Annotated in this window: 215 protein-coding genes, 11 tRNA genes, 1 other RNA gene, 1 pseudogene and 1 other annotated feature (2 of these 229 cut by a window edge); of the genes and pseudogenes, 120 read left to right on the forward strand and 108 right to left on the reverse strand. The window is 52.3% G+C overall.

What is annotated here, in order from left to right; translation table 11 throughout:
- From cyoB to AC07WB_RS04715, 4 genes are all read right to left on the reverse strand, one after another.
- Window positions 1–1359 carry the 5' portion of a cytochrome o ubiquinol oxidase subunit I gene (gene cyoB / locus AC07WB_RS04700; RefSeq protein ID WP_097094718.1) on the reverse strand. The gene continues 624 nt to the left of window position 1, outside the view, so 1359 of the gene's 1983 nt are visible here — the first part of the coding sequence; the start codon lies at window positions 1357–1359; the stop codon falls past the left edge of the window.
- Between the two features lie 4 nt (window positions 1360–1363).
- A complete protein-coding gene (gene cyoA, locus AC07WB_RS04705; protein ID WP_097094717.1) occupies window positions 1364–2290 on the reverse strand; it encodes a cytochrome o ubiquinol oxidase subunit II in 927 nt (308 codons plus the stop codon).
- 449 nt (window positions 2291–2739) lie between these two features.
- Window positions 2740–4215: a muropeptide MFS transporter AmpG gene (gene ampG / locus AC07WB_RS04710; RefSeq protein ID WP_400454837.1), complete on the reverse strand. Its 1476-nt coding sequence runs from the start codon at window positions 4213–4215 to the stop codon at window positions 2740–2742.
- Between the two features lie 54 nt (window positions 4216–4269).
- Complete coding sequence (locus tag AC07WB_RS04715) at window positions 4270–4848, reverse strand: lipoprotein (RefSeq protein ID WP_097094715.1); 579 nt, start codon at window positions 4846–4848, stop codon at window positions 4270–4272.
- Window positions 4849–5111: 263 nt separating this feature from the next.
- Between AC07WB_RS04715 and bolA the strand changes: the two genes are divergently transcribed.
- From bolA to AC07WB_RS04760, 9 genes are all read left to right on the forward strand, one after another.
- The gene (bolA, locus tag AC07WB_RS04720; protein WP_176519194.1) at window positions 5112–5429 is read left to right on the forward strand and encodes a transcriptional regulator BolA; all 318 of its coding nucleotides are present in this window, start codon (window positions 5112–5114) and stop codon (window positions 5427–5429) included.
- Window positions 5430–5730: 301 nt separating this feature from the next.
- The gene (gene tig, locus AC07WB_RS04725; protein WP_097094714.1) at window positions 5731–7035 is read left to right on the forward strand and encodes a trigger factor; all 1305 of its coding nucleotides are present in this window, start codon (window positions 5731–5733) and stop codon (window positions 7033–7035) included.
- A gap of 335 nt (window positions 7036–7370) precedes the next feature.
- Window positions 7371–7994 (forward strand): ATP-dependent Clp endopeptidase proteolytic subunit ClpP, encoded by a 624-nt coding sequence (gene clpP, locus AC07WB_RS04730; protein ID WP_007886971.1) that lies wholly within the window; start codon window positions 7371–7373, stop codon window positions 7992–7994.
- A gap of 129 nt (window positions 7995–8123) precedes the next feature.
- Window positions 8124–9395: an ATP-dependent protease ATP-binding subunit ClpX gene (gene clpX / locus AC07WB_RS04735; RefSeq protein ID WP_008103932.1), complete on the forward strand. Its 1272-nt coding sequence runs from the start codon at window positions 8124–8126 to the stop codon at window positions 9393–9395.
- Between the two features lie 187 nt (window positions 9396–9582).
- Window positions 9583–11937 carry an endopeptidase La gene (lon, locus tag AC07WB_RS04740; protein WP_097094712.1) on the forward strand — a complete coding sequence of 785 codons (2355 nt, stop codon included), beginning with the start codon at window positions 9583–9585 and terminating at the stop codon, window positions 11935–11937.
- Between the two features lie 213 nt (window positions 11938–12150).
- Window positions 12151–12423 carry a nucleoid-associated protein HU-beta gene (hupB, locus tag AC07WB_RS04745; RefSeq protein WP_036648244.1) on the forward strand — a complete coding sequence of 91 codons (273 nt, stop codon included), beginning with the start codon at window positions 12151–12153 and terminating at the stop codon, window positions 12421–12423.
- 237 nt (window positions 12424–12660) lie between these two features.
- Window positions 12661–14529, forward strand: coding sequence for a peptidylprolyl isomerase (gene ppiD / locus AC07WB_RS04750; RefSeq protein WP_400454844.1), 1869 nt, complete (start codon window positions 12661–12663; stop codon window positions 14527–14529).
- Between the two features lie 139 nt (window positions 14530–14668).
- Window positions 14669–14992, forward strand: coding sequence for a ComEA family DNA-binding protein (locus AC07WB_RS04755; RefSeq protein WP_494940112.1), 324 nt, complete (start codon window positions 14669–14671; stop codon window positions 14990–14992).
- Window positions 14993–15093: 101 nt separating this feature from the next.
- Complete coding sequence (locus AC07WB_RS04760) at window positions 15094–15501, forward strand: acyl-CoA thioesterase (RefSeq protein WP_097094709.1); 408 nt, start codon at window positions 15094–15096, stop codon at window positions 15499–15501.
- A 32-nt stretch (window positions 15502–15533) separates the two neighbouring features.
- Here AC07WB_RS04760 and queC read toward each other — a convergent pair whose 3' ends face one another.
- Together queC and AC07WB_RS04770 are read right to left on the reverse strand one after the other, a co-directional pair.
- Entirely contained in the window at window positions 15534–16229 is a 696-nt protein-coding gene (queC, locus tag AC07WB_RS04765) for a 7-cyano-7-deazaguanine synthase QueC (RefSeq protein ID WP_097094708.1), read from the reverse strand.
- 26 nt (window positions 16230–16255) lie between these two features.
- A complete protein-coding gene (locus AC07WB_RS04770) occupies window positions 16256–17971 on the reverse strand; it encodes an SgrR family transcriptional regulator (protein ID WP_494940113.1) in 1716 nt (571 codons plus the stop codon).
- A gap of 93 nt (window positions 17972–18064) precedes the next feature.
- Between AC07WB_RS04770 and cof the strand changes: the two genes are divergently transcribed.
- The gene (gene cof, locus AC07WB_RS04775) at window positions 18065–18886 is read left to right on the forward strand and encodes an HMP-PP phosphatase (RefSeq protein ID WP_345827154.1); all 822 of its coding nucleotides are present in this window, start codon (window positions 18065–18067) and stop codon (window positions 18884–18886) included.
- 34 nt (window positions 18887–18920) lie between these two features.
- Here the strand turns inward: cof and AC07WB_RS04780 are convergent, their stop codons facing one another.
- Window positions 18921–19955: a PLP-dependent cysteine synthase family protein gene (locus tag AC07WB_RS04780; RefSeq protein WP_494940114.1), complete on the reverse strand. Its 1035-nt coding sequence runs from the start codon at window positions 19953–19955 to the stop codon at window positions 18921–18923.
- 115 nt (window positions 19956–20070) lie between these two features.
- Here AC07WB_RS04780 and AC07WB_RS04785 point away from each other — a divergent pair, with 115 nt between their 5' ends.
- From AC07WB_RS04785 to amtB, 5 genes are all read left to right on the forward strand, one after another.
- Complete coding sequence (locus tag AC07WB_RS04785; RefSeq protein WP_494940115.1) at window positions 20071–20532, forward strand: Lrp/AsnC family transcriptional regulator; 462 nt, start codon at window positions 20071–20073, stop codon at window positions 20530–20532.
- A gap of 23 nt (window positions 20533–20555) precedes the next feature.
- Window positions 20556–22325, forward strand: coding sequence for a SmdA family multidrug ABC transporter permease/ATP-binding protein (locus AC07WB_RS04790; RefSeq protein ID WP_494940116.1), 1770 nt, complete (start codon window positions 20556–20558; stop codon window positions 22323–22325).
- Window positions 22318–24093 (forward strand): SmdB family multidrug efflux ABC transporter permease/ATP-binding protein, encoded by a 1776-nt coding sequence (locus tag AC07WB_RS04795; protein WP_494940117.1) that lies wholly within the window; start codon window positions 22318–22320, stop codon window positions 24091–24093. The genes AC07WB_RS04790 and AC07WB_RS04795 overlap by 8 nt, the downstream gene beginning before the upstream one ends.
- Before the next feature lie 259 nt (window positions 24094–24352).
- The gene (gene glnK, locus AC07WB_RS04800; protein WP_007886947.1) at window positions 24353–24691 is read left to right on the forward strand and encodes a P-II family nitrogen regulator; all 339 of its coding nucleotides are present in this window, start codon (window positions 24353–24355) and stop codon (window positions 24689–24691) included.
- A gap of 33 nt (window positions 24692–24724) precedes the next feature.
- The gene (amtB, locus tag AC07WB_RS04805; protein WP_097094701.1) at window positions 24725–26014 is read left to right on the forward strand and encodes an ammonium transporter AmtB; all 1290 of its coding nucleotides are present in this window, start codon (window positions 24725–24727) and stop codon (window positions 26012–26014) included.
- Window positions 26015–26084: 70 nt separating this feature from the next.
- On the opposite strand, the gene tesB is transcribed toward amtB, so the two are convergent.
- Entirely contained in the window at window positions 26085–26948 is an 864-nt protein-coding gene (gene tesB / locus AC07WB_RS04810) for an acyl-CoA thioesterase II (protein WP_097094700.1), read from the reverse strand.
- Between the two features lie 203 nt (window positions 26949–27151).
- Between tesB and AC07WB_RS04815 the strand changes: the two genes are divergently transcribed.
- Window positions 27152–27709, forward strand: coding sequence for a YbaY family lipoprotein (locus AC07WB_RS04815; RefSeq protein ID WP_097094699.1), 558 nt, complete (start codon window positions 27152–27154; stop codon window positions 27707–27709).
- A 145-nt stretch (window positions 27710–27854) separates the two neighbouring features.
- Here AC07WB_RS04815 and AC07WB_RS04820 read toward each other — a convergent pair whose 3' ends face one another.
- Window positions 27855–28166: an MGMT family protein gene (locus tag AC07WB_RS04820; RefSeq protein ID WP_097094698.1), complete on the reverse strand. Its 312-nt coding sequence runs from the start codon at window positions 28164–28166 to the stop codon at window positions 27855–27857.
- 179 nt (window positions 28167–28345) lie between these two features.
- Here AC07WB_RS04820 and ffs point away from each other — a divergent pair.
- Window positions 28346–28442, forward strand: an RNA gene (ffs, locus tag AC07WB_RS04825) — signal recognition particle sRNA small type.
- A gap of 130 nt (window positions 28443–28572) precedes the next feature.
- Here ffs and hha read toward each other — a convergent pair.
- The 3 genes from hha to AC07WB_RS04840 all read right to left on the reverse strand — a co-directional run bounded on the left by hha (window position 28573) and on the right by AC07WB_RS04840 (window position 29693).
- Complete coding sequence (hha, locus tag AC07WB_RS04830; protein WP_007886938.1) at window positions 28573–28791, reverse strand: hemolysin expression-modulating protein Hha; 219 nt, start codon at window positions 28789–28791, stop codon at window positions 28573–28575.
- A 24-nt stretch (window positions 28792–28815) separates the two neighbouring features.
- Complete coding sequence (tomB, locus tag AC07WB_RS04835) at window positions 28816–29193, reverse strand: Hha toxicity modulator TomB (protein WP_097094692.1); 378 nt, start codon at window positions 29191–29193, stop codon at window positions 28816–28818.
- A gap of 146 nt (window positions 29194–29339) precedes the next feature.
- The gene (locus tag AC07WB_RS04840) at window positions 29340–29693 is read right to left on the reverse strand and encodes a hypothetical protein (protein WP_097094691.1); all 354 of its coding nucleotides are present in this window, start codon (window positions 29691–29693) and stop codon (window positions 29340–29342) included.
- 339 nt (window positions 29694–30032) lie between these two features.
- Between AC07WB_RS04840 and AC07WB_RS04845 the strand changes: the two genes are divergently transcribed.
- The 3 genes from AC07WB_RS04845 to AC07WB_RS04855 are packed head-to-tail and all read left to right on the forward strand — an operon-like array spanning window position 30033 to window position 32425.
- Window positions 30033–30689 (forward strand): metal ABC transporter ATP-binding protein, encoded by a 657-nt coding sequence (locus tag AC07WB_RS04845; protein WP_494940118.1) that lies wholly within the window; start codon window positions 30033–30035, stop codon window positions 30687–30689.
- Window positions 30686–31525: a metal ABC transporter permease gene (locus tag AC07WB_RS04850; protein ID WP_097094689.1), complete on the forward strand. Its 840-nt coding sequence runs from the start codon at window positions 30686–30688 to the stop codon at window positions 31523–31525. The genes AC07WB_RS04845 and AC07WB_RS04850 overlap by 4 nt, the downstream gene beginning before the upstream one ends.
- 21 nt (window positions 31526–31546) lie before the next feature.
- Window positions 31547–32425: a metal ABC transporter substrate-binding protein gene (locus AC07WB_RS04855; RefSeq protein WP_097094688.1), complete on the forward strand. Its 879-nt coding sequence runs from the start codon at window positions 31547–31549 to the stop codon at window positions 32423–32425.
- 43 nt (window positions 32426–32468) lie between these two features.
- Here the strand turns inward: AC07WB_RS04855 and ykgO are convergent, their stop codons facing one another.
- The 4 genes from ykgO to AC07WB_RS04875 all read right to left on the reverse strand — a co-directional run bounded on the left by ykgO (window position 32469) and on the right by AC07WB_RS04875 (window position 37387).
- Window positions 32469–32609, reverse strand: a complete 141-nt coding sequence (ykgO, locus tag AC07WB_RS04860) for a type B 50S ribosomal protein L36 (protein WP_008103894.1) — start codon at window positions 32607–32609, stop codon at window positions 32469–32471.
- Between the two features lie 15 nt (window positions 32610–32624).
- Complete coding sequence (locus AC07WB_RS04865) at window positions 32625–32882, reverse strand: type B 50S ribosomal protein L31 (RefSeq protein WP_097094687.1); 258 nt, start codon at window positions 32880–32882, stop codon at window positions 32625–32627.
- 147 nt (window positions 32883–33029) lie between these two features.
- Window positions 33030–36179 carry an efflux RND transporter permease subunit gene (locus tag AC07WB_RS04870; protein ID WP_345827143.1) on the reverse strand — a complete coding sequence of 1050 codons (3150 nt, stop codon included), beginning with the start codon at window positions 36177–36179 and terminating at the stop codon, window positions 33030–33032.
- A 17-nt stretch (window positions 36180–36196) separates the two neighbouring features.
- The gene (locus AC07WB_RS04875; RefSeq protein WP_345827142.1) at window positions 36197–37387 is read right to left on the reverse strand and encodes an efflux RND transporter periplasmic adaptor subunit; all 1191 of its coding nucleotides are present in this window, start codon (window positions 37385–37387) and stop codon (window positions 36197–36199) included.
- A 142-nt stretch (window positions 37388–37529) separates the two neighbouring features.
- On the opposite strand from AC07WB_RS04875, the gene acrR reads away from it, so the two are divergent.
- Window positions 37530–38168: a multidrug efflux transporter transcriptional repressor AcrR gene (gene acrR / locus AC07WB_RS04880; protein WP_097094684.1), complete on the forward strand. Its 639-nt coding sequence runs from the start codon at window positions 37530–37532 to the stop codon at window positions 38166–38168.
- On the opposite strand, the gene rsmS is transcribed toward acrR, so the two are convergent.
- From rsmS to priC, 3 genes are read right to left on the reverse strand one after another with little or no spacing between them, the layout of a single operon-like run.
- Window positions 38155–38313, reverse strand: coding sequence for a pleiotropic regulatory protein RsmS (rsmS, locus tag AC07WB_RS04885; protein ID WP_097094683.1), 159 nt, complete (start codon window positions 38311–38313; stop codon window positions 38155–38157). The two genes, acrR and rsmS, sit on opposite strands and share 14 nt — an antisense overlap.
- A gap of 8 nt (window positions 38314–38321) precedes the next feature.
- Window positions 38322–38567 carry a GlsB/YeaQ/YmgE family stress response membrane protein gene (locus AC07WB_RS04890; RefSeq protein ID WP_494940119.1) on the reverse strand — a complete coding sequence of 82 codons (246 nt, stop codon included), beginning with the start codon at window positions 38565–38567 and terminating at the stop codon, window positions 38322–38324.
- Window positions 38568–38619: 52 nt separating this feature from the next.
- Window positions 38620–39132, reverse strand: a complete 513-nt coding sequence (gene priC, locus AC07WB_RS04895; RefSeq protein ID WP_345827140.1) for a primosomal replication protein PriC — start codon at window positions 39130–39132, stop codon at window positions 38620–38622.
- A 57-nt stretch (window positions 39133–39189) separates the two neighbouring features.
- Between priC and AC07WB_RS04900 the strand changes: the two genes are divergently transcribed.
- The 6 genes from AC07WB_RS04900 to htpG all read left to right on the forward strand — a co-directional run bounded on the left by AC07WB_RS04900 (window position 39190) and on the right by htpG (window position 45364).
- Entirely contained in the window at window positions 39190–39573 is a 384-nt protein-coding gene (locus tag AC07WB_RS04900; RefSeq protein WP_494940120.1) for a DUF454 family protein, read from the forward strand.
- A 149-nt stretch (window positions 39574–39722) separates the two neighbouring features.
- Window positions 39723–40274 (forward strand): adenine phosphoribosyltransferase, encoded by a 552-nt coding sequence (apt, locus tag AC07WB_RS04905; RefSeq protein WP_097094679.1) that lies wholly within the window; start codon window positions 39723–39725, stop codon window positions 40272–40274.
- 151 nt (window positions 40275–40425) lie between these two features.
- Complete coding sequence (dnaX, locus tag AC07WB_RS04910; protein WP_494940121.1) at window positions 40426–42405, forward strand: DNA polymerase III subunit gamma/tau; 1980 nt, start codon at window positions 40426–40428, stop codon at window positions 42403–42405.
- Window positions 41747–41808, forward strand: a sequence feature (DnaX frameshifting element). It overlaps the preceding gene by 62 nt.
- A gap of 50 nt (window positions 42406–42455) precedes the next feature.
- On the forward strand, window positions 42456–42785 hold the full coding sequence (locus AC07WB_RS04915) for a YbaB/EbfC family nucleoid-associated protein (protein ID WP_097097583.1): 330 nt from the start codon (window positions 42456–42458) through the stop codon (window positions 42783–42785).
- Entirely contained in the window at window positions 42785–43390 is a 606-nt protein-coding gene (gene recR / locus AC07WB_RS04920) for a recombination mediator RecR (protein ID WP_008103873.1), read from the forward strand. The genes AC07WB_RS04915 and recR overlap by 1 nt, the downstream gene beginning before the upstream one ends.
- Before the next feature lie 105 nt (window positions 43391–43495).
- A complete protein-coding gene (gene htpG / locus AC07WB_RS04925; protein WP_345827137.1) occupies window positions 43496–45364 on the forward strand; it encodes a molecular chaperone HtpG in 1869 nt (622 codons plus the stop codon).
- 55 nt (window positions 45365–45419) lie between these two features.
- Here the strand turns inward: htpG and AC07WB_RS04930 are convergent, their stop codons facing one another.
- Complete coding sequence (locus AC07WB_RS04930) at window positions 45420–46289, reverse strand: LysR substrate-binding domain-containing protein (protein WP_097094675.1); 870 nt, start codon at window positions 46287–46289, stop codon at window positions 45420–45422.
- A 187-nt stretch (window positions 46290–46476) separates the two neighbouring features.
- On the opposite strand from AC07WB_RS04930, the gene AC07WB_RS04935 reads away from it, so the two are divergent.
- The 4 genes from AC07WB_RS04935 to AC07WB_RS04950 all read left to right on the forward strand — a co-directional run bounded on the left by AC07WB_RS04935 (window position 46477) and on the right by AC07WB_RS04950 (window position 50543).
- Window positions 46477–47307 carry a DUF6024 family protein gene (locus AC07WB_RS04935; RefSeq protein ID WP_345827136.1) on the forward strand — a complete coding sequence of 277 codons (831 nt, stop codon included), beginning with the start codon at window positions 46477–46479 and terminating at the stop codon, window positions 47305–47307.
- A gap of 151 nt (window positions 47308–47458) precedes the next feature.
- Window positions 47459–48103: an adenylate kinase gene (gene adk / locus AC07WB_RS04940; protein WP_097094673.1), complete on the forward strand. Its 645-nt coding sequence runs from the start codon at window positions 47459–47461 to the stop codon at window positions 48101–48103.
- A gap of 120 nt (window positions 48104–48223) precedes the next feature.
- On the forward strand, window positions 48224–49183 hold the full coding sequence (gene hemH, locus AC07WB_RS04945) for a ferrochelatase (protein ID WP_400454892.1): 960 nt from the start codon (window positions 48224–48226) through the stop codon (window positions 49181–49183).
- 58 nt (window positions 49184–49241) lie between these two features.
- Window positions 49242–50543, forward strand: a complete 1302-nt coding sequence (locus AC07WB_RS04950; protein WP_097094671.1) for an inosine/guanosine kinase — start codon at window positions 49242–49244, stop codon at window positions 50541–50543.
- Window positions 50544–50684: 141 nt separating this feature from the next.
- Here the strand turns inward: AC07WB_RS04950 and ybaL are convergent, their stop codons facing one another.
- Both ybaL and AC07WB_RS04960 read right to left on the reverse strand, forming a co-directional pair.
- Window positions 50685–52373, reverse strand: coding sequence for a YbaL family putative K(+) efflux transporter (ybaL, locus tag AC07WB_RS04955; protein ID WP_494940122.1), 1689 nt, complete (start codon window positions 52371–52373; stop codon window positions 50685–50687).
- 221 nt (window positions 52374–52594) lie between these two features.
- Window positions 52595–53791: an MFS transporter gene (locus AC07WB_RS04960; protein WP_400454895.1), complete on the reverse strand. Its 1197-nt coding sequence runs from the start codon at window positions 53789–53791 to the stop codon at window positions 52595–52597.
- A gap of 163 nt (window positions 53792–53954) precedes the next feature.
- Between AC07WB_RS04960 and ushA the strand changes: the two genes are divergently transcribed.
- Entirely contained in the window at window positions 53955–55706 is a 1752-nt protein-coding gene (ushA, locus tag AC07WB_RS04965) for a bifunctional UDP-sugar hydrolase/5'-nucleotidase UshA (RefSeq protein ID WP_494940123.1), read from the forward strand.
- A 178-nt stretch (window positions 55707–55884) separates the two neighbouring features.
- Here ushA and AC07WB_RS04970 read toward each other — a convergent pair whose 3' ends face one another.
- Complete coding sequence (locus tag AC07WB_RS04970; RefSeq protein ID WP_097094667.1) at window positions 55885–56316, reverse strand: multidrug/biocide efflux PACE transporter; 432 nt, start codon at window positions 56314–56316, stop codon at window positions 55885–55887.
- A gap of 90 nt (window positions 56317–56406) precedes the next feature.
- Here AC07WB_RS04970 and AC07WB_RS04975 point away from each other — a divergent pair, with 90 nt between their 5' ends.
- Complete coding sequence (locus AC07WB_RS04975) at window positions 56407–57276, forward strand: LysR family transcriptional regulator (protein ID WP_097094666.1); 870 nt, start codon at window positions 56407–56409, stop codon at window positions 57274–57276.
- On the opposite strand, the gene ybaK is transcribed toward AC07WB_RS04975, so the two are convergent.
- The 3 genes from ybaK to copA all read right to left on the reverse strand — a co-directional run bounded on the left by ybaK (window position 57273) and on the right by copA (window position 61395).
- A complete protein-coding gene (gene ybaK / locus AC07WB_RS04980; protein WP_097094665.1) occupies window positions 57273–57752 on the reverse strand; it encodes a Cys-tRNA(Pro)/Cys-tRNA(Cys) deacylase YbaK in 480 nt (159 codons plus the stop codon). The two genes, AC07WB_RS04975 and ybaK, sit on opposite strands and share 4 nt — an antisense overlap.
- 263 nt (window positions 57753–58015) lie before the next feature.
- On the reverse strand, window positions 58016–58816 hold the full coding sequence (locus AC07WB_RS04985; RefSeq protein WP_345827132.1) for a TraB/GumN family protein: 801 nt from the start codon (window positions 58814–58816) through the stop codon (window positions 58016–58018).
- Between the two features lie 68 nt (window positions 58817–58884).
- Entirely contained in the window at window positions 58885–61395 is a 2511-nt protein-coding gene (gene copA / locus AC07WB_RS04990) for a copper-exporting P-type ATPase CopA (protein WP_494940124.1), read from the reverse strand.
- Window positions 61396–61488: 93 nt separating this feature from the next.
- Between copA and cueR the strand changes: the two genes are divergently transcribed.
- The gene (cueR, locus tag AC07WB_RS04995) at window positions 61489–61905 is read left to right on the forward strand and encodes a Cu(I)-responsive transcriptional regulator (protein ID WP_097094662.1); all 417 of its coding nucleotides are present in this window, start codon (window positions 61489–61491) and stop codon (window positions 61903–61905) included.
- Here the strand turns inward: cueR and AC07WB_RS05000 are convergent.
- From AC07WB_RS05000 to tesA, 5 genes are all read right to left on the reverse strand, one after another.
- The gene (locus AC07WB_RS05000; protein ID WP_370659783.1) at window positions 61881–62342 is read right to left on the reverse strand and encodes an NfeD family protein; all 462 of its coding nucleotides are present in this window, start codon (window positions 62340–62342) and stop codon (window positions 61881–61883) included. The two genes, cueR and AC07WB_RS05000, sit on opposite strands and share 25 nt — an antisense overlap.
- Complete coding sequence (locus tag AC07WB_RS05005) at window positions 62339–63253, reverse strand: SPFH domain-containing protein (RefSeq protein ID WP_097094661.1); 915 nt, start codon at window positions 63251–63253, stop codon at window positions 62339–62341. Before AC07WB_RS05005 ends, AC07WB_RS05000 begins: the two co-directional genes overlap by 4 nt.
- Window positions 63254–63317: 64 nt before the next feature.
- Window positions 63318–64172: a co-chaperone YbbN gene (locus AC07WB_RS05010; protein ID WP_097094660.1), complete on the reverse strand. Its 855-nt coding sequence runs from the start codon at window positions 64170–64172 to the stop codon at window positions 63318–63320.
- Window positions 64173–64251: 79 nt separating this feature from the next.
- Window positions 64252–65025, reverse strand: a complete 774-nt coding sequence (locus AC07WB_RS05015; protein WP_097097581.1) for an SDR family oxidoreductase — start codon at window positions 65023–65025, stop codon at window positions 64252–64254.
- A gap of 30 nt (window positions 65026–65055) precedes the next feature.
- Window positions 65056–65682: a multifunctional acyl-CoA thioesterase I/protease I/lysophospholipase L1 gene (gene tesA / locus AC07WB_RS05020; protein WP_494940125.1), complete on the reverse strand. Its 627-nt coding sequence runs from the start codon at window positions 65680–65682 to the stop codon at window positions 65056–65058.
- Between tesA and ybbA the strand changes: the two genes are divergently transcribed.
- The gene (ybbA, locus tag AC07WB_RS05025; protein ID WP_097094658.1) at window positions 65650–66336 is read left to right on the forward strand and encodes a putative ABC transporter ATP-binding protein YbbA; all 687 of its coding nucleotides are present in this window, start codon (window positions 65650–65652) and stop codon (window positions 66334–66336) included. The genes tesA and ybbA overlap by 33 nt on opposite strands.
- Complete coding sequence (ybbP, locus tag AC07WB_RS05030; protein ID WP_494940126.1) at window positions 66333–68750, forward strand: putative ABC transporter permease subunit YbbP; 2418 nt, start codon at window positions 66333–66335, stop codon at window positions 68748–68750. Before ybbA ends, ybbP begins: the two co-directional genes overlap by 4 nt.
- Before the next feature lie 230 nt (window positions 68751–68980).
- Here ybbP and purK read toward each other — a convergent pair whose 3' ends face one another.
- The 4 genes from purK to ppiB form a co-directional block, all read right to left on the reverse strand.
- The gene (gene purK, locus AC07WB_RS05035) at window positions 68981–70045 is read right to left on the reverse strand and encodes a 5-(carboxyamino)imidazole ribonucleotide synthase (RefSeq protein ID WP_494940127.1); all 1065 of its coding nucleotides are present in this window, start codon (window positions 70043–70045) and stop codon (window positions 68981–68983) included.
- Window positions 70042–70551, reverse strand: a complete 510-nt coding sequence (gene purE / locus AC07WB_RS05040) for a 5-(carboxyamino)imidazole ribonucleotide mutase (RefSeq protein ID WP_494940128.1) — start codon at window positions 70549–70551, stop codon at window positions 70042–70044. Before purE ends, purK begins: the two co-directional genes overlap by 4 nt.
- A gap of 131 nt (window positions 70552–70682) precedes the next feature.
- Window positions 70683–71399, reverse strand: coding sequence for a UDP-2,3-diacylglucosamine diphosphatase (locus AC07WB_RS05045; RefSeq protein ID WP_494940129.1), 717 nt, complete (start codon window positions 71397–71399; stop codon window positions 70683–70685).
- Window positions 71399–71893 carry a peptidylprolyl isomerase B gene (gene ppiB / locus AC07WB_RS05050; RefSeq protein ID WP_097094653.1) on the reverse strand — a complete coding sequence of 165 codons (495 nt, stop codon included), beginning with the start codon at window positions 71891–71893 and terminating at the stop codon, window positions 71399–71401. Before ppiB ends, AC07WB_RS05045 begins: the two co-directional genes overlap by 1 nt.
- 334 nt (window positions 71894–72227) lie before the next feature.
- Here ppiB and cysS point away from each other — a divergent pair, with 334 nt between their 5' ends.
- Complete coding sequence (gene cysS, locus AC07WB_RS05055; protein WP_097094652.1) at window positions 72228–73613, forward strand: cysteine--tRNA ligase; 1386 nt, start codon at window positions 72228–72230, stop codon at window positions 73611–73613.
- Window positions 73614–73645: 32 nt separating this feature from the next.
- A complete protein-coding gene (locus AC07WB_RS05060; protein WP_494940130.1) occupies window positions 73646–74755 on the forward strand; it encodes an AAA family ATPase in 1110 nt (369 codons plus the stop codon).
- A 74-nt stretch (window positions 74756–74829) separates the two neighbouring features.
- Here the strand turns inward: AC07WB_RS05060 and ybcJ are convergent, their stop codons facing one another.
- Window positions 74830–75042: a ribosome-associated protein YbcJ gene (gene ybcJ / locus AC07WB_RS05065; protein WP_007890771.1), complete on the reverse strand. Its 213-nt coding sequence runs from the start codon at window positions 75040–75042 to the stop codon at window positions 74830–74832.
- Window positions 75042–75908 (reverse strand): bifunctional methylenetetrahydrofolate dehydrogenase/methenyltetrahydrofolate cyclohydrolase FolD, encoded by an 867-nt coding sequence (gene folD, locus AC07WB_RS05070; protein WP_494940131.1) that lies wholly within the window; start codon window positions 75906–75908, stop codon window positions 75042–75044. The genes ybcJ and folD overlap by 1 nt, the downstream gene beginning before the upstream one ends.
- Before the next feature lie 175 nt (window positions 75909–76083).
- On the opposite strand from folD, the gene AC07WB_RS05075 reads away from it, so the two are divergent.
- Window positions 76084–76587, forward strand: a complete 504-nt coding sequence (locus AC07WB_RS05075) for a DUF1198 family protein (protein WP_345827123.1) — start codon at window positions 76084–76086, stop codon at window positions 76585–76587.
- Window positions 76588–76682: 95 nt separating this feature from the next.
- Window positions 76683–76759, forward strand: a tRNA-Arg gene (locus AC07WB_RS05080).
- 123 nt (window positions 76760–76882) lie between these two features.
- Here AC07WB_RS05080 and AC07WB_RS05085 read toward each other — a convergent pair.
- The 11 genes from AC07WB_RS05085 to tssF all read right to left on the reverse strand — a co-directional run bounded on the left by AC07WB_RS05085 (window position 76883) and on the right by tssF (window position 88438).
- A complete protein-coding gene (locus AC07WB_RS05085; protein ID WP_494940132.1) occupies window positions 76883–77329 on the reverse strand; it encodes a contractile injection system protein, VgrG/Pvc8 family in 447 nt (148 codons plus the stop codon).
- A 656-nt stretch (window positions 77330–77985) separates the two neighbouring features.
- Window positions 77986–78675, reverse strand: coding sequence for a glycosyltransferase family 25 protein (locus tag AC07WB_RS05090; protein ID WP_494940133.1), 690 nt, complete (start codon window positions 78673–78675; stop codon window positions 77986–77988).
- Between the two features lie 13 nt (window positions 78676–78688).
- The gene (locus tag AC07WB_RS05095; RefSeq protein WP_345827121.1) at window positions 78689–79288 is read right to left on the reverse strand and encodes a hypothetical protein; all 600 of its coding nucleotides are present in this window, start codon (window positions 79286–79288) and stop codon (window positions 78689–78691) included.
- Window positions 79289–79346: 58 nt separating this feature from the next.
- Window positions 79347–79817: a DcrB-related protein gene (locus AC07WB_RS05100; protein ID WP_097094647.1), complete on the reverse strand. Its 471-nt coding sequence runs from the start codon at window positions 79815–79817 to the stop codon at window positions 79347–79349.
- Window positions 79810–81444 carry an OmpA family protein gene (locus AC07WB_RS05105; RefSeq protein WP_494940134.1) on the reverse strand — a complete coding sequence of 545 codons (1635 nt, stop codon included), beginning with the start codon at window positions 81442–81444 and terminating at the stop codon, window positions 79810–79812. The genes AC07WB_RS05100 and AC07WB_RS05105 overlap by 8 nt, the downstream gene beginning before the upstream one ends.
- A 1-nt stretch (window position 81445) precedes the next feature.
- Entirely contained in the window at window positions 81446–82045 is a 600-nt protein-coding gene (locus AC07WB_RS05110) for a DotU family type IV/VI secretion system protein (RefSeq protein WP_345827119.1), read from the reverse strand.
- Window positions 82042–83382 (reverse strand): GlcNAc-transferase family protein, encoded by a 1341-nt coding sequence (locus AC07WB_RS05115; RefSeq protein WP_345827118.1) that lies wholly within the window; start codon window positions 83380–83382, stop codon window positions 82042–82044. Before AC07WB_RS05115 ends, AC07WB_RS05110 begins: the two co-directional genes overlap by 4 nt.
- 28 nt (window positions 83383–83410) lie before the next feature.
- Window positions 83411–84397, reverse strand: a complete 987-nt coding sequence (locus tag AC07WB_RS05120) for a fimbrial protein (RefSeq protein ID WP_494940135.1) — start codon at window positions 84395–84397, stop codon at window positions 83411–83413.
- 2 nt (window positions 84398–84399) lie between these two features.
- Entirely contained in the window at window positions 84400–85482 is a 1083-nt protein-coding gene (locus AC07WB_RS05125) for a type VI secretion system protein TssA (RefSeq protein WP_176519124.1), read from the reverse strand.
- Between the two features lie 50 nt (window positions 85483–85532).
- Entirely contained in the window at window positions 85533–86558 is a 1026-nt protein-coding gene (gene tssG, locus AC07WB_RS05130; protein ID WP_097094641.1) for a type VI secretion system baseplate subunit TssG, read from the reverse strand.
- Window positions 86558–88438, reverse strand: coding sequence for a type VI secretion system baseplate subunit TssF (gene tssF, locus AC07WB_RS05135; protein WP_494940136.1), 1881 nt, complete (start codon window positions 88436–88438; stop codon window positions 86558–86560). The genes tssG and tssF overlap by 1 nt, the downstream gene beginning before the upstream one ends.
- Window positions 88439–89009: 571 nt before the next feature.
- Between tssF and tssH the strand changes: the two genes are divergently transcribed.
- The 21 genes from tssH to AC07WB_RS05240 all read left to right on the forward strand — a co-directional run bounded on the left by tssH (window position 89010) and on the right by AC07WB_RS05240 (window position 118455).
- A complete protein-coding gene (gene tssH, locus AC07WB_RS05140; protein WP_494940137.1) occupies window positions 89010–91676 on the forward strand; it encodes a type VI secretion system ATPase TssH in 2667 nt (888 codons plus the stop codon).
- Window positions 91677–91770: 94 nt separating this feature from the next.
- Complete coding sequence (locus AC07WB_RS05145; protein ID WP_097094638.1) at window positions 91771–92331, forward strand: fimbrial protein; 561 nt, start codon at window positions 91771–91773, stop codon at window positions 92329–92331.
- Window positions 92332–92420: 89 nt separating this feature from the next.
- Window positions 92421–93173, forward strand: a complete 753-nt coding sequence (locus tag AC07WB_RS05150; RefSeq protein WP_494940138.1) for a fimbrial biogenesis chaperone — start codon at window positions 92421–92423, stop codon at window positions 93171–93173.
- Between the two features lie 84 nt (window positions 93174–93257).
- Window positions 93258–95876 (forward strand): fimbria/pilus outer membrane usher protein, encoded by a 2619-nt coding sequence (locus AC07WB_RS05155; RefSeq protein ID WP_494940139.1) that lies wholly within the window; start codon window positions 93258–93260, stop codon window positions 95874–95876.
- On the forward strand, window positions 95861–96457 hold the full coding sequence (locus tag AC07WB_RS05160; RefSeq protein WP_494940140.1) for a fimbrial protein: 597 nt from the start codon (window positions 95861–95863) through the stop codon (window positions 96455–96457). The genes AC07WB_RS05155 and AC07WB_RS05160 overlap by 16 nt, the downstream gene beginning before the upstream one ends.
- A 79-nt stretch (window positions 96458–96536) precedes the next feature.
- Window positions 96537–97064, forward strand: a complete 528-nt coding sequence (gene tssB, locus AC07WB_RS05165; protein ID WP_097094636.1) for a type VI secretion system contractile sheath small subunit — start codon at window positions 96537–96539, stop codon at window positions 97062–97064.
- Between the two features lie 18 nt (window positions 97065–97082).
- Window positions 97083–98588, forward strand: coding sequence for a type VI secretion system contractile sheath large subunit (gene tssC, locus AC07WB_RS05170; protein WP_097094635.1), 1506 nt, complete (start codon window positions 97083–97085; stop codon window positions 98586–98588).
- A gap of 187 nt (window positions 98589–98775) precedes the next feature.
- Window positions 98776–99261, forward strand: coding sequence for an Hcp family type VI secretion system effector (locus AC07WB_RS05175; RefSeq protein ID WP_097094634.1), 486 nt, complete (start codon window positions 98776–98778; stop codon window positions 99259–99261).
- Between the two features lie 99 nt (window positions 99262–99360).
- The gene (gene tssJ, locus AC07WB_RS05180; RefSeq protein ID WP_097094633.1) at window positions 99361–99921 is read left to right on the forward strand and encodes a type VI secretion system lipoprotein TssJ; all 561 of its coding nucleotides are present in this window, start codon (window positions 99361–99363) and stop codon (window positions 99919–99921) included.
- A 2-nt stretch (window positions 99922–99923) separates the two neighbouring features.
- The gene (gene tssK, locus AC07WB_RS05185) at window positions 99924–101270 is read left to right on the forward strand and encodes a type VI secretion system baseplate subunit TssK (protein WP_097094632.1); all 1347 of its coding nucleotides are present in this window, start codon (window positions 99924–99926) and stop codon (window positions 101268–101270) included.
- Window positions 101270–102631 carry a type VI secretion system protein TssL, long form gene (gene tssL / locus AC07WB_RS05190; protein ID WP_494940141.1) on the forward strand — a complete coding sequence of 454 codons (1362 nt, stop codon included), beginning with the start codon at window positions 101270–101272 and terminating at the stop codon, window positions 102629–102631. The genes tssK and tssL overlap by 1 nt, the downstream gene beginning before the upstream one ends.
- 10 nt (window positions 102632–102641) lie before the next feature.
- Window positions 102642–106409, forward strand: a complete 3768-nt coding sequence (gene tssM, locus AC07WB_RS05195; RefSeq protein ID WP_097094630.1) for a type VI secretion system membrane subunit TssM — start codon at window positions 102642–102644, stop codon at window positions 106407–106409.
- 13 nt (window positions 106410–106422) lie between these two features.
- On the forward strand, window positions 106423–107112 hold the full coding sequence (locus AC07WB_RS05200; protein WP_494940142.1) for a hypothetical protein: 690 nt from the start codon (window positions 106423–106425) through the stop codon (window positions 107110–107112).
- Between the two features lie 76 nt (window positions 107113–107188).
- Window positions 107189–110254, forward strand: a complete 3066-nt coding sequence (locus AC07WB_RS05205) for a type VI secretion system Vgr family protein (RefSeq protein WP_494941053.1) — start codon at window positions 107189–107191, stop codon at window positions 110252–110254.
- 78 nt (window positions 110255–110332) lie between these two features.
- On the forward strand, window positions 110333–110596 hold the full coding sequence (locus tag AC07WB_RS05210; RefSeq protein ID WP_097094628.1) for a PAAR domain-containing protein: 264 nt from the start codon (window positions 110333–110335) through the stop codon (window positions 110594–110596).
- Window position 110597: 1 nt separating this feature from the next.
- Complete coding sequence (locus tag AC07WB_RS05215) at window positions 110598–111404, forward strand: TagK domain-containing protein (protein ID WP_345827108.1); 807 nt, start codon at window positions 110598–110600, stop codon at window positions 111402–111404.
- A gap of 18 nt (window positions 111405–111422) precedes the next feature.
- Window positions 111423–112220, forward strand: coding sequence for a type VI secretion system accessory protein TagJ (locus tag AC07WB_RS05220; protein ID WP_494940143.1), 798 nt, complete (start codon window positions 111423–111425; stop codon window positions 112218–112220).
- Between the two features lie 15 nt (window positions 112221–112235).
- The gene (locus AC07WB_RS05225; protein WP_097094625.1) at window positions 112236–112727 is read left to right on the forward strand and encodes a type VI secretion system baseplate subunit TssE; all 492 of its coding nucleotides are present in this window, start codon (window positions 112236–112238) and stop codon (window positions 112725–112727) included.
- Window positions 112728–112744: 17 nt separating this feature from the next.
- Complete coding sequence (locus AC07WB_RS05230) at window positions 112745–113362, forward strand: hypothetical protein (RefSeq protein WP_494940144.1); 618 nt, start codon at window positions 112745–112747, stop codon at window positions 113360–113362.
- 825 nt (window positions 113363–114187) lie between these two features.
- Window positions 114188–114814 (forward strand): response regulator transcription factor, encoded by a 627-nt coding sequence (locus AC07WB_RS05235; RefSeq protein WP_097094623.1) that lies wholly within the window; start codon window positions 114188–114190, stop codon window positions 114812–114814.
- A gap of 11 nt (window positions 114815–114825) precedes the next feature.
- Window positions 114826–118455, forward strand: coding sequence for an ATP-binding protein (locus AC07WB_RS05240; RefSeq protein ID WP_494940145.1), 3630 nt, complete (start codon window positions 114826–114828; stop codon window positions 118453–118455).
- A 72-nt stretch (window positions 118456–118527) separates the two neighbouring features.
- On the opposite strand, the gene AC07WB_RS05245 is transcribed toward AC07WB_RS05240, so the two are convergent.
- Both AC07WB_RS05245 and AC07WB_RS05250 read right to left on the reverse strand, forming a co-directional pair.
- Complete coding sequence (locus tag AC07WB_RS05245) at window positions 118528–119148, reverse strand: response regulator transcription factor (RefSeq protein WP_494940146.1); 621 nt, start codon at window positions 119146–119148, stop codon at window positions 118528–118530.
- A gap of 41 nt (window positions 119149–119189) precedes the next feature.
- The gene (locus AC07WB_RS05250; protein ID WP_494940147.1) at window positions 119190–122075 is read right to left on the reverse strand and encodes a response regulator; all 2886 of its coding nucleotides are present in this window, start codon (window positions 122073–122075) and stop codon (window positions 119190–119192) included.
- 142 nt (window positions 122076–122217) lie between these two features.
- Here AC07WB_RS05250 and AC07WB_RS05255 point away from each other — a divergent pair, with 142 nt between their 5' ends.
- Entirely contained in the window at window positions 122218–122988 is a 771-nt protein-coding gene (locus tag AC07WB_RS05255; protein ID WP_320204457.1) for a response regulator, read from the forward strand.
- Window positions 122989–123328: 340 nt separating this feature from the next.
- Window positions 123329–124366: a TerC/Alx family metal homeostasis membrane protein gene (locus AC07WB_RS05260; RefSeq protein ID WP_494940148.1), complete on the forward strand. Its 1038-nt coding sequence runs from the start codon at window positions 123329–123331 to the stop codon at window positions 124364–124366.
- A 25-nt stretch (window positions 124367–124391) separates the two neighbouring features.
- Here the strand turns inward: AC07WB_RS05260 and AC07WB_RS05265 are convergent, their stop codons facing one another.
- The 8 genes from AC07WB_RS05265 to yhfZ all read right to left on the reverse strand — a co-directional run bounded on the left by AC07WB_RS05265 (window position 124392) and on the right by yhfZ (window position 131881).
- On the reverse strand, window positions 124392–125072 hold the full coding sequence (locus AC07WB_RS05265; RefSeq protein WP_494940149.1) for an HAD family hydrolase: 681 nt from the start codon (window positions 125070–125072) through the stop codon (window positions 124392–124394).
- Between the two features lie 111 nt (window positions 125073–125183).
- Entirely contained in the window at window positions 125184–126287 is a 1104-nt protein-coding gene (locus AC07WB_RS05270; protein ID WP_097094617.1) for an AI-2E family transporter, read from the reverse strand.
- A gap of 129 nt (window positions 126288–126416) precedes the next feature.
- Window positions 126417–127700 carry a YhfT family protein gene (locus AC07WB_RS05275; RefSeq protein WP_494940150.1) on the reverse strand — a complete coding sequence of 428 codons (1284 nt, stop codon included), beginning with the start codon at window positions 127698–127700 and terminating at the stop codon, window positions 126417–126419.
- 71 nt (window positions 127701–127771) lie between these two features.
- Complete coding sequence (locus AC07WB_RS05280; protein WP_345827102.1) at window positions 127772–128134, reverse strand: DUF2620 domain-containing protein; 363 nt, start codon at window positions 128132–128134, stop codon at window positions 127772–127774.
- Window positions 128135–128152: 18 nt separating this feature from the next.
- On the reverse strand, window positions 128153–129400 hold the full coding sequence (locus tag AC07WB_RS05285; protein ID WP_494940151.1) for a phosphopentomutase: 1248 nt from the start codon (window positions 129398–129400) through the stop codon (window positions 128153–128155).
- Window positions 129393–130559, reverse strand: a complete 1167-nt coding sequence (locus AC07WB_RS05290) for a YhfX family PLP-dependent enzyme (RefSeq protein ID WP_494940152.1) — start codon at window positions 130557–130559, stop codon at window positions 129393–129395. The genes AC07WB_RS05285 and AC07WB_RS05290 overlap by 8 nt, the downstream gene beginning before the upstream one ends.
- 63 nt (window positions 130560–130622) lie before the next feature.
- Window positions 130623–130976 carry a PRD domain-containing protein gene (locus AC07WB_RS05295; RefSeq protein WP_494940153.1) on the reverse strand — a complete coding sequence of 118 codons (354 nt, stop codon included), beginning with the start codon at window positions 130974–130976 and terminating at the stop codon, window positions 130623–130625.
- 11 nt (window positions 130977–130987) lie between these two features.
- Window positions 130988–131881, reverse strand: a complete 894-nt coding sequence (yhfZ, locus tag AC07WB_RS05300; RefSeq protein WP_097094612.1) for a GntR family transcriptional regulator YhfZ — start codon at window positions 131879–131881, stop codon at window positions 130988–130990.
- Between the two features lie 213 nt (window positions 131882–132094).
- Between yhfZ and AC07WB_RS05305 the strand changes: the two genes are divergently transcribed.
- Entirely contained in the window at window positions 132095–132334 is a 240-nt protein-coding gene (locus AC07WB_RS05305) for a DUF1272 domain-containing protein (RefSeq protein WP_097097575.1), read from the forward strand.
- On the opposite strand, the gene AC07WB_RS05310 is transcribed toward AC07WB_RS05305, so the two are convergent.
- Window positions 132286–132798 (reverse strand): 2-thiouracil desulfurase family protein, encoded by a 513-nt coding sequence (locus AC07WB_RS05310; RefSeq protein WP_345827098.1) that lies wholly within the window; start codon window positions 132796–132798, stop codon window positions 132286–132288. The genes AC07WB_RS05305 and AC07WB_RS05310 overlap by 49 nt on opposite strands.
- 747 nt (window positions 132799–133545) lie before the next feature.
- Here AC07WB_RS05310 and AC07WB_RS05315 point away from each other — a divergent pair.
- Both AC07WB_RS05315 and AC07WB_RS05320 read left to right on the forward strand, forming a co-directional pair.
- On the forward strand, window positions 133546–134019 hold the full coding sequence (locus tag AC07WB_RS05315) for an RcnB family protein (protein ID WP_097097574.1): 474 nt from the start codon (window positions 133546–133548) through the stop codon (window positions 134017–134019).
- Window positions 134020–134128: 109 nt separating this feature from the next.
- Window positions 134129–134956 carry a Cof-type HAD-IIB family hydrolase gene (locus AC07WB_RS05320; protein WP_494940154.1) on the forward strand — a complete coding sequence of 276 codons (828 nt, stop codon included), beginning with the start codon at window positions 134129–134131 and terminating at the stop codon, window positions 134954–134956.
- A 35-nt stretch (window positions 134957–134991) separates the two neighbouring features.
- Here AC07WB_RS05320 and AC07WB_RS05325 read toward each other — a convergent pair.
- Window positions 134992–136301, reverse strand: a pseudogene (locus tag AC07WB_RS05325) (iron-containing alcohol dehydrogenase).
- A 124-nt stretch (window positions 136302–136425) separates the two neighbouring features.
- On the opposite strand from AC07WB_RS05325, the gene gntT reads away from it, so the two are divergent.
- On the forward strand, window positions 136426–137742 hold the full coding sequence (gntT, locus tag AC07WB_RS05330) for a gluconate transporter (protein WP_097094609.1): 1317 nt from the start codon (window positions 136426–136428) through the stop codon (window positions 137740–137742).
- A 39-nt stretch (window positions 137743–137781) separates the two neighbouring features.
- Here the strand turns inward: gntT and AC07WB_RS05335 are convergent, their stop codons facing one another.
- Together AC07WB_RS05335 and AC07WB_RS05340 are read right to left on the reverse strand one after the other, a co-directional pair.
- Window positions 137782–138864 (reverse strand): malate/lactate/ureidoglycolate dehydrogenase, encoded by a 1083-nt coding sequence (locus AC07WB_RS05335; RefSeq protein WP_494940155.1) that lies wholly within the window; start codon window positions 138862–138864, stop codon window positions 137782–137784.
- Window positions 138865–138969: 105 nt separating this feature from the next.
- Window positions 138970–139215, reverse strand: coding sequence for a hypothetical protein (locus tag AC07WB_RS05340; protein ID WP_007890717.1), 246 nt, complete (start codon window positions 139213–139215; stop codon window positions 138970–138972).
- A 259-nt stretch (window positions 139216–139474) separates the two neighbouring features.
- Between AC07WB_RS05340 and AC07WB_RS05345 the strand changes: the two genes are divergently transcribed.
- Window positions 139475–139558: a small membrane protein YohP gene (locus AC07WB_RS05345; RefSeq protein WP_085982494.1), complete on the forward strand. Its 84-nt coding sequence runs from the start codon at window positions 139475–139477 to the stop codon at window positions 139556–139558.
- A 32-nt stretch (window positions 139559–139590) separates the two neighbouring features.
- On the opposite strand, the gene AC07WB_RS05350 is transcribed toward AC07WB_RS05345, so the two are convergent.
- Window positions 139591–139776, reverse strand: a complete 186-nt coding sequence (locus AC07WB_RS05350) for a hypothetical protein (RefSeq protein WP_097094607.1) — start codon at window positions 139774–139776, stop codon at window positions 139591–139593.
- 399 nt (window positions 139777–140175) lie between these two features.
- Here AC07WB_RS05350 and pagP point away from each other — a divergent pair, with 399 nt between their 5' ends.
- The 3 genes from pagP to AC07WB_RS05365 all read left to right on the forward strand — a co-directional run bounded on the left by pagP (window position 140176) and on the right by AC07WB_RS05365 (window position 141879).
- The gene (gene pagP / locus AC07WB_RS05355) at window positions 140176–140748 is read left to right on the forward strand and encodes a lipid IV(A) palmitoyltransferase PagP (RefSeq protein ID WP_097094606.1); all 573 of its coding nucleotides are present in this window, start codon (window positions 140176–140178) and stop codon (window positions 140746–140748) included.
- Between the two features lie 150 nt (window positions 140749–140898).
- Window positions 140899–141108, forward strand: a complete 210-nt coding sequence (cspE, locus tag AC07WB_RS05360; RefSeq protein WP_007890714.1) for a transcription antiterminator/RNA stability regulator CspE — start codon at window positions 140899–140901, stop codon at window positions 141106–141108.
- A 345-nt stretch (window positions 141109–141453) separates the two neighbouring features.
- Window positions 141454–141879, forward strand: a complete 426-nt coding sequence (locus AC07WB_RS05365) for a GNAT family N-acetyltransferase (RefSeq protein WP_494940156.1) — start codon at window positions 141454–141456, stop codon at window positions 141877–141879.
- On the opposite strand, the gene AC07WB_RS05370 is transcribed toward AC07WB_RS05365, so the two are convergent.
- A complete protein-coding gene (locus tag AC07WB_RS05370) occupies window positions 141863–143218 on the reverse strand; it encodes an aminotransferase-like domain-containing protein (RefSeq protein ID WP_097094604.1) in 1356 nt (451 codons plus the stop codon). The two genes, AC07WB_RS05365 and AC07WB_RS05370, sit on opposite strands and share 17 nt — an antisense overlap.
- Window positions 143219–143355: 137 nt before the next feature.
- On the opposite strand from AC07WB_RS05370, the gene AC07WB_RS05375 reads away from it, so the two are divergent.
- The 6 genes from AC07WB_RS05375 to tatE all read left to right on the forward strand — a co-directional run bounded on the left by AC07WB_RS05375 (window position 143356) and on the right by tatE (window position 148042).
- Complete coding sequence (locus AC07WB_RS05375) at window positions 143356–144315, forward strand: substrate-binding domain-containing protein (protein WP_176519121.1); 960 nt, start codon at window positions 143356–143358, stop codon at window positions 144313–144315.
- A gap of 2 nt (window positions 144316–144317) precedes the next feature.
- Window positions 144318–145112 (forward strand): deaminated glutathione amidase, encoded by a 795-nt coding sequence (locus AC07WB_RS05380; RefSeq protein ID WP_097094602.1) that lies wholly within the window; start codon window positions 144318–144320, stop codon window positions 145110–145112.
- 18 nt (window positions 145113–145130) lie between these two features.
- On the forward strand, window positions 145131–146018 hold the full coding sequence (locus AC07WB_RS05385) for an ABC transporter substrate-binding protein (protein WP_097097573.1): 888 nt from the start codon (window positions 145131–145133) through the stop codon (window positions 146016–146018).
- Window positions 146015–146974: an amino acid ABC transporter permease gene (locus tag AC07WB_RS05390; protein WP_494940157.1), complete on the forward strand. Its 960-nt coding sequence runs from the start codon at window positions 146015–146017 to the stop codon at window positions 146972–146974. The genes AC07WB_RS05385 and AC07WB_RS05390 overlap by 4 nt, the downstream gene beginning before the upstream one ends.
- Window positions 146971–147741 carry an amino acid ABC transporter ATP-binding protein gene (locus AC07WB_RS05395; protein ID WP_097094600.1) on the forward strand — a complete coding sequence of 257 codons (771 nt, stop codon included), beginning with the start codon at window positions 146971–146973 and terminating at the stop codon, window positions 147739–147741. The genes AC07WB_RS05390 and AC07WB_RS05395 overlap by 4 nt, the downstream gene beginning before the upstream one ends.
- A 97-nt stretch (window positions 147742–147838) precedes the next feature.
- The gene (gene tatE, locus AC07WB_RS05400; RefSeq protein WP_345827092.1) at window positions 147839–148042 is read left to right on the forward strand and encodes a twin-arginine translocase subunit TatE; all 204 of its coding nucleotides are present in this window, start codon (window positions 147839–147841) and stop codon (window positions 148040–148042) included.
- 112 nt (window positions 148043–148154) lie between these two features.
- Here the strand turns inward: tatE and lipA are convergent, their stop codons facing one another.
- The 13 genes from lipA to leuS all read right to left on the reverse strand — a co-directional run bounded on the left by lipA (window position 148155) and on the right by leuS (window position 161603).
- The gene (lipA, locus tag AC07WB_RS05405; RefSeq protein WP_097094598.1) at window positions 148155–149120 is read right to left on the reverse strand and encodes a lipoyl synthase; all 966 of its coding nucleotides are present in this window, start codon (window positions 149118–149120) and stop codon (window positions 148155–148157) included.
- A gap of 170 nt (window positions 149121–149290) precedes the next feature.
- A complete protein-coding gene (gene lipB / locus AC07WB_RS05410) occupies window positions 149291–149947 on the reverse strand; it encodes a lipoyl(octanoyl) transferase LipB (RefSeq protein ID WP_345827091.1) in 657 nt (218 codons plus the stop codon).
- 69 nt (window positions 149948–150016) lie between these two features.
- Window positions 150017–150280: a DUF493 family protein YbeD gene (gene ybeD / locus AC07WB_RS05415; RefSeq protein ID WP_097094596.1), complete on the reverse strand. Its 264-nt coding sequence runs from the start codon at window positions 150278–150280 to the stop codon at window positions 150017–150019.
- Window positions 150281–150377: 97 nt separating this feature from the next.
- Window positions 150378–151589, reverse strand: coding sequence for a D-alanyl-D-alanine carboxypeptidase DacA (dacA, locus tag AC07WB_RS05420; protein ID WP_007890701.1), 1212 nt, complete (start codon window positions 151587–151589; stop codon window positions 150378–150380).
- Window positions 151590–151706: 117 nt separating this feature from the next.
- Window positions 151707–152789, reverse strand: a complete 1083-nt coding sequence (rlpA, locus tag AC07WB_RS05425; protein WP_494940158.1) for an endolytic peptidoglycan transglycosylase RlpA — start codon at window positions 152787–152789, stop codon at window positions 151707–151709.
- A gap of 10 nt (window positions 152790–152799) precedes the next feature.
- Window positions 152800–153912, reverse strand: a complete 1113-nt coding sequence (gene mrdB, locus AC07WB_RS05430) for a peptidoglycan glycosyltransferase MrdB (RefSeq protein ID WP_097097572.1) — start codon at window positions 153910–153912, stop codon at window positions 152800–152802.
- Between the two features lie 8 nt (window positions 153913–153920).
- Window positions 153921–155825 carry a peptidoglycan DD-transpeptidase MrdA gene (gene mrdA, locus AC07WB_RS05435; RefSeq protein WP_345827089.1) on the reverse strand — a complete coding sequence of 635 codons (1905 nt, stop codon included), beginning with the start codon at window positions 155823–155825 and terminating at the stop codon, window positions 153921–153923.
- A gap of 33 nt (window positions 155826–155858) precedes the next feature.
- On the reverse strand, window positions 155859–156329 hold the full coding sequence (gene rlmH, locus AC07WB_RS05440) for a 23S rRNA (pseudouridine(1915)-N(3))-methyltransferase RlmH (RefSeq protein WP_097094593.1): 471 nt from the start codon (window positions 156327–156329) through the stop codon (window positions 155859–155861).
- 3 nt (window positions 156330–156332) lie between these two features.
- Complete coding sequence (rsfS, locus tag AC07WB_RS05445; protein ID WP_097094592.1) at window positions 156333–156650, reverse strand: ribosome silencing factor; 318 nt, start codon at window positions 156648–156650, stop codon at window positions 156333–156335.
- A gap of 91 nt (window positions 156651–156741) precedes the next feature.
- Window positions 156742–157386 carry a nicotinate-nucleotide adenylyltransferase gene (gene nadD / locus AC07WB_RS05450; RefSeq protein WP_494940159.1) on the reverse strand — a complete coding sequence of 215 codons (645 nt, stop codon included), beginning with the start codon at window positions 157384–157386 and terminating at the stop codon, window positions 156742–156744.
- The gene (gene holA, locus AC07WB_RS05455) at window positions 157379–158410 is read right to left on the reverse strand and encodes a DNA polymerase III subunit delta (RefSeq protein WP_494940160.1); all 1032 of its coding nucleotides are present in this window, start codon (window positions 158408–158410) and stop codon (window positions 157379–157381) included. Before holA ends, nadD begins: the two co-directional genes overlap by 8 nt.
- Window positions 158407–159006 carry an LPS assembly lipoprotein LptE gene (lptE, locus tag AC07WB_RS05460; RefSeq protein ID WP_097094589.1) on the reverse strand — a complete coding sequence of 200 codons (600 nt, stop codon included), beginning with the start codon at window positions 159004–159006 and terminating at the stop codon, window positions 158407–158409. Before lptE ends, holA begins: the two co-directional genes overlap by 4 nt.
- 14 nt (window positions 159007–159020) lie before the next feature.
- Window positions 159021–161603 carry a leucine--tRNA ligase gene (gene leuS / locus AC07WB_RS05465; RefSeq protein WP_494940161.1) on the reverse strand — a complete coding sequence of 861 codons (2583 nt, stop codon included), beginning with the start codon at window positions 161601–161603 and terminating at the stop codon, window positions 159021–159023.
- A 222-nt stretch (window positions 161604–161825) separates the two neighbouring features.
- Here leuS and AC07WB_RS05470 point away from each other — a divergent pair, with 222 nt between their 5' ends.
- On the forward strand, window positions 161826–162308 hold the full coding sequence (locus AC07WB_RS05470) for a zinc ribbon-containing protein (RefSeq protein WP_097094588.1): 483 nt from the start codon (window positions 161826–161828) through the stop codon (window positions 162306–162308).
- Between the two features lie 85 nt (window positions 162309–162393).
- On the opposite strand, the gene AC07WB_RS05475 is transcribed toward AC07WB_RS05470, so the two are convergent.
- The 9 genes from AC07WB_RS05475 to miaB form a co-directional block, all read right to left on the reverse strand.
- Complete coding sequence (locus tag AC07WB_RS05475) at window positions 162394–163119, reverse strand: amino acid ABC transporter ATP-binding protein (RefSeq protein ID WP_345827086.1); 726 nt, start codon at window positions 163117–163119, stop codon at window positions 162394–162396.
- Window positions 163120–163797 (reverse strand): glutamate/aspartate ABC transporter permease GltK, encoded by a 678-nt coding sequence (gltK, locus tag AC07WB_RS05480; protein ID WP_097094586.1) that lies wholly within the window; start codon window positions 163795–163797, stop codon window positions 163120–163122.
- Window positions 163797–164537 carry an amino acid ABC transporter permease gene (locus tag AC07WB_RS05485; protein ID WP_097094585.1) on the reverse strand — a complete coding sequence of 247 codons (741 nt, stop codon included), beginning with the start codon at window positions 164535–164537 and terminating at the stop codon, window positions 163797–163799. The genes gltK and AC07WB_RS05485 overlap by 1 nt, the downstream gene beginning before the upstream one ends.
- Before the next feature lie 161 nt (window positions 164538–164698).
- Window positions 164699–165592, reverse strand: a complete 894-nt coding sequence (locus AC07WB_RS05490; RefSeq protein WP_097094584.1) for a glutamate/aspartate ABC transporter substrate-binding protein — start codon at window positions 165590–165592, stop codon at window positions 164699–164701.
- A 437-nt stretch (window positions 165593–166029) separates the two neighbouring features.
- Entirely contained in the window at window positions 166030–167556 is a 1527-nt protein-coding gene (lnt, locus tag AC07WB_RS05495; RefSeq protein WP_097094583.1) for an apolipoprotein N-acyltransferase, read from the reverse strand.
- 4 nt (window positions 167557–167560) lie between these two features.
- Window positions 167561–168442 (reverse strand): CNNM family magnesium/cobalt transport protein CorC, encoded by an 882-nt coding sequence (gene corC, locus AC07WB_RS05500; protein WP_008103653.1) that lies wholly within the window; start codon window positions 168440–168442, stop codon window positions 167561–167563.
- 82 nt (window positions 168443–168524) lie between these two features.
- Window positions 168525–168998, reverse strand: a complete 474-nt coding sequence (ybeY, locus tag AC07WB_RS05505; protein WP_494940162.1) for an rRNA maturation RNase YbeY — start codon at window positions 168996–168998, stop codon at window positions 168525–168527.
- The gene (locus tag AC07WB_RS05510; RefSeq protein WP_345827084.1) at window positions 168995–170068 is read right to left on the reverse strand and encodes a PhoH family protein; all 1074 of its coding nucleotides are present in this window, start codon (window positions 170066–170068) and stop codon (window positions 168995–168997) included. The genes ybeY and AC07WB_RS05510 overlap by 4 nt, the downstream gene beginning before the upstream one ends.
- 207 nt (window positions 170069–170275) lie before the next feature.
- Window positions 170276–171700 (reverse strand): tRNA (N6-isopentenyl adenosine(37)-C2)-methylthiotransferase MiaB, encoded by a 1425-nt coding sequence (miaB, locus tag AC07WB_RS05515; protein WP_097094580.1) that lies wholly within the window; start codon window positions 171698–171700, stop codon window positions 170276–170278.
- Between the two features lie 180 nt (window positions 171701–171880).
- Between miaB and ubiF the strand changes: the two genes are divergently transcribed.
- Window positions 171881–173053 (forward strand): 3-demethoxyubiquinol 3-hydroxylase, encoded by a 1173-nt coding sequence (ubiF, locus tag AC07WB_RS05520; protein WP_097094579.1) that lies wholly within the window; start codon window positions 171881–171883, stop codon window positions 173051–173053.
- Between the two features lie 88 nt (window positions 173054–173141).
- Here ubiF and AC07WB_RS05525 read toward each other — a convergent pair.
- The 12 genes from AC07WB_RS05525 to nagB all read right to left on the reverse strand — a co-directional run bounded on the left by AC07WB_RS05525 (window position 173142) and on the right by nagB (window position 180032).
- A tRNA-Gln gene (locus tag AC07WB_RS05525) sits at window positions 173142–173216 on the reverse strand.
- 28 nt (window positions 173217–173244) lie between these two features.
- Window positions 173245–173319: transfer RNA gene (locus tag AC07WB_RS05530), tRNA-Gln, on the reverse strand.
- A 6-nt stretch (window positions 173320–173325) separates the two neighbouring features.
- Window positions 173326–173402: transfer RNA gene (locus AC07WB_RS05535), tRNA-Met, on the reverse strand.
- Between the two features lie 26 nt (window positions 173403–173428).
- Window positions 173429–173503: transfer RNA gene (locus AC07WB_RS05540), tRNA-Gln, on the reverse strand.
- Between the two features lie 34 nt (window positions 173504–173537).
- Window positions 173538–173612 (reverse strand) — tRNA-Gln (locus tag AC07WB_RS05545).
- 21 nt (window positions 173613–173633) lie between these two features.
- Window positions 173634–173718 (reverse strand) — tRNA-Leu (locus AC07WB_RS05550).
- A 6-nt stretch (window positions 173719–173724) separates the two neighbouring features.
- Window positions 173725–173801, reverse strand: a tRNA-Met gene (locus AC07WB_RS05555).
- A 215-nt stretch (window positions 173802–174016) separates the two neighbouring features.
- Window positions 174017–175684, reverse strand: a complete 1668-nt coding sequence (gene asnB / locus AC07WB_RS05560; RefSeq protein WP_097094578.1) for an asparagine synthase B — start codon at window positions 175682–175684, stop codon at window positions 174017–174019.
- Window positions 175685–175999: 315 nt separating this feature from the next.
- Entirely contained in the window at window positions 176000–176752 is a 753-nt protein-coding gene (locus tag AC07WB_RS05565) for an HAD-IIA family hydrolase (protein ID WP_097094577.1), read from the reverse strand.
- A gap of 41 nt (window positions 176753–176793) precedes the next feature.
- Window positions 176794–178014, reverse strand: a complete 1221-nt coding sequence (gene nagC / locus AC07WB_RS05570; RefSeq protein WP_097094576.1) for a DNA-binding transcriptional regulator NagC — start codon at window positions 178012–178014, stop codon at window positions 176794–176796.
- 7 nt (window positions 178015–178021) lie between these two features.
- Window positions 178022–179170 (reverse strand): N-acetylglucosamine-6-phosphate deacetylase, encoded by a 1149-nt coding sequence (gene nagA, locus AC07WB_RS05575; protein WP_097094575.1) that lies wholly within the window; start codon window positions 179168–179170, stop codon window positions 178022–178024.
- Window positions 179171–179231: 61 nt separating this feature from the next.
- A complete protein-coding gene (gene nagB, locus AC07WB_RS05580; RefSeq protein ID WP_097094574.1) occupies window positions 179232–180032 on the reverse strand; it encodes a glucosamine-6-phosphate deaminase in 801 nt (266 codons plus the stop codon).
- A gap of 343 nt (window positions 180033–180375) precedes the next feature.
- Here nagB and nagE point away from each other — a divergent pair, with 343 nt between their 5' ends.
- The 3 genes from nagE to AC07WB_RS05595 all read left to right on the forward strand — a co-directional run bounded on the left by nagE (window position 180376) and on the right by AC07WB_RS05595 (window position 184853).
- Entirely contained in the window at window positions 180376–182403 is a 2028-nt protein-coding gene (gene nagE / locus AC07WB_RS05585; RefSeq protein ID WP_494941054.1) for an N-acetylglucosamine-specific PTS transporter subunit IIBC, read from the forward strand.
- Window positions 182404–182554: 151 nt separating this feature from the next.
- The gene (gene glnS / locus AC07WB_RS05590; protein WP_494940163.1) at window positions 182555–184222 is read left to right on the forward strand and encodes a glutamine--tRNA ligase; all 1668 of its coding nucleotides are present in this window, start codon (window positions 182555–182557) and stop codon (window positions 184220–184222) included.
- Window positions 184223–184457: 235 nt separating this feature from the next.
- Window positions 184458–184853, forward strand: a complete 396-nt coding sequence (locus tag AC07WB_RS05595; protein ID WP_494940164.1) for a hypothetical protein — start codon at window positions 184458–184460, stop codon at window positions 184851–184853.
- A gap of 60 nt (window positions 184854–184913) precedes the next feature.
- Here AC07WB_RS05595 and fur read toward each other — a convergent pair whose 3' ends face one another.
- The 4 genes from fur to ybfF all read right to left on the reverse strand — a co-directional run bounded on the left by fur (window position 184914) and on the right by ybfF (window position 187590).
- Entirely contained in the window at window positions 184914–185363 is a 450-nt protein-coding gene (gene fur, locus AC07WB_RS05600; protein WP_058962149.1) for a ferric iron uptake transcriptional regulator, read from the reverse strand.
- A 354-nt stretch (window positions 185364–185717) separates the two neighbouring features.
- Entirely contained in the window at window positions 185718–186248 is a 531-nt protein-coding gene (gene fldA / locus AC07WB_RS05605) for a flavodoxin FldA (protein WP_097094570.1), read from the reverse strand.
- A gap of 136 nt (window positions 186249–186384) precedes the next feature.
- On the reverse strand, window positions 186385–186660 hold the full coding sequence (gene ybfE / locus AC07WB_RS05610) for a LexA regulated protein (RefSeq protein WP_007890670.1): 276 nt from the start codon (window positions 186658–186660) through the stop codon (window positions 186385–186387).
- A 165-nt stretch (window positions 186661–186825) separates the two neighbouring features.
- Window positions 186826–187590, reverse strand: a complete 765-nt coding sequence (gene ybfF / locus AC07WB_RS05615) for an esterase (protein ID WP_345827081.1) — start codon at window positions 187588–187590, stop codon at window positions 186826–186828.
- A gap of 248 nt (window positions 187591–187838) precedes the next feature.
- On the opposite strand from ybfF, the gene seqA reads away from it, so the two are divergent.
- Both seqA and pgm read left to right on the forward strand, forming a co-directional pair.
- Window positions 187839–188378, forward strand: a complete 540-nt coding sequence (gene seqA, locus AC07WB_RS05620; RefSeq protein WP_097094568.1) for a replication initiation negative regulator SeqA — start codon at window positions 187839–187841, stop codon at window positions 188376–188378.
- A gap of 24 nt (window positions 188379–188402) precedes the next feature.
- Window positions 188403–190043 (forward strand): phosphoglucomutase (alpha-D-glucose-1,6-bisphosphate-dependent), encoded by a 1641-nt coding sequence (gene pgm, locus AC07WB_RS05625; RefSeq protein WP_345827080.1) that lies wholly within the window; start codon window positions 188403–188405, stop codon window positions 190041–190043.
- 38 nt (window positions 190044–190081) lie between these two features.
- Here pgm and kdpE read toward each other — a convergent pair whose 3' ends face one another.
- Window positions 190082–190756 (reverse strand): two-component system response regulator KdpE, encoded by a 675-nt coding sequence (gene kdpE, locus AC07WB_RS05630; RefSeq protein ID WP_097094566.1) that lies wholly within the window; start codon window positions 190754–190756, stop codon window positions 190082–190084.
- 246 nt (window positions 190757–191002) lie between these two features.
- On the opposite strand from kdpE, the gene AC07WB_RS05635 reads away from it, so the two are divergent.
- The 11 genes from AC07WB_RS05635 (at window position 191003) to nei (ending at window position 200298) form a co-directional block, all read left to right on the forward strand.
- Window positions 191003–191203, forward strand: a complete 201-nt coding sequence (locus tag AC07WB_RS05635) for a YbfA family protein (protein ID WP_097094565.1) — start codon at window positions 191003–191005, stop codon at window positions 191201–191203.
- Between the two features lie 152 nt (window positions 191204–191355).
- Entirely contained in the window at window positions 191356–192312 is a 957-nt protein-coding gene (locus AC07WB_RS05640) for a YbgA family protein (RefSeq protein WP_494940165.1), read from the forward strand.
- A gap of 12 nt (window positions 192313–192324) precedes the next feature.
- Window positions 192325–193752: a deoxyribodipyrimidine photo-lyase gene (gene phrB, locus AC07WB_RS05645; protein WP_494940166.1), complete on the forward strand. Its 1428-nt coding sequence runs from the start codon at window positions 192325–192327 to the stop codon at window positions 193750–193752.
- A gap of 18 nt (window positions 193753–193770) precedes the next feature.
- Window positions 193771–194514: a type 2 GTP cyclohydrolase I gene (locus AC07WB_RS05650; protein WP_097094562.1), complete on the forward strand. Its 744-nt coding sequence runs from the start codon at window positions 193771–193773 to the stop codon at window positions 194512–194514.
- A 216-nt stretch (window positions 194515–194730) separates the two neighbouring features.
- Window positions 194731–195387, forward strand: a complete 657-nt coding sequence (gene pxpB, locus AC07WB_RS05655) for a 5-oxoprolinase subunit PxpB (RefSeq protein WP_345827077.1) — start codon at window positions 194731–194733, stop codon at window positions 195385–195387.
- The gene (pxpC, locus tag AC07WB_RS05660) at window positions 195381–196313 is read left to right on the forward strand and encodes a 5-oxoprolinase subunit PxpC (RefSeq protein WP_494940167.1); all 933 of its coding nucleotides are present in this window, start codon (window positions 195381–195383) and stop codon (window positions 196311–196313) included. Before pxpB ends, pxpC begins: the two co-directional genes overlap by 7 nt.
- Window positions 196303–197040 (forward strand): 5-oxoprolinase subunit PxpA, encoded by a 738-nt coding sequence (gene pxpA, locus AC07WB_RS05665; protein WP_345827075.1) that lies wholly within the window; start codon window positions 196303–196305, stop codon window positions 197038–197040. The genes pxpC and pxpA overlap by 11 nt, the downstream gene beginning before the upstream one ends.
- Before the next feature lie 58 nt (window positions 197041–197098).
- Window positions 197099–197827, forward strand: coding sequence for a DUF969 domain-containing protein (locus tag AC07WB_RS05670; RefSeq protein ID WP_097094558.1), 729 nt, complete (start codon window positions 197099–197101; stop codon window positions 197825–197827).
- Complete coding sequence (locus AC07WB_RS05675; RefSeq protein ID WP_345827073.1) at window positions 197827–198843, forward strand: DUF979 domain-containing protein; 1017 nt, start codon at window positions 197827–197829, stop codon at window positions 198841–198843. Before AC07WB_RS05670 ends, AC07WB_RS05675 begins: the two co-directional genes overlap by 1 nt.
- 7 nt (window positions 198844–198850) lie before the next feature.
- Window positions 198851–199498, forward strand: a complete 648-nt coding sequence (gene pcp, locus AC07WB_RS05680; protein WP_097094556.1) for a pyroglutamyl-peptidase I — start codon at window positions 198851–198853, stop codon at window positions 199496–199498.
- An 11-nt stretch (window positions 199499–199509) separates the two neighbouring features.
- Window positions 199510–200298, forward strand: a complete 789-nt coding sequence (gene nei / locus AC07WB_RS05685; protein ID WP_494940168.1) for an endonuclease VIII — start codon at window positions 199510–199512, stop codon at window positions 200296–200298.
- Between the two features lie 51 nt (window positions 200299–200349).
- Here the strand turns inward: nei and AC07WB_RS05690 are convergent, their stop codons facing one another.
- The gene (locus AC07WB_RS05690) at window positions 200350–201633 is read right to left on the reverse strand and encodes a citrate synthase (protein WP_097094554.1); all 1284 of its coding nucleotides are present in this window, start codon (window positions 201631–201633) and stop codon (window positions 200350–200352) included.
- Between the two features lie 596 nt (window positions 201634–202229).
- On the opposite strand from AC07WB_RS05690, the gene sdhC reads away from it, so the two are divergent.
- The 22 genes from sdhC (at window position 202230) to AC07WB_RS05800 (ending at window position 221941) form a co-directional block, all read left to right on the forward strand.
- Window positions 202230–202661 (forward strand): succinate dehydrogenase cytochrome b556 subunit, encoded by a 432-nt coding sequence (sdhC, locus tag AC07WB_RS05695; RefSeq protein WP_176519120.1) that lies wholly within the window; start codon window positions 202230–202232, stop codon window positions 202659–202661.
- Complete coding sequence (gene sdhD, locus AC07WB_RS05700) at window positions 202655–203002, forward strand: succinate dehydrogenase membrane anchor subunit (protein WP_049850912.1); 348 nt, start codon at window positions 202655–202657, stop codon at window positions 203000–203002. The genes sdhC and sdhD overlap by 7 nt, the downstream gene beginning before the upstream one ends.
- Window positions 203003–204769: a succinate dehydrogenase flavoprotein subunit gene (sdhA, locus tag AC07WB_RS05705; protein WP_097094553.1), complete on the forward strand. Its 1767-nt coding sequence runs from the start codon at window positions 203003–203005 to the stop codon at window positions 204767–204769. It begins immediately after the preceding gene.
- 14 nt (window positions 204770–204783) lie between these two features.
- Window positions 204784–205500: a succinate dehydrogenase iron-sulfur subunit gene (locus AC07WB_RS05710; RefSeq protein ID WP_097094552.1), complete on the forward strand. Its 717-nt coding sequence runs from the start codon at window positions 204784–204786 to the stop codon at window positions 205498–205500.
- 205 nt (window positions 205501–205705) lie between these two features.
- Entirely contained in the window at window positions 205706–208513 is a 2808-nt protein-coding gene (gene sucA / locus AC07WB_RS05715) for a 2-oxoglutarate dehydrogenase E1 component (RefSeq protein WP_400455058.1), read from the forward strand.
- 15 nt (window positions 208514–208528) lie between these two features.
- On the forward strand, window positions 208529–209752 hold the full coding sequence (gene odhB, locus AC07WB_RS05720) for a 2-oxoglutarate dehydrogenase complex dihydrolipoyllysine-residue succinyltransferase (RefSeq protein ID WP_097094550.1): 1224 nt from the start codon (window positions 208529–208531) through the stop codon (window positions 209750–209752).
- Window positions 209753–209813: 61 nt separating this feature from the next.
- A complete protein-coding gene (sucC, locus tag AC07WB_RS05725) occupies window positions 209814–210980 on the forward strand; it encodes an ADP-forming succinate--CoA ligase subunit beta (protein WP_007890646.1) in 1167 nt (388 codons plus the stop codon).
- Window positions 210980–211855 (forward strand): succinate--CoA ligase subunit alpha, encoded by an 876-nt coding sequence (sucD, locus tag AC07WB_RS05730; protein ID WP_007890645.1) that lies wholly within the window; start codon window positions 210980–210982, stop codon window positions 211853–211855. Before sucC ends, sucD begins: the two co-directional genes overlap by 1 nt.
- A 660-nt stretch (window positions 211856–212515) precedes the next feature.
- Complete coding sequence (gene cydA / locus AC07WB_RS05735; protein WP_494940169.1) at window positions 212516–214087, forward strand: cytochrome ubiquinol oxidase subunit I; 1572 nt, start codon at window positions 212516–212518, stop codon at window positions 214085–214087.
- An 11-nt stretch (window positions 214088–214098) separates the two neighbouring features.
- Window positions 214099–215238: a cytochrome d ubiquinol oxidase subunit II gene (gene cydB, locus AC07WB_RS05740; RefSeq protein WP_494940170.1), complete on the forward strand. Its 1140-nt coding sequence runs from the start codon at window positions 214099–214101 to the stop codon at window positions 215236–215238.
- Window positions 215239–215253: 15 nt separating this feature from the next.
- Window positions 215254–215367, forward strand: coding sequence for a cytochrome bd-I oxidase subunit CydX (gene cydX, locus AC07WB_RS05745; RefSeq protein ID WP_097094547.1), 114 nt, complete (start codon window positions 215254–215256; stop codon window positions 215365–215367).
- Window positions 215367–215660, forward strand: coding sequence for a cyd operon protein YbgE (gene ybgE, locus AC07WB_RS05750; RefSeq protein WP_097094546.1), 294 nt, complete (start codon window positions 215367–215369; stop codon window positions 215658–215660). The genes cydX and ybgE overlap by 1 nt, the downstream gene beginning before the upstream one ends.
- A gap of 180 nt (window positions 215661–215840) precedes the next feature.
- Entirely contained in the window at window positions 215841–216263 is a 423-nt protein-coding gene (gene ybgC / locus AC07WB_RS05755; RefSeq protein WP_370659782.1) for a tol-pal system-associated acyl-CoA thioesterase, read from the forward strand.
- Window positions 216260–216946, forward strand: coding sequence for a Tol-Pal system protein TolQ (gene tolQ / locus AC07WB_RS05760; RefSeq protein ID WP_034829162.1), 687 nt, complete (start codon window positions 216260–216262; stop codon window positions 216944–216946). Before ybgC ends, tolQ begins: the two co-directional genes overlap by 4 nt.
- Window positions 216947–216959: 13 nt before the next feature.
- Window positions 216960–217391 (forward strand): colicin uptake protein TolR, encoded by a 432-nt coding sequence (gene tolR / locus AC07WB_RS05765; protein ID WP_097094544.1) that lies wholly within the window; start codon window positions 216960–216962, stop codon window positions 217389–217391.
- A gap of 25 nt (window positions 217392–217416) precedes the next feature.
- Entirely contained in the window at window positions 217417–218670 is a 1254-nt protein-coding gene (tolA, locus tag AC07WB_RS05770) for a cell envelope integrity protein TolA (RefSeq protein WP_097094543.1), read from the forward strand.
- A gap of 116 nt (window positions 218671–218786) precedes the next feature.
- A complete protein-coding gene (gene tolB, locus AC07WB_RS05775; RefSeq protein ID WP_097094542.1) occupies window positions 218787–220082 on the forward strand; it encodes a Tol-Pal system beta propeller repeat protein TolB in 1296 nt (431 codons plus the stop codon).
- 64 nt (window positions 220083–220146) lie between these two features.
- Window positions 220147–220668, forward strand: a complete 522-nt coding sequence (pal, locus tag AC07WB_RS05780) for a peptidoglycan-associated lipoprotein Pal (protein WP_097094541.1) — start codon at window positions 220147–220149, stop codon at window positions 220666–220668.
- 9 nt (window positions 220669–220677) lie between these two features.
- Window positions 220678–221469: a cell division protein CpoB gene (gene cpoB, locus AC07WB_RS05785; RefSeq protein ID WP_097094540.1), complete on the forward strand. Its 792-nt coding sequence runs from the start codon at window positions 220678–220680 to the stop codon at window positions 221467–221469.
- A gap of 166 nt (window positions 221470–221635) precedes the next feature.
- Window positions 221636–221711: transfer RNA gene (locus tag AC07WB_RS05790), tRNA-Lys, on the forward strand.
- A 53-nt stretch (window positions 221712–221764) separates the two neighbouring features.
- Window positions 221765–221840: transfer RNA gene (locus tag AC07WB_RS05795), tRNA-Lys, on the forward strand.
- Window positions 221841–221865: 25 nt separating this feature from the next.
- Window positions 221866–221941: transfer RNA gene (locus tag AC07WB_RS05800), tRNA-Lys, on the forward strand.
- A gap of 83 nt (window positions 221942–222024) precedes the next feature.
- Here the strand turns inward: AC07WB_RS05800 and AC07WB_RS05805 are convergent.
- Window positions 222025–223488, reverse strand: a complete 1464-nt coding sequence (locus AC07WB_RS05805; RefSeq protein ID WP_097094539.1) for an AlkA N-terminal domain-containing protein — start codon at window positions 223486–223488, stop codon at window positions 222025–222027.
- 158 nt (window positions 223489–223646) lie between these two features.
- On the opposite strand from AC07WB_RS05805, the gene AC07WB_RS05810 reads away from it, so the two are divergent.
- From AC07WB_RS05810 to pnuC, 3 genes are all read left to right on the forward strand, one after another.
- Complete coding sequence (locus AC07WB_RS05810; RefSeq protein ID WP_097094538.1) at window positions 223647–224153, forward strand: methylated-DNA--[protein]-cysteine S-methyltransferase; 507 nt, start codon at window positions 223647–223649, stop codon at window positions 224151–224153.
- A 135-nt stretch (window positions 224154–224288) separates the two neighbouring features.
- Window positions 224289–225350 carry a quinolinate synthase NadA gene (gene nadA, locus AC07WB_RS05815; RefSeq protein WP_097094537.1) on the forward strand — a complete coding sequence of 354 codons (1062 nt, stop codon included), beginning with the start codon at window positions 224289–224291 and terminating at the stop codon, window positions 225348–225350.
- A gap of 36 nt (window positions 225351–225386) precedes the next feature.
- A complete protein-coding gene (gene pnuC / locus AC07WB_RS05820) occupies window positions 225387–226106 on the forward strand; it encodes a nicotinamide riboside transporter PnuC (RefSeq protein ID WP_097094536.1) in 720 nt (239 codons plus the stop codon).
- Here pnuC and zitB read toward each other — a convergent pair.
- The 3 genes in view from zitB to AC07WB_RS05835 are tightly spaced (each overlapping or abutting the next) and all read right to left on the reverse strand, a layout consistent with a single transcriptional unit that may run on beyond the window.
- Window positions 226103–227068, reverse strand: coding sequence for a CDF family zinc transporter ZitB (gene zitB / locus AC07WB_RS05825; protein ID WP_097094535.1), 966 nt, complete (start codon window positions 227066–227068; stop codon window positions 226103–226105). The two genes, pnuC and zitB, sit on opposite strands and share 4 nt — an antisense overlap.
- Complete coding sequence (locus tag AC07WB_RS05830) at window positions 227037–230123, reverse strand: hybrid sensor histidine kinase/response regulator (protein WP_494940171.1); 3087 nt, start codon at window positions 230121–230123, stop codon at window positions 227037–227039. The genes zitB and AC07WB_RS05830 overlap by 32 nt, the downstream gene beginning before the upstream one ends.
- A protein-coding gene (locus AC07WB_RS05835; protein WP_097094533.1) for a response regulator transcription factor crosses the window boundary here: on the reverse strand, window positions 230105–230686 show its 3' portion. It continues 3 nt past the right edge of the window; only the last 582 of its 585 coding nucleotides appear in the window; the start codon falls outside the window, past its right edge; the stop codon is at window positions 230105–230107. Before AC07WB_RS05835 ends, AC07WB_RS05830 begins: the two co-directional genes overlap by 19 nt.

Below are 230686 nucleotides of genomic sequence, written 5' to 3' on the forward strand. Positions count from 1 at the left end.
ACCCCATTTTTCATTCAGCGTGAAGCCAAATGCTTTCGGGAACCAGTAGGTCACGCCAGCCATACAACCGAACACCACACCACCGATAATCACGTTATGGAAGTGGGCAATCAGGAACAGGCTGTTGTGCAGAATGAAGTCTGCACCTGGAACCGCCAGCAGAACACCTGTCATACCACCAATAGAGAAGGTAACCAGGAAGCCGATGGTCCACAGCATCGCTGAGTGAAACTCAACGCGACCCTGATACATGGTGAACAGCCAGTTGAAGATTTTCACGCCGGTCGGGATGGCGATGATCATCGTCATGATACCGAAGAAGGCGTTTACGTTCGCGCCGGCACCCATGGTAAAGAAGTGGTGCAGCCAAACAATGAACGACAGTACGGTAATCGCGATGGTCGCCCACACCAGTGAGGTGTAACCGAACAGACGCTTTTTAGAGAAGGTTGCAGTGACTTCAGCGAAGACACCAAACACCGGCAGAACCAGGATGTACACTTCTGGGTGACCCCAGACCCAAATCAGGTTGACATACATCATCATGTTACCGCCCATTTCATTGGTGAAGAAATGGAAGCCGAGGTAACGGTCAAGTGTCAACAGAGCCAGCGTAACGGTCAGTACCGGGAACGCAGCGATGATCAGGACGTTAGTACACAGTGATGCCCAGGTGAATACCGGCATTTTGAACAGGTCCATGCCCGGCGCACGCATCTTCAGAATGGTAACGAAGAAGTTGATACCGGTCAGTGTGGTACCGATACCGGACAGCTGCAGACTCCAGATCCAGTAATCGACCCCGACGCCAGGACTGTACTCCGCACCCGAAAGCGGCGGATAAGCCAACCAGCCGGTCTGTGCAAACTCGCCCACACCCAGAGAGATGTTCACCAGGATCACACCGATCGCGGTAAACCAGAAGCTCAGGTTGTTCAGGAACGGGAAGGCAACGTCACGTGCACCGATTTGCAGCGGTACCGCGATGTTCATCAGACCTACCACGAAAGGCATCGCCACGAAGAAGATCATGATCACGCCATGCGCGGTGAAGATCTGGTCGTAGTGGTGCGGCGGTAGAATGCCAGCTTCCCCAGCGGAAGCCATCACTTGTTGGGTACGCATCATTACCGCATCGGCAAAGCCGCGCAGCAACATGACGAAGGCCATGATGATGTACATGATACCCAGTTTTTTGTGGTCGATGGAGGTGAACCATTCAGACCACAGGTACTGCCACTTACCAAAATAGGTAATCGCCGCAACCAGCGCCAGACCACCCAGAATGATAGCGGCAACCGTAACCACGATAATGGGTTCGTGGTATGGCACTGCATCCAGTGTTAATTTTCCGAACATCGTATTATTCCTCGGCTCCCGCGGAAGCGGCGTGACTCATGTCCATACCTTTATGCTCTGGCATGTCCATCTTCCCGTGGCTCATCATGAACTTATCAATCACTTGCTTGAACAGTTCTGGATTAGCAGTTGAGAAATATTCCACCGGGTGATTTTCGCTTGGCGTAGCCACTTTCTCGAAATCATCCATGGTGGTCAGCGTGTTAGGTGCCGCTTTAACTTTGGCTACCCACTGCTGGAATTCCGCATCGTCTTTGGTTGCAATGGCTTTGAACTTCATACCAGAGAAACCACGACCACTGAAGTTTGCAGAGATACCATCAAATGTTCCTGGCTCGTTGGCGATCAGATGCAGTTTGGTCTGCATACCGGCCATCGCGTAGATCTGGCTGCCGAGAGTAGGAATAAAGAAGGAGTTCATCACGGAGTTGGAGGTGATCTTGAAGTTCACCGGAGTATTTGCCGGGAAGGCAATTTGGTTAACGGTTGCAATACCCTGTTCTGGGTAAATAAACAGCCATTTCCAATCCAGCGCCACTACATCGATCTCAACCGGTTTAACGTCAGAAGCCAGCGGTTTGCTTGGTTCCAGCGCGTGGGTTGATTTCCAGGTCAAAACGCCGAGGAAGATAATGATCAGGATCGGAATGGTCCAAACCACGGCTTCCACTTTGTTTGAGTGTGACCAGTTAGGGCTATAGGTTGCATTAGTATTGGTTGCCCGATATTTCCAGGCAAAAAATACTGCCATGAAGACTGCCGGGATAACCACGATCATCATCAAGCCAAAAGCTGTCAGAATCAGCGAACGTTGCTCCAGTGCAATCTGTCCCTTGGGATTTAACAACGCACTATCGCAGCCACTGAGTAATACAGCGCCTGCAATTAATGACAAAATCCCCAAACTTTTATTGTATTTACTGAGTCTCATTTAACGACCTCAATGACAAAGGGCTCTATTGTCGTTTAAGTGTGCGCGCATTTTACGGGAAGGTTTATGCAGTGTAAACCAGCTTAAGGATGTGTCAGAAGGCTGTTGACACCTTTTGCTAAGGGTGTCACAGATGTTACGCAGGGTGACAAATTATTAACTGCGACAAGCAGTTGGCGTCAATATAACAAAAAACAATGATAGAAACCGCAGAAAAATCAGGGAAAGTATAAACCGTACTCTTAATGCTCATTTATTTAACATTTCTGCATCATTTTGGCGATGACTTTTAAACAAACTAATTGCTCACCGGATTTAAATATTAGCCTTTGATGTTAATTTAATGTTTCTAATTCGCGATAAAAAAAATGCTATTGGTAAAAAAGAGTAGGCGATATTTTTAGCCAATTATTCCGGTGCAAACAATTAACCTTTTCCTAATCCCGATTTTATCGGGGCATTTTTCTTAACGCTAAAGCATCTAAAATTACGCCTAAAGCAACGGCGAGCAGCGCAGCAGCCATTCCAATCTCAAACATCGGCGTGAGTAGCGCATCAAGCGGCAGCATGCCTGTGGCATTCAGGGCGAGCGAGAGCAGCCACACGGCCAGTAAACCGCAGCCAACGCTGAATAAACGAACCGTCCAGCGATAGCCCTGCGGCCATAAACTGCGCATCACAAACTCGCCACTTTGCTGGATATGGTGCAAGGTGCCGCGACACAGCCAAAGCAGCAGCAAGCCTGGAACGCCAGCAAAAACGGTAAAAGCGTAAAAGGTTGGCCAGCCCCACAATTCCACCAGCCAGCCGGCGGCGGGTCCGACGTAAACTCGCCCAACGGCCGAAAGGGCAGAAAGCAGCGCGAACTGCGTCGCCGAGAAAGATTTATTACATAGCGTCATTAATAGAGCGACAAAAGCCGCCGTACCCATGCCACCACACAAGTTCTCGATAAACACGGCACTCGCCATGCTCCACAGGTGCGGTGACGTCACGGCCAATAGCCAGTAAGCGAAATTGGAAACGGCTTGCAGCACGCCAAAGATCATCAGCGCCCGGAACAAACTCAAGCGCTGCATTAACACTCCGCCATACAGCGCGCCGATAATCGTCGCGAGTAGGCCGAGCGTTTTGTTAACCAGGCCAACGTCACCTGCAGTGAAGCCAACGCCGCGAATCAGGAAGGTAGTGGTAAGTGATGCAGCAAAGGCGTCACCCAGCTTATACAGGATGATGAGGGTGATCAGCAGCCAGGCATTATTGCGCTGGAAGAAATCTTTCAGCGGGAAGGTCACGGCCTGACGTAATGTATGCGGTTCCCGCGCTGGCGTTGCTGGCTCTTTCGCTAGCAGTGTTGCGATGAGTCCCGGCACCATTAACAGCGCCATCAGCCAATAAGTGGCCTGCCAGCCGAGATAACGATCTGCTAGCCACAGCGCCAGTCCGCCCGAAATCAACATCGCCAAACGGTAACCCAGTACGGTTATGGCTGCGCCACTGCCGCGCTCTTCCGGCGGCAGCACGTCGGTTTTCCAGGCGTCAAACACGATATCCTGCGAAGCAGAGCAGAAGGCAACCAATACCGCTAATGCAGCCAGTAGCACTAAATCACGTGACGGCTGCATAAAACCCATGGCGATAATGCCGCCAATCAGTGCCAGCTGCGTGACCAGCAGCCAGCCGCGACGCCGGCCGAGAAACGGCGGCGTATAGCGATCCATCATCGGCGACCACAAAAACTTAAATACATAAGCCTGACCGACAAGGGAGAAGAACCCGATGGTTTTCAGGTCAACATTCTCTACCGTCATCCACGCTTGCAATGTCCCGGCGGTTAACGCCAGCGGTAAGCCGGAGGCAAAACCCAGCAGCAGCAATACCGCCGCATTGCGTTGGGTGAAAATACGTAGATAGTGAGAAGTCATAACCAACCTGAAATGAAGCCCGGCTGAATGTCGCCGGGCAAATTACTGCGGAAATTAGCGGGCGTTCTGCTTAATGAAGTTATGCACGCTGGTGTCCTGCGCCATATCAGCGATCACATCACTCAGCGTTGAGTTAACGGCGTTGGTGATTTTCTCGTTAGTGGCCGTGAATGCCCCTTCTACGCTATAAGTCTGGCGATAGTTTTTCACCTGCTTGTTACCGTTCTTCGCGGTAGCAATAATTGAAATATCAGCCTTGGTGGTGATGCTATAACGCACGTTACCTTGGGTCACGTCTGCATATAAGCCGTTTACCACGATTTGCAGATCAACTGCACCGCTTGGGCCGATCATGTAACCGCGCGACGTCATCTGCTTCTCCAGCACTTCCTGCAGCAGGAAACGCAGATCGCGCGATGGGGTCAGCGTGATCAGCTGACCATCACGGTTAACTTTCGCCAGCGCCTGATCGGAACGTTGATCGGCACCGTTAACGCTGATGGTAATACCCATCAGGCTGGGATCTTGCTGAGGAAGTTGGATCTTCGGTTGAATATCCAGTGTTGTGGTGTTGCTGGCACAGCCGGCCAAAATAAATGCAGCCAGCAGAGGGAATAACAGTTTTTTCAACATACTCATTCTCGTTAGCATATGGGTTGGTTTGCAAAACTGCGGCCATCATAGCATTGCGCAGCGGTGAAAAAAGCCCCATGCGAATGGAAATTGATTGTAAAGGATTTTTTCAGGTTAACGGGAACGTCGTCCGGTTGACCTGGCAGATAAGCGGGTTACTATGCGCAGCGCGGGGGATTTATTTCCGGCTAACCTGCGGAAGCAGCAAAAAACCTACTAATATTTATACAGATGGGCACAGCGCTCGCCGGAAAGGAGTGTTAATCATGATTCGCGAACAAATAGAAGAAAAGCTGCGTAACGCTTTCGAGCCTGCACATCTTGAAGTGCATGATGAGAGCTATCGTCATAACGTGCCCGCCGGTTCTGAAAGTCACTTTAAAGTGGTGATTGTCAGCGATCGATTTACCGGTCAGCGCTTTTTGCAGCGTCATCGCGCCATTTATGGTGAACTGGCCGCTGAGCTAGCAGGCAGCGTGCACGCGCTGGCACTGCACACCTATACGCAAAAAGAGTGGGATGGATTACAGGATACCGTATTGGCTTCACCAAACTGTCGCGGTGCCGGGACGCTCGCCTGAAACCTTATCACCACGTCATCTAAAAACGGCCAGCAGGCCGTTTTCTTTTCCTTTATTCCCCTTAAACGCGATCCACGGCGCAAAAAAGCAGCAAAACCGCTAAAAAGTGGTGAGTTTGCAGCCTCGACTCATTCCAGCGATGCCGCTATAATGCGGCGTCTATTTTTCCGGAATGTCTTCGGGACGCTTCTGGTGACAGGGATTAGGTTCTGCCTGCAGAGGCCGTCCCGGTTGTTGGATACGGCGCATTTATGTGTGGTGTCTGAAGTTGACCGAGCACGTGATTTTTTGAGGTAACAAGATGACAGTTTCAGTAGAAACCACTCAGGGTCTGGGCCGTCGCATTTCGATTACTGTTGCAGCTGACAGCATCGAAAGCGCAGTGAAGAAAGAACTGGTGGAAGTGGCTAAGAAAGTCCGTATCGACGGTTTCCGTAAAGGCAAGGTGCCGGCACACATCATTTCTCAGCGCTACGGTGCTTCTGTTCGCCAGGACGTGCTGGGCGAGCTGATGACGCGCAACTTCGTTGACGCCATCATCAAAGAGAAAATCAATCCGGCTGGCGCACCAAACTATGTGCCGGGCGAATATAAAGAAGGCGAAGACTTCACCTACGCGGTTGAGTTCGAAGTGTATCCAGAAGTTGAGCTGAAAGGCCTGGACGCTATCGAAGTTGAGAAGCCAGTGGTAGAAGTGACCGACGCTGACGTTGATACCATGCTGGAAACCCTGCAGAAGCAGCAGGCGACCTGGAAAGAGAGCGATGCAGCAGCAACGGCTGAAGATCGCGCTACCATCGACTTCAGCGGTTCAGTTGACGGTGAAGAATTCGAAGGCGGTAAAGCCTCTGACTTCGTGCTGGCAATGGGCCAAGGCCGTATGATCCCAGGCTTCGAAGAGGGCGTTGTTGGCCATAAAGCCGGCGAAACCTTCACTATCGACGTGAAATTCCCAGACGATTACCACGCTGAAAACCTGAAAGGGAAAGACGCGAAGTTCGAAATCGTGCTGAAGAAAGTTGAAACCCGTGAGCTGCCAGAGCTGACAGAAGAGTTCATCAAGCGCTTTGGCGTGGAAGATGGTTCAATTGCCGGTCTGCGTGCTGAAGTGCGTAAGAACATGGATCGCGAGCTGAAAGGCGCTATCCGTAATCGCGTGAAGTCTCAGGCGATCGACGGTCTGGTTAACGCTAACGAAATCGATGTACCGGTAGCGTTGATCGACAGCGAAATCGACGTTCTGCGTCGTCAGGCGGCACAGCGTTTTGGTGGCAACGAGAAGCAAGCGCTGGAACTGCCACGTGAACTGTTCGAAGAGCAGGCTAAACGTCGCGTTGTTGTTGGACTGCTGTTGGGCGAAGTGATTCGCATCAACGAGCTGCAGGCTGACGAAGACCGCGTTAAAGCGCTGATTGAAGAGATGGCTTCTGCGTACGAAGATCCGCAGGAAGTGATTGAGTTCTACAGCAAGAATAGCGAGCTGATGAACAACATGCGCAACGTGGCTCTGGAAGAGCAAGCGGTTGAAGCGGTACTGGCGAAAGCGAAAGTCACCGATAAAGCCACTAACTTCCAGGAACTGATGAACCAAACCTCAGCGGCTTGATTCGTTCGTTAACCGTAAGTGCTAAGCCCGTGACTGAAAAGTCGCGGGCTTTTTCGTTTCTGGCGTTAAGAGCGCAGATTTGTCGTCTATTTGCTTAATTAATCGGCAAATTATCCGCTAAGCTCTTTTTCCGTGTTAGCGAATGAGCAAAAGGTTGTTATGCTTGAAACAACTGGGCAGCATCCCCAGATACAGGGAGAATGCATGAAAACAGTGAGACTGGCTGATTAACCGTCCTGTTATGTCGGAGTGAGAGGACCGCGCATAGTTTTCCCGGTGCGCCTCACGTAAAATCGGTACAGAATGTTGCCAATGAAATTTATCAGGAGACGGTAATGTCATACAGTGGCGATCGTGAATTTACTGCACCGCACATGGCGCTGGTGCCTATGGTGGTTGAACAAACCTCGCGCGGCGAGCGTTCCTACGACATCTACTCTCGCCTGCTCAAAGAGCGTGTGATCTTCCTGACCGGTCAGGTTGAGGATCATATGGCTAACCTGATCGTGGCGCAGATGCTGTTTCTGGAAGCTGAGAATCCTGAAAAAGACATTTATCTCTACATTAACTCGCCAGGCGGCGTGATTACTGCGGGAATGTCTATTTATGACACAATGAAATTTATCAAGCCTGATGTAAGTACCATTTGTATGGGCCAGGCTTGTTCAATGGGCGCGTTCCTGCTGACTGCAGGCACCAAAGGCAAACGCTTCTGCCTGCCTAATTCACGTGTGATGATTCATCAGCCACTGGGCGGATATCAGGGTCAGGCGACAGATATCGAAATCCATGCGCGTGAAATTCTGAAAGTTAAACAGCGCATGAATGAGTTGATGGCTGAGCACACCGGCAAATCGCTGGAAGAGATTGAACGCGATACCGAGCGCGATCGTTTCCTCTCAGCGGGCGAAGCGGTAGAGTATGGCTTAGTCGATTCAATCCTGACGCATCGCCAATAAGACACATCTGTCTGTCCCTTACGCTATAGTTAACGGGGAACAGGCAGATGGGTTGAATGAATATCGGCCGTTGATGTGCGGCCAGAGCCGTACAACAAATTTGGTCTGAGAAACAAAAGAGGTTAGCTGATGACAGATAAGCGCAAAGACGGTTCAGGTAAGTTGCTGTACTGCTCTTTCTGCGGCAAAAGCCAGCATGAAGTCCGTAAGCTAATTGCCGGGCCGTCAGTGTACATTTGCGATGAGTGCGTTGATCTCTGCAACGACATCATTCGTGAAGAGATCAAAGAAGTTGCGCCGCATCGCGAGCGCAGCTCACTGCCGACGCCGCATGAAATCCGCCATCACCTTGATGATTATGTTATTGGTCAGGAAAGGGCGAAGAAAGTGCTCGCGGTAGCGGTATACAACCACTACAAACGCTTGCGCAATGGCGATACCAGCAATGGCATCGAACTGGGCAAAAGTAACATTTTGCTGATCGGTCCAACCGGTAGCGGTAAAACCCTGCTAGCAGAAACGCTGGCGCGCTTACTGGATGTGCCATTTACCATGGCCGATGCCACTACGCTGACCGAAGCGGGCTATGTGGGTGAAGATGTTGAAAACATCATCCAGAAGCTGCTGCAAAAATGTGACTACGACGTGCAGAAAGCACAGCGCGGCATTGTCTACATCGATGAGATCGACAAGATTTCTCGTAAGTCAGACAACCCGTCGATCACCCGTGACGTTTCGGGCGAAGGTGTACAGCAAGCGCTGTTGAAACTGATTGAAGGCACCGTGGCTGCCGTACCGCCGCAGGGCGGACGTAAACACCCGCAGCAGGAATTCTTGCAGGTTGATACCTCTAAGATTCTGTTCATCTGTGGTGGCGCATTTGCCGGTCTCGACAAAGTGATTTCTCAACGCGTTGAGACAGGATCGGGTATCGGCTTCGGTGCAACGGTGAAAGGTAAATCGCAGAAAGCGAGCGAAGGTGAACTGCTGTCGCAGGTTGAACCTGAAGATCTGATTAAATTTGGCCTGATTCCTGAGTTCATTGGTCGTCTGCCGGTTGTGGCAACGCTGAGCGAACTGAGCGAAGAGGCGCTGATTCAGATTCTGCGTGAGCCTAAGAACGCGTTAACGAAACAGTATCAGGCGCTGTTCAATCTTGAAGGCGTTGAACTTGAGTTCCGTGACGAGGCATTAACGGCTATCGCCAAAAAAGCGATGTCGCGTAAAACAGGTGCTCGTGGTCTGCGCTCCATCGTGGAAGGCGCACTACTCGAAACCATGTATGACTTGCCTTCAATGGATGATGTCGAAAAAGTAGTGATTGATGAGTCAGTTATTGAGGGTCAATCTGAGCCAATGTTGATTTATGGAAAGCATGAAGCCCAGGCTTCTGGTGAATAAATAAACAATCGCACTACGTTGATGTCTTAAAAAAGGGGAAAATCTTTCCCCTTTTGTTTTTCTCTCGCCAGTGACATTGAATGTCGTACAAGCATCCCCATATACTCAATATCCTGTGGGTTTAACTGCAAAACCTCAATTACGCGGTACCCATCACCTGGCGGACATTAAACTAAGAGAGAGCTCTATGAATCCTGAGCGTTCTGAACGCATTGAAATCCCCGTGTTGCCTTTGCGCGACGTGGTGGTTTATCCGCACATGGTAATTCCGTTGTTTGTTGGCCGGGAAAAATCGATTCGGTGCCTAGAAGCCGCGATGGATCATGATAAAAAAATCATGCTGGTTGCACAGAAAGAGGCTTCAACGGATGAACCTGGCATTAACGATCTCTTCTCAGTAGGGACCGTCGCTTCTGTATTGCAGATGCTGAAACTTCCAGACGGCACAGTAAAAGTGTTGGTTGAAGGTTTGCAGCGCGCGCACATCACCACGCTGGCGGATAATGGCGACCATTTCGTTGCTCAAGCCGAATACCTGATCTCACCTGAAATTGAAGAGCGTGAGCAGGAAGTGCTGGTGCGCACGGCCATCAACCAGTTTGAAGGCTATATCAAGCTCAACAAAAAGATCCCGCCTGAGGTATTAACTTCCCTCAACAGCATCGACGATGCGGCCCGTCTGGCCGACACCGTAGCCGCGCATATGCCGCTAAAACTGGCTGACAAACAGTCGGTGCTGGAGATGTCCGACGTCAATGAACGTCTGGAATATCTGATGGCGATGATGGAATCAGAAATCGATCTGCTGCAGGTTGAGAAGCGCATTCGCAACCGCGTTAAGAAGCAGATGGAGAAAAGCCAGCGCGAGTATTACCTGAATGAGCAAATGAAAGCCATTCAGAAAGAGCTGGGCGAAATGGATGACGCGCCTGACGAATACGAGGCGCTGAAACGTAAAATTGAAGCGGCAAAAATGCCGACTGAAGCGCGTGAAAAAGCGGAAGCTGAACTGCAGAAGCTGAAAATGATGTCGCCGATGTCTGCAGAAGCTACGGTAGTTCGTGGTTATATCGACTGGATGGTACAGGTTCCATGGGTCGCGCGCAGCAAGGTGAAAAAAGACCTGCGTAAAGCGCAAGAGACACTGGATATCGACCATTATGGTTTAGAGCGCGTCAAAGACCGCATCCTTGAGTACCTTGCGGTGCAAAGTCGCGTTAGCAAAATCAAAGGGCCGATTCTGTGCCTCGTTGGACCGCCAGGCGTAGGTAAAACCTCGCTGGGCCAGTCAATTGCTAAGGCTACCGGACGCAAATATGTGCGTATGGCGCTGGGCGGTGTACGTGATGAAGCGGAAATCCGCGGACATCGTCGCACCTACATCGGTTCTATGCCGGGCAAACTGATCCAGAAAATGGCGAAAGTCGGCGTGAAAAACCCGCTGTTCCTACTGGATGAGATCGACAAGATGTCGTCTGATATGCGTGGCGATCCAGCTTCAGCGCTGCTTGAGGTGCTGGATCCCGAGCAGAACATTGCGTTCAACGATCACTATCTGGAAGTCGATTACGATCTCTCTGACGTGATGTTTGTGGCGACCTCCAACTCCATGAACATTCCGGCACCGCTGCTTGACCGTATGGAAGTGATTCGTCTTTCCGGTTATACCGAAGATGAAAAGCTAAACATCGCTAAGCAACATTTGCTGCCGAAGCAGATTGAGCGTAATGCGCTGAAAGACAAAGAGATCACTGTCGATGACAGCGCCATTGTCGGTATTATTCGCTATTACACCCGTGAAGCGGGCGTGCGTAGTCTGGAGCGCGAACTCTCCAAGCTGTGCCGTAAAGCGGTAAAAACGCTGCTGATGGACAAATCGAAAAAACATATCGTGATCAACGGTGACAACCTCAAGGATTTCCTTGGCGTACAGCGCTTTGATTATGGTCGTGCTGAAAGCGAAAGCCGCGTGGGGCAGGTCACCGGTTTGGCATGGACAGAAGTGGGCGGCGATCTGCTGACCATCGAAACCGCATGCGTGCCAGGCAAAGGAAAACTTACCTATACCGGTTCGCTGGGCGAAGTGATGCAGGAATCGATTCAGGCCGCGCTGACAGTTGTGCGTGCGCGTGCGGAGAAACTCGGCATCAATGCTGATTTCTACGAAAAACGCGACATCCACGTGCATGTGCCTGAAGGTGCAACACCAAAGGATGGTCCGAGTGCAGGTATCGCCATGTGCACCGCGCTGGTCTCTTGCTTAACCGGTAATCCGGTGCGTTCTGATGTGGCGATGACAGGCGAAATTACATTGCGTGGTTTGGTCCTGCCGATCGGCGGCCTGAAAGAAAAACTGCTCGCAGCACACCGCGGTGGCATTAAAACGGTACTGATCCCGGACGAAAACAAGCGCGATTTGGAAGATATTCCACAGAACGTGATTGCCGATCTGGAGATTCACCCGGTGAAGCGTATTGAAGAAGTGCTGAACCTGGCACTCGAAAATGCGCCTTACGGCATGCAGGTTGCAACCGCAAAATAGTGATTAGCGGCATAAACCGCTAAAAAGCGAAGCTGGCAGGCAAAATGGTGCTTGCCAGCTTTTTTTTGTGCCGCTAACTTAGTGGGCTGCTGGATCAACGATTAAGATGAATACCGTTGTTTCGGCTCCACAGGCTTGATATAACTTGCTGCGCGTTCGCACCGGGCGGGAAGCACGGGTGCGATGTGAATAATAAAAGAGGGGATGAATAGAGTGAATAAGTCACAGTTGATCGACAAAATTGCTGCAGATGCTGACATTTCTAAAGCAGCAGCGGGACGTGTTTTAGATGCATTCATGGACTCCGTTACCGAAGCTCTGAAAGGCGGTGATGAAGTGGCACTGGTCGGTTTCGGTACTTTCTCTGTGCGTGAGCGTGCAGCTCGTACAGGCCGTAACCCACAAACCGGTAAAGAGCTGACCATTCCGGCTGGTAAAGTTCCGGGCTTCCGTGCGGGTAAAGCACTGAAAGATTCCGTCAATTAATGACCGCTGATACCTCCATTGAAGCATTTTCTTCTATGGATTGAGGACGCAAAAGCCGTTCTCATGTAACATACGGGCACATCATTTTTGATGTGCCTTTTTTATTCTTGATGCGCGGCGATAGCCTATGGTTGTTGTCTCCGCATGGTTGCCAACTGCCAGCCTGAACAGCAGTTGCACGATGATGACATCGTGTCAAAGCTTTACATTCACACTACAGCGGAGTGTTGTCATACCATGATGGACAATTTACGCGCGGCGTCGAATCATGTCGTGCTCAAGATTATTTTGGGATTGATCATCCTGTCTTTCGTACTCACCGGGGTGGGCAACTACCTGATTGGTGGCGGCAATGATTATGCTGCTAAAGTTAACGGTCACGAGATCAGTCGCGCAGAACTGGAGCAGGGCTATAACAATGAGCGCAATCGTCAGCAGCAGATGCTAGGCGATCAGTTCTCGCAGTTAGCCAGCAATGAAGGTTATATGCAGCAAATGCGTCAACAGGCGCTGTCGCAATTGATTGATCAGGCGTTGCTCGATCAGTACATCAAAGATCTGCACATTGGCATTAGCGATGAGCAGGTTAAGCAGGCGATTTTCAATCAAAAAGCTTTCCAGACCAACGGTAAGTTCGATAACGCTAAATATAGCGGTCTGATAACCAGCATGGGCTTTACGGCAGATCAATACGCCGAAGCACTGCGTAAGCAGCTGGCAACCCAGCAGCTGATCAACGCGATTGCTAATACCGATTTCATGCTGAAAGGCGAAACCGGCAAGCTGGTCGATCTGGTTTCACAGCAGCGTGAAATCCGTCAGGCGGTGATTGATGTCAACGCACTTGCGGCTAAGCAGACTGCCAGTGATGAAGAGGTCAGCCAATATTATCAGCAGCATCAAAACAGCTTTATGGCACCGGAGCAGTTCCGCGTAAGCTATATCAAAATGGATGCCGCGAGCCTGCAGGAAAACGCCAGCGAAGCAGATATTCAGAGCTGGTACGATCAACATAAAGCCGATTACTCACAGCCACAGCGTAACCGCTACAGCGTGATTCAGACCAAAACGGAAGCCGATGCAAACGCGGTTGTTGAGGCGCTGAAGAAGGGTGAAGATTTCGCCGCACTGGCGAAAAGCAAATCCATCGACCCCATTTCAGCCCGCAAAGGCGGCGACATGGGTTGGCTGGAACCTAACACTACGCCAGATGAGCTGAAAAACGCCAACCTGACGCAGAAAGGCCAGCTTTCCGGCGCTATCAAATCTTCTGTTGGTTTCCTGGTGGTGCGTCTGGATGACATCCAGCCGGAGCAGGTCAAGCCGCTGGCTGAAGTACATGACGCCATTGCCGACAAAGTGAAACAAGAAAAAGCGGTTGATGCTTTCTACAAGATGCAGCAGAAGGTGAGCGAAGCGGCCAGCAACGATAACGAATCGCTGGCAGGTGCTGCGCAGGCTTCAGGTCTTAAAGTGGCGGAAACCGGCTGGATTACGCGTGATAATCTGCCAGCCGATCTGGATTTCGACCAGGTTAAGCAGGCCATCTTTAACGGTGGTTTAGTGGGACAGAACGGTGCGCCAGGAAACAATTCCGACATCATCTCTGTAGATGGCGATCGCGCCTTCGTCTTGCGTATCAGCGAGCATAAGCCGGAAGCGGTGAAGCCGTTGGATCAGGTTAAAGCGCAGATTGTGGATACCCTGAAGCACGATAAAGCAACGCAACAGGCGAAAGCACAAGCAGACAAACTGCTGGCCGATCTGAAAGCCGGCAAAGCGGATGCACTGCAAGCTGCGGGCCTGACGCTGAGCGCCAGCAAATCGTTTGATCGTAACGCGCAAGATCCAGTGGCACAGTCGGCCTTTAATCTGCCACAACCGACGGATAATAAGCCGTCCTGGGGCGTGAGCGAAGATATGCAGGGCAACGTGGTGCTGGTGGCGCTGGATAAAGTCAGTGCGGGCAATATGCCGCAAGCGCAGATCGATGAGATGGTGAAAGGTGTGACGCAAAATAATGCGCAAATCGCCTTCGAAGCGCTGCTGGAAAACCTGCGTAAAGAGGCGAAGATTAAGTACGGCGCCGCTGCACAAAACCAATAAGCCTCACAAAAAAAGTTAAATCACTGCAATATTGAAAGGCCGCTTATGCGGCCTTTTCCATTTCTGAAATTGCCCTTTTGAGCCCTGATTTCAGCTGTGACACCCTGCTGTGGCTGTCAAACACAAGGAGAAACACAGCATGGTGAAATCAACGTTTCAAGCCCTATGCATTACGCTGGCGCTGGGTGGCGCAGTTTATACCACCGGACTGGCGGCTGCCGAAAGTCCCAGCGAAACGCAGTCGACCCAGGTCTCAACGCCACAGGAAGGGCAGGTCAGCATCAATTCTGCCACCGCCGAACAACTCGCTGCAGGTATGAATGGTATTGGACTGAAAAAAGCTCAGGCGATTGTCAGTTATCGCGAGCAGTACGGTCCGTTTACTGCCATTGAGCAACTTAAGGAGGTTCCCGGTATTGGCAGCGTATTGATTGAGCGGAATAGCGATCGGCTTAAACTGTGAAGCGACTCGCGACTTTGAAGGAATGAAATAGCCTGAATTCAGGCTGTGCTATGCTCAACAGGTCTTACCAGTTGTCATTCTCAGCCTGAACAGGAGCAACAATGCAAACCACAATTAAAGTGCGCGGTTATCATCTGGATGTTTATCAGCACGTGAATAACGCGCGCTATCTGGAGTTTCTTGAAGAGGCGCGCTGGCAGTGGCTGGAGGATGTCGATGCGTTTCATTGGCTGATGGAGCAGCAGCTGGCGTTTGTGGTGGTCAATATTAATATCAATTACCGTCGTCCAGCGGTGCTGGGCGACGTACTCAATATTGAAAGTGAAGTGTCACAGCTGAGCGGTAAAAGCGGTGTTATTACACAGCGGGTGCTGCTGGCCAGTGATAACTCAGTTGTGGCCGATGCCGCACTGACTTTTGTTTGTATTGATTTGCGCACGCAAAAAGCGGTACCGATGGAAGGAGAATTACGTGAGCGTTTGGCTTCTCTGATGGCGGAAAGTGACTGACGCCAGTGGCGCCAGTGTAAGTCGCGGCCTAATCAGTTGAGGCCGCTTTTTTGTTTCATTGCTGCCATTACGGCTGACGCATTAGCCTGATAATCTGCCAGGCCTCGAGCCCGTAAGTGGCAAGCCGCGCATTCACCACAGCCATCGCCTTTCACGCCGTTATAACAAGTGAGGGTTTCTGCACGCACCAGCGGCAACTGTTGCCAGTAATCAGCCAGCGCCCAGGTTTCGGCTTTGTTCAGCCACATCAGTGGCGTTTCAAAGCGAATATTGCGCGCCATACCAAGGCTCACAGCGTTGTTGAGCGCTTTTACAAACTCATCCCGGCAATCCGGATAGCCAGAGAAATCCGTTTCACACACGCCGGTGATCACGGCTTCTGCTTCAACCTGATAGGCGTAAATTGCGGCCAGCGTCAGGAACAGAATATTGCGGCCCGGCACAAAGGTGCTCGGTAAACCGCTGGCATTAGGATCGTAAGTGGGCACGGGAATGTTGTCGCGCGTTAGGCTGCTGACGGCGAGTTCATTAAGCAGCGTAACATCCAGTACTTTGTGCGCGCGTGCGCCCAGCTGGTGTGACAGCGCTGCCGCAACCTCAATTTCTTCACGATGACGCTGACCGTAATCAAAAGTGACGCAATGCACTTCATCGTAGTGTTGCAGCGCCTGAATTAAACACGTGGTGGAGTCTTGTCCGCCACTAAAAACCACAACAGCTCGTTTCATTTGTTCTTCCCCAAAATTCTGTGTGCCTATGGTACTGGCTCAGGCAAGGCCTGAACAGTGTTGGCAGCCGTTGGCGGTGGGATCCATGCTCGGGTGAAATCAAACCAGCCCAAACTGTTAAGCTGGATACCTTCCACGCCCGGTGGCGCAAATACCTGATAGCGATAGTTAAACAGGGGGAGCAGATAGCCATCGCTCATCAGCTGCTGGAACAGCTGTTGGGTTAAAGCACTGCGCTGCATCGCACTATCCTGCTGAGCAATGGCGCTCAGGGCGGGTTGCAATACTTTTGCGCGCAGCGGCAGCCATAGCGGATCATTCTCCAGCCAGTTTACCAGGGTAAACAGCGGAGCATCGCCAATCAGTCGATCGCCCATCACCACATCGGCCTGACTAAGATCGCTATCATCGCGCCAGCTTTTTACATCATGAAAGACACAGGTAAGGGCGCAGCCGTATTGCGCTAATAGCGGAACCAACGCCTGTGCCATCACATGCAGTTCAACCGGTAAATGGTAATGCAACGTTAGCGTTTGCGGCAGTGCTATCGCATCACTTGCTGCTAATGGCACCGGCCAGCCAGGCAACAACTCATGACTGGGGGTAATCAACCCTTCAGCCAGCGGTAGCTGCTGAATCACGCCGCTGCGCTGAATTAGGGCAATCAATAATTGGGCCTGTTTGGTGCTGAAATGTGACGAGATACGCGGTGCCAGATAGCAAAATCCCAGGCTGATACTGCGGTCAACCGATCGCAGCTTATCCAGTTCATCCGGATCGCCAATGGCAATTTGTACCGGGTGGCTACAGCTGGTGCCGAGGTCACGATCAAACAGTTGTGGTGTGATCCAATATTCCATGCGCTGTATCAGCGGGCGCTGAAAGTGCCAGCGAGTATGGCTCTCCAGCCGCACCATTTCAGGAGTGAAATGAGTCAGTTTCCAGGGACCGCTGCCAATATCAGCAAAGTCAGGATGAGGTAACAAGCAAAACTGATGCGCAAGCCGCTGCGGTAGCCAGTAATCACTTTCATTTAACTGGATGCGAATGGCCAGAGGATGCGGGGCTTCAATCTTTTCAATGGCCGATAGCAGACGCAAGCCGCGCGGAGTTTGCCTGATCTGCATCAGTTGTTCGACCAACTGCGCGGCCTGCATGGGCTCATCGTTATGCCAGCTAAGCTGTGGACGCAGCCAGAAGTACCAGTCCCTGCCGCTGGCATCGTGCTGCCAATGATGGGCGATATCACCTTCAACATCATTACCGCGAAACCGCGTTAATCCCGAGAAAATTTGTCGCGCCAAATGCTGTTCAGCGCGTCCGGTTAGTTGCAGAGGGCGCAATGGCTCCATTGGACGGTAGTAGGGGATACGCAGCACCGGAGACTGATTCTGCCATTGCCCACCCATCAGTGGCCGCAGCATTTTCACCAGCCGTTCAGGATCGAGATCCAACACCTGCAATGCCTGCACCGCTTCGCCGGCGTCAAGCTGTTGAGTTAACAGTTGTTGACGCAGCTGCTCTGGCGATACTAAAAAAGTCAGTTCGCCCTGTTTGCCGCGCCCTGATTCGCCACGCCAGCGCAGCCACCCAATCTCTTGCCATTGTCGTAGTAGCGTGCGCACATGGCGCTCGCTGCAAAAACAGTGCTGCGCCATCGCGGCGACGCTAAGGCGTTGCGTCTCACCGTGACTAAGTTGCCAAAGACGTTGAAATTGATTAACCCGATGAAGTTCGCGCATCGCTAAACCCGGAACAGTTTTAATGAAGTATTCACTATTAGTTCCGTAATTACCAGGTGATAGTAAGCTCCTCACTCAGACAGGAGAATTCGCATGGCACGCCTCGCGGCATTTGATATGGACGGTACACTGCTTCTGCCCACGCATCGTTTAGGTAATGAAACGCTGGCAAGTTTGCATGCGTTGCACGAGCGCGGTGTAACCCTGGCTTTTGCCACCGGCCGACATCTCATGGATATGCAGCGTGTGCGCGATCAAATTACCTTGCCGGCATGGCTGATTACCGGCAATGGCACGCGTATTCACGATTTGGAAGGCAACCAGCTTTACGGCTGTGATTTAACCTCATCGGTGGCAGAAGAGGTGATTCATACCCATTGGCAAACCCCTGCTTCGATTCATATTTTCAACGACGAAGGCTGGTTTACCGATAAGCCGCTGCTCGGCGCGCTTGAGGCGCATGCTATGAGCGGTTTCCATTATCAGCTGCGTGATTTGCGCCAGATGTCAGCGCATGAGGTCACCAAGATCTGTTTTATTGCACCTCACGAGATGTTGCAGGCATTGCGCAGTGAATTGCAGGCAGCGCTGGGCGATCGGGCGAATATTTGCTTTTCCGCGTGGGATTGTCTGGAAGTGTTACCGGTCGATTGCCATAAAGGCGCAGCGCTGGGGCGTTTGTGCCAGCATCTTTCGCTGTCGTTGGCGGACTGCATGGCGTTTGGCGACGCGATGAACGACCGTGAAATGCTGGAACGCGTCGGCCGCGGGTTCATTATGGGCAACGCGATGAATCAACTTAAAACGTCGTTGCCCCACCTGCCGATTATTGGCCATTGCGAGGCACAGGCGGTGTCTCACTACTTAAATCACTGGATGACCACACCACACCTCGATTATTCCCCCGAATGCTGAGGCTTACAGTGAACCGGACAGGACGTCCGGTTTTTTATTGCAGTTCACGGATCCAGGGCTCGATGTCACCGATATTCAGCTTCACCCAGTCTGCATTGTAATAGGTGTCGGGATAGCGTTCCCCGCTGTCGCACAGCAATGTCACCAGCGAGCCTTGCTCACCTGTTTCACGCATACGTTTTGCCACCTGCAGCATCCCCCAGAAATTAGTACCCGTTGAGGCGCCAGGACGACGTCCAAGGATCTGCTCTAGCTGCAGCATCGCGGCAACGGTTGCGCCGTCGGGCACTTTCATCATTTCGTCAATCACGTCGGGTAAAAAGGACGGTTCAACGCGCGGCCGACCAATGCCTTCAATTAAGCTCCCGCGATTGCTACGCAGCGCAGGATTGCGGCTGTGCCAGTAATCAAAAAACACAGAATGCTGTGGATCCACGACCAGCAAGCGCGTGTTGTGGCCCTGATAGCGGATGTAGCGGCCTAAGGTGGCTGATGTGCCGCCGGTGCCTGCGCTCATGATCACCGTATGCGGTACCGGGAACGGTTCGTGGGACATCTGACGAAAAATGCTTTCAGCGATGTTGTTATTACCGCGCCAGTCCGTAGCGCGCTCGGCATAGGTGAACTGATCCATAAAATGGCCATTGAGTTCACGCGCTAACCGTTCCGATTCGCTGTAAAGCTGGCAGGGATCGGCAACGAAATGGCACTCGCCACCATAGAAACGAATCATCTCGATCTTGCGTTTGGCGGTACTGGCGGGCATCACTGCGATAAACGGCAGGCCAAGCAAACGTGCGAAGTAGGCTTCTGATACCGCAGTACTGCCAGATGACGCTTCGATGATCGGCGTATTTTCACGGATACGACCATTAACCAAACCATAGAGAAATAGCGAGCGCGCCAGTCGATGTTTCAGGCTGCCGGTGGGATGCGTGCTTTCATCCTTGAGATATAAGTGAATGCCGGGAAAATCATCCAGCGCGAAGCGGATCAGATGCGTATCCGCCGAGCGCTGAAAATCGGCGTTAATTTCATTGATGGCGTGGCGAACCCAGGGCGTTTGCATGTTGCTTTTCCGTGATCATTATTGCGCACAGTGTAAGGCACTGGCAGGAAAAAGAGGTTGCCTTAATCCGGTTATAATGGTGCGATTAGAGAAAATTTTTCTCCGGGAGTGGCCGATGTTAGATAAAACTGACCGCACTCTGCTGTCAATGCTGCAACAGGATTGCACATTGTCGCTGCAGACATTAGCCGATGCGGTAAATCTCACCACAACACCCTGCTGGAAACGCCTGAAAAAACTGGAAGATGATGGCATTATTCGTGCGCGCGTGGCGTTGATCGATGGCGAAAAGATTGGTCTATCTCTTACTGCCTTTATGTTTGTTAAAACCCAGCAGCACAGCAGCGAATGGTTCAGGCAATTCGTCAGCGTGGTGCAGCAAATGCCGGAAGTGATGGCGTTTTACCGCATGGCAGGCGAGTACGATTATCTGTTGCGCATTCAGGTCGCGGATATGAAGAGTTACGACGGTTTTTACAAACGTCTGGTGAATGGCGTGCCGGACCTGATGGATGTGACCTCCAGTTTTGCCATGGAAGAAATCAAATACACCACCGCCTTGCCGGTAGCGCCCTAACGGGCACATAAAGAGACAGTCTTGTGCGATTATTCAGTCAGTTAAGTTGGTATTTCTTGCGCGAGTGGCGGCGGTATTTAGGTGCCGTCAGCTTGCTGATTGTGATTGCGCTTCTGCAATTGCTGCCACCGCATGTGGTGGGCGTGATTGTCGATGGCGTGACACAGCATACTCTGGACGCAGGGCAGATCTTCATGTGGATCGGCATCATGCTGGTGACGGCTGTTGTGGTCTATTTGCTGCGTTACGTCTGGCGCGTGCTGCTATTCGGGGCCTCCTATCAGCTGGCGGTGGAACTGCGTGAGGATTTCTATCGTCAACTCAGTCGTCAGCATCCGGCGTTTTATCTGCGCCACCGCACTGGCGATCTTATCGCGCGTGCCACCAATGATGTTGATCGCGTTGTTTTTGCTGCGGGTGAAGGCGTGCTGACGCTGGTGGATTCTTTGGTGATGGGGCTGGTGGTGCTGGCGGTGATGAGCACGCAAATCAGCTGGCAGCTTACGCTGCTAGCACTGGTACCGATGCCAATTATGGCGTTCGTCATTCAGAAAGATGGCGCCCGTTTGCATCAGCGCTTCAAAGTCGCCCAGGCGGCGTTTTCCAGCCTCAACGATCAAACTCAGGAAAGCCTGACCAGTATTCGCATGATCAAAGCCTTTGGCCTGGAAGATCATCAGTCGCAACAGTTTTCAGACATTGCCGCGGATACCGGCAAGAAAAACCTGCATGTGGCGCGCGTCGATGCGCGTTTCGATCCCACCATCTATATTGCGGTCGGGATATCCAATCTGCTGGCGATCGCCGGCGGCGGCTGGATGGTGTGGAACGGCAGTTTAACGCTCGGTCAGCTCACCAGCTTCGTGATGTATCTCGGTCTGATGATTTGGCCAATGCTGGCGCTGGCCTGGATGATCAATATTGTTGAGCGCGGTAGCGCGGCATGGAGTCGCATTCGCTCGCTGCTGGCAGAAGTGCCTGCGGTTGAGGATGGACAGAAAGTGTTGCCCGCCGACCCCGGCGATCTGCACGTCGCGATCCGCGAATTTCGCTATCCAGCCAGTTCCGGCGCCGTTCTCAGCCATATTAACTTCCAGCTAAAACCGGGCCAGATGCTCGGTTTATGTGGCCCAACCGGGTGCGGCAAGAGTACGTTGCTGAGCCTGATTCAGCGTCATTTCGATATCGACCAGGGAGATATTCGCTATCACAATACCCCGCTGCAGCAGCTACGGCTTGATAGCTGGCGCAGTCGTTTGGCGGTGGTGAGTCAAACGCCATTTCTGTTCTCCGACACTATCGCCAATAATCTGGCGCTGGGTCGCCCAAATGCCACGCAGCAAGAGCTGGAACAAGTGGCGAAAATGGCCTGCGTGCATGACGATATTCTACGCCTGCCCCAAGGTTATGACACCGAAGTGGGCGAGCGCGGCGTGATGCTGTCTGGTGGACAGAAGCAGCGCATCTCAATTGCGCGTGCGCTGTTGCTGAATGCCGAAATCCTGATTCTTGATGATGCGCTGTCGGCGGTTGATGGTCGCACGGAACATGACATCCTGCATAACCTGCGTCAGTGGGGAAAAGGCCGCACGTTAATTATCAGTGCGCACCGTTTGTCGGCGCTGACCGAGGCCAGTGAAATTCTGGTGCTGCAGCATGGCGCGGTGGCGCAGCGTGGCGATCATGACACCTTAACAGCCAAAGAGGGCTGGTATCGCGATATGTACCGCTATCAGCAGCTAGAAGCCGCATTAGATGAGGATGAAGTGGCAGAAGGAGCACGCCGTGGCTAAATCACAACGTTTATGGCCAACGCTGAAACGATTACTGGCGTATGGCAAACCGTGGCGTAAATCGCTGTGGCTGGCAGTAGGAATGCTGTGGATTGCAGCTGCTGCGGAAGTTACCGGGCCCGTGCTGGTCAGCTACTTTATCGATAATCTGGTGGCGAAACATCAGATGCCGTGGGGGATTGCGGCTGGGCTGCTGGTGAGCTTCGTTCTACTGCAATTGCTGGCGGCCGGTTTGCACTATTTTCAGGCGCTGCTGTTTAACCGTGCGGCCATTGGCGTAGTGCAGCAGCTGCGCGTTGATGTGATGAACGCGGCGCTGCGTCAACCGCTCAGCGCTTTTGATACGCAGCCGGTCGGACAAATAATCTCGCGCGTCACTAATGACACCGAAGTGATCAAAGATCTTTACGTCACCGTGGTCGCCACCGTATTGCGTGCTGCTGCGCTGATTGGTGCGATGCTGGTGGCGATGTTCTCGCTTGATTGGCGTATGGCGCTGGTGGCGCTGGTGATTTTCCCGCTGGTGCTGACGGTGATGATGATTTATCAACGCTTCAGTACGCCAATTGCCCGCCGCGTGCGCAGCTATCTGGCCGACATTAATAACGGTTTCAATGAAGTGATCAACGGCATGAGCGTGATCCAACAGTTTCGCCAGCAGGCACGTTTTGGTGAGCGCATGGGCGAAGCGAGTCGTTCGCACTATCTGGCGCGGATGGAAACGCTGCGGCTGGACGGTTTTCTGTTGCGTCCGTTGCTGAGCTTGTTCTCCGCCATGATTCTGTGCGGTTTGTTGATGCTGTTTAGCTTCGCCACGCCGGGCGTGTTTGAGGTTGGCGTGCTTTATGCGTTCATCACGTATCTTGGCCGACTCAATGAACCCTTGATTGAATTAACTACGCAGCAGTCGATGCTGCAACAGGCGGTGGTATCAGGCGAACGCATTTTTGAACTGATGGATGCCGTGCAGCAAGGCTACGGCGCAGATGATCGGCCGCTGGCGTCAGGAGAGATTTCCCTGCGCGATGTGAGCTTTGCTTATCGTGATAACCGCGACGTACTGAGCAATATTAATCTTGACGTGCCAGCGCGCAATTTTGTGGCGCTGGTTGGGCATACCGGCAGCGGGAAAAGTACCTTAGCCAACCTGTTAATGGGCTATTATCCGGTAACACGCGGCACTATCGAACTGGATGGTCGTCCGTTGCCGCTGCTATCACACGCAGCCCTGCGCCAAAGCATCGCCATGGTGCAGCAGGATCCGGTGGTGCTGGCAGATTCGTTGCTGGCCAACGTCCGCTTAGGGCGCGACATCCCAGAAGAGCAAGTGTGGCAAGCGCTGGAAACCGTGCAGCTGGCATCGCTGGCGCGCAGCATGTCTGATGGGATTTACACGCGCCTTGGCGAGCAGGGCAATAACCTCTCGGTTGGACAGAAACAGCTGCTGGCACTGGCGCGCGTGCTGGTGTCATTGCCGCAGATTCTGATCCTTGATGAAGCCACTGCCAATATCGATTCCGGGACTGAGCAAGCAATTCAACACGCATTACGCGCTCTGCGGCAGCACAGTACGTTGGTGGTGATTGCACACCGGCTTTCCACCATCACGGAAGCCGACCAGATTTTAGTGCTGCACCGTGGACAGGTGGTTGAGCGCGGTACGCATACTGAATTGCTGGCTCAGCAGGGACGTTATTGGCAAATGTATCAGCTGCAGCAGGCTGGCGATGAACTCGCAGCGGGCATTCCCGTACATGCTGAAGGGTGATCTGCACCTTTTTTGCACAGTTTTATCGGAATGTTCTGTATTGATGCACTGCTTTGAGGCTGTGGGCACCAGAACAGTGCAACTTTGCAACACCTTACTCTTTCCCTCTGCCAAAATTGCGTCGCGCTTCACATAACGAAGCGTGATGCAGCGCGCCTATTCTACTGACATTCCACTTTTTTTATTTATGGCACAGCCTTTGCTTATATCCCTACGTGTCCGCGAAGACTCACTCAATTTCTTATCCGGAGGGGAACGTATGAAGCTGGTTACCGTGGTAATCAAACCATTTAAGCTGGAGGACGTGCGTGAAGCCTTATCCTCTATTGGCATTCAGGGACTGACAGTGACCGAAGTTAAAGGTTTTGGTCGCCAGAAAGGTCACGCAGAGCTTTATCGCGGTGCCGAGTACAGCGTTAACTTCCTGCCAAAAGTAAAAATTGATATCGCTATTGCGGACGATCAACTCGACGAAGTGGTCGATGTTATCAGCAAAGCCGCTTATACCGGCAAAATTGGCGACGGCAAGATTTTCGTCGCGGAACTGCAGCGCGTCATTCGTATTCGCACCGGCGAGACCGACGAAGCAGCACTGTAACTGGGGCTCTGAATTGTGATGGGATGGAAAGAAATGAATAAAGTAATGACGAAGTTGGGCCTCACCAGCCTCGCGCTGTTACCCTCGCTGGCCATGGCGGCCGCGCCTGCCGTAGCCGATAAAGCCGATAATGCCTTTATGATGATCTGTACCGCGCTGGTACTGTTCATGTCCATTCCGGGTATCGCTTTGTTCTACGGCGGTTTGATCCGCGGTAAGAACGTGCTCTCCATGCTGACCCAGGTTGCCGTGACTTTCTCGCTGGTATGCGTGCTGTGGGTGATTTATGGCTACTCACTGGCCTTCAGTGAAGGCAACGCCTTCTTCGGGAACTTCCAGTGGGCGATGCTGAAGAATATTGAGCTGAAAGCCGTGATGGGCAGTTTCTACCAATATATTCACGTGGCTTTCCAGGCATCATTTGCCTGTATCACCGTCGGTCTGATTGTGGGCGCTCTGGCAGAACGTATTCGCTTCTCTGCGGTGCTGATTTTCGTCGTCGTGTGGTTGACGCTGGCTTACCTGCCAATCGCACACATGGTGTGGGCGGGCGGCTTGCTGGCACAAGATGGCGCGCTCGATTTTGCAGGTGGTACCGTTGTCCATATCAATGCCGCAGTTGCTGGTTTGGTGGGGGCTTACCTGGTTGGCAAGCGTGCAGGGTTCGGTAAAGAAGCGTTCAAACCGCATAACCTGCCGATGGTGTTCCTCGGTACTGCGATCCTGTACGTCGGTTGGTTTGGTTTTAATGCCGGTTCAGCTTCCTCTGCGAACGAAATCGCTGCGCTGGCCTTCCTGAATACCGTCGTGGCAACTGCGGGCGCTGTTTTGTCGTGGGTGTTTGGCGAATGGGCGGTGCGTGGTAAACCTTCTCTGTTGGGGGCGTGCTCAGGTTTCATCGCGGGTCTGGTGGCGATTACTCCTGCCTGTGGTTACGTTGGTGTCGGCGGCGCGCTGATCATCGGCCTGGCGGGTGGCTTAGCCGGTCTGTGGGGCGTGACGACGCTGAAAAGATGGCTGCGCGTTGATGACCCGTGTGATGTGTTCGGTGTGCACGGCGTATGCGGTATCCTCGGCTGTATCCTGACGGGTGTATTTGCCTCCTCTTCATTGGGCGGCGTGGGCTACGCAGAAGGCGTGACCATGGGACATCAGGTTTGGGTGCAGTTGTTCAGCGTTGGTGTAACCATCGTCTGGACCGCAGTTGTTGCCTTTATCGGCTTCAAACTGGCGGATATGATTGTTGGCCTGCGTGTTCCGGAAGATCAGGAACGTGAAGGTTTGGATGTGAACAGCCACGGCGAGAACGCTTACAACCAGTAAGTATCGGGCTGAAGAAGAGCAGTGCGCTAAAACTATAAAAAGTACAAGGGGCGATGATTTCGCCCCTTTTTTATGCGTCGCGTTGGCGCATCACGCCTTCCTGTACCGTGGTTGCCACAAGGGTGCCATCCTGCTTGTAAAATTCACCGCGCACAAAGCCCCGTGCGCTGGACGCAGAGGTACTTACCACGCTGTACAGCAGCCATTCTGATAAGTCGAACGGGCGATGGAACCACATAGAGTGATCGATGGTGGCGACTTGCATATCGGCCTCAAGGAAGCCTTTGCCGTGCGGCTGCAGAGCAACGGGTAAGAAGTTGAGATCGGAAGCATAACCCAGCAAGTATTGGTGAATACGGCGATCTTCTGGCAGCTCGCCGTTGGCGCGGATCCACACCTGGCGAACCGGTTCGTCAACGTGCCCTTTTAGCGGGTTGTGAATCTGCACGGGGCGGATATCGAGTGGACGTTCGGCGAGGAATTTTTCTTTCAGCTTGAGCGGCAAGTGCGCGGCCAGCTTTTTCGCTAAGTCTTGTTCCGAGGGGAGATTTTCCGGGCCCGGCACCTGCGGCATGCTGTTTTGATGTTCGAAACCACTTTCGGGCGCCTGGAATGAGGCCGTCATGTAAAAGATCGGCTGACCATTCTGTACCGCACTTACGCGGCGAGCGCTGAAGCTTTTACCGTCACGCAGCGTTTCAACATCATAAATGATAGCTTTATGGCTATCGCCAGGCCGCAAGAAGTAACTGTGAAAAGAGTGGATGATGCGTTCTTCAGGCACCGTTTGTTTTGCGGCGTACAGCGCCTGACCCACCACCTGGCCACCAAACACCTGGCGTAGCCCAAGATCTTCGCTCTGACCCCGAAACAGGCCTTCTTCCAGTTTTTCCAGATTCAATAAATTAAGCAGGTTGTGCAGTGCCTGGCTCATTGCGGATTCCTCAGTGTGTCTTTCGCGTCAGTGTGAAAGATCCGACCAGTTTCCGTCAATGATTTTGCCGCGATTTCAGCAAGCTGCTGGCGGCTTTGGGCGCAATGCCGATTTTTGTGCCAGAATTAAGGACATTCGGCGGCTGAAAAGCTACCCAACATATTCACCGCCGATAATCATATGTTCACAAGGAGACGACATCGATGAAACTCTGGCAAGTTATTAGCGGTATGACTTTGGCGGCAGCGATTACAGGTTGTGCTGATCACAGCAAGCCGGTGGCAACACCTACGCTGGGTTCAGCAGTAGCAGGGCAGCAGGCTGCGATCACGCAGCCTAACGTCAGTGGTTCGGTGTATATCCGCCAACGTATTGCGCTGCCGCCGGATGCGGTGCTAACCGTAACGCTCTCGGATGCTTCGCTGGCTGATGCACCGTCTAAGGTACTTTCGCAGCGCGTGGTGCGCACGGAAGGTAAACAGGCGCCGTTCCAGTTTATCTTGCCATTTAATCCGGCAGACATTCAGCCAAACGCGCGCATCCTGTTAAGCGCGGCGATTGCGATTGATGGCAAGCTGGCGTTTATTACCGATACGGTGAAACCGGTGATTAATGAGGGTGGAACCAAAGCGGAGCTGCTGTTGGTGCCGGTAACTAACGTCGCAATGCCAACCCAGCCGGGCGCAGCGACCACAGTGCCTTCTACTTCACCGACGCAGGTTACGCCATCGGCTTCGGTGCCAGCACCGACGAACTTGTAATCTTACAAATGGCATAGGCCGAGCGCTCAGGCCCGCTGCCGTGGAGTAAAGCGTCACACGCCATGGATGGCGTGTGCCGAGCGATCAGGGACGAGACAGCGGCTTTACGAAACGGTAGCGGGTCTGAGCGCGACATAGAGCACCACTAAATTTGCCACCGATATTTTTCTAATTCGATTTCCCCAGCATCACTCACTTCAATCCCTTCCGCTTCCAGCGCATCACGCTGACGAAACAGGTCATCGCCCTGCAGTGAAATGCGCCCATGGCGATTGATGACGCGAAACCAGGGTAATTTACTGCCTTCTGGCAAACGGCGTAATACGCCGCCCACCTGACGCGCTGCACGTGGCGATCCTGCCAGCTGCGCCACATCACCATAAGTGGTGACTTTTCCCGCCGGAATGGCCGCAATGATCTGCCAGACGCGCTCTGAAAAGTTGTTTTGGTCGCTCATGTGCGCACCTATTTTTATTGAGGAAAGGGCTAAACTTTAGCATGCAGAAGGGTAGACAACAGCGCTTAGCTGTGTGCTTGTGCAAGAAAACAACGGTTGTCCGGCCTGCGCTTGCAATTGCCAGGGTGTTACTTGATAATGCCTGCGCTCTCGAAATGAGGGTTCGTCAATGGGGGCCCTGTTGGTTCTCCCGCAACGCTAACTTGTGAACTCGGTCAGATCCGGAAGGAAGCAGCCGCAGCAGGCGACGCGTGTGCCGGGATGTAGCTGGCAGGGCCCCCACCCATTTGTACCCACCTAAAAACTTCACTGAATGCGACGCACAGAGAAATCTGGCACTCCTTTGCCGGGGAATCACTCCTTGATGAATACAATGTCGTTGCAGAACGGCAGATAGAGGAGAAACTTAGCGGACGAACTTCCAGACAGAAACCGGTACTTTGTCATACAGCTTATTCATCGTCAGTTCAGCCAGACGATGATCGGCTGCCGAATAGAATACTGCGAGTTCATTGTCAGGTAATTCGTACTTGTTCTTTTCGATTACCCGTTCAAGGGTGTCGATTGAGCGACAGCGGCGCAGTCGCATCAAATAGTCTGTTTTTGTTAAGGCTTGGTTGCTCATAAATAAACCGGTCTCAGTCTGGTGCTAAAAGGAATGGCTAGGTTGTTGGAGATAAGCACACTCTTCGGCAAACAGATTAAATAAACGTTTTGCAGAACGCTGCCACCGTTGTAAATCCTGAGTATTGATTCCGTAACTGCTGAACAGCATAAAGGTATCGTCAAGATATTCATCGATTTGCGTTATCAGGGCTTCATCTTCAACGTGCTTAATTTTGTAATTCATCGTGAAAGAAGCGATGTGCTCAATCAAATCGTTGAGCTGTAAATTGCTTTCCGAAGTAGGATCATTAACCCAACCATGATGGCTATCAGTCAATGTTGCCATACTTTCGTCGAACATGTTCTCACACAGGTATTTAAGCTGGGCAATATCATGCCGTTTCGGTGAGTATTCGTCCATCTTTTTCCCCTCCATAGCTAGCACAGTTACCGCAGTGCGGCGAGATTAGGAAAAGCTACCAGGAAGCGATTACGAATAAAAATGTCTTAGCGACTCCTTAAATGTAATCCACAATCATTAGCTTTGCTCACCTCAATTACCAAATATTACAATTCATCGGCAGGAGAGGGGCGCGCATTATCAATCACCGCAAACACCAGTGCGCCGGGCGATACCTGGAACAGCACTTCTTCACGACGCTTAAAAGTTTCATTTAAATCCAGGCAAGGATTAAATAAATTCCAGCTAAAATCGTAAAGCATTTTAAATCGATAATCGTCTGAAGGTTGAATAGAAATAACATGGAAGCTATTGGGAACTAATTGCGCGTTTTGAGAATACCACTGTAAATCACCGGCTAATGCCTCGGCTATTTTGAGAATATTCCCCTGGATAATTCTTTGCAACTTTTCGCAATCGTCCTCATCCATAGCAATATCACAATGAATAATAGACGCCATTTTGTATCCAGTAAAAGAGTTACGTTTCTATCATTGGGCTTCTTACGCAACATTGCAAGTCGCTAATAAACAGAAACAGCAATCGTTGTGATGGGTTTCATAACTTAATCAGGCGAAAGCATTGAATTTCTGCTGATGTCTTCGGAAAAGAACAACTTTTGAAACACTTTTGCTCAGGCATAACACAGGGAGATCGGGTAACGTAATTGTTATGTTATAACATTTTTGGTTGTAGAGTATGAATCACAGTGGATTACTTCTATCCCTTGGCGGGCGTGTGCTGATCGCGCTGTTGCTGATTTCTCTGCTGGCGCTTTCAATTTGGTGGGGCCTGCAGTAATGATACATTTCAAGGACTTACAAGCAGGGTATCACGGGCGCGCGGTAACGCCGGTCGTCAATGGTGCATTGATGAAAGGCAGCATGACGGCATTGGTCGGCGCTAACGGCACGGGTAAATCAACCTTATTGAAAACCATTGCGGGTTTACTGCCTCCCATTTCGGGCTGTTGTGAATTGCAGATGCCGCGCAAAGCGCTCGGATGGTTACCGCAACGCAGTGAACTCGAAACACGTTTTCCTCTTACGGCTTATGAACTGGTTGCCATGGGATGCTGGCCGCGTTGTGGATGGTTCGGTGGCATCAATCGCACGTTACGTCGGGAAATCGATGCCGCACTTGATGCTGTACACATGCGTGAATTCGCGGATGCTCAGCCCTCAACCCTCTCCGGCGGACAATTGCAGCGCGTGCTCTTCGCGCGTTTGATGCTGCAGCGCAGCCAGCTGTGGCTATTAGATGAACCCTTCAATGGCATTGATACGCAAACCGTCACCTTACTGATGTCGATCCTCGAACAGCAGCAACAGACTGGCACCACATTATTAGTCGTATTGCACGATCGTCCACTGGTTGCGCGTTATTTCCGCGATGTGTTGTCGCTCGACGTAGCTGGCGCCGCGGACACGCCACCCTTGCGCAGGGTAGCGTCGTGACATTAATCCAGCCCTTTATCGAATTTGGTTTTATGCGCCGCGCGCTGGTCGCCTGCGTTGCATTGGCGATCAGCGCTACGCCGCTGGGTGTCTTTCTTTCACTGCGCCGCATGAGTTTGGTCGGCGATGCGCTGTCGCATGCCGTGCTGCCCGGTGCGGCGATTGGTTATCTGGTGTCAGGTTTATCGCTGGTGGCGATGGGCATCGGCGGCCTGATTGCCGGTTTGGCGGTGGCATTACTCTCTGGCGCTGTCAGCCGCTATACACATCTGAAAGAGGATGCCAGTTTCTCCGGCTTTTACCTCGGTTCTCTCGCGCTTGGCGTCACGCTGGTGTCGCTGCGTGGTTCAAGCGTTGATCTGCTGCACGTGTTGTTTGGGTCACTTTTGGCGGTGGATAACGCAGCCATTGTGCTGGTTGGCGGGATTGCGGCATTCACTCTGCTGCTATTGGCAGTGATTTTCCGTCCGCTGGTCATTGATGCCTTTGACCCCGATTTTCTGCGAGCTCAGGGTAAATGGAGCGCACCGCTGGTACACGGCTTATTCCTGATGCTGGTGGTACTCAATTTAGTGGCTGGATTTCAGGTGCTCGGTACGCTGATGTCGGTGGGATTGATGATGCTGCCCGCTACCAGCGCGCGTTTCTGGAGTCGCCATCTGGCCTGCATGCTGGGTATCGCCATGCTGTTGGCCGTCGTCTCTGCGCTGATTGGCCTGATGCTATCGTGGCATTTCTCGCTACCCGCCGGCCCGGCGGTGGTGCTAAGCGCTGCGGTGCTATTTCTGATTTCTGTTTTGACAGGACCATGTGGCGGCCTGCTGCGCCGTCGATAATCACACTATAAGGGGATAGGAATGAAGAAGTTACCGCTGAGTCTGGCGATTGGTGTAATGCTGGTAAGCCCACTGACGCTGGCTAAAAGCGTCGATGTTGTCGCCAGTTTTACCGTGCTGGCAGATATCGTTAAGCAGGTTGGCGGCGAGCACGTCAATGTGAAGTCGCTGGTGGGGCCTAACGGCGATCCACACACCTTTGAACCTACGCCGCAGGATAGTCAGGCGCTGTCAAAGGCTGATGTGGTGTTTGTCAGCGGTTTAGGGATGGAAGGGTGGATGGATCGCCTAATTAGCGCGTCAGGCTACAAAGGCACGATTGTGGTGGCATCAAATGGAGTGAACACACGCAAGATGGAAGAGGACGGTAAAAGCGTCACCGATCCGCACGCCTGGAACAGTATGCAAAACGGTGTGATTTACGCCACGAATGTGATGAATGCACTCATCAAAGCGGATCCTGAAGATGCGGCGGATATCCGTAAAAGCGGTGAAAGCTACATTCAGCAGTTGCAGAAATTAGATAGCTGGGCGAAAACTGCCTTTAATAAAGTGCCGAAAAGTAAGCGTAAGGTGCTAACCAGCCATGATGCCTTCGGCTATTTCGGCCAGCGTTATGGCGTAAGCTTCCTCGCGCCGGTTGGATTCTCTACCGAAGCAGAAGCCAGTGCCAGCGATGTGGCCTCAATCATCAAACAGCTGAAGGCTGAGCACATCAACACCTACTTTATGGAGAACCAGACCGATCCACGTTTGGTGAAACAGATTGCCAGCGAAACCGGTGCGCAGCCGGGCGGGGAACTCTATCCGGAAGCGTTGTCTGAGGCTAATGGCCCTGCTGCAACCTACGTTGCGGCATTCAAACACAACGTTGACGCTATGCTGCATAGCATGCAATAAAAAAAGGCCGGGGAGCATCCCGGCCAATTATCACGACACTTTCCTACCTTTTTTTCTTTCTTCCCTGAACCGCCTTAAAGCGCGGATTCGTTTTACAAATGACATAAATGCGACCTTTGCGCCGCACGACTTTGCAATCTTTATGGCGAGTCTTAGCAGACCGCAATGAACTCAATACCTGCATGCCTCATCTCCCGTGTTACTTGTTGCGCGTAAGAAAGCTGCCAAAACGTTGGTTGAAACGTGCGGTACTGCCTTCTTTGGCGAAATCTTTCTGCTTGCCGGTGTAGAACACATGAGATTTAGAGGAGACATCCAGCGTCACGTAGGGCAGCACTTCACCTTCATACTCAATAGTCCGTTCAGTTTTGATAGTAGAACCGACCTTAAAGTACTCGTTAGCTGAGGTGTCGTGGAACACAACAGGACGGTAATGGGGATGAATATTCGGTTTCATAATGACCTCGTTATGTAATGTTATAATATAACAATAGTATGAACCTGAAGGATGTCGATTGCAACCGTGTTAAATACAGGGATTCTAAGGGGGAGGAGATAACAATAAAAAAGGCCGCATCAGCGGCCTTTTAGAGAAGGGTAAAACTTAGTGCTTATGTTCCACCGGATGACCCTGCTCCAGCTCAGATTTATTCTTGCTGAAGCGGCGGCGCACCACCACGAAGAACACCGGAACGAAGAAGATAGCCAGCGCTGTCGCGGTTACCATCCCGCCCATAACGCCAGTACCTACCGCATTCTGCGCACCAGAACCTGCGCCAGTACTGATCGCCAGCGGCATTACGCCGAGGATGAAGGCGAGTGAGGTCATCAAAATCGGACGCAGACGCATACGTGATGCTTCCAGCGTTGATTCAACCAACCCCTTGCCCTCCTTCTCCATCAAATCCTTAGCGAATTCAACGATCAGGATGGCGTTCTTCGCCGACAATCCTATGGTGGTCAACAAGCCCACCACAAAGTAGACGTCGTTGCTCAAGCCGCGCAGTGTGGTAAACAGAAGTGCACCAACGACACCCAGCGGTACCACCAACATTACTGAGAACGGAATCGACCAGCTCTCATACAGGGCCGCCAGACACAGGAACACCACGATCAGCGAGATGGCATACAGCGCCGGCGCCTGGTTGCCGGACAAGCGTTCCTGGTAGGACATACCCGTCCAGTCGTATCCGATCCCCGCAGGCAGTTTTCCTGCCAGCTGTTCCATCAGGTTCATGGCATCACCGGAGCTCTTGCCTGGCGCAGCCTGGCCAAGAATCTCCATCGACGGCAAGCCGTTGTAACGCTCCAGGCGTGGCGAACCATATTGCCATTTCGCCGATGCGAAGGCCGAGAATGGAACCATGGTGCCAGTGCCGTTGCGCACATACCATTTGCTGATATCGTCCGGCAACATACGCGAATCGGCCTGGCCCATGACGTAAACTTTCTTCACGCGACCGCGGTCGATGAAGTCGTTGACGTAGGAACCACCCCAGGCCGCGCCCAGCGAGGTATTGATGTCAGACAGCGACACACCCAACGCCTGCGCTTTTTCCTGATCGATGATCAGTTTGTACTGCGGCGTATCTTCCATACCGTTTGGACGTACGCCCACCAGCGTATCCGGATGCTGGGCAATCATGCCAAACAGCTGGTTACGCGCGGCGGTCAGCTTCTCGTGACCCAGGTTACCCTGATCGGTCAACATGAAGTCGAAGCCAGTGGCGTTACCCAATTCGATAATCGCCGGCAGGTTGAACGGGAACACCATTGCATCTTTGATCTGTCCGAGCGCCTGCATAGCACGTCCGGCAATCGCAGGCACTTTCAGGTTGGCATCGCCACGCTCATCCCACGGCTTAAGGCTAACAAACGCGATACCGGTGTTCTGACCACGACCGGCGAAGCCGAAGCCGTTAACAGTAAACACCGAATTAACGCTGTCTTTCTCTTTGGTCAGGAAGTAGTCACTTACCTGATCCAGTACTTTCTGCGTACGTTCCTGAGTTGCACCGGCGGGTAGCTGTGCCTGTGCCAGTAACAGACCCTGATCCTCTTCCGGCAGGAACGAGGTAGGCAGTTTCAGGAACAGGTAGGCCATACCGACGACAATAACCAGATAAATCAGCAGGTAGCGACCGGTACTACGCACGATATGGCCAACACTATCCACGTAGTGGTTGGTGCTCTTATCGAACAGCCGGTTGAACCAACCGAAGAAACCGGTGGTTTTACCGTGGTTACCTTTTGCCACCGGCTTCAGCAGGGTGGCACACAGCGCTGGCGTTAGGATCAACGCCACCAGTACCGACAGCGCCATCGCAGAAACGATGGTGATCGAGAACTGGCGATAGATTACGCCGGTTGAACCGCCGAAGAAGGCCATCGGAATAAATACCGCAGACAGCACCAGTGCGATACCCACCAATGCGCCCTGAATCTGCTCCATCGAACGTTTCGTGGCTTCTTTAGGCGGTAAACCCTCTTCGGCCATAACACGTTCGACGTTCTCTACCACCACGATGGCGTCATCCACCAGCAGGCCGATGGCGAGCACCATCCCGAACATCGTCAGGGTGTTTATCGAATAGCCAAAGGCGCTGATAACCGCAAAGGTACCGAGCAAGACCACCGGAACGGCAATAGTTGGAATCAGCGTTGCACGGAAGTTCTGCAGGAACAGATACATCACCAGGAACACCAGCACGATCGCTTCGAACAGCGTTTTCACCACTTCGAAAATCGAAATTTTAACGAACGGCGTAGTGTCGTACGGATAAACGGTTTTCATGCCTGACGGGAAGAACGGCTGCAGTTTAGCCAGTTCCGCTTTTACGGCATCCGCAGTATCCAGTGCATTCGCGCCGGTTGCCAGTTTGATACCGATACCGGAAGCCGGTTTGCCGTTATAACGTGCGATGATCTCGTAGTTTTCACCACCCAGTTCAATCTTCGCCACGTCACGCAGACGCACCTGCGAACCATCCTGATTCACTTTCAGCATGATATTGCCGAACTCGTCTGTCGATGTCAGACGGGTTTGCGCAATAATCGAGGCGTTAAGCTGTTGGCCTGGTACCGGCGGTGTTCCGCCCAACTGGCCCGCTGCAACCTGGGTGTTCTGAATTTTCAGTGCATTAATGACATCTACTGGCGTCAGCTGATAGTTGTTCAGCTTGTGCGGATCCAGCCAGATACGCATCGCATACTGGGCACCAAACACCTGAGTATCACCTACGCCGGGCGTACGGCTAATCGGGTCTTTGATGTTAGAGGCAACATAGTCAGAGATGTCATTCTGCGTCATGTTGTCGTCATCGCTCACAAAGCCGGCCACCATCAGGAAGCTGCTGGAGGATTTTTTAACCTGAATACCCTGTTGCTGTACTTCCTGCGGCAGTAATGGCATTGCCAGCTGCAGTTTGTTTTGTACCTGAACCTGCGCGATATCGGCATCAGTACCGGATTGGAAAGTCAGCGTCAGCGTCAACGTACCCGACGAGTCACTGCTTGAGGCCATATACATCAGGCCATCAATCCCGTTCATGTTTTGCTCGATAACCTGGGTTACCGAATCCTGCAGCGTCTTCGCATCAGCACCTGGGTAGGTCGCCTGGATTTCAACTGCCGGTGGCGCAACATTGGGATATTGCTCAATCGGTAGGCTGATAATCGACAGCAAGCCGGCCAGCATAATGATGATGGCGAGCACCCACGCAAAAATGGGGCGATCAATAAAGAACTTAGCCATGTATCAGTGGCTCCTGTTTATGACGATGATTTAGCAGACGGTGATTCTGGTGCAGCTTTGGCATCGTCGGAGACTTCTTGTGGCGTCACCTGCGCACCCGGTTTGGCACGCTGGATACCGGTGGTAATCACCCGATCGCCTTCTTTCAGACCGTCCGTGACCAGCCACTTGTTACCAAATGCCTGATTAGCGGTGATGTTACGAGATTCCACTTTATTATCCGCGCCAACCACCAACGCTGTTGCCTGACCGGTTGGAGAGCGCGTTACGCCCTGTTGCGGTACCAGCAGTGCCGTTGGGTTGGTGCCTTCATCCAGACGAGCGCGAACAAACATGCCTGGCAGCAGGCGGTTGTCCGGATTCGGGAAGATGGCGCGCAGGGTAATCGAACCGGTGGTTTCATCGACGCTCACATCAGAGAATTCCAATGTGCCTGTCTGAGCGTATGCGCTACCGTTTTGCATCAGCAGGGTGACGTTGGCCTTACCGTCGTTCTGTTTCAGCTGACCGGATTCCAGCTCTGCGCGCAAACGCAGGAAATCATCACTGGATTGGGTCACATCGACATACATAGGATCGAGCTGTTGCACGGTCGCCAGCGCCGTGGTTTGCCCATTGGAAACCAACGCACCTTCGGTCACTGATGATTTACCAATACGACCGCTGATAGGCGAGGTCACTTTGGTATACGCCAGATTGATGCGTGCAGTTTCAACGTTGGCACGTGCAGCCTGTGCCGCGGCAGCAGTTTGTGCTGCTGTACCTGCTGCGTTGTCATAATCCTGCTGACTGATGTACTTAGTACCCAGCAGCGGCTTGTAACGCGTAATGGTTAACTGCGCAACGCGGGCATTGGCTTCTGCCTGCGCTAAATCCGCTTTGGCACTGTCGTATGCTGCCTGATAGGTGGCGGGATCAATCTGATACAGCGATTGACCGGCTTTGACGTCACTTCCTTCCACAAAATTGCGTTTAAGGATAATACCTGACACCTGAGGGCGAACTTCAGCAACGCGAAAAGCCGAGGTACGGCCCGGCAGCTCGGTAGTAATTTTCAATGGTTCGTTTTTTAACGTGACAACACCCACTTCTGGGGGCTGCTGCTGGGCGGCTTGCTGGGATTTATTATCATCACATCCTGTTAACAAAAAGCTGCCTGAAAGCATCAGGACGGCCGCCAGAGGCGCTAATCCTCTGTTTTTATTCATAAATAAACCTCTAGTGTCCGATATCAAATGATCAATGGATCACAAACCGATAAACCCATTGCTGCGTTAAAACACGGGTCGTGCTATGGTACATACATTCACAAATGTATGTAAACTTACAAGTTTGTAAAAAAAGCCCTTTATGGCACGAAAAACCAAAGCGCAAGCTCTTGAAACACGGCATCAAATTCTTGACGCCGCATTGACACACTTTTCAAAACACGGTGTGGCCGCCACGTCTCTGGCGGATATCGCAGCAGCGGCCGGCGTCACGCGCGGTGCTATCTACTGGCATTTCAAAAACAAAGCCGATCTTTTACATGAGATCTGGCTACGTTGTGACGCTGGGCTGGACGATGTGGAACTTGAGTATCAGACAAAATACCCCGGCGATCCACTTTCTGTTGTTCGCTCGATGTTGATCTATATCCTTGACGCCACAGCAAAGGATCCGCAAAGACGCGCATTAATGGAGATTATCTTTCATAAATGTGAGTTTGTTGGCGAAATGTCCACGTTACAGGATATGCAGCAGAGCTTACTGCAAGAGTGTTACGATCGAATTGAAAACGTACTTCGCCTTTGTATTGAAGCTGGCAAATTACCTGCCGGCCTTAATACACGTCAAGCTGCGCTACTGATGCGTGGCTATATTAATGGCATGATGGAAAGCTGGTTATTCAATCCACAAAGCTTTGATTTAGCTGCAGATGCGCCACAGCTGGTGGATGCGTTCCTGGATATGCTGCGCCTGAGCCCAACGCTGATTAGTCAGCCTTAACCTCCGCCGCTTTTTTTTGCTCATAATCACGTTGAACTATCGCTAATGCCGCCAGCACGGTGGTGGTGGGGACGTGATTCTCTTCAAGCAATTGAATCAGATCGACGGCAAGCTTAATTTCGTCTGGTGCGCTGTCCAGTGACATTGTTTCTCCTAAATACGTAATTTTGCCGCGACCAGCAGCATAAAGAGGGCGCCAGCGAGTGCCGAGACGAAACCAGCGGGGGCTAAGCTTGCCAGATCGCCGGTGGTAAAGTAGGTGGCAATGTAGCCGCCAATCAGCGCACCAATCACCGCCAGCACCAGCGTGGGCACAAATCCCCCCGGACGACCGGGAAAAATCACCCGCTTTAGCCAACCTGCGGCTAATCCAATCACAATCCAAAAAACCAGCGTCATGATTTTTCTCCTCTTTCTGACTAAAAGGAGTATAGAGGAAAACGCGTCGCGTTTAGCGTGGCGTAGATGGCAGCGCCAGTTTATAGATAGCAGCGCGGCAGCGCGCCAGCCGCTCTTGCAGCTGATCGACTTCACGCATCAGTTGCTGCTGAACGCTCAGGGTTTCAGCACGTGCCAGATGCTGTTCGCGTTGCTGAATCATTGCCAGCAATCGCTGCTCGTAGCCTTGGTACTCTTCACGCTTTTTTTGACGTGAATCGATACGTGGACGCTCGCGCTGCACGCGCAGCTGTTGGCTCTGACACTCCCGCTGCAACGCGGCGATTTGATCCAGCACTTTATCCGCCAGCCATTGGCGCCGTGCCACATCAGTATTAGCAGCGGTTAACTGCGCGACATTGCCTTCCAGTTCGAGGAGATAATCCGCCAGGCGTGTGCCGGAGGTGCGAAACAGTTGTGAATCAAAGCGTGGCTGACGACAGGCACCATCCGGCTGCTGCGCAATCTGCTGGCGTAATAAATCCAGTGTCGCGCCAAGGCGCTGTTGTGCGGATGGTTGGGGCATCACTCGGTTTCCGACTGTGTTAACGTAACGCTGTTTTGACTCTTTCAGGCATCCGGCATGCAGCGTATTTTACTACTGAGCCTTGGCTGGCTGGCGATTGTGCTAGGTACGCTCGGCATTGTATTACCTTTATTACCTACAACGCCATTTGTGTTGCTGGCGGCCTGGTGTTTTGCGCGCTCGTCGCCGCGCTTTCATGACTGGCTGCTATGGCGATCGCCGTTTGGCCGCTTTATTCGCCACTGGCAGCAGCATCGAGCTATGCCGCCCGGCGCTAAAGGACGCGCCATATTGCTGATTGTGATTACCTTTTCGATGTCCATTTATCTGGTGAACCTGCTGTGGGTGCGCATCCTGTTAGGCGTGATGCTGTGCCTGCTGCTGCTGTTTATGTGGCGAATCCCGGTGGTGGACGAGAATGACAACCCGCCGCAACCTTAGCGTTAGGGTTGCATTTAGCGAGGTATTTGCATAGATTTGGGCATCTTCGTGCGTGGCTTCCCTTATAAACCTCTTCGCTTAACCCGGTTTCCGGTTTTTGGCGCTTGAGAAGTCGCGCGTATTAGATATTTTCTCCAGGCGTAACATTTATGACCGCAACTGCGCAGCAGCTTGAACTCATCAAAAACAGCATCAAAAGCATTCCTGACTATCCGAAGCCGGGCATTCTGTTCCGTGACGTCACCAGTCTGATGGAAGATCCGCAGGCTTACGCCGCGTCGATCGCCATTCTGGTTGAGCGTTATCGTGACAAGGGCATCACCAAGGTGGTGGGAACGGAAGCGCGCGGCTTCCTGTTTGGTGCGCCAGTGGCGCTGGGGTTGGGCGTGGGTTTTGTGCCGGTGCGTAAACCTGGCAAACTGCCGCGTGCCACCTTCAGTGAAAGTTATGAGCTGGAATACGGTACCGACGCGCTGGAGCTGCACAAAGATGCGATCAAGCCAGGTGACGTGGTGCTGGTCGTCGACGATCTGCTGGCAACCGGCGGCACCATTGAAGCCACGGTGAAACTGATCCGCCGCGCCGGTGGTGAAGTGCAAGATGCCGCCTTCGTGATTAATCTGTTCGATCTGACCGGCGAAGCCCGTCTGACCGCCATGGGCGTCAAATGCTATAGCCTGGTGAATTTCCCCGGCCACTAAGGCCTGTGCGCTCCGCTATGTGGCGGGGCGCAACCTCCGTAAAGTTATCGGTTGCTGATCCGGTTGTGGCTGTTAAACTACTGCCAAAATAAACAGGGTTTGCGAAGCTGCATCTTCTCCCTTCTCCTTAAAATCCAGTGATTGAATCCACATGAGCTATCAGGTACTTGCGCGAAAATGGCGTCCCCAGGCTTTCGCTGACGTAGTCGGTCAGGAACATGTGCTGACTGCGCTGGCCAACGGATTGTCACTGGGACGAATCCATCATGCTTATCTCTTTTCCGGCACCCGCGGCGTAGGGAAAACCTCGATCGCCCGTCTGCTGGCCAAGGGCCTAAACTGTGAAACTGGCATCACCGCAACACCCTGCGGACAATGCGATAACTGCCGTGAGATTGAGCAGGGCCGTTTTGTCGATCTGATTGAGATTGATGCTGCATCGCGCACCAAAGTTGAAGATACGCGCGATCTGCTCGATAACGTGCAGTACGCGCCGGCGCGTGGTCGCTTCAAGGTTTACCTGATCGATGAAGTGCACATGCTGTCGCGCCACAGCTTCAACGCGCTGCTAAAAACGCTGGAAGAGCCGCCATCACACGTTAAATTCCTGCTGGCGACCACCGATCCGCAAAAGCTGCCGGTGACGATTCTGTCACGCTGCCTGCAATTCCATCTTAAAGCGCTCGATGTCGAGCAAATTCAGCAGCAGCTGGCGCATGTGTTAGAGCAGGAGCACATCGCTGCCGAACCGCGCGCGCTGCATCTGCTGGCCCGCGCCGCTGATGGCAGCATGCGTGATGCGCTCAGCCTGACCGATCAGGCTATCGCCATGGGGCAGGGCAGCGTCACGCGTGATACCGTGGCGCAGATGCTTGGCACGCTGGACGATGAGCAGCCGCTGGCGCTGATTGAAGCGCTGGTGGAGGGGCAAGGCGAACAGGTGATGGCGCTGCTGAATCAGGCGGCGTCGCGCGGTGTGGAGTGGGAGGCGCTGCTGGTGGAAATGCTGCGTTTGCTACACCGCATTGCGATGGTGCAGCTGTTGCCGAGTTCGCTTAGCGAGGATGATCTCAGCCAGGCCGATCGCCTGCGTGAGTTAGCGCGCGTGCTGCCACCGGCTGATGTACAACTCTATTACCAAACGCTATTGATGGGGCGGAAAGATCTGCCGCTGGCACCGGATCGTCGCCTGGGCGTGGAAATGACGCTGCTGCGCGCATTGGCATTCCATCCGCAGGCGACGATTGCTGAGCCCGTCGCCCGTCCGGTATTAACGCCACAAAGCGCGCCGCAGGTTGCACCTGCACCTGCGGCAGCCAAAGCGCCATCTGCGCAGGCTGCACAGCCACAAATGGCACCACCCGTTAACGAGGCGCCGCCAGTTTCGGATGATTATCCTGACATGCAAACAGCGCCCGATCCGTTACCCGATTCCACCAGCCAGCTGTTACAGGCGCGAACTCAGTTGCTGCGTCAGGGAGCCGGCAAAGCAAAAAAGAGTGAGCCGGCAGCGCGTTCCGCGCGGCCGGCGAATCCGGCGCTGGAGCGTCTCGCGAACGTCACCGAACGTGTACAGCAGCGCGCCTCTGAATCCACGGTAAAAGCGCCGGCTAAACCGGAAGCCTACCGCTGGAAAACGCAGCTGCCATCCGAGGTAAAACCAGAGCCGGTAGCGACGCCAAAAGCCTTGCGTTCGGCTCTGGAGCATGAGAAAACGCCTGAGCTGGCGCTTCGTCTGGCGGAAGAGGCCCAGCAACGCGATGCGTGGGCAGCGGAAATTGCCACGCTGACGTTACCGAAACTGGTGCAGCAAGTGGCGCTCAACGCATGGAAAGAAGTGAGTGAAAAGGGCATTACGCTGCATCTGCGCAGCAGCCAGCGCCATCTGAATTCCGCTTCCGCTCAGCAAACTTTAGCGGAAGCATTAAGTCAGTCTGCCGGCCAGCCGGTTGAATTGACCATTATTGAAGACGATAATCCCACGGTATTGACGCCACTGGAGTGGCGCCAGGCCATTTACGAAGAGAAACTGTCGCAGGCGCGACAGTCGATCGAAAGTGATACCCATATTCAGACATTGCGTCGATTCTTCGATGCCGATTTGGATGAAGAGAGTATTCGACCGGTGTGAACATGCTGCCGCGCGTTGATTGCGCGCAGCCCCAGCAGAGAGAGAAAACTATGTTTGGTAAAGGCGGATTGGGCAACCTGATGAAACAGGCCCAGCAGATGCAAGACAAAATGGCCAAAGTGCAGGAAGAGATCGCCGCGATCGAAGTGACCGGTGAATCAGGCGCGGGCTTGGTTAAAGTTACCATCAACGGTGCGCACAACTGCCGTCGTGTTGAAGTCGATCCTAGCTTGCTGGAAGATGACAAAGACATGCTGGAAGATCTGATCGCCGCGGCCTTTAACGATGCTGCACGCCGTATCGACGAAACGCAGAAAGAGAAAATGGCCTCTGTATCAAGTGGCATGCAGCTGCCGCCTGGCTTCAAGATGCCGTTCTAATGCAAACCAGTCCACTGCTTGAATCTTTGATGGAGTCGTTGCGTTGCCTGCCGGGCGTTGGCCCGAAGTCGGCGCAGCGCATGGCTTTTCAGCTGTTGCAGCGCGATCGTAGCGGTGGCATGCGTCTGGCGCAGGCGTTGACCCGCGCCATGTCGGAAATCGGCCACTGCGCCGATTGCCGAACCTTCACCGAGCAGGAGATCTGCACCATCTGCGCCAATCCGCGCCGTCAGCAAAACGGCCAGATTTGCGTAGTGGAAAGCCCGGCTGATATCCACGCCATTGAGCAAACCGGCCAGTTCGGCGGACGCTACTTTGTGCTGATGGGCCATTTGTCACCGCTGGATGGCATTGGTCCGCAGGATATTGGTCTGGATCGGCTGGAGCAGCGTCTGGAGCGCGAAACCCTAACCGAAGTGATCCTCGCCACCAACCCCACGGTGGAAGGAGAAGCAACGGCCAACTACATCGCCGAGCTGTGCGGGCAATATGGCGTTGATGCCAGCCGCATTGCGCACGGTGTACCGGTTGGCGGTGAGCTGGAAATGGTGGACGGCACCACGCTGTCGCACTCGCTCGCTGGACGTCATAAGATTAATTTCTAATCACTTGCCGATGTCTTCACGGATATCGGCTTGAAATCCTGCCCTTCATCCCCATTTCTCTCTCAACGTATCATCAACCCCGATTCAGTTGAGGTAGCAATGACCATGAAAGGACAAGAGACGCGTGGCTTCCAGTCAGAGGTAAAACAACTTCTGCACCTGATGATCCATTCCCTCTATTCAAATAAAGAGATTTTCCTGCGCGAGCTGATTTCCAACGCTTCAGATGCCGCCGATAAATTGCGCTTCCGTGCGCTGTCGACGCCAGATCTGTATGAAGGCGATGGTGAGCTGCGCGTGCGCATCTCGGTCAATCCGGAAAACCGCACCCTGACGCTTAGCGATAACGGTATCGGTATGCGCCGTGATGAGGTGATTGAGAACCTCGGTACCATCGCGAAATCGGGTACCAAATCCTTCCTCGAATCTCTGGGTTCCGACCAGGCGAAAGACAGCCAGCTGATCGGCCAGTTCGGCGTAGGCTTCTATTCAGCCTTCATCGTGGCGGATAAAGTTACCGTGCGCACCCGCGCAGCCGGTGCAAAAGCCGATGAAGCGGTGTTCTGGGAATCAGCCGGCGAAGGTGAATACACGCTGGCGGAGATTGAGAAAGCCGATCGCGGCACCGACATCACGCTGCACTTCCGTGAAGGCGAGGACGATTTCCTTGATGCATGGCGTGTGCGTAATGTGATCAGCAAATACTCCGATCACATCGCGTTGCCGGTTGAAATTGAAAGCAAAGACGAAGAAACCGGCGAAAGCAAATGGGAGAAGATCAACAAAGCCCAGGCGCTATGGACGCGTAACAAGTCCGAGATCAGCGACGACGAATACAACGAGTTCTATAAGCATATCGCCCATGATTTTAGCGATCCGGCAATCTGGAGCCACAACCGTGTAGAAGGTAAACAGGAATATACCAGCCTGCTTTACATCCCGGCGCGTGCGCCGTTCGACATGTGGAACCGCGACAGCAAGCACGGCCTGAAACTTTATGTGCAGCGCGTCTTCATCATGGACGATGCTGAGCAGTTCATGCCGAACTACCTGCGCTTTGTCCGTGGCCTGATAGATTCTAACGATCTGCCACTGAACGTGTCGCGTGAAATCCTGCAGGACAGCCGTGTCACTCAGAGCCTGCGTAGCGCGCTGACCAAGCGTAGCCTGCAGATGCTGGAAAAACTGGCGAAAGACGACGCAGAAAAATATCAGCAGTTCTGGAAAGAGTTTGGTCTGGTGTTGAAAGAGGGCCCGGCTGAAGACAACGCGAATCAGGAAACCATCGCCAAACTGCTGCGCTTTGCCACCAGCCAGAGTGAAGGCGCCGAGCAGACCATTTCGCTGGAAGATTATCTGAGCCGCATGGTAGAAGGTCAGGACAAGATTTACTACATCACCGCTGACAGCTATGCCGCTGCGAAGAGCAGCCCGCATCTGGAACTGTTCCGTAAGAAAGGCATTGAGGTGCTGCTGCTCTCCGATCGTATCGACGAATGGATGATGAGCTACCTCACCGAGTTCGACGGCAAAACCTTCCAGTCAGTGAGCAAAGCGGATGATTCCCTGAGCAAATTGGCTGACGAAGAGACTGAAGAGCAGAAAGAAGCGGAGAAAGCGCTGGAGCCGTTCGTTGAACGCGTGAAAACCCTGCTGGGCGAGCGCGTGAAAGAGGTGCGTCTGACACATCGTCTCACCGACACGCCAGCGATTGTTACCACCGATGCCAACGAAATGACCACGCAGATGGCGAAGCTGTTTGCTGCGGCCGGTCAGGACGTGCCGGACGTGAAGTACATCTTCGAGATTAACCCGGATCATACGCTGGTGAAACGTGTGGCTGATACGCAGGACGAAACGCGCTTTGCGGAGTGGGTTGAGCTGCTGCTGGATCAGGCGCTGCTGGCAGAACGCGGCACGCTGGACGATCCGAACCAGTTTATCCGTCGTATGAACCAGCTGCTGACGGCGTAATCGCACCAAACTCGCAGGGTCGCCATTCACATGGCGACCTTTTTTATATCTGCTTTTATATCTGCGCCTGATCGCGCAGCCAATCGCGAAACAGCGTTATCTCCGCATCGTGCTGGCGCGATATCTTGGTCATCATCAGCGTCGCGCGATCAACGCGTACAAAGCCCAACGGTGCGATCAACGTTCCGTCACTCAACTCCTGACGCACCAACAGACGCGGTGCCATAATCACGCCTAAGCCATTTCTGGCTGCCTGAATGCCTAACGTTAAATTATCGAAGTGCTTGCCGATCCAGAAATTACCGCGCGCGCCGCTGGTTTTTGCCCATTCGGCCCACGCATGCAGCCGCGTATCGGCGTGCAGCAGCGGCAGCGCGGCAAGATCCTGCTCATTTCGAAAACGCACGGCAAACTGCGGAGCACATAGTGGGCCGATGTAATCATCGCTAATCAAAGTGGCATCAATATCCTCATCCGGCGATTGCTCTGCGCTGAGAATGAGCACGTCGGTATGCTCGCTGCGCAGTTGGTCAATGTCCACCAGCGGCTGAAACTGCACTTCAATATCGGGATAGCGTTGATAAAAGCTGGCGATGCGTGGAATCAGCCATTGCGCCAGGAAGCTGGGCGCACAGGAGACGCTGAGATGATGGCGCATGCCGGTACGAATACTTTCGCAGCTGGTGGAGAGTTCACTAAAGGCTTTTTGACAGCTCACCAGCAAACGTTCACCGTGTGAGGTTAATTTGACGCGTCCGTTGGTGCGCACAAACAGCGGCTTGCCCATCCAGCTCTCCAGCTGCCGCACCTGATGGCTAATGGCGCTGTGGGTGACATGCAGACGTTCGGCTGCCACGCTAAAACTGCAATACAGTGCCGCCTGGTGGAAATAGTGCAGTGCACGTAACGATGGAAGCGCGGTCATACTCGTCCCCTGTGTAAAAACCTAACAGGGATTGTCAGTTTATATCATTTTAATGTCCAGCCGCATTGGCCTAACCTTTCCCCCAGATTCTGGCGGTTGACGGCTAAGCCTCTCTGTGGTTTTGCCAGAAATCGCCGTCACGTTGCACCTCCCGCACACAGCACAATAACAAGAGAAATATCACGCGATGGCTCCACAACTTGCTACTGCCAGGGCGGCGGCGGCGCGCGATAAGCTTCGCGGCTTGCTTTCCCGTCACTACCGGCTTGAAAATTACGACCTCTTCTTTGCACCCTCGTTGCATATTGCCCGGGTGCTGCTTTCCCAATTATTTCTGCGTCAGGAACAGGCGCGTAACCAAACCCGCTACGCGTCGCACTATCCGGTTAGCGAACTCAGCGTGCTGCCGACCTTGCCGATGATGGCGGGCAACATTGCGCTGGTGGAACATATCGATATGCAGCACGGGCGCGTGCGGGCGCTGAGCGAATGCCAGAGTCAGGGGGTTACGGATGCCTCAGAATCCTTTGCCACCCAGCTGCATAAACGTCTTATCAGCGATGCGCGGCTCTTTGTTACGCGTTTGGATCGACACGCCGCCTTGTGTAGCGATCTGGTGCTGATCGCTTTACGTACTGCTGATTTCAGCACCCTGGTACGCAGTGAGCTGCGGTTGTTTGAGCAGGGGCTTGCTTTCGGCGCCGCAGCCGAACAAGCGCTGGCGATAATGGAGAACGACGACTGGCGGCCGTTCAACATCGCAACGGTAGAAAGTATCGCGCTTGAAGCCCCGCTACTGCTGCGATCAATTCAGCAACCGGGATTGCCGTTCGCCCTTTTTCCCTTACCTATCGGGCTGAATGTCAGCACGTTTCCCCAGGATATTCAGGTGCTATCTTCTCCGCAGCGCTTACGTCTGCGTGCTAACGTTCGTGGCAGCGTGAACAAACATCTCAACGTCACTAACACCTTAAAAACACGACTGAAGGAAGCGCTGATACGTAGCCGAAATTCCTAAAAACAGGCACTCTGCTAGTATTCCCTGACAAAGCAGGTCAAAGTAGACCTTTCGTCAGAAGCGTGCCCGTTTCCTTGTGGTGCGCGGGGCATAATGGTATGTTCTTCGCCTTCTCAGATTGAACAATGCGATTCGCAAGGGGAATTACGCAATGCGTATTATTCTGCTCGGAGCACCGGGCGCAGGTAAGGGCACTCAGGCTCAATTTATCATGGAGAAATACGGTATTCCGCAAATCTCCACGGGTGACATGCTGCGTGCGGCAGTGAAAGCGGGCTCCGAATTGGGCCAGCAGGCAAAAGCGATCATGGATGCCGGTAAACTGGTGACTGACGAGTTGGTGATTGCGCTGGTTAAAGAGCGTATCGCGCAGGAAGACTGCAAAAACGGTTTCCTGCTCGATGGCTTCCCACGCACCATCCCGCAGGCTGACGCCATGAAAGAAGCGGGCATCAAAGTCGACTACGTGCTGGAGTTTGCCGTACCCGACGAGCTGATTGTGGATCGTATTGTGGGTCGTCGCGTGCATACGCCATCGGGCCGCGTTTATCACGTCACCTACAATCCACCGAAAGTGGAAGGTAAAGATGACCTGACCGGCGAAGAGCTGACCACGCGTAAAGATGACCAGGAAGAGACCGTGCGTAAGCGTCTGGTGGAATACCATCAGCTGACCGCACCGCTGATTGCCTACTACGGCAAAGAAGCGCAAGACGGCAATACCGAATATCACAAAATCGACGGCACGCGTCCCGTCGCTGAAGTGAGCACGCAATTGGCCACGATCCTCGGCTAAGGCGTCCAGAGGGCCGGTTGTCCGGCCCTTTTGCAGCAATTGCTTTCTCCTCCCTCGATTTCCGCTACAATTTCCCCTGATTTTGATTTGACCCATTCGTTTCGACATCAAGGAAATACAATGAGGCAAGAAAAGCCCGGGGTTTTACTGGTTAATTTAGGTACACCAGACGCACCCACCACACCTGCGGTTAAGCGCTATCTAAAACAATTTCTCGGCGATCCACGCGTTGTTGATACGCCGCGTTGGTTATGGTGGCCGATTCTTAATTTCATCATCCTGCCGTTCCGCTCGCCGCGCGTCTCGAAACTCTATGCATCCGTGTGGATGGACGAAGGTTCACCCTTGATGGTATTCAGCAAGCGCCAGCGTGAAGCCCTGGCACAGCGCCTGGATATGCCGGTTGAGCTCGGCATGAGCTACGGCCAGCCAAGCCTGGATAGCGCGCTGCAGCGCCTGCTGGCGCAGGGCGTCACTAAACTGATCGTGCTGCCGCTCTATCCGCAGTTCTCCTGCTCAACGGTAGCCGCCGTTTGGGATGGGTTAGCCACCAGCTTTAAACCGCTGCGCTCGCTGCCGGAAGTGGCTTTTATTCGCGATTATGCCGAACACCCGGCCTATATCGCTGCCCTGAAAGCCTCGGTAGAACGCTCGTTCGCGCAGCATGGTGAACCGGATCTGCTGGTGCTGTCGTATCACGGCATTCCGCAGCGTTTCGCCAATGAAGGAGATGATTATCCGCAGCGCTGCAAAGACACCACCGCTGCGTTAGCGGCCGCGTTAGGTATTGCGCCGCATAAAATCATGATGACCTTCCAGTCTCGCTTTGGCCGTGAGCCGTGGTTGACGCCGTACACCGATGAAACCATGAAGAGTTTGCCGGCGAAAGGCATCAAGCATGTGCAGGTGATGAGCCCAGGCTTTGCTGCAGATTGCCTGGAAACGCTAGAGGAGATCAGCGGAGAAAACTGCGAGATCTTCCTGCATGCCGGTGGTGAAAAGTTCGAGTACATTCCTGCGCTCAACGATGATGCCGAGCACATTGAAATGATGCTGCAGCTGGTCAACGCACGCCGTTAATGGTGCGGCAGAGAGTGTGATATCATTCTCTGCCTGATTTTCCCTGACGGCACTCTCGATGAAATTTCCCGGCAAACGCAAATCCAAACACTATTTCCCCGTTAACGCACGCGATCCGCTGCTGCAAGCTACGCAGCAAGAGCAGGAAGAGGGCAGCTGGGTGGTGGGTATCGACCAGACGCTGGTGGATATTGAAGCTAAAGTCGATGATGACTTTTTGCAGCGTTACGGCCTTAGCGCCGGCCATTCGCTGGTTATCGACGATACGACTGCCGAAGCACTCTATAACGAACTGATGCGTGAAGAGCTCATCAGCCATCAATTCGCGGGTGGCACCATCGGCAATACGCTGCACAACTACTCGGTACTCGCCGACGATCGTTCGGTGCTGCTGGGCGTGATGTGTAACAACATCCAGATTGGCGGCTATGCCTATCGCTACCTGTGCAACACGTCCAGCCGCATGGATCTTAATTTCCTGCAGGGCGTGGACGGCGCCATTGGCCGCTGCTTCACGCTGATTGGCGAGCAGGGCGAACGCACCTTTGCCATCAGTCCGGGTTTAATGAACCAGCTGCACGCCAGCAACATTCCGGAAGAGGTGATTGCCGGCGCGTCGGCACTGGTGCTGACGTCGTATCTGGTGCGCTGCCAGCCGGGCGAACCGATGCCGGAAGCGACGCTGCGTGCTATTGAATACGCAAAGAAACACAATGTGCCGGTGGTGCTAACGCTCGGCACTAAATATGTGATTCAGGATAACCCGCAGTTCTGGCGCGACTTCCTGCGCGATCACGTCTCGATTGTCGCGATGAATGAAGAAGAGGCTTTCGCGTTGACCGGTGAGCAAGACCCTTTGCTGGCATCGAACATGGCGCTGGATTGGGTGGATCTGGTGTTGTGCACCGCTGGGCCAACCGGTTTGTACATGGCCGGCTTCACGGAAGAGGAATTCAAGCGCAAAACCAACCATCCGCTGCTGCCGGGCGCGTTGGCTGAGTTCAACCAATATGAATTTAGTCGGGCGATGCGTCACAAGGATTGCGACCAGCCGCTGCGTATTTTCTCGCATATCGCGCCTTACATGGGCGGACCAGAAAAGATTATGAACACCAATGGCGCGGGCGATGGCGCGCTGGCGGCACTGCTGCATGATATCACCGCCAACAACTTCCACCGCCAAAAGGTGCCTAACTCCAGCAAACACGGACGAGCCTATCTTACGTATTCCTCGCTGGCACAGGTGTGTAAATACGCCAACCGGGTGAGTTATCAGGTGTTGAACCAGCATTCACCACGCCTGACGCGCGGCCTGCCGGAGCGGGAAGACAGTTTAGAAGAGTCGTACTGGGATCGTTGATGATGGCATCGGTGCGCATGAATGCGCACCCTTCAAAAAACCGGCTATATCCACCTAGGGTCACCATTCATGGTGACCGATTCACGCTTAACTGACGAGCATTACGCCATTTATGGCGATCTTAACAATGACCGCACTCATTTAAATCGGGCACTCGCGCACAATCGGGTTCTGCGCAATCTCTTCTTCCAGCACGTGCAGCATGCTATTGGCGATTTCACGTTCACCCATCACCACGCGATTGGCGCCGCGCTCCATAATATAGGTCACTTCATCGTCGTAATGCGCACGCGCAATAATCTCAATGTCGGGACGCTTCTCACGCGCCGCCGTAACGACTTCGCCCGCTTCATACCCATTTGGAATCGTCAGCAGCAGCCAGCGTGCGCAGTCGAGCCGCGCCAGCTCCATGGTATCAACGCGAGCTGCATTGCCCAGCACCGCTTTAATACCTTGCTCACGTAGCGCTTCAACGCGTGGGCGGGAATTCTCCACCACCACCAGCGGCACATCCGCATCCATCAGTTTTTGCCCCAGCAGGCTGCCGACGCGACCATAGCCGACCAGCACCGCGTGGTTGCAGATATCCACCGGAATCTGCTTCTCCTCTTCGATAGCTTCTTCCAGCGTCTGCTCTTCCATGGTCTCGGTTTTATCGAGGTAGCGCTCCAGCAAGGTAAACAGAATGGGGTTGAGCATGATGGAGAGAATTGCCGCCGCCAGCACCAGATTGCGGCCTTCATCGCTCAACATACCCAGCGAAATACCGAGGCCGGCCAGAATAAAGGCAAATTCACCAATCTGCGCCAGACTCACCGAAATGGTCATGGCGGTGCGGCGTGAATGACCCAATAGCGTAACCAGCAGCCACGCGGCGATCGATTTACCGAGGACGATAATCGCCAGCGCGCCGAGCACCGCCAGCGGCTGTTCAATCAGAATCATCGGGTCAAACAGCATGCCAACGGAAACAAAGAACAGCACGGCGAAGGCATCGCGCAGCGGCAGGGTATCATGTGCCGCGCGGTGGCTCAGTTCCGATTCGTTCAGCACCATGCCGGCAAAGAAGGCGCCGAGTGCAAAGGAAACATCAAAGAATTCGACCGCACCAAAGGCGATACCGAGTGCCAGCGCCAAAACCGCAAGGGTAAACAGCTCACGCGAACCGGTAGCGGCACTTTTTGCCAGAATCCACGGCACCACGCGACGTCCTACCACCATCATCAGCACCATAAACGCGACCACTTTGCCGATGGTGAGCAGCAGATCCCACAGCAGCAGCGTTGGGCTGGCGTTGCCCTGTTCGAGCATGCCGGCGATGGCAGGCAGTAACACCAGCGTCAGCACCATCACCAAATCTTCAACGATTAGCCAGCCAATGGCGATTTGTCCGCGCTGGCTATCAATGAGCTGACGTTCTTCCAGCGCACGCAGCAGTACCACGGTACTGGCGGTTGAGAGACACAGCCCAAACACCAGGCCGGTCATCCACGACCAGCCCATCGTCCAGGAAAGCCCCATTCCCAGCAGCGTCGCCACGGCGATTTGCGCGATGGCGCCGGGAATGGCGATAGACTTTACCGACATCAAATCCTTGAGCGAGAAGTGCAAACCGACGCCGAACATCAGCAGAATCACACCGAGTTCAGCCAGTTCAGGGGCAAGATTGGTATCCGCGACAAAGCCTGGCGTGAAAGGGCCGGCCAGCACGCCCGCCAATAAATAGCCGACCAGCGGTGAGATGCGCAGGCGATTTGCCAGCATACCAAGGAGAAATGCGAGGACCAATCCCCCGACAATGGTAGTGATCAACGGTGTGGTATGATGCATGCCTGTCTCCTTGTGTGCAAATGTATCCGCTTGTAACAACCTAGTGTAATGCACAATCGCTAACCGCGTTTAAACATTTGAGCGGTAAAAAGTCGCTAAATTGAAAAAATGAGATAAAAACGGTGCTGAAGCTGCATTTTCATCACTTATCTCAGGTTATCGGCAGGAAACATGCAGAGCGAGAGGGGGCAAGGAAAAACAGTTGCCCCCGCGAAAGAAGGTCAGGCGTGGCGATTATCGGGGAGGAAAGCGGTTAAAAGGCCGATAAGGGGAAGCCAGGCGCAGATTTGATAAACCCACTCGATACTGGTGTGGTCGGCCACTACGCCGAGCACGGCGGCTCCCAGCCCACCCATACCAAAGGCGAAGCCGAAAAACAGCCCAGAAACCATACCGATACGTCCCGGCATCAGCTCTTGGGCGTAGACTAAAATGGCGGAAAATGCCGAGGCAAGAATCAGCCCGATGATCACGCTCAGTACGCTGGTCCACATTAAGTTGGCATGCGGCAAGAGGAGTGTGAACGGGGCAACGCCAAGAATAGACACCCAAATCACGTATTTTCGCCCAATCTTATCGCCAATAGGCCCACCGATAATGGTGCCTGCAGCCACCGCGCCGAGGAAGGCAAACAGGTGGAATTGCGAAGCCTGCACGGAAAGCCCGAATTTCTGTATTAAATAGAAGGTGTAATAGCTGCTGATGCTGGTGAGATAGAAGTACTTGGAAAAGATCAGCAGCAGCAAAATACTTATGGCCAGTGCGACTTTTTTACGCGGCAGCGGATTCACCGGCGCCACGGTGGTGCTGGATTTGCTCGCACGCTGCTGGTGGCTATACCAACGGCTCACCTGCAGCAGCACGATAATACCCAGCAGCGCTACCAGCACAAACCAGCCAAGATGGCCTTTGCCGTAAGGCGCCACGATCATCGCCGCCAGCAGTGGCCCCAGTGCGCTGCCAAAGTTGCCGCCTACCTGAAACAACGACTGTGCCAAACCGTGACGACCGCCGGAAGCCATACGCGCCACACGTGAAGATTCCGGATGGAATACTGACGAACCGCTTCCCACCAGCGCGGCAGCCAGCAGCACTTGCGGATAGGTCGTGGAAAAGGTCAGGAGAATCAACCCGCATAGCGTAAAGCCCATGCCCACCGGTAGCGACCAGGGTTTGGGGTACTTATCGGTGTAGTGACCAATCAGCGGTTGCAGCAGCGAGGCGGTGACCTGAAAAGTCAGCGTAATCAGGCCGATCTGTACAAAATTGAGGTTAAAATCTTTCTGCAACATCGGGTAGATGGCTAGCAACAAAGATTGCAGCATATCGTTAAGCAGATGCGCGAGGCTGATGGCGCCTAAGATGCCAAAAGCGGTGCGGCCCGGTGCGCGTACCGGTGATGCGAGTTCACTTGCCATAATAATCCTGAAAAGGGCGGTTATCGTTATCAGATTGTTACTTACTGATTGACTCTATAAGCCTTTCGTCTTGAGTTAAAGTGCCATCTGTGCGACACAGGTGGGCGATAAAGCACATTTAGTCCACAGCTCAGTGGAAAAACGCAGAATAAGGAGATCGGCTTTGTTTTTATTACCGCGAAGAGGGCGCTGGGTGGCGCTGCTGATGTTACTGCTGCCGATGCTGGCGCAAGCATGGCAAACGGATCGCAGCTATCGTTTCAGTATTCTGCATACCAACGATCATCACGGACGTTACTGGACTAATGCACAAGGTGAATACGGCCTGGCCGCTCAAAAAACATTGATGGATCAACAGCGCTATGATGTTCAGGCCAAAGGTGGCGGTGCGCTGATCCTGTCGGCAGGCGATGTGAACACCGGCGTGCCAGAGTCAGATATGCTGGATGCTGAACCGGATATACGCGGCATGAATCTCGTGGGCTATGACGCCATGGCGCTGGGTAATCATGAATTTGATAAACCGCTTAGCGTGCTACAAAAGCAGCAAAAGTGGGCCAAATTCCCCTTCCTTTCGGCCAATATCTACCAAAAAGGCACCGATAAGCGCTTATTTAAGCCGTGGGCGACATTTAATCGTATGGGCTTGAAGATTGCCGTAATTGGCCTGACGACGACCGACACGCTGCGCATCGCCAATCCTGAGAACATCGCGACGATAGATATTCGCGATCCGGTGCAAGAGACCGAGAAAGCAGTGGCTGAGCTGCGTGTCACTGAAAAACCTGACGTTATCATCGCGCTGACGCACATGGGCCATTATGACGATGGCCAGCATGGCAGTAATGCGCCGGGCGATGTGGAGTTAGCGCGCAGCCTGCCGCCGGGTACCATCAACGTGATTATTGGTGGTCACTCGCAGGATGCCGTGTGCATGGCTAAAGAGAATGTCAGCGTGAAAAACTATCAGCCGGGCCAACCTTGCCAGCCGGATCGCCAGAACGGCGTGTGGATTATGCAGGCCAAAGAGTGGGGCAAGTTTGTTGGTCGCGGCGACTTCACCTTCCGTAACGGCGAGCTGACGCTGGATAGCTACCAGCTGATCCCGGTTAATCTAAAGCACAAAGTGAAGAACCTCGACGGTAGCGAATCCTGGCTCACCTGGCAGGAAGAGATCCCGAAAAACAGCGCGATGATGAAGTTGTTAACCCCTTACCAACTGCGCGCAGGCAAGAAGCTGGATGTCAACGTCGGCAGCAGTGACGGTGTGTTTGTCGGTGAGCGCGACAAGGTGCGTTTTGAGCAAACCAATCTTGGCCAGCTGATTTTACGTGCGCAAATGGCGGCGACCAAAGCAGACTTTGCGGTTATGAGCGGCGGTGGCATTCGCGCTTCGCTGGACAAGGGTAATCTTAGCTGGCGCGATCTGCTGCAGGTGCAGCCGTTCGGCAATCAGGTGGTGTCGGTTACGCTCACTGGCAATGAGTTGCTGAACTATCTGGCAACGGTGGCCAATATCAAAGTGGATTCAGGCGGCTTCGCGCAGTTCACCAACATCAGTCTGGTGGCGGATGGCAAAGGCGTTAGCGAGGTGAAGATCGACGGCGCAGCGCTGCAAAAGGATAAAACCTACCGTATGGCGACGAATAGCTTTAATGCTAGCGGTGGCGACGGTTATCCGGTGATCGAAAACCATGCCGGATTCAGCAATAGCGGGCTGCGCGATGCGGATGTGCTGCGTGAATTTGTCAGCCAGCATTCACCCTTAAAGGTCGATGATTTTGTACCAACCGGTATTGTGCATCTGACGGAAGCACAGATTGAGCAGCGTAATAAAGCCCAGGAGAAGGAGCGGAAGCCAAGCTATCCGCAGATGATTCTGGCGTGGATTTGGCCGCGCGCGGCACAACACTGAACGCCGATTTCCTGGTGCGCATGAATGCGCACCCTACAAAAAACCGGCGATATCCACGTAGGGCCACCCTTCATGGTGGCCGATTCACGCTTAACTGATGAGGATTACGCCATGAATGCGCACCCTACAAAAACCCGGCGATATCCACGTAGGGTCGCCATTCATGGTGACCGGTTTATCAAGCCTGGCAATTTTTCTGCGTCACCCAACGTTGACGCAACTTATCCCACACCCAGTTGTAGACCATGGTGTAAGGCAGGAAGAACAGAAAGAACGCCACTTCCAGCACGAAAGCGTCCAGCAGCGAAATATTCAGCATCCAGGCCGCAATCGGCAAGCCGATCAGGATAAAGCCCCCTTCAAAACCCAGCGCATGCATTGCACGCAGACCGAAGCCGCGTTTAACCTGTGGCGGCCAGATGCGATCAAAGCCGGTGTTATAGATCATGTTCCACAGCATGGCGACGGTCGACAGCATTATCGCTAACGCGCCCATCTGAAACAGCGGTTTCTCCATGATCCAGGCAGCCAGCGGCGCAACAGTGATAAGTGCCAACCCTTCAAAGCCTGCGGCATGACAAAAACGTTCTTTCAGCGAACGGGTACGCATATAAACCTCCTGATTAGTGATGTCGCACATTTTGGCACTCTGTAATGCTAAGATAAAATGATCACCTATCGATAAAAGCGATGGATCACTATGAAGTACTCCCCGGAATCTCTAGAAGCCTTTGTGCAAACCGTGGCCAGCGGATCGTTTTCCGCTGCTGCGCGTGCGCTGGCAAAAAGCCAGTCAACCATCAGCAGCGCGGTCGCTAACTTGGAGGATGATTTGGGTTTTACGCTGTTCGATCGCAGTGGGCGTCAGCCGGTGCTGACCGAGCATGGCCAGCGCGCCTTCGCGCAGGTGCAGCAAATTCTCGCCGCTAGCCAGCGGCTGGATGAGCTGGCGGTGCGTTTGTCGCAAGGCGTGGAACCGCGGCTCAGCCTGGCGATTTCAGATTTCTGGCAGGCCGATCATCACCAAAATCTGCTTAATCGCTTTGACCAACGATATCCGGATATTGAGTTCGAATGCATGATTGCCGAGGATGCTGATGCGCTGGATCTTTTACAGGCCGGGCGGGTGCATCTTGGTGTGGTGCGAGCTCAGCCGCAACTGCCGCCAGATTTGGCGGTTGCGCGCTTGCAGGTGGGGGCACAGATGGCGATCTATCTGCATCAGGATCATGCTTTATCGCAGCTGCAGCAGGTGAGTGAAGGGCAGCTGGGTGAGCTGCGGCATTTACGGCTTAATACCTGGGTGCAAACGCGTGAGCCGCTGCCCGCGGGGCGCGTATGGTCAGCGCCATCCTATTTGCTGCTGCTGGAGATGGCAGAGCAGGGTTTCGGCTGGAGCGTGTTGCCGCGCTGGCTGGTGGAGCAATTTGGGCATCAGGTACTAAAAGAGCTGCCGGTGCCGGGCTGGCCGCAGCGTATTGCGGTCGATGTGGTGTGGTCGCGACGTAACCCGCCGGGACCGGCTGGTCGCTGGATGATCGACCAGCTCTGCGCCCAGCAGCCCGATTAGCTTCGACGCGCCACATCGGCCAGCGGTGCATCCAGCAGGCGCGACAAATCCTGCGCGGCCAGCTCAATATCCAGCCCGCGCTTGCCTCCGGAGATAAAGATGGTGGCGAATTCCGCAGCCTGCTGATCGATTACCGTTGGCAGACGTTTTTTTTGTCCGAGTGGACTAATTCCCCCTACCAGATAACCGGTCACGCGCTGCGCCAGCTGCGGATCGGCCATATCGGCCTTTTTAGCGCCCAGCGCCTTCGCCACTTTTTTTAGATCCAGCTGCGATGAGACGGGCGTGACCGCCACTGCCAGTGCTTTGGCATCACCGTTTAGCGCGACCAGTAAGGTTTTGAACACCTGACGCGCATCCAGATTCAGTTTACGTACCACCTCGTCACCAAAATTGGTTTCATGGCTATCGTGATCGTAAGGGTGCAGGGTAAAGGTGACGTTTTGTTTTTCCAGCAGTTTTACCGCAGGCGTCATATTTAATCCTTGTTAGGAAGATTCTTATTTCATTTTGAATGGAAAAAGAGTGGCGAAATTCTGAACTTTGCGCGAGAATTGGCCCGCGCCAGCAAGAGATTGCTGGTGATAACCAAAATCATAAACAAATTCCTCTTTGACGGGCCAATATTATTATTGGCCTTCTTTTTTTGTGATTTTTATTGTTATTTGCACCCTTCTACCGCTCGCCATGAATGGCGACCCTACGATGGGCAATGCCAATCCTGGCGTACCGGAATGGCCTAACGCTTCAGCAATCCCGGCAAATTATCGTCGCCATACAGATGCAGTGCCCCTACTGCCACCACATATCGCCCTTTCGGTAACGCCAGCAGCAGCTCACGCCAGTGCTGATTACGATTTCGCATCAGCGTGTCATTCAACTCACTGCTAAAGGTGGTAGGCAGCGCCACCGGCTGCTGCTTTGGCGGGGCATCCAGCCACCAGCTGATCATGGTTTGCAGCAGACGCGCGTTGGTATGCCAATGCTCAAGGGTATCCAGCAGCAGCGGCAATCCATCCTGCGGCAGTGATTTCAGCAGGGCGATCTGAGTTTCCGGACCTTCCAGTTCAATGATGCGTTTATTGGCGGCTTTCGCTGCCTGTAACAGCTGGTAATCAATGCCAAACTGTGGACGCAACCCCAGCCGCTGCGCCTGCTGCGCCTGTAACATAAGCGCGATTTGCCAAAATGGCAGCGTGTCGAACAGGCTAATTGATAGCGATAGCTCATCACACAACGCCTGCAGCCGCAGCAAAACCTCTGCGTCGAGCCGCGTTGCCAGCGGCGGATATTCATCATCGTTGCTGAAGGGCGATCCGCCTTGAGTGATATCCGCTTCAACAATCAGCGCGTCGGCTTTATTCAGCTGGCGCAGTAAACCGGCGGGCAAAGGTTGCATGTCACGCGTGCCCATATGAATGCTGCCAGCCAGATGCAGGCGGCGGTTATCCAGATGGATATCCATAGCCGGCCAGCTGTAACTGGCCGGGAAAAGGATCGCGATCCGTTGTTGGATGCTGTGCCACAGACCGTGTCTCATTCCCTGTCCTTTTGAAGTCAAAAATCCATGCTAGCGATTTCACTCACTGAAAAACAGGGCCGGAGTGGCTATTGCCGTTGCGCGGGCTTGAATCGCAACAATCGGTTAGCGTTACTCACCACGGTAATGGACGACAGCGCCATTGCAGCGCCTGCTACGATCGGGCTGAGTAACATACCGGTAAAGGGATAGAGCACACCGGCAGCAATCGGAATACCCAGGCTGTTGTAAATAAAAGCACCCAATAGGTTCTGGCGCATATTGCGCAAGGTAGCGCCCGCTATCGCCAGTGCATCGGCAACACAGTGCAAATCGTTGCGCATTAGCGTCATTGTGGCGGTTTCCACCGCTACGTCGCTACCGCCGCCCATTGCAATGCCGACATCTGCCTGCGCCAGCGCCGGTGCATCATTGATGCCGTCACCAACCATCACCACTTTGCGACCTTGCTGCTGCAGCTGGATAATGGCCTGGGCTTTGCCGTCGGGGAGTACGCCGGCAATCACTTCATCAATCCCCGCTTCGGCGGCGATCGCCTGTGCGGTTTTCTGATGATCGCCCGTCAGCATAATTAAGCGGTAGCCCTGCTGATGCAGGCGCTGTAACGCCGCTTTGCTCTCTGGTCGCAGGCTGTCACGCAGCGCGATTAAACCGAGCAATTGGTGCGTATCCGCTAACAACACCGGCGTAGCGCCTTGCGCCGCGAAGCGCTCGATATCCGCCTGTGCCGCGCTGTAATCAATGTGCTGCTCGTTCAGTAACGCCTGATTACCCAGTAGCAGCGTTCTGTCGGCAACTTTAGCGCTGATGCCTTTGCCGCGTATTGTACGAAATTGCTTAACCGCCTCGGCGCTCTCCGACGGTGCCGCGTCGAGAATTGCTTTGGCCAGCGGATGGCTGGAGCCTTGTTCCAGTTGTGCCGCCGCCTTCAAAACCTGCTGGCGATCCCAGGCGCCGTACAGCACCACATCGCTCACTTGCGGCGTGCCGCGCGTCAGGGTGCCGGTTTTATCAAACACGATGGTGTCAACTTCGCTGGCGCGCTGTAGTGCATCGGCGTCACGCACCAGCACGCCGAGTTCCGCCGCCCGGCCTACGCCCGCGATGACCGACATTGGCGTGGCTAAGCCTAACGCGCAAGGGCAGGCGATGATCAGTACGGTAGTCACAATCACCAGGGTATAAGCCAGCTGTGGCTGCGGGCCAACCAGATACCACATCAGGCCGCTGAGCAGCGCAATCGCCACCACTACCGGCACAAATACTGCGGAGATGCGGTCCGCAAGGCGGCCAATATCCGGCTTGCTGCTCTGCGCCTGACGCACCAGATTGATGATGCGTGCCAGCGTAGTGTGGCTACCGGTAGCGCGCGCGACAAACTGCAGCGTGCCGTCCTGCACCAGCGTCCCGGCAAAGATGTTGTCTCCGGGCTGTTTGGCCTGCGGTACCGCCTCACCGGTGAGCATCGCTTCATCAAGCCAGGCTTCACCGTTGGCAACCTCGCCATCTACCGGCACACGATCGCCGGTCACCAATTTTAGTCGCATGCCTGGCTGAACATCGCTCAGCGGTAGCAGCGTTTCACCGTGTTCATTAACGACGCGCGCCTGCGCGGGCGTCAAATCCAGTAGTCGTTCCAGTGCTTTTGAGGCGCGCTGCCGTGCGCGCTGTTCTAGCGCATGACCGAGATTAATCAGGCCAACGATCATCACGCTGGCTTCGAAATAGAGATGACGCGCCTGATGTGGGAAAAATTCTGGCCAGATGGCCACGCTCATGGAGTAGAGCCATGCTGCACCGGTTCCCAGCGCCACCAGCGTATCCATGGTGGCGGTGCCGTGACGCAGGCTGCGCCATGCGCTGCGGTAGAAGTGCCCGCCAGCAATCAGCATCACCAGCAAGGTGATGATACCCAGTGTACGCCACAGGGTTTGGTTATCTGCACTCAGCATCATGTTGTCGCCGAGCATGCCCCAAATCATCATTGGTACGCCGAGCAGCAGCGCCAGCGCTGACTGCCAGCTAAAGCGGCGCATGGCTTTTTGAGCGCTAACCTGCTGACGCTCCCGGCGGGTCTGTTCATCATCGATCACTTCGGCGGAATAACCGGCCTGATCAACCGCGCTAACCAGCGCTTCGGCCGTCGCATCACCCACGATTAGTGCACTACGCTCACCGAGGTTGACGCGAGCCTGGCTCACGCCGGGCACTTTTTGTAACGCTTGCTCCACGCGGCTGACACAGCTGGCACAGCTCATGCCGCCAATCAGTAAGTGATGCACGGCAAGATTTTCTTCTGCCGGTTGCGACTCCGTTGTCAGCGCCTCCGGCGGCGGCTCTGTAGCTGTCAACGGATCAGGCTTTGGGCTGGCAGCGCCATCTTTCAGCACGGCGTGGTAGCCAGCTTGTTCCACCGTGGCGATCAGATCGCTGGCACTGGCTGCGCCAATAACACGCGCTTCTTGCTGGGTAACTTCCGCCTGCTCGACATCGCTGCGCTGTTCGAGCGCTTCTTTAACGCGTTTTACACAGTGGCCGCATGACAAACCGTCCAGCGCCAGCAGTTGTGTGTGTGACATGGTTTATTCCTCATGTTGGTTTTGACTGCATGCAAAATTTGCATTAGATATAGAGCCTAAACCTTCCATTCAGGGGAAGGTCAAGAGGTGAATATGAACATCAGCGATGTGGCAAAAAAAACCGGGCTCACCAGCAAAGCGATTCGCTTTTACGAAGAGAAAGGCGTGGTGACGCCGCCAGCGCGCAGTGACAATGGTTATCGCCATTACGCTGCGCATCATATTGATGAGCTCAACCTGCTGCGTCAGGCGCGACAGGTCGGATTTACGCTGGAAGAGTGCCGTGAAATGGTGGCGCTTTTTAACAATCCCGCACGTCACAGCGCCGATGTAAAAGCGCGTACCTTGCAGAAAGCCGCCGAGATTGCCGCACATATTGAAGAGTTACATGCCATGCGCGCGCGGTTGCTGGCGCTAGCAGAAGCCTGTCCGGGCGATGACGGTGCGGAGTGTCCGATTATCAATCATCTGGCGGGGTGCTGCCATCAGGCCGAGGGAAAGCGCGGCTGAATGATTAGCGTAATACCGACGACGCCGGTCACAATCACCGGCGTACCGGCAGGCAGATCGCTCTCCGCCTGCACGCGCCAGCTGCTGTCACCAATGCGCACGTGGCCCAGGCCATTTTTTAGGGTGTTATCCAGCGTGAGCTGCATCCCCATTAATTGGCTGCCGCGCTGATTGAGCGTATTGGGCTGCTGTGACGATTCACGATAGCGCATCCAGCGGTACCAGAAAAAAACGCTCAGCAGCGTCATCACCGCAAACATAATTCCCTGGCTGGTCCATGAGATGGGAACAATCCATTCAATCAGCGCCACGGCCACTGCCGCTAAGCCGCTCCACAGCAAGTAACCGCTGGTGCCCAGCATTTCGGCGGCAAGCAGCAGGCCGCCCAGAGTGAGCCAGAACCAGTGGGGGTGCGCAATCAGCTCCATGAGGATCATGGTCTGCGCTCCTGACGGCTCTCCTTCAGCAGTTCACTGATCCCGCCTATCGCGCCAAGCAAGCTACTGGCATCAAGCGGCATCATCACCACTTTGCTATTGTTAGCCTCCCCGATTTTTTGCAGGGCATCGGTGTATTTCTGCGCCACAAAATAGTTCACCGCCTGAATGTCCCCGGCGGCTATTGCTTCAGACACCATGCGCGTAGCATTGGCTTCGGCTTCGGCCTGGCGTTCACGCGCTTCGGCTTGCAGGAAGGCCGAGGTACGTTCACCTTCTGCTTTAAGGATCTGCGACTGTTTGTCACCTTCGGCGCGCAGAATCGCGGCCTGACGTACACCTTCCGCGCCCAGTATGTCGGCGCGTTTAGTTCGTTCCGCTTTCATCTGCGCGTTCATTGCCGCAATCAGCTCCTGCGGCGGACGCACATCACGGATTTCGATACGGGTGATTTTTACACCCCAGGGATTGGTGGCTTCATCGACGATATGCAGCAAGCGGGTGTTGATGTTATCGCGCTGTGACAGCATCTCATCCAGCTCCATGCTGCCGAGCACGGTGCGGATATTTGTCATCGTCAGATTAAGTATCGACAGTTCAAGATTGCTGACTTCATAGGCGGCGCGTGCCGGATCGACAACCTGGATAAAGCACACGGCATCAATCGTGACGTTGGCATTGTCTTTAGAGATGATTTCCTGCGAGGGGATATCCAGTACTTGTTCCATCATATTGATTTTGCGACCAATACGATCCATGAACGGGATGAGAAGATTTAAGCCAGGTGCCAGCGTTTTGGTGTAACGGCCAAAGCGTTCTACCGTCCACTGATAACCCTGTGGAACAATTTTTACTCCGGCCCACACGGTGACGAGTGCGAGCACAATAATGACGGGAATCACCGTTAACATATAACCTCCTGGCTGTCAGATTGTCGGGCCGAGTCGCTTCGGCCCGTTTAACGCGCGGTACCGATCAGTACAGCAGCGAGTAAAGCTGGCGGCGATAGCGGGTGGCGAGCGTATCGCCGGTGCCCAGTGCCGCTAAAATTTCCTGAAACATTTTACGCACCTGGCCGTCGCCGGCGCTGAGATCGCTCTTCAGGAAGCTAAACAGCAGTTCTAATGCTTCTTCGTTGCGGCCAACCTGATGCAACTGTAAGGAGAGTTTAGCAGCCAGCTCAGCATTCGCGGGATCGCTCGCCAGCTGCTCCTGCAACAGCTGAATTTCAGGCGTATCGGCGGCTTGCTTCAGCAGGTCAATTTGTGAAACCAGGCTCTGATAACGCGTATCCTGATCCTGCAGCGGCACCTTATCCAACACCGTTTCCGCTTCATCGCTGCGGTTCAGGGTAATCAGGACTTCGGCCAGCAGGAAGCCAATTTCACTGTTTTGATTGCTCAGCTGCCAGGCATCTTTCAGCAGCGGCAGCGCATCCAGCGGTTTGCCTTCATGCATAAATTGCATGGCTTGCTGCGCTTTTACTTCTTCTTCACGCGGCAAGACCTTTTGCAGCAGAGCGCGAATCGCTTCCTCCGGCTGCGGGCCCTGGAAGCCGTCAACCGGCTGACCGTTCTGGAACAGGTAGACGGTAGGAATGGAACGCAGGCCAAACTGCGACGCCACCATCTGCTCTTTATCGCAATCCAGCTTCGCCAAAATAAACTGTCCGGCATACTCCTGCGCCAGACGTTCCAGCACCGGCGTCAACTCCTGACAGTGCTGACTGCGCTCGGACCAGAAATAGAACAGCACCGGCAGCTGCATCGACTGCTCTAACGTCTGTTGCAGGTTGGATTCGTTGATGTCGATAATCAAAGCGTGTGACATGAGTACGTCTCTTGGCAGAAAGTGTGTTGAGGATATGGGGGCAAGCTGCCCATGTTCAAGTTCGATTCTGCGTTGCAGCTTAGTTGCTGCGCAAAATGCGATCCAGTATCCAACCTGGCAACAGCCGTTTCAGCAGGCTCATTGCCCAGGCCACCAGCGTCACCGGATAACGCAGGCGAGGATGTTTGCTCTCTAATGCGTGACGCAGTTTCGGCAAAATCGCTTCTGGTGGCAGAGTAAAGCGCGCGGCGATGCCGGGATTACGCACCGGTTTGTCTTGCTCGCCCTGATGCACGTTGTCGGTAAAGCGGGTGCTGATCGGGCCCGGCTCAATCAGGCTGACGCGCACGCCGGCATCGCGCACTTCGAGGCGTAGCGCATCGCTCCAGGCTTCCAGCGCCCATTTGCTGGCGGCATAGGCACCGCGTCCCGGCGTGGAGATCAACCCCAGCACCGAGCTGGTATTGACGATGCGTCCGTTGCCGCTGGCTTGCAGTGCAGGCAGCAGTCGCATGGTCAGTTGATGGGTGCCAAACAGGTTGGTGGAAAACTGCTTTTCCAACTGCTGACGTGATACGCTGCTGAGCGGTCCATACTGGCCAAAACCGCCGTTGTTAAACAGCGCATGCAGGCGATGATCGGTCAGTTCCAGCACGCGATCGGCCGCAGCATCGACGCTGGCGGCATCATCCAGATCCAGCTGCACGCCAATAAATCCCAGCGCTTCCATGCGTGCCACATCTTCAGCGCGACGACAGGCGGCAATCACGCGATAGCCACGCGCCAGTAAATCATTCGCGGCAACCAGGCCAATGCCGCTGGAGCAGCCGGTGATGAGAATTGTTCTTTGCATTTTTTTACCCGTTAAAATCACGCGTCTGGATTAATCATGCTTTACTAACGGAGCCAGTTCGGTCGCCATCAGATTGGCGATAAACGGCTGAGCATCCGGATTGGGGTGAATGCCGTCCTGCTGCATCCACTCCGGCTTCAGGTAGACCTGCTCCATAAAGAAGGGCACCAGAGGAATGTTGTACTGCTGTGCCAGGCGCGGATAAATCGCGCTGAACGCCTCCGTATAGCGACGTCCATAATTGGCCGGTAGACGAATCTGCATCAGCAGCGGCTGCGCGTTAGCGGCTTTCACTTCGTCGATCACTTTGGTCAGATCGGCAGCGATGTTCTGCGGAGGGAAACCGCGCAGGCCATCGTTACCGCCCAATTCGATTAACACCCAGCGCGGTTGATGCTGTTTTAATAGGTCAGGCAAACGTGCCAGCCCAAGGCCTACGGTATCTCCGCTGATGCTGGCGTTCACCACATTGGGCTGCTGTTGCCACGTTTTATTCAGCAGGCTGGGCCAGGCCGCCGTGGCCGACATGCGATACCCGGCGCTCAGGCTATCGCCCAACACCAGCAAGGTATCGGCGGCAGCGATACGCGACACCAGCAGAAGCAATAACAACAGGAAGGGATAATGCCAGCGGAAAACATTGTTGCAGTTCATCATCTTACTAAGTCCGTCGGTCAGGGAGAGCATCAGCTGACCATCCTTACCGGAGTTGAGCTGGTTGTCAAACCAGCCGAGACCATCGCCTTAATTGGCGAATCTGGCTCGGGTAAATCCACGCTGCTGGGTATTCTGGCGGGCCTGGACGATGGCAGCAGCGGCGAGGTGCACCTGCTGGGCCAGCCGCTACACAACATGAACGAAGAGCAGCGAGCGGCGCTGCGCGCGCGTGAAGTCGGCTTTGTCTTTCAATCCTTTATGCTGGTGCCGACGCTCAACGCGCTGGAAAATGTTCAGCTGCCGGCGCTGCTGCGTGGCGATAGCGATCGTGAAAGCCGCACCCAGGCCGTGGAGCTTTTGAGCGTGCTGGGGCTGAAAGATCGTCTGCACCATCTGCCCGCACAACTTTCTGGCGGCGAGCAGCAACGTGTGGCGCTGGCGCGCGCCTTTAGCGGTCGTCCCGGTCTGCTGTTTGCCGATGAACCCACCGGCAACCTCGATCGCAAAACCGGCGATCGTATCGCCGATCTGCTGTTCTCCCTCAACCGCGATTTTGCGACCACGCTAATCCTGGTGACGCACGATGAACAACTGGCGGCGCGCTGCGACCGCCGCTTACGGCTGCGTGACGGCAAATTGTGGGAGGAAGCATGATTTGGCGCTGGTTCTGGCGTGAGTGGCGATCGCCGTCGCTGCTGATAGTCTGGCTGGCGCTCACGCTGGCGGTGGCCTGCGTGCTGGCGCTGGGATCGATCAGCGATCGCATGGAAAAAGGGTTGAGCCAGCAGAGCCGTGACTTTATGGCGGGCGATCGCACCTTGCGCAGCAGCGCACCCGCGCCGCAAGCATGGCTGAGTAAAGCGCGTGACGAAGGTTTGTCTGTCAGCCGCCAGCTGAGCTTTATGACCATGACCTTCGCGCAAGAAACGCCGCAGCTGGCGGACGTTAAAGCCGTTGACGATGCCTATCCGATGTTTGGCACGTTGCAAACTGATCCACCGGGGCTGCGCCCCCAAGCGGGAACGGTGCTGGCCGCGCCGCGTTTGCTGGCGTTATTGAATTTGAAAGTGGGTGACAGCGTAGACGTCGGCGACACCACCTTGCGCATTGCCGGTGAAGTGATCCAGGAGCCGGATGGCGGCTTCAATCCGTTTCAGACTGCGCCGCGTTTGCTGATGAATCTGGCAGACGTAGAGAAAACAGGGGCCATTCAGCCGGGCAGCCGCCTGAGCTGGCGCTATAAGTTCTCGGGTGAACCGGCACCGCTGGCACGCTATGATCGATGGATCGAACCACAGCTAAACGCCGATCAGCGCTGGGTAAGCGTCGAGAATTCGGAAGATGCGCTAGGGCGATCGATGCAGCGTGCGCAGCAATTTTTACTGCTCTCTGCGCTGCTAACGTTAATGCTGGCGATTGCTGCGGTGGCGGTGGCGATGAGCCATTATTGCCGCAGCCGCTACGATTTGGTGGCGGTGCTGAAAACGCTGGGCGCGACGCGTAAAGCGCTGCAGCGATTAATCATCGGACAATGGCTGGCAGTGCTGTTGCTGGCCGCCATAGTGGGCAGCGCGCTGGGGCAAGGCATTGAAGTCATCCTGCTGTTAATGCTGAAACCGGTGCTGCCCGCCGCGCTGCCGGCCGCCAGTTTCTGGCCGTGGCTGTGGGCAATTGGCGCGATGTTCGTTATCTCGCTGTTGGTCGGTTCGCGTCCTTATCGTCTGCTGATGGCTACTCAGCCCCTGCGCGTATTGCGTCGCGATGCGGTGGCAAATGTGTGGCCGCTGCGCTTTTATCTGCCCGCCATGGCGCTGATCGTCATGGGGCTGCTGGCGCTACTCATGGGCGGGAGCAAAATGCTATGGGCGCTGCTGGCGGGCGTGGTGATGCTGGCGCTATTGCTGGCGTTGCTCGGCTGGGGCACGCTGCTGCTGCTGCGAAAGCTGGTGGTGCGCAATCTGGCGCTGCGCCTGGCGATAAACCGTCTGCTGCGGCAACCGGCAATGACGCTCAGCCAGCTGGCGGCGTTTTCGCTGTCGTTTATGCTGCTGGCGCTGCTGCTGGTGATGCGCGGCGATCTGCTCGATCGCTGGCAACAGCAGCTCCCCGCAGATAGCCCGAACTATTTCCTGCTGAATATCACCCAAGAGCAGGTGCCGCAGGTTCGCGATTTTCTGAATGGGCATCACATTAAGCCTGAAACGTTCTATCCGATTGTTCGCGCGCGCCTGACCGAGTTGAACGGCCAAGAGGCGGATCCGAAGCTGGATAACGCGCTCAATCGCGAGCTCAATCTGACGTGGCAAGCCGATCGTCCAGATCACAATCCGCTGATTTCCGGCAGCTGGCCGCCAAAAGCCGGTGAAGTCTCAATGGAAGTCGAGCTGGCGGATCGTCTTGGCGTGAAGCTCGGCGATACCTTGACCTTCAGTGGCGATACTCAGCAGTTCAGCGCCAAAATTACCAGCTTGCGTAAGGTTGATTGGGAAAGTCTGCGCCCGAATTTCTTCTTCATCTTCCCGCCGGGCGCGCTCGATCAACAGCCGCTAACATGGCTGACCAGCTTCCGCATGGATAACAATCCGGCGCTGCTGGCCCAGCTTAATCGGGCGTTTCCTACGCTGAGCCTGCTGGATATTGGCAGCATGCTGCGCCAAATAGGCCAGGTGCTGACGCAGGTGAGTCAGGCGCTGGAAGTGATGGTGGTGCTGGTGACGGTATGCGGCGTACTGCTGCTGCTGGCGCAGATTCAGGTGGGCATGCGTCAGCGCCGCCAGGAGCTGGTGGTGTATCGCACGCTGGGTGCCAGCAAACGACTGCTGCGCGGGACGCTGTGGTGCGAGTTTGCGCTGCTTGGCGTGGTGTCGGGCATTGCGGCGGCGTTGGGGGCGGAAGCGGCGCTGTGGGGATTGCAGCGCAAGATCTTTGATTTCCCCTGGCAGCCAGACTGGACGCTATGGATCGTGTTGCCGATCGGTGGTGCGCTGCTGTTATCGCTGTGCGGTGGTTGGCTGGGCGTAAGGTTGCTGCAAGGGAAGGCGCTGTTCAGGCGGTTTGAGGCGACTTAATGCACAGGGTCAGCTTGAATGCCGACCCTGAAAAATGCTACCGAAGCAGGTAGGGTCGCCATTCATGGCGTAATGCTCGTCAGTTAAGATATGAAGAACCTTAGTCACCGAGAGCACACATTGTAGCGGCGCAATTCATTGCGCGATAAATCGCGCCGCTACGGAAGGTGCGGTGATTTGCTACGGCGCTTAACTGATCGGCAATACGCCATTCATGGCGACCTGGTGACTTAGAGCTTCTCCACTGCCCAGGCAATCCCGCTGGCATACTCTTCCGGCAGCAGCGGCACCAGTGCCTTCAGCGCTAAGGCTAAACGCGGGCGATCGCTATCGGTCAGATTCAGATGTCCCACCTTACGACCGGCGCGCACTTCTTTATCGTACCAATGCAAATGCACCAGCGGCTGTTGCAGCCACGCTAGATTCACATCGGTACCAATCAGATTCACCATCACCGACGGCGCAAACACCACCGGCTGCGGCAGCGGCAAACCGAGCACTGCACGCAGGTGCAGCTCGAACTGGCTGATTGACGCGCCGTTCTGCGTCCAGTGGCCGCTGTTGTGCACGCGCGGAGCGAGCTCATTAATCAGTAATCCTGCTGGCGTAATGAAGCACTCCATCGCCATCACACCGACGTAATTCAGCTCATGCATAATGGCGCTGAGCATCGTTTCCGCCTGCTGTTGCTGTGCGGCATCGGCCTGCGGGAAGGCCACGCTGGTGCGCAGAATGCCGTCCTGATGCAGGTTATGCGTCAGCGGATAAAACACCGTGCTGCCATCGTGTCCACGCGCGCCCACCAGCGACACTTCGCCGCTGAAGTTAATGCCTCGCTCAACGATGCATTCACCGTAGCACTCATCCGGCAGCGCGTCGGTTTCATTGGCGCGCAAGCGCCACTGGCCGCGACCGTCATAGCCGCCGGTGCGACGCTTGACAATCGCCAGTTCGCCAAGGGTATTGAACACCTTAGGCCACTCGGCTTTATCGGCCAGCAGCTGCCACGGCGCGGTGGCCAGGTTTAATTGATCCAGCAGCTGTTTTTGCGTCAGGCGATCGGCCAGACGCGGGAAAATATCGCGATTCACAAATGCAGGATGGCTAGCCAGTTCGCGGGTTAACGCGGTTTCCGGCCAGCGCTCGATTTCGGCAGTAATTACACTTTCAGCGATCGGCAGCGCAGACGGTTCTGCATCCAAACCCACCGGATACACCGCGATGCCGAGCGGTTCACCCGCCTGGCGCAGCATGCGGCCTAACTGACCGTTGCCTAATACACAAACCGGCTTCATGCATCCTCCCGCGGATCCGGGTTATTCAGCACTTCATCGGTCTGCGTTTGACGCCAGTTGGCGATGCGCGCGGCCAGCGCGCTGTCGTGAATCGCCAGAATCTGCGCCGCCAGCAGTGCAGCGTTGGCGGCACCGGCTTTACCGATCGCCAGCGTACCTACTGGAATACCGCGCGGCATCTGCACGATGGAGTAGAGGCTATCAACGCCGCTCAGCGCGGCACTTTGCACCGGCACGCCCAGCACCGGCACCAGCGTTTTGGCGGCCAGCATGCCCGGCAGATGGGCAGCACCGCCAGCGCCGGCGATGATCACCTGAAAACCGTTCTCGGCGGCGGTTTCCGCGAAGCTGAACAGTTTGTCGGGCGTACGGTGAGCTGAGACCACTTCAACGTGGAAGGGCACATCCAGGCTGTTAAGAATTTCCTCGGCGAACTGCATGGTAGCCCAGTCACTTTTAGAACCCATGACGATGGCGATACGGGCCGGGGTGGCGTTGGATGACATGCGGTCAACTCCTGTGAATATGCAAACGAACCTGGCCGGGCGGGCAGGTGAAGAAGGGCACAGAGAATAGCATGAGATGGCAGCAAGGAAAACGGTTGCGTAGGCGGAAAACGGGCATTTACGCCCGGATGTTAGAAGGGGAATTCGATTAGGCTTACGCCGCTGGCATCAAGCTGAATCATCGAGCCATTTTCATGCCAGGCACCGAGCACCGCGCGCTGGGCGTTTTCACCATGCAGCGGGAAGTGATGAATCGCCGGGCGATGCGTGTGGCCGTGAATCAGTATCCGCAGCTTGTGGCGCGTCATCGTTTCCTCAACGGCCTGCTGATTGACGTCCATAATGCTGACCGACTTGTGCTGATTAGCCTGCTTGCTGCCATTACGCATGCGCGCAGCAATCCGCATGCGCATGCGCAAAGGCAGCGCAAGGAACAGGCGCTGCAGCCAGCGCTGATGCACTTTGGCACGAAAACGCTGATAGCCTTCGTCATCAGTGCACAAGGTATCGCCGTGCATGATCAACACGCGCTGGCCATACAGCTCCAGCACCTGTTCTTCTGGCAGCAGCGTCATGCCACAGGCACGCGCAAAGCGCTGGCCGAGCAGGAAGTCGCGATTACCGTGAATAAAGAATGTTGGCACCGGTAGCGCTGTGAGCGCTGCCGCAATTTGCTGATGCAGCGGATTCGGATCGTCGTCGCCGATCCAGGCTTCAAATAGATCGCCAAGAATGTAAAGCGCATCGCACGAACGCGCTTCACCCTGCAAAAAATGCAGAAAACCGGCAGTAATTGCCGGTTCTTCATTGCACAGATGCAGATCTGCGATAAACAGCGTGCGCGACATTACTCGCTAACGGTCACTTTCTGGATGACAACATCGTCAACCGGAACGTCCTGATGCATGCCGCTACGGCCAGTTTTCACCGCTTTGATTTTCTCAACCACGTCCATGCCTTCAACCACTTCAGCAAACACGCAGTAACCCCAGCCCTGCAGGCTTTCGTCACGGAAGTTCAGGAAGTCGTTGTCTGCTACGTTGATGAAGAACTGGGCAGTGGCTGAGTGTGGAGCCTGAGTACGCGCCATCGCCAGCGTGCCTTTGGTATTCTTCAGGCCGTTATTCGCTTCGTTGCGAATGTCTGCTTTGGTATCTTTCTGCTTCATGCCAGGCTCAAAACCGCCGCCCTGAATCATGAAGCCGTTGATTACGCGATGGAAGATAGTGTTATCGTAAAAACCTTCCGCGCAGTATTCCAGGAAGTTCTTTACGGTAGCCGGCGCTTTGTCATCGAAGGTTTTGATTACGATATCGCCATGGTTCGTCTGGAAAGTGACCATTATATTCTTCCTGTAAAGGTTGTCGTCAGTATCAGCTGCCGCGCCAGCGAGGCGGCGGGGCATTTTTGTAGACGCTCCTTATATCACAATTTCCAATAACGCGTCAGTAACCCAACGGCAGTTGGCAAGCGAGCGATGCACAACTGAGAAAAATACGGCACAATAACCGGCTTGATGCCGTGCAGTTGGGCAACGTAGTTTCGGTCGCCATGAATGGCGACCCTACAAAATCGCACCAGTACGCTGTAGGGGCGCCATTCATGGCGACCGCGAGGCACTTAACTGACTTTTTAACGTTCGAATCCCGCACACGTAAAACAAACGGAACCGTTCAATGCTAAAGATTTATAACACCCTGAGTCGACAGAAAGAGGAATTCAAACCCATCCATGCCGGTGAAATCGGTATGTACGTGTGTGGTATTACGGTTTACGACCTCTGTCATATCGGCCATGGGCGTACCTTTGTGGCATTCGACGTGGTGGCGCGTTATCTGCGTTACGTGGGCTATCAGCTGAAGTATGTGCGTAACATCACCGATATTGATGACAAAATCATCAAGCGCGCCAATCAAAACGGCGAAAGCATTGAAACGCTGACCAATCGCATGATCGCCGAAATGCATAAAGATTTCGCTGCACTTGGCATTCTGCCGCCGGATCTGGAACCGCGCGCCACGCGCCATATCGATGAGATTATCGAGCTGGTCGGCACGCTGATTGAACGTAATCACGCCTACGTCGCCGACAACGGCGACGTGATGTTCGACGTGCTGAGCGACAAAGCTTACGGCGTGCTGTCACGTCAGGATCTGGAACAGCTGCAGGCCGGTGCGCGCGTCGAAGTGGCGGACGTGAAGCGCAATCCGATGGACTTCGTGCTGTGGAAAATGTCCAAAGCCGACGAACCAGCATGGAATTCGCCGTGGGGCAACGGTCGTCCAGGCTGGCACATAGAATGTTCGGCGATGAACTGCAAACAGCTCGGCACCCATTTCGACATTCACGGCGGCGGCTCGGATCTGATGTTCCCGCACCATGAAAACGAAGTGGCGCAATCCACCTGTGCGCACGATGGCCCTTACGTGAATTACTGGATGCACTCCGGCATGGTGATGGTTGATCGCGAGAAGATGTCGAAATCGCTGGATAACTTCTTCACCGTGCGCGATGTGTTGCAGCATTACGATGCCGAAACCGTGCGCTACTTCCTGATGTCGGGCCACTATCGCAGCCAGCTCAACTACGGCGAAGATAACCTCAATCAGGCGCGTGCGGCGCTTGAGCGTTTGTACACCGCGCTGCGTCACACCGACGCCAACGCTACGGCGGCGGGTGGCGAAGCGTTCGAAGCGCGTTTCCGCACCGCGATGGATGACGACTTCAACACCCCGGAAGCCTATTCGGTGTTGTTCGATATGGCGCGTGAAGTGAATCGCCTGAAAACTGAAGACAAAGCGGCGGCCGATGCGCTGGCGGCGAAACTCCGCCAGATCGCCGATGTGCTCGGCATTCTGCAGCAGGATCCGGAGCTGTTCCTGCAAAGCGGTGCGCAGGTTAATGACGACGAAGTGGCGGAAATCGAGCATTGGGTGAAAGCCCGTTCCGACGCGCGTGCAGCCAAAGATTGGGCGCAGGCGGATGTGGCGCGCGATAAGCTCAACGAGTTGGGCGTGATCGTTGAGGATGGGCCACAAGGTTCCAGCTGGCGACGCAAATAACCGGAGAGGGCGAGAAATCGCCCTTTTTTATTATGGCGATTGAACAGATTCAGATTCACGGCTTCCGCTCGGTACGCAACTTAACGTTGACGCTGAAACAGCTCAACGTGGTAAGCGGCCCCAACGGCTGCGGCAAATCCAACCTGTATAAAGCGGTGCGGCTATTGCACGAAGCGGCCAGCGGGCGCTTAGCGTTGGCGCTGGCGGAAGAGGGCGGCATCCAGAAAGCGATGTGGGCGGGCGGATTGCGGCGCGGCGATCGTCGCCACGATCCGAAACGTCTTTCATTGGCAGTGGTAATGGACGACATGGATTACCAGCTCGATGTCGGGTTCCCTGAGCCATTGGCCACCAGCATGTTCAACCTCGATCCGCTGGTGAAAGAGGAACGCTTGTGGATGAGCGGCCAGCGGCGACGTCTCTCTTCCTGCATTCTACAACGCAGCAATCAAACGGCTTTTCTGCATAACGTTGATGGCGAGCGCGTGAGTTATCCGGCGGTGCTGCATCCGGAAGAGTCGCTATTTGGACAACTGGGCGAACCGCATCTTTATCCCGAGCTTTCGCAGGTGCGCGAACGGCTGCGCCAGTGGCGCTTTTATCATGAGTTTGCCGTGTGGCCCGGTTCGCCGATTCGTGCGCCACAGATTGGCGTGCGCGCGCCGGTGCTGAGCCACGATGGCAGCAATCTGGCGGCGGCGTGGGCCACCATCGTCGAGCGTGGCCATCACGAGTTGTTGTTTCAGGTGATGGAAGAGGCTTTTCCGGATACGGAATTTCACGTGGATGTGCAGAACGGGCGTTTTCAGATGCTGATGTCGCGACGCGGGATTTTGCGTCCGCTGGAGAGCGCCGAGTTCTCTGATGGCACGCTGCGATTTCTTTGCTTAGTGGTGGCGCTGCTCAGCCCGCGCCCGCCCGCGTTTATGGCGCTGAATGAACCGGAAAACAGCCTGCATGAAGATCTGCTGCCAGCGCTGGCGCGCCTGATCGCTGAAGCCAGCCAGTTTAGCCAGCTGTGGATCACCAGCCATTCACCGAAACTGGCAACGCTGATTGCTGAACATACCGCGGTGAATCATATCGAGCTGGAGCAAATCGAAGGGGAAACGCGTGTTGTGGGTGACGAACGGCTTTTGTAGGGTCGCCATTCATGGCGACCGTATCAATTACTGCACTTAACGTGATGACGCCATTCATGGCGACCATCACTTAATTACGCGACAACCGTAATCTTAAAACCCGCAAACTCAACCTTCTGGCCTTCCACAATCTTGCAGCGCTTACGCGTTTCCACTGCGCCATCTACGCGCACTTCGCCTTCTGCAATCACCGCTTTCGCCTGCGCGCCGCTCTGTACCCAACCTTCGAGTTTCAGCAGGTCACACAAATCAACGTGGGCATGTTTACCGAGAGAAAAACTGGCCATTATGCCTCCTCAATGTCGTGAAATTCTTCGCACGCCGTCAGCGTGTTTTGGATCAATGTAGCGACCGTCATCGGACCGACGCCGCCTGGAACGGGCGTGATGTACGAGGCGCGCTCAGCCGCCGCATCGAACTCCACATCACCAACCACTTTACCGCTTTCGAGGCGGTTGATACCGACATCAATCACCACCGCGCCCGGTTTGATCCAGTCGCCCGGAATAAAGCCCGGCTTGCCAACCGCTACGACCAGCAGATCGGCGTGCTCAACGTGATGACGCAAATCTTTGGTGAAACGGTGCGTGACGGTGGTGGTGCAACCGGCGAGCAGCAGCTCCATGCTCATCGGACGGCCAACGATATTCGATGCGCCAACCACTACGGCGTTCAGGCCGTAAGTATCAATATTGTAGCGCTCCAGCAAGGTGACGATGCCGCGCGGCGTACACGGACGCAGCTTCGGTGCACGCTGGCACAGACGACCGACGTTATACGGATGGAAACCATCCACGTCTTTATCCGGCACGATGCGCTCCAACACTTTGACGTTATCGATGCCCGCTGGCAGCGGCAGCTGCACCAGAATGCCATCGATATCGTTGTCGTTATTCAGCGTATCAATCAGCTCCAGCAGCTCTGCTTCGCTGGTGGTGGCCGGCAGATCGTAGGAGCGGGAGATGAAGCCCACTTCATCACAAGCGCGACGTTTGCTGGCGACATAGATCTGCGAAGCCGGGTTTTCACCCACCAGCACCACTGCCAAACCGGGCGCACGTTTTCCGGCCGCCAGACGCTGCTGTACTTTTTCGGCAACCTCAAGGCGCACCTGCTGCGCAATCGTTTTACCGTCAATAATTTTTGCTGCCATCAGAGAGGAAATCCATCTGTAGAGAGTTAAATCGGGGATGGCGCCTATTCTGTCAGAAGCGCGTGCGGCTGTCAGGTAGAGATTCGCCCTCTACGGTGCTTTCCCGACTTTTCGCCGTGGCGCCAACCCGCGTTAGCGCTTATCATGCCCGGCAGTGAATGAGATGGATGACGTGATGATTTGGTTAATTCTCGCCACGCTGGCGGTGGTGTTCGTGGTAGGTTTTCAGCTGCTGACGGCCAGCTCGCGCCATGCGGTACAGGCGCTCAATAAACGGTTGCAGCTGCCGCCGGTGCATATCGAATCGATGCTATCGCTGATGGGCAAAGAGGCGGCAAAAGAGTTCACCGATTACATCGCCGGCGATAACGACACGCATCTGCACAACGGCGCGGCGGTGCTGCTGATTTGGCAGGTGCTGATTGTCGATGGCAGCGACGAAAATATGCAGCGCTGGCATGGCATTTTGAGCCGCGCGGGGTTTTCAGCGTTGATATCGAGGCAGCAGTTGTTGTTGGCGTTGGGGTTCTTGCGCCAGCTGGAGCCGGACAGCCAGGAGCTGCATGCGCTGCGCGACCAGTATAATGCGCGCTTCACCCAGCAAGGGATTGAGATGGAAGGCGAAACAGAAGCAGGCGGCAATCTGGTGTCGTTAAGCGACTGGCGCAAGCGGCATTAAGGGGTTTTGGTTAATCTGGCAGCACTTCGTTGCTGTGGAAGGGCAAAAACGTTGACGCGCGAGCCGCTGGACGTATAATCCGACCCAATCACTATGCGCCCTTAGCTCAGTTGGATAGAGCACCGGCCTTCTAAGCCGTAGGTCACAGGTTCGAATCCTGTAGGGCGTGCCATATTTTCTTCCATTCAGTTCTTTTAAATTCTACTTTTCCTATAAAATTCAGCAGATAACACTCATTTATACTCCATAGCGGTCCATAGTGATCTATTGCGTACTACACATGGTTAGGAGCACGTTAAGGGGCACTGTCAGGTTCAACGAAATGGATTGCGACAACGCTGTCATTCTGGTAAATCGCGTTGTTGCAGCCCTGATTTAAGCAGGTAACGCGGTGTTCGAGCGTCGCGACATAGCGGGTTTCATCGGCTGATGTGCCGCACTGACGAAACTGCGTAATGACGCCGGGAAGAATGCGCGGTTTGACTGACGCGTAAGGCTTGCCGTCGGGATACATCAGAAACAGGGCGGAATAGTTAATGATGTGGTGGGCGGGGAGATCCTTCACCGCACTGGTGAACGCTATGTGGTAGCGGGGAATGTCGCTGATGGCTTCGCTGCCGCTGAACCTGAGCACAGAAATATCTACGCCGGGCAGCTGAGATTCCAGTCGGGTTAATCTGAGCTGATAACGGTTATGGAACGGTAATTTACTGCCGGCAATAATGTATTCCTGAATGCCCATCGTTTAATTCCCTTTGAACGTTAATCCCGACTTACCCGGCGATTATCTTTGCGGCGCAAAATCGACATTAAGCCAGCGGCTTCAATCCCGTGACATTCCTTTAGTCGTTAAAGCCTTTATTGCACCAGGCCAGCTGCGCCCGGAAGCAGTAATAATGAATGTTACACCTGCAACTTATTGATTTGATGAGTATATTAATTCTTTGTTAACACTGTGTTTACTGGAGTGTTCATAACTTTACCGCACGACTTTTTCCCGATGTTGCAGAACGTAGCATAATTCCAGGAGGGATTTAAATAGGGGTTTATCACATAAAATCGTAATTAAAACCTTTGCAAGGCTAGCTGGTGTTTTTATTAAGATAGTTTACGAAAATGTTTGGCAGGATATTTCCGAGAGAAAGTTCTTAGTGATTAAGTGGTGTTCGCTTATATTGATTATTCTTACTGGCCGTCAATCCGCTGATTTTCATTTGGTTTAAGTAATCTACTCCTGATTTGTAGGAGTTATCCTTCGAATGCGAATTTGGGAAAATGGTAGAATCACAGCAAGGAGAGAGTAGTTCTGTCATTCGAGTGTTCAGTGTTGATGCTAAAATATGAATCTATGTTTAGTAGGCCATAGTCCTTAAGTTTAAAAAGTATGACCTTAAAACATCAATATGAACCATATATATTTATATCGTCAATTTTTCGCGTAAAGGTTCCTGTATGATCAATATTTCTACTCTCAATATCGCTAAAACCATTCGATTGATAGCCCAGGCAGGGGTAAATGGCAAACCAGTTATCTTTCTCCATTATTTTAATCCAATTGGCGTCAAGATGGAGTTTTTTATTCGTTAAGTCCTTCTCCAGGTTCTCTTTGGTTTCGTTTAAATTTTTAATTAGCCTGTCATAATAATGTGCGTTGACCATATAACAGTTACTACAATACGAAAATTTAGTCCGGGTAAATCCCGTGGTTATTGTGTTAAGAATGTAATGATTACCTGAAAGCATCGCCACATCCCAGGAGGCTTGCTGTGTCAGATGATTAATAAACGTTAACCAGCGCTCGGGGTCTTCTGGGGCATTATTGAAAACCATATCATCTTCGATAATTAAAATGTTTCTCCAGCCATTATTTTTTGCTTCATTTAGCACGGCTATGTGAGAGAGTACACAACCATATTGTCCAACTTCATGTGAAATGGCTGCAAAACGATGATATTTTTCTTCTGGAATGCCAATGAGTTTAAAATTATCCCGTAATTGTGCATCACGATCCTTGCGAACATCTAAGTTAATATAAACTATCCTGTCCACAAAGCTCCAGTCCCATGACTGAATATCATTGTTATTCATCTGATTTCTCTTCTTAAAGGCATATGAATATATTGTTATGCTTTTCAAATTTATTCAAAATCTGTACGTATTTATAAAACTGTAGTCGATTATCCATTCCTAGCTTTTTTATAGCATTACGCCGATAGGTATAAGAACTGTTGGTTGAGCAACGCATAATGTGCGAAATATTTCGAATATCATGCCCATGCCCACTGAGCAACACCAGCCTCTTTTCTGGTTCAGATAATTGTGCGTTTTTCCGTATTTTGAAATGTCGATAAAAATCGCTCTTTTCCACTCCGTCATGTGGAAGTGTTGCAGCAGTAAAAATACGTACGATGAAGCTGTGAATATCTTCAATAAATAATCCGGAAACGTTAAATGTAATGTGAATGGCGGACGGCTGTCCGCTCTTTTTTCCGGGTTGAGTAATAGTCTTGTCTTTGCTGAATATATTTATTATTACTGCATTGTCGGTGAAGATGATGTTCGCCGTTTCGTTAAAGTTCTTCACATCGGCGTCAAGGATTTTATAATCATTCAACGATTTACTCTGCTTGACGTAGTCAAGCATGCTAATCATCCCCTGGCGATAGAAGACATTTTGCGACTCAACGGCGACGGTTAACATTCTTATTATCCTTATTGTTTTAAAAAGACTGCAACTCCGGCGTCTCTTTTTCGTTATGTCAGACGGCAGGTGAATAGCTATTGATGATTTGAACGTAGTGCTTACGCTGATATTCAGTAAATTCTTCGTTAGCCTGAAGGGTAAATACCAGTACATCACGTTCAATCGGGTTATAACGCGAGTGCTTGGGAAGTTTGACTACCGATTGAACCTGTCGCACAATTTCACCGTCATCCAGATAGCGATTAGCAACCTGGATAACGTCAAGTTTTGCCGGACCGATTTGATGTCTCAACATTTTTCCTTCAGTTTGAAAACCAGGCAGGCGGAAACGTAAATTTTCCATCTCTTTTTCTACCCACTCTTCCTGAGTTTGTTCTTCTGCTAAACCCGCGCGAGTAATGATGACGCGGTATTCTTTATCATCTGGATCACGAAACATCAGCAACTGAATAGAACGATCCATAACCGGAGGTGCCGTCATAAAGACTCCCTCAGCAATATGATACATAGTATTTTTATTATCCATTGAGAATGGTCTCCTTTGTATTTTCTATAGGTATCAGCAACATTTCGACGCGCCGATTTATTTGTCGCCCTTCCGCTGTCACATTGCTGGTCATTGGTTCGGTTGCACCAACACCTCGCACTTGAATCAGCGAAGGATCGATATTTTTTTTGATGAGCCAGTGGCGAACAGCATCCGCTCGCTCCAGAGATAAAGAGGCATTTAGTGCGTCGCCTCCGGTACTATCTGAATGGCCAATAATCAGAATCCGGTAGCCTGGCGCTTGCGTTATTTTGTGTGCCATCTCTTCCAGCGGAGGCGTGGCTTTTGCTGAGATGTCAGATTTACCCGGGTCAAATAAAGGGATAACTCCTGCAGACGTCACCACTTTTACCGCCTGCAAATTTGCCATCTTTTTATTCAACGTTCGGCTAATGGCTTCGCATGGGCTGAGTCCCCAATTTTGTAGGGACACTTCAGCGGAACAGCGCTGCGATTGCTCATCAAGCTGCTGTAGTTGAGCAATTTTTTGATTCAACCTTGCAACTGATAACTCACGTTGTTCTTCGAGTCGCGCCATCTCATGCTGGTAGGTTTTTTGCTGCTGCAAAGATTGCCAGCCAGCAACTCCTATCTGGGTTAATAGCAGCAAAGTAATTAAGCAAATACTCCAGAGTAAAGCCGGCTGCTTACCGTAAATAGGAATAACGGGAACCACTGCGGGCTTGGGTATATGAAGTTGTTTGATAGCGGGCAACGGCGGTATCGGCATTCTGTTACCCAGCGCGGGAAGAATGGCGTAACGTTCCTCCAGCCATATCGACCATGCGCCATGCCGTGTAAAGCCATGACCATAATCACACAATAGCAAAGCGCTCAGCTTAAGCGTGGAATGGGTAAATATCTTGGTCAGCGCGGCACTAATTTCTTGTTCTTCTAGCCAGCAGAGTAAATCATAGCCCAGCGCAGCACGTTGAATATCACTTGCGGAATCATCCTGACTTTTAAGATGATTTTTTAGCCGATTGATTTCGTCCGGCATATTTTGCGCCTGAAGACGATTGAAATCGAGTCTTCCACTCCAGCTCGCGTTAGATGAGGAGTGTTTGCGGAGTTCAGTGCTGAGATATGCATAAATCCCTATTGTGCAGGGGATTTTAATATCAGATATGACCCCGGAAAAATCTCTCAGCCAGTTGAGAAGGTGGTGATTCAATAATGCTGACGTTTCATGTCCATCTGGCAGAAATGGAAAAAAAGCGGCAACCGGCGTATTTGGAGAATGCTGCTTAATATAGTCAAGGCGACAGGCTAATTCATCGGGATTTTTGATTAATAGCCAGGTCGACTTTTCACAGTAGCGAGTACTGTCTGTGTAATTGCTTTCGGTAAACCATTTCTCTGCATAAGGTCCCAAAATCAGGACAACAGGGGAGAGCTGCTCGGGTTCCGGTTGTGGTTCTTTGGGCGGTTGAGGTAATTCACGCGTTTCCCAGCGCAATTGCTTGACGATGAGAAGTACAGCGAGCACGGCAAATCCGAACATAAGCAGTTCGCCGGTGAGCTTGTCTTGTTGCAGCCAGGAAAGCGCTGAAGTAATAAGCAATGCGACTGCAACCAGCATCATATTTAATTTTTGATAGCTCATGTTACAGTCCTCCACTCTGAAACATTCGGCATCCGTACCAGAATATCCCCAGTAAAAATCCTGCGATGGCGAACTGGCACATTAATGACATCCAGCGAATAGTTGGACCCTGGGCTTCAACCTGAATGGCAAGTGGTTCACTTTCGTCATCTGCCGTTTCAATGACATCAGATTCAGTCACAGTGACTTTTTTCTCAATACGCTCCTTACCGGGTAAAGATAAGGGTGATAATGCGAACATTATCAGCGTGGTGTTTTTTATTTCCTGGTGTACGGAGTTGAACAGCAAGTCGCTGTGCGCAGGGTTAAACAGTTCGTCATGCTGGTAACCAAAAAAATGGTGGCCTAGCTGATAGTTCGCCCAGCTGATTCCATGTGTGGAGAAGCTACTCATGGCGAGACTATCGACCACGCGGCAAAGTAGCCGCTGGATGGCGATAATCTCTTCGTGTGGATAGGCTTCATCAGATAGGTGCTGGCAATAAAGTATAATTTGCTGCTGCAACTGCTGCTGAAAATCCAGAAGAGAGGGGACGACACCTTTCATTGCGAGCAGCGTGCAGCTGGAGATGAGTCCTTGAAGTGCTGAATGTCCGCTCACCACGCGCGCTCCTTGATGTCACCCCAACCTTCACCATCTATATACGGACAAAGACGTACGCAGTGAGGAGCCACCGGGCGTTGGGTGTCAAAATACACGCGAAGATCAAATTTTTCGCCATTATCATTACTCTTAAGTTTTAAGAGTTCTTCAGGCGAAAGCTGCTGATTTATAAGCGGGGTGTTGTCAGCTTGATACACGCTGAGCTGCCACCAAAGCACATCCTTACGAAGGATATCGACATCCGCATGCGTCAACTGCCACATGCGCAGATGGGGGCTAACCAGTTGTTGTTGCCAAAGTTCATGCTCTTCCGGTAAGTGATCAAACCAGGTTAGTTTTTCTTTGGCTTTAATTAATGGATGAATCCGTTGCTGGCGAAAATCGACCCCAATGCGGTACTGATACTCTTGCAGGGTGCGATGCGTACCTAAACACCAGTGCCCGAGATCCACTTGCTTATCACTGATCCCCAGCAGGCTGAGAATGCGTTGATAAGAGATATTATCGCGCTCCCACCACACCTGATCCACCTGACCACTTTTCTTCGCTTCGTTGGTATGATCGCTCCAGAATTTCGGTGATTTTGCGCGGCCGTAGTAGTGCCAGAGCAGAACTTTATGGGGAGTATACAGATCGTAACCGTGGGTAAAGGCCCTAGCGGCTAACGAAATTTCTTCACCGATAAAGAAAAGCTGAGGATCGTACGGGACGTTTTCAATGAAATGACCGTCGCTAAAAAGATAACCTGCGGCCAGATAACCACTTCTCCGTGGCTGCTCTTCGACCATGTCTACTGAATTGAGAGACACAACGCCTTTATCATTAAACTGACTAAATATCAGGCGACTCACCTTATTACTACGCTGTTCTTTTTTTTGTTCAGGGGTATAAGGTGGCGGATAATGCGTGAGTATTGGCCGAGGACTTTGCGATCGTAAGCTTTCCAGCATAGCGATCATTTCACTGTCCCAGTGAGCAGTGAAACGGCTGTGTGAATCGATCTGCAGATGATAGCTCTCACCGTTGTAAAGCGTATTACTCATATGTCTCGCCCAGCAGGCACCCTGACTTTTTAAGTAATCCACGGCTAAGAGTTGAATCTGAGCATTGCCTTTAATTAATCGGTAAAGCGTGTGCCCATGATGTTCACCCACGAGCTGGGGGATAAAACCGCTGTCAATAAATGGGTGAAGTTTACCATTGTCCTGCCAGCAAATAGCGATGTGTAGTCGTTCAGCGTGCTGCGCTCGAGCAAGTATGTCGAGCAGCGTTGGCACTAATTCAGCATCCCGGTAGCTGGCGATGCCGATGAAAATTGTTTTATTGTTATTCATGGTAACTGTATCAATTCCTTTGATAAAATCAGTTCACAACTAATAGAATCTCCGCCTTGGCGGTAAAATTCCCTTCCTCTGGTAATACATTGCCATTTTTCATTAAGGTGGCTTTCCAGCTGTAATTCACTGGCACTTCATCGGCAACCTGGGCGCGATCCTCTTTTGCACTGTCATCTGCAGGCATGTTGCGATTGTTACTGTCGGTAATCTGAATTTTTAAACGGTCATTATTACCAGCACTATCCGTTACCGGGATGGTGCCATCGGCATTCGGGGAGGCCGTGATTAATGATGCGGATGCACTGTAGCTACCGTAATCCGTGGCACACCTCAGGCTGAAATCTAGATTTTTTTCTACGCCGCTTATTAGGTCTCGCTCTCCCAGCTGGCCAAAGTTCACCGTTTTTGGGCCATCAATAGTGCAGTTGGGGATACTGATAACTCTGATTTCGCCTATTTCAAGAAGTTGGCCGTAATTAGCCGGCGTGTCACTGGTTACCCAGTGCCTGAGGATAACCCCCGGTGGTAACACTACATCACCATTAGGATCGGTTAACTTTAAGCGCCGAGAGGTTTTGACAAACTCAAGCTCAAAATGCGAATTGGCAGGGTAGTCAAAACGATTCTTCTCCATATAGGAGACTGAAGGGAATTGCCCAGTTGCAGCGCCATTACTCCAGAGAGGATGAACGCTAATGCCCTCAACGCTGGTGGTAAAATATTTGGCTTTCGCCGTTGGAGCCAGCGGTGGCAATGTCGTTTTGCCATAAGCCTCACCAAATTCACAGTCTTTAAAACTGAGTATGACGTTTTGATTATTAGATATACTGGTATTCAGCGGTGTATCGCTTATGGGGGCTCCCGCATCAACATAAAAGGTATATCCCGGGATGGTCAGCGTGGTGCGGTTTGCCCCACCAAACTGCGGGTCTGTATCCACAGTACACACAGCAAGGGCTGACTGGCTAAGAAATGCACCCGTGACGAACAAAAAGCTATTGCGTAATCTCATACTCAGGACTCCTGTCCATTACTCAGTCTGGCGATGAGATCCTGCGGCAGAATCTGCATCAATTCGGCAAAACGTTTACCTACCATTTGTTCCGTCAATGTCAGCAAATCACCCACTGGACTGCTAGGTTCGTAGCGCACAAACCACTGCTGAATTTCGCGTAAGCGCATCAGCGCATCCGTACGATCCTGAATATTGCGAACGGGCAACATGGTTAATGTTTCTATCGTGGGCGTCGTCACCACCCTTGCTGCTATCTGCTCTGACTCTGGCAAGCTCACATCTAAAGGCTGGACTGCAGGTGTTTCGATAGTCACTTCTGGCAGCTCTGCCTGATCTACAACGGGCGCCGGGGGGGCTCCAGCAAAGCCAAAAAGAGCGAGCACTTTAAATAAGCCGCTAAAATCAGGCGCATCATCAGACAGCATCTCTATCAGCAGCAGCCGCAATTGATTGAGATGTTGCTCCGCATGCCTTAAGGAGAAGATGACGTCTGCTTGCTGCTCCTGCCATCCCAATCGGGCCAGTGAAAGCGCATTCTCATCAAGAGATTGTTCAGCTTGTGGGTTTAGTGTGGCCCGCTCAACGTCGCGCACGTTCAGTTGCAAGCCCGACACTTTTGGCAGAGGCTGCATTCTTAAATCTGCGAGAATGCCATTCGATGACTCTAATTCTGCCAGCACGTTGGCGCGCATGAGGGGCTCAAAAGATCCCTCATCATATAGCTGTGGATGCACCTGCTCTGGCCACTGTTTAAGTAGCCAGAGTAGGGCGCACAAGCCTTCATCCAGGGCTGGAATGCCAATTTTTCGGAAACGGCAGCGGATTAATACCAGAACCAGTCTTAGATCCAGGCTACGCGTGAGTAGCGTTTTGACCTCGCGCTCGATTTCACCCCAGTTAATGGGATCAACCGTTTCAACGAAGTCGCCATACTCCGCACCCATTCTCGGCTGCATGCGGGTCTCCAGCAGGAGAAACGCCGCGTCATCTTCCAGATTTTCTCCGCATGGCAACGTGTCTGTGACGGGCATCAACAGGGGTTGATACCATTCAGGGCACATCGGTGTCATAAGGTCACTCACAATCATTCCTTAATAAGCTAGCGTTAATGGCATTCAGATCAGGTCCTGCTTCATGAAGCATTGTGATACGTCTCCGGTTCAAAACTCATTCCTGGCAGTGGCGAATCGTGGTTTTCGCGTTCAAGCCAGCTGGTGTAACCGAGCTGGTAGGCATCGCCGAGGGTTGCGCAGGGTACGTCGCTGGCATTGAGCACCAGGCTGACTTCCCATGCATATTCAAAACCGACGAACTGCCGAATCCATTCACACAGCACCGGTAAATCCTGACCCCATGGGCTAAAGCGGATGTATTGCTTCAACGTCAGTGGGCCAAAAATGAGCTGAAACTTATGCTGACGATCCAGAACGGTATCACCGAGCATGGCGCCGTCACCGAGCAGTGCACTCTCCTGACCAAAGCCCAGTTGAGTTTGATCGTCACGCTGTAGCGTTATCCATTGGCCGACGTATTCTCTGATTTGTACCGGCAGTCCAAAGTAGTAATTCAGTGCGCCGAGCAGACCTTCAGGATTACGCGCTTCACGCACAAGGTGCGAGGCTGCGGAGAGACGAGGGTGCTGTGGCAGGACACTTTCTGCTAGCTCCTGAGGATCGATACCCATCAGGCTGCCGGTATAAAACGAAAAGCGTTCCTCATGTGGGCGATCAAGTGCCGCAGTGTCCTGAGAAACAGCCCATGCCCGGTAGAGTTTGGAAAGCGCACGATGATGAAAAAGGTCTACGAAATTCGTTAGCGTCGTATCATGCTGTTCATTCCGTATGTAGGCCATTTCGGTCTGATGGAGCGGCATTGCACCCTGCGGTCCCCAGATCCCCAGGCTAAACAACTTCAGGTGTGTCTTATCATCTTGCTGACTAACGCTTTCAATTTCTCGTGGGGCAAACACCATATGTGGTGACTGGCCAATGATGAAATTTTCATTATCGGGCAGCGCAGACGTACCGGGAGCGGGCAGTTCAGGTGAACGCGCTGCCAGGGTCCGCATTAAACTGATAAAACCGCTATCCCAGGGTTTGGACTCATCAAACCAATTTTCAAGCCCCAAAGGGAGTGGAGCCGGATGCTCTGCAGGCATTACAACACCCCCCTGCGACCGTGACGCGGTTGCCAGAGACCAATTCGGCCACGTTGCATCGTCAGCAATTCGGTTTCTGTGAAAACATTTATGGCGGCATGACGCGCCAGATAGTTTTCCATGATCATGCCGAACAAATAGGGGCTAATGCCGGAGAAGCCCTCTTCATCAATAGTCAGTGAACAGCGAATCCCCCGGCCATATACCAACAGGCCATTGCCCGGTAAACGACGAATAACCGGTTCACTTTTGCACCCTACCAACGCATCAATCTGGGTATTTGCTTCATGGTCCGCGCTGTTAACAAACAAGCGAAGCATGTTACGCATCGCTTCGCCCCCTTCACTGTGAGGCATATCTGAGAGAGGGAGATAGTTGTAGCTAAGTTGCCTGATCAGGCGCCAGGCCGATTCACCTTTAGCAAAGGGTGGGCGAGGTGCACTTGGCTGAAACAGAAAACGAGCACCGCTGACAGGAGCCGATTCAGTCATCGTGAGTGTGAAATTGCCGTCTGCCGTAATCAGGCGAGGTAAATCGCGGTTTGCCACCAATGCTTCAATGGAAAGGTAACGAATATCATCGCTAAAGGGCGCGTTCTGCTGATCAACTAATGACAGGAACACCTCAGTGCCGGCATACGCGGTACGGGTATCGTATTTACGCGTGTTGCGCTTACCCGTGTGATTTTTCCTGATGGTCGAAAAATAGCGGCCGTAGTTGCCTTTATCGCTATGGCGGGTTTGGAAAAGAGGATTGAAGTTGATCTCCTGACTTGTTTCAGCCTTTTGACCAAATACTTTTTCAATGGAATAAATTTCAAAATCCAGTGGCCGACTCCGATCGGGTAGCACGTGAAATTCATTCAGCTTGCGATTGATTTCCAACTTATCCATGCGGCGTGGCAGCAGATTAATCACCGGGGTGCAATGCAGTAAAAAGCGTGATGCCGTGACATGGCTGGCCAGCGCTTGTGACTGGCGATCAAGCAGGAAGATGATTTCCATTTCATCTGAAGTGTTGTACTTCGCCGCCGCGGCCAGTTGCGTAACGGTAAAAAAGTAAAAACGCTGACGGCAGGAGAAGTACTCATGTACCAGATTGTGACCATGGAACATGTTCCATGCGACAGGCAATAAGCTCTGCTCGGGTTTCAGGCTATCGAAGCTCAATGCATCTTTGCTGATGACGGTATCATGTACCTGGCCATCATGTTTACCGCGAAGAATAGTGGCAACGTGGTTGCTATACAGCAACTCGAAGATATGTGACACCACACGTTCATCACCATTGATATAGATCGGCAGACGATCAAGCCCTTCGAGCTGCGAGAAGGACAAACCCGCAGGCAGTTTTAGCTTGATGCGGAGCGTTTCTTTAAGTCGCTGCGCCGAAATTCGATGGCGCTCAAGTGAGGGCATATCAGGTGGCAGACTGGTCAGGCGTGCATCTGTGACTTCAAAGGGCCATAGCTGGACGTCCTGGCCACTTCGAAACTCACACCGCGTAACTTCTCCTGGCGCAATTGGCGTGAGAAAAGCGCTATTGCGGGGAACGGTATAACCTTGAGTGAGATCGCCTTCTTTCAGGCTGGGTTGCAACTGCACAACACCCATTGAAGGAGTAGGCGCCGTATAGTTCGGGTAAACAATATCCAGCAGTCGACGTGTAAAGAGGGGAAATTCAGCATCCAGCTTAATTTGCGTACGCGCCGACATAAAGCAAAAGGCTTCAATTAAGCGCTCGACAAAAGGATCGGCGACTTCAATACCATGCATGCCAAGACGTTTGGCTATTTTAGGATGCTGCGTAGCAAATTCACGCGACATCTCACGCATGAACGTAAGCTCTTTGTTGTAATAATCGAGAAAATTATGTTCCATTTGCGTTCTCTGAATTACTGTCTTGACGGTTTAGATAGGACAGCCAGCGTTTTTATCTTGTGTGTAATCTTTTCATTAAACTGGTCTGTCTCACTCCGTGAAGAGTTCATTATTTTTATTAGTTTAATACCCACCTTAGAGTGAATTTATTCTAAGGATTAATTTGGTGAATGAAATAGTCGATGGATTACGAATTTGTAGGTTTATGCTTATTGGTCTTTTCTCTTTGCAATATTATAAAAATAAAAGCAATACGTAGTTATCTATTATGTAATTGATTTTATTGATTATTTTTAATGAGTGTTAGTTATTTTTGTTAGTGATTTTAATGTTTTAGCTTCAGGTTTAAATAGCGTTTTCAACGTGAGCTCTCGTCTTTTGTGATAATTTCAATGCCTAGGAATTTTGTTGATTTTATTCCTAATGTGCATTTTAGGTCTTCACAAAAATAGTTTATGGAGATAAATTTCTTCGCATTGAGTGCTTAGGGATTGCACTTCACTACACACAGATAGCATAACAACATAACAAAGTGGTTCATCCACTTAAAATAGAGTTAAAGGTGACAAACGTGGCTATTATCAGAAAGAACTTATTTGGAAAGCTGGATAAAACCTTATTCGCCACTATTGAGAGCGCAACCACCTTTTGCAAATTGCGCGGTAATCCATATGTTGAGCTAGTTCATTGGATAAATCAGCTTTGGCATAGCGATGATAACGATATTAAGCATATTGTCCGTTACTTCGATATTGATGGTGAACAAGTTGAGCGCGGGATTGCCCAGGCTCTGGGGCGCCTGCCAACGGGAGCCAGCTCAATTTCGGATTTCTCATATCACATTGAGCTAGCGATTGAACGCGCATGGGTATGTGCAAGCCTCGAATGCCTCGATAACCGCATTCGTAGCGGCCATTTAGTCCTCGCACTTCTGAGTAATATGGAACTTCGTCGCACGTTGCTGGGCATTGCTCCCGTGCTCGATAAAGTCGCGCTAGACGTGCTGAGTAGTGATCTGAAATACATTACTCGTGAGTCGCCAGAAGCAACGGAAGATGCGAGTGATGGCACCGCATTTTATGAAGGCTCCATGCCGGGCGAAGCGAGTCAGGCGATGGGGCAGAGCAGCACTGCTTCGTTAGCGCAATACACCACAGATCTGACGTCACTGGCGCGTGAAGGAAAAATCGATCCTGTTCTTGGGCGTAACCAGGAAATTACCACCATGATCGACATCCTGTTACGTCGTCGCCAGAACAATCCGTTACTGACGGGTGATGCAGGCGTGGGTAAAACGGCTGTCGTTGAAGGGCTGGCACAGGCGATAGTGTCAGGCGCCGTTCCCCCTGCGCTTGAAGAAGTACGCTTATTAACGCTGGATGTTGTCGCACTCTCAGCGGGTGCGAGCATGAAAGGGGAGTTTGAGGCACGCCTGAAAGCTGTCATTGATGAGGCGATGGCCTCAGTGCAGCCCGTAATTCTTTTTATAGATGAAATTCATACCCTTGTTGGGGCGGGCGGAAATGCCGGGACGGGTGATGCGGCGAATTTACTTAAACCCGCCCTAGCGCGCGGTCAGCTGCGAACCATTGGCGCAACCACCTGGAGTGAATATAAGCGGCATATAGAAAAAGATCCGGCATTGACTCGTCGCTTCCAGGTGTTGCAGGTGAGTGAACCTGATGAGGAAGTGGCAATGTCGATGCTGCGTGGGCTCGTGCCGGCGCTGGAAAAACATCACGGGGTTTGGATCACCGACGAAGCCGTACAGGCTGCAGTCAAGTTGTCGCACCGTTACATTCCGGCGCGTCAGCTACCCGACAAAGCGATCAGCTTGCTGGATACCGCCTGTGCCCGTATCGCGGTAGCGCAATTTGCCGCCCCAGCCGAGCTGCAGAAATTGGTATGGCAGCAGGAAACCGCACGAACAGAGCTTAAATCTTTAGAGAAAGCTCATCAGTTTGGTCGCGAATCTTCAGAGCGAATGAACTCGCTGACCGCTTCTTTAAATGAGTGGGCTGAATCAGGTGAGGCACTTGAGAAGCGTTGGCAGAACGAGCGTGAGACTGTCAACCGTATTGTGGCGTTACGTCAGCAGATTGCCCAGTCTCTGTCGCAGGAAGAAGAAAGCTCAGTTGAGCTGGCCATATTCCGAGAACAGCTTCAGTACGAAGAAAAAAATCTGAGACTAATCTCGGCTGATGAGCAAATGGTTCAGGCTGAGGTGAATGAAGAGGTCATTGCGCACATCGTTGGCGACTGGACGGGGATTCCCGTAGGCCAGATGCTGAAAGATGAACTCAAAAAAGTGATGGAGTTGCCTGCGCGTCTTAATCAGCGCGTGATTGGACAATCCGCTGCTCTGGATCAACTTAGCGACTGCATTATGACGGCTCGCGCAGGACTGGCCGATCCAAGAAAACCACTGGGCGTGTTTATGCTGGTGGGGCCATCAGGTGTCGGTAAAACCGAAACTGCACTGGCGATTGCGGAAAGCATGTATGGCGGCGATCAGAATTTGATCAGCGTAAACATGAGCGAGTATCAAGAGTCGCATACCATCTCTTCGTTAAAAGGCTCACCTCCTGGTTATGTCGGATACGGCGAGGGGGGGGTGTTAACGGAGGCTGTGCGCCGTCGACCTTATAGCGTGGTGCTGCTGGATGAAGTAGAAAAAGCGCACCCAGATGTTCATGAACTTTTCTACCAGGTCTTTGATAAAGGCCAGATGGAAGATGGTGAAGGACGCAGCATTGATTTCAAAAACACGGTATTGCTGCTAACCAGCAACACCGGAAGCGAATTGATCAGCCAACTGTATGCAGATGAAGAGACTGCACCGGATCAGGAAGGCTTATTAGCCGCATTGCAGCCGGAATTATTGAAGGTATTCCCTGCGGCATTTTTGGGCCGAGTTAATGTGGTGCCTTATTTACCGCTGCAACAAAGTTCATTAGATAAAATTGTCAGACTGCACCTTGCTCGTATTCAACATCGTGTAACAACGCAATATCAGTGTGAATTGCATTATACCGATGCTGTTGTTGCACATGTGGTTTCACAGTGCCGAGTTGCGGAAACAGGGGCTCGTCTGATTATTCGAATTATTGAGCAAACTATCACAACGCTACTAGGTAAGGAAATTTTGGCTCATCACGCGAAGCTGAAAAACAATCTCATTACCTTAGACAGAATAAGTGATCAGTATGTGGTGACATTAGCAAAAGCGTCATCATAGCTCAGAAAAAATATTTCATTGCTCAGGTGATACCTGACATGGGATGTCAAAGTAGTTTTAATTTTAACGGAATATCTATTTGAGGATAGTAATAATGCGCATGTTGAAAACTTCAGTTGCAATTTTGGCTCTGATCGCAGCAGGTAATGCAGCAGCAGTATCTAGCGGTAAGATTAATTTTGTAGGTAAAGTTATTTCATCGACCTGTGAAATTCGCCCTGGTGACGAAGATAAAACGGTGACTTTACCAACTGTGAATGCCTCGTCATTGGCTAATGATAAAGACACTGCAGGTACGACCAATTTCACTATCGGTGTTGTCAATTGTCCTGCTCCTGCAACTCCTGTTGATCCTAATGATCCAACAATGGTGGCAGTCCACTTTGAAGCGATTGGCAGCTCCGGTTTTGATGCAGCAACTGGCAACTTGACTAACGCGTCTGTAACCGATCCGGCCACAAATGTTCAGATTCGTTTATACAACTACGGCGGCAACAATAGTGTTATTAAACTTGGTGAAACAGGTAACTACTTCCCAATTGACAATACCACAAACTCTGCCACTACAACTTATACCGCAGGTTATTATGCTACCGGTACTTCTACCGCTGGTAACGTACAGGCTCACGTGATGTACTCATTGGCATATAAATAAGAACAATTAGAGTGGTTGCCCTATAGGGGCACCACTTTTTTTGAAAAAATTATCAATATGATATTAATTCTTTCGCTTGGATGAATATTATGCTTAAAAAAATTTTCCTTGCTTCACTATTAATTAGTGCAGTTACACCAGCTTTTTCATCCATTGTGATAAGCGGAACTCGTGTTATTTTTCCTGGCGACCAAACTGAAGTTAATGTCCGCACAATCAATAGAAGTGACACTCCTGCTCTGGCTCAGGTTTGGGTTGATGATGGCGATACTAAGATAGACTTACAGAATACGAAAGTACCTTTTATTGTTACCCCCCCCGTCTTCCGTGTGGAGCCGAATAAAGGGCAAAGTATTCGTATGATTTATAACGGTATGGCGCTGCCACAAGATCGTGAGTCCCTTTTTTGGTTTAACTTACTAGAAATTCCTCCTAAAGCCAGTGATGACAACAAAGGGCAGAAGTTAGAAGTCGCGTTTCGTACCCGTATAAAGATCTTCTATCGTCCGAAGGCGTTGCTAAATGGCTCTGTTACAACCGAACTCGACAAGCTGGGATGGGAGTTAGTAACTGATAACAATCAAGGTGTTGGTGTAAAAATAAAAAATCCCACACCTTATTATTACTCGTTTAATACTATCAATGTGATGTCACAGAATAAAAAAATAAGAATGACATCGGAAATGATTGCTCCAAAGTCAGAAATGGTGGTTTATCCGGAAAATAAATCTAAGCTGACATCAATTTCGGCGATGGATTTTCAGTATATCAACGAATTCGGTGGGATCATTCAGAAAAAGCTTAAATTAAAAGGTAATGCCTTTTTTATAGACGATAAATGATGTCTTTAAATTATTAAATCTATGAAATATTAGCCGCAATACCTCATTAATGGATTATAAAACCCCTTAAAAGGAGTTTACACTGTGGTGCTGAGTAAATATTCAGGGAATGGTTCTGGCAGGAACATAAAGAAGCTCAGTGTGCTGATTAAATTAGCACTCTGCTTCCCATTGATTGCTGAAGGTCAAACAAATGTGCAGGAAGTTCCACAAACTTCCGGTGGTCCGCTTGCTCCGGAAAAAATAAATTTTAATAGTGGTTTCTTGCATGGTTCCAATATTGATATTTCCCGTTTTGCTGAGGGTAATGTTACATTTCCTGGTATTTATCGAGTCACAGTAAGTGTTAATGGAAAAACGAAAAATTCGTTAAAGATAAGTTTCGTTCAATTAAATTCAGATGCAAACGCCAAGCCTTGTTTCAATCAGTTACAGTTGAATCAGCTAGGCATTGTGCCGGATGAGAAAAGAGCAAAACAGCTATTACTGATGCGACCAGATGGTGCAGAGCAGTGTTATGTGCTTGACCGATGGATTGAAGGTTCAACTAGCCAATATAACAGCGGTGACTTTGAACTCAACTTACAAGTGCCTCAGCTATATGTACGTCATCATAGTGATGATTATGTTGATCCTAGTCTATGGGAATCAGGTCAAACGGCAGGGTTTGTTGATTACGCAGCTAACTTATGGCAAATCAGCCAGGGAGCTGCTAAAGGAAACAGTAATAACACTGCTAATTTAGGTGTGACTGCAGGCTTCAACGTGGGTGAATGGCGCTTAAGAAAAAGAACTAATTTTAACTGGAGTAATCAATCACCATCTTCCATACAGAATAACTATACGTATGCTCAACGCGATATTACACCGTTGAGAAGTGTGATGACCGTTGGTGAAACTAATAGCAATGGTGAATTGTTTGATAGCTTCAGTATGCGCGGTGTGCAGTTGCAAACGGATGATCGCATGCTGCCAACTGAAATGCGTAGCTATTCACCAATTTTACGTGGCGTAGCAGAAACTAATGCCAAGATTACCGTAACTCAACGTGGGCAAATACTGTATGAAAGTATTGTTCCCCCAGGGCCTTTCGCCATTACTGATGTTGGTGCGATAGGATATGGCGGTGACTTGACTATGACGATAACAGAAGCGGATGGCCGCATCAGGCAGCAGTTGATTCCGTTTTCTGCTCCGCCCATGCTGTTACGAGAAGGTTCTTCACGGTTTTCTCTAGCACTTGGACAGTTAAAGGAGGAGCAAATTTATGACCATCCCGATCTCTTTCAGGCGACGTATCATCGCGGTTTGATGAATTACTGGACCATGTATGGTGGAACATTAATTGGTGAACACTATAAAGCGTTTGGTCTAGGCCAGGCTTTCAATACGCCAATAGGTGGGATCTCTTTTGATGTCATAAATGCACGTAGTGTTTTAGCCAATAACACTCAGCGTTTAGGGAATAGTTATCAGGTAAATTACAGCAAATATCTTGACCCAACAAATACTAACATTACTCTGGCAGCTTATCGTTACTCTTCCAAAGGTTATTATAGTTTTCGTGAGATGGCTTTGGCTCGTAATACGTCATTAATTAAAGAACGCAGTGAGGCGGATAATGTTTACATCAACTACCGCACGCAGAACCGTTTTACAGCAAGTGTTAACCAGCGTATTGACGATAATAAATCTTTATGGTTTAGCGGAAGTTTAGCCAGTTATTGGGGCGGGAAAACGGATTCGCGCCAATATTCGATAAGCTTTAATCATTCCCTGGGACGTTTTGGCTATTCAATTACAGGATCGCGTTCACGCGCTGGAAATGGCAATGATGAAAATATTATCCAGTTGGCCGTTAATATACCTATTGGTGGTAATTATAACCAAAAACCGTTATTTAATTCGTTATACAGCACAGTGAGTAACAGTAATCAAAGTGGCACAACATTCCAGACTAATGCTTCCGGCTATCAGGGTGACCAAGGGGAGCTGACATATGGTGTAGGTGCCAACGTAGGTAATAGAGCGAACGATAAAGCGGTGAGCGGTAATATTCAATACCAATCATCAATTGCTCAAGTTGGCTTGAGTGCAACGGCGAATGATTTTAACACGCAGTTTGCAGGCTCATTAAGAGGTAGTGCTGTGGCTCATAAAGGTGGTGTCACACTTGGGCCAAGTATCAATGATGCTCCTTTTGCCATTATTGAGGCGAAAGGAGCTGCGGGAGCAAGGTTACTTAATGGTCAGGGGGCAAAAGTTAACCGATTCGGCTATGCCATACAGCCTTCTCTGTACCCTTACCGTGAGAATGTTATCCAGTTGGATGCGAAAGGGTTGCCCGACACTGTAGATGTTCTGGACAACGAGAAACACATTTTTCCACGTCAGGGTGCCGCAATACCTGTCGTGATGAATACGATCACCGGGACCCCAATGATTCTGACATTACGCGACAGTTCTCATAGTTACCTGCCTATTGGGACCGATCTTATGGATGCGAACGGCAAGAGTCAAAGCGTGGTAGGGCAAGGTGGTCAAGCCTTTATACGTGGCTGGGATCCGGCGCAAGGGCCGCTATTAGCAACGGTTGGTGAAGAGAAGCTTAAATGTATAGCGAAAGATGCTGCACCTGTGAATAAGGCTGTTTCTGAGGATCTGAGCATGGTCCAACTGGAGGTGACATGTTTACGCAACTAGGCGGAAAAACTTCATTAAACATTCTGCAACCTTTACTTGGCATGACCTTACTGCTAATTGGTTTCGCCGCGTCGGCAAAGAGTTGTTCAACGAAAGGCAGCTGCAATATTGAAGTTACTTTTTTGGGAACGTTCTTGGCGCAGACTTGCGACGTTAGCGTTAATAATGGTGGTGAATCAGGAACGGTGGTATTGCCCACGGTATCATCGCAATTATTACAAAAAAGTGGAGATGAGATAGGGAGCACGCAATTCCCTATTTCTCTGAGAAATTGCCCGGTTAACCGTACCATTGAGATGCGTTTTACCACCAGTGGTGGAAATACATCAGACAGTGAGACGGGTAACCTGGTGAATAGCACCGGCAACGATTACAGCAATGATGTTCAAGTGCGGGTGCGGAAAATTGACGGTACACAACTGAGTATCGACGATAATAACAGCTTTCAGGAGTATTTAATTCCTGCAAGTGGTGATGAAGTTACACACAACTTTATCGCCAGTTATTATGCTAAGAGTAATGGAGCAGTGAGTGCGGGGCTTGTGCAAACTCGCTCCACCATTGACCTGACTTACAAGTAACTGCAGTAAGAAATGAGTGATTAATGATTCCGGATTAACATTCGGGTACGTTTAAATAATAAAATGCAGAAAGGTTATCATGGTTAATAAAAATAATTCGCAGAAGTTTATTGCGCGAAATCGAGCGCCTCGCGTTCAAATTGAATACGACGTTGAAATATACGGTTCTGAAAAGAAAGTTGAACTTCCATTTGTAATGGGTGTACTTGCAGACTTATCGGGTAAACCACTTGAACCGTTGCCACTGGTTGCCGATCGTCAATTCCTGGAAATTGACATCGATAATTTCGATGAGCGTATGAAAGCAATGCGTCCACGTGTGGCATTTGCGGTACCGAATACGCTGACCGGTGAAGGTCAGCTGATGATTGATGTAACTTTTGAAAGTATGAGTGACTTTGAGCCTGATGCAATTGCTCGAAAAGTTGATTCTCTTTCCCAACTACTAGAAGCACGAACTCAACTTGCCAACCTGCAGACCTATATGGACGGTAAAGCGGGAGCGGAAGAGTTAGTGATGAAACTTCTGCAGGATAAAGCGCTGTTAAATTCTCTGGCCTCTGCGCCTAAAAAGAGCAATGACGGCTCTGAAGCGAAACCTGCGTAGAGTAAATAAGGAGACATGATGTCAACTTCACGAATGATGGAAAAACAAAATGCGGCAGCACAAGCCGCTTCTCAGGCAAGTGCATTTAGTTCTTTGCTGAATAAAGAGTTTAAAGTTAAATCCGAACAGACCAAAGCAGCAGTTGAAGGCGCAGTGAGAACACTGGCTGAACAGGCCTTGGTAAACTCGGTGACGGTATCTGACGATGCTTATAAAAGTATCGCCTCAATTATTGCCGAAATTGATCGCAAGCTGTCAGAGCAAATTAACCTGGTTCTTCACCATGAAGAGTTTCAGTCGTTGGAAAGTGCCTGGCGAGGTCTGCATCACCTGGTAACCAATACCGAGACCGATGAAAAGTTAAAGCTGCGCTTTATGGATGTATCCAAAGAAGAATTACGTCGCAGCATGCGACGCTATAAAGGGACATCATGGGATCAAAGCCCACTCTTCAAAAAGATCTATGAAGAAGAGTATGGCCAGCTCGGCGGTGAGCCATACGGCTGTATGGTGGCGGACTATTTCTTCGATCACTCTGCTGCCGACGTGGATCTGCTGTCATCGATTGGTAAAGTGGCCGCTTCTGCACACATGCCATTCATTGCAGGTGCATCGCCGAACGTATTGCAGATGGATTCCTGGCAGGAACTTTCTAATCCACGCGATCTAACTAAAATCTTTACTCAGAATCTGGAATACGCGGCCTGGAACAGTCTGCGTCAGTCTGAAGATTCTCGTTATATTGGCCTGGCAATGCCGCGCTTCCTGGCTCGTCTGCCATATGGCACCGTTACCAATCCGGTTGAAGCCTTCCATTTCGAAGAGAACACCGACGGCGAAAACCACAGCAAGTATGTCTGGTCGAATGCTGCCTATGCGATGGCGGTAAATATCAACCGTTCCTTTAAAGAGAACGGCTGGTGCACCATGATTCGTGGTGTTGAGAGTGGCGGTGTAGTTGAAGGTTTACCGTGCCATACCTTCCCGACCGATGATGGCGGCGTAGACATGAAATGTCCGACCGAAATCGCTATCTCAGACCGTCGTGAATCTGAACTGGCTAAAAACGGTTTTATCCCGCTGGTGCATCGTAAAAATACCGATTTTGCCGCCTTCATTGGCGCCCAATCACTGCAGAAGCCAGCAGAGTATTATGATGCTGACGCAACAGCTAACGCCACGCTTTCAGCGCGTTTACCTTACCTGTTCGCTTGTTCACGTTTTGCACACTATTTGAAATGTATTGTGCGTGACAAAATCGGTACGTTTAAAGAACGCGACGATATGCAGCGCTGGTTAAACGACTGGGTAATGAATTACGTCGATGGTGATCCGTCTAACTCCTCAATTGAAATTAAAGCTCGCCGTCCACTGGCTGCTGCTGAAGTTATTGTTGAAGATGTTGAAGGCAACCCTGGCTATTACCAAGCCAAATTCTTCCTGCGCCCGCATTTCCAGTTGGAGGGTTTAACCGTATCTCTGCGTATGGTAGCCAAACTTCCTTCTGTTAAAGGCGGAGCCTGATTTAACTATTCGGTTTGACAATGGACATTAAGGACAATGTCTGAATCGAATATTTAAGACTCAAAGTAAATGTAATTACTTTGAATTAATTGAGAATACGTGCTGGATATATTCAGTGCAGTAGTCTCGTATCATTCAATGCATCGCATTGAATAATCTATACACAACTAGTCCATGAGAGGAAATTATGGCCCAAGATATGTTTATTAAAATTGATGGCATCGAAGGTGAATCTTTAGATGCTACTCATAAAAACGAGATCCAGGTTCTGGAATGGAAATGGGACGTATTGCAGCCTAAGAATATGCACAGCGGTTCAGGCGGTGGTTCTGGTCGTGCTACTGTTGCTGACTTCGTGTTCCAGCATTATACCGACAAAGCAAGTCCAAACCTGTTGAGCTACTGTCTGACTGGTAAGCATATTAAAAATATCGCTTTCACCGTGCGTAAAGCTGGTGGCGATCCACTGGAATACATGATTCTGAAGTTCACTGACGTAATCATTACTAAAGTTGGAATGGGTGGCTCTCATAAAGACGAAACTCGTCCACGTGAAGAAGTTAGCTTCTCCTTCACCAAAGTAACTGAAGATTATGTAATGCAGAATGCTGAAGGTCATAAGTCTGGTGTTATCTCTGCGACTTATGATGTAAAAGCAAACCAGCATAGCTAATTAAGTTCTTGTTACAAGCCCTGCCACATTAAGTGTGGCAGGGTTAAGGAACGCTCGCCTTAATTTTACTTTTACTTATTCATATTAAAGGAGGACGTAATGATTACTAAAATAATGCATCATGCTGCCGCCTCCCATCGGCGTTGGCTAACGATGTTAATCATTTTATCGATGACCAGTATGCTAACGTCTTGCCAAAGCACGCCGAATAATGATTCGAGTGCACATACGGAATCCGTAAAAATTACTTTTGATGCATCCAACACTATAAATAAAAATGACGCAGGAGAAGCAAACCCTCTTCGTATTACGGTGTATCAATTGAATCAACAGCAAGCATTTATGGCCAGTGATTTCATTACTCTTACTGAAAGTAGGGATCCTGAACTTACTAGTCAGATTTCGCTTATTTACGACACAATGATTGTCCCCGGTGAGAAAAAAGATAAAGTTATTGAGACGCCTAAAAATGTTACTGCTCTGGGTGTGATAACGGCCTATCGAGACATATCCGACTCGGAATGGAAGGTGCTTTATATTATTCCTGAGAAACCCAAGCGCAGTTGGTTTCAACGTTATTTTAAACGAGACAAAGTTTGGCAGCCTCATATTCAAGTCAGAATGAATAATCTGACAACTTCAGTTAAACCGGTAAATTAATTATGAGAACAAAAAAAGTCGTCTGGAGTGAAGGTCTTTTTCTGCGCCCTCAACTCTTTCAACAGCAAGAGCGTTACCTGGAATATTACTCTCATAAGCGAGCTCTCACCCTTACGCCCTTTTTTTGGGGTTTTTCAGCTTATGAAATTGATCGTGAAGCGCTTTCATATGGAAAACTGGTTCTCCGCGCTGCGAGCGGTGTTCTGCCGGATGGTACGCCATTTGATATTCCAGGACATGCCGATCTGCCGCAGCCATTAACTATCGCACCTGAACATCTTGGCAAGATGATTTATTTGGCCGTGCCGCTACGCCTGGATAATAGTAATGAAACTATTTTCGATGAGTACGATAGCGGTTCTCTGGCGCGTTTTTACGGCAATGAAGCTGAGCTGAATGATACCAATGCCATTCACCAGGGACCTAAACCTGTGCAGCTGGCGCAGTTGCGCCTCCGTTTGGTGTCAGAAAGCGAAATGACGGAGTCGTGGATTGGATTACCGCTGACGCGCGTACGCGCTATCCAGCCTGATGGCAGCGTATTACTGCATGTTGATGATTACATCCCACCCGTGACAGGTTATGGCGCGAACCAGTTGCTCAGCGAATGGCTGACGCATCTGAACGGTCTGGTAAAAATGCGTGCGGGAATGTTGGCAACGCGATTATCAAACAGTGACGGTAAAGCGAGTGCGAGTGCAGAAATCGTTGATTATCTTTTACTGCAAATCTTTAATAAATATGAGCCATTGCTCGACCATCTGCGCACCATTCCTGAGTTACCACCCATCATGCTCTACCAGGAACTGGCCAAATTTGCGGGCGAACTTTCTACCTTTATACGGGTGAAAACACGCAGACCACGATCGGCGCCAGGCTACAAGCACGCTAGCCTTTATGCCTCTATCCGCCCCCTGGTTGATGATATTCATGAACAGCTCAACCAGATTCTGGTGCGTGCGGGCCAAATGATCACGCTGGAATCACGTGGTAACGGTGTCTGGTCGGCGAATGTGCTGCCAAATGAACTGCGCGGTTTCAGTAATCTGGTTGTCGCGGTATCTGCGCAGCTACCTATGGATATTCTGCAGCATCAATACCTGGCTCAGGCAAAATTCAGTGCACCGCAGCAATTGCATGAACTGGTACGTTCGCACTTGCCTGGCCTGGAAATCCATCCTCTGCCTGTCCCTCCGCGTCAGATTCCCTACAGCGCCGGCCACGTTTACTTTGAACTGGCTAAGAGTGGTCCATTCTGGGATCGCATTGCCAGTAGCGGCGCTATTGCATTGCACATTGCCGGTGATTTCCCTGACCTGAAAATGGAACTGTGGGGGATTCGTGACTAATGAGCGAGCATGACAATTTTAACCTGAACAGCACGTTTTTTGATAACCAGGCGGATACCGATAGTAACGGCCAGGAGTTGGGACATTTCCTGCTCGATGAATCGACCAGCTTTTCAGATTTCAAGACCAATCCGGCGATAAATCATGACGCAATAAATGAACGTTATGACAGCAGTCGTCTGCGCAGTGAAAGCATTCATGAGCGGGTTAATCGCGTTAAAAATGCGTCCCTGCCATTACTTGAAGCGGCGCAGCCATTACTGCGTGCGTTAAGCGAAATGCCCGAAAAAGTGAACGGGAAAGATGAAGCTAATTTGCTGAAGGAGACGCTGAAAAAAGAGATCACTCTCTTCAGCGTCGTCTGCGATGAGGCAGATATTTCCTGGAAGAAAATGGCCATTGTGCGCTATTGCATGTGTACCGCACTGGACGAAGCCGTTCTGGCGCGTTCGTGGAGTAAAGATGTTAACTGGTCGCAAGGCAACCTGCTTAATCACTTTGAAGGCGATAACGATGGCGGCATAAAATTCTTCCTGCTGGTGGGCCGCTTGTCCATGTCACCTCAGGAATATGCCGACGTTCTTGAAGTTCAGTTGATTATTCTCGGCCTTGGCTTCGAGGGGCGTTATAGCATTATTGAAAACGGTGAGCGCCAACTTAATCGCATTCGCCAACGTCTATTGACACTATTACAAAGCTCTCGGGAAGACCGAGGCATGGCTCTGTCACCGCAAGGCGTTCCGGTGCGCAGTGGCAAAAAACGCTATCAGTTTTATATTCCTGTCCGTATTTCCATGCTTGTCGCCGGAGTATTGATCGCCGGTAGTTTTATCTATGCCAAATATCACTTGATGATCCCGCTTAGCGATATCGTCACTCGCATTGATGCTTCTGCACGTTCACCCATAACCCTGCCTCCAGAACCGGCAGTTGGAAAGCTAAGGTTAGCCGAATTACTTAAGGAAGAGATCGCCCGCAAGCTGGTTACTGTGGACGAAACGCCTGAGCGTAGTCTGGTGATATTCCGCGGTGACGGCATGTTCAAAACCGGCACATTTGATGTGCTGGAAAGCATGCAAAGTATCCTCAAGCGTGTGGCTGAAGAGATCCATCGCGTAAATGGCAAGACGCTGATTGTCGGTTTCACCGACTCGCAACCCATCAATAAGCCTGGCCTTCCGAGTAATCAGGTCCTCTCGGAAAAACGCGCTGCCAGTGTGGCGCAATGGCTGCAACAGGCCGGCATCCCTGCTGAAAATATTCGAGTTGAAGGAAAAGGGGATAGTCAGCCCGTTGGCAGTAACGCCACGCCTGAGGGACGAGCACAAAACCGTCGCGTCGAAATATTAGTTAATTATTAATGGATGAAACATGTCAGTGTTTAATCGAATTTTCTCAGGAACAGGATTAAGACGCTTTTCTCTGATCGCTGTTTATTGCGTGCTGGCGGCGGCGGTTTGGTACCTCGGCCCCTGGTTTGGTTTTGGTGAGGCTACCCCTTGGGCGGGTGCTGAAAACCGCATCATTATGTTGGTGATGCTGTTTGTGATGCTGCTTCTGCGCTGGAATCGTCTGCCACTGTTTTTAGATCTCTCGCTCTTTGCGATGGCGATGGTTTGGACTCTGGGTCCCCATATCATGATTGGGGAAAACTACCCGCTCAAAAGCAATATAAACCGCGGTGCAGTCATTGCGGTGCTGCTGGTATTGACGGGGCTGTATGGACTTTGGCGGCTGTTGCAGGCGCTGGCTGTAAACCCGGCGTTACTTAACTCACTGATGAGTAAAAGGTCAGCTGCGGTAGAAGCTAAACCAGACATGAGCGCTATCACGCAGATCATTGCAGCGGGTGTGAAACATACCCAGCGTGTTCATCGTGCCTTGCCATTGTGGCGCCGTTTTTTCAGCTTCAGCGACAGTAAAACACGCTTACCGTGGTTCATGATAATTGGACCTAAAAACGCCGGTAAAACAACCATGTTGTTCTCATCGGGACTCGATTTCCCATTGCCAGAACAGCTGAATCGTCAGGATCGTGAAAATCCTTCTACCGATAATATTGAGTGCCTTTACACCAATGACGCGCTTTTCCTGGATACCTCAGGTAAATATCTGCAGGAAGCAGAGCATGTTCAGCAGGAGTGGCGTGGCATCTTAGGCGCACTGAAAAAGTACCGTCCTAAACACAGTATTCATGGCGTAGTTGTGACGCTCTCGGTTGAAGATATTTTGCACCGTACTCAGTCTGAGCGCCTCGGTATCGCCGCGGCATTACGCTCAAGGCTCAGCGAGGCGCGAGAAACTCTGGGATTACGTTTTCCGGTATACGTCAATATCACCCGAATGGATATGTTGACCGGTTTTAGCGCCTATTTCCGTAATCTCACAGCGATTGAGCGTGAACAGGTTCTTGGTGTAACGCTTCCCTTTGAACGTCAATCACACGACAGCGGAGCCGAACTGGGTAAGCAGATCAGCGAAACGCTGGCTCAGTTGGAAAGCCGTCTTGGTAGTACGCTTTGCCAGCGTCAGCTGGAAGAATATGACGTCACCGATCGCAAACAGATGTATGCCGTACCGCAGGATTTTCGTTTATTAGCGCAGGGCGTGACCGAAATGCTGCAGCATATTTTCCTGTCATCGCGCTATGACGAAACACAGTTCAATACCACATTGCGTGGCATCTACTTTATGAGTAGCTGTCAGCCAGCCGAAAAGGGGTTGCTCAACAACAACACGGTTGTTCAGCGCTGGCGTAATGTTGTGGAACATCAATATCCTGAAACAGCAGCATCATATGGTCTTCAACAAGCAGAGGGCGGAGTTATCGATAACTCTCCCTGGGGAAAACATTACTTCCTGCGTCAGCTTTTCAGTGATGTGATCAGTGCCGATCGTGATTTAGTCAGTTCCAGCCTGCGCATGCGTACGCGCGATCGCTTGCAGAACTTCGCAGGCCATCTTGCGGCAACGATGCTCGCTGTCTGGCTGATATGGGGAATTGTTACCAGTTTCCACCTGAATGACGATTATCTGGCGACTATTGGTGTTCGTACGACTCAACTGACTGAAAAAGTTGTTGAATATGTTGATCATCCTGAACAGCAGCTGTTACCGGGCGTCCTGTATAGCACGTTGGCATTGAAGCAGTATTTGGGACTGGATATCAGTAATCCTCCACTGAACTGGCGCTATGGTCTTTACACACCTGCCACCGTTGAACGTCGTGCGGACAAACTCTACACCTTCTTTTTACAGAATGCGTTGCTGCCAAAATTGCAGTTGCAGGCAGCCATCTCTTTGAACAAAGCCGTAGTCGATAACGATCCGCTTGCTGCGTGGGATGCGCTCAAGCTTTACCTCATGCTGAATGGTGAGGGAGATGCCGATGCCGGCTTCCTGATTGCCCAGATCAACCAGCAATGGAAAGCCTCAGGCATGATCGATGCTTATGGTGAACAGGAGACGTTTGACAGTCATCTGAATGCTCTTTTCTCCTCGAAAGGATGGCGAGAAAAATCATCGCCAATCGATCAACCGCTGGTTAAGCGCGCCAGGGATATGCTGGTGCAGATCCCGCAAACCACCAGAATTTGGCAGCATTTAAAGCAGAAACTGCAGCTGGTAGCACCGCCAAGTGTCACCCTGCAGGCGATGGTTGACCCTCAGGCGCCGATGATTTTTAAGCAAAATGCTATCGAAAATCAGCCTGAGGGTGTACCCGGCATTTTCACCCGTGACGGGTGGCGAAACCTGGTAAAGAAGCAGCTCGCTACGTCGTTGATCGGCTTACAGCGTGAGGATAGTTGGGTACTGGGAAAGACGGGGCGCGTGGTAAATCCTCTCACGCTGCGTGATGAGGTACTGATTCTTTATCTGCAGGAATATGCGCATCAGTGGCAGCAATTCCTCTCGAGTATTCGTCTGATACCGATGGGGGGACAGCAGAATCTCAGTATGGATGTATCGCTGTTAAGAACTCTGGTCGCAGATAATTCGCCACTGCGCGGTTTGCTTGAACGTGCCGTCAGTGAGACGACTCTGGCGGAAACCAAGGACAAAACGCTGCAAACAGCTTTGCAGACTGAGCTGAGAACCGGCCGACTGGTACAGCAAGCTACGCGATTAAAAGACAGTGTCGATTTCCGTGAACAACGGCTTATTCATCAATATGTTGATTTTCCGTTCAGTTCACTACGACTTTTCGTGAAAGGCGATCAAGACGGCACGGGATATAACCCGAACCAAACCGTTGGGCTTAACCGGCTGATGAATCTGCTCACCGATCAGTATACCCGCTATGTGGTTTACAGCAGTGCGCTTGATGAGGGTGACATCCCGGTTATGGGAATGGATAGTTCCCGCCTGGCGGCGGAATCGCGGACGTGGCCTGAGCCAGTGAAGGGGATTTTGATGCCTCTGCTGGGACGTTCCAATGAAAGCATCCAAAAGAGCATTGTAAAACTGAGTGTTACAGCCATTGATAATGGCATTGGCCAGGTTTGTCGTAAAACGCTACAAGGACGCTATCCCTTTGCTAAAAGCCAGCAAGAGGTATCACTCAATGATTTTGAGCGCTTCTTTGCAGTGGATGGTGTGGTTGATAGCTGGTTCAAACAGAACATGGCCGACAAGGTTGATACATCAACTTACCCATGGCGCTATAAAGGCAATGGCGGCGGTGAAGGACTCTCCTTCTTCCAGCAAGCTGCCGCCGTCCGTGATGCATTCTTTGACGCGGATGGACGCAAAGTGTCATTGAATTTGTCTACCCGCGTGCACTACCTCTCTCCGGACATAGCGCAACTGATGCTGAGCGTTGGCGGAGAGACGCTGCGTTACTCACATGGCCCGGTCATGCCGATGGCGTTTCACTGGCCATCAGGTGGATTGACCTCTTCCGTTACGATGACCGGCCAGAGGCTCCCATCATCGGCACTGCCAGATCTGACATTCCACGGTGCATGGTCGGTTATGCATTGGCTGGACAGCGCCGAACGCGTAACGAGCCAGGGTGCAGACAGTCGAATTTATCGCTGGTCACTGGGTGGCAAGCCAGTAGAGCTGGAAATTGGTGGGCTGGGTAATGGCAATCAGAATCTGCAGGGCATGTTGCGCGGATTCCGCTGCCCGGGATGATAAGGGAGGAAATATGTGGATGAAACGCAGCAAGCAGCATGCGCATTTGCTGAGTTTTTTGCCTGAACTTTCCGGGGAAAAGAGTCAACGCAAAAAAGGAGAGATGCAGCGGGTTAAGGCAGAAGTTGCCTCTTTAATTTCGACGCTTGCTCCTGCAGAACCTTCGTTATTAACGCAACCAGAACTGTGTCGTTACCCATGGTGCTTTGTTATGTCTGCAGATGGCATATCGGCGGATCATTATCTGACCGGTGCCCTTGTATTCGATGACAACACTGAAACGCCACATGGCGTTTGCGTATTGCTTCGGGCCTCAGAGATGGTGCGGCTGTTGACAATAGAAGACAGTCTACCGTTTTGGATGATGCGCTCGCTGTCCACGCTAGCGCAACATGACAACCCTCGCCATATTTGCGAACAAATAGAGGCAGATTGCCGTGATTTGGTGGCATCGAGTTTGTCTTCCGGCTGGCGGTCAAAACTATCGAATTCAGCACAGCTTTCATACATTCATACCCGCCTCAGTGACATGCGATGCGATGCGGATTTTGAGCTGGAAGGGAAACGATGTGTTGATGTCATGCCATGGAGGAGTTGGCCTGAGTGCGTTTCGGATTCAGAGTTTCTCTGGCTCTGGAGGCAGAACAGGCATGGAAAAATAATTGAATCACAACGGAAAGTAGTTGTTAACCCGGTGACCTGAGTGCAACGCGCTCAACGTTACTTTTCTGATATCAGGAATGACTATGTCTAGGACGATAACACTAAGCAGTCCAGCGATGCCCATGTTACTGGGTGAACCTGCTCTGGTACTGAATAGAATAAAGGGGGAAGAAACCTTCTCCACTTTATACAGCTATACCTTGCTGGTAAAAACGCCCGCAAATCCGCTTATTCCATGGCAATCTGCCTCGAATGTGGATATCAAGGCGTTAATTGGCAAAGAGATGACCGTCTTCATCGAACTGGATGGAAACGGTCTCGATCACCTCATCGGGATTGGACGCGGTCAACGCGAGATTTCAGGATTGGTAGAAAAAGCGCGCTTTAAAGGGCGCGATGCCAATCAGGCACTTTTCGAGATTGTTATCCGCCCCTGGCTATGGCTGACCACGTTAACCACTGACTACAAAATTTTCCAACAAAAATCAGTGGTCGATATTATCGATGAGGTGCTGGCTGACTACCACTTCTCTTATGAGAAGCGGCTGACAACCAGTTATCCGACGATGGACTATCAGGTCCAGTATGGCGAGACAGACTTCAATTTTATTGAGCGTCTGATGGAAGAGTGGGGGATCTATTGGTTCTACGAACATCAGGACCAAAAGCATAAGTTGATCCTGGTGGATCACGTTGGTGCACACAAAGCCAGCCCAAGTGAAGCTTACCATGTTATTGATTATCAGCCTGAAAATCCTAAAGCCGATGCCGAGTATATCTCTGTATTTGAACATCAGGAGATGTTAACCAGCGGTCGCTGGGTAACCAACGATTATGACTTCACTAAGTCGCGCGCCGATATCCTTTCCATTGATGTCAAAGCAAGAAAAACCAGCTTCAATGAGATGGAGGTATTCCACTGGCCTGGTGATTACGAGCAACCTGCTATTGGTGAGCAGTTAGCGCGTATTCGTACCGAAGAGCGTGGATCAAAGGGCTCACGCGCGGTCGGGAGTGGCGAGTTAAGAGGGATTGTTTGCGGAACGCATTTTGAGCTGGTCGGTTATCCGGTCAACAAAGTCAACCGCGAATATATGGTGATCTCCAGTGAACTGGACATCCAGGAGATCAACGAAGTCACCAATAAAGATATGTTCAGTATTCACTGCAAATTTACCGTGCAGCCGACGACAAAAATCTATCGTCATCCCCAGATAGTTCCAAAGCCACGTACTTATGGTCCGCAAAACGCGATTGTAGTGGGACCGCCAGGTGAAGAAGTCTGGACCGACGAATATGGCCGGGTAAAAGTGCGTTTTACCTGGGATCGTTACGGCATTAACCGTGAATCTGACTCTTGCTGGTTGCGCGTTAGCCAGGCGTGGGCAGGTAATAGCTTCGGTGGTATTTATATTCCACGCGTCGGCCATGAAGTGGTGGTGGACTTTATCAATGGCGATCCCGATCGTCCAATGATCACCGGTAGCTTGTATAACAACGTCACCATGCCGCCCTGGGATCTTCCGGTAAATGCTACACAAAGTGGGCTTATCAGCCGCACTATTGGTGGTGGTAAAAGTAATTACAACGGTGTGCGTTTCGAAGATAAGCCTGGCCAGGAATTGTACTGGGAACAGGCGGAACGCGACATGGATCGCCTGACCAAGAATGATGAAACGCAAACCATCGGTGTTAATTCTGATATTAGCGTCGGTAAGAATCGCACTCTGGTGGTGGGAACGGATTACACCAAGAACGTAGGTGCGAATGCCACTTATGCTATCGGTTCCAATTACAACCTTGAGGTGGGTGCTAATCGCGACATCATCGTTGGGGCCGATTACAGCAAAAATGTGGGGGGCAGTTACTCCAAATTGATCGGTAGCCAGGCAAGCATGGAAATTGGTTCTGGCTACAACATGATTGTGGGAGGAATGCATAAAACGAGTGTTGCCGGCGCAGTTAAGACGGATATTGGCGGTGCGCACAATACCAATGTTGGCGGTGCCGTTAACACCAACATTGGTGGCACCGTTATCACCAACATCACCGGGTCAGTTGAAAAGAACGTCGCCTGCACAGTCAAAAATTATGTAAAAGGCGCCATCATCACCAACGTAGGCGGAGCCATTAATACCAACGTAGGCGGGGCGATCCTGACCAACGTTGGCGGTGCGCAGTTGATTAACGTCGGTGGTGCGCAGATGACCTCCGTTGGGGGCGCCGCCACGCTGTTTGGTGGTGCAATAGTCAGCGTGGGTACGTTAGGTGAGCTGATACTGTCGGGTGATACCGTCAAAATTATTGGTAAATCGCGCGTGGTCATTGAAGGGGGCATCGTTCAGATTAACCCAGGTGATGGGGCGGGCTGTGCCGGTGCAGGCATTGCCGCCGCCGCCGGTGCCGTTGGCGGTGGATTAGGGCTGAGCGCATTAGCAGGGCTTAAAGGTGTAGGCGGGCTGATGTCACCGAAAGCAATCATGGGTGGCATGGCTTTACCTATTCCACTGCCAGTCTTGCCTGTATGGCCGCCTGTTATTGATCCGCCGGTACCACCGCCAATCATTGATCCACCAATCACGCAGCCGCCGATTACGCAGCCGCCGATCACAGAGCCGCCGATTACGCGGCCGCCGATTACGCCGCCGCCAACGGACACGCCGCCGCCGACGGATACGCCGAAGCCGACGGACACGCCGAAGCCGACGGATACGCCGAAGCCGACGGACACGCCGAAGCCGACGGATACGCCGCCGCCGACGGACACGCCGCCGCCGACGGACACGCCGCCGCCAACGGACACGCCGCCGCCGACGGATACGCCGAAGCCGACGGATACGCCGAAGCCGACGGACACGCCGCCGCCGACGGACACGCCGCCGCCGACGGACACGCCGCCGCCGACGGACACGCCGCCGCCGACGGACACGCCGCCGCCGACGGACACGCCGCCGCCGACAGACACGCCGCCGCCGACGGACACGCCGCCGCCGACGGACACGCCGCCGCCGACGGACACGCCGCCGCCGACGGATACGCCGCCGCCGACGGACACGCCGCCGCCGACGGACACGCCGCCGCCGACGGATACGCCGCCGCCGACGGACACGCCGCCGCCGACGGACACGCCGATGCCAACGCCAACGCCGACGCCGACGGATTCGCAGACGCCAGAGCCGTAATGGGACTGGTTAGGTAGATAAACCTTGGGGGGAGAACTCTCCCCCCATTTATAGAGCGCGAAATAAAGGAATAGTGAAATGAAACCAGCAGCTCGGATAAGTGACTCAATAAGTCATGGTGGTAGCATTATTAGTGGTTCAGGGAATGTGATGATAAATAGCTTGCCGGCTGCAGCTGTCGGAATAAGTAATGCGGTGTGCAGCATTGATGGTTCAACAGTCGTCGCTTCAGGCTCTGGTACGGTATTTATCAATAATCAACCTGCGGCTCGTATTAGTGACTCAACAGCCTGTGGAGCAACGATTGTGAGTGGCTCAGGCAATGTCTTGATCGGCGGTTAACATGCAGATTCAGATCATCTGGCCGGAGCTGCATAATGATATTACGTTAGATGAACACCATCAACGTGATAGCCCTGTATGGTTTAGCCCGTCGACAGGCGGCTTTAATGATCAAGCTGTTGAACAAGAAGATCAGGTTATTTTCTGGCTTCAGCAGCAGCAACTGATGTTATGTGTTGAAGCCCATGACTATGTTTGCCTTATAGACGGGCAGCCATTTGAAAACGGTACAACTCGCCTGCTACGAGGAGGGATGCTAATACAGATTGGGCATTACCTTCTTCAAGTCATCGCTCCACCTGCAGATGAACTGGCAAATAGCCTATTACCGGCTGAGGGAGATCTTCCTGAGCTAGAGTTACTGATCAACCACGGCGGCCATTACACGCCTTATGGTGATGATGCAAAGCAAGAGAATCATCACGCTGAAGAAATTGATCCTCTAAAATCATTAACGCAAGAATATAAGCATTATCTCTTATGGGGCGAGCAACATCACACGCCGCGAGATGTTGAGAAAAAGAATGTCTATTCAAAGCGCGAGCGTTTAAGTGATAACTTAAATGTGAACGAATGCCTTAAGAATAAGACCGTTTCCGAATGTGTCGTCGAAGCAGAAGTCATGATGGAGCGGGTATTTAGAGAGTTAATGATTGATCACGATGATATTTTTGAAACTGAGCAGGATATTAAGATTGAGCTACTGCGAGAAATTGCACCAGAACATCTTAAGCAGATTGAAAAACGTGTCGTTTCAGAATTACTGTATCGCGAACTTTATAAAATGGGGCTGGATAGCCACTTGTAGAAATAATCAGGAAGAGAAATGAAAATTAATTTTAACACTAATAACGAATTTACCGGCATTGATAGTTTGCCTCAGGCCATTGCTCAGGCTGTCGCTGCTGTCAAATCACAGCCAGCTAGCAGTGATTTACGCATGAGGCTGTTCAAACTTTATTGCTTACAGGCTGATTGGGATCGCGCACTACGCCAGCTTGATATCGTAGAGAAGACCGATGACGATACTCAACGCCAGTGTGAACTTTTTAAAAATCTTATTCTCAGTGAACGTTTGCGTCAGTTAGTGTTAGCAGGACAACGCGAGGCCGGCAATCTGGGGGATGCATTACCTGAATGGTGTGAGCTGCTGAATAAAGCGAATGGCTTTTATCACGAGGGAGAAGCCACGAAGGGTGAGGAGTATCGTCACCGAGCGCTGGAAGCGGCTACCGCCATGTCAGGAAAAAGTGAAGGATTAGAAACATTTGATTGGATTGCCGATGGTGACGACCGCCTGGGCCCAGTGTGTGAGTTCATCTTTGCTGGCGGCTATCGCTGGGTACCGTTCTCTGACATTGAAGTGCTCAACGTTGAGAAGCCTACCAGCCTAACCGATCTGATCTGGGCTCCAGCTACAGTGGTGGTAAAAGGTCAAACGCATAAGGGTTATATCCCTTCGCGCTATCCACTTAACAGTGAAAGTGACGTGAGTTTACTGACTGGCTCTCGCACGGAATGGCAGGAAAGCGAAAGTGACCGTTATATCGGGCAGGGCCGTAAAATGTGGGTAAGCAGTAGTGGTGAATGCTCACTGTTTGAAGCGGGCGAAATTAGCATTTAATATGGCAGTCATCTTATGAAAGAAAAAAAGCCCTTTTTACCCTGTCTGCTTGAGCGTTTACTCGATGACGAGCCAAAAAGAGTGGATGAGCCGTGGGATAAATTTCACTTCGATCAGCGGATGATGAAAACGCTGATTCTGCAAAATATTAGTGAAATTTTAAATAATGCAAATATTGAGCCTCAGCTCGAGCCTGCAAAACATAGTGAAGTTGCACGTTCGGTCATTAACTACGGCGTGTCACCTCAAGTAGGAAGTTATACCAATACGCATAACTGGACGAGACTCGAGTATCTAATACGTGATGCTTTAATTCGTTTTGAACCCCGGCTCATTCCGGAAAGTATTATTGTCAGTCTGAATGGGGAGCGTCGATCTCCCATTAAGCAGGGGATAATCAGTTTCAATATTCATGCACTGGTGGCATGGTCACCGCATCCCTTTGATTTAAGCTTAGGGGCTCGCTATGAAGTTGAAACGGAAAGCATTAACTTACAGTTGGTCTAAAGGAAGGGGGGTAAATAATGAGATTAGAAACCATAGAAAACATACCTCCTGTTAAATGCAAAAGTGTTATGGAGAAAATAAATTACTTCTTTGATTGGATGGAGGTAGTGCCAAAATATAAGAATATATTTGTTATCGCTAACTCTTCAAAGGTACGTTCTGAACACATTGTTACCGGTTCTCAGGACCTGCTTATTGTATTTAATTATTTTAACCATGAAATAGTGGCGCAACATACTGGAGACACGGTGGTTATTCGTCGTCAGTTCTCCGCACAACCTCTTTTTCATGGTCATCACAGCCCTCTGAATAGAGAAGAAGGTCGCCTTCGATACTTCGCTCTCTCTGATTATTATGATTTTTTGAATGTCGATAATGTAAAATTCCTGGATCCCTTCGACGCTGTTTTCTGTACGGATTTTATCCCCTATGTTTCAGGGGGTAAAATGGCCTCCTCAGGATATACCTTACTTTATATTCTCAATCATTATCTTCAGTTACTTATTGCCGGTCCCGATGTCCATATGATTGGCTTTGAATTCGCTGGTTTATCAATGCACGATTGGGAGTACGAAAAACAGCAAGCTGAACGCTTTGTTTTCAGCAAGAAAAGGATTGAAGAAGAAAAAGAATAAAGCAGGAGTGAGTATTTTCTGACACAGCTACCGTCATTTGCTGACATTATTTTTATAAAAAATACCGTACCTTGTATCACGTAGCAAAAATTACCATCCCGGTGATAACTACAAGCCTATAAATATAAAAAAGAACGATTTACCTCTTGCCCCGGCTCTCCGTCGGGGCTTTTATTATCCACATAGTAATTTTCCAAAAAATGTAGCGCTAATTTACTGGCGGGAAATAACGTCTCGTAAAAATTAAATCATTGTTTTAAATCAATAATTATGCCGTTCATCTCCATGGTTACTGCCTGTGGCATATCCGTTGTTCTGTGCTCGAAAAGCGGTAATCTCAAACAGTCTTCTGCAAATCAGTAATATATTTGTTGAAAAAATCATTGGCGCAAAGAGCGATTATGAGCGGCAAAGTATAACGTTAGTGTGCAAGCGCTTAGCGAATCAAGTGCTCGGACGTTTAGGAAAGCATGGATTTTACCCTCCTCACACAAGGCTACCGCTTAATTGCCATCGGCATTCACAGATACTTTTTCTAAACAGTGATTTAGCTAATGCAGATAACCCTGGAGTGGCTTTAGTTATGTCCGTTTAATTGCCGATTTTTATCCGAAAAAGTTGCGAAAGGTCTTGGGGTTTATTTTTTTACCTTAGGATTAAAAAGCCCCGTAATTTAAGTCGCTATGTAATGGCGAGTCGTACTGACTGGCAACAGGATAAGCAATCTCCTACAGATTCATCTGTATTGAACCGCTATCTTAGCCAGCCTCTGTACGGCGTTACGTTCGTGATTTTTAACCCTATTTTCCAGGACATCTGACGAAAATGAAAAAAGTGATCATCGTTGACGATCATCCTGTGATTCGGTTCGCAGTGAAAATGCTACTGGAGCGTACCGAGATGATTGTGGTTGGTGAGACCGATAACGGCGTGGATGCTGTACAAAAAACACGCGACCTCTCACCTGACTTAGTGCTGCTGGATATTGGCTTACCTAAAATAGATGGGCTGCAAGTTTTGGAACGTTTGCGCTCACTTGCGCTGCCGCTCAAGATTCTGGTGTTGACCTCACAGGCTAGTGCGCATTTTGCTCAGCGCTGCCAACAAGCTGGAGCCGATGGTTTTGTAACAAAAACAGATGATCTTAGTGAGCTCACTGACGCTATTCGCGTCGTCATGCGTGGCTACAGCTATTTTCCTCGTTATGACCAGTACTCGCCACTTTTACCAGCAGGTGCTGGCGATGATAATAAACTCTTGGGCGATCTCTCCGATCGTGAGCTCAGTGTGCTGATCCTTATTGCTAAAGGCTTGGGTAATAAGCAGATTGGTGACCAGTTGTTACTCAGTGAAAAGACCATTAGTACCTATAAGCATCGCCTGAAGCAGAAGCTGAATGCGCAGACGCTGATTGAATTGATTGATTTTGCCCGACGTAATGAATTGCTGTAAACGACGGACAAATGCGTACCTTTTGCCTACTCTTCGCCTTCTTGCTCCTCTTGTCCAGCATGCCGCTGGCAGCACATGATTATAAGTTACTCGCGCGTGCCCCCCTGCAGGAGCTGAAGCCGCTTAGTTTTTCAACTACTGAACAGGCCTGGCTATTGCACAAACAGCAGTTGGTGATGGGCATCTTTCGTTACGATCTTCCGCCGTTTGGTATGAGTAATCCGATAGGCGAATACGAAGGATTGAGTGCTGATTATGCCGCCATTGTAGAGCACCAATTGGGTCTGCCATTGCGGGTCGAGATGTTTGAAACCAGAGAGCAGGCATGGAATGCGCTAGCTGAAGGAAAAATTGATTTTCTTCCTTCAGTTAGCCTCTTTAATAGCCACGGTAATTTTGTGCTGACGAAGCCTTATGCCACTGAAAAGCCGATCCTGGCCATTGAGCGGGTAGACGGGCTGCCATTGCCAGACGATCTGGCCGGCGTTAGTGTCGCGATGGTGCGTGATTATTTGCCACTTGAAGAGGTACAAGGTTTCTATCCGAAGGCCAATTTCCGTCTCTACGATAATTTTCAGGATGCGCTTAATGCCGTAAATTTCGGTCAAGCCAGAGCATTTCTTGGGAATCGGTATGCTCTCAATCGTAATTTACTGAGTGATTTGAATATCACCCGTTTTAACTCTATTCCCACCAAAGAAATCAGTTTTGCCCTGAGTCGTCGTAACCCTCAGCTGCTGGCTTTAATGAACAAAGCGCTTGATAGCGTCTCGGAATATGAATCTCTTGAGCTGCTGCGACAGTGGCGCCCTGATTTAAGCAGCTTTGATTACTGGAACCAGCCGCTGCAGTTTACTCTCGCTGAGCGAGCATGGATGAAAGCGCACCCTATCGTCAAAGTTGCGCTTTACAGCGGCAATATGACAGCCCCGATCTCATTTATTGATGGCAACGGTATTTTACGTGGCATGGTAGGCGATTTGCTTACGGTCGTGGGCGTTCAAACCGGTATGCGTTTTAGTTTCGAAGCCGTCGATACCACCAGTGAAATGATGAAACTGGTCAATACCTCAGCTGTCGATATGATCACCACGCTTTCAAGTAGCGTTGAGCGGGATAAGCAAATTTTGCTCACCCGCCCTTATTTGCGTACTCCTTATGCGCTGGTCGTCCGTGGCGATCGAAATGACATTCGCGCCTTGCCAGATTTACGCGGTAAAACGCTGGCTATTCTCGAAGGGTCGGCGGTAGAGGATATGCTGCGTAAGCGTTATCCAGAAATCAACATTCTGGAGCTCGAGAACGGACAGGAGATGCTGCAAAGTGTTCTGGACGGAAAAGCGGATGCTGCGACTAATGTTCTTTCAATGGCAGAGTACCAGATTAAAACGACTTACGGCTCCAAGCTAAAAATCGTTGGCACGCTTCACGATCATCCTGTGTGGCTGGCTTTTGCTATTGGCCGGGCTGACCCGGAGCTACGCGATGTGCTTAACAAGGTTCTGCTGTCCATTCCTCCCGTTGAACTGGAAAATATGGCCAACCGCTGGCGCCCCAGCGATCTGGTGGTTGTGGACACCACATGGACACGCTTTCGCCCTGTAATTTTTACCTGTGCCATTGGGGGCGGCATCATGATGATTTTGCTGGCGAGCTGGGCTTACTATTTACGCCTTGTGATACGCCGCAAAGCGGCGCTCCGTCGCCAGTTGAATGATCAGCTGGGGCAACTGGAGAGTCTTGTGACCAGCATGCCTTTTCCGGTGTCGTTACGCGATCGGGAAGGACGCCTGACCTACTGTAATGAGCGCTATCTGATTGAAACCGGCGTGGCCTATGAAGAAGCGCTGGGAAAAACCATCAAAGAACATCCGGGCTTACGTACGACTGAACAAGCCGCCTTTTATCATCATCAAATGATGGAGGTGATTGCGAGTAATAAGCCGATATTCGAAGATCGCCGTTACGACTTGTGGGATAACCCGAATAGCTCCATTGGCATCACTGTTTATCAGTGGATCCAGCCCTATCACAATAGTAAGGGTGAGGTGATCGGTATTATCGGAGGATGGCTTGATATCTCTGAACGTGAGGCACTGTTCGCAGAACTTCGCGAAGCTAAACAGCGAGCAGAAGATTCAAATCGCGCCAAGTCCGTGTTTCTCTCTACCATGAGCCATGAAATCCGCACGCCGATGAACGCGATTATTGGCATGCTGGATATGGCGCTCAAAAAGGGTCGCCGTGACGAACATGATTTACAGGCGTTAGAGGTTGCGTATGAATCGGCCGAAAGTCTGGTGGGTTTGATTGGTGATATTCTCGATCTGTCGCGTATTGAAGGCGGACATCTGGAATATCATCCGGAACCCGTGCATCTGGGAAAATTGATAGACAATTTGATGAAGGTATTTCAGGGGCTGGCTCTGGATAAAAATATCAGCCTTACCAAGCATTTCCCCTCAGAACCCCTTATCCGCGTAATGGTGGATCCGCTGCGTATTAAGCAAGTGCTGTCCAATCTATTAAGCAATGCGATTAAATTTACTGATTTAGGTGGCGTGACGCTAACGCTCCACCAGACACATGATGAAGCTACCGATATGGTGCACTATCGCATCGAGGTTCAGGATAGCGGAATTGGCATTGATCCGGTCCAGCAATTAAATCTATTCCGTCCGTTCAGTCAGGCTGAAAATCGTCGTTCCGGGACTGGGCTTGGGCTCTATATCAGTCGCAGTATTTGTGAAAATATGGGGGGAACCCTTACGCTCAGTTCTGATAAAGGGGCGGGGACCTGCGCCAGTGCGACCATGACGCTGCCACGCGTGCGTGAAGAAAACAGCACTATTGAAGAAGAAGTTGAGTGTGAGCAGGAAAAGAAACTGCCGGCGATGCGAATATTGGTGGTTGATGATAATGCTGCAAATCGGTTGTTACTGGCTCGTCAATTAAGCTGGTTAGGCCAGGAGGCAGAGGTCGCGGAAGACGGTTATCAAGCGCTGGACCTATGGCAAAAGCAGACTTTCGATATCATCATCACCGATTGCAACATGCCTAATCTGAACGGTTATCAACTGACGCGAATTTTGCGTGAATCAGAAGAGGAACTAAACCGGAAACGTGCGTGGATTATTGGTTTTACTGCCAGTGCCATGCATGAAGTGATGCAGCGCTGTCTGGAAGCGGGTATGGACAGTTGTTTGTTTAAACCCTGCTCAATTACCAGCCTGACGCGCGCACTGCATCTGCATCAATCGGGGGATGAACTTCCGCCGTTGATACAGGAATCCAAAGAGGTTGAAATGCAAAAAGCAGATCGAGAAATGGAAGCGACCATGATTGAATTGATGGTCACCACGCTGCAGGAAGATCTCACTAAGATGAAGCGGTTGAGGCTGCCGAAAGATAAGTTCAAAATAGCTGACCTGGCGCACCGCATTACCGGTAGTGTGCGAATTGCTCGACAAAACGCCCTGGCGGAGGCGTGTTTGCAACTTGAAGCTGATTGTCGTAATGAATCTTTAAATAGTGAAATGCTGGATTCAATGCTCAGGAACTTGATAATTCGCCTCGAACATTATTTGACTCGCTTACACAGTGCGAAGAAATTGGCAGATGTTTCAGAGGAACATCTTTAAAATAGCTTTTTTAATAATGCCAGCATCTTTAACCATTTCTGAGTAAGAATGTTGGCGTCATTATGCGGAAGATTAAAAGCCATTGCGTCGGGCAAAATCAATAAGCTCACTGAAATTACTGGTTTTCATCTTATGCATTATATTGCGTTTGTAGGTACTGATAGTTTTATTACTCAGTTCCATCTCTTCAGCAATCATTTTATTTGATTTTCCGGCACCTAATTGACGCAGTATTTGTAGCTCACGTCGTGTCAGTCCATTCAGTAAACGCTTATCCGCACGTCTGCGATCGCTGTTATCTGGTTGTAGCGAGGAGAGGGGCAATGAAACCAATTTTCCTTTCGCCAATCCATCCAGCGCTTCGTTCAGCGCTTCTGCGCAGTACTTTTTACTCAGACATCCCTGGAGTGCAACGCTTGCACCGCGCAGGAGATAGGCTGCACTTTCCGATGCGGTGTAAACCAAACAGCGTAGATAGTCTTCTCGCTCACCCGGTTGGCGCAGGTTATCCAGCACGGTTGCAGGCAGCGTGACCGGGTCGATCAACAATAAATCAGCTTCGCCTGAATACGCGGCGGCAAGCAATTGATCCGCGTCGGAGGTAGCCGTTACCACCACATCTCCCCGATCGGTGATCAATCGTTTGAGTCCATCACGCATCAGTGGGTGACCATCATAAATGATTATTTTCATCGGTGAGACCTCCTTGCAATATTAAAAAATGAAGTGCGATTTTAATAAGTCGTGGCATCGACAAGCCCCTCGGATAGTGGTGTTAATAACGACTTAATTTGTTCTACTGAAATGGGTTTGGTGAGACAGGCATTCATGCCTGCGGCCAGGCAGGCTTGCTCAGCATCTTGCAGGCTCATGGCTGTCAGTCCAAATATGGCTAAAGGTAAGCGTGTGCTTTCACTCTCCCGCTGGCGAATCGCCTGAGTTAGCGTGAAACCATCCATTTCTGGCATTGTACAATCGGTGATAACCGCCTTTATTTTTTGACGATGCTGCTGCCACAGCGCTAGCCCATCACGGCCATTGCTGGCGGCCAGCACGCTATATCCCAACTTATTCAACTGCTGCCTTAGAAGCATGCAGGCGGGAGGGTAGTCATCCACAATCAAGATCAGGCCTGGCTTAGCCGGCAATACCAACGGTTGAGAGGAGGTTAGGCTGACTGAAGCAGCACAAAATTGTAATGAGACGAGTGTCCCACCTTGATCATTACGATCGATACTGAGCGTTGCACCTGCGCTCTGCGCCAGAAGCTGACAGTCGGCAAGACTAAAGCCCGACTCAGCCCACGCTGCTACCTGCTCGGAAGTGGCCGGTGAGTGGGTGAGGGTGAAATGTTCGGGCTGACCGTTTCCCTGATCTCCCACTTCCAGCACCATACAAACTCGCCCCTCAACCGGTTCTGTCAGCTGACACAGCAGCACTTTTATTTCGCCCTGTGTTGTATGTTTGATGGCATTACGCAGCAGACTGGAGAGCATACGTATTACCAGCAATGGATCGCACTCAACCAGCGGCGTGCTGGTTTCAACATCGGTACTGATTTTCAGACCCTTTTCTTCGGCTTGCTGGCGATAAAGTGCAACCGTGCTGTTAACCAGCGAGGGCAGGTTGACAACACGCGGGGCAGGTTCGAAATCATCATTTTCGGCGCGGAAAATATCGAATACATCACTGGTTAGCATTTGTAGCGAACAGGCCGACTCATAAGCAGCCTGCAGATTTTCATTATGCTGGCCTTTATCCTGATATCTTGTCAGCTCTACTTCCAACAAACCCAACAGTGAATTTAGCGGTGTTCGCACCTCGTGGCCCATACTCTTCATAAATACACCGTGAGATTTGACGATTTTCACATTCTCTTCGCGCGCGGATTGCAACTGTTCAATCAAGGTTTGCCGGCCGTGCAAATTCCTGACTAGTTCGCGCAGTCTTTGGCGCAGATAACCGATCCATAGCGCTGCGGCCAGCGCTGTCAGCAGCACCGCGCTAAAAATGATTTGCAATAAGCCAAACGAGGGAGACCAGTTTGAATCGTCATTTAACGGTCGTGATACGTTGCGCCAGCGCTGTGCCATCTCAAGAAAAGTGATTGGCGGGGTTTGCTGCAGCGCAAGATCGAGAATAGAAAGAACCATAGAATCACTGTCTGCAACGGCAAAGCTGGCATTTAGCGCTCTGATTGGCAGTACCAGTGAAAAGCGCTCGCCATGCTGGCGGTAGCGATAATAGTGTGCGGTAAATTGATTGGTAATGACGCCCCTTACCTTGCCCTCTTCTAGCCAGGCCATTGCCTGTGCTGTGCTATCGCTCAATTCTAATTGCAGCAGTGGAAACCAGGTCTCAAGCCAGGGGCGCAAAGGACTGTAATGCGGCAATGCAATATGTTCACCACTCAGGTCGTGCAATGAACTGGGGCGCATAATATCCGTTTTCATCAACAATACAGCGGGTGTCATTAACCATGGCGTACTGTGTTGCGGTGATAATGTCGCCGTATCCTGGTCATCGGGAAGGGTAAGCTCACCGGCAATAATGGCTTCAGGATGGCGCTTTATTAGCTTGGTCTTTTCACGATCGCTATGTACGATTTTGTAGTCAAACTTCAGGCCGTAGTGCTCAGTAAAAAACCGTAATATACCGATGGCCAAACCATCGGGTTGCCCATGAGCATTCACGTAGCTAAAGGGGGCACGGCGTGAATCGACGATGACGATCATTTTTGGATGGGATTGCAGCCAATCTTGCATGGGTTTCGTTAGCCCAAGCTGGCTGGGAATAGGTGATGGGATATCGCCCAGTCCCCAGCCCTGTGCAATACGTAAGCGGCTAGCGGCCGGTAAGTGCTGCAAAACTTCATTAATTGCAGCCAATAGTTCGGGTGAAGCCTTATTCACGCCAAAGCTAAAATTAGTGTCACTCTGCAGAGGATGGGGCACTAGCCAAATATGATCGGCCTGCTGATTTCGGGTCAGAATATGGGCTGGAGCAGGATTAATCAGCAAGCTGCTGGTTTGGCCGGGAAGGACATCGTTAGCAACGTGATGATCATTTTTAAAGGGGAATGGCGAACTCACGGGCAAATCCTGAGGCACAACGGCGACGTTATCAAGCTTTGCCAGAATATCCTCTTTTAACGTTTGTGAGTTCAACTCATTATTAGCAGCGGTTATTAGAACATTGTAATCGTATAACCATGGCAATGATGATCTCACATCCTGCCAATTATTAATTGCCGGATTCCACACTGCCAGCAGAGTAATTGCCCCTTTACTTAATGCCGCCAACGCCTGCTCTTTGTCTTCATAGTACTGCAGACGAAAATGGACTTTCAGCGCATTTTCCAGGACCTGCAGATAATCCGCATCTATTCCAGTCAGTACGCCACGTTCGATACCAAAACTGAGCGGAGGAGGCGACATTCCCCACACGCCGACATTAATTACCGGATGTATTTTCAGCCAGGTGCTCACCTTGGGAGAAAATTCCACTATAGGGGGATCGACTTTCATGCGAGGTAATAGCTGCAGCGTTTGGGGAGTTGCAATGAGCATAAAAGGAAGAAACAGTAGCAACAAAGAGATTATCGGTGCAATGAATTTCATGTTTAGGATGCAGGCATTACTTTTTAAGCGAATTTGTATTTATTATTTTGCCTATTATTGATGAATAAACCTCCAAGGTTAGTCTTGTTTACATTATCTGCTGAAAAGTGTAAGTCATTACTTACAAATGCATAAGCATAGGATGAGCACGGATTATCAGGGTTATCGGTATCATCTGAACGCATTACAGAAGCTGATGTGTGTGAAACCAATGAAATACTCCATTATACCCACCAAGATTTCTGTCATTCTCTTGGATGATCATCCGATGATACGTTATTCGTTCGAATATATGGCATGTCAGCATCCAGATATCGTTGTGCTGGGCTGTTTCAGCAGCAGCAGCGAATTAATGAATTCACTTTTGGTTGAAAAGCCAGATGTTCTGGTGCTTGACTATATTTTGAATGAAGGCGAATTGGATGGCCTTTCTCTGATCCGTAAGATTCTTGCCCATTACCCGGATATGCGCATTCTGATGGCTTCTTCTGTGGAAACACTGGCGCTTATCCGTGCGGCTTTTCAGCTTGGTGTAAGGGGGTACATTAACAAGCGAGAGGAGAGTGCCAATTTTTTCGAAGCGATACGAACGCTTGCTGCAAATAAGCTCTACATTCCCACTGATCTTGACGTAGAATTATCACAACTGTCGGGTTGTAAACGGCGCGCCGCTGGGCTAACAAACGACGATAAGCCCTCGCTACCGATGCGTGAGCGTCTGAATTTACTCCTAACCCCACGCGAAGCAGAGGTTATTTACTGTTTTCTGAACGGCATGACCGTGCTGGAAATTGCAAAAAAATTAAAGCGAAGCCGCAAAACCATCAGCGGCCATAAGCAGGCTGGCATGAAGAAATTGGGTATCAATTCAGATCCCGAGCTTTTTAAAATTCACGACGAGTTATTTAAATGACTCTTGAGTTTTACTGAAAGTTACTATAACTCACCGCCATGTTTTTAAGGTGCTCCGCGAGTTTTTGGTTGGATTAATTAATTCAAAAAAGTAACGCTCTCACTTCACAGCAAGCTTTCGGCTTCTGCACGAATAATTAAAGTCGTGTGTTTTCTTTGCACGCTTTCAGTTCAGCGAGGCCATTAGCGTCTCCTTCCGCTATCATGAGCGGCAGATCATTTTCGCAGTGCTGATTTTTGCTATCACACGCGGCAAAATGCGCTGCGTGAAATTGCCATTACTCTGGGCTTTTATCCTGTAGAATTTGGCCGATAAGTTTTTGGTCTTCTAAGGGTTACTCATGGTATCTACGCACATTGGATTCCCACCAGAGACAGTGATTGTTTTTCTCGCACTGTCCGTTGGGGCTATTTTTATCGACCTGTTCATGCATCGTAAAGACAAGCCCATTACGCTGAAGAGCGCGGCATTATGGTCTGTATTTTGGGTGGTTGTCGCCATGACCTTCGCCGCTTTCCTCTATCTTCATCACGGTGCCGAAGTTGCCAGCCTGTTTATAACCGGCTACGCGCTGGAGAAAGTGCTATCGGTCGATAATCTGTTCGTGATGATGGCGATTTTCTCCTGGTTTGCCATACCGGATCGCTATCGTCATCGCGTGCTCTATTGGGGCGTTATTGGTGCGATTGTTTTTCGTGGCATCTTTGTTGCGATTGGTACCGGATTGCTAAGCCTTGGCCCCTACGTCGAGCTTGTGTTTGCAGTGATTGTTGCCTGGACGGCGGTGATGATGCTAAAAAGCGGCGGCGACAGTGATGAGATCGAGGATTACTCACAGCATTTGGCCTACCGCCTGGTTAAGCGCTTCTTTCCCATCTGGCCTAAAATGCACGGCAACGCTTTCCTGCTTCATCAAAAAACAATCGATGCTGAGTTGCAAAAGCCAGAAAACCACAACGTGGTGATTGGACGCGGAAAGAAAGCGGCACTGTATGCCACGCCGTTAATGCTGTGTGTGGCAGTAGTTGAGCTCTCTGATGTGATGTTCGCCTTCGATTCCGTTCCTGCCATCATCGCGGTTAGTCGCGAACCGCTGATCGTCTACAGCGCCATGATGTTCGCCATTCTTGGCTTGCGCACCCTCTACTTTGTGCTCGAAGCCTTGAAGCAGTATCTGGTTCATCTTGAAAAAGCCGTTATCGTGCTGCTGTTTTTCATTGCGGTGAAACTGGGGCTCAACGCCAGCGATCATCTCTGGCACCATGGCTATAGTCTCTCTGCCAACGCCAGCCTGTTTGTCGTACTGGGCGTGCTTGCGGTGGGAATTGTGCTTAGCGTCATGTTCCCGGCTAAAGCCGAGGAAAAAGAAAGTCACTGAAACTCTTCTGACGACGCCTGCGTCGCTAAGGATCAAGCCGCAGCATGCGCAGTTTTTCCAATGGCATACGGCGTTTTTTCCACGTTGGGTGGAAATGGCGCCAGTGTGGATCTTGTGCAGCGGCCAATAATTCAAAATCACCGCGTGTGTCGCCCCAGGCGCGCAGGTGATAGTTATGCAGCGGGCCATAAACATGCTCCAGCCGCTTGACCTTTTGTCCACAGCGGCAGTTATGGCCGGTTATCTTTCCGGTAAGAATGCCGTCAACGACCTCTAATTGGGTACCGATAAGATTGATGCCCAAACGTTCTGCGAAAGGGGCGAGCACCATCGCTGGTGAGGCTGAGCAGATGGTCACTTCCGCGCTGGCATTAACCTCTGCAGCAACCGCCAGCAATCCAGCTGGGCGCATCAATTTATGCCAGTTTGCTTCGCAGAAACGTTGTGCCTGCTGGCGTAGCCACTGCTCCTCAACCCCGGTTAAAAATGTCTTAATCAACACTTCTTTTAATTCGTCACGCGTGAGCTTTTTTCGCATACAGCGCAGGGTTGGCAGCATCAGTTTCGTCAATTTACGTGCAAATACGCGCTTGCCAAAAATGAAGCGTAGAAAGGGGATGAAGCTATCGTGGATGGTCAACGTGCCGTCAAAATCGAACACGGACAGGACCTGATTTGCACGCGGCAGGGGGGAATCCATGGACATAATTTTCTCGTTTCGTCGCAGGCTGTACTCGATGCAGCGATGATAACAAATGGCTGACAGATATTCTCATGCACCAACGTGGCTACCGGTGAAGGTAGCCACGCTCAACGCTTACTCGCGAGTTTTTCCCTCTTCGATAAACTCTTCGTCAATCTCTTCGGAATTCTCACGGTTATCGCGACCGGAAAGCAGATTCCAGCAGGCAATGAACAGCGCGGCAATCAGCGGACCAATCACAAAGCCGTTAATGCCGTAAACTTCCATGCCACCTAGCGTGGAGATCAGGATGAGGTAGTCAGGCATTTTGGTGTCTTTGCCTACCAGTAGCGGACGCAAAATGTTATCCACCAGGCCAACGACCACCACGAAGAAGCCAATCAGGAACAGCGCTTTCCATATCGCGCTGGTGGCGAAAAAGAAGATGGTCGCCGGTACCCAAACAATCGCCGAGCCCACCGCCGGGATCAGCGACAGAAACGCCATCAAGGTTCCCCACAACAAACTGCCATCAATGCCGGTGATCCAGAAGGCGATGCCGCCAAGCACCCCTTGCACGACCGCAACGACCACCGTGCCTTTTACCGTGGCACGCGATACTGCCGCGAATTTCATCATCAGGTGATGTTTCACGTAGGTAGAGAGCGGCAGCGCTTCCAGCATTAAATTCACCAGCCAGGCGCCGTCTTTCAGCAGGAAAAACAGCAGATAGAGCATCACGCCGAAACCAACGGTAAAGGTAAATGTGCCTTTACCAATAAGGAATACGCTGCCCGCCATGTATTGACCGCCTTTCAGCGCAAAACCTGAGAGCTTCTGCTGAATTTCCTGCGCATTGTTCAGATTGTTTTCGGCGAGATAGTTGCGCGCCCAGGAGGGCAGATGCTGCAGCAGATCGGCAAACACCGCCGGGAATTGCGCGGAGTTATTTTGCAGCTTGGTGTAAACCGTATTGACCTCGACCACCATCGATGAAGTGATTAGCGCCAACGGTGTAAACACAATCAGGCAGATAATCAGCAGCGTCGCGAACGAGGCTAAACCATTACGATCGCCCATTTTGTTTCGTAATAGTGTCTTCAACGGATGGAAAATGACCGCCAGAATTGCGGCCCAGAAAATGGCTGAGAAATAGGGTGTTAGCACATCAAAAAAGGCGAAAGTGACAATCGCCAAAATTACGATAAAGAAGCCTAAATTAAGTCCTTTAATACGCATTACATAGTCTCGTCAGTAGATATGGCGACTGAACTATAGAACGCCTGACGCGGAATGTAATGTTTTTAGGAAAGATGGTTCGCTTGAACGTCAAAGCGACGCGCCTGAGCACGTCGCTTCAGCGCTCAATCAGGCAACGATGTGCAATCCCAACACGGCAAAAATATTGGCCAGCACACCGACGATAATGGCAGCAATCGGGCCTGCCGCTAACTTCATCACCGGACGTCCGCTGATTTCATTGAGAATATAGAGGCTGACCACCACAAACATGCCGGTTCCAGCCCAAATCTGATTACCGGCATTTACGCCGCCTACCAGCAGAGCGATCTCCAGAATCTGCGTCATAGACGTGCGGATGTTATCGCCGGACATCTTTAACGCCGGGAAGCGGTTCATGGCACGCCCGATTCGGCTCAGGCTTTTTACTTCAATGCCCATCGCACCGGCACCGAGAATACCGGCCACCAGCGGATTAGGCGCCAGATAGCCGAGGCCAAGGAACCAGTCGCACCAGCCATTGGTGCCATAGACGCCGCTGATCATCGCAGTGGTAATGATTAACGGCATAAAGGCAAGTGCCTGGACGATAGCGACAATCGCTGCCGAAGTCATGCTGCCTTTGCCCACGAGTGCGGCGGCAATCGGTTCGCCTGCCAGCCAGTGATAGTGCGCGGTGATGGCGATCAGCGCTGCCATCGGCATCAGATAGAAGATGTTTTTGCGGATACGTTTGATGTTGTCATCAAACATGCTGTGCTCAATCTCTTCACTGCGAGATTTATCACGAGAGGCAAAGAAAAGCAGGCAGATCATGCCGACCAGCATCGCAATGCCTTCCGGACTCAGTGATATTTCGTTGCCGGCCACGGTCAGCGGATTGATGCGTTCAATCACCACGCGGCCTAAGAACGAGAAGATGATGGTGATCAGGCCGGCTTTTTTACCAAACTGATAACCAACGGCAATAGCCGGGAATGCTACGAAGGCATAGATAATCGGATCGCCCACCGCCGCCAGCGCGTCCAGGAAATTCACCGGCAAATAGGCAAAGCCTTTGATAATACCGTCCAGCGCTACGGTCACTAATGCGCCATAAATCGTGCCGAGCAGCACGGCCAGCTTGGTGTTGTTGAACGAGACGCCGATGATATCGGCGGTTAATAACACGATATGGATAACAATCACCCCGGTGGCCAGCGTGATGGGCATGGCGAAACCGGTAATGAAGCCGATGCTGATCGCAAACGAGATACCCGCCAACTCCTTGCGGCTCATATTGCCATTGATAAACTCCGGCATAATCGGACGCAGACCGTCGTGATACACCGCGATTGAGCGATTCGCGAGAAAAGTGGCATAGCCTCCCATCATCGCAAAGAGGAGGATTTTTATAAGATTGATGGATTCCATGGTGTCACCCTGTAAAAAGCTGCATGGTGCTTTAGCTGGAACTGACGTCATCGCGACGCCGGCCCCTGTTTTTATGCGTTTAGTAGTGCCGCAACGAACGCTTTCACGGCGTTTTCGGCGCGATCGTTGGTAAAACCAAAGGCTTTGGTACCACTCGCCAGCAGCTGCGCAACTTTCTCTTCGCTGGGCTGTGTGAGGGCATTGGCGATGGTGGCGCATTTATCGCGGCCAAGCAGCGCATACGCCATGGCCAACGCGCCGCCTGCACCGCTCTGACAAGCACCGAGGTAGTAGTCATAGCTACCGATTTTTACCTTCATCGCTGCATCCATGTCGGTGAAGATATGGGCGGTGAACTTGTCCTTTCCGAACTTCTCCAGACACTCTTTGATTTCGTTTTTGTTTAACTGTCCGCCAATGGCAATATTGATCATGGTTGTCACCTGGTTTGATTAAGCTGATTGAAGTCTGGTGGCATTAAGCGCCGCCAGAAACGCGCGGCCGTTTTGCGGTGCGCGAGCATGGAAAAATTCACACACGGTGGCACCGACATCAGACAAGGTGCTGCGTATACCGAGCGCGCAAGCCTGCTGGCCTGGGCGATAAACTAAAAGCGGGACTTGCTCGCGAGTATGTTTGCTGTGGCCGACGGTGGGATCGTTGCCGTGGTCGGCCATCACCACCAGGCAGTCGCTGCTATCCATCTGCATGATCAGGCCGGTAAGGGCGTTGTCGACCAGTGTCAGCCGTTCCGCATAGCGCGCCGCATCCTCGGCGTGCCCTGCAAGATCGGTTTCCTGAATGTTGGTGCAGATAAAAGCAGCTTCTGGGCGCTGCATCTCTTCGGCGGTGATATCCAGAATGGTTTGTGAATCGACCAGACGCTGATAGTTGCGACCGTGCGGGTTCTCAACGATGTCCGCCACCTTGCCCACCAACACGGTGGGGATGCCTTGCTGATGTAATTGCTGTGGCACTTGGGTACTGGCATCCACACCGTAACCGAGATGCACCACCTGGAAACCGTGCTGGTAAACCCCCGCCTTCGGGCTGTTGATACCAATGTAGGTATCTTGCTTAGTTTCAATGGCTGCGAGGATCTGCGCGCTGCTCTCCAGCAATCCGCCGTAGGCAATAACGCGACCCACTTCCACCTGTGCCCGAACAATGCGGCCAATGCTTTCTACGTCGCTAAAAGATATTGCGGATAGATTTGCGCAAATATTAAACACCTGACCTAAATCAGCTTCGAGGTTGTCGCCAATCGCGACAGCATCATTAACCCAAAGCAGAGATAAGCCGCTGACGCGCTGCTGCTCAACCTGATACCCCGCGTGGATTAACGCTGCTTTCACATTGTCGATGACGCTGGAGAAAGGCATGCGCACCGGCGGCAAGGGGAGCGTGCCCATGATCTCCTGATGACCCATGAAAGTGTCGCCGCCTTCATGCTGCAACTGCGCCACACTGAACGCTGCCGCGGGATTGGCACGCATAACGCTATCGTTGAAGTCAGGCGCAGCCATATGCAGCGCGTTAATCAGCCCCAGTTTTTCCAGCGCCGGCAGACGCAGCGCGGGGAAAGTTTGCAGAATGTGGCCGCAGGTATTTGCGCCGATATCTTGTGGACGTACTTTGGCGACATCTTCCATGGCACCCACGCCAAAACTGTCGATAACCAGCACCAAAAATTTATTCATTTGTCGCCTCTTGCAGTGCGTTGCCAAGGCTGTCGAACAAGCCGAGCAGCCGGGGGTTGCCGTGGCTAATTCCCCCGATTAACGCTACGTCGCTGCGTGTCACAAATATCTGGGTGCGGAAGCACATCACGACGGCGCTGCCAATTGGCCAATGACCGGCCAGCGGTAAGGTGTAATCAATGCTGTCACTGTCAATCGCTTTCACTGCGCAGTGCTGCCAACCTTGATGCCATACCGCAGCGCGCTGCATATGACTGCGACGATAGTGGCCGCCGCCGTAGCAATAGCTGCTCTCCTGGTGGTTATGCGAGATTTCGGAGAGATAGAGCATGGCGATTTTCTCCGCGCCGTCGCCGTGCTGATTGGCCGGCAGCGTGCCGGTAAGCGCATGGCCCGGTTCGGCATGCGTTACGCCGTGAGCGGCAAGCAGCGGCAACGTCGATACGCTACTGGCGGATGGCGCGTTGACATGCTGCACGGCAATGCCGTGTTGCTGTAGCAGCGTTTTGGCGGTCAGTAAGGTTTGCAGATTGGGAGTGGGGCGCGTTTGTTGCGCCGCATCGCAGAATGCCATGCAGGGAAAATGGGTAACGCCGATGATGGTGATCCCCTCAATCGCCTGCAGGTGCGTCAACACGGCTGGCAATTCGGCTAGCGTAAAACCGGCTTCCTGATTGGGATAAACCACATCACCCTGATCGACCACTTTTAGGAGCAGCGGCTGGATATGATTATGGCGACGTGCGGCGGCGGCAATGCTCTCCGCCTTCTCGAGGCTGTAAACAGTGATGACCTCTGGACGTTGTGCCACGGCATAATCAATCAGCTGTTCTGGCAACTGCACCAGATGACCCACATGGGCTACCGGTAAACCGTGCTGCCACAGTTGCTGGGCCTCCTTGAAATCCACGGCGACAATGCCGTGAAAGCCCTGTTGTAAAATCAGCTTGCACAACAGTGGATTACGTCCAAACTGCTTGCTCATCAGATAGAGTTTAAGACCATAGTGTGCAGCGGTAGCGTGCAACAATCTGGCGTTTTCCAGCACCTGATCGACATCAATCACATAACTGTCGGGGCGGATTTCGCCGCGCTGCCAAAAACGTAGCGCGGCTTCCATCAGGGCTGGATTTTGTTTTTCCAGCGCATTAAGGAACATCAATAACGTCCTTTATTTTCATTTTTTTGAATATTTATGGTGTAAATAACATCACGCTGCGCTTTATTGTTGCGCCACTACCAGTCCATAGAGGTTGGCAAGCAGATAGCCTTGCTCATACTCTGGAACGGTAAAAGCAAAGAGGCTGAGCAAATCGTGATGCATTTCCTGGATGTTGGCGTAAAAGTCGGAACGGGTGATCTCCGCTAAAATCTCAGCGTCGATCGCCGGGATAATATCGCCCTGGCGTGCTCGCATCATGGCGTTGGCCATGTGCGTAATCATCATTTCTCCCTGCGCATGGCGGATACGCAGATTCCAGTGCTGCTCCAGTCGCGCAATTACCGCCAGCATGCCGTGATAGACATCCTTATCGATAACCTGCGCGTCGTGTAAAATCTGTAAACGTGTTTCCATGTTGATACCTGCTAATAACTCGGTTCCCTGATGCCAAGCGCGACATCTTGTTGATGACGCAGCAGCTGTGGAATATCAATCAGCGACTGCACTAAATGTTGAATCACTTTTGCCTCGTTATGAATCAGCAGCACCGCTTCAGAGGCTTTCATTGCATCGGCACACTCAATCGGTTCCTGCACCAATCCTTCTGCCGCTTCGTCTGTTATATTCCAAATCGCGGCATCAATATCGCCCCGCTGTAGCGCTGCCAGCGTCAGGTTATAAGGCAGCGAAACGCGTTCAATTTCTTGTCCTGCAAAGACGCGTTCAGTGAGCAGGCGCTGATCCGGCGAGCGTGGATCAATGCCGACGCGGCGAATGCTGGCTTTACTGCCTTTGCGGTAGAGCAGCTGGTGACCGGCCACATAGCTACCGGAACCAAAATTCAGCACCGCCGTGACGTCGCCCTGTTGCAAATAACTTTCCGCTGCCAGATGTGAAACTACCGCCATGTCGTAGACGCCATCGATTAAGCAATCGATACGCACTTCAGCACCACGCATGTGAGCAAAATAGAGCGGGTAACCACTGAACTGCGTTTTAATGGCGCTGGCTAACCCTTCGTAGAGTCGGGTATAAGGCAGCGGCATTGCACACAAAATGTTGCCGATATCGGCCTGCTCAAGCAGCAGAGGAAAATCCATCTTGCTAAGCACCGTGCCGTTGCGTCCGCGGCGATCCAGCGTGACGCACTGGGCCGCTTCAAGACTCTTCAGCGCGTTCTGCACTACGCCCACAGAGAGCGCCAGTTCACTGGACAGCACATCAATGGTTTTCAAACGGTCGCCGGGTTTGAGCCTGAATAAATAGCGAGCCAGACTGACTAAGGCGAGACCTTCTTTTTTGATAAAACCTTTACTCATGCTTAATCTTCATTTTTGTGAACATTTAAATGATGTTTTATTCTACCTCGAGCAGCAAGCAGGGAAGAAGCGGAGTGCGAGACAGGTCACAAATGTTTTGTAGCGATAGCGGACATCTGATGTCCCAATTTGGCTATCTGATGTCTGTACGCTGACTGGTACGCAAGCGTGATTCTAGTGAAGATAGAGGCTGGAAATGAACGGGAGAAAATGATGCTGGAACTACGCCCTAACTGCGAATGCTGCGATAAAGATCTGCCGCCGGATGCATCTGATGCACGCATCTGTTCGTTTGAATGCACCTTCTGCGTGACGTGTGCGGAAGGGAGGCTGGCGCAGCGCTGTCCTAATTGCAGCGGTGAACTGGTGCGGCGCCCCATTCGGCCTGCCGCGGCATTGGTACGTCATCCTGCATCGACAACGCGACATTTGTCCGCATCATCCACACGATGAATGAGTTCAGCAAGCTGTGATTCAGCGAAGACTTCAATGCCGTACTGGCGCAATAATGCTGCCGCAACACCCTGACCGGCTAGCTGCTGGCCGCTAAAGCTACCGTCATAAATGCGTCGACTCCCGCAAGTCGGGCTGCCATCGGTAAGCAGAGCAAAACGACAGTTCGCCTCCTGCGCTGTGCGCAGCGCTAACCACGCCGCCAAAATATAGTGTTGGGTGACATCATGACCATCTGATTCAACAATGCGCGCCGCTCCGGATAAAACGTGCGCTGCGCTACCACCCCGAATTTCGGCGGGTAAACGTGGCGTGTTCAAACCGGCGGCCAGCTCTGGGCAGTGAATGATCAGGCGCTGTTCAGCACGCCAGCGCACTAGCGTTTCTGATATCAAGGCTTTATCACTGGCATTATAACGGACTGCATATCCCATGAGGCAGGCGCTGACTAATATTCTTTCCATGAGATCTTTCTCCTTAAATAAGGTGGAAAATCACGCCGACGTATTAAAGCACTGCACAACATACGTAATATTAAGTGCGATAGTAATCACTGTTGTGCATTAATCTTTCTTAGGAGTGATTCTATCTTATTAATACTGATTTCATTAATGAATAACGCTAAACTTTGAAAAGGGAAAGCGAAGGTAAGTGATGGCTTACATTCATTTTGTTGATTTTATTGTTTTTTATCTTATGCTGGCACCAGCAGTCTAATTTGGTTTTCTTTATGCACGAGGGGCTGGTCAGAGCTCATACCTTATTTGATGCCGATTCTCTCGCGATAAATGTTATTTCTTACCTTTGATGAGTTTTTGCGTATTTTTCTGAAAATCAGCACGTTTCAACAGAGTTTTTCAATTTTAAATGATATTATTTATCGGCAATGCTAGTGATGTGGCGTTGTGTGCTTCAGTTTTACCCTCATGTTTGCAGGGTTTACCCTTTTATGTCATTTACGGAAATGAATTATCCTCCCGATCCTTGTGGTCGGGATTTTTTATTCCACCCGCTATTACGATTACATGCCTGCGTACTTCATTTAATGAATTAATGTCAAAGAATACACAATCGTTAAGAAAGTGATAATTTGACGTAATTTCTTGTAAGTCTTCGTTTTTTAAGAATTTTGGAAATGCTTTTCCGCCTCCATTTAATCAATAGTAATGCTCAACGGCACAGCAACCGCCGTTATTATTGGAGGCAACACCATGAAAAAAACAACATTAACTCTTATTGCGTCACTTATTACATGCAGCACACTGTTTTCTGGCGCCTCATGGGCGGATGGCCCTGGCGATCAACGCTGGCAGTCACACGGCGGCGATCAACATCAGGATCACGGACGCGGTCCCGATCGTGGCGATAACCGTGGACCGGATCGTGGCGACCATCACGATCGCGGCCCGGGCCCCGATCGTCACGATCATTATGCTGAACATCGCATGCCGGAAGGCCATCATGGCGGCGATCGCTTTGCCTGGGGCGGTCATGACTTCCGTCGCGGCTACCCTGCGCCACCAGAGTTTCGCGGACCGCACTATCGCGTAGATGACTGGCGCAATCGCGGTCTTTATGAGCCGCCACGCGGCGAACATTGGGCATATATCGATGGTAATTATGTGTTGGTAGCGGCAGCAACTGGCATCATCACTGCCATTTTGCTTAACGGCGCTTTCAACTAACGTTTGCAAACGGATGGCCGCGGCCATCCGTGTTTCTCTCCGCTTTATCCGCTCACCAGGTTATTCTCTATCCGACCCGTTTTTCCTTTCTATACGTTAAGGAGTGATGATGACCGTGGTAAAAATGGTGGCGGTGGACAAAGACGGCACCTTCCTCGATGACAAAAAACAGTTCAACCGCACGCGTTTTAACGCCTGCTATCAGGAAATGAAACGGCGCGGTATCAAATTTGTCGTGGCCAGCGGCAACCAATATTACCAACTCAAATCCTTCTTCCCTGAGATTGCCAGTGAAATAGCCTTTGTGGCGGAGAACGGCGCATGGATTATCGATCGTGATGAAGAGTTGTTCTGCGGTGCTTTCTCACGACAGGACATTGATGCGGTGCTGGATACGCTGCACAACGGCAATTATCCCGAACTGCGCTACATCCTGTGCGGACGTGAAAGTGCGTACTATTTCGATGGTCTTGATGAATCATGGCTGGTGAAAATGCGTCACTACTGCCATCGGCTGAAGCCTATCCGCAGTTTGGATGAAGTGGCCGATGATAAGCTGTTCAAGTTCGCGCTAAATTTGTCAGATGATTATGTGGAACCGCTGATGGCGGACATCGAACGCCTGCATCATGGCGCAGCCGCCGCGACCTCAAGTGGACACGGTTCGGTGGATTTGATTGTGCCCGGCAACCATAAGGGCCACGGGCTTGATCTGCTGGGCAAGCGCTGGGGCATCGAACGCAGTGAAATTTTGGTGTTTGGTGATGGCGGTAACGACCTCGAAATGCTGCAGCAGTCGGGCTTTAGCTTTGCGATGGCGAATGCGCCACAGAAGGTGAAAAACGCGGCACGCTTCGAAGCGCCCAGCAACAATGAAGAGGGGGTTTTACAGGTGATTGAGCAAATGCTGGCGGGCAAAGCCCCGTTTACCGGCTAATGATTAAACGGGCAGCATCGGCTGCCCGCTATCACTTAAATAATGCGCCAGGCTGCGGCGATCATCTCCATTAATGTGGGGGCATCGTAGCTGATCCAGCCGTTTTTGCTGTTGGCGCGCGTCACGATCCATTCAACGTCGCTGGCAGAGAGCGTTGGTCCATCAAGCCAGAAAGGCACAATCGCGTGCTGTTGAATCCAGGCTTTCAACGCTAATGCCGGCGGAGCCGGATCGTCTGGCAGCAGCAGCTGGCCGAGTTGTGCCATCAAACGCTGCTGTTCAGCATGTTCGGTTTCCGCCAGCACATCGAGGAATGGGAAGAGTAAGCGTCCGCAGACTTCGCCGTGATGAAAGGGTTTAATCGCTCCCAGTTCACCAGCAATACCGTGGATCACGCCCAAACCGGCACTGCTCAGACACACGCCACCCAACCACGATGCCATCATCATCGCCTCGCGTGCCGCATCCCCACGCTCATCGTCACGATTCAAATCCGGCCAGGCTTTGAAGAACAGCTGCAGCCCATTTAACGCGGTTTGCTGGGTAAATAAATTACCTTTGCGTGACAGATAAGCTTCAAATAAATGGGTAAAGGCATCAATAGCGCAGGTTGCCAACACGCTATCCGGCGCGCCCTTTAGCAGATCGGGATCGAGAATCGCCACCTGTGGTACAAATACCGGATGACGCAGCGAGGCTTTGACCTGAATGTGTTGCTGATCGGTGACGACGGCATTTTGCGTGGCTTCGCTGCCGGTGCCCGCGGTGGTGGGAATGGCGATCAGCGGTAAGGTTACGGCTTGCACCGGGGTGTCACCGACTTTCTCCAGATAGCGCGCCGTGTTGAGTGGATGTTGCATCATCGCGCTGAAAGCTTTGGCGGCATCCAGTACGCTGCCGCCGCCAATCGCCACCACACGATCAACGTGACCGCGCCAGCGCCGCACCCAGGCGTCGATCTCATCCGGCGAGGCTTCATGGCTGACAATCTCATAGCCGATAATCCGATCGTTCAGCGCAGCGCCCAGGCGCGCCCAGGCCGGACCGTTGAGGAAAGAGCGACCGCAAAACAGCAGCGTTGGCTGAGTATCGGCTGCCAGCAGGGGAATTAACTGGTCGATACTGCCGCGACCAAACAGGGTTTGTTGATTACTGTACAACGCGATCAGATTCTCACTCACCTGCATGTCCTTCTTAAATGGCGAAAGACCCTAGTGTAACGAAAAGCCGTGACACTCCCGCTGCAAACATTCTGATAACGCACAGGCAAAAAGTTGATCACCTTCGCAAAACAGAAATTCCGCCGCTGCGCCAGGTGCTTTGTGCACAATGTTACCCTTAACATGATACCCGTAACATCGTGGCCGTGGTGATTATTCATCCCGCACGCTGCTGTATCCAACATCCTCTGGGATAACCAAAATAAACCGCTGCCGGTAGATTACCGTGCGCAAAAGTGGAGAAAAATTATGCCATTACTCTATGTGGCGATTGGCGTAGCGTTACTGCTGCTGCTGATGATCCGTTTCAAACTGAACGGATTTATTGCGCTGATTCTGGTCGCGCTGGCCGTGGGCGTGATGCAGGGCATGCCGGTCAATAAAGTTATTATCTCGATTAAAAACGGGGTAGGCGGTACCCTGGGCAGTCTGGCGTTGATCATGGGCTTTGGTGCGATGCTGGGAAAACTGCTGGCAGATTGCGGCGGGGCGCAACGTATTGCCACCACGCTGATTGCCAAATTCGGGCAGAAGCATATTCAGTGGGCGCTGGTGCTAACGGGCTTCACCGTGGGCTTTGCATTGTTCTATGAAGTGGGCTTTGTGCTGATGTTGCCGCTGGTATTCAGCATCGCCGCCTCCGCGCGAGTTCCTTTACTGTACGTGGGGGTACCGATGGCGGCGGCACTCTCCGTCACGCACGGTTTCCTGCCACCGCATCCGGGTCCAACAGCGATTGCCACACTGTTTAACGCAGATATGGGTAAAACGCTGCTCTACGGTACGCTGCTGGGTATTCCTACCGTGATTCTTGCTGGTCCGGTTTATGCGCGTTTCCTGAAAGGAATTGATAAACCAATCCCGGAAGGATTGTGGAATCCGAAAACTTTTACCGAGGCAGAGATGCCAGGATTTGGCGTCAGCGTCTGGACAGCATTGGTGCCCGTAGTACTTATGGCATTGCGTGCGGTGGCGGAAATGCTGTTGCCAAAAGGTCACGTGCTGTTGCCTTATGCGGAGTTTTTCGGCGACCCGATTATGGCTACATTGATCGCGGTACTGATTGCCATCTTTACCTTCGGGCTAAACCGTGGACGCAGCATGGATGAGGTGATGGCTACCATTACAGATTCCATTAAAATTATCGCCATGATGCTGCTGATTATTGGCGGCGGCGGGGCGTTTAAACAGGTGCTGGTGGACAGCGGTGTGGATAAATACATCGCTAATATGATGCATGCAACCAATCTGTCGCCGATCTTTATGGCGTGGTCGATTGCCGCCGTGCTGCGCATTGCATTAGGGTCGGCCACCGTTGCGGCGATCACCGCAGGCGGGATTGTCGCACCGCTAATTGTTACCAGTGGTGCCAGCCCAGAATTGATGGTGATTGCCGTTGGCTCAGGCAGCGTCATTTTCTCGCATGTAAACGATCCGGGTTTCTGGCTCTTCAAAGAGTATTTCAACCTGACCATCGGCGAAACCTTCCGCTCATGGTCAGCGCTGGAAACCATCATTTCTGTGTGTGGTTTGGTGGGATGTTTGCTGCTGGCCAGCGTTATATAAGCATTCAGGCTGAGGCTGCGCGCCTCAGCCTTGCGCCGTTTACTGCGTTAGCGCACGGAAAGCCGCGAGTTCTTCCTGAGGCATACCCGCTTGCAGCGCCGCTGCACAGATTTGCTGCCAACTGTTGTTATCAAGCGGAATACCGTCGCGATAGCGCGCCACTCTGTTATGTTCTTCCCATTCACCGGGCACCTGAATGGCTTCATTGCCACTTTGAGGTGACTGTTTCACCCAATCGAGGAATGATTCAGCCTCTTCTTGCATGGCTGGTGCATCAAACGCCTCCGGGTTCACAATAATGGTTGTCATGCAGTTGAAAATGGCATCATGACTGGTGACCAGCGTCTCATCATGCGTGGTGCGACCGCCCGACAGCGCGCCGCCGAAAATTTCACACATCGTCGCCAGCGCATAACCTTTGTGCAGGCCAAACGGCATCAGCGAACCATAAGGTGCCTGGTGCATTACGCCCGGTTCCGTGGTCGGTTTGCCCTGATGATCGATCAGATAACCCGGCGCAACCTGCTGCTCTTTGTTCCACGCCACCCGAGTCTTACCGAAGGCGATACCGCTGGTGGCGAAATCGAGCAACAGGGGTTTGGCATTACGGCGCGGGAAAATTGCACAGAAGGGATTGGTGCCAAAACGTCGATCGCTGCCGTTATAAGGGGCAACCATCGGATCGCCCATCACGTTCACGAAATGGAAAGAGACAAAACCCGCTGCGGCGCACTGTTCCGCCCAATGACCGATGCGACCAATATGATGCGAATGATGGAGTCCCACTGCCGCGATGCCCAATTTGGCTGCACGCTCAATGCCAAGCTGCATCGCCTCATATGCAGCAACCTGACCAAACCCGTTGTTAGCATGAAGCGTCAGTACCGCGCCAGCATCTTTTTCGACAGTTGGGTGTTGGTTCAGCTGCAGGAAGCCTTGCGCCAGCGAGTTCATATAGCTTGGGATCATGCCGACGCCGTGCGAATCATGTCCCGCCAGGTTTGCGGCAACCAGGTGTTCAGCCACTAATTGAGCTTCTTGCGCGCTGCTGCCAGCATGGAGCCAAATGGCTTGAACAAACTGATGCAGGTGGGAAGGGGGAATGCGATGTTGAGTACTCACGCGGTTAATCTCCTTATCATGGTCAATAACGCATCCTGCGACGAAAACGGCAATAACCGCAAGTCAGCAAATTAAGTAAAGGGCCACAAGCTGTGGCCCAAAAACTCAGTGCGGCTGTTCGAAGCCCGCTTTGACCATTTGATCGCGCAGTGCACGCGTGATTTCACGGTTCCCACCCGTGATAGGGTAAATGACATTGTTGACGACATCGTCAAGATAATGCTCTTCAAACTCCTGCATGGTGAGTTGCGTACCACCTTCGTCGTTGATGGCAATGCTGCCACTTATGTGGTTGCCGTAATCCTTTGCCTTAAGGCTATAACGCCCCATGCTGGTATTAATTGTGCTCATAATCATCTCCTTGTTACGTAGGCATTGATAACAATTGAGGCCTCTTCAGGCGCTATAAGTTTAGACTGTGGATAGGCGGTAAATGCAGTAACAAGGCGGATGAAAATTGAACGCTGCGACCTGTATCGCAGAAATTAATTTTCAGACAAGCGCAGCGGCGTTAATAGGCATGGGCACGTTTAGGGCGGGAAGCGAAACCAGAATCATCATCTATACTGGATAACAGATACCTTATTTTTCATACAAGAAGGAGCGAACAATGAAAATAATCCTGTGGGTCATAGCCATCATCTTCATCGTTGGGTTATTAACTTTAACCGGCGTATTTAAACTTATCTTCTGATATAGACAGGCACCTTCGGGTGCCTTCATGCTTTATTCGGCACAGGCTTTAGTGGCATTCTGATCGTCCATCACTAATTCACAGATATCGGCGAGATTCAGCGGCTTATAACATTGTGCACAACAGGCCCCATGATGGTCTGGCAAATCCACCTTTTCACGATGGTATGAAGTGTAAAAGAATTTAGCGCAACCACAGCGGCTGCAACGAATCGTCATCTTTGTTCCTTCCCTCTCCGTCCTGGAAAGTCGAGATTTATCTTATTCGTGCGCTGAGTTCAAATGGTAAATTTTATTAATTTATTCTGCGCGTGAATAATTCTCTCTAACTTGTTGAATATAATATGGTTGCACCATGTGACCGTTTCTCAGGGTTTGCATTTTTTGTACATAAAGCCACATCACTCATTCGTTTACCTGCCATTTCAAATCACTTCTTCTTCTTAAGGCAAAATTAACCGCTCGAATGTTTAAGAAACAAGAAAAGGCCTGGAGAGAGTGGCGTCTTTTTTTTAATACACTTTCAGCACATTAAAATAAAAACTCAGTTCTGCATGTAGACGAAAACCTCATCGCTGTGGGGCTGAAGTTTTAGAATGACCCATAGGAAATATCGTTGTGAATCGGCAAATTTCTGCAGCCCTGTTGGGTTGTATTTTGACCTCATCGGTCTCGTTTTCGGCATCAGCAGAAACCACATCGCAAGCCGTTAAATCTGGCTGGAGTACTTTCAGCGACAATGTTTCCCAAACATGGTCACAACCGCAGAATTACGATTTTTATTTACCTGCAATCACCTGGCATAATCGTTGGACTTACGACGACAGACACATCAAAAAATACAATGAACGTCCCTGGGGCGCGGGTGCTGGTGTATCGCGCTGGGATGAAAAGGGTAATTGGCACGGCATCTATGCCATGGCATTTAAAGACTCTTTTAACAAATGGGAGCCGATAACCGGCTACGGCTGGGAGGCCACCTGGCGCCCCTTAAACAATCAAGATTTTCATCTGGGCGCAGGTTATACCGTAGGCGTGACGGCGAGGGATAATTGGAAATATATTCCCGTTCCCTTTATTTTACCTTTAGCATCAATCGGATATGGACCTGCGACGTTCCAGATGACGTATATTCCTGGAACGCACAATAACGGCAACGTTTACTTTGCCTGGTTAAGGGTGGAGTTTTAAGCGTTAGCGATGCGCAGAAAGTGTGATCAGGACGCAAAAAATCAATATTTATCACTTTTTCATCAAATCGCACTGGACAAATGTCACCGCAATTGCTGTACTAGACGTCGACACAGTTTAGTGTCCTTTTTTCATGTAAAGGTAATATAGATGTCTAAGATCAAAGGTAACGTAAAGTGGTTTAATGAGTCGAAAGGCTTCGGTTTCATTACTCCAGAAGATGGCAGCAAAGATGTGTTCGTACACTTCTCTGCTATCAACAGCAACGGTTTCAAAACTCTGGCTGAAGGTCAACGCGTTGAGTTCGAAATCACTGACGGTGCTAAAGGCCCATCAGCTGCTAACGTTATCGCACTGTAATTAACAGTTCGAATTCTGAAAACCCGCCTAATGGCGGGTTTTTTTTATGCCTGCCACCAGAGAATCATCCATGCAACCACGGCGAGCATACTGACGCTGAGCGCCATTAACTCGTTAAAATCATGTGGAACCAGATTCTTCATTTTCTTGCCTCAGAGAGTGCTTTTCCACAGCATGGCAGTCCCAGATTAAGCCAGCCTTAAGCCGACATGAAGTTACTATGACAAGGCAGATTCTGCGGCGCATCTCACAGATAATTCCCGTAACAACCCTACAACAATCCTTACTTGCAGATTTTTCGCTGGCAACACTATATAACTGCTCAGGGAAATGTCAGGAGGCAGGATGAACATACGTCAGGCAGAGGCAAAAGACAGTTTTGCGTTGAGTGCGTTGCTAACCGAATTAGGCTACAGCGCGACGGAAGGGTTTATTGATAAGCGTCTGGAGCAGCTTTGTCATCATCCAGACGAAATATTGCTGGTCGCTGAACATGGCAGCCAGGTCTTGGGTTTTCTTTCACTTCATTTTATTCCTCAACTGGCGTTGGCCGGCGATTTTGCCCGCATCAGCTATTTCTGTATTGCCGAAGGCGAACGCAGTAAGGGCAGTGGCCAGCAATTGTTGAATCATGCTGAACAGCTGGCGCGTTCGCACGGCTGTGACCGTATTGAAGTGCATTGCCACTCTTCACGCCTTAAAGCTAATCAGTTCTATGCACGCGAAGGTTATGTGGAGTCTCCGCGCTACCACATTAAAGCTCTGAGCTAAGATTGAGTTCACGGCCGCTGGCAATCACGATGGCGTCGGCGATACTGTCAAGTTGTGCGAAAGGTAGCAGCGCCGCGCTGACGCGAATGAATTGCCTGCTATTGATACTACAGCGTTCGCCTGGCAGCACGGCAATGCCACGTGCTGCCAGCGTGATCATCGCGTATTGTTCAGATTGCACGGGGATCCACACGCTCAATCCATCGCGTTCCTCGAGGAGAAGTCCTCGTTTCGCCAACGCGGCCAGCAACTGTTGACGACGCTGCGCATAGGTGGCCCTCGCATGCTGAACACGCTGCTGAGTATCTTCATCATTGAGCATCCACGCCACGGCATCCTGCAGAATACGGCTGGTCCAGCTAACGCCAAAGTTACGCCAGGCCTGTAAACGTTTCACCATTTCTGAAGTACCAGACAGCACCGCCAGACGCAAATCCGGGCCATACGCTTTGGAAAACGAGTGTACGTGCAGCACGCGCTCGGGGTAGTGGAAGCCAAGGCTCCATACTGGCCATCTCGATAGATCGCCAATTCCATCGTCCTCCACGATGATAGTTGTGCTGTTCGCCAGCACGCGGGCTAACTCGGCGCTACGCCGCTGGCTGACGCTGTGTCCGGTGGCTGAATGGGTACGGGGCTGATAGATAAACATCGCCGGAGATTTTTGCAGTAGCGTAGCGAGAGCGGTGGCTATCGGTCCTTGTTCATCGCACGGCAGCGGCAGTATTTCCGCACCGATATTGTCGAGAATATCCAGCAGACGTGTGGCGGTAGGATCTTCAATGACCACGCGATCGCCTGGTGATAGCAACGTTTGCACAATCAGATTCATGGCATCAAATCCGCCATCGGTTGCCAGCCAGGCTTCAGCGGGATAAGGCCAACGTGGCGTAATCGCGGTCTGCAACTGGGGGGAAATCGCCTCACGTTGATAGCTGTTCAACTGAGGGGAGGCAAGGCCTGCCAGCATCGCCTGACGCAGATCTGGCAGCAGGGACGGATCGGGCGAAGCCATTGCCAATGATGCCCGAACATTTTCACCGTAATTGCCAATTTTCTCGAAACGTATAGGGCGCGGCATCACACTATTGCCGCTCACCCACACGCCGCTGCGGCCTTTCCCCGCCAGCACTTTCTGCTTTTTTAGCTGCGCCCAGGCCGCCGACACGGTGGCCGGACTCACCCCCAATCGTTCTGCCAGCTCACGCACGGCGGGCATTTGCATGCCCACAGCAATCTCGCCATCGCGAATCAAGGTTGATGTGGCATGCGTAATGCCTTTCACCGAAGCATCAGTGATGTGCTGACTCAGCCACGCCAAATCCACAATTTGCGTCATAAGAAAATCCTTTGTTCAGTAACAAATAATAGATTGTTCAGATTAGTATTCGCGTTTTAGACTCAAATTCAAGCACTATTTGCTGCAAAAACCATCACAGCTATAAGGCTGGCAAAACAGACGGGGAAAGCATAACTATGGTAACCATTAGACTGGCGGTGCGTGACTGGGATTACTTCACCCCGCTGGCACTTGGCGACATCAAGCCAGAAGGGTTTTCGCTGGAAATTGATCGCGTGGGCACATTGGTTGATAACCTGGCAACCAGCGATCAATATGATGCGGGTGAAGTGTCGTTCAGCCGCTTTGCTCAGGCCCGCGCGAAAGGCGACTCCTCATTGCTGGGATTACCGCATTTTCTCATGCGCGGTTTCCGTCAGCGCTGCATCATCACCACGCGTGAGAGCCCGCTTACTTCGCCTGCACAGTTGAAGGGTAAAAAGATTGGCGTGACGGGATGGCAGGATTCCGGCAACACCTGGACGCGCACCGTACTGCGTGAAGCGGGTGTTGAGATCGATGATGCCTACTGGTTTGCCGGGCGTTTGACGGCGGAACATCCTGTTGTCGATCGCCTGGCCGGTTTTGGTCGTCCGGGTCGCATCGAGCCAGCGCCGGGGGAGCGTCCACTGATCGACCTGCTGAAAACGGGCGAGCTGGATGCGGTATTCACGCCGTTTATGCCGGAAGGTTTTTTCCTTGCCGATTCAGGGCTGCGCCAGCTGCAGCTAGATTTCGCCGCTGCTGAGCGTGACTACTTTAATCGTGTTGGTTACGTGCCAGGCATTCATATCCTGGCAATAAAGCCTGCATTGGCAGACGCGCATCCCTGGCTGCCCCAGGCACTGAGCGAGATTATCGATCGCTCCTACCATATGTGGATGAAGAAGCGCGAAAAATACGCGGATACCACGCCGTGGCTGCTGGATGATTTGCGACGTACCGCGCAGGAATTACCTGCCGACTGGAATCAAAACGGCTTTGCCGCTAACAAAAAGATGATTGCCGACTTTGCTAATGAGCTATTCCAGCAAAGCCTAACGAAAACATTGCTAACGCCAGAGGCGATCTTTCCGGCGGCGGCACGAGGAGAATAATCATGAAAGTCGCAATGGGGCAATTTGCCGTCAGCCGTGAATGGCAAGAAAACACCGATATTTGCATCGGATTGATGAATAAGGCGCTGGCGGGTGGCGCGGATCTGCTGGTACTGCCAGAGGGCGTGCTGGCGCGCGATATCGCCGATCCCGATCTGGTACTGAAAGCCGCGCAGCCGCTTGATGGTCCTTTCGTTACGCAGCTGCTGGCTGTCAGCAAAGGCAACATGCTCACCACCATGATGAGCGTGCATGTGCCGACCGAAGGAGAGAAAGCGCTCAACGTGCTGATCGCCATCCGCAACGGTGAAATCATCGCAAAGTACGTCAAGCTGCATCTGTACGATGCTTTTGCCATGCAGGAGTCACAGCGTGTTAACCCCGGACGAGAAATTCCGCCGCTGGTCGAAGTGGCCGGCATGAAAGTCGGACTGATGACCTGTTATGACGTGCGCTTCCCGGAGCTGGCGCGCCGTTTAGTGCTGGATGGCGCCGAGGTGTTGGTGCTGCCGGCCGCGTGGGTGAAAGGCCCGCTGAAAGAGATGCATTGGGAGTTACTGACCACAGCGCGGGCGCTGGAAAATACCTGTTACATGGTGGCGGTGGGCGAATGTGGTCCACGCAATATCGGTAACAGCCTGGTGATCGATCCCCTCGGCGTAGCGATAGCCAAAGCACCTGAATCGGCCGCACTGGTGTTTGCCGATCTCGATCCACAGCGCATCGCCTATGCGCGCAGTGTGCTGCCGGTGCTGGAAAATCGCTGTTTTGCGCGTCCTGAACTTAAACCACTTTGAATGCTGGGGAATCGACTGATGAAAACTTTTGCTACCGCCATCGCGCTTTCATTAGGTCTGACGGCCTGTTTCGCTCAGGCCGCGGAGGCTATTCCTGCGCAAAAAATGGATCAGGCACTGCACGATCGCCTGCCAGCGGAAATTAAGCGCAGTGGAAAGATGATCTCAGTAAATAACGGATCTTTTCCTCCGTATGAAATCGTTAATGGGCCGCACACAATGGACGGTGCATCCGCCGATCTGACCGAAGCGCTGGCGCAGCTGTTGGGCGTTAAGATAGAGCATGCAACCGTGAGCGGGCTATCCGGTGTGCTCACCGGCATCAATTCTGGCCGCTATCAAATGGCGATTGGCCCCATTGGTGATTATCCGGATCGTCAGCAGAAGGTCGACTTTATCGATTTTGTGCAGGAGTTTGTGGTGTTTGGCGTACAGAAAGGTAATCCCTCAAAGATCAACGGGCTGGAAGATACCTGCGGCAAGCGCATTGCGGTAATGGCAGCCGGTTCAGCTGAGCAGGTGATTCGCAAGCAGTCAGATGCCTGTGTTGCGGCGGGTAAACCGGCAGTGGTCGTGCAATCGTTTACCGATCAGCCTTCGTCGATTTTAGCCGTTCGGTCTAAACGTTCCGATGCGTTCTTCTCATCACAGGCGCCGCTGACTTACTTTATCGAGCAGGCTAACGGTCAACTGGAATTATCGGGCAAAGGCAAGAAAAACGGCTTTGGCGATATTTTCCAGGGCACCGTGGTGCCGAAAGGTTCGGAACTGGGGAACGTGGTACTGGACGCGTACAAAGAGCTGTTTAGCAACGGCACTTACGCGGCGATCATGAAGAAGTGGAAACTAGACGGTAACGTATTACAGCAACCAGGTCGTAACCTGGCGCAAGGGGCAGCAAAATGAGTCTCATCACCAACAATTCGCGAGCCAGGGATAAGGCCGACGTGCAGCAGCGCGATGTGGCTTTCGCCCGCAGTGCACCCACGTATGGGCGCTGGATCTCATGGATTGTGGTGCTGGTTATCGCCGCTGATTTCCTCTGGCTGGTGGCGACCAACCCCAATTTCGAATGGAAAGTGGTGCTGCAGTGGTTTACCGAAGGTTCGGTAATGAAGGGGCTACAGGTCACGCTTGGCTTGACGGTGGTGTCGATGATTCTCGGCACGCTACTGGGATTGTTACTCGGTGTCTGGCGACTATCGGAAAACAGATTGCTGAGTGGCATAGCGTCGCTCTATATCTGGTTTTTCCGCGGTACGCCGCTGCTGGTGCAACTGATTTTCTGGTACAACCTGTCGACGCTATTTCCTACACTTTCAATCAGTGTTCCCTGGACGGATATCACCTTTGCCAGCTGGAACACCAACGATCTGATTACGCCACTCACCGCCGCGATTGCCGGGCTGGCGCTTAATGAAGCGGCGTACATGGCCGAAATCATTCGCGCGGGCTTGCTATCTGTAGATAACGGTCAGGTGGAAACCACGCAGGCGTTTGGCATGAGCCGCAGCCGTGCGTTACGCCGGGTCATTATCCCACAGGCCATGCGTTCGATTATTCCACCGACGGGCAATCAGCTGATCAGCATGATCAAAGCCACGTCGCTGGTGAGCGTGATCGCCATGGGCGATCTGTTGTATTCGGTGCAGGCTGTCTATAACCGCACCTTTGAAATTATCCCGATGCTGATGGTGGCGGTGATTTGGTATCTGTTTATCACCTCTATTCTCAACGTGGGCCAATCCGCGATTGAACGTTACTACGCACGCGGCACTACGCGCAGAGTGATGAATAAACGCAGCAACGTGGCAAACGATCAAACACCGGCCGTCGCACAGCGGTTGAAGGAGGATGTATGAATCAGGTTCAGCCGCTGGTGCGAGCACGTAATGTGCAGAAGAGTTATGGCGATAATGAAGTGCTGAAAGGCATTGATCTCGATGTGTTTCCTGGCGAAGTGGTGGTGATTCTGGGGCCGTCAGGTTCGGGTAAATCGACTTTCCTGCGCTGCATTAACCATCTGGAAGACATGAATGCCGGTTCGATCATGGTTGGTGAGGATCAGATCGGTTACGAACTTAAACGTGGCATCTTGCACCGTTTATCCGCGCGTAAAATTGCGCATCAGCGTCAGAAAATTGGCATGGTATTTCAGCAGTTCAATCTCTATCCGCATATGACGGTGCTGCAAAATATCATTGAGGCGCCGATTGGCGTGCACAAGTTTCCACGGCAAGACGCGCTAAAGCATGCACGCGAACTGCTCGCTACGGTGGGATTGAGTGATAAAGCGGATGCCTGGCCGCGTCATCTTTCAGGCGGGCAGCAGCAGCGCGTAGCCATTGCTCGTGCGCTGGCGATAAAACCGGCGCTAATGCTATTTGATGAGCCCACCTCGGCGCTCGATCCTGAGTTGGTTGGCGAAGTGCTGGCCACCATGCGGACCTTAGCCGATCAAGGCTTAACCATGATTGTGGTCACGCATGAAATTGGTTTTGCGCGTGAAGCAGCCGATCGCGTGGTATTTATGGATGGCGGCGTGGTGGTGGAGCAGGGCGCGCCAGAACAGGTGATTGGCAATCCACAGCACCCGCGGACGCAGGCCTTTCTCAGCCGCTTTATCTAGCCCGTGGTCTCACTCTGTTACAGATTGTAGTTGAGGCCGGCTATAAACTGCGCGTTAATAGGCAGGTCCGTTTTTCACAATGGTTGAAAGGTAAATTATGGAAGGTATCAGTATTGCCAAACTGCTGATCATCGGTGCGCTCATCGTACTGCTTTTTGGCACCAACAAGTTACGTTCACTGGGTGGCGATCTGGGTTCCGCAATCAAAGGCTTTAAAAAAGCCATGAAAGATGATGAATCCGGCGCATCCAAAAGTAGCGCTGAAGAAGTGCCCGCCGATCGGGTAAGCCACAAAGAGTAATTACTGCGCTGAAGGTCAATAAGTGTAAGTATTTATTACGTTGATAAAAAACCAGGCTGTTGCCAGTCTGGTTTTTGTTTTTTATCTCATAGCGCGTTTTGAAGACGCAATATTATTTCACTTCCAGGCCTTTTGCCTGCATGTCAGCGTGATACGAAGAGCGTACAAACGGGCCGCAGGCCGCATGGGTGAAGCCCATCGCCATCGCTTCTTCTTTCATCTCGTCAAACTCAGCTGGACTGACATAACGTTGCACGGGCAAGTGATGACGGCTTGGCTGCAAATACTGTCCCAGCGTCAGCATAGTGACGCCGTGGCGACGCAAATCGCGCATCACTTCAATGATTTCGGCATTGGTTTCGCCAAGGCCAACCATCAAACCTGATTTGGTTGGAATTTCCGGATGCGCTTCTTTAAAACGCTCCAGCAATTTCAGTGACCAATCATAGTTCGCACCAGGGCGTACCTGACGGTAAACGCGCGGTACGTTTTCCAGGTTGTGGTTGAACACATCCGGCGGCGTGGCATTAAGAATTTCCAGCGCACGATCCATACGACCACGGAAGTCAGGCACCAGCGTTTCAATTTTGATGGTTGGGCTTTTTTCGCGAATGGCCGTGATGCAGTCGGCAAAGTGCTGTGCACCGCCGTCACGCAGGTCATCACGATCCACAGACGTGATAACCACATAACGCAGCGCCATATCGGCGATGGTTTGTGCCAGTTTCAGCGGTTCGTTGGCATCGGGCATATTTGGACGGCCATGTGCCACATCGCAGAAGGGGCAGCGACGGGTACAGATTGCGCCGAGAATCATAAAGGTTGCGGTACCGTGGTTAAAACACTCTGCGAGGTTAGGGCAAGAGGCTTCTTCGCACACGGAGTGCAGACCATTTTTACGCATCGCGGCTTTGATGCCCTGAATGCGGCTTGAATCCGCAGGCAGTTTGATCTTCATCCATTCCGGCTTACGCAGAATTTCTTCACGCTCAACCACCACGGTTTTCACCGGGATGAGCGCCATTTTGTCGGCATCGCGATACTTGACGCCACGTTCCATCTGAATTGGTTTACTCATAAATCTGCAGGTTCCGGTCGGGATTGCGATTTGAAAGCTTCCTCACTCAAACTGAGAACCAGGCTTTCAACTTTTTTTGAAAATATGGCAAAAATTATATCATCTCGTCTGCTCATAAGCAGCCGATTAGCCGGCGCAAAAGTTACAATTTTGTAAATTCGCACGTACAGTCAAGGTTGAATCGCGTCCTCACTGCGCCATTCCAGCTGGCTAAATCCGGTTAAACGCGCAAAATGCGCGACCAGTGGCGGCTGTACATCTGCGGGCGTAACGCCTGGCTGGAACTGGCTGAGTTGCGTCATCTGCATGCCCGCATATCCGCAGGGATTGATGCGTAAGAAGGGGGCTAAATCCATCGCCACATTGAGCGCCAAACCATGAAATGAGCAGCCTTTGCGGATGCGCAGACCGAGCGAGCAAATCTTGTCATCGCCAACATACACGCCCGGCGCATCCGCGCGAGCACGAGCGTTAATGCCATAGTCGGCCAGCGTCGCAATCACCGTCTCTTCTAACGCTGTCACTAATTCACGTACGCCCATCTTGCGGCGTTTCACGTCAATCAGCACATACATCACCTGTTGGCCTGGCCCGTGATAGGTGACCTGGCCGCCACGATCGCTTTGTACCACCGGAATATCGCCCGGCATCAGCAAATGTTCCGCTTTGCCTGCCTGGCCTTGAGTAAACACGGGATGATGCTCAACCAGCCAAATTTCATCGGCCGTGGTGCTGTCGCGCCGATCGGTGAAGTGATGCATCGCATCTGAGATGGGTTGCCAATCGCGCTGGCCGAGTTGACGAACAAGAAGCGTATTAGCTGACAAAGCGAAGATCCGATAGAGAGTGGAGGGCAGAGTATAACGCTGGCAAAGTGGACTTTGCCAGCGCCAGAATTACAGCACCATACGCACGATTTCGATATTGCCCAGCTCTTCGTACAAGGTTTCAACTTGCTCAATGTGGGTGGCGGTGATGGTAATCGACACTGAGTGATAGTTGCCTTTGCTGCTTGGTTTAACGTCAGGTTTGTAATCGCCTGGCGCGTGGCGCTGCACCACTTCAACCACTTGATCAACCAGCTCCGGCTGCGCCAAACCCATCACTTTATAGGTAAAAGGGGTAGGGAATTCGAGCAGTTCATTCAATTTGGTTTTCATAGATTCACTCCGGTGCTTAAAAAAACAGGCTCCCGCCGGGGCGGGAGCAAAGATAGTAACTTATTTGGGGGCAAATTGGCGTTTTTTCAAGCGCGCCTTAGCCGAACCAGTGATGGAACATTAATTTGATGTAATCAATAATGCGGCCGAAGAAACCGCCTTCCTGTACTTCGTTCAACACCACCAACGGACGCTGCTCAACGGTTTTGCCATCAAGCTGGAAGTTGATGCTGCCAACCACCTGATTTTTCTGCAGCGGTGCGTGCAGTTCGGTGTTGTTCAGCACATAGCTGGCTTTCAGATCTTTCATGCGGCCACGCGGGATGGTCAGATAGGCATCTTTTTCCACGCCGAGTTGCACACGATCGCTATTACCAAACCAAACCGGTTCAGAGGCGAACTCTTTGCCAGCTTTCAGTGGCGCCACCGTTTCGAAGAAGCGGAAGCCCCATGTCAGCAGTTTTTTACTTTCGGTTTCACGACCTTTATAGGTACGGCCGCCCATTACCGCTGAGATCAAACGCATCTGGCCTTCTGTTGCAGAGGCCACCAGGTTGTAGCCTGCTGCATCTGTATGACCGGTTTTGATGCCATCAACGTTCAGGCTGGTATCCCACAACAAACCATTACGGTTGGTCTGGCGGATATTATTGAAGGTGAAATCTTTTTCACGGTAAACCGCATACTCATCCGGTACGTCACGGATCAGCGCCTGACCGATCAGCGCCATATCGCGCGGCGAGCTATATTGGCCTTCTGCATCCAAACCATGCACGGTCTGGAAGTGGGTGTTTTTCAGGCCCAGCGCACCAACGTAGTTGTTCATTAGGTTGACGAATGCATCCTGGCTACCTGCGACGTAGTCAGCCATGGCTACGCAGGCATCGTTCCCCGACTGCAGCACGATACCGCGCGTCAGCTGTGAAACCGGTACGCGATCGCCCGGTTTGAGGAACATCAGCGATGAACCTTTGAATACGGGATTACCGGTAGCCCAGGCATCTTTTCCCACGGTAACGATGTCATCGTTATGGATTTTGCCCGCCTTGACCGCCTGACCAATCACGTAGCTGGTCATCATTTTGGTCAGGCTCGCCGGATCGCGACGTGCATCCGCGTTCTTTTCGGCCAGCACTTTACCGGAGTTATAGTCGATCAGCACATAAGCTTCAGCATCAATGTCCGGCACGCCCGGAATCATAGTCTTAAGGTTCACATCGTCCGCAAAAGCGACGTGGCTGAGAGAAAGGGCGATCAGTGATCCCACTGTCAGGCGTTTCAGAAAACGAGAAGGTTTCAGCGTATTCATGTTCAGGACTACAACATCCGTGGGTTTAGAGTGAAAAAAGTGCCTAACTATAGCAAACGTCCGATCGGGCGACATCTTGCTTTGCAAATCAGTTTCAGCAGGAAATGTCACTGTCCGTTACATCGAAGGACGGGCAGTGGTAATAAATGAGCTCATTTGCGCTTCCGTGTTCAGGCGCTGCTGCAACGCAACTGCATCGGCGCGGCTTTTAAAGCCACCAAGCTGGATGCGATAGACGTTGCCATTGGCTTCAACTGCACCCGGTACGCCAAAGCGTTTGCCCAGGCTATCCGCCAGCTGACGCGCACGCGCCGCATCGTTAATGGCACCAACCTGCACCACATAGCCGCTGCCTGCATGGGCATTTTGGCTGCTGGCGGGTGCGGCACTTGCTGCTGCTGGTGACGAGGGAACCGGTGCCGCTGGTGGCGGTTCGCTGCCTTCCAGCACGCCGTTGGCTAAGGGCTGCGGTGCGCCAAGAAAACCACTGCTCTGCACGGGTGCGCCCATGTTGCCATTACTTTGCAGCGTACTGTTATCCACGGGGCGTACATCTTGCGGTGCAGGCGCGGGGGCACTGCCACCGGTCATGACCATGCCGCCACCCAGGTCTGGACGCGCGGGCAGGGCATAGCTCTGTTTGGCAACGGTAGTGCCAATGGTTCCGGGCCCGGAGACGGAACCATCGGGTGCCACTTTAATGTAATCAACGCGCACGCGGGTGTTGTTGGAAATATTCAGGCGATCGCCTGCGGCTCGCGACAGGTCAATAATACGTCCCGGCGTGTAAGGACCCCGATCGTTAACCCGCACCACAATTTGGCGGCCGTTAGCGAGATTGGTCACGCGCACATAGCTTGGCAGTGGCAGCGTGGGATGCGCGGCGGTCATTGCTTCAGGGTCGTAAGATTCACCGATAGCGGTGCGATTACCTTGTGCTTCATCGCCATACCAGGTCGCCAAACCCACTTCGCTGTAGTTCGACGGATCCTTAATCACGCGGTAACTTTTACCATTGACGCTGTAATCCTGGCTGGTAGAAGGATTGATCGGTTCATAACGCGGTTCTACGCCGGGGATTTCCACCACCGGGCCGTTATAGGTCGGTTGCGGTGGCGCAGTGTTATTCTGCGGTTCCGGTGTGGAACAGGCAGCCAGTACCAATGATGCCAGTGCAACCCCAAGCCAGTCCTTACGCATGTGCAGCCTCTTAAACGCTTTTAGATAACATTTTTCGATGAGTATGGATCGACATCACGATGCCAAACCCAGCCATTAACACAATCAATGCCGATCCGCCGTAACTCACCAGCGGCAGCGGTACGCCAACCACCGGTAAGATACCACTTACCATGCCAATGTTAACGAAAACATAAACGAATAAAATCAGCATCAAACCGCCAGCCATTACGCGGCCAAAGGTCGTTTGCGCGCGAGCGGCGATAATCAGGCCGCGCATGATCAGCAGCAAATAGAGTACCAGCAATAACAATACGCCAACCAGGCCGAGCTCTTCCGCTAACACTGCAAAAATGAAGTCGGTATGGCGCTCAGGCAGGAACTCGAGCTGAGACTGCGTACCGTGTAGCCAGCCCTTACCGCGCAGGCCGCCCGAGCCAATGGCAATTTTAGACTGAATGATGTGGTAACCAGCGCCAAGCGGATCGCTTTCCGGATCCAGCAGCATCATCACGCGGTCACGTTGATAATCATGCATCAGGAAGAACCACAGAATGGGGATGAAAGCCGCCACTAATAGCACTGCCACGCCAATCAGCTTCCAGCTCATACCGGATAAGAACAGTACAAACAGACCGGATGCGGCGATCAGAATCGAGGTGCCGAGGTCAGGTTGCGCCGCCACCAGCAGCGTGGGCATGAAAATCAGCACCAGTGCGATGCCGGTATTTTTCAGCGTTGGCGGGCACACATCGCGGTTGATAAAGCGCGCCACCATCAGCGGCACGGCAATCTTGGCAATTTCCGAGGGCTGAAAACGCACGAAACCGAGATCGAGCCAGCGCTGCGCGCCTTTACTGATATGGCCAAAGGCATCGACCGCGACCAGCAAAATCACGCAGACAATGTAGAGGTAGGGCGCCCAGCTTTCATAGACGCGTGGCGGCACCTGTGCCAGCACCAGCATGATCACAATACCCATGGCTATTTGTCCGAACTTGCGCTCAGTCATGCCCGGGTCCTGTCCGCTGGCGCTCCAGATGACGACGGCGCTATAGGCCAGCAGGCTGAGAATGATCAGCATAAATAATGGGTCAATATGGATACGCGTCCAGATCGACCTTTTCTGCGGATTATCGTTCATGGACATCTTTATTCACCTTCGTAGCCGGGCGGCGTCGGTGTGGCTTCTGGCAGCACGGTATTATTGTCGCCTAACATAATGTGGTCGAGAATCTGGCGCATCACGGTGCCCACTGCCGGGCCCGCACCGCCGTTTTCCAGAATCATAGTGACCGCCACGCGCGGCTTATCGTACGGTGCGAAAGCCGTCATCAATTTGTGGTCGCGTAAACGTTCAGCAATCTTGTGTGCGTTATAGGTCTCATTCTCTTTCAGGCCGAAGACCTGCGCTGTACCGGACTTGGCGGCGATTTTATACGGCGCATCGGCAAAGCTTTTATGCGCCGTTCCGTTGGCGCGGTTTGCGACGCCATACATACCGTCTTTGGCAATTTCCCAGTAGCCAGAGTGAATGTCGCCAATCGGCGCATCCGGCGGCTGGCGATAAGGCACCATGGTCTGCCCTTCACGAGTGGCGCGCAGCAGATGCGGCACCTTAATCACGCCATCGTTAATCAGAATCATCATCGCTTTGTTCATCTGTATCGGCGTGGCGGTCCAGTAACCTTGGCCGATGCCAACGGGAATGGTGTCACCCTGATACCAGGGTTTTTTGAAACGCTTAAGTTTCCATTCACGCGTCGGCATGTTGCCCGCGCTCTCCTGCGGCAGATCGATACCGGTACGATGGCCGTAACCGAACTTGGTCATCCATTCTGAAAGGCGATCGATGCCCATGTCATATGCGACCTGATAGAAAAAGGTATCCGCTGACTCTTCTAGTGATTTCGTCACGTTCAGACGGCCATGACCCCATTTTTTCCAGTCACGATAGCGCTTTTCCGAACCCGGCAACTGCCACCAGCCGGGATCGAACAGGCTGGTATTGCGATTAATGACGCCCGCGCTTAACGCCGAGACGGCAACGTAAGGTTTAACGGTGGAAGCCGGTGGATAGGAGGCCTGTAGCGCACGGTTATACAGCGGACGGTTTTCGTCGCTTAGCAGCGCTTTATAATCTTTGCTGGTGATGCCGTCGACAAACAGGTTCGGGTCATAGCTGGGCGTTGATACTAACGCGAGGATTTCGCCGGTACGTGGGTCGCTCACCACCACCGCCGCGCGGCTGCCGGTCAGTAACGTTTCGATGTATTGTTGCAGCTTGAGGTCTACCGTCAGATAAATATCGCGTCCGGCCTGCGGCGACTGCTCGTGCAGCTGACGGATCACGCGGCCACGGTTGTTGACCTCAACTTCTTCGTAACCGGTTTTGCCGTGCAGCACATCTTCGTAGTAATTCTCAATGCCGAGCTTGCCGATATCATGCGTTGCCGCATAGTTTGGCCATTTTCCTTCCTGATCGAGACGCGTTACATCACGATCGTTGATTTTAGACACATAGCCGACCACATGCGTCAGCGTCTGACCGTAAGGATAGTAGCGGCGTTGATAGCCTTTCACTTCTACGCCAGGAAAACGGTATTGATTGACGGCGAAACGTGCTACCTGCACCTCGTTCAAACCGATTTTTACCGGAATTGAGGTAAAGCGACGCGAGCGTTTGCGCTCTTTTTCAAAGGCATCAATGTCGTCATCGGTCAGATCCAGTACCGGTCGCAGATCCTGTAAGGTCTGCTTCAGGTTTTCGACCTTTTCCGGCATCAGTTCAGCCTGGTAGATAGTGCGGTTCAACGCCAACGGCACGCCATTCCGATCGAAAATAATGCCGCGGCTGGGCGCAACCGGCACCAGTTTGATGCGGTTTTCATTCGAACGCGTACTGTAGTCGTCAAAGCGCAGGATTTGCAGGTGGTACAGATTGACCACCAGTATGCTGGAGAGCAGCAGAATGCCAAAGAAGGCCACCAACGCTCGGCGGACAAAAAGTTTCTGTTCGGCAGTGTAATCGCGAAAGGCGTTGCTCTGTAATTTCATCCGCTACATTTTTTGTCTGGGGTTGTCAGGCGTTTATTCACGATGATAAGGATGATTCGTGGTGATGCTCCACGCACGATACAGGCTTTCTGCTACCAGCACACGCACCAGCGGATGTGGCAACGTGAGTGCGGAAAGCGACCAGCTTTGTTCGGCAGCGGCTTTGCATGCGGGCGCCAGGCCTTCCGGACCGCCGATCAACAGGCTGACATCACGACCATCCTGCTTCCAGCGTTCGAGCTGCTGCGCCAGCTGCGGCGTTTCCCACGGTTTTCCTGGAATATCCAGCGTGACGATGCGATTTCCTTTACCTACGGCGGCCAGCATCGCTTCACCCTCTTTTTCCAGAATGCGTTTGATATCTGCGTTCTTGCCGCGTTTACCGGCAGTGACTTCTATCAATTCAAACGGCATATCTTTGGGGAAGCGGCGCAGATATTCCATGAAACCGGTCTGAACCCAGTCGGGCATTTTGGTGCCGACGGCCACAAGCTGCAGTTTCAAGGCTTAGCTCCAGAGTTTTTCCAGCTCATACAGCTGGCGGCTCTCTGCTTCCATCACGTGTACAATCACGTCACCGAGGTCAACCACCACCCAATCGGAGGCCGTTTTACTGTCTACACCTAGCGGTTTCAGGCCCGCAGCGCGTGATTCCTGCACCACGTGATCGGCGATTGAGGAGACGTGACGCGTCGAGGTGCCGGTGCAAATAATCATGCAATCGGTGATGCTGGATTTGCCTTGAACATCGATAGCAATGATGTCCTGGCCTTTGAGATCATCAATCTTATCAATAACGAAGTCTTGGAGTGTTTTACCTTGCAAAAGGTTCCCCTTAAAAACAGGTGATTACGGACGGGCTAGCGATTGGAAAAAAGTAGCCGAAAATGAAGCGGCGCAGTATAGCATGCTGCGATCAACCGCGATATAAGCCAACGCTATCGATATAGTTGATGACTGCATCAGGCAGCAAATCAGCGCACGAGGCGCCCGCGTGGCGGCGCTGACGGATCTCTGTGGCGGAGATATTGAGCAGCGGCGTATCGGCCAGCCAAATCCGTCCAGCGGATGAGTGATGCAGCTGCTGCACGTCATCGGCAAGATGCTCATCAAGCCAGCGCTGCATTTCTGGTGTATCCATCTGCGTCGCATAGCCGGGACGTTTACACACCAGTAAATGACACAGCGACAGCAGATCTTGCCAGCGATGCCATTTGGCTAACGTTAGCAGAGAATCCTGACCAATGATAAACGCAAGGGGCTGTTCTGCGCCGCGCTCGGCACGCAATGCTTCCAACGTGGCGACCGTCCATGAGGGCGTGTCACGTTCCAGTTCGCGCGTATCAATCTCAAACAGCGGACGACCGGCGATAGCACAACGCAACATTGCCACGCGCTGCTGGGCACTGGCTTCGGGCTGCGGGCGATGGGGTGGCACATTATTTGGCAGCAGCGTGACTTTTTTCAGGCCCACCTGTTGCGCCAGCGCTTCTACCGGGCGCAGATGGCCATAATGAATGGGATCGAAAGTGCCGCCAAAGAGGGCGTAAAGTTTAGACATCGGTAAAGCTTATGGGGAAATCGCGATGACAGAGCAGCAGCGACAACGTCTCAAGCTGCGGCCAGAGATTTTGCCCGTAATCCTGCTTCATGCTCAGCTCCAGTTCTGCCAGCAGATGGACCACGCGTTGTAGACGACGCGCATCAAGGCGCTGCAGTGCTTCGGTAAACAGTGCGCGGCGATTTTGCCAAATACGCTGCTGGTCCATTAACGTGCGCAGTGCTTGTTTAGCCTGATTACGTTGCAGATGGAGCAACGTGAGCAAGTCGCGTTGCAGCGTACGCAGCAGAATCACCACTTCGCTATCCTCTTTTTCCAGCTGATGCAGGATGTGCAGGGCACGTTTGCTTTTACCCGCCAGCAATGCATCAACCCAGTGGAATGGCGTAAAGTGCGCAGCGTCGTTAACGGCGGCTTCTACGCGCGGCAACGTCAGTTTGCCATCCGGCCACAGCAGCGACAGTCGCTCTAACGCCTGGGCCAGCGCCAGCAGATTGCCTTCGTAGCAGTAGCAGAGCAGCTGAATGGCGGCGTCATCAACGTTGAGTTTCATCGCCCTGGCGCGGCCGGCGACCCAACGCGGCAGCTGAGCCTGTTCCGGCGTCTGACAGGGAACTAACACCGACTGCGCACTCAGTGCTTTGAACCAGGCGCTGTTCTCCTGGGCTTTGGTTAACTTCGCCATGCGAAGCACTAGCAGAATGTCGCGGTGCAGTAGCGTAGCCAGTTTTATCAGCTGGTCAGCAATGGCCGCGTTTGGCCCATTTTCTGGCAGTTGCAGCGTTAAGGTTTGGCGTTGGGTAAAAAGGCTAAGTGACTGGCAGCTGACAAAAAGGGCATCCCAGTCAGTTTGCGCATCCACGGTGACGCTAAAATGTTCTTCAAACCCCTGCGCGGTGGCCGTTGCGCGGATAGCATCGGCGCTTTCCTGAATCAGCAGCGGTTCATTACCGGTGAGAAAATAACAGGCGCGCAGCCCCTCACGAAGCTGCGCGCTCAGTTGTTCAGGATAAATCCTGATCATTGCAGACTGGTAGCTGACGAAGAAGACACTTCCGGTGAATTCTCTCCCGGTGCAATCGTCTCAGGCTGCGGTAAGGTCTCTTTGTTGCTTTCCTGCGCGGCGTGAACGGTAAGCAATTTACGCACTAGCTGCTCGGCCGCGCGCTGGCGCATCTCCTGCACAATCATGTCCTGCTCCGCATCCTTGGCCAGTGCGGCGTTCGGGTTGTCGAAGAAAGAACGATACACGGTAGTGCTGATTGGATAGATTCCTTTACCCGGCAGCAGAACCTGGGCGGTTACCGTCATCACCAGTGAGTATTCCGCGGTGGTTCCGCTGATAAACACCGATGCGGTATCACGTCCCTGGCCTTCCGCACCCAGGCGCAGCGTTGGGTACTTAGCGCTGGCCGCTTTGCTGTCTTCAATGATGTTCACATTGTTGATGCGTAGCTGCTGGCGCACGGCACGTGACAGTGGACCATACGGGTCGCCACTTTGGACGATGAGTGTTTTCATCTCGGCCGGCACCGATGTGGTGCCGCGCGGGTGAAAACCACAGCCTGCGGTAATCATTACCGCAAGCAGGACAAACAGCCTGATAATCAGTTGTCGCACAGTTCCTCCTGAACTTAACCCACGACCAGGTTAAGCAGTTTGCCAGGGACATAAATCACTTTACGAATGGTGACGCCATCCAGATATTTCGCCACCAAATGCTCCTGCGCAGCGCGCGCCTGCACCTGTTCCTGCGTGGCATCAGTTGCAACGGTAATCTTACCGCGCACTTTGCCATTCACCTGCACCACGACCAGCAGAGAATCTTCCTCCATGGCCGCTTCATCAGCCACCGGCCAGCTGGCTTCATCAATGCTGCCTTCGCCGCCGAGCGCCTGCCACAATACGTAGCTAGCGTGCGGGGTGAACGGATAGAGCAGACGCGTTACAGCCATCAGCGCTTCCTGCAACAGTGCACGATCCTGCTCGCCTTCCTGCGGGGCACGAATCAGCTTATTCATCAGCTCCATGATGGCGGCGATAGCGGTATTAAACGTCTGACGACGACCCACATCATCCGCCACTTTAGCGATAGTTTTGTGCAGATCGCGGCGCAGTGCTTTCTGATCGTCATTCAGGCTGTTGACATCGAGCGCCACGGTCGCGCCTTTGGCAACGTGCTCGTAAGCCAGTTTCCACACGCGCTTCAGGAAGCGGTTAGCCCCTTCAACGCCTGATTCCTGCCACTCCAGCGTCATCTCTGCTGGAGAAGCAAACATCATGAACAGGCGAACGGTATCTGCACCGTAGCGCTCAACCATCAGCTGTGGATCGATGCCGTTGTTTTTCGACTTCGACATTTTACTCATACCAGCGTAAACCACCTCACGGCCTTCGGTATCGGTGGCTTTTACGATGCGGCCTTTCTCATCACGCTCAACGGTGACGTCAACTGGAGAAACCCAGTTACGCTCGCCATTCACGCCGTGATAATAGAACGCATCAGCCAGCACCATACCCTGGCACAGCAGGCGTTTGGCTGGCTCATCCGAGTTGACCAGGCCTGCATCACGCAGCAGTTTGTGATAGAAGCGGAAGTACAACAGATGCATGATGGCGTGTTCGATACCGCCAACATACTGATCGACCGGCAGCCAATAGTTTGCCGCCGCCGGATCCAGCATGCCTTCGTGGTAGTTTGTGCAGGTGTAACGCGCGTAGTACCACGATGACTCCATAAAGGTGTCAAAGGTGTCGGTTTCACGCAGCGCTGGCTGGCCGTTAACGGTGGTTTTTGCCCACTCAGGATCGGCTTTAATCGGACTAGTGATGCCATCCATGACCACGTCTTCTGGCAGGATGACCGGCAGCTGATCTTCTGGCGTTGGCATTACGGTGCCATCTTCCAGCGTCACCATTGGAATTGGCGCGCCCCAGTAACGCTGACGAGAAACACCCCAGTCGCGCAGACGGTAATTTACCTTACGCACGCCCACACCTTTTGCGGCCAGCGCATCAGCAATAGCGTTGAAGCCTGCCTGATGATCCAAGCCGTTGTATTCGCCAGAGTTGAACAGAGAACCTTTTTCGGTCATTGCTGCGGTGCTGATATCTGGCTCTGAACCGTCCAGATTCAGGATCACTGGCTTGATGTTCAGATTGTATTTAGTGGCAAATTCCCAGTCGCGCTGATCGTGGCCTGGAACCGCCATGACTGCGCCAGTGCCGTACTCCATCAGTACGAAGTTGGCTACCCAAACCGGAATTTCTTCACCGGTCAGCGGATGGATGGCAAACAGGCCGGTGGCTACGCCTTTCTTCTCCATCGTTGCCATGTCGGCTTCGGCCACTTTGGTGGTGCGGCATTCGTCGATGAACTCAGCCAGGCCAGGATTGGTGGCGGCAGCCTGCTGTGCCAGCGGATGACCGGCGGCGACAGCGACGTAAGTCGCCCCCATAAAGGTATCAGGACGCGTGGTGTAAACTGTCAGCTTCTCAGCACTGTTGGCGACGTCGAAGGTGATCTCTACGCCTTCAGAGCGGCCAATCCAGTTGCGCTGCATGGTTTTGACCTGCTCTGGCCAATCTTCAAGATTGTCGAGATCGTTCAGCAACTCTTCCGCATAGGCAGTGATTTTGACGAACCACTGTGGAATTTCTTTGCGCTCAACTTTGGTATCACAGCGCCAGCAGCAGCCATCAATAACCTGTTCGTTGGCCAGTACGGTCTGATCGTTCGGACACCAGTTCACGGCTGAAGTCTTTTTATAGACCATGCCTTTTTCATACAGCTTGGTGAAGAACCACTGCTCCCAGCGATAGTATTCTGGCTGACAGGTTGCCAGTTCACGGCTCCAGTCATAGCCAAAGCCCAGCAATTTAAGCTGGTTCTTCATGTATGCGATGTTGTCGTATGTCCACGGCGCAGGCGCAGTGTTGTTTTTCACTGCGGCACCTTCTGCTGGCAGTCCAAACGCATCCCAGCCGATTGGCTGCAGCACGTTTTTGCCGAGCATACGCTGATAGCGCGCAATCACATCGCCAATGGTGTAGTTACGCACGTGGCCCATGTGTAGGCGGCCAGAAGGATAGGGCAGCATGGAAAGGCAGTAGTACTTCTCTTTGCCTTCCTGCTCGGTCACTTTAAAGGTTTCGTTTTCGTCCCAGTGTTGTTGGACGCGGGTTTCTATCTCTTCCGGGCGGTATTGCTCTTGCATGGCTGCCTGTGGTCCTTTGTGAAAATCGCGAAGCATACTTTTAGATCCGCATAGCATACCCATAAGGTTGCCCCTCAACAACTTTTCGCGCCCCTACCAGCATGATTTCTCCTGAATGCGCCACCGCTTTCACCCTTTTGTGATTTCTACTGCAGCTGGCAATGCAAATATGACAAAACAGCTAAACTTAACAGCAGTATCCGCAGCGGAAAGGAGAATAAAATGAATAACGTGGCGCAGGAATACCGTGCAACGATTGAAGCATTATCCCAGCGACTGGACCATGGCGAACGCGATGTTGATGCGTTAGTGGCTGAGGCGCGGCAAACATTGCTGGCGAAAAAAACGCTCTCGCCGGCTGAGGTCAATGAAGTGATGCGCGCGGTGCGGCGTGATTTACACGAGTTTGCGCTGAGCTATCAGGAGTCTTCCGATGTGGTGGGCGATTCGGTGTTTTTGCGCGTGATCCGTGAAAGCCTGTGGAAGGAGTTGGCGGATATCACCGATAAAAGTCAGCTGGAGTGGCGTGAGGTGTTTCAGGATTTACGCCATCACGGCGTCTACCAGAGCGGTGAAGTGGTGGGGTTGGGGAATCTGGTGTGTGAGAAGTGCGGCTTCACGCGGGCAATTTATACGCCAGAAAGTTTAACGCGCTGCCCAGAGTGTGGCCACGACCAGTTTCAGCGTCAGCCGTTTGAACCCTGATTGTGTGAATGAATAAACCCCGCGCGATGAATCGCGCCGCTGCGGATACGCGCACATACCGTAGCGGCGCAATTTATTGCGCTAATCAGTGCAGTATCTTCGCCAGGAAGTCTTTTGCACGGTCAGATTGTGGGTTGTTAAAGAAGTCATCTTTATTCGTGTCTTCAATAATTTTCCCTTCATCCATAAAGATCACCCGGTTGGCAACCTTACGCGCGAAGCCCATTTCATGGGTCACCACCATCATGGTCATCCCTTCGTGAGCCAACTCAACCATGACGTCTAGCACTTCGTTGATCATTTCTGGATCGAGCGCCGAGGTGGGTTCATCAAACAACATCGCGACGGGATCCATGCATAACGCACGTGCGATGGCCACACGCTGTTGCTGACCACCCGAAAGCTGGCCCGGGAACTTATCGGCATGCGCAGAGAGTCCTACGCGCTTCAGCAGGCTTTGCGCTTTCTCACGCGATGCTGTCTTGTCGCGCTTCAACACTTTCACCTGTGCCAGCGTCAGGTTCTCAAGGATGCTCAGATGCGGGAACAGCTCGAAGTGCTGAAACACCATGCCCACTTTGCTACGTAATTGCGCGAGGTTGGTTTTTTTGTTGTTCACCTCGATGCCAGTTACCTCAATGCTGCCCTTTTGAATCGGCTCCAGACCGTTTACGGTTTTAATCAGCGTTGATTTTCCTGAGCCAGACGGACCGCAGACCACCACCACTTCACCTTTTTTCACTTCAGTGGAGCAGTCGGTCAGCACCTGAAAGTGCCCATACCACTTAGAAACATTTTTCAGGCTAATCATTTAAACCGTCCTTTTTCTTTTCAGATAGCTAACCAACAGCGAAGCGCTCAGGCTGATCACGAAGTAGACCAAACCGGCAAACAAAATCATTTCAACCTGGGTTCCGTCACGCTCACCGATGGTTGAGGCGGTACGGAAGAAGTCGGCCAGGCTCAACACATACACCAGCGACGTATCCTGAAACAGCACAATGCCCTGTGTCAGCAGCAGCGGCACCATGGCGCGAAACGCCTGCGGCAGGATGATGAGCTTCATTGATTGCCAATGCGTCATGCCCAGCGCCAATGCGGCGTTGGATTGGCCGCGCGCGATACTCTGAATACCGGCACGGATGATCTCCGAGTAGTACGCGGCCTCAAACAGTGCAAATGCCACCATGGCTGAAATCAGGCGGATATCCGATTTAGGCGATAAGCCCAGCACCTGCTGCAGGAACGCAGGGACAACCAAATAGAACCATAGCAGCACCATCACCAACGGTACGGAGCGGAACAGGTTGACGTACAGCTTGGCAAACCAGCGCACCGGCGCAATTGGCGATAAGCGCATCACCGCCAGAATCGTGCCCCAGATAATGCCAAACACGACGGCGATTGCGGTGATCTTGAAGGTAATGATCAACCCATTCCATAAGTAAGGCAGGCTGGGACCAATCGAACTCCAGTCAAATTCGTACATTATTTGCCTCCCATGTTGCCAGGCAGGCGGATTTTGCGCTCAACCAAACTCATAATCAGCATGATGACCAGGTTAATGCCCACATATGCCAGGGTGATGGCCGTAAAGGATTCATACGCATGCGCGGAATAATCCAGCAGCTTGCCCGCCTGCGCGGCCATATCCACCAGACCGATGGTTGAGGCGATCGCCGAGTTTTTTACCAGGTTGAGCATCTCCGACGTCATCGGCGGCACAATGACGCGATAAGCATTCGGTAGCAGCACATAGCGGTAGGTTTGCGGCAGCGTTAGACCCATCGCTAAGCCAGCATTTTTCTGGCCACGCGGCAGTGACTGAATGGCCGCACGTACCTGCTCACAAACGCGGGCCGCAGTGAACAAGCCAAGACAAATAGTGGAGGAGAGGAAGAACTGAATGTTCGGATCCAGCTCAGACTTAAACCACATGCCGAGCTTTTCTCCCACCAGTTCAGGTGCCACCAGATACCAGAAGAAGAATTGTACGATCAGCGGAATGTTACGAAACAGCTCCACGTAGCAGGTACCAATCGTCGCCAACAGGCGGTTAGGCACGGTACGCAGAATGCCAAAGAGGGAACCTACCAGGAAGGCGATAATCCAGGCACAGCAGGACACCGCAATGGTGACCTGAAATCCGGACCACAGCCAGCCAAGGTAAGTCGTATTGCCGAACGGAGCCTGCTCTAAAAAAATGCCCCAGTTCCAATCGATACCCATAACGAGCTCCGGTAAAAAAAGGGTAGCGAGGCTACCCATAAGATTGTTGAGCGGTGTCTTGCATCCTGCTTCAGGGGAACGGCCTGTTACAGTCTGTCTGTCCGCACCGCATGTTCAGCAATCGAGAGGGCAGCGGGGCTGCCCTTGTTGTCGTTGTTAATTCAGAGTGCTTTATCGTTCGGTGCTTTGAACAGGGCCTGCATATCTGGAGACAATTCGAAGTTCAGGTTCAGATTCTTCGGTGGAATCGGCTGTTTGAACCAGGTTTCAAACCATTTTGACGCTTCGCCTGAGGTTTGCGCTTTGGCGATGGTTTCATCCATCAGCTGTTTGAACTGCGGATCTTCTTTACGCAGCATGCAGCCGTAGGCTTCTTTCGACTGCGGTGTACCAACGATATCCCAGTTATCCGGCTTCTTGGCTTTGGCTCGTTCACCCGCCAGCAGCGCGTCATCCATCATAAAGGCCACGGCACGACCGGTTTCCAGCGTACGGAAAGAGTCGCCATGGTCTTTGGCGCTGATGATGCGCATATCCATTTTCTTCTCGTCGTTCAGCTTGTGCAGCAGAATTTCAGAGGTGGTACCGGAGGTGACAACAACGGTTTTGCCTTTCAGGTCAGCGAAATCTTTGATGTCCCCGCCTTTCTTCACCAGCAGACGCGTGCCGATGATGAATACGGTGTCAGAGAATGCCGCTTGCTGCTGGCGCTCCAGGTTGTTGGTTGTCGAGCCACATTCAAAATCATACGTCCCGTTCTGCAACAGTGGGATACGGTTTTGTGAAGTAATCGGCAGCATTTTGATCTGCAAATCGGGTTTATTCAGCTTGGCCTTAATGGCAGCCACGATAGCGTTGGAATAATCCTGTGAATAGCCAACCACTTTTTGCTGGTTGTCATAGTAAGAAAAGGGAACTGATGACTCACGATGCCCAACGACGATCACGCCGCTATCATTGATTTTTTTCAGGGTACCGGTGAGATCTTCCGCCTGGGCCGCTCCCGCTGCTGCTCCCAACAGCAAAAGAGATAATGCCACTTTGCGTATCTGCATGTTCCAACTCCTTCGTATGGATGTCGCGCAGAACATAAACTGCGCAGATTGTGATGTTGTGTGTATTTCGTGCTGCTTTTTTAGTTATCCCATAGCGCAACTGCGCGCAGGATAGTGATTAACATAGCGAATTGTTAACGCAATGAAACAAAAAAGTTTCTTTTTTGCGAGCCGCTCCGCACCAATAAAAGGCAAAAATCCACGGTTGCGCCAATGCAGTGCGCGCAATTGCCTTAAAGTAGTGCGTAAAAGTTGCATTACGCTGATAAAAGCTGATGTTTGCGAAAATCACTGAAATAAAGAGCAATGATCGTGCCAGTACGATGAATAAGTGTAAAAAGGCAGCAGAGAATCGGGAAAAGCACAGCGCAGGGAAGAGAAAGCAGCGTATAAAAAAGGCGAAGTATTCACTTCGCCTGTTTGGAGAGGGGCTCGCGTTAGCGATGACGACGGAGAATCGCCAGCACAATACCGATTAATGTCAGAATCCACACCGGCCAGATGCCTGCTTTGGCATACGGCGTTTCGCCGGTGGTTGGCGTCACTTTGGCTTCCAGTACTTGACGCGTGAACTGCGGCAGCTCCTTCTCCACTTCGCCGTTGGCGTTTACCACTGCGGTAACGCCATTGTTGGTTGATCGCAGCAGCGGACGTCCCAGTTCCAGCGCACGCATGCGCGCCATCTGGAAATGCTGCCATGGCCCGATCGAATGGCCGAACCAGGCATCGTTGGAGACCGTGAGCAGGAAATTGGTATCCGGACGGAAGTTGGCTCGCACCTGTTCTCCCAGCACGATTTCATAGCAGATGGCGCTGGTCAGGTTATAACCCGACACCTTCAGCTGCGGTTGAACGTAGGCGCCACGGCTAAAGGAAGACATCGGAAGATCGAAGAACGGGGCCAGCGGACGTAGCAGATCTTCCAGCGGAACAAATTCACCAAACGGTACCAGATGGTTTTTCTGATAGCGGTTCTGGCTTTGATAGCTATAAGGTTGTTCACCACCCAGCACAATCACTGAGTTGTAATCGTGATAGCGATTATCGCCTTCCACGCGAGAATCCACGATACCCGTAATCAGCGAACTGCCACGCGCGCGCAGTTCTGCATCCAGCGCCTGCAGAAACGGCTGCTGATTGCTCTCTAAATCGGTAATTGCCGATTCAGGCCAGATAATGATGGGTGCCTTGCCCATAAACGGCTGGCTGGAGGAGGTATAAACGCGCAGCGTGTTAAGCAACTGCTGGGGATCCCACTTCATTGACTGCGGTATGTTGCCTTGCACCATCGCGACATCAACGCTGCGCTCCGGCAGCGGTTGGTACCACTGCACCATACGCAACGGTAAGGGCAGCACCAGCAGTAGCGCGGCGGCAACCAGACTTTTTACCTTACGATGATGTAATGCATGCACCAGCAGCCCCGCGATGACCATCATCAGGAGGGTGATGGTTTCCACCCCGGCCAACGGTGCTAAACCTTTTAGCGGTCCATTGATCTGGCTGTAGCCGAACTGCAGCCATGGAAAGCCGGTAAGCACCCAACCGCGCAGGAATTCGCTAATTTGCCATAACGCCGGCGCCGCTAGCGCCAAACGCCATAGCGAAGCGCGTGGCCAGAAGCGGTTGAGCAGAGTGGCGAATAATAGCGGATAAAGCGACAAATACGCCGCCAGCAGGATCACCAGGAAGATATTGACCGGGCCCGGCATGCCGCCAAAGGTGGCGATACTGACGTACACCCAATTGATGCCGCTGCCAAACAGCCCAAAGCCCCAGGCGAAGCCGATCGCCGCCGCCTGCGGAGTACGACGCTCCAGCAACACAAGCTGCAGGCCAAATAGCGAAATTATTGCAGCAGGCCAGAAATCGTAAGGGGAAAAGGAAAGGGTGCCAATGGCACCCATTATTAACGCCAGCAGCAGTCGAACCCGCTGCTGCGAGTATAGAGAGGCTAAAGCCATAGAATTATTCGTCTTCCAGTTGCGGTTGTGGTGAGTCTTCCGGAATTTTTACATGCACCTGGATAATACGGCGACTGTCAGCCATAGCGACTTTGAATTGGTAACCATCAATGACGATACTTTCACCGCGAGCGGGAAGGTGGCCGAATCCCTGCATGACCAATCCGCCAATGGTATCGACTTCGTCATCACTGAAATCGGTGCCAAAGACTTCATTAAAATCTTCAATTTGCGTTAAGGCGCGCATGGTATAGGTGTAACGGTTAAGCTGGCGAATATCACGATCTTCTTCATCGTCATACTCATCTTCAATTTCACCGACAATCAGCTCAAGAATATCTTCGATGGTCACCAGACCAGAGACACCGCCAAACTCATCAATGACAATCGCCATGTGATAACGCTGCGAGCGGAACTCCTTCAGCATACGATCAACGCGCTTGCTTTCAGGTACGACTACGGCAGTACGCAGGACTTTTTCGATGCTAAAAGGTTCAGACGCGCTGGCCATAAACGGCAGCAGATCTTTAGCCATCAAAATACCTTCGACGTGATCTTTGTCTTCACTGATCACCGGGAAGCGGGAGTGCGCGGATTCAATGATCACCGCAAGGCACTCTTCCAGAGTTTGATTGCGTTTCAGGGTGATCATTTGCGAGCGTGGGATCATGATATCGCGCACGCGCTGTTCGGCAATATCCAGCACCCCTTCGAGCATGTCGCGGGTGTCCTGGTCGATCAGCTCTTTCTGCTCAGAATCGCGGATTAACCCCAGCAGTTCGTCACGGTTTTTGGGTTCACCGTGGAACAGTTGGTTGATTAGCAGGGAGAAAAATCCCTTTTTACTACTGGGTGCGTCGCTGTTTTGAGAATGGTCGTCGCTCATGGCGTTTTAATTTCGTTCTCTCTAATGAGGGATTGGGGCTGCCGGCATCCGCGCCAGCAGCGCAATAACCTGAACCAACGGCTCAGGCGTCTTCTTTCTCCGAAATGTACGGATCAGGATAACCAAGAGCAAGCATTATCTCGGTCTCCAGCGCCTCCATCTCTTCGGCTTCGTCATCGTCGATATGGTCGTAACCCAGCAGATGTAACGTACCGTGCACCACCATATGCGCCCAGTGGGCTTCAACGGTTTTGCCTTGTTCAGCAGCCTCTTGCTCAACAACCTGACGACAAATGATCAGATCGCCAAGCAGCGGCAGTTCAATTCCCGGGGGGGCTTCAAACGGGAATGAGAGCACGTTAGTCGGCTTATCTTTACCGCGATAAGTCAGATTAAGCTCATTACTCTCCGCTTCATCCACCAGGCGAACAGTGACTTCGCTTTCCGGCTGAAAGGGCGTTACCGCCGCTTCGAGCCAGCGCTGAAAATCGCTCTCCGCAGGCAGATGGCTTTCATCGGCGCAGGCCAGTTGTAAATCTAAAATCACCGCGCTCATGAACGCTCCTGCGGGCTGGTTTGAGTGGCAAGCTGAGCCGCGATAGCTTCGCGTTTACGCTCTTCTGCCTGTTGGTCACGGCGTTTCTGATCGGCGGTTTCCCAGGCTTCATAAGCATTTACGATGCGCGCGACAACCGGATGACGCACCACGTCTTCGCTGTGGAAAAAGTTAAAGCTGATCTCATCAACTTCCGCTAACACCTCAATGGCGTGGCGCAAGCCGGATTTGGTGCTGCGCGGCAGGTCAATCTGCGTTACGTCACCGGTGATTACCGCTTTTGAATTAAAGCCGATACGCGTCAGGAACATCTTCATCTGCTCGATAGTGGTGTTCTGGCTCTCATCAAGTATGACGAAGGCATCGTTCAGCGTACGTCCGCGCATGTAGGCCAACGGGGCAACTTCAATTACGTTACGTTCAATCAGCTTTTCTACCCGCTCAAAACCGAGCATTTCGAACAGGGCGTCATACAGCGGACGCAGATATGGATCCACTTTCTGGCTCAGATCGCCGGGCAGGAAGCCAAGTTTTTCACCCGCTTCTACCGCCGGACGCGTTAGCAGAATACGGCGAATTTCCTGACGCTCCAGCGCATCGACGGCTGCGGCTACTGCAAGGTAGGTTTTACCGGTACCGGCGGGACCAATGCCAAAGGTAATGTCGTGTCCGAAGATGTTAGCGATGTATTGCGCCTGATTAGGCGTACGCGGTTTAATTACGCCACGCTTGGTCTTGATATTCACTGCTTTGCCGAATTCCGGCACGCTCTCAGCGCTTTGCTCCAGTACACGGCTCTCTTTGATCGCCAGATGAATTTGGTCCGGCTCAATGTCTTTGATCTGGCCGCGCATCGGTGCGGTATCAACATAGAGTGTACGCAGGATATTCACGGCGGCATCGACGCACATTTCGCGGCCGGTCAGCGTGAACTGGTTATCGCGGCGTTTGATTTCGATACCCAAACGGCGCTCCAGCTGCTTCACATTGTCATCCATTGGACCGCACAAACTCATCAGTCGTTGGTTATCTGCCGGTTCAAGGGCAATTTCACGCGTTTCGATATTCAAATGAATCCTTAAGGTCACTCAGGGCCAGTTGAAAAAGTGTGCCGGATACTGAGGAGTGATTCTTCAGCATCTTTATGGAATTATTTATGGCGCTGCGCAGAGGCGCAAGCTTCAGAAACGATATTTGGGCAGTGCTTGCGGAAAGCAAGGGCGATAGGATGAAACAGGCGACAACGCTTTGTGCGCTGTCGCTCAACGTTCGAGGTTTCAAGGCTGGAACAGTCCGACGCCGATCTCGTTCTCTTTACGGGTACGGGCAATGACCGAGGCCGGGCTTTCAGCTACGCGCAGCGCCATCTGCTCTTCGGTGCGCACCAGAACGCCACGCAGTGAGTTAGCATAAACATCGACAATCTCGACATCGGCAAACTTACCAATTAGCTCAACCGGCGCTTCAAAGTTCACTACGCGGTTATTATCGGTACGGCCGGTCAGCTCCATCACATTCTTACGGGAAATTCCTTCGACCAGCACGCGCTGCGTGGTGCCCAACATGCGGCGGCTCCACGCCATTACCTGTTGATTGATACGGTCCTGCAGGATGTACAAACGCTGCTTTTTCTCCTCTTCTGACACATCATCAGGCAGATCGGCTGCTGGCGTGCCGGGACGCGCAGAATAGATAAAGCTGAAGCTGACATCGAAATTCACTTCACCCACCAGCTTCATGGTCTGCTCGAAATCCTGCTGCGTTTCACCGGGGAAGCCGATGATGAAATCAGAGCTTAACTGGATATCCGGACGCGCCGCTTTCAGCTTGCGGATGATGGCTTTATATTCCAGTGCTGTGTGCGCACGCTTCATTAATGTCAGGATGCGATCCGAACCGCTTTGTACCGGCAGATGCAGGAAGCTCACCAGCTCTGGCGTATCGCGGTAAACATCAATGATGTCGTCGGTAAATTCAATTGGATGGCTGGTGGTGAAGCGAATACGATCAATACCGTCAATCGCCGCCACCAGGCGCAGTAACTCGGCAAAAGTACAGATATCACCATCAAAAGTCGCACCGCGATAGGCATTGACGTTTTGGCCGAGCAGATTGACTTCACGCACGCCCTGAGCCGCCAGTTGGGCGATTTCCAGCAAGATATCGTCACTTGGGCGACTCACTTCCTCGCCGCGGGTGTAAGGCACCACACAGAAAGTACAGTATTTATTGCAGCCTTCCATGATGGAAACAAAAGCGGTTGGACCCTCTGCACGCGGTTCTGGTAGGCGGTCAAACTTTTCGATTTCCGGGAAGCTGATATCAACAACGGGGCTTTTACTGCCGCGCACGGTATTGATCATCTCCGGCAGGCGATGCAACGTTTGCGGACCAAACACGATATCCACGTAATTGGCGCGCTGGCGCAGACGTTCACCTTCCTGCGAGGCTACGCAGCCGCCCACACCGATGATCACATCTGGGTTGTCCGCTTTCAGCTTTTTCCAACGGCCTAACAGAGCAAAAACCTTCTCCTGCGCTTTTTCACGAATAGAGCAGGTGTTGAGCAGCAGAACGTCCGCCTCTTCAGCTTCCTCTGTGAGGATGTAGCCGTGCGTACTGTTCAGCAAATCGGCCATCTTCGATGAATCGTATTCATTCATCTGGCAGCCCCAGGTTTTGATATGCAGTTTTTTGGTCATCGAACTAGCCATTGATTAAAGCGGAGTGCAGGGCGCGTATTGTAATGCCTCGCTGCTGCTGTGACCAGCTAACCCTGCACACTTCACGCATGTACATCGCATCGTGTGATGAATTTCCGGTACACTTTAGCTATCAACGTGATGCTGTAAGGTTTCACGACAAAAGAAGGATTAGAGTCGATGCAGGATTCACATTTTGATGTGGTAATCGTGGGCGGTGGCATGGTGGGGGCAGCACTGGCGTGCGGTTTGGCACAGCAGCAGTTTCGCGTGGCAGTTGTTGAGCGTGTAGAGCCTGCAGCCTTTGATGCCAACAGCGATCCGGACGTACGTATTTCTGCGATTGGAGCCTCTTCGGTGGCCTTGCTGCAGCAACTGAACGTCTGGCCGCGAGTGCAGGCGATGCGATGTGCACCTTATCGCCAACTGGAAACCTGGGAATGGCAAAGTGCGCATGTGCGGTTTGATGCGGCGTCGCTGGGCTTGCCTGAGCTGGGATTTATGGTTGAAAACAGTGTGCTGCAACGTGCGCTGTGGGAAAAGATGCAGGAAGAGGGCATCACGTTAATCTGCCCCGCCACTTTGCAGGATTTACGGCCGCACAGTGCAGGCTGGCATGTGCAACTCGACAACGGACAAACGCTGGATACGCGTTTAGTGGTTGGTGCGGATGGCGCCAACTCGCGCGTACGGCAACTGGCGGGAATCGGCGTACGTGGCTGGCACTATGCGCAATCATGCATGTTGATAAGCGTAGAGTGCGAACACGATGCCGGAGACTCAACCTGGCAGCAGTTTACGCCACAAGGCCCCCGTGCTTTCCTGCCGCTGTTTGATCGTCGTGCTTCGCTGGTGTGGTATGACGCACCAGCGCGTATTCGTCAGCTGCAAAGCTTGCCACTGCCACAGCTGGAGAAAGAGATCTATGCGCATTTTCCAGACCGCGTGGGGAATGTTAAGGTCAAAACTGCCGCTTCGTTCCCGCTGGTGCGACGTCATGCTACGCGTTATGTGATGCCGGGGTTGGCGCTGGTGGGGGATGCGGCGCACACCATTAACCCATTGGCCGGGCAGGGCGTCAATTTGGGCTATCGGGATGTGGATGCTTTGATCACTACGCTAGTTGAGGCGCGCAGCCAGGCACAGCGTTGGTCATCAGATACCGTGCTGCAGCGTTATCATCGTCAGCGTTATAAAGACAACTTACTGATGCAGGGCGGCATGGATCTGTTCTACTTCGCGTTTAGCAATAAACTGCCACCGTTGCGTTTTGCACGTAATCTGGCGTTGATTGCCGCGGAGAATGCCGGAGCATTGAAGCGCAAGGTGCTGCGTTATGCATTAGGTTTATGATGTGTAAGGAGCGCAATCATGCGCTCCTGATTTAAACCCGAACGCAGAAAACAATAAAGCCCGCAAAAGCGGGCTTTATTGTGCAATTTGGCTGGGGTGCAGGGATTCGAACCCCGGAATGCTGGTATCAGAAACCAGTGCCTTACCGCTTGGCGACACCCCAATAGGTGTTTAATCAAATTGTCTTTTTATGGCTGGGGTGCAGGGATTCGAACCCCGGAATGCTGGTATCAGAAACCAGAGCCTTACCGCTTGGCGACACCCCAATAATTTGGTGGCTACGACGGGATTTGAACCTGTGACCCCATCATTATGAGTGATGTGCTCTAACCAGCTGAGCTACGTAGCCTTTTTACTGCTTACTGCATCCAACGATGGCTGGGATACCTGGATTCGAACCAGGGAATGCCGGTATCAAAAACCGGTGCCTTACCGCTTGGCGATATCCCATTCGTCGAGTTTGTATCCACAACATTTTCCGGATTGGCTGGGGTACCAGGATTCGAACCTGGGAATGCTGGTATCAAAAACCAGTGCCTTACCGCTTGGCGATACCCCATCCGGCTGCCGAAGAATGAAATGGTGCGGGAGGCGAGACTTGAACTCGCACACCTTGCGGCGCTAGAACCTAAATCTAGTGCGTCTACCAATTTCGCCACTCCCGCAAAATATGGTGGCTACGACGGGATTTGAACCTGTGACCCCATCATTATGAGTGATGTGCTCTAACCAGCTGAGCTACGTAGCCATCTTTTTCGCGTAACCTTCATCGGCGTTGCGGGGCGCATTATGCGTATTGAGTCTTGTAGCGTCAACAATTTTTTTGTCGTTTTTTGCCTTAAAACGCCTGTTTGTCTGGCTTGTGACCAGGCTGGTGCTTTATTCGGCAATTTTCAATCATTGCAGGGTGAGTTGCACAAAAAAAGGGCTCGGTTGAGCCCTTTATCTTATTGAGTAAAAACCTTATTTATACGCAGACTGATGTACGCCAACAGCACGGCCTGATGGGTCATCCATCGATTTAAATGCTTCGTCCCACTCAATCGCTTTAGCTGAAGAACAGGCCACCGATGGACCGCCCGGCACACACTCTGCCGCGCTGGCAATTGGGAACAATTCTTCAAAGATTTCGCGATACAAATACGCTTCTTTCGAGTTTGGCGTGTTGTACGGGAAGCGGAAGTGGGCAGTAGACAACTGTTGGTCAGTAATTTGTTTCGCCGCCACTTCTTTCAGCGTATCGATCCAGCTGTAGCCAACGCCGTCGGAGAACTGCTCTTTCTGGCGCCACGCCACGCTTTCCGGCAGATAGGAAGAGAAGCATTCACGCAGGATGTGTTTTTCCATCTTGCCGTTGCTGCCGCACAGTTTATCTTCCGGGTTGATGCGCATCGCTACGTCGAGGAACTTTTTGTCTAGGAACGGTACACGTGCTTCCACGCCCCATGCGGACATCGCTTTGTTGGCTCGCGCGCAGTCAAACATATGCAGAGCCAGCAACTTACGCACGTTCTCTTCGTGGAATTCTTTTGCGTTTGGCGCTTTGTGGAAGTAAAGGTAGCCGCCGAATACTTCATCAGCGCCTTCGCCGGACAATACCATTTTGATGCCCATCGCTTTGATCTTACGCGACATTAAATACATCGGTGTTGAAGCGCGAATGGTGGTTACATCGTAGGTTTCGATGTGATAAATCACGTCACGAATTGCATCCAAACCTTCCTGAACGGTGAAATGGATTTCGTGGTGCACGGTACCCAGGTGTTCAGCGACCGATTTCGCGGCCTTCAGATCCGGAGAGCCTTCCAAGCCCACGGCGAAGGAGTGCAGCTGTGGCCACCAGGCATCGCTCTTGTCGGCATCTTCTACACGTTTTGCGGCGAAGCGCTTAGTCACAGCTGAGATAATAGAGGAGTCGAGGCCGCCAGACAGCAGCACGCCATAGGGCACATCTGACATCAGGTGGCTTTTCACTGACTCTTCCAGCGCATGTTTCAGTTCTGCCGCGTCGGTTTTGTTGTGCTCAACGGCGGAATATTCCATCCAGTCACGCTGCCAGTAACGATGGATTTCACCATCGGCACTCGACATATAGCTTCCCGGCGGGAACTCTTTGATGCTGCGGCAAACTGGCACCAGCGCTTTCATTTCCGAAGCCACAAACAGGTTGCCATGTTCGTCGTTACCCATATACAGCGGGATAATGCCGATATGGTCGCGGCCGATCAGATACTGTTGCTTAACGCTGTCCCATAAAATGAAGGCGAACATACCTTGCAGTTCATCAAGGAAATCGACGCCTTTTTCCTGGTACAGCGCGAGGATCACTTCGCAGTCAGAACCGGTCTGGAATGCATAACGATCGCTCAGCTCCGCACGCAGCGCCTGATGGTTGTAGATCTCACCGTTAACAGCCAGTACGTGGGTGTGATCGGCGTTATACAGCGGCTGGGCGCCGTTGTTGACGTCAACAATTGATAGGCGCTCATGCACCAGAATGGCTTTGTCATCCGCATAAACACCTGACCAATCTGGGCCACGGTGACGCATCAAACGAGAAGATTCCAGCGCTTTCTTGCGCAGCTCAACAGGATCGCTTTTGAGATCCAGCACACCAAAAATTGAACACATAACTGACTCCTGATCTCACCTTGTGGTGACGTTATTTCTGTTTGTCCGGCAGCCTTGACTGCGTGATGTATAAGAAAATGCGCTAAGTGGTAGTGTTAACGCAAGTGAAAATGCGATTCTTTGATAAAAAGAATGTTGAGTTGTCGGTAATATTGAATTTTATTCAATTTAAAGGTGGTTATTTTAGATGTTGTCTAATCTATTTGTAGTATTGCTCATCTTGTGAGCAGAAGATAAGTGACAGGGAGGTGGAGCCGTGTAATAAAAACAAAAGCCCTGCGGGTGCAGGGCTATAAGAGGACGTAATGGCTGGATTCAGAAAAGATCGATATCCGCGACTGACGGATAAATCCAATCCGGGCGGAATGGCATGGCATCAATGTCACTCAACGTTGAAACGCCGGACAGCACCAAAATGGTTTCCAGGCCGGCCTGGAAGCCAGCCAAAATGTCAGTACGCAGATTATCGCCAACAATCACCGTCTCTTCCGAATGTGCATGCATTTTGTTTAAAGCGGCGCGCATGATGTACGGGCTGGGTTTGCCCACATAAAACGGTTTGCGGCCAGAGATGGTTTCAATCCCGGCACATAGTGCACCGCAGGCAGGCACAAAGCCGCGCGCGTGCGTGTCAGGATTGGTGGCGATAAAGCGTGCGCCGTTGGCGACGAAAAAGGCGGCTTTATGCATCATATCCCAATTAAACGAGCGTGTTTCCCCTACGATGACGAAATCGGGATTGACGTCGGTGATGGTAAAACCGGCTTTATAGAGTTCGTGAATGAGCGCGCCTTCGCCAATCACGTAGGCTTTTTTCCCCTCCTGACGCTTGAGGAAGTCAGCCGTGGCCATCGCCGAGGTGTAAAACACCGAATCGGGCACTTCAACGCCTGCGTTGGCAAAGCGGTTAGCCAGATCCAGCGCCGTTTGCGACGGATAGTTGGTCAGCACGACCAGCGGCATCTCCTTCGCCAGAATACGCTGCAGAAACTCATTTGCGCCGGGAACGGCGGTATTGTCGTGCATCAACACGCCGTCGATGTCACAGATTACGCTTTTAATCGTCATAGATTGCATCCGGTCGGGCCTGCCAAAGGGCAGGCTGGTGATTACTCTTCCAGAAGATGTTGCAACAGAATGCCATTCAGCATAGCGCGTTTTGCCAGCGCAAAAGCGCCAATTGCTGAGCGATGATCGAGCTCAGAACGCACCACCGGAAGATTCTTACGGAAGGCATTGAGCGCTTGCGTATTAATGCAACCTTCAATAGCGGGGAACAGCACTTTATCGGCTTCGGTGATTTCACCTGCCAGTACCACTTTTTGTGGGTTGAACAGGTTAATGGCTATGGCAATTGCCTTGCCCAGATAGCGGCCAACATATTCAATCACTTCGCAAGCCAACGCATCGCCATGATTAGCTGCACGGCAAATTTGTGGCATCGAACAATCGTTCAGTGTGAGCGAGCTGGGATAGCCTTGATTAAGCAGGTGTCGCACCCGGTTTTCAATCGCGCCGTTAGCAGCAATGGTTTCCAGACAGCCAAAGTTGCCGCAGTGGCAGCGCTCGCCTAATGGATCAACCTGGATATGGCCAATCTCACCAACGTTACCATTACTGCCAAGAAAGATATGTCCGTTGGCGATAATGCCGGCGCCAGTACCCCGATGTAAACGCACCAGAATGGAGTCTGCGCAATCGCGACTTGCACCAAAGTAGTGCTCGGCAAGTGCCAGACTACGGATATCATGACCAACAAAACTCGTGACGTTAAAGCGTTTCTTCAGGTTGGAAACCAGTGGCCAATGGCTTACCGCGATATGCGGCATGTAACGAATGATGCCGTTAATCGGATCGACCAATCCTGGGAGAATAACCGCGATGGCGATCAGCTCATGGATTTTACGCTGATGTGCTGCCATAAAGGCGCTGATGGCATTGAATAACGCATTTTCCAGCGTTTCCTGAGTGCGTTCTGGCAGGGGATAATCTTCCTGCGCCAATGACTTTCCGCTGAGATCAAATAACGTTAAGGTCGCGTCATTGCGCCCCAGGCGCACGCCGATAGTATGAAAATGACGGGTTTCGGTGATGATGGAAATTGCGCGGCGTCCACCGGTGGAGGCTTGTTGTTCCACCTCTTTGATGAGCCCGCGCTCAATGAGCTGGCGAGTGATTTTGGTGACACTGGCGGGCGCAAGTTGACTGTGTTCGGCAATCTGAATGCGCGAAATGGGCCCTTGTTGATCTATTAACCGATAAACGGCTGCACTGTTGAGTTGTTTGACAAGATCGACATTTCCTATTTGAGACTGGCCGCCAGTGGTCATTCAATACTTACTCGCTGAGGACGTTGTCTCCATTGACTAACGTCTTAGTGATTTGATAATCGCGGGTAAAGACAGTCAGGTTAGCGACTTTTCCTGCTTCAACTGTACCTAACTGTTTCTCCACACCCATCGCCTGCGCCGGATAAAGCGTTGCCATACGCAGCGCTTCATCAAGAGCGATACCACAATGTTCCACGCTATTTTGTACTGCTTCAATCATGGTTAACGCAGAACCACTGAGCGTACCGTTTTCATCAACGCACAGACCATCACGATAGTATATTGTTTTGCCTGCAAAAATGAATTGATCAATCGAAGCGCCTGCTGGTGCCGTAGCATCGGTCACTAACACCAGTTTGTCGCCTTTGATGCGTTTTGCATTGCGCACATTAGCGTAATGGACATGTAAACCATCTGCAATGATGCCGCAGTATACATCAGGTGAATCAAACAGCGCACCGATCAGTCCGGGTTCGCGCCCTGCAAACGTCGGCATCGCATTATAAAGATGCGTAGCAAAACTCACGCCCGCGCTAAAGCCCGTTTTGGCTTCTTCATAGGTGGCATTTGAATGGCCAGCAGAGACGATAATGCCTGCATCGCGCAGTTGACGGATCACCTCGCTACCTGCATTTTCAGGAGCCAATGTCACTTTAGTGATGACGTCGGCATTCGCACAGAGGAAATCCACCAGCGCGGTATCCGGCAGGCGAATCAGTTCAGGATTGTGCGTGCCTTTCTTGGCTTTATTCAACCACGGACCTTCAAGATGCAGGCCCAGCGCCTGATGCTGATGTTTCGCCAGGTAGGCGCGCATGGTTTCAATTGCGCGTTTCATCAGCGCATCGGTACTGGTAATTAACGTTGGTAAATAACTGGTGCAGCCCGACTTTTCATTGGCACGCTGCATGATCTCTAACGTCTCAACGCTGAGTGCATTGATATCATCGTTAAACTGCACACCGCCGCAGCCGTTAAGCTGCAGATCAATAAAACCAGGAGCGATAAACGCACCAGCCACATCCTGCTGTGCAATTGACGCGTCCAGGGCAGCGCGTGGGCACACGCGCTCAATCAGGCCATTCGCAATCACGACCGCATGATTGTCCAGAATCTCATGACCAGTAAAAATCCGGCCGTTTACTAATGCGTACATCGTTTATCTCTCCCGGCTAGGCCTGCCGCTTATCAGCAGCAGGTTTTAATACAATGTGTTCTCACACACCCTTCATGTTTTCCGCTTCCATTTCGCGGAAATATTTCACGGTTTTTACTTTAAGTTCCATGGTGGCTGGTTCGTCACAGACCACGACAGATTTGGCATGCAGCTGAAGGCAGCTGATGGTCCACATATGATTAACGTTACCTTCAACAGCGGCCTGCAGAGCCTGTGCCTTCAGATGACCCGTAACCAGAATCATCACTTCTTCAGCATCCAGTAATGTGCCAACACCCACGGTCAGCGCATATTTTGGCACTTGATCCACATCACCGTTAAAGAAACGAGAGTTTGCGATGCGCGTGTCGTGCGTCAGGGTTTTGATGCGAGTACGGGATGAAAGGGAAGAGGCCGGTTCATTGAAAGCGATATGACCATCGTTACCTACGCCGCCCATAAACAGGTTAATTTTACCGTAGGAGCGGATCTTCTCTTCGTATTGGCGACATTCTGCGTCAATATCTTCCGCATTGCCATTGAGCAGATTGATATTTTGCTCTTGAATATCAACATGATCGAAAAAGTTGCGGTACATAAAGCTGTGATAGCTTTCTGGATGCTCTTTGGGCAGACCTACGTATTCATCCATATTGAAGGTCACAACATGTTTGAAACTGACCTGGCCCGCTTTGTGCATGTCAATCAGGTGCTTGTAGGCTTCCAGCGGCGTTCCACCGGTGGGTAAGCCCAACACGAAAGGACGTTCTGCGCTAGGCTTAAACGCATTAATGCGGTTAACAATATGGCGTGCAGCCCATTTACCCACTTGGGTCGGTGTGGCCAAAGGGATCAGTCTCATGTCTTCACCTCAGTTAAGATTGGAAATGTGGAGTTGCCTTTTCGCTGACAGTTACCTGTCCTTAAGCGTAATGCGTTTAAGCGTAGCCATCCGGGAAAAGTGCGCCTCGATATTTTTCATCATAAAATAAGTTTGTGGTGCTGGCTAGCATTTCGCGTGATCAAACCACCAATTTGGTGATTAAAGTCACAGTTGTAACGGTTTTAATTTGCGAGGCGAATTAATTTATCTTTACACTGCGCATCGTGGTGAAAAGTGTCATCAAGGTACCGGGCGACGGGATAATAAAATCAACCTGCGCTACGGCAAAACGCCAGTCTCATAGGGGGAGAATAAGGTGAGTATTCTAGGATATCTGCAAAAGGTCGGCCGCGCGCTTATGGTGCCGGTAGCGACTTTGCCGGCAGCGGCAATCTTGATGGGCGTTGGGTATTGGATTGATCCAGACAGCTGGGGCGCAGGTAATGCGCTGGCGGCACTGCTGATTAAATCCGGCTCAGCTATCATCGACAATATGTCAGTGCTGTTTGCCATTGGTGTGGCATACGGTATGTCTAAAGATAAAGACGGTGCAGCAGCATTAACGGGCTTTGTAGGTTTCCTGGTGGTAACCACACTCTGCTCGCCGGCTGCGGTAGCAATGATTCAGAAAATGCCGGTGGAGCAGGTTCCTGCCGCCTTCGGTAAAATTAATAACCAGTTTGTCGGTATCCTTGTGGGTATCCTCTCTGCTGAAGTCTATAACCGCTTCAGTCACGTTGAGTTGCCTAAAGCGCTGTCGTTCTTTAGCGGCCGCCGTCTGGTGCCAATCCTGGTCTCATTCCTGATGATCGTGATTGCGTTCATCCTGATGTATATCTGGCCGCTCATTTTCGGTGGACTGGTGAGCTTTGGTGAACACATTCAGAAAATGGGGTCAGTGGGTGCGGGTATCTACGCCTTCTTTAACCGTCTGCTGATTCCAGTTGGCCTGCATCACGCACTGAACTCTGTATTCTGGTTCGACGTTGCAGGTATTAACGATATTCCTAAGTTCCTCGGCGGCGCGCAGTCTATCGCTGAAGGCACCGGTATTCCGGGTATTACCGGTCGTTATCAGGCGGGCTTCTTCCCAATCATGATGTTTGGTCTTCCTGGTGCTGCGCTGGCAATTTATCACTGCTCACGCCCTGAAAACCGCGCCAAAGTCGGCGGGATCATGCTGGCAGCGGCATTTGCAGCCTTCTTTACCGGTATTACCGAACCGCTGGAGTTCTCCTTCATGTTCGTGGCACCGGTACTGTATGTGATTCACGCAGTACTGACCGGCATCTCGGTATTCATCGCCGCAAGCATGCATTGGATTGCCGGTTTCGGCTTCAGTGCGGGTCTGGTTGATATGGTGCTGTCAACGCGCAACCCGCTGGCCGTACATTGGTGGATGCTGATTCCGCAGGGCTTGGTATTCTTCGTTATCTACTATGCGGTGTTCCGTTTCACTATCCAGAAATTCAACTTGTTAACACCGGGCCGTGAACTCTCAGCCGGCGATGAAACCGATGGTTATGACGTTAATGTCGATACCACTGGCAACGGTGAAAGCCAAACTGAGTCTCTGGCGCGTCGTTATATTGCGGCGATAGGTGGCTCTGAAAACCTCACCAACATTGATGCCTGCATTACCCGTCTGCGTCTGAATGTGAAAGATTCCGCTCAGGTGAATGAGGGCGTCGCTAAACGTCTGGGCGCATCTGGCGTGATTCGCCTGAACAAGCAGAGCGTACAGGTCATCGTTGGTACTCAAGCTGAGAGCATTGCTACGGCAATGAAAACAGTATTGAGCAAAGGCCCGGTTGCCGCATCGGTGGTGACATCAGCTGCAGCAGCTGCTCCAGTGGCAAAACCACAGGCAGTGTTGAACTCTGAGAAGGCGGTAATCGCCACGCTGCTGGCGCCCGTAACAGGCGACATCGTTGCGTTGGAAAATGTGCCGGATGAAGCCTTTGCGAGCAAAGCGGTCGGCGATGGCCTGGCAATCAAGCCAACGGACAAAACTGTCGTTGCGCCAACCGCCGGTACCGTGGTGAAAATCTTCAATACCAACCATGCGTTCTGCCTTGAAGCGGAAAACGGCGTTGAGATTGTGGTGCACATGGGGCTGGATACGGTAGCGCTGGAAGGTAAAGGCTTTACGCGTCTGGTAGAAGAGGGGGCAACGGTAACTGCAGGTCAGCCAATCCTGGAAATGGATCTGGATTTCCTCAACGCCAATGCACGCTCGATGATCAGTCCGGTCGTTGTAAGCAATAGCGATGATTTTGCCGGTCTGAATATCCTTGCAACAGGTTCAGTGGTTGCAGGTCAGACTCCGCTGTATGAGGTTAAAGGCTAAGTCCTTGTGATTGGTCAGAAGGCAGGAAGCAATTCCTGCCTTTTTTGTTTTAAAACGACCAACAAACGGTTGTTTCCCGCCTGCGCTTTGTGGATCATACTCCGTTACTTCGTGGTACAAATCACCCGCTATAGTTTTTGAGGATTTTGAGATGAGTGAGGCTGAAGCCCGCCCAACGAACTTTATTCGTCAGATCATCGACGAAGATTTGGCGAGCGGTAAGCACAATAGTGTGCATACCCGTTTCCCGCCTGAGCCCAATGGTTATCTGCATATTGGCCATGCGAAATCAATCTGCCTGAACTTTGGTATTGCGCAAGACTACCAAGGCCAGTGCAATCTGCGTTTCGACGACACCAACCCAGTGAAAGAAGATCTGGAGTTTGTCGAATCCATCAAGCATGACGTGCAATGGCTGGGCTTTGAGTGGAGCGGCAACATTCGTTACTCCTCAGATTACTTCGACCAACTCTTTAACTACGCCGTTGAGCTGATCAATAAAGGTCTGGCCTATGTCGATGAATTATCGGCAGATGAGATCCGTGAATACCGCGGTTCGCTGACTGCACCAGGCAAAAACAGCCCTTATCGCGATCGCAGCGTGGAAGAGAACTTAGCGCTGTTCCAGAAGATGCGCGACGGTGGTTTTGAAGAGGGTAAAGCCTGCCTGCGTGCCAAAATTGATATGGCCTCTAGCTTCATTGTGATGCGCGATCCTGTGCTGTATCGCATTAAGTTTGCCGATCACCATCAGACAGGCAGCAAGTGGTGCATCTATCCAATGTACGACTTCACGCACTGCATTTCGGACGCCATTGAAGGCATTACGCATTCACTCTGCACACTTGAATTCCAGGATAACCGACGCCTGTACGATTGGGTGCTGGATAACATCACCATTCCTGTGCATCCGCGTCAGTACGAGTTCTCCCGTCTGAATCTGGAATACGCGGTGATGTCGAAGCGTAAACTGACGCAGTTGGTGAGCGAGAAGGTTGTGGAAGGTTGGGACGATCCGCGCATGTTGACCGTTTCTGGTCTGCGTCGTCGTGGCTACAGCGCCGCATCAATCCGCGAATTCTGCCGTCGTATTGGTGTGACTAAGCAGGATAATATCGTCGAGATGGCATCACTGGAGTCGTGCATTCGTGACGATCTCAATGAAAACGCGCCGCGTGCGATGGCAGTTATGGATCCACTGAAAGTGGTAATTGAGAACCTGCCAGCTGGGCATGAAGAGATCATCAGCATGCCAAATCATCCGAACAAACCGGAGATGGGCACGCGTGAAGTACCGTTCAGCCGCGAAGTGTGGATTGATCGCGCAGACTTCCGTGAAGAAGCCAACAAGCAATACAAACGTTTGGTGCTGGGCAAAGAAGTACGTCTGCGTAACGCTTACGTGATTCGTGCTGAACGCGTGGCGAAGGATGATAAAGGTAATATCACCTGCATCTACTGCACATGTGATGTGGACACGTTAAGCAAAGATCCTGCTGATGGCCGTAAAGTGAAAGGCGTTATTCACTGGGTGTCTGCGATTCACGCGCTACCGGCGGAATTCCGCCTGTACGATCGTCTGTTCAGTGTGCCAAATCCGGGAGCGGCAGAGGATTTCCTCACCACCATTAACCCGAACTCGCTGGAGACTAAACAGGGCTTCGTTGAGCCAGGCTTGCGTGCTGCTGAGCCAATGGCGCCATATCAGTTTGAGCGCGAAGGCTATTTCTGTGCTGACAGCGTCTATTCGCAGCCGTCCCAATTGGTGTTTAACCGCACCGTAGGTTTGCGTGACACCTGGGCAAAAATCGGCGAATAATCTTTTTTGCTGATAGTACGATAAGATCATGAAAGGGCGAGCAATCGCCCTTTTTTATTGTCTGCATTTGGCAATGGGTAATCAATTATTCTGCATGCCAGTTAATAAGTTTCTTTTGTCGTTTACGACTATTCTGACTTTAGAAAAATTAATCCATTTGGCCGTGTGAAAAACTTTTTTTCAGGTAGGCTATGCGCTCTAAGACGTTGCTTCGCGGGTTACCAAAGGAAAAAAAATGACAAGTCTCGCTCTGGAAGCCAAGCACAGTGTGGTTGTTTTACATCAACTTATCGAACGTATTTTCAATCAGGTCGAAGGCAGTGATGACAGCATCGACCTGTTTTTGTCGCACTTTCATCCCCAATTTAAAATGGTGACACCGCAAGGTAAACAGTTGGATCTTAATGAGATGGAAGCGCTGTTTCGCCAGTTAAATGGTCAACGCGAAGGTATGCGGATTGCGACCAGCGAGCACGCCATTATCTCGCAGCAAAGTGAGGAAGTGACGATTCAGTATCGTGAATTACAAATGATGAATGGCATCAATCAGAGCCGTATTTCACTGGCGGTTCTTGATTGCAGCACCAGCATTCCACGCTGGCGTTACCTGCAAGAAACCCTCATTGCCTGAATTCAGGTATAAAAAAACCGGCTAAAGCGCCGGTTTTTTTATACTGCATAGCACACTTAATTACTTATCGTGGAGCGTCTCGTCTTCGCGGCAGTCTCCCAGAGCACAGTGACCGTACAAGTACAGACTGTGGTTGCTGAGTTTGATACCGTGGCGAGTGGCAATTTCACGCTGGCGCGTTTCGATTGATTCATCGCTGAATTCGATGACCTTGCCACAATCCAGGCAGATCAGGTGATCGTGATGGTGCTGCTGGGTCAGTTCGAACACGGATTTACCGCCTTCGAAGTTATGACGGGTTACGATGCCCGCGTCGTCAAACTGGTTAAGAACGCGATATACCGTGGCCAGACCAATCTCTTCGCCCATATCAATCAGGCGTTTATACAAATCTTCCGCACTGACGTGATGGGACTCGGGTCCGGGTCCCTGAAGCACTTCCAGAATTTTCAGTCTGGGGAGCGTGACTTTCAGGCCAGCCTTCTTCAATGCGGAGTTGTTGTCAGTCATGCGGATATTGTCCTGTTACTTTGCTAGTCACTTGCGGCGCAGGGGCCTTGAATGTTTAGGTCAACGCGCATTCTCATTTGCGTCTCATTATAGAACTCAAGCAGTGAAATGAAAACCAAGGCAACGTCCTTAATCAATAAAGAGGGTAAGGATAATGTCACTAACGTCTTCAAGACCGGTAAGTTTTGGATTCCATTTCACTCAGCCTCATTCTACAGCCAGAGGAATAAGCGGATGACCATTGCGGGTATTCTACAGATTTGCGGGGAAAAGTTAAAAAACCGTAGCTATTATTTTTATAGGAAATTCCGTTACCCGATGTGAGATAGCGCCCACATCGGGCAGAGAAGGGGATTAGGCTTCAATAATCTCTTTCAGCTGCAGCTCATCGAAGATCTGTTTCACCCATTTCTCAACGCGTTCATTGGTCAGTTCGGGTTGACGATCTTCGTCAATCGCCAGACCGAGGAAGTGTTTATCATCGGCCAAACCTTTAGATGCTTCAAAATGGTAGCCTTCGGTAGGCCAGTGGCCGACGATAACCGCACCATTTGGCTCGATGATGTCGCGAATGGTACCCATCGCGTCGCAGAAGTATTCGGCGTAATCTTCCTGATCGCCACAACCAAACAGTGCTACCAGCTTGCCATTGAAATCAATCTCTTCCAGCGTGGGGAAGAAATCATCCCAGTCACACTGCGCTTCGCCATAATACCATGTCGGGATGCCCAGCAGCAGGATGTCGAATGCATCGAGATCTTCTTTGGTGCTCTTAGCAATGTCATGCACTTCGGCGACATCTTTACCCAGTTGTTTCTGGATCATTTTTGCAATGTTTTCAGTGTTGCCGGTATCGCTGCCGAAGAAAATGCCTACGATTGCCATGGGTTAGGTAACCTCTTAAATCCTGATTGTGAAAGTAAGTCAGTTGACTGCACAGTTATGCGAATAATAGCAGACCGGTAAAAAGTGCGGAACTTGTAAAGCCGTGACTTTTGTTCCAGCGTGCGGTCTGGGCACGCTAAGACAGTTTGAGCTGTGCCAGCAGCATTTGTTCAATCAATTCGCTGCGACTGATGTTTTGCTGATCGGCCAGCGTACTGAGCGCGTCAACCGCCTCGCTGGACATTTTCAGCTCAACACGACGCAACCCACGCACTTTATCGCGCTTGAGCTGATTACGTTTATTGATGCGTAGCTGTTCGTCACGCGTCAACGGGCTAGTTTTAGGGCGACCAGGACGCCGCTCGTCTGCGAAGAGATCAAGCGTGGTGCGGTCTGTCTGTTCTTTTGCCATGGTTTGTAAAACTGAGTGGGCGCGAACGGCGGAAAGGCGCTGCGCGATTAAAACATTATCGGCCCGACCACGGTAAAAATATCCGTGGCAAATTTTTAGCGCGACATCATACTCCAGCGCCTTCCCTGACGCCAACCCTAAAGCACGCGCGGCAAGCTTTTGCTTTTACAGATTAAAAAACCGCCGAACCGCGCGCAAAACCGCATCAGGTTTCTCGGCATGCACCCAATGTCCGGCCCCGCTGATAACGTGCGCATGTGCCTGAGGGAATTGACGCAGCAGCGCATCGCGATGCTGATTATCCAGATAAGGCGAGTCACCGCCGCGAATAAACAGCGCCGGATGCGGCCAGGCAGGCACCTCTTCCCAACCGGAAATGGTGGTGTAATTATCCCACAGCACCGGCACGTTAAAGCGCCATTCACCTTCGACGAACGACTTGAGGATGAACTGAATCACGCCGTCCTCATTAATGTGCTGACGCATCACCTCTGCCGCTTCACTACGACGTGTGACGCCAGCGGTAGTAACGGCTCGGATGGCGGCAAAAATTTCGTCATGGCGGCGCGTTTGATAATCAACGGGCGCGATATCGATCATCACCATTTTCTCAATGCGTTCAGGCGCAATAGCGCTCAGCGCCATAGCAACTTTTCCTCCCATCGAATGACCGATAACGCCAGCGCGATCAATGTTGTGCGCATCCAGCGTTTCAACAATATCCTGTGCCATAACGTGATAATTCATCACGTCGCTGCGTGCGGACAAACCATGGTTACGAACATCAACCTGCAGCGTTGGGCGGGCATCACGTACGCCACGCGCCAGCACGCCAAGGTTATCGAGGCTGCCAAAAAGACCATGAATTAACAGAATCGGTATGGCAGCGGGAGCAGATTGTTCAGTTTGCAGACGAGCGTTCAAAATCATGGCTAAAGTTCTTACGGTTGTGACCTTGGCTTAGGTTATCATGGATTCACCTGTCCAGCAGTCAGGCCGGTGGGCATTAGGGCATATTCCGACTTTTGCCCGTAAACGTTGCCAACGCTATCGGCTGCCACGGATTTAACTTTATAATCCTTATGTTAGAACCCGCTCACATTTTGCACGACTAGATTTTGCTAAGGCCGTTGCACTACTGCGTGGTTCTGTCATTTGCCAGAATCGTACGGAAAAAGATGAAAACGATTGAAGTTGACGAAGAACTCTACCGTTATATTGCCAGCCACACGCAGCACATTGGTGAAAGCGCCTCCGACATTTTGCGCCGCATGTTGAAGTTTACCGCCGGCCAGAGCGCACCGGCTGCGCCTGCCGTTGGTACGTCAGGGAAAGATGCACAGCCAGCCAGCCGCGAAGCGCGTCCTCAGGATCGTGTCCGCGCCGTGCGTGAACTGCTGCTTTCCGACGAATATGCCGAGCAAAATAAGGCGGTTAACCGCTTCATGCTGGTACTGTCAACGCTCTATCGTCTTGATCCGGCTGCGTTTGCTGAAGCTACAGCTTCGCTTCAGGGCCGTACCCGCGTCTATTTTGCGGGCGACGAGCACACGCTGCTGCAAAATGGCACCCATACCAAGCCGAAGCATGTTCCCGGCACGCCGTACTGGGTGATCACGAATACCAATACAGGTCGCAAATGCAGCATGGTGGAACACATCATGTTGGCTATGCAGTTCCCACAGGAACTGACAGAGAAAGTTCGCGGCACCATTTAACTGAAGCGTCAGGGAGAAGCGCCAATGGCCAATCACCCCCGTGCCGGGCAGCCTGCCCAGCAGAGCGATTTGATTAACGTTGCACAATTAACCTCGCAGTATTACGTCCTGAAGCCCGACGTGGCGAATCCGGATCATGCGGTGAAATTTGGCACTTCAGGCCACCGCGGTAGCGCGGGACGCCATAGCTTCAACGAACCGCACATTTTGGCGATTGCCCAGGCGATTGCTGAAGAGCGCAAAAAGAATGGCATCACCGGGCCGTGCTACGTCGGAAAAGATACGCACGCGCTGTCTGAGCCGGCGATTTTGTCAGTGCTGGAAGTGCTGGCAGCCAACGGCGTTGATGTGATCGTGCAGCAGGATAACGGCTATACGCCGACGCCTGCGATCTCTAACGCCATTCTTGAGCACAACAAACGCGGTGGCGCGCAGGCGGACGGCATCGTTATCACGCCTTCGCACAACCCACCGGAAGATGGCGGTATCAAATACAATCCGCCAAACGGTGGACCGGCAGATACCAACGTCACCAAAGTGGTGGAAGACCGTGCTAACCAACTGATTAAAGGCGAGCTGAAGGACGTTAAACGTCTGCCGCTGGATCAGGCGTGGGCAAGCGGTCACATCGTCGAGCAGGATCTGATCCAGCCATATGTTGAAGGTTTGGCGCAGGTGATCGATTTCGCGGCCATCCAGAAAGCGGGCCTGAAAATCGGCGTCGATCCGTTAGGCGGCTCGGGTATTGCTTACTGGCAGCGCATTGCTGAGCACTACAAACTCGATCTGACCATCGTCAACGATGCGATTGATCAGACTTTCCGCTTCATGCATCTGGATAAAGATGGCGTGGTGCGTATGGACTGTTCGTCCGAATGCGCGATGGCCGGTTTGCTGGCCTACAAAGACAAATTCGATTTGGCCTTTGGTAACGATCCCGATTACGACCGCCACGGCATTGTCACGCCAGCCGGTCTGATGAACCCAAACCACTATCTGGCGGTAGCGATCAACTACCTGTTCCAGCATCGTCCACAGTGGGGCAAAGAGGTTGCCGTGGGTAAAACGCTGGTTTCCAGCGCGATGATCGACCGTGTAGTCAACGACATTGGCCGTAAGCTGGTGGAAGTGCCGGTTGGCTTCAAATGGTTCGTTGATGGCCTGTTCGATGGCAGCTTCGGTTTCGGCGGTGAAGAGAGCGCGGGTGCTTCCTTCCTGCGTTTTGACGGTTCAGCCTGGTCAACCGACAAAGATGGCATCATTCTGTGCCTGCTGGCCGCAGAAATCACGGCAGTAACCGGTAAGAATCCGCAGCAGCATTATGACGAACTGGCTGCGCGCTTTGGTGCGCCAAGCTACAACCGTTTGCAGGCACCCGCAACCTCAGCTCAGAAAGCAGCGCTGTCTAAGCTCTCGCCTGAAATGGTAAGCGCGGATACGCTAGCGGGTGATCCAATCACTGCACGCTTGACTGCTGCACCGGGTAACGGCGCGTCAATCGGTGGTCTGAAAGTGATGACGGAAAACGGCTGGTTTGCCGCACGTCCGTCAGGCACGGAAGACGCCTACAAAATCTACTGCGAAAGTTTCCTGGGTGCTGAGCATCGTCAGCAGATCGAGAAAGAAGCGGTTGAGATTGTTAGCGAAGTATTGAAGAACGCCTGATTGAGCTTTGCAGAAAAAGGCCGCTTAGCGGCCTTTTTTTATGGCATAAATCGGTAACCAATGCCGGTTTCGGTGAGTAAATGGCTGGGCTGCGTGGGATTGGTTTCCAGCTTCTGACGCAGATGTCCCATGTAGATGCGCAGGTAGTGGCTATGCTCCACGGCGTTTGGCCCCCAAACCTGATTAAGCAATTGACGTTGTGTCAGCACTTTTCCGGCATTATTCAGCAACAAGCTAAGCAGGCGGAACTCGATGGGCGTTAGATGAACTTCCAGCTCATTGCGCAATACGCGCCGCGCGGCCAAATCAACACTTACCTCGCCAAATTTCACCACCGGCTCTGGCTGGCTGCTTTGATGACGTCGCAGCGCCACGCGCACGCGCGCCAGTAATTCGCCAATGCCAAAGGGCTTGGTTAAATAATCATCAGCTCCCGCATCCAGCGCATCAATCTTATCTTGCTCGTCGCTGCGGGCCGAAAGGACAATAACCGGCATGCTGCTCCACTGGCGCACTTCACGAATAAAGTCGTTGCCATCGCCATCGGGCAACCCGAGATCAAGAATAACCAGATCGGGCTTACGCGTTGCCGCTTCAATCAGGCCCCGCTGAAGCTGTTCCGCTTCCACAATCTTTAGGCCTTCGCTCTCCAGCGCCAGGCGCACGAAACGGCGAATTTCTTTTTCATCTTCCACTATCAAGATGGTCGTCACGCTGCCTCCAGCGGCAAAAAAGTTAACGCATCACTTTACCAACAAAGCGGCCCGACGTCCGTCATGATGTTTTTAACTCATTTGATTCTAAATTTTCACAATTATGTAACTAACTTTCACCCCCAAGGGAAATTGACCGAAAAAAGATCAAATAAAGTGGTCGGATGAGTAGCAAAATTACACAATCAGGCGTAATATCTGCGTTAGATCACATTTCAACGCAATATTTACCACGAGGGGGCAAAGATGTATCAGGCATATCCACTCTATAAAATCATGCTACGCCGTGTGCTGGTGGTATCAATCGGTTTGCTGGCGCTACCCGTTATGCTGTTCCGTCAGGATCGGGCGCGCTTTTACAGTTATCTGCACCGCATGTGGTGTAAAACCAGCACCAAGCCTGTTTGGCTAGCCCAGACGGAAGCCGCGGCAGGTATTCACTGGTAAGCGGTTTGTACACTCAATAACCCGACGACTTCGCCTGAAGCGTCGGGTTTTTTTTATCGTAAATTTTCATCTCTCCTCATCTCTGACGCTGTTATCCCATCTCATTTCAGCTACACTTAAAACCTCTACAAGATTTACGAGGTTGTACAAGTATGAGCGAGAAAATTCCTGTTGGTATCAGCGCTTGCCTGCTCGGCGATAACGTCCGATTTGATGGCGGCCATAAACGCTTTGCCTTCGCCACAGACGAACTCGTGCCATTTGTGCGCTTTGAGCCAGTATGTCCTGAAATGGCAATCGGCTTGCCTACGCCACGTCCGGCATTACGGTTGGTAAAAGAGGGCGACGACAACATTCATCTTTGTTTTAGTAAAGATGGCGGAGAAGAAGTCACCGCTGAAATGCAGCGCTGGTCCGCTGAGCGCGTGAAGTCTTTGCATCATCTTTGCGGCTATATTCTTTGCGCCAAATCGCCAAGTTGCGGGCTGGAGCGCGTGCGCGTTTATGAGCCTGAAACCAATAATAACCGTAAGGCTGGTACCGGTATGTTTACTGCTTTCTTGCAAAAAGAGATGCCGTGGCTGCCTTTGGAAGAGGATGGTCGCCTGCACGACGATGCCATCCGAGAAAACTTCATCGGACGCGTTTATGCGCTGCATGAATTTAACCAGATGTGGCGCAGTGGCCCTTCGCGCCACAAGTTGATGGCATTTCACAGCCGCTACAAATTACTGCTGCTTTCGCATGCGCAGGATGAGTACCGTGAAATGGGGCGTTTTGTGGCGGCCATGGATCAGTGGGATTCGCTGGAAGATTACGCCTTCGAGTATCGCAATCGCCTGATGCATCTGATGTCCCACCAGGCATCGCGCCGCAATCACACCAACGTGCTGATGCACGTGCAAGGCTATTTCCGTCCGCAGCTGAGTTCGCCGCAGCGTCAGGAGTTGGCGCAGTTGATCGATCGTTATCGTCTCGGCGTGCAGCCGTTGCTAGCACCAATCACCATGCTGAAACACTACATGGCGGAATATCCGCATCCGTGGCTGGCTCAGCAACGTTACTTTGATCCCTATCCAGAAGCGCTACGTTTGCGCTACGGGCAATAATTTCGGGGTTTTATGACCACCTACTTAGTTTGGTTGCGTAACGATCTGCGCATTAACGATAACAGCGCGCTAGCTGCTGCCTGCCGCGACGGCGATGCGAGGGTAGTGGCGCTGTTTATCGCTACTCCGAAGCAATGGCAACAGCATCACATGGCGCCGAAGCAAGCGGAGTTTATCCATAAAAATCTCTGTTTGTTGCAAGCGTCATTGGCTGAGCGCGGCATCCCTTTGCATTACCATCAGTGTGATGACTTTGCTGCCTCGGTTGAGTATCTGGCTCAATTTTGTCAGCAGCAGCAAGTTGATGCGCTCTATTACAACTACCAGTATGAAATTAACGAACGCGAACGCGATGCGCTCGCTGAAAAACGGCTTGATGCGCAGGGTGTGATTTGTCAGGGTTTTGACGACAGTTTGCTATTGCCGCCGGGAAGTGTACAAACCGGTAACGGCACCATGTTCAAAGTGTTCACCCCGTTCAGCAAAGCCTTTGTACGCCGCCTGCATCAAGGCCTGCCGGAATGCTATCATGCGCCGAAAGCGCGATCGGGCGCGCCTATCAGAATCGAAAAGAAGATTCCTGCCTTTGACTACCCCTGTGAAGCCTTTGATGAAAGCGGGTTTCCGGCGGGAGAAGAGGCGGCGTTAAACCAGCTGCGCCATTTCGCCAAACAGGCGGTGCAACATTATCCGGAACGACGTGATCTTCCGGCCATCGATGGTACCAGCCGTTTATCGGCTTACCTGGCGATTGGCGTGCTGTCGCCGCGTCAGTGTCTACATCGCGTACTTAAAGAGCATCCTGATGCGCTCAACGAAGGCAAGGCGTTTACCTGGTTAAATGAGTTGATCTGGCGTGAGTTTTACCGCCATTTGATGGTGGCCTTTCCAGCGCTGTGCAAGCATCAGCCTTTTGTTGACTGGACGCGCAACGTAGGTTGGCAAAAGAACCAAGCGCATTTAACGGCGTGGCAGCAGGGAAAAACCGGCTATCCCATCGTAGATGCAGCGATGCGCCAGCTCAACACGCTCGGCTGGATGCACAATCGCCTGCGCATGATTACCGCCAGTTTTCTGGTGAAGGATTTGCTGATTGACTGGCGTGAAGGTGAACGTTACTTCATGCAGCAACTGATCGATGGTGATCTGGCGGCCAATAACGGCGGCTGGCAATGGGCGGCGTCAACCGGAACCGATGCCGCGCCTTATTTCCGCATTTTCAATCCCACGACCCAAGGCGAGCGCTTCGATAAACAGGGCGACTTTATTCGTCAGTGGCTGCCAGAGCTGAGCGCGGTGCCAGACAGTGATATCCACCAGCCGCAGCTTTGGGCGCAGAAAAACCATAAGAAACTCGATTATCCCGCGCCAATCGTGGAACATAAGGACGCACGTAAAAAGACACTAGACGCCTTTGAGCGCGCTCGCAGCGCGGCTTGAAGCGATCAGGGAGCCGTAATGAACAATGTTGAATTAGAACAGATCGTTAACCAGCAGCTTAACACTAGCGCCTTCAGCGATTACGCACCGAACGGTTTGCAGGTTGAAGGACGTGCCGAAGTAAAGACCCTCATCACCGGCGTTACCGCTTGTCAGGCGTTACTGGATGAAGCGGTGAAGCGTAATGCTGATGCGGTATTGGTGCATCACGGTTACTTCTGGAAGAGTGAAGCACCGGTGATTAAAGGCATGAAGCGCCAGCGCTTGCGAACGCTGCTGGCCAATGATATCAACCTGTACGGCTGGCATCTGCCACTGGATGCGCATCCCGAGTTGGGTAACAACGCGCAACTGGCGCGTCTGTTTGATATTGAAGTTAAAGGCGACATTCAGCCGCTGGTGCCGTGGGGCGAACTGGCTGAACCGCTGAGCGGTGCGGCATTGGCGGAAAAGATTGCCCAGCGTTTAGGCCGTACACCGCTGCACTGCGGCGATAATGCGCCAGCGCTAATTAAACGCGTTGCCTGGTGCAGCGGCGGCGGTCAGGGCTTTATCGATAGCGCGGCGGCATTCGGCGTCGATGCTTTCATCACTGGCGAAGTTTCTGAACAAACCATCCACAGCGCACGTGAGCAAGGATTGCACTTCTTTGCTGCCGGACATCACGCGACCGAGCGTGGTGGAATCAAGGCGCTGGGCGAGTGGTTAGCCGCACACCATGGTCTCGATGTGACCTTTATCGACATCGATAATCCTGCCTGATTCTTCTTTTCTCACGCCCTTAACACGCGTTAAGGGCGCAAATCTGTTGACACAACTCTGTCACTTTCGCATAACTTATTGCCTTTACGCATAAACGCGTACCCGATCGCCATCATGGTACCCCTACAACTAAAGGGTGAAGGTTCTCCAAGGCGCGCATTAATGCGCACCTTAATCATCTGTTTTTTTGACATATTTTTTACCAGGAGGTCGTTTTTGCAACGAGCACGTTGTTATCTGCTAGGTGAACGCGCGGTGGTGCTGGAGCTGGAACCTCCTGTTTCCCTCACCAGCCAGCAGCGCATCTGGGGATTGTGTCAGCGACTGCAGCACAATGAGCAGGTGGAAGAAGTCATTCCCGGCATGAACAACCTAACGTTGCTGCTGCGCGATCCGCAACAAAATGCGCTTGATGCCATTGAACGCTTGCAGCAATGGTGGGAGGAGAGCGAAGCGCAGCTGCCAGAATCGCGCCGGGTAGAAATCCCGGTGGTGTACGGCGGCGCGGGTGGCCCGGATTTGCCGCTGGTGGCGGATCGCGCCAGCATGACGCCCAAACAAGTGGTGGAACTCCATAGCAGCATTGATTACGTGGTTTATTTCATCGGCTTCCAGCCTGGTTTTCCTTATCTCGGTGGACTGGATGAGCGTTTACATACGCCGCGCCGCGCCGAGCCGCGTGTGGTGGTGCCGAGTGGCTCCGTGGGCATTGGTGGCAGCCAAACCGGTATTTATCCGTTGGCTGCACCTGGCGGCTGGCAGTTGATTGGTCATACGCCGCTCAGCCTATTTGATCCCTTGCAGCAGCCGCCAACGTTGTTACGTCCCGGCGATAGCGTGCGCTTTGTGCCGCAGCAGGAGGGCGTATGTTAAAGATTCTTCGCGCTGGCATGATGACCTCGCTGCAGGATCAGGGGCGCACCGGTTTTCGGCAATATGGCATTAGCGTAGGTGGCGCACTGGATCAACCGGCGATGCGCACGGCCAATATGCTGGTGGGCAATCCGCAGCAGAGTGCGGTGCTGGAAATCGTGCTTGGCCAGTTCAAAGCGCAGTTTACCCGCGATGGCTGGTTTGCCCTGACGGGGGCTGGCTGTAATGCCGATCTGGATGGCAAACCGGTCTGGACCGGCTGGCGGCTGCCGGTGAAAAAAGGTCAGGTGCTGTCGCTGGCAACGCCCACACGCGGCATGCGCAGCTATCTGGCGGTAAACGGTGGCTTTGCCGTGCCGGAAATGCTCGGTTCGGTCAGTACCGATCTCAAAGCGGCCTTTGGCGGCTGGCAGGGACGAAAATTACAAGACGGAGACGAATTGCCTTTAGGTAAACCCACGCGTGACTTTAAAGACAAAGCCGGCGTGCGCCAACTGCTGTGGGGCAATCGCATTCGCGCGCTGGCGGGCCCGGAATACAGCGAGTTCAGCCGTGAAGCGCAGCAGGGTTTTTGGCGCAGCCCGTGGAAGCTTAGCCCACAAAGCAACCGCATGGGCTATCGCCTGCAGGGGCGCGAGCTGAAGCGCGATGCGACACGCGATTTGCTGTCACACGGATTGGTGCCAGGCGTGGTACAGGTCCCGCCCAACGGTCAACCGATCGTATTGATGGCAGACGCGCAGACCACCGGCGGCTATCCGCGTATTGCCTGCATCATCGAAGCCGACCTCTATCATCTGGCGCAAATTCGCCTTGGGGAACCTATCCACTTTATTCATTGCACGCTGGAAGACGCCATCAGCGCGAAGCAGCATCAACAACGTTCGTTCGACCAAATAGCCTGGGGGCTGGGACATGAAGATTGATCTTAACGCCGATCTTGGCGAGGGCAGTGCCAGCGATCGGGAGCTGCTGACGTTGGTCAGTTCAGCCAATATCGCCTGCGGCTTCCACGCCGGCGATGCACAAACCATGCTGCAATCGGTGCGTTGGGCGAAAGCCTCAGGTGTGGCGATTGGCGCACACCCGAGTTTCCCCGACCGTGAAAACTTTGGCCGCACCGCGATGCAGCTGCCGCCAGAAACCGTATATGCACAGCTGATTTACCAGATTGGAGCACTGAAAAGTATTGCCGAAAGCGAAGGCGAGCGTCTGGTACACGTTAAGCCACACGGCATGCTGTACAACCAGGCGGCGAGCGACCCGCAGCTGGCGGATGCTATTGCGCGTGCGGTAAAAGCGGTAGATGACGGATTGATCCTGGTTGGGCTGGCGGGCAGCGCATCTATTGCGGCGGCTGCCCACCATGGTTTGCGCACCCGCGAAGAGGTGTTTGCTGACCGAGGCTATCTGGCGAGCGGGGCGCTGGTACCCCGCAGTCAGCCCAATGCCATGATTGAGGATGCTGACCAGGCGCTGGCACAAACGCTGGCGATGGTGCAGCAGCGCCAGGTGCAAAGCATCAGCGGCGAATGGGTGAGCGTGAATGCCGAAACTGTCTGTCTACATGGCGATGGTGCACACGCACTGCAATTTGCCCGCACCTTGCGCGCGGCATTTGCGACAAATCAGATTGCGGTGACGAGCGCATAACGATTTTACTCATTGCCCGGCATCACGCCGGGCTTTGTATTTTTGACGAGGGAACAAGATGGACAACGTGGTAAATCTCTGGCCGTTACTTGGCATTGCCGCCATCATTCTGGGTTTTGTGCTGCGCTTTAACCCGGTGCTGGTAGTCATTGTCGCGGGTTTCGTCACCGGCCTGGCGGCGCATATGCCGTTAACGGATATTCTGGAAAAGCTCGGCTCCGGCTTCCTTAATACACGCAATCTTCCGCTGATTTTGCTGCTGCCGCTGGCGGTTATCGGTTTGCTGGAGCGTCATGGCCTGAAGGAGCGGGCGCAAAGCTGGATCGCGCAGATCAAAACGGCCACTGCAGGCCGTTTGCTGATCGTCTACCTGTTTGTGCGTGAAATTACCGCTGCGTTGGGCTTAACCAGCCTTGGCGGCCATCCGCAAATGGTGCGCCCGCTGCTGGCGCCGATGGCCGAAGGCGCAACGGAAAACCGTTACGGTGAGGTCTCGCCGGAGGTGCGTCATCGCCTGCGCGCGATGTCCGCCGCCACCGATAATATTGGTCTGTTCTTTGGTGAAGATATCTTTGTTGCCTTTGGTGCGATCATCTTTATGCACAACTTCATGCAGGAGTCTGCGGGAATTAGCACCGAGCCGCTGCATATCGCACTGTGGGGCATCCCCACCGCACTCTGCGCTTTCCTCATCCATTCGGCGCGTCTGGTGCGTCTTGACCGCCAGCTTTCGCGTGAACTGGGCGCGTTGAACCAGCAAGCTCTTAATGCCAAAGGAGGGCAGTAATGTTCCAGCAACAATATTTGATGTGGCTGGCAGGCGTGATCCTGCTGGTGGTAGCCGTTCTCTCCTGGCGTGATAGCGCCAACCCGCGCCGTTTTACTACCGGGCTGTTCTGGGCATTGTATGGCCTGATTTTTTTGATTGGCGACGGTGCTTATCAATTGATGGGGCAGTGGGCGGGTGATGCTGAACTGGGCCGCCGCGGGTTGCACATCGCCGTAGGCGTTGCCGTGGTGGTGATGGCGCTGATTGCCGGTTTCGGTGGCGTACGGCTGGGGCGTTACCATCAGCGCAGCGATGAGCAAAAACAGGAGAGCGCCAAACGTCTGCGCAATAAACTGTTCCTGCCAGCGCTGGCGATACCTTTGGTGACGGTAGTGGGTGTGCTGGCGTTCAACCATATTCCTGGTTTGCAGGAAAAAGTATTTGGACCCGGCAATCACTCCACGCTGGTGACGTTGTTCTCAATGATGATTGGCTGTCTGCTCGGCTGGCTGATTGCGTTGAACATCACCCACGAAAAACCGCTGCAGTCGATGCAGGAAACCCGCCGTCTGCTGGATGCGGTCGGCTGGGCGTTTATTCTGCCGCAGATTCTCGCCACGCTCGGCCTGCTGTTCACCAGCGCCGGTGTCGGCAGCGCGATTTCACACCTCACAGAGCAGTATCTGGCGGTGGATAATCGCCTGATTGCCGTGGCCGTGTATGCCATTGGCATGGCATTGCTAACCATGGTGATGGGCAATGCTTTCGCTGCGTTCCCGATTGTTACCGCCGGGATTGGTATTCCGATTCTGGTGCTGCAACACGGTGGCAATCCGGCGGTGATGGCAGCAATCGGCATGTTCTCCGGTTACTGCGGCACGTTAATGACACCAATGGCAGCCAACTTCAACATTGTGCCGGCGCGCCTGTTAGAGTTGCCGGATCGTAACGCGGTGATCAAGGCTCAGGTACCAACCGGTGTGCTACTGTTGTTGGTAAATATTTTCCTGCTCTACTTCCTGATGTTCTTGTGAGGTCACAATGAAAACGGTGTTAATGACGGCGTTCGAGCCGTTTGGCGGTGAAAACATTAACCCTTCATGGGAGGCTGTACGCTCTTTTGATGGCAAAGAAATTGCTGGTGCGCGCATTGTGGTGCGCCAGCTGCCAGTGGTGTTTGCCACCTGCGGTGAAGTGCTGACGCGCGCGCTGGAAGAGATTCAACCCGATCGCGTGCTCTGTGTTGGTCAGGCGGGGGGACGATCCGACATTACCGTTGAACGCGTCGCGATTAACGTTGATGATGCACGCATTCCGGACAACGACCAGCAGCAGCCAATCGATCAACCCATCGTGGCGGATGGCCCGGCGGCCTATTTCTCCACGCTGCCAATCAAAGCCATGGTTGCGGCCTTGCGTGAAGTGGGGGTGCCGGCTTCGGTATCGCAAACCGCCGGGACCTTTACCTGTAATCACGTGATGTACAGCCTGCTGCACTGGATTCACACCACGAACAGTAAGGCGCGCGGCGGTTTTATTCATATTCCGTATATGCCGGAACAAGCGGTGCATCATCCTGGTGTGGCAAGTATGGCAACCGCCAGCGTGATTAAGGCGCTGGAAACCTCGCTGCAGGTGGTTTTGAGTACCGAAAATGATATCCGCGTCGTCGGTGGCGCCACCCACTAACAGGAGTTGTTATGCCAGAGGGACCGGAGATCCGCCGCGCGGCGGATCAGCTGGCAGAGGCAATGGAAGGCAAGCCACTCACCGATGTGTGGTTTGCTTTTCCCGAGCTGAAAACCTACGAACCGGCGCTGATGGGAGCCACCGTCAACGCTTTTGAAACGCGCGGCAAAGCGCTGCTAACGCACTTCTCAAACGGCCTGACCCTCTACAGTCACAATCAGCTGTACGGCGTCTGGCGCGTGGTGCCAACCGGCACGCAGCCGAATACCACGCGACAGCTGCGCGTGCGGCTCGCCAATGTCGATAACACCATTTTGCTGTACAGCGCCTCAGACATTGAGTTGCTCAACGCTGATACCTTAGCGGCACATCCTTTTTTACAACGGGTTGGACCGGATGTGTTAGATGCCAGCTTAACCGTGGATGACGTGCGCGAGCGCCTGGTATCGCCGCGCTTTCGACGCCGTCAGTTCAGCGGCCTGCTGCTCGATCAGGCTTTTCTCGCCGGCTTGGGCAATTATCTGCGCGTGGAGATTTTGTGGCACGCTGGATTGCTGGCGTCGCATCGTGCGCAGGATTTAAGTGAGCAGCAACTCACGGCGCTGAGTGAAGCGATGCTGGCGGTGCCGCGTTTGTCTTATCAGATGCGTGGCAGCATGAAGAAATATCACGAAGATGCCGCGTTTCGCTTTGAGGTGTTTCATCGTCAAGGCAAAAAATGTCGGCGTTGCGGGGCGGTGATTGAGAAGGGCGTATTGTCATCGCGGCCATTTTATTGGTGTCCGGGATGCCAGGTGTAGCGGTGCGATCTCGCGCACAATAAAAAAGGCGGCCATGTGGCCGCCTTTTGTTTATTTGTCCAGCGCCGAGGTAAATGGACGCTCGGTGTAACCGGTATACAGCTGACGTGGACGGGCAATTTTCATGCCTTCGTCGTGCATCTCTTTCCAGTGTGCAATCCAGCCCACGGTGCGCGCCATGGCGAAAATGACGGTAAACATGGAAGACGGAATGCCCATCGCTTTCAGGATAATGCCTGAGTAGAAATCGACGTTTGGATAGAGTTTACGCTCGATGAAGTATGGGTCGTTCAGCGCAATATGTTCCAGCTCCATCGCCACTTCCAGCAGGTCATCTTTCATCCCCAGCTCGTTCAGCACTTCGTGACAGGTGTCGCGCATTACGGTGGCACGCGGATCGTAATTCTTATAAACGCGGTGGCCAAAGCCCATCAGACGGAACGAATCGTTCTTGTCTTTCGCACGTTTTACAAACTCTGGAATGTGCTCAACGGTGCTGATCTCTTCCAGCATGCGCAGCGTCGCTTCGTTGGCACCGCCGTGTGCCGGTCCCCACAGTGAAGCGATACCTGCGGCGATACAGGCAAACGGGTTCGCGCCGGAAGAGCCTGCGGTACGCACGGTTGAAGTTGATGCATTCTGCTCATGGTCGGCGTGCAGAATCAGAATACGGTCCATGGCGCGTTCCAGCACCGGGTTAACTTTGTACTCTTCGCACGGCGTGGCGAACATCATGTGCAGGAAGTTACCGGCATAAGAGAGGTCGTTGCGTGGATACACAAACGGCTGGCCGATGGAGTATTTGTAGCACATCGCTGCCATGGTCGGCATTTTTGATAGCAGGCGGAAGGCGGCGATTTCACGGTGACGCTCAATGTTGACGTCTAAAGAGTCGTGATAAAACGCGGCCAGCGCGCCAGTCACCCCACACATCACCGCCATTGGATGTGAATCGCGGCGGAAGCCGTGGAACAGTCGGGTGATTTGCTCGTGGATCATGGTGTGGCGGGTAACGATGGTGCGGAATTCTTCGAACTGAGCCTGGGTCGGGGCTTCGCCATTCAGCAAGATGTAACACACTTCAAGGTAATTAGAGTGGGTTGCCAGCTGGTCAATCGGGAAACCGCGGTGTAACAGAATGCCTTCATCACCATCAATGAAAGTGATTTTGGATTCGCATGACGCCGTAGAGGTGAAGCCGGGATCGAAGGTGAACAGGCCTTGTGAGCCAAGGGCGCGGACATCAACAACATCTTGTCCCAGCGTGCCTTGCATCACATCCAGTTCAACAGAAGTATTATCTTGTAGGGTTAGCGTCACTTTTTTATCTGTCATTATTTCGTCTCCATAGCGCCTTAGTAGGTAAGGATCTTAGACACCAGAATAGCCTTCATATTGCATAAAACCACAATCTTCACAGCATCACTCTGCGGTAACGTTTGTCGTGCAGGGTTACAGTGTGAACGCTGAATTTGGGCCATTCGGTGGCGTCGGGGCATGACATGCTGCACATCGCGGATGTTAAAGATCCTGTCACGACATAACTTCTTGGTAACCAATAACCTGATGCTTTGCATTGCTTGTAGTGGCAATGTTACATAACTTGAGCTTAGGGGAAAGTGTATCCCCATAACTTTTGTGCATCATAGGGCTTTAATGCGATTGTTTGTAACTGAAATGTTGATCTTTTGTCAAATCAGATAATTAAAAATGTATGAATTGTGAAATTCGTGAGGATGATCACTGTTCAGCCTAAATGTGACCAAAGAGATTGTAGGGGAATTGTAATCAGAATGTGATCCTCCTATACTGCGGCCAGGTCTCCGGAACACCCTGACACCAGGAGCCACCCAGCGTTTTACCCGCTTTATTTAACACTGGATGTTGCTATTTTGGTGGCGGTTGCAGTCTGAACACACGCTGTGTCTCTGATGCAACTCAGGACCGGAGGAAGCAAAATAAAAAAGAGCTGTGTGGGCAAAACCGTGAAAAAACAAAGACCTGTTAACTTGGATCTCTCGACGATCCGGTTTCCCGTTACTGCAATATCGTCCATTCTCCACCGCGTCTCCGGCGTGATCACCTTTGTCGCTCTCGGAATTCTGCTCTGGTTACTGGGTCTCTCTCTCTCCTCTCCAGAAGGTTTCCTGCAAGCGGCATCCATCATGGATAGCTTCTTCGCCAAATTCATCATGTGGGGCATTTTAACTGCGCTGGCGTATCACGCCGTGAGCGGTATTCGTCATATGTTGGCTGATTTTGGTGTGACGGCAGAAACCCTGCAGGTGGGAACCCGTTCCGCGCAAGCGGCTTTTGTTATCACTGTCGTGCTCTCAATTTTGGCTGGAGTCCTCGTATGGTAAGCAATGCTTCTGCATTAGGACGCAACGGTATTCATGACTGGCTGTTACTGCGTGCTGCTGCAATCTTAATTACGCTCTACATTCTCTACATCCTCGGTTTTGTCGTGATGACAGGCACGCTGACGTATGACGTCTGGCATGGCTTCTTCTCTTCTGCCTTCACCAAAGTGTTCACCATGTTGACGCTGTTCTCGATTCTGATCCACGGCTGGATTGGGATGTGGCAGGTGCTGACTGACTACGTGAAACCAGTAGCAACCCGTTTGCTGCTGCAGTTTGTGATTGTGGTTGCGCTGTTGTCATACGCGATTTATGGAACCGTTGTAGTGTGGGGTGTGTAAATGAGTTTGCCAGTCAGAGAATTTGATGCCGTGGTGATCGGCGCGGGTGGGGCAGGAATGCGTGCCGCTCTGCAAATCTCCCAATCGGGCCAGACTTGTGCCCTGTTATCCAAAGTTTTCCCAACCCGTTCCCATACTGTATCGGCGCAGGGCGGTATTACCGTTGCGCTGGGCAATACCCATGAAGATAACTGGGAATGGCACATGTATGACACCGTCAAAGGTTCCGACTATATCGGTGACCAGGACGCGATCGAATATATGTGTCATGTCGGTCCAGAAGCGATTCTGGAGCTGGAACATATGGGTTTACCATTCTCTCGTCTTGATGACGGCCGCGTGTATCAGCGTCCGTTTGGTGGCCAGTCGAAAAACTTTGGCGGTGAGCAGGCAGCGCGTACCGCTGCGGCTGCCGACCGTACTGGCCACGCCTTACTGCATACGCTGTATCAGCAGAACCTGAAGAACAAAACCACCATCTTCTCCGAATGGTATGCGCTGGATCTGGTGAAAAACGAAGACGGTGCGATTGTCGGCTGTACCGCTATCTGCATGGAAACCGGTGAAACCGTCTACTTCAAAGCCAAAGCCACCATTCTGGCCACGGGCGGTGCGGGACGTATTTATCAGTCCACCACTAACGCACACATCAACACCGGTGACGGTGTCGGTATGGCGCTGCGCGCAGGCGTTCCGGTGCAGGATATGGAAATGTGGCAGTTCCACCCAACCGGCATTGCTGGCGCGGGCGTGCTGGTCACCGAAGGGTGCCGTGGTGAAGGCGGTTACCTGCTGAACAAGCACGGTGAACGCTTCATGGAGCGTTATGCACCGAACGCCAAAGATTTGGCGGGTCGTGATGTCGTTGCACGTTCAATGATGGTGGAAATTCGTGAAGGTCGTGGTTGCGACGGCCCATGGGGCCCGCACATTAAACTGAAACTCGATCATCTTGGTGCTGAAGTGCTGGAGTCGCGTCTGCCGGGTATTCTTGAGCTGTCGCGTACCTTTGCCCACGTTGATCCCATTAAAGAACCGATCCCCGTCATCCCAACTTGCCACTATATGATGGGCGGCGTGCCGACCAAAGTAACCGGTCAGGCGCTGCGCGTGAATGAGCAGGGCGAAGATGTGGTGATTCCGGGTCTGTTTGCCGTCGGCGAAATTGCCTGCGTATCGGTACACGGCGCTAACCGTCTTGGCGGTAACTCGCTGCTCGATCTGGTGGTGTTCGGCCGCGCAGCCGGTGTGCATCTGCTTGAGTGCATTGAAGAGCAGGGCGAGCTGCGCGAGGCCACGCAAGAAAATATTGATGAAGCGATGGCGCGCTTTAACCGCTGGGAAAACAACACTACCGGTGAAGACCCGGTCGAAATCCGTAAAGCGCTGCAGCGCTGCATGCAGAACAACTTCTCAGTATTCCGCGAAGGTGATGCGATGCGTGAAGGTCTGGAAGAGCTGAAAGTGATTCGTGAGCGCCTGAAATCGGCGCGCCTTGATGATCGTTCGCCCGATTTCAATACTCAGCGTATCGAGTGCCTTGAGCTGGATAACCTGATGGAAACCGCTTACGCCACCGCTGTTGCCGCCAACTTCCGTACCGAAAGCCGTGGTGCGCACAGCCGCTTCGACTATCCGGAGCGCGATGATGAAAACTGGCTGTGCCACAGTCTCTATGTTCCGCAGACGGAAAGCATGACGCGCCGTGAGGTGAACATGCAACCGAAACTGCGTGCGGCCTTCCCGCCGAAAGCGCGTACTTACTAATTGCGGAGATCATCATGAGACTCGAATTTTCAATCTATCGTTATAACCCGGAAGTCGATGCCAAGCCGCGTATGCAAGAGTACACGCTGGAATCGGAAGATGGTCGCGACATGATGTTGCTGGATGCGCTGATCCGTCTGAAAGAGAAAGATCCGACGCTGGCTTTCCGTCGCTCATGCCGTGAAGGCGTGTGCGGTTCAGATGGTCTGAACATGAACGGTAAAAATGGCCTGGCGTGCATCACACCGATTTCTGCACTCGGCAACGGTTCGAAGAAAATTGTCATCCGTCCATTGCCAGGTTTGCCGGTGATCCGCGACCTCGTGGTAGACATGGGACAATTCTACGCACAGTATGAGAAGATTAAGCCTTTCCTATTGAATAATGGGGAAAATCCACCGGCGCGCGAGCATTTACAGAGCCCGGCCGAGCGTGAGCATCTGGATGGATTGTACGAGTGTATTCTCTGCGCCTGCTGCTCCACTTCGTGCCCGTCGTTCTGGTGGAACCCAGACAAGTTCATCGGTCCGGCTGGCCTGTTGGCCGCTTACCGTTTCCTGATTGACAGCCGCGACACGGAAACCAATGCGCGTCTCGACAATCTAAACGATGCTTTCAGTGTTTTCCGCTGTCACAGCATCATGAACTGTGTGAGCGTGTGCCCGAAAGGCCTAAACCCAACGCGCGCTATCGGCCATATTAAGTCGATGCTGCTGCAACGCGGGGCGTAACAGTAAGTCACTGTCCGGGAACTGAGGTTCCCGGATGTTTACGGAAGCCTTTATAAGCGCGGTACTGACCACGCTTATAAAGGTTCCCTTACGAGCCAGGCGCCGGTAGCGCACAGGTTCGTATCGCTGAACTCACTACGGCAAGCCGCGTAAGCGGTAACAAATGAAACCTCATAAAAAGCAGATTAATGCTTAAGGGATCACAATGCAGAACAGCGCGATGAAACCCTGGCTGGACTCCTCCTGGCTGGCCGGCGCGAACCAATCTTACATAGAGCAACTCTATGAGGATTTCCTGACCGATCCTGACTCAGTTGATGACATGTGGCGCGAGCTGTTCCAGCAGCTGCCGGGCACTGGCGTGAAACCTGAGCAATTTCACTCCACCACGCGTGACTACTTCCGCCGCCTGGCAAAAGACGCTACGCGTTACACGTCAACCGTGACCGATCCGGCGACCAACTCTAAACAGGTTAAAGTGCTGCAGCTGATTAATGCGTTCCGCTTCCGCGGCCATCAGCATGCAAACCTCGATCCTCTTGGCCTGTGGAAGCAGGAAACCGTAGCGGATCTCGATCCGGCTTATCACGATCTGACCGACGCCGATTTTCAGGAAAGCTTTAACGTAGGTTCTTTTGCTATCGGCAAAGAAACCATGAAGCTGGCCGATCTGTTCGCGGCGCTGCAGCAGACTTATTGTGGCTCGATTGGTGCAGAGTACATGCACATCAACAACACCGATGAGAAGCGCTGGATTCAGCAGCGTCTGGAATCGGTGGTGGGCCATGCGTCTTTCAGCAGCGACGAGAAAAAAGGTTTCCTGAAAGAGCTGACCGCGGCAGAAGGCCTGGAAAAATATCTGGGTGCCAAATTCCCGGGTGCGAAACGCTTCTCGCTGGAAGGTGGCGATGCGCTGGTACCGATGCTGCGTGAGATGATTCGTCACGCAGGTAAGAGCGGTACGCGCGAAGTGGTGCTGGGTATGGCGCACCGCGGTCGTCTGAACGTGCTGATTAACGTCCTGGGTAAAAAACCGCAGGATCTGTTCGACGAATTCTCCGGCAAGCACAAAGAACATCTCGGCACCGGCGACGTGAAGTACCACATGGGCTTCTCGTCTGACGTGGAAACCGAAGGCGGCCTGGTGCATCTGGCGCTGGCGTTCAACCCGTCGCATCTGGAAATCGTTAGCCCGGTCGTCATGGGTTCGGTGCGTGCGCGTCTGGATCGTCTGGCTGAACCAAGCAGCAATAAAGTTCTGCCTATCACCATTCACGGTGATGCTGCAGTAATCGGCCAGGGCGTGGTGCAGGAAACCCTGAACATGTCGCAGGCGCGTGGTTACGAAGTGGGCGGTACCGTTCGCATCGTCATCAACAACCAGGTTGGTTTTACCACCTCCAACCCGAAAGATGCGCGCTCTACGCCGTACTGTACTGACATCGGCAAGATGGTGCTGGCACCGATTTTCCACGTCAATGCGGACGATCCAGAAGCGGTGGCGTTTGTCACTCGCCTGGCGCTGGATTATCGCAACACCTTCAAACGCGATGTCTTCATCGATCTGGTGTGCTATCGCCGTCACGGCCACAACGAAGCCGATGAGCCAAGTGCCACTCAGCCGTTGATGTACCAGAAAATCAAAAAGCATCCAACGCCGCGTAAACTCTATGCCGACCAGCTGGAAAGCGAAGGCGTAGCGACCAGCGAAGATGCCACCGAAATGGTGAATCTCTACCGCGATGCGCTGGATGAAGGCGAATGCGTGGTGCCGGAATGGCGTCCGATGAGCCTGCATTCCTTCACCTGGTCGCCGTATCTCAACCACGAGTGGGATGAGAGCTACCCCGCAACCGTTGAATTGAAACGCCTGCAGGAGCTGGCGCGCCGCATCAGCAGCGTACCGGAATCGGTAGAAGTGCAGTCACGCGTCGCCAAGATTTACAACGATCGTAAAGAGATGGCCGAAGGCAACAAAGCGTTCGACTGGGGCGGTGCAGAAAACCTCGCCTACGCCACGCTGGTTGACGAAGGCATTCCGGTGCGTTTGTCCGGTGAAGATACGGGTCGCGGCACCTTCTTCCATCGTCATGCGGTGATTCACAATCAGACTAACGGCTCAACCTACACGCCGCTGCACCATGTCCATAACGGTCAGGGTCAGTTTAAAGTGTGGGATTCCGTGCTGTCTGAAGAAGCGGTACTGGCCTTCGAATACGGTTACGCCACCGCCGAGCCGCGCGTGCTCACCATTTGGGAAGCGCAGTTCGGCGACTTCGCCAACGGTGCACAGGTGGTCATCGATCAGTTCATCAGCTCCGGCGAGCAGAAATGGGGCCGGATGTGTGGCCTGGTGATGTTGCTGCCACACGGTTATGAAGGCCAGGGCCCTGAGCACTCCTCGGCGCGTCTGGAGCGTTATCTGCAACTCTGTGCTGAGCAGAACATGCAGGTGTGCGTGCCTTCAACGCCAGCGCAGGTTTACCACATGCTGCGTCGTCAGGCGTTGCGCGGTATGCGCCGTCCGCTGATCGTGATGTCGCCGAAATCTCTGCTGCGTCATCCGCTGGCAATTTCCACGCTGGAAGAGTTAGCGACCGGCAGCTTCCAGCCAGCGATCGGTGAGATCGACGATTTGGATCCGCAGCAGGTTAAGCGTGTGGTGCTGTGTTCGGGCAAGGTTTATTACGATCTGCTGGAGCAGCGCCGTAAGAACGAACAGACCGACGTGGCCATCGTACGTATCGAACAGCTCTATCCGTTCCCGCACAAAGTCGTGCAGGACGTATTGAAAAACTATGCTCATGTGCAGGATTTCGTGTGGTGTCAGGAAGAGCCGCTGAATCAGGGCGCATGGTATTGCAGTCAGCATCATTTCCGCGAAGTGGTTCCATTTGGTGCGTCACTGCGTTATGCAGGCCGTCCGGCTTCTGCTTCACCGGCCGTGGGCTACATGTCCGTACATCAAAAACAGCAGCAAGACCTGGTTAATGACGCGCTGAACCTTGGTTAATAAAAAGGAAAGAAAATGAGTAGCGTAGAAATTCTCGTTCCCGATTTGCCTGAATCCGTAGCGGACGCAACGGTTGCAACCTGGCACAAAAAACCTGGCGACTCTGTGAGCCGCGATGAAGTACTGGTAGAAATTGAAACCGACAAAGTGGTGCTGGAAGTGCCTGCTTCCGCAGACGGCATTCTGGAAGCCGTGCTGGAAGAGGAAGGGGCTACCGTGACTTCGCGCCAGATTCTGGGTCGCCTGAAAGAGGGCAACAGCGGCGGGAAAGAGACAGCGGCAAAAGCGGAAAGCAACGAGTCTACTCCGGCTCAGCGCCAGACTGCTTCGCTGGAAGAAGAGAGCAACGATGCGCTCAGCCCAGCGGTACGCCGTCTGATTGCTGAAAACAACCTTGATGCCAGCCAGATCAAAGGCACGGGCGTTGGCGGCCGTCTGACGCGTGAAGATGTGGAAAAACATCTGGCGAAGAAAGCCGACGGCGGCAAAGCTGCATCAGCGCCAGCCGCTGCCGCGGCACCGCAGGCTGCTGTGGCTAACCGCAGCGAAAAACGCGTGCCGATGACGCGTCTGCGTAAGCGTGTGGCCGAGCGTCTGCTGGAAGCGAAAAACAGCACCGCTATGTTGACCACTTTCAACGAAATCAACATGAAGCCAATCATGGATCTGCGTAAGCAGTACGGTGATGCGTTTGAAAAACGTCACGGCGTGCGTCTGGGCTTCATGTCCTTCTACATCAAGGCGGTGGTTGAAGCGCTGAAACGCTTCCCGGAAGTCAACGCGTCTATTGATGGCGAAGATGTGGTTTACCACAACTATTTCGATGTGAGCATTGCGGTTTCTACCCCGCGTGGCTTGGTAACGCCAGTGCTGAAAGATGTTGATGCGCTGAGCATGGCCGACATTGAGAAGAAGATTAAAGAGCTGGCAGTGAAAGGCCGTGACGGCAAGCTGACGGTTGAAGAGCTGACCGGCGGTAACTTTACCATCACCAACGGTGGTGTGTTTGGTTCGCTGATGTCCACGCCAATCATTAACCCGCCGCAGAGCGCCATTCTGGGCATGCACGCCATCAAAGAGCGCCCAATGGCGGTCAATGGTCAGGTGGTGATTTTGCCAATGATGTATCTGGCGCTCTCTTACGATCACCGTCTGATTGATGGTCGTGAATCCGTTGGCTATCTGGTCGCGGTGAAAGAGATGCTGGAAGATCCAGCGCGCCTGCTGCTCGACGTCTAATTTCGCCGGGTGCGCGGTGATAAAGGCGCACCCAAAATCTTACCTGAATGGATAGAACATCATGAACTTACATGAATACCAGGCGAAGCAGCTGTTTGCACGCTATGGCATGCCAGCACCGACAGGCTACGCCTGCACCACGCCACGTGAAGCCGAAGAAGCCGCGTCTAAAATTGGCGCCGGTCCGTGGGTAGTGAAATGTCAGGTTCATGCCGGTGGCCGCGGTAAAGCGGGCGGCGTGAAAGTGGTTAACAGTAAAGAAGATATTCGTGCTTTCGCTGAGCATTGGCTGGGCAAACGTCTGGTGACCTATCAAACTGACGCGCACGGCCAGCCGGTAAACCAGATTCTGGTTGAAGCCGCCACTGATATCGATCAGGAGCTGTATCTGGGCGCGGTGGTTGACCGTGCAACCCGTCGCGTGATCTTCATGGCCTCGACGGAAGGCGGTGTTGAGATTGAGAAAGTGGCAGAAGAAACGCCACACTTGATCCACAAGATGGCGCTGGATCCGCTGGCAGGTCCTCAGCCGTATCAGGGTCGCGAGTTGGCATTCAAACTGGGCCTGACCGGTAAGCAAGTCAGCCAGTTCACCAAAATCTTCATGGGTCTGGCGACCATGTTCCTCGAGCGCGATCTGGCAATGGTTGAGATCAACCCGCTGGTGATCACCAAGCAGGGCGACCTGATCTGCCTGGATGGTAAATTAGGCGCAGACGGTAACGCACTGTTCCGTCAGCCGGAGCTGCGTGAAATGCGCGATCCAAGCCAGGAAGATCCACGTGAAGCGCACGCAACACAGTGGGAACTGAACTACGTTGCGCTGGATGGCAACATCGGCTGCATGGTGAACGGCGCCGGTCTGGCGATGGGCACCATGGACATCGTGAAACACCACGGTGGTGAGCCGGCAAACTTCCTTGATGTTGGCGGCGGCGCAACCAAAGAGCGCGTGACCGAAGCCTTCAAAATCATCCTGTCTGACGATGCCGTTAAAGCGGTATTCGTTAACATCTTCGGCGGCATCGTACGTTGCGACTTGATCGCAGACGGCATCATTGGTGCGGTAGCAGAAGTGGGTGTGAACGTGCCAGTGGTGGTACGTCTGGAAGGTAACAACGCCGAGCTGGGCGCTAAGAAACTGGCGGACAGCGGTCTGAATATCATTGCAGCAACCAGCCTGACAGACGCAGCACAGCGTGTTGTCGCTGCAGCGGAGGGTAAATAATGTCCATTTTGATCGACAAAAACACCAAAGTCATTTGCCAGGGTTTCACCGGTGGTCAAGGGACATTCCACTCTGAGCAGGCGCTGGCCTACGGTACGCAGCTGGTTGGCGGCGTCACGCCAGGCAAAGGCGGCACCACGCATCTTGGCCTGCCCGTGTTCAACACCGTGCGTGAGGCGGTAGAAGCGACTGGCGCAACCGCCACCGTGATCTACGTTCCGGCTCCTTTCTGCAAAGACGGTATCCTGGAAGCTATCGATGCGGGTATCAAGCTGATCATCACCATCACTGAAGGTATTCCAACCCTGGATATGCTGACCGTGAAAGTGAAGCTGGATGAAGCAGGCGTACGTATGATCGGCCCGAACTGCCCAGGCGTGATCACCCCAGGCGAATGTAAGATCGGTATTATGCCGGGCCACATTCACCAGCCGGGCCGCGTAGGTATCGTCTCGCGTTCAGGAACGCTGACCTATGAAGCCGTTAAGCAGACTACGGACATCGGCTACGGCCAGTCTACCTGCGTCGGTATCGGTGGTGACCCGATCCCAGGCTCGAACTTCATCGACATCCTTAAACTGTTCCAGGACGATCCACAGACCGAAGCGATCGTGATGATCGGTGAGATCGGGGGTAGCGCGGAAGAAGAAGCGGCTGCCTACATCAAAGCACACGTGACCAAACCCGTTGTGGGCTACATTGCCGGTGTAACTGCACCGAAAGGCAAGCGTATGGGCCACGCAGGTGCCATCATTGCCGGTGGTAAGGGCACTGCTGATGAGAAGTTTGCTGCACTGGAAGCGGCCGGTGTGAAAACCGTTCGTAGCCTTGCCGATATTGGTGATGCGGTTAAAGCGGTTCTGCCCATTAAATAAGTCATCGGTCAGATGTATAAGAGCCACCTTCGGGTGGCTTTTTTTATGTGATAACCCATCAAACAGCAGGGAAAAAAATCCTAACAACTTGAAAAACTGCGGCTATGCTTACTCTGTCATCCAGGTAAAGAAGGGAAAATTCGCTGGATTTAAGCCAAAAAGTGGAAAGATAGATTCCCGCAATGAGGTTAAATATTTGCGGGAAAGGTAATTATATTCTTAATTAAATTTTGTAGTTTTGACAATTAATTAACAACGACTTTATCAATACATATTTGGAAATTTATTGTCTTAATCCAGATCAATAATTTGCGAGTTAAAGGAAACTTTACCGCTGGCAAAGCGCAACCTAACCAGTATAAATTGCGCTGCATCAATTCAGTCTTCTTCATAATTTTTCAGGAGTTTGTGTCAGGCGTTGTCATATCAATTCTGCCGCCTCCCCATATCACTCCTGCTCGAAATTGACTGAAATGATCGGATTTTCGGGGAATTTCGTCACTGTTACTCGCTCTCTTCGGGCAGCAGGTTTCTCTGTTCTATCAGTAACAAAACTGGAATCAATAATCAGTCGTTCCTGAATCTTATTCTGCGCGTCAATGTCTGTTGTTTGCCGTTGTCATCCGCAGAGCGAGTTCATGCGAGGAGCAAGGAGTCATCATGTTAGATATTGTCGAGCTGTCGCGTTTACAGTTTGCCCTAACGGCGATGTACCATTTCCTGTTCGTGCCTTTAACGCTAGGTATGGCGTTTTTGCTGGCGATCATGGAAACCGTATATGTCCTGACGGGGAAACAAATTTATAAAGATATGACCAAGTTCTGGGGCAAGTTATTTGGTATTAACTTTGCGCTAGGCGTGGCTACCGGTCTGACAATGGAGTTTCAGTTCGGTACTAACTGGTCATATTACTCCCACTACGTCGGCGATATCTTCGGTGCGCCGCTGGCCATCGAAGGCTTGATGGCGTTCTTCCTCGAATCCACCTTTGTCGGCCTGTTTTTCTTCGGCTGGGATCGCCTGGGCAAGGTTCAACACCTCGCGGTGACCTGGTTGGTGGCACTCGGTTCGAATATGTCGGCGCTGTGGATTTTGGTGGCGAACGGCTGGATGCAAAATCCCATCGCATCAGAATTTAATTTCGAAACCATGCGCATGGAGATGGTGAGTTTCTCCGAGCTGATCCTCAATCCGGTGGCGCAGGTGAAATTCGTGCACACCGTAGCTGCGGGCTACACCACCGGAGCCATGTTCATTCTTGGTATCAGCGCATGGTATCTGCTGAAAGGGCGTGATATCGCTTTTGCTAAACGCTCTTTTGCTATCGCAGCAAGCTTCGGCATGGCAGCGATTTTGTCCGTTATCGTACTGGGTGATGAATCCGGTTATGAAATCGGCGACGTGCAGAAAACCAAACTGGCCGCAATTGAAGCGGAGTGGGAAACCCAGCCGGCACCGGCCGCGTTTACCCTGTTTGGTATCCCGGATCAGGACACACAGCAAAATAAATATGCCATTCAGATCCCGTATCTGCTCGGCCTGATCGCGACGCGTTCAGTTGATACGCCGGTTACTGGGCTGAAAGATCTTTTGGCGCAGCATGAAGTGCGTATCCGTAACGGCATGAAAGCCTATGCATTGCTTAACGAATTGCGTGCAGGTAGCAAAGATCCGGCGGTGCGTAGCCAGTTTGAAGGCAGCAAGCAAGATCTCGGTTATGGTCTGCTGTTAAAACGCTATACCTCGGATGTGGCTAACGCTACTGAAGCGCAAATTCAGAAAGCAACTCAGGACTCTATCCCGCGTGTGGCGCCGTTGTACTTCGCCTTCCGCATCATGGTGCTGGGCGGTGTGTTGATGCTGGGAATCATCACTCTCTCCTTCTGGAGCGTTATTCGCAACCGTATTGGTAAATCTCGTTGGCTGCTGAAAGCGGCGCTATACGGCATTCCGCTGCCATGGATTGCAATTGAGTCCGGTTGGTTTGTTGCCGAATATGGTCGTCAGCCATGGGCGATTGGTGAAGTGCTGCCAACAGCGGTAGCCAACTCTTCATTGACCGTCGGCGATCTGCTGTTCTCGATGATTCTGATTTGCGGTCTCTACACCTTGTTCCTCGTGGCGGAAATGTACCTGATGTTCAAGTTTGCGCGCCTCGGTCCAAGCAGCCTGAAAACCGGCCGCTATCATCATGAAACGCTGAAATCATCATCTCAGCCGGTGCGTGGATAAGGAGAGCTACCATGTTTGACTATGAAGTTTTGCGCTTTATCTGGTGGCTGCTGATTGGCGTGTTGCTGATCGGTTTTGCGGTTACCGACGGCTTTGATATGGGCGTGGGCATGCTAACGCGTGTGCTTGGCCGCACCGATACCGAGCGCCGTATCATGATTAACAGCATTGCGCCGCACTGGGACGGAAACCAAGTTTGGCTGATCACCGCCGGTGGTGCGCTGTTCGCGGCCTGGCCGATGGTGTATGCCGCCGCCTTCTCTGGCTTCTACGTAGCGATGATTCTGGTGCTTGCTTCACTGTTCTTCCGTCCGGTGGGTTTCGACTACCGCTCGAAGATTGAAGATATGCGCTGGCGCGGCATGTGGGATTGGGGCATCTTCATTGGTAGCTTTGTGCCGCCGCTGGTGATTGGTGTGGCGTTCGGTAACCTGCTGCAAGGCGTGCCGTTCCATGCCGATGAATATCTGCGCCTCTTCTATACCGGTAACTTCTTCCAGCTGCTGAATCCGTTTGGCCTGTTAGCGGGTGTGGTGAGTGTGGCGATGATCCTGACGCAAGGGGCCACGTACCTGCAAATGCGTACAACCGGTGAATTGCACCTGCGCACCCGCAGCACCGCACAGATCTCAGCGTTGGTAATGATGGTGTGCTTCGTGCTTGCCGGCGTGTGGGTGAAATATGGTATTGACGGTTATGTACTGAAAAGCGTCATCGATCATCACGCCGCATCCAACCCGCTGGGTAAAGATGTCGTGCGTGAAGCCGGTGCATGGATGGTGAATTTTGAGCAGACGCCGGTGTTGTGGCTGTTCCCGCTGTTGGGCGTCGTGCTGCCACTGCTGACCGTTCTCTGCTCGCGTTTGGAGAAAGGAGCCTGGGCATTTATCTTCTCTTCACTGACACTGGCCAGCGTCATTATGACCGCTGGTATCGCGATGTTCCCATTCATCATGCCTTCCAGCACCGTGCCGGGCATCAGCCTGACCATGTGGGATGCCACGTCTAGCCTGCTGACGCTGAAAGTGATGACCATTGCCGCCATCATCTTTGTACCGATTATCCTGGCGTACACCGCCTGGTGTTATTACAAGATGTTTGGCCGTATCACTAAAGAACACATTGAGAGCAATACGCACTCCCTGTACTGATTAAGGAGATTGAGCATGTGGTATTTTGCCTGGATTCTTGGCACCTTGCTGGCCTGTGCGTTCGGTGTGATCACGGCGCTGGCGCTGGAGCATGTTGAAGAGAGCAGCGCGAAGGATAAACAAGCCTGATGCGCGCAGTGATTCAGACACTCTATCGTCTGATGGACAAGGGCCCGTTACGGGCCCTTTCGTTGATCCTTGCGCTGTGGCTGGCAGGCTGTGTTATTTGGCAGCCCTCACGCTTTGCCGCGCGAACCAGTGATTTAGCGATATGGCATGGACTTTTGCTGATTTGGGCCGTCTGCGCTGGCGTTATTCACGGCTGCGGATTCCGTCCGCAGCGTTTGCGCTGGCAGGCGCTGTTCTCTCCGCTACCGGCGGTGCTGGTACTGCTGGTCGGTATCGTTTGGTTCTATCATTAAGTTCTGAATCAGGACTTAAAAATGCTGCTTTTTCAGGCGCTGACGTGAGGTTTTGTCAGCGTTAGGTCAAGAAACATCCTAAAAATCCTTCCAGTTGTTAACCTGTGATAATTATTTTCTCCTGGCTCTGGCGGACCATTCCCAAGCCGATCTCTCTTGCGTATAGTAGCAACGTTTAAAATGAGACCGGGATGTAGAGTGAGTACTACGCTGTTTCGCTGGCCGGTTCGGGTCTATTACGAAGACACCGATGCTGGTGGTGTGGTTTACCACGCCAGTTATCTTGCTTTCTATGAACGAGCACGTACCGAAATGCTGCGCCAGCATCATTTCAATCAGCAAGTCCTGTTGGAAGAGCAGGTCGCTTTTGTGGTACGACGCATGACGATTGATTTTGTTGCGGCCGCACGTCTTGACGACCTTCTGGAGATTCAAACAGAAGTCACCGCAATGACCCGTGCAACCATGACATTCTCACAGCGTATCGTGAATGCAGAAGGTAAAGTGCTAAATGAAGCAGAAGTCCTGATTGCCTGCATCAACCCACATCTAATGAAGCCAATTGCGCTTCCCAAGTCTATTGTCGCGGAGTTCAAGCAGTGACTGACATGAATGTTCTTGATTTGTTCCTGAAGGCAAGCCTTCTGGTCAAACTTATCATGTTGATTTTGATCGGCTTTTCCATTGCCTCTTGGGCAATCATTATTCAACGCACGCGCATTTTGAATGCTGCCGGGCGTGAAGCCGAAGCATTTGAAGATAAGTTTTGGTCGGGTATTGAGCTTTCACGCCTTTATCAGGAAAGCCAGGGGCGCCGTGATGAACTGGGCGGCTCTGAGCAGATTTTCTATTCGGGTTTCAAAGAGTTTGCGCGCTTGCATCGTGCCAATAACCATGCACCGGAAGCGGTGGTGGAGGGTGCGAGCCGTGCAATGCGTATTTCTATGAATCGTGAACTGGAAGCGCTGGAAAACCACATTCCTTTCCTTGGCACCGTGGGTTCCATCAGTCCGTATATTGGTCTGTTTGGTACGGTGTGGGGGATCATGCACGCCTTTATCGCCCTCGGGGCGGTAAAACAGGCAACGCTGCAAATGGTTGCACCCGGTATTGCCGAAGCGTTGATCGCTACCGCCATCGGTCTGTTTGCGGCCATTCCTGCCGTTATGGCGTACAACCGTCTGAACCAGCGCGTGAATAAACTGGAACAGGGCTACGACAACTTTATGGAAGAGTTCACGGCTATCCTGCATCGTCAGGCTTTCTCCACCGACAACACGAAGTAAGTCGAGGTTAACGATGGCCAGAACCCGTGGTCGCGGTGGACGCCGCGAACTTAAGTCGGAAATCAACATTGTTCCTCTTCTGGACGTGCTGTTGGTGTTGCTGCTCATCTTTATGGCAACGGCGCCGATTATTACGCAGAGCGTGGAAGTGGACCTGCCGGATGCAACAGACTCGAAAACCGTTTCGACCGATGATAATCCACCGGTGATTGTTGAAGTGGCGGGCATTGGGCAGTACAGCCTGGTGGTGGATCACGATCGTATGACGCAATTGCCGCCGGAACAGGTGGTAAGTGAAGCGCAGCGCCGGATTGAAGCCAATCCGAAAACGGTCTTTCTGATCGGCGGTGCGAAAGACGTCCCTTACGACGAAATCATCAAGGCGCTGAACCTGTTGCATCAGGCTGGCGTGAAATCTGTCGGTTTGATGACGCAGCCGATTTAAAGCCAACCGTTTTTGGGAACCGAGAGTGTCGAAGGCAACCGAGCAGAACGACAAGTTAAAGCGCGCGATAATCGTGTCGGTGATTCTGCACATTGTGCTGATCGCCTTACTGATTTGGAGCTCGTTTAACGAGAAAATCGAATCCAGCGGCGGTGGCGGTGGCAGTGATATTGACGCAGTAATGGTCGATTCCGGCGCCGTGGTTGAACAATATAACCGCCAGCAGAACCAGCAAAGAGACAGTCAGCGTGCCGAGCAGCAGCGTCAGAAACAGTCGCAGCAGCAGGCCGAAGAGTTACAGCAGAAACAGGCTGCCGAGCAGCAACGCTTGAAACAGATGGAAAAAGAGCGTTTGCAGGCTCAGCAAGAAGCGAAAGAGCAGGCGAAAGAGCAGGCTGAGCAGCAGAAAGCCGCTGAGGCTGCCGCGAAGCAGGCGCAGGAACAGCAGAAAACTGCCGAAGCAGCTGCCGCAAAAGCCAAGGCCGATGCCAAAGCAGAAGCGGATGCGCAGGCAAAAGCTGCCGCTGATGCCAAAGCCAAAGCGGTAGAAGAGGCTAAACAAGCTGCGGCTGACGCGAAGAAAAAAGCGGAAGAGCAAGCGAAGGCTGCTGCTGCTGAAGCGGCAAAAGAGAAAGCGGCGCAGCAGGCAAAAGCCGCCGCCGAAGCGAAAGCCAAAGCGGACGCTGAAGCGAAAGCCCAGGCCGCTGCCGATGCGAAGGCTAAAGCGGCTCAGGAAGCGAAAGAAGCTAAAGAGCAAGCGGCGGCGGAAGCGAAAGAGAAAGCGGCAGCTGAAGCGAAAGCCAAGGCCGATGCGGCAGCCAAGGCAAAAGCAGATGCAAAAGCAAAAGCGGCGGCTGATGCAAAAAAAGCCGCTGCTGAAGCGGCTAAGAACGAAAATGCGGTTGACGATCTGTTGGGTGGTTTGTCTTCTGGTAAGAATGCACCGAAAAGCGGTACCGCTTCGGGTGGCGCGGCAGGGCAGGGCAATCAGAAAAAGGCCGGAGCGTCAGGTGCAGATATCAATAATTACATGGGGCAAGTGGTCGGCGCGATTCAGAGCCGCTTCTACGATGCTGATCTGTATAAAGGTAAAGAGTGCAACCTGCGCATTAAGCTGGCACCGGATGGTTTGCTGATTGATGTTAAATCGGAAGGTGGTGATCCAGCCTTGTGTCAGGCGGCTATCGCTGCTGCGAAGCAGGCTCGTATTCCTAAGCCGCCTTCTCAGGCAGTGTATGAAGTGTTTAAAAACGCACCTATGCGTTTCAAACCGGAATAATGCAGTAACGTATGGCAGGTTGAACTATGGTTAGCTTGCCGTACTCTATGAGTACTCGTGTTTTTCAGGAACTGTGCGAATTATCATGAACCTCTGGTTCAGGTAAGGGAGATAAGATGAAGCAGGCACTTCGTGTAACCTTAGGTTTTTTTGTACTGCTGTGGGCAGCTATGCTCCATGCAGAAGTACGTATTGAAATTACGCAGGGCGTTAACACCGCACGTCCTATTGGTGTGGTTCCGTTCCAATGGGCTGGCCCCGGTGCGGCACCAGAAGATATCGGCGGTATTGTAGGTGCCGACTTACGTAACAGCGGCAAATTTAACCCGCTGGATCGTTCCCGTCTGCCGCAGCAACCCGCGAGTGCGCAGGAAGTCCAGCCTGCTGCATGGAGCGCCTTGGGCATTGATGCGGTTGTGGTGGGCCAGGTAACGCCAAACGCTGACGGCAGCTATCAAATTGCCTACCAGCTGGTGGATACCGGTGGCGCACCAGGCACTGTATTGGCGCAGAACTCTTACAAAGTGACGAAGCAGTGGCTGCGCTATGCCGCGCACACCGCCAGTGACGAAGTGTTCGAGAAGCTGACCGGCATCAAAGGCGCATTCCGTACCCGTATTGCATATGTGGTTCAGACCAATGGCGGTCAGTTCCCGTATGAGTTGCGCGTGTCGGATTACGATGGCTACAACCAGTTTGTGGTTCACCGTTCACCGCAGCCATTGATGTCGCCAGCCTGGTCACCAGATGGCAGCAAAGTGGCTTACGTGACCTTTGAAAGTGGTAAATCTGCGCTGGTGGTTCAGACGCTGTCTAACGGTGCAATTCGTCAGGTCGCTTCTTATCCGCGCCACAACGGTGCGCCAGCCTTCTCACCGGACGGTTCTAAACTGGCCTTCGCGCTGTCGAAAACCGGTAGCCTGAACCTGTATGTGATGGATCTGGCTTCTGGCCAGACGCGTCAGGTAACGGACGGCCGTTATAACAGCACAGAACCGACGTGGTTCCCGGATAGCCAGACGTTGGCTTATACCTCGGATCAGGCCGGTGCGCCTCAGATTTATAAAGTTGGAGTTAACGGCGGTGCGCCACAACGTATTACCTGGGAAGGTGCGCAAAACCAGGATGCGGATGTGTCTACCGACGGCAAAACCATGGTGATGATCAGCAGCGCCGGTGGCGCGCAGCACGTCGCCAAACAGGATCTGGTAACGGGAGCCGTTCAAACAATAACGGATACGTTCCTGGATGAAACGCCAAGTCTGGCGCCAAACGGCACAATGGTAATCTATAGCTCTACTCAGGGGATGGGTTCCGTGTTGCAGTTGGTTTCAACCGACGGGCGTTTCAAAGCGCGTCTTCCGGCAACTGATGGACAGGTCAAATTCCCTGCCTGGTCGCCGTATCTGTGATGCATAGGTCCCCTGCACGGCGGGGGATTAAAATGTATGGCAAACAAAATAATAGGATAAAGAAATGCAACTGAATAAAGTGCTGAAGGGTTTGATGCTGGCTCTGCCGGTTATCGCAGTAGCTGCATGTAGCTCACACAAAAACAACAACAACGATCAGACTGGTATGGGCGCTAACGACGGTGCTTACGGTGCTGGTGCGGGCCAGAACGGTAACATGTCTTCTGACGAGCAAGCGCGCCTGCAGATGCAGCAGCTGCAGCAGAACAACATCGTTTACTTCGGTCTGGACAAGTATGACGTGCAGTCTGATTACGCTCAGATGCTGGATCAGCACGCTGCATTCCTGCGTAGCAACCCGTCTTACAAAGTGACCATCGAAGGTCATGCGGATGAGCGCGGTACCCCAGAATACAACATCGCCCTGGGCGAACGTCGTGCAAGCGCCGTTAAGATGTATCTGCAAGGCAAAGGCGTTTCTGCTGACCAGATGTCTATCGTTTCTTACGGTAAAGAAAAACCAGCTGTACTGGGTCATGACGAAGCGGCATACGCTAAAAACCGTCGTGCCGTACTGGTTTACTAAGATAATCGTATGATGAGTAACTTCAGACTTCATCTATTGAGTCTGTCGTTACTGGTTGGTTTAGCGGCCCCCTGGGCCGCTAATGCCCAGGCGTCAATCAGTAGCGTTGGCTCAGGCTCGGTCGAAGACCGCGTCACCACTCTTGAACGTATCTCTAATGCCCAGGCTCAGCTTTTGCAGCAGTTGCAGCAGCAGATGAGCGATAACCAAAGCGATATCGATTCGCTGCGCGGGCAAATCCAGCAAAACAGCTATCAGCTTAACCAGGTTGTTGAGCGCCAGAAACAGCTCTATCAGCAGATCGATAGCCTAAGCTCCGGCAGTAACGGTGCGCAGGCGAGCGGTAGTGCAGATGCGGCAGCAGGCGCAGCAGCTGCGAATAGCGCTAGCAGCGATAATGCCAGTGCGGCAGCGCCAGCTCAAACCGGCGACGCCAACACGGATTACAATGCTGCGGTTGCATTGATTCTGGAGAAGAAGCAGTACGATCAGGCCATTACAGCCCTGCAGGCTTGGGTGAAGAAATATCCTGATTCTACCTATCAGCCGAATGCCAATTACTGGCTCGGTCAGCTGTTTTACAACAAGGGTAAAAAAGACGATTCGGCCTATTATTTTGCCACTGTGGTAAAAAATTATGCGAAATCGCCAAAAGCCCCGGAAGCGCTGTTTAAGGTTGGCGTGATCATGCAAGAGAAGAACGACACGGCGAAAGCCAAAGCGGTCTTCCAACAGGTGATCAAACAATTCCCAAATAGTGATTCTGCTAAGCAGGCGCAAAAACGCCTTGCCGGGTTGTAATTTGTGCATAAAAGACCGGATTTCGTGTGATTTCTGGTCTTGCAGCATGAAAGGTAAGCGATTGAGTGATTTGGTGATAAATAAGGGTTGCGCCGCCCCGCTAAATCAGTAATATATGCCGCCGTTGCCGGGACATATCTTAACAAGTATCGGCAGCACTGAAGATGGGTCGTTAGCTCAGTTGGTAGAGCAGTTGACTTTTAATCAATTGGTCGCAGGTTCGAATCCTGCACGACCCACCATCTCAACCCGTTGTTAGTGAGATGATTTCTTCAGTAAGCTTCACAACCTTGATGGGTCGTTAGCTCAGTTGGTAGAGCAGTTGACTTTTAATCAATTGGTCGCAGGTTCGAATCCTGCACGACCCACCATAAAATCAGGTTGTAAGCCCCCAGCGGGTCGTTAGCTCAGTTGGTAGAGCAGTTGACTTTTAATCAATTGGTCGCAGGTTCGAATCCTGCACGACCCACCAGTTATGTAGAAAGGCGCCCTAAAGGCGCCTTTTTGCTTTTCTATGCTTTTTAAATGTTAGGTCCTTTCGGCTGATGACTCGGTTTACTTGCTCTTAACCGGCGTCAGACTTTTCCAAATATGCAGCACCGCATAGCTGCGCCACGGTCGCCAAACCTGCGATAACTGCTCCGCCACTTTGGCACTCACGCCGCCGAGATTATTACGAATCGCAATGTCCTCTTTGGGAAACGCATCAGGCCAACGCAGCGCGCGCATCGCAATATAACTCGCCGTCCACGGCCCAATCCCTTTCAGCGCCAGCAACTGCTGCTGAACCACATCAGGATTCACCGCTCCGTTAAAGCGCAAGGCACCAGAAGTACACGCCTGCGCCAATGCCTGAATAGCATGAGAACGTGCACTCACAATCCCAAGGCTAGCGATATCATCAATGCTTGCCGCCGCCAGCGCCTCGCCATTGGGCGGCAAACGAGACAGCTCTGGCCACGGCGTTGCCAGCGGTTCGCCAAAGCGTTGTGCCATGCGACTACTCAGCGTCGTTGCGGCTTTCACCGTTACTTGTTGGCCGAGTATCGCCCGAACACCTAGCTCGAAGCCGTCAAACGCACCAGGAACGCGTAAACCGGGAAAGCGCGATAGACTCTCCGCCAGCAGCGCATCGTGGCTGAGGTGCTCTGCTATGCGCTGTGGCTGCGCATCCAAATCAAACAGATCGCGCAGACGACGTAACAGGGCGGGCAGCACCGGCGTTAGCGAAGTCGTGAATTGCACGTTCAATGACTGTTTCTCTGCGAGATGGCTCACGCGCACCCAACCGCGACAGCCGCCCAGCGCCACGGTGCGGTGATACATGCCGTCGTTGACCCATTCCACCTCTTTCATGACGCGCTGCTGCAGGAAATCGAGCATCGCATCCCAATCGTAAGGCGGCCGATAACTGAGGCGCAGTTCAGCGCTTTCCTGCACCGTAGTAGTAGAATCGGGCTGACTCTGCTTGCGCAGACGGGAAGGTGTCATGCGGTAGCGCGCCTGAAACACATCATTAAAACGTCTCAGGCTACGGAAGCCGCTGGCGTAGGCAATTTCCGTTACCGGTAGCGAGGTTTCCGTCAGAAGTTGCTTAGCAAGCAGCATACGGCGCGTCTGACGCAATTCTAATGGCGAAACACCGAGCTCCTGCTGCACCACACGCCGTAGTTGACGTTCGCTGAGGTTGAACTCGCTGGCGATCTCTGCGAGCGTCTCCTGCTCTTCCAGCAAGCCCTCTTCAATACGGCGGATCAAACGATCGGCAATGCGATGATGACTATCCACCGGCGCAAAACCGGGTGCCAGTTCCGGGCGACAGCGTAAGCATGGTCGAAAATGCGCTTTCTCGGCGGCTTCTGCGCTGCTGAAAAACAGGCAGTTCTTCTGCATCGGTGCTTTCACCGGACAGATCGGTCGGCAATAAATACCGGTTGACGTTACGCCGACAAAAAACAGCCCGTCAAAGCGACTATCGCGCGAGGTCAGCGCCTGGTAAGCAATTTCAGGATCAAACATCATGATCTCCAGCAAATAAACGGCATGGTCGCGCAAGCTCAACCGGAAAACTCGCTGCTTTCGGACAGCTAACCAGTTTATGCTGATGACCGAAAACAGCCAGTTTCTTGCGGCGGAAATGCGATAATCGCTAACAGAGATTACGCCGGAGGTGCACTATGTATCATGCCAAAATTATCGCCACCCCTGTTGGGGAGCTCACGCTTATTGCTACTGACAACGGATTGTCGGCCATTCTGTGGGAAAACGAAGGTTCGCAGCGCGTACCGTTAACGCCGATCAGCCGTAACGATCAACACCCGATACTCTGTGAGGCAGAACGGCAGCTGCGCGAATATTTCGCCGGTGAACGCCAGCAGTTTGATATGCCGTACGACACGGTAGGCACCGAATTCCAGAAAAAAGTGTGGCAAGCGTTACTCACTATTCCGTTTGGTGAAACCCGTAGCTATCAGCAAATCGCCGAACAAATTGGCAATCCTAAAGCGGTGCGCGCGGTAGGTGCGGCGAACGGTAAAAACCCGCTTTCGATTATGGCGCCGTGCCATCGCGTGATTGGCAGCAACGGGAAACTGACCGGCTTTGCGGGCGGTCTCAGCGTTAAAGCGTTCCTGCTTGAACTGGAAAGCCCGCAGAAATCTATCGGCAGCGTATTGTTGCTATAGAGCGCGCAAAAAAGAGACGACACTCTCGCGTATTTCCGCTATCGTGTTTAGCATATAAAACACGATAGCGGTTTTAATGCCGCATCATCGCCACAGTAGGCGATTTTGTTAAATTGAGAAAACGAGAGCCGTGTCATGAGTCTGATGTTTGATCCTGAAAACGCGATCTATCCTTTCCCGCCGAAACCGGCGCGTCTCAGTGTGGATGAAAAATCCTACTACAAGAACGAAATCAAACGCTTGCTAAAAGAACGTGATGCGGTGATGGTGGCCCATTATTACACCGATCCAGAGATTCAGGCGCTGGCGGAAGAGACCGGTGGCTGCGTATCAGACTCGCTAGAAATGGCGCGTTTCGGCAGCACGCATCCAGCAAAAACCTTGCTGGTGGCGGGCGTGCGTTTTATGGGCGAAACAGCAAAAATCCTCAGCCCGGAAAAAACCGTGCTGATGCCTACGTTGCAGGCGGAATGTTCACTCGACCTTGGTTGCCCTATTGAAGAGTTCAACCGCTTCTGCGATCAGCATCCCGATCGCACCGTGGTGGTGTACGCCAACACCTCGGCGGCGGTTAAAGCGCGCGCCGATTGGGTGGTGACGTCGAGTATTGCGGTTGAACTGATTGAACATCTTGATAGCCTCGGCGAGAAAATCATCTGGGCGCCGGATCGCCATCTTGGCCGTTACGTCACGCAGAAGTCCGGTGCCGATGTACTGTGCTGGCAGGGCGCGTGCATCGTGCATGACGAATTCAAAACCCAGGCGCTGCAACGTATGAAAGCGCTCTATCCGGATGCGGCTGTGTTGGTGCATCCTGAATCACCGCAGGCGATTGTCGATTTAGCCGATGCGGTCGGTTCCACCAGCCAGCTGATTCAGGCGGCGCAGAGCCTGCCGCATCCGCAGATGATCGTCGCCACCGATCGCGGCATCTTCTACAAAATGCAGCAGGCGGTACCGAATAAAGAGCTGCTGGAAGCGCCAACCGCCGGTGAAGGCGCCACTTGCCGCAGCTGTGCGCACTGTCCGTGGATGGCGATGAACGGCCTTAAAGCCATTGCCGAAGGATTAGCACGCGGCGGCAGCGAGCATGAAATTCATGTTGAAGACGCGCTGCGTGAGGCTGCGTTGATCCCACTCAATCGCATGCTATCTTTCGCTGCAGATCTTAAACTCAAGGTAAAAGGGAACGCATGACGCGTACCCTGCATATTTAGGCTATAGGTACCTCACATGGACTTCTTTAGCACACAAAATATTCTGGTTCACATTCCGCTGGGCGTTGGCGGCTACGATCTGTCGTGGATTGAAGCCATCGGCACCGTCGCGGGCCTGTTGTGTATCTGGCTAGCCAGCCTTGAAAAAATCATTAACTACTTTTTCGGCCTGATCAACGTCACGTTGTTTGCGGTGATCTTCTTCCAAATCCAGCTTTACGCTAGCCTATTACTGCAGCTGTTTTTCTTTGTCGCCAACGTCTATGGCTGGTATGCATGGAGCCGACAAACCAGCAATAACGAAACCGAGTTGCGAATCCGCTGGCTGCCGCTGCCGAAAGCGATGGGCTGGGGCGTTGCATGCGTGTTAGCGATAGCGCTAATGACGGTTTACATCGACCCGGTTTTTGCCTTCCTGACCAAAACGGCGGTGGACATTATGCAGAGTGTCGGCCTGAACGTCGCGATGCCACAATTGCAGCCGGATGCGTTCCCGTTCTGGGATTCATGCATGATGGTGCTGTCGATTGTGGCGATGATTTTGATGACGCGTAAATACGTCGAGAACTGGCTGCTTTGGGTGGTCATCAACGTCATCAGCGTGATGATCTTCGCGCGCCAGGGCGTATATGCGATGTCGCTTGAATACGTCATTCTCACGCTGATTGCGCTTAATGGTTCGCGGCTGTGGATGCAAAGCGCACGCGAACAGGGCTCGCGTGCGCTGTCACATTAATGATGATGGGCGTGGCCTTCCAGCGCGGTATGATCATGATGATCGTGCTGCGCGGAATGGCCATCTAAACCGAGCTCACAATCTGTTCCGCTACACGGCTGATACTCCATCTGTACCGTGGCATGGGCAATCTGATAGTGTTGGTGCAAAAAGTGATGTATACGCTGTAGCAGGCCGTCGTGATCGTAAGGCGGAATGACCTGCACATGTAACGTCAACACCGGTTTTTCGCCCACTTGCCAAAGATGCACGTGATGCACATTACGCACTTCATCAATAGTGCGTGTGAGCTCGCGTGAAAGTTTATTGGCATCAATATGGGCTGGCGCGCCTTCCAGTAACTCATGCAGACTTTCGCGCAGTAACGACCAGGCGCTCCGCACCACCAGCAATGACACCAGCAGCGACAGAATCGGATCGATTGGCGTCCAGCCGGTCAGCATAATGATCACGGCGGCGACAATCGCACCAACCGAACCGAGTAAATCGCCGAGCACGTGCAGCGCTGCAGCGCGCACGTTGAGATTTTTCTCTTCACTGCCGCGATGCAGCAGCCAGAATGACAGCAGGTTAGCCAGCAGCCCGGCAATGGCGATACCGAGCATCAAACCGCCAGCAATCGGCTGTGGCTGATAGAAGCGACGTAGCGCCTCCCAGACAATCAGAACCGTAATCACCAGCAGCGCGATGGCATTGACGAACGCCGCCAGCGTGGTCAGACGCAGTAAGCCAAAGGTATGACGCGCGTTAGGTTTGCGTTGGGCAAACTGTACGGCCAGTAATGCCATTAGCAGCGCAGCGGCATCGGTCAACATATGTCCAGCATCGGCCAGTAGCGCCAGCGAGCCGGAAACGATCCCGCCGACCACTTCGGCCACCATAAACAGCGCCGTTACGCCGAATGCAGCCGCCAGTCGCGTGCGGTTGCTGTTAGGTGCGCTGTGCGAGTGAGTGTGTGCCATAATTTTCCAGTTGTTTAAGTAACCTGTTTGTTAATGATATCAGTAAATTGAGATCATCAACGTTCAACTGCTGCTGTCTAGCCTGTGCGATCAGCTGCTGGCACTGCTCGGCAACCTCATCAATGCCCAGCATTAGCCAGCTTCCTTTCATCCGGTGCGCAGCGTGCTCCAGCTCGGCCCAATTCTGCGTATGGTGGGCTTTTAACAGCGCATCGCGATCCTGTTGCAGCGTGCGCTGCAATGTTTGCCCGATACGGGGGATAAAAGCTGGATTGTTTTGTGCCAGAGTCAGCAGACTGTTTGGCAGCACTTCCAGGGGATCCTTTACCGCACGCGCCAGCAGCGGCGCCAGATGATCAAGTTCGATGGGTTTAAGCAGCAACGCTTCATCGTTCCGCAGCGCCATTTTCAACAGCTGCACATCGGCGGAACAGAGCACGCGTAGCATGGTTTTACCACGCTGGCGCTGACGACGGCGCAGGATGCGCAGCAGGGTCAAACCATCGGGACGTGGCATCATTTGATCAATAAACAGAAGCTCAAACGGCATCCGGGCATCGGCCTGCAGCAGCCTGCGGCCATCTTCAAACACCTCAGCCTGCACCCCAAAGTTCGCCAGCTGCTGCTGCATCACTAAAAGATTGGTGGGATGATCGTCAACGATTGCGACACGTAATTGGGGATAATGCGGCCAGCTTTCCGCACGTTCAGTCAACGGCTCATCACTTAATACCAGCGGGAGCTGCACGCTTACCGTGGTGCCGTGGCCTGGCGCTGAGGTAAGCGCCAGCGAACCGCCCATGCGTTGCACGATTTCGCGACAGATAAACAGACCTAGCCCGCTGCCTTGTACCGCATGACTTTTGCCGGACGGCGCCTGATACCACGGCTCGAACAGCTGCGCCTGCTCGCTGAGCGGAATACCGCTGCCACTGTCGGCCACGGTAAGCTGGATATGTTGATCAACGGCCAGCGTAATGCGCACTTCTCCCTCGCGGGTAAACTTCAGCGCGTTAGCCACCAGATTATTCGCCACCTGCTGCAGGCGATCGCCATCCAGCAGCACGCAGGCCGGCAGCGGCGTGAGCGCTTCAGCGACCAAATTCGGTCCGGCATCCCGCATTAAAGGGTGGTAGAACTGCTGCTGCTGGTGCAGCCAATGCGCCAGGTTAAGCGGACGTGGTGCGAGGCGGAAACTTTGGCTCTCAATCCTCGCGTGATCCTGTAAATCGTTAAGCAGCGCCATCAGCGATCGCGCGCTGCTGTGCATCAGCGTTAATCGTTCACTCGGATGCTGCTGCTGTTCCAGCTCCAGCAAGCCGAGGATCGCCTGCATCGGCGTGCGCAATTCATGGCTGGCGGTGGCGAGAAATTGGCTTTTGGCGGCATTGGCGCGCTCGGCCTGCTCCCGCTGCAGCCTATCGCGGCGCTGTTGCCAATAGCGCCGCAGCAGGAGCGCCAGCAGCAGCAGGATAGTAATGCCAGCCGCAATGAGGATCATCAGCGGGATATTACGCATCGCCATAGTGGTGCCCGGCTGCGGAGGCTGCGACCAGCTCAGGCGCATTTGACTCAGCGTATCAGAGGGAATCTGCTGCAGTGCATGATCGAGCAGCGCACGCAGTTCCGGCTGCGCAACGCTAACCTGTGGCGCCAGTGGCCAGGCAATATCGCTGGCGGCGAAAGCCAAATGAATACGATTGTCGGTATGGCTCGCCATACGCCAGCGGGCGGAAAGGACATTATCGACTAACGCATCAATCTGGCCGTTATTTAGCGCCTGCCAGAGCTGTGCACGATCGTCAAAAAGCTGTGGCGTGATGCTGGAGGGCAGTAAACGCTGCGCCAAATCGCCACGCAATACGCCCACACGCTGTCCTTGCAGGGATTGCCAACTCATTGGTGGATGCGTTGAGATCGTGTAAATTCCCCAAATCGCACGCCACACTGGCAAGGTATTGCTGCTGGCATCGTCGCCGAACAGCGGCTGCAACAGGTTTAGCATGACCTGCTGCTGCTGCAATAACGTGGCAGCCTGTTGCGCATTGTTAACCCAGCGCGGCGTAAAATGCAGGCCAGTACTTTGGCTTAGCGCATTGAGTAAATCGATGCCAAAGCCTCGTGCATTGCCGCTGCTATCGCGGTAGCTCCATGGCGCATTATCGGCTTCGACCGCGTAAGGAATCTCTCTATGCTGCGCTAGCCACTGTTTCTCACTGGTGGAAAGCATCAGCGTTTGCGTGTCCTGATAACGCAGCAGCGGCGGACTCCAGCGCTGCTGCACGCGGTTGCTAAACTCGGCAGGCAGCAAACGAAGCTGGCCGTTAAGCCAGTGAATCAAGGCGGCGTCTTTGGCCAGTGCGCGTAACGTCAGCTCACCGGCACCGGGATCGGCTGCAATCTGGTAAATTTGTCCCTGTTGCAACTGGTCGAGCAGAAAACCTGCGCTGGCGTCATCGGCAATCAGATAATCACTTTGTTGGTTAAGCAAGGCGTATAGCGCCTGCAAATCGCCCGGTAAACTATGCCAGCGATGCTGCTGCACAAACGCGGTTGGTAGCTGCGCCAGCGTGGCATCGGCAATGGTGAGCTGTGCGGTATCGCTGTTGAACATCACCGCACGCTGATTATCGCGATTGCGATAGATGCGAATCGGGCTGCTGTACCAGCTATCGCTGAGAAGCACCTCAGGAGGTGAGGCGGCGTGCTCGGTGCTTAACACGAAATCCACGTCGCCGCGCTGTAGCGCCGCCAGCTGCTGCGCGCGATCCGCATAGCTTTGCAGCGTAAAGCGAGTGCCGGTGAGCTGACTGAGTGCGCTGAGATAATCGGCATCAATACCCCAGATGCGATCGCCAATACGCATCGCCCAGGGGGCGCTATTCTGCGCTGGCACCGCCACCCGTAATGTCGCGCCAGACCATGGCTCGGCATGCGGCGCGGGCATCATCGCGGGTAACATCACGCTGCTGGCGGGTAGCAAATCGGCTCTCGCCGGTAGACTCAGCAATAGCAAAACCAATAGAAAGAGTTTTCTCACTGCTGCGCTTTCCACAGCTCGGCCAGCTCAACCACCGAGTGCACGCCGGTTTTTTCCAGGATGTTCTTCTTATGGGTGCTGACGGTTTTATTGCTGATATGCAGCTGTTCGCCAATTTGTAAATTTGACAGTCCGCGCACCAATAGCGCAACGATCTGCTGCTCTTTCTCGGTCAGCGGCAGTTCGATACGTTCAGGTAGCGGTGGAAAAGCCTGTTGTCCGCCCAGCACCGCTAGAATCGCACTCAATAATTGCGCCATACTTTGGCTTTTCACCACGTAACCGGCGGCGCCGAGTGAAACCGCAGTGAGCAGCGTGTGGCGACTCTGTTGTGCTGAATAGATCAGCACGGGGCAATGCGGATGGCGCATGCGTAAACGGCGAAGCAGCTCCAACCCGTCGCAATCCGGTAAGCCGATGTCGAGCACAATCAAATCGATGGCGTGACGCTGCAACAACTGACGCGCCTGAGCTTCATCGCCAGCGGCATGGATGTTGAGCGTAATGGGGGCGTTGACGCAGGCCGCTTCCAGTGCGACTTCGACTAACGGGTGATCATCAATAAGCAGCAATGAAGC

It is taken from the genome of Pantoea sp. GW821-FHT03E06 (assembly GCF_059420725.1).

Coding starts and splice junctions, on each gene's coding strand:
- AC07WB_RS05810 (WP_097094538.1), top strand. CDS start 223,647: ATGTATCATGCCAAAATTATCGCCACCCCTGTTGGGGAGCTCACGCTT.
- cydX (WP_097094547.1), top strand. CDS start 215,254: ATGTGGTATTTTGCCTGGATTCTTGGCACCTTGCTGGCCTGTGCGTTC.
- AC07WB_RS04865 (WP_097094687.1), bottom strand. CDS start 32,882: ATGAAACCGAATATTCATCCCCATTACCGTCCTGTTGTGTTCCACGAC.
- rlpA (WP_494940158.1), bottom strand. CDS start 152,789: ATGCGTAAGGACTGGCTTGGGGTTGCACTGGCATCATTGGTACTGGCT.
- tssM (WP_097094630.1), top strand. CDS start 102,642: ATGTCAGTGTTTAATCGAATTTTCTCAGGAACAGGATTAAGACGCTTT.
- glnK (WP_007886947.1), top strand. CDS start 24,353: ATGAAGCTGGTTACCGTGGTAATCAAACCATTTAAGCTGGAGGACGTG.
- phrB (WP_494940166.1), top strand. CDS start 192,325: ATGACCACCTACTTAGTTTGGTTGCGTAACGATCTGCGCATTAACGAT.
- pgm (WP_345827080.1), top strand. CDS start 188,403: ATGGCCAATCACCCCCGTGCCGGGCAGCCTGCCCAGCAGAGCGATTTG.
- mrdA (WP_345827089.1), bottom strand. CDS start 155,825: ATGAAATTACAGAGCAACGCCTTTCGCGATTACACTGCCGAACAGAAA.
- ybgE (WP_097094546.1), top strand. CDS start 215,367: ATGCGCGCAGTGATTCAGACACTCTATCGTCTGATGGACAAGGGCCCG.
- ybbP (WP_494940126.1), top strand. CDS start 66,333: ATGATTTGGCGCTGGTTCTGGCGTGAGTGGCGATCGCCGTCGCTGCTG.
- AC07WB_RS05010 (WP_097094660.1), bottom strand. CDS start 64,172: ATGTCACACGCTTTGATTATCGACATCAACGAATCCAACCTGCAACAG.
- nei (WP_494940168.1), top strand. CDS start 199,510: ATGCCAGAGGGACCGGAGATCCGCCGCGCGGCGGATCAGCTGGCAGAG.
- cydB (WP_494940170.1), top strand. CDS start 214,099: ATGTTTGACTATGAAGTTTTGCGCTTTATCTGGTGGCTGCTGATTGGC.
- ybbA (WP_097094658.1), top strand. CDS start 65,650: ATGCCAGCGGAAAACATTGTTGCAGTTCATCATCTTACTAAGTCCGTC.
- AC07WB_RS05490 (WP_097094584.1), bottom strand. CDS start 165,592: ATGCAGATACGCAAAGTGGCATTATCTCTTTTGCTGTTGGGAGCAGCA.
- AC07WB_RS05380 (WP_097094602.1), top strand. CDS start 144,318: ATGAAAGTCGCAATGGGGCAATTTGCCGTCAGCCGTGAATGGCAAGAA.
- hha (WP_007886938.1), bottom strand. CDS start 28,791: ATGAGCAACCAAGCCTTAACAAAAACAGACTATTTGATGCGACTGCGC.
- AC07WB_RS05090 (WP_494940133.1), bottom strand. CDS start 78,675: ATGAATAACAATGATATTCAGTCATGGGACTGGAGCTTTGTGGACAGG.
- AC07WB_RS05640 (WP_494940165.1), top strand. CDS start 191,356: ATGAGCGAGAAAATTCCTGTTGGTATCAGCGCTTGCCTGCTCGGCGAT.
- priC (WP_345827140.1), bottom strand. CDS start 39,132: ATGCCCCAACCATCCGCACAACAGCGCCTTGGCGCGACACTGGATTTA.
- sdhC (WP_176519120.1), top strand. CDS start 202,230: ATGCAACTCAGGACCGGAGGAAGCAAAATAAAAAAGAGCTGTGTGGGC.
- AC07WB_RS04845 (WP_494940118.1), top strand. CDS start 30,033: ATGATACATTTCAAGGACTTACAAGCAGGGTATCACGGGCGCGCGGTA.
- AC07WB_RS04970 (WP_097094667.1), bottom strand. CDS start 56,316: ATGCGTACCCGTTCGCTGAAAGAACGTTTTTGTCATGCCGCAGGCTTT.
- AC07WB_RS05350 (WP_097094607.1), bottom strand. CDS start 139,776: ATGACGATTCGTTGCAGCCGCTGTGGTTGCGCTAAATTCTTTTACACT.
- ybfF (WP_345827081.1), bottom strand. CDS start 187,590: ATGATTTTGAACGCTCGTCTGCAAACTGAACAATCTGCTCCCGCTGCC.
- ybaL (WP_494940122.1), bottom strand. CDS start 52,373: ATGCATCATACCACACCGTTGATCACTACCATTGTCGGGGGATTGGTC.
- cueR (WP_097094662.1), top strand. CDS start 61,489: ATGAACATCAGCGATGTGGCAAAAAAAACCGGGCTCACCAGCAAAGCG.
- AC07WB_RS05120 (WP_494940135.1), bottom strand. CDS start 84,397: ATGAGATTACGCAATAGCTTTTTGTTCGTCACGGGTGCATTTCTTAGC.
- AC07WB_RS04875 (WP_345827142.1), bottom strand. CDS start 37,387: ATGAATAAAAACAGAGGATTAGCGCCTCTGGCGGCCGTCCTGATGCTT.
- AC07WB_RS05245 (WP_494940146.1), bottom strand. CDS start 119,148: ATGAAAATAATCATTTATGATGGTCACCCACTGATGCGTGATGGACTC.
- AC07WB_RS04915 (WP_097097583.1), top strand. CDS start 42,456: ATGTTTGGTAAAGGCGGATTGGGCAACCTGATGAAACAGGCCCAGCAG.
- AC07WB_RS05805 (WP_097094539.1), bottom strand. CDS start 223,488: ATGTTTGATCCTGAAATTGCTTACCAGGCGCTGACCTCGCGCGATAGT.
- ampG (WP_400454837.1), bottom strand. CDS start 4,215: ATGACTTCTCACTATCTACGTATTTTCACCCAACGCAATGCGGCGGTA.
- mrdB (WP_097097572.1), bottom strand. CDS start 153,912: ATGAACGATAATCCGCAGAAAAGGTCGATCTGGACGCGTATCCATATT.
- AC07WB_RS05235 (WP_097094623.1), top strand. CDS start 114,188: ATGAAAAAAGTGATCATCGTTGACGATCATCCTGTGATTCGGTTCGCA.
- sucD (WP_007890645.1), top strand. CDS start 210,980: ATGTCCATTTTGATCGACAAAAACACCAAAGTCATTTGCCAGGGTTTC.
- recR (WP_008103873.1), top strand. CDS start 42,785: ATGCAAACCAGTCCACTGCTTGAATCTTTGATGGAGTCGTTGCGTTGC.
- AC07WB_RS05295 (WP_494940153.1), bottom strand. CDS start 130,976: ATGGAAACACGTTTACAGATTTTACACGACGCGCAGGTTATCGATAAG.
- adk (WP_097094673.1), top strand. CDS start 47,459: ATGCGTATTATTCTGCTCGGAGCACCGGGCGCAGGTAAGGGCACTCAG.
- fldA (WP_097094570.1), bottom strand. CDS start 186,248: ATGGCAATCGTAGGCATTTTCTTCGGCAGCGATACCGGCAACACTGAA.
- ybeY (WP_494940162.1), bottom strand. CDS start 168,998: ATGAGCGCGGTGATTTTAGATTTACAACTGGCCTGCGCCGATGAAAGC.
- sucA (WP_400455058.1), top strand. CDS start 205,706: ATGCAGAACAGCGCGATGAAACCCTGGCTGGACTCCTCCTGGCTGGCC.
- dacA (WP_007890701.1), bottom strand. CDS start 151,589: ATGAATACGCTGAAACCTTCTCGTTTTCTGAAACGCCTGACAGTGGGA.
- AC07WB_RS05385 (WP_097097573.1), top strand. CDS start 145,131: ATGAAAACTTTTGCTACCGCCATCGCGCTTTCATTAGGTCTGACGGCC.
- AC07WB_RS05270 (WP_097094617.1), bottom strand. CDS start 126,287: ATGCGTATTAAAGGACTTAATTTAGGCTTCTTTATCGTAATTTTGGCG.
- AC07WB_RS05075 (WP_345827123.1), top strand. CDS start 76,084: ATGATTTGGTTAATTCTCGCCACGCTGGCGGTGGTGTTCGTGGTAGGT.
- tolB (WP_097094542.1), top strand. CDS start 218,787: ATGAAGCAGGCACTTCGTGTAACCTTAGGTTTTTTTGTACTGCTGTGG.
- AC07WB_RS05635 (WP_097094565.1), top strand. CDS start 191,003: ATGTATCAGGCATATCCACTCTATAAAATCATGCTACGCCGTGTGCTG.
- AC07WB_RS05145 (WP_097094638.1), top strand. CDS start 91,771: ATGCGCATGTTGAAAACTTCAGTTGCAATTTTGGCTCTGATCGCAGCA.
- cydA (WP_494940169.1), top strand. CDS start 212,516: ATGTTAGATATTGTCGAGCTGTCGCGTTTACAGTTTGCCCTAACGGCG.
- AC07WB_RS05175 (WP_097094634.1), top strand. CDS start 98,776: ATGGCCCAAGATATGTTTATTAAAATTGATGGCATCGAAGGTGAATCT.
- sdhA (WP_097094553.1), top strand. CDS start 203,003: ATGAGTTTGCCAGTCAGAGAATTTGATGCCGTGGTGATCGGCGCGGGT.
- AC07WB_RS05210 (WP_097094628.1), top strand. CDS start 110,333: ATGAAACCAGCAGCTCGGATAAGTGACTCAATAAGTCATGGTGGTAGC.
- tomB (WP_097094692.1), bottom strand. CDS start 29,193: ATGGACGAATACTCACCGAAACGGCATGATATTGCCCAGCTTAAATAC.
- AC07WB_RS05015 (WP_097097581.1), bottom strand. CDS start 65,025: ATGCAAAGAACAATTCTCATCACCGGCTGCTCCAGCGGCATTGGCCTG.
- holA (WP_494940160.1), bottom strand. CDS start 158,410: ATGATCAGGATTTATCCTGAACAACTGAGCGCGCAGCTTCGTGAGGGG.
- ppiB (WP_097094653.1), bottom strand. CDS start 71,893: ATGGTCACTTTCCAGACGAACCATGGCGATATCGTAATCAAAACCTTC.
- miaB (WP_097094580.1), bottom strand. CDS start 171,700: ATGACCAAAAAACTGCATATCAAAACCTGGGGCTGCCAGATGAATGAA.
- glnS (WP_494940163.1), top strand. CDS start 182,555: ATGAGTGAGGCTGAAGCCCGCCCAACGAACTTTATTCGTCAGATCATC.
- AC07WB_RS05485 (WP_097094585.1), bottom strand. CDS start 164,537: ATGGGTATCGATTGGAACTGGGGCATTTTTTTAGAGCAGGCTCCGTTC.
- AC07WB_RS05045 (WP_494940129.1), bottom strand. CDS start 71,399: ATGTCGCGCACGCTGTTTATCGCAGATCTGCATCTGTGCAATGAAGAA.
- AC07WB_RS05005 (WP_097094661.1), bottom strand. CDS start 63,253: ATGTTAACGGTGATTCCCGTCATTATTGTGCTCGCACTCGTCACCGTG.
- AC07WB_RS05365 (WP_494940156.1), top strand. CDS start 141,454: ATGAACATACGTCAGGCAGAGGCAAAAGACAGTTTTGCGTTGAGTGCG.
- corC (WP_008103653.1), bottom strand. CDS start 168,442: ATGAGCGACGACCATTCTCAAAACAGCGACGCACCCAGTAGTAAAAAG.
- AC07WB_RS05675 (WP_345827073.1), top strand. CDS start 197,827: ATGTTCCAGCAACAATATTTGATGTGGCTGGCAGGCGTGATCCTGCTG.
- queC (WP_097094708.1), bottom strand. CDS start 16,229: ATGAAACGAGCTGTTGTGGTTTTTAGTGGCGGACAAGACTCCACCACG.
- AC07WB_RS04975 (WP_097094666.1), top strand. CDS start 56,407: ATGAAGTACTCCCCGGAATCTCTAGAAGCCTTTGTGCAAACCGTGGCC.
- pcp (WP_097094556.1), top strand. CDS start 198,851: ATGAAAACGGTGTTAATGACGGCGTTCGAGCCGTTTGGCGGTGAAAAC.
- pxpA (WP_345827075.1), top strand. CDS start 196,303: ATGAAGATTGATCTTAACGCCGATCTTGGCGAGGGCAGTGCCAGCGAT.
- AC07WB_RS04960 (WP_400454895.1), bottom strand. CDS start 53,791: ATGGCAAGTGAACTCGCATCACCGGTACGCGCACCGGGCCGCACCGCT.
- AC07WB_RS05690 (WP_097094554.1), bottom strand. CDS start 201,633: ATGACAGATAAAAAAGTGACGCTAACCCTACAAGATAATACTTCTGTT.
- AC07WB_RS05310 (WP_345827098.1), bottom strand. CDS start 132,798: ATGGAAAGAATATTAGTCAGCGCCTGCCTCATGGGATATGCAGTCCGT.
- tig (WP_097094714.1), top strand. CDS start 5,731: ATGACAGTTTCAGTAGAAACCACTCAGGGTCTGGGCCGTCGCATTTCG.
- acrR (WP_097094684.1), top strand. CDS start 37,530: ATGGCACGAAAAACCAAAGCGCAAGCTCTTGAAACACGGCATCAAATT.
- nagB (WP_097094574.1), bottom strand. CDS start 180,032: ATGAGACTGATCCCTTTGGCCACACCGACCCAAGTGGGTAAATGGGCT.
- AC07WB_RS05265 (WP_494940149.1), bottom strand. CDS start 125,072: ATGTCCATGGATTCCCCCCTGCCGCGTGCAAATCAGGTCCTGTCCGTG.
- tesA (WP_494940125.1), bottom strand. CDS start 65,682: ATGATGAACTGCAACAATGTTTTCCGCTGGCATTATCCCTTCCTGTTG.
- AC07WB_RS05115 (WP_345827118.1), bottom strand. CDS start 83,382: ATGAATAACAATAAAACAATTTTCATCGGCATCGCCAGCTACCGGGAT.
- tssG (WP_097094641.1), bottom strand. CDS start 86,558: ATGCCTGCAGAGCATCCGGCTCCACTCCCTTTGGGGCTTGAAAATTGG.
- AC07WB_RS04785 (WP_494940115.1), top strand. CDS start 20,071: ATGTTAGATAAAACTGACCGCACTCTGCTGTCAATGCTGCAACAGGAT.
- gntT (WP_097094609.1), top strand. CDS start 136,426: ATGCCATTACTCTATGTGGCGATTGGCGTAGCGTTACTGCTGCTGCTG.
- amtB (WP_097094701.1), top strand. CDS start 24,725: ATGAATAAAGTAATGACGAAGTTGGGCCTCACCAGCCTCGCGCTGTTA.
- AC07WB_RS05205 (WP_494941053.1), top strand. CDS start 107,189: ATGCCCATGTTACTGGGTGAACCTGCTCTGGTACTGAATAGAATAAAG.
- AC07WB_RS05670 (WP_097094558.1), top strand. CDS start 197,099: ATGGACAACGTGGTAAATCTCTGGCCGTTACTTGGCATTGCCGCCATC.
- ybaK (WP_097094665.1), bottom strand. CDS start 57,752: ATGACGCCTGCGGTAAAACTGCTGGAAAAACAAAACGTCACCTTTACC.
- cyoA (WP_097094717.1), bottom strand. CDS start 2,290: ATGAGACTCAGTAAATACAATAAAAGTTTGGGGATTTTGTCATTAATT.
- cspE (WP_007890714.1), top strand. CDS start 140,899: ATGTCTAAGATCAAAGGTAACGTAAAGTGGTTTAATGAGTCGAAAGGC.
- nadD (WP_494940159.1), bottom strand. CDS start 157,386: ATGTCTAAACTTTACGCCCTCTTTGGCGGCACTTTCGATCCCATTCAT.
- ybgC (WP_370659782.1), top strand. CDS start 215,841: ATGAGACCGGGATGTAGAGTGAGTACTACGCTGTTTCGCTGGCCGGTT.
- clpP (WP_007886971.1), top strand. CDS start 7,371: ATGTCATACAGTGGCGATCGTGAATTTACTGCACCGCACATGGCGCTG.
- folD (WP_494940131.1), bottom strand. CDS start 75,908: ATGGCAGCAAAAATTATTGACGGTAAAACGATTGCGCAGCAGGTGCGC.
- dnaX (WP_494940121.1), top strand. CDS start 40,426: ATGAGCTATCAGGTACTTGCGCGAAAATGGCGTCCCCAGGCTTTCGCT.
- AC07WB_RS05060 (WP_494940130.1), top strand. CDS start 73,646: ATGGCGATTGAACAGATTCAGATTCACGGCTTCCGCTCGGTACGCAAC.
- AC07WB_RS05275 (WP_494940150.1), bottom strand. CDS start 127,700: ATGGAATCCATCAATCTTATAAAAATCCTCCTCTTTGCGATGATGGGA.
- AC07WB_RS04900 (WP_494940120.1), top strand. CDS start 39,190: ATGCAGCGTATTTTACTACTGAGCCTTGGCTGGCTGGCGATTGTGCTA.
- htpG (WP_345827137.1), top strand. CDS start 43,496: ATGAAAGGACAAGAGACGCGTGGCTTCCAGTCAGAGGTAAAACAACTT.
- tssJ (WP_097094633.1), top strand. CDS start 99,361: ATGATTACTAAAATAATGCATCATGCTGCCGCCTCCCATCGGCGTTGG.
- tesB (WP_097094700.1), bottom strand. CDS start 26,948: ATGAGCCAGGCACTGCACAACCTGCTTAATTTATTGAATCTGGAAAAA.
- AC07WB_RS04855 (WP_097094688.1), top strand. CDS start 31,547: ATGAAGAAGTTACCGCTGAGTCTGGCGATTGGTGTAATGCTGGTAAGC.
- cof (WP_345827154.1), top strand. CDS start 18,065: ATGGCACGCCTCGCGGCATTTGATATGGACGGTACACTGCTTCTGCCC.
- AC07WB_RS04715 (WP_097094715.1), bottom strand. CDS start 4,848: ATGTTGAAAAAACTGTTATTCCCTCTGCTGGCTGCATTTATTTTGGCC.
- hemH (WP_400454892.1), top strand. CDS start 48,224: ATGAGGCAAGAAAAGCCCGGGGTTTTACTGGTTAATTTAGGTACACCA.
- AC07WB_RS05105 (WP_494940134.1), bottom strand. CDS start 81,444: ATGAGCTATCAAAAATTAAATATGATGCTGGTTGCAGTCGCATTGCTT.
- lon (WP_097094712.1), top strand. CDS start 9,583: ATGAATCCTGAGCGTTCTGAACGCATTGAAATCCCCGTGTTGCCTTTG.
- AC07WB_RS04840 (WP_097094691.1), bottom strand. CDS start 29,693: ATGGCGTCTATTATTCATTGTGATATTGCTATGGATGAGGACGATTGC.
- ybeD (WP_097094596.1), bottom strand. CDS start 150,280: ATGAAAACCAAATTGAATGAACTGCTCGAATTCCCTACCCCTTTTACC.
- AC07WB_RS05565 (WP_097094577.1), bottom strand. CDS start 176,752: ATGACGATTAAAAGCGTAATCTGTGACATCGACGGCGTGTTGATGCAC.
- AC07WB_RS04815 (WP_097094699.1), top strand. CDS start 27,152: ATGAAACTCTGGCAAGTTATTAGCGGTATGACTTTGGCGGCAGCGATT.
- tssC (WP_097094635.1), top strand. CDS start 97,083: ATGTCAACTTCACGAATGATGGAAAAACAAAATGCGGCAGCACAAGCC.
- AC07WB_RS04780 (WP_494940114.1), bottom strand. CDS start 19,955: ATGCAAACGCCCTGGGTTCGCCACGCCATCAATGAAATTAACGCCGAT.
- tatE (WP_345827092.1), top strand. CDS start 147,839: ATGGAAGGTATCAGTATTGCCAAACTGCTGATCATCGGTGCGCTCATC.
- AC07WB_RS05240 (WP_494940145.1), top strand. CDS start 114,826: ATGCGTACCTTTTGCCTACTCTTCGCCTTCTTGCTCCTCTTGTCCAGC.
- nagA (WP_097094575.1), bottom strand. CDS start 179,170: ATGTACGCATTAGTAAACGGCCGGATTTTTACTGGTCATGAGATTCTG.
- seqA (WP_097094568.1), top strand. CDS start 187,839: ATGAAAACGATTGAAGTTGACGAAGAACTCTACCGTTATATTGCCAGC.
- AC07WB_RS05255 (WP_320204457.1), top strand. CDS start 122,218: ATGAGCACGGATTATCAGGGTTATCGGTATCATCTGAACGCATTACAG.
- AC07WB_RS05280 (WP_345827102.1), bottom strand. CDS start 128,134: ATGATCAATATTGCCATTGGCGGACAGTTAAACAAAAACGAAATCAAA.
- ykgO (WP_008103894.1), bottom strand. CDS start 32,609: ATGCAGGTATTGAGTTCATTGCGGTCTGCTAAGACTCGCCATAAAGAT.
- AC07WB_RS05470 (WP_097094588.1), top strand. CDS start 161,826: ATGAATAACGTGGCGCAGGAATACCGTGCAACGATTGAAGCATTATCC.
- AC07WB_RS05260 (WP_494940148.1), top strand. CDS start 123,329: ATGGTATCTACGCACATTGGATTCCCACCAGAGACAGTGATTGTTTTT.
- AC07WB_RS05290 (WP_494940152.1), bottom strand. CDS start 130,559: ATGTTCCTTAATGCGCTGGAAAAACAAAATCCAGCCCTGATGGAAGCC.
- AC07WB_RS04760 (WP_097094709.1), top strand. CDS start 15,094: ATGCAAACCACAATTAAAGTGCGCGGTTATCATCTGGATGTTTATCAG.
- AC07WB_RS04890 (WP_494940119.1), bottom strand. CDS start 38,567: ATGACGCTGGTTTTTTGGATTGTGATTGGATTAGCCGCAGGTTGGCTA.
- AC07WB_RS05225 (WP_097094625.1), top strand. CDS start 112,236: ATGAAAGAAAAAAAGCCCTTTTTACCCTGTCTGCTTGAGCGTTTACTC.
- AC07WB_RS05085 (WP_494940132.1), bottom strand. CDS start 77,329: ATGGGCATTCAGGAATACATTATTGCCGGCAGTAAATTACCGTTCCAT.
- pnuC (WP_097094536.1), top strand. CDS start 225,387: ATGGACTTCTTTAGCACACAAAATATTCTGGTTCACATTCCGCTGGGC.
- AC07WB_RS05305 (WP_097097575.1), top strand. CDS start 132,095: ATGCTGGAACTACGCCCTAACTGCGAATGCTGCGATAAAGATCTGCCG.
- AC07WB_RS05215 (WP_345827108.1), top strand. CDS start 110,598: ATGCAGATTCAGATCATCTGGCCGGAGCTGCATAATGATATTACGTTA.
- AC07WB_RS04935 (WP_345827136.1), top strand. CDS start 46,477: ATGGCTCCACAACTTGCTACTGCCAGGGCGGCGGCGGCGCGCGATAAG.
- tssL (WP_494940141.1), top strand. CDS start 101,270: ATGAGCGAGCATGACAATTTTAACCTGAACAGCACGTTTTTTGATAAC.
- AC07WB_RS04870 (WP_345827143.1), bottom strand. CDS start 36,179: ATGGCTAAGTTCTTTATTGATCGCCCCATTTTTGCGTGGGTGCTCGCC.
- AC07WB_RS05160 (WP_494940140.1), top strand. CDS start 95,861: ATGTTTACGCAACTAGGCGGAAAAACTTCATTAAACATTCTGCAACCT.
- AC07WB_RS05100 (WP_097094647.1), bottom strand. CDS start 79,817: ATGGATAATAAAAATACTATGTATCATATTGCTGAGGGAGTCTTTATG.
- rsmS (WP_097094683.1), bottom strand. CDS start 38,313: ATGTCACTGGACAGCGCACCAGACGAAATTAAGCTTGCCGTCGATCTG.
- purE (WP_494940128.1), bottom strand. CDS start 70,551: ATGTCATCCAACGCCACCCCGGCCCGTATCGCCATCGTCATGGGTTCT.
- pal (WP_097094541.1), top strand. CDS start 220,147: ATGCAACTGAATAAAGTGCTGAAGGGTTTGATGCTGGCTCTGCCGGTT.
- AC07WB_RS05150 (WP_494940138.1), top strand. CDS start 92,421: ATGCTTAAAAAAATTTTCCTTGCTTCACTATTAATTAGTGCAGTTACA.
- asnB (WP_097094578.1), bottom strand. CDS start 175,684: ATGTGTTCAATTTTTGGTGTGCTGGATCTCAAAAGCGATCCTGTTGAG.
- AC07WB_RS05650 (WP_097094562.1), top strand. CDS start 193,771: ATGAACAATGTTGAATTAGAACAGATCGTTAACCAGCAGCTTAACACT.
- cpoB (WP_097094540.1), top strand. CDS start 220,678: ATGATGAGTAACTTCAGACTTCATCTATTGAGTCTGTCGTTACTGGTT.
- AC07WB_RS05475 (WP_345827086.1), bottom strand. CDS start 163,119: ATGATTAGCCTGAAAAATGTTTCTAAGTGGTATGGGCACTTTCAGGTG.
- AC07WB_RS05220 (WP_494940143.1), top strand. CDS start 111,423: ATGAAAATTAATTTTAACACTAATAACGAATTTACCGGCATTGATAGT.
- AC07WB_RS05095 (WP_345827121.1), bottom strand. CDS start 79,288: ATGTTAACCGTCGCCGTTGAGTCGCAAAATGTCTTCTATCGCCAGGGG.
- AC07WB_RS05320 (WP_494940154.1), top strand. CDS start 134,129: ATGACCGTGGTAAAAATGGTGGCGGTGGACAAAGACGGCACCTTCCTC.
- tssB (WP_097094636.1), top strand. CDS start 96,537: ATGGTTAATAAAAATAATTCGCAGAAGTTTATTGCGCGAAATCGAGCG.
- yhfZ (WP_097094612.1), bottom strand. CDS start 131,881: ATGAGTAAAGGTTTTATCAAAAAAGAAGGTCTCGCCTTAGTCAGTCTG.
- tolR (WP_097094544.1), top strand. CDS start 216,960: ATGGCCAGAACCCGTGGTCGCGGTGGACGCCGCGAACTTAAGTCGGAA.
- AC07WB_RS05340 (WP_007890717.1), bottom strand. CDS start 139,215: ATGAGCACAATTAATACCAGCATGGGGCGTTATAGCCTTAAGGCAAAG.
- AC07WB_RS04755 (WP_494940112.1), top strand. CDS start 14,669: ATGGTGAAATCAACGTTTCAAGCCCTATGCATTACGCTGGCGCTGGGT.
- AC07WB_RS05200 (WP_494940142.1), top strand. CDS start 106,423: ATGTGGATGAAACGCAGCAAGCAGCATGCGCATTTGCTGAGTTTTTTG.
- lipA (WP_097094598.1), bottom strand. CDS start 149,120: ATGAGTAAACCAATTCAGATGGAACGTGGCGTCAAGTATCGCGATGCC.
- nagC (WP_097094576.1), bottom strand. CDS start 178,014: ATGACCACTGGCGGCCAGTCTCAAATAGGAAATGTCGATCTTGTCAAA.
- AC07WB_RS05595 (WP_494940164.1), top strand. CDS start 184,458: ATGACAAGTCTCGCTCTGGAAGCCAAGCACAGTGTGGTTGTTTTACAT.
- AC07WB_RS05710 (WP_097094552.1), top strand. CDS start 204,784: ATGAGACTCGAATTTTCAATCTATCGTTATAACCCGGAAGTCGATGCC.
- AC07WB_RS05395 (WP_097094600.1), top strand. CDS start 146,971: ATGAATCAGGTTCAGCCGCTGGTGCGAGCACGTAATGTGCAGAAGAGT.
- AC07WB_RS05345 (WP_085982494.1), top strand. CDS start 139,475: ATGAAAATAATCCTGTGGGTCATAGCCATCATCTTCATCGTTGGGTTA.
- pxpC (WP_494940167.1), top strand. CDS start 195,381: ATGTTAAAGATTCTTCGCGCTGGCATGATGACCTCGCTGCAGGATCAG.
- sucC (WP_007890646.1), top strand. CDS start 209,814: ATGAACTTACATGAATACCAGGCGAAGCAGCTGTTTGCACGCTATGGC.
- ppiD (WP_400454844.1), top strand. CDS start 12,661: ATGATGGACAATTTACGCGCGGCGTCGAATCATGTCGTGCTCAAGATT.
- sdhD (WP_049850912.1), top strand. CDS start 202,655: ATGGTAAGCAATGCTTCTGCATTAGGACGCAACGGTATTCATGACTGG.
- AC07WB_RS05315 (WP_097097574.1), top strand. CDS start 133,546: ATGAAAAAAACAACATTAACTCTTATTGCGTCACTTATTACATGCAGC.
- AC07WB_RS04770 (WP_494940113.1), bottom strand. CDS start 17,971: ATGCGCGAACTTCATCGGGTTAATCAATTTCAACGTCTTTGGCAACTT.
- nadA (WP_097094537.1), top strand. CDS start 224,289: ATGAGTCTGATGTTTGATCCTGAAAACGCGATCTATCCTTTCCCGCCG.
- gltK (WP_097094586.1), bottom strand. CDS start 163,797: ATGTACGAATTTGACTGGAGTTCGATTGGTCCCAGCCTGCCTTACTTA.
- clpX (WP_008103932.1), top strand. CDS start 8,124: ATGACAGATAAGCGCAAAGACGGTTCAGGTAAGTTGCTGTACTGCTCT.
- fur (WP_058962149.1), bottom strand. CDS start 185,363: ATGACTGACAACAACTCCGCATTGAAGAAGGCTGGCCTGAAAGTCACG.
- AC07WB_RS04950 (WP_097094671.1), top strand. CDS start 49,242: ATGAAATTTCCCGGCAAACGCAAATCCAAACACTATTTCCCCGTTAAC.
- tssK (WP_097094632.1), top strand. CDS start 99,924: ATGAGAACAAAAAAAGTCGTCTGGAGTGAAGGTCTTTTTCTGCGCCCT.
- apt (WP_097094679.1), top strand. CDS start 39,723: ATGACCGCAACTGCGCAGCAGCTTGAACTCATCAAAAACAGCATCAAA.
- AC07WB_RS04820 (WP_097094698.1), bottom strand. CDS start 28,166: ATGAGCGACCAAAACAACTTTTCAGAGCGCGTCTGGCAGATCATTGCG.
- AC07WB_RS04930 (WP_097094675.1), bottom strand. CDS start 46,289: ATGACCGCGCTTCCATCGTTACGTGCACTGCACTATTTCCACCAGGCG.
- ybcJ (WP_007890771.1), bottom strand. CDS start 75,042: ATGGCCAGTTTTTCTCTCGGTAAACATGCCCACGTTGATTTGTGTGAC.
- AC07WB_RS05370 (WP_097094604.1), bottom strand. CDS start 143,218: ATGACGCAAATTGTGGATTTGGCGTGGCTGAGTCAGCACATCACTGAT.
- leuS (WP_494940161.1), bottom strand. CDS start 161,603: ATGCAAGAGCAATACCGCCCGGAAGAGATAGAAACCCGCGTCCAACAA.
- AC07WB_RS05375 (WP_176519121.1), top strand. CDS start 143,356: ATGGTAACCATTAGACTGGCGGTGCGTGACTGGGATTACTTCACCCCG.
- purK (WP_494940127.1), bottom strand. CDS start 70,045: ATGAAGCCGGTTTGTGTATTAGGCAACGGTCAGTTAGGCCGCATGCTG.
- zitB (WP_097094535.1), bottom strand. CDS start 227,068: ATGGCACACACTCACTCGCACAGCGCACCTAACAGCAACCGCACGCGA.
- AC07WB_RS04985 (WP_345827132.1), bottom strand. CDS start 58,816: ATGAGACACGGTCTGTGGCACAGCATCCAACAACGGATCGCGATCCTT.
- cysS (WP_097094652.1), top strand. CDS start 72,228: ATGCTAAAGATTTATAACACCCTGAGTCGACAGAAAGAGGAATTCAAA.
- odhB (WP_097094550.1), top strand. CDS start 208,529: ATGAGTAGCGTAGAAATTCTCGTTCCCGATTTGCCTGAATCCGTAGCG.
- copA (WP_494940124.1), bottom strand. CDS start 61,395: ATGTCACACACACAACTGCTGGCGCTGGACGGTTTGTCATGCGGCCAC.
- AC07WB_RS05390 (WP_494940157.1), top strand. CDS start 146,015: ATGAGTCTCATCACCAACAATTCGCGAGCCAGGGATAAGGCCGACGTG.
- AC07WB_RS05230 (WP_494940144.1), top strand. CDS start 112,745: ATGAGATTAGAAACCATAGAAAACATACCTCCTGTTAAATGCAAAAGT.
- AC07WB_RS05250 (WP_494940147.1), bottom strand. CDS start 122,075: ATGAAATTCATTGCACCGATAATCTCTTTGTTGCTACTGTTTCTTCCT.
- lnt (WP_097094583.1), bottom strand. CDS start 167,556: ATGGCTTTAGCCTCTCTATACTCGCAGCAGCGGGTTCGACTGCTGCTG.
- ybfE (WP_007890670.1), bottom strand. CDS start 186,660: ATGGCAAAAGAACAGACAGACCGCACCACGCTTGATCTCTTCGCAGAC.
- AC07WB_RS05000 (WP_370659783.1), bottom strand. CDS start 62,342: ATGATCCTCATGGAGCTGATTGCGCACCCCCACTGGTTCTGGCTCACT.
- AC07WB_RS05285 (WP_494940151.1), bottom strand. CDS start 129,400: ATGAATAAATTTTTGGTGCTGGTTATCGACAGTTTTGGCGTGGGTGCC.
- ubiF (WP_097094579.1), top strand. CDS start 171,881: ATGCAGGATTCACATTTTGATGTGGTAATCGTGGGCGGTGGCATGGTG.
- tssF (WP_494940136.1), bottom strand. CDS start 88,438: ATGGAACATAATTTTCTCGATTATTACAACAAAGAGCTTACGTTCATG.